This is a genomic window from Bradyrhizobium sp. CCBAU 11357 (genome assembly GCF_028128865.1).
Classification (GTDB): Bacteria; Pseudomonadota; Alphaproteobacteria; order Rhizobiales; family Xanthobacteraceae; genus Bradyrhizobium.
In genome coordinates, this window is the sequence record NZ_LBJW01000112.1 from 1 (window position 1) to 227,652 (window position 227,652).

The following is a 227,652-nucleotide window of genomic DNA, read 5'->3' on the forward strand; positions in this document are numbered from 1 at the left end:
CAGGCCGGCAGCCTGCCGCGGCCAGCAGCTCCTCCGCCCGGTGCCGCGGCGCCGACGGTGGTCCCCGGCTCGGCGGCCGCAGCGCCGCCACCCGACAGGGCGCAATACAGGCCGCCGACGGTCGCACCGGCCTTCCGGGCTGCGCCGACGGTCTCAGCGCCGTTGCCGCCGGCCCCGCGTCCGCCACAGCGTGACCTGACCCCGCTCGCGGTCGGTGCGGGCGTGGTGGCCGGCGCCGTGATCGGCGCGACCATCGCTGACATGCACAGTCAGCGACGCGAGACCATCGAGGGCGGCCGCACCGTCTACACCGAGCCGGATCGCATCATCATCCGCGATCCGGGCGGGCAGGCCTATGTCCGCGGCAACGACCTCTATCGTTTCCGTTACGGCGCGCGCGACATCCGCACGGACACGGTCGGCGGTGAAACCCGCACGGTCGTCGTTCGTCCTGACGGCAGCGAAATCATCACCGTCGTCGGCGCCGACGGTCGGCTGATGCGGCGCATCCGCAGGGATCCCCGTGGGCACGAACTCATCATCATCGACAACACCTACCGCGATCCACGGGCGGTCGGCGGCTTCTATGTCGACGTGCCGCCGCCAGTCGTGAACATCCCTTACGACCGCTACATCGTCGACGCCCAGGAAGCGTCACCTGATGTCATCTACCAGACCATGGTGGCACCGCCTGTGCAGCGGATCGATCGGCGTTACTCGCTCGACGAGATCCGCTACAGCCCCAATGTTCGCATGCAGATGCCGAGCATCGACGTCAACACGATCGTCTTCGAAACGGGATCGTGGACCATCCCGCCGGACCAGGCGGCCCGGCTGCAGACGATCGCGGACGGTCTCAACCAGGCGATCCAGCGCAATCCGCGCGAGGTCTTCCTGATCGAGGGACATACCGACGCGGTCGGCAACGAGGTTGACAATCTCTCATTGTCGGACCGCCGTGCGCAGGCCGCGGCCGAATTGCTGACGCAGCAGTTCGGTGTGCCGGCCGAGAACCTGACGTCGCAAGGCTATGGCGAGCAATATCTGAAGGAGCAGACGCAAGGGCCGAGCGTGATCAACCGGCGGGTCACCATCCGCAACATCACGCCGTTGCTCAACGGCGGCCAGGCTTCGCTGCCGCCGCCCCCGCCCGGCACCGCACCGCCGCGCTGAGGCGACGTACAAATGGCGAAATGGCCGGGAGCGATCCCGGCCATTTTGTTTTGAGCGGGATGAGATGAGGCTTGATCGCCGCCACGACGGCGGTGCGCTCCCTCTCCCGCTTGCGGGAGAGGGTTGGGGAGAGGGTGTTTCCACAAGAGTAGAGAACCCTCACCCGGCGCTTCGCGCCGACCTCTCCCGCAAGCGGGAGAGGTGAACGAGCCGCCGTCGTCTCAATTGACGACGTGTAGCCGCTACTGTCCGGCGGCAAGCCCGAGCGCGTCGACCATCACACGGAACACTTCGGTGTTGTCCATCGAGCCGTGCACACGCTCGCTGCCCGGTCCGGTCGCGGTCAGAATGACATCCTCGCCCGAATGCACGCTGGCGCCGACCAGCGCCGACAGATTGCCGGGGCGCAGCACCGCGCCCGGGACCTCCTTGTATTTGTCGTTGGCCTTGTAGGTGCCGTCATCGCCGGCCTTGACGGTCGGCTCGTTGGGATTGTCGAGCTTCGGACGGAACGTCTCGTAATGATCGGGCAGGCTCGCCGAGAAGATGGCGAGCCGCCGGCTCACGTCGACGCGTGACGGATAACCTTCCGCATCCGGCGCCGGATAGTTGGGAAATCCGGCCTGCTCATAGACGCCGACGCGCTCGCGCAAGGGCACGTTGGGCGTCGTGCCCATGTCGTCATTGATCGTGCCGACCAGACTATTGGGATGATTGTGATCCGCCAGCACCAGGATCAGGGTGTCGCCGCCGCGTGCGCGTGCCCATTCGCGCGTATGATGCACCGCGTTGTCGAGCATGATCGTGTCGTAGACTGCGCGCTCCATGTCGAGGACATGCGCATATTTGTCGATCAGTCCGGACTCGACCATCAGGAAGAAGCCGCCCTCGTTCTTGGCGAGGATGTTCAGCGCCGCCTGCACCTGCTCGGTCAGGTCAGGCTGCTCGGGAAATTTCTTCACGCCGCCGCCCTTGAGGAATTTGCGGTCGAGCACACCGTCCATGTTGCCGGTGGCGAACAGGCCGAGCAGCTTGCTCGTGTCCTGTTTTGCGGCGGAGGTGCTGAGCTCGCTGGCGGTGGTCGCCACCTGATAGCCGGCGTCGCGAAACTTCGCGATGTAGTCGGTCTCGTCCTTGCGTTTCGAGCCTATCGCCGACTTCGGCAGGAAATTCGCGCTGCCGCCGCCCAACAGCACATCCGGCTTCGCCGCGAAGAACTGCTCGACGATCTCGTCATAGGCGGCGCGCCGGCGGGTGTGCGCAACCATCGCCGCCGGCGTCGCGTCTTCGATCTCGGTATTGGTGACGATACCGATCGCCATGCCGAGCTGCCTCTTGGCGAGGCTCGTGATGGTTTCGACCTTGGGATCGTCGAGCGGGCTTGCGCTGCGGTCGGCATAGACGCCGAGGGCATTGACGGCGCTCTTGTGCCCGGTCGCATAGGCGCTGGCCGAGTTCGCGGAATCCGTGATGATCGAGTCCGAGCCGGCGGTTGCCACCAGCGCCATATGCGGCATGTCGTCGATGGCGAGCTTGCCGCGGCTCTTGCCTTCCGAAATACCCTTGGACAGGATTCGCGCGGCAACCCGATGCGCCGGCGACATGCCATCGCCGATGAACAGGATGACGTTCTTCGCCTTGCGCGGGCCGGTGTCGTAAACATTCCATGTGACGCTGCGCTGGCGGGTGCCGTCGCTCACGTCCACCACGATGCTGCCGGGCTTGGTCAGCGTGACGTCGCGCAGGATCAGCGCCGACTGCTGCTTGCCGTCCTCGCGCTCGATGAAGCTCCCGGAACGGCCGAACGCGGCCGCATAATCGGCACCGTTCACCGTCACCTTCAACTTGGCGGGATCGACCAGACCGGGAAGCTCGACCTTGAAGTCGAATTTGGCTCCAGCGAGGATCTCGGCACGATCGATCGGATAGACCGTCTGCGCCTGTAGCGACGATGTCCAACAAAGGACGATGAGAGAGGCGAGTGCCGACCTCTTGACCATGTTTGATGCTCCGCAATTCCGTTCCGATGGACACAGGAACCTAGCGATCGAGCATGACACCGTCATTAAGCCCGTAGCCCGGATCGATCGGAAGCGAAATCCGGGCTACGAGAGCGTCAGCCCTTGTCGCTCTCGAGCCGGAATATCTGCGAGCCTTCCGTGCCCGACAACAGGCCGGTCTTCGAATAGAGACCGAGCTTGGTGCGGGTGTCGGCGATGTCGAGGTTGCGCATGGTGAGCTGGCCGATGCGGTCGGCCGGCGTGAAGGCGGCGTCCTCGACCTTCTCCATGCTGAGCCGCTCCGGCGCATAGGTGAGGTTGGGGCTCTCGGTGTTGAGGATCGAATAATCGTTGCCGCGGCGCAGCTCCAGCGTCACCTCGCCGGTGACGGCGCGGGCGACCCAGCGCTGCGCGGTTTCGCGCAGCATCAGGGCCTGCGAATCGAACCAGCGGCCCTGATAGAGCAGGCGCCCCAGGCGCATGCCGCTGATGCGGTACTGCTCGATCGTGTCCTCGTTGTGGATGCCGGTGACGAGGCGCTCATAGGCGATGTGCAGCAGCGCCATGCCGGGCGCCTCATAGATGCCGCGGCTCTTGGCCTCGATGATGCGGTTCTCGATCTGGTCGCTCATGCCGAGGCCGTGACGGCCGCCGATCGCGTTGGCTTCGAGGAACAGCGCGACCGGATCGGAGAAGGTCTGGCCATTCAGCGCGGTCGGCTGACCTTCCTCGAAGCGCACCACGACCTTCTCGGCCTTGACGGCGCAATCGTCGCGCCAGAACGGCACGCCCATGATCGGGTTGACGATCTTGATGCCACTGTCGAGGCTTTCGAGATCCTTGGCCTCGTGCGTGGCGCCGAGCAGATTGCTGTCGGTCGAATACGCCTTCTCTGCGCTCATCTTGTAGGCGAAGCCCTGCGCGGTCATGAATGCCGACATCTCCGCGCGGCCGCCGAGCTCGTCGATGAACTGCTGGTCGAGCCAGGGCTTGTAGATCTTCAGGCCGGGATTGGTGAGCAGGCCGTAGCGATAGAAGCGCTCGATGTCGTTGCCCTTGAAGGTCGATCCGTCGCCCCAGATGTTGACGCCGTCCTCCTTCATGGCCGCGACCAGCATCGTGCCGGTCACGGCGCGGCCGAGCGGCGTGGTGTTGAAATAGGTGATGCCGCCGGTCGAGATATGGAAGGCGCCGGACTGGATCGCGGCGATGCCCTCGTGGACGAGCTGCGTGCGGCAATCAACCAGGCGCGCGTTCTCGGCGCCGAACTCCATCGCCTTGCGCGGGATCTCGTTGTAGTCGGCTTCATCCGGCTGGCCGAGATTGGCGGTGTAGGCGTAGCAGCGCGCGCCCTTCTGCTTCATCCAGAGCAGCGCCGCAGAGGTGTCGAGGCCGCCCGAAAAAGCGATGCCGACTTTCTCACCCTTGGGCAGGCTTTTCAGGATCGTGGTCATGGGGCTTCCAATCGGGTCTCAAGCTGACGTGACGGATGGGTTTGACCGCGCGAATATCAAATTTCGCGGGGCTCGGCACCCCTTTAATGGCTCAAACCGAGGGTTCGGGGCCGGTCTTGCGGCCGAACAGGCGCTGGCGGAGCCGGTAGGCGGGCATGTTCAGCCGGGTCAGGGCGGCATCCACCGCCTCGTCCGAGAACCGCGTCCGCGGCCAGCGGTAGATCAGCGCGTAGGCGAACCAGATCACGACGAAGGTGACGAGGCCGGCGATCGAGACATCGGTAAAGAAGTGTCCGCCGAAGGCCATGCGCAGGGTGCTGGTGACGGCACCGAACACCACGGCGGCGGCATAGGCGAGCGGCCGCCACGCCGGCGGCGCCAGCGCGGCCGGCGCCAGCGTCCAGAATGCCGTTGCCCCTTCGCCGGAGAAGAACGAGCAATTGCGCCCGCAGCCGCCGCGCGGATCCCACCACGGCACGAATTGCTGGTCGCCCGCGAACTCGGTCACCACCACCGGGCGCGGGCGGCCCCAATAAGTCTTGAACGTCAGGTTGGTCAAAATGCCGGCCGACATGATCAGCGTCACCAGCAGGAAGATGATCGTGCGCCCCGGCACCATCAGCGGACGGTCGGGCCGGATCATCTTGACCACGAGCGCGACGATCGAGGGAAGGGCGAACGCCCAGGCGATCCACATCGCCGCATCGCGCGCAAAGCCGGCCCACTCGTTCAGCTTGAGCGGAAACGTCCTGGTCTCGGGGTCGAAGAACAGCGAAGCGAGCTTGAGGTCGAGCTCGGGATAGAGGCCGAAGGCGACGCCGATCACGAGCCACAGCGCCAGGGCAATGAAGAGTCCAGTCCGGTTCATGGCGCGCGGTTTAGCGGAGTGGGGCGGGGATGGAAACCCCGGAATCCGTCATTGCGAGCGACTTGTCCGCCGTAGCTCGAAGAGCGAAGGCGGAAGCGAAGCAATCCAGAATCTTTCCGCAGAGGGATCCTGGATTGCTTCGTCGCTTCGCTCCTCGCAATGACGGCGTCTCAATCCGGCCTTGAATTCGACGGCAATGGCGGCGGCGGTTTGCGCGGGGGCGGCGGGATGCGCCAGGCTCCGGCATTGCGGCCGGCGATCAGCCAGTAGACCACGCCGGCAACGATGCCGGCGCCGGTCATGATTTCCAGGTGACGCCGCACGATGCCCTCGAACTGCAGCGTGTCGGCGTGGAAGGGAACAAGACCGAGATAGCAGGCCAGCCCGACGAGGCCCCCGCCGACGGCATAGGCGATCGCACTGCGGATGTAGAGCGCTTCGGTGATCGCGACGATCACCGCCGCCGGCACCAGCGCGAAGCCCGAGACGAAGATGAAGCCGAAGCCGAGCAGGATGTCGATCGTGCCCTGATCGACCGGACCGGCGCCGAGATCGGCGAATTCCGGAAACAGCAGCGCGACGACGACGATCATGCCGCCGACGAAACAGGCGGCGAGAAAGCCAATGAAGATGACGACGAGGCGGCCGATCAGGGACATGACGAAGATGCCAACTCAGTCGTCATTGCGAGGAGCGCAGCGACGAAGCAATCCAGACTGCCGCCGCGGAGATATTCTGGATTGCTTCGCTGCGCTCGCAATGACAGGAATGCGAGAACGACGGCATGAACAACTTAATCCGTCATCGCCATGGCGCGCAGCGCCTGGCGTTCGCGCGCCGAGAGCTTTTCGGTCTCCGACTTGAGCTGGCCGCAGGCGGCGAGGATGTCGCGGCCGCGCGGGGTGCGCACCGGCGAGGAATAGCCGGCGTTGAAGATGTATTCGGAGAACCTTTCGATCTGGTCCCAGTCCGAGCATTCATAGGCGGTGCCGGGCCAGGGATTGAACGGGATCAGGTTGATCTTGGCCGGAATGCCCTTGAGCATCTTCACCAGCAGCTTGGCATCGTCGAGCGAATCGTTGACGCCCTTGAGCATGACATATTCGAAGGTGATGCGGCGCGCGTTGGAGGCGCCGGGATAGTCGCGGCAGGCCTGCAGCAGCTCCTTGATCGGATATTTGCGGTTGAGCAGCACCAGCTCGTTGCGCAGCTCGTCGCGCACCGCGTGCAGCGAGATCGCGAGCATGACGCCGATCTCCTCGCCGGCGCGCACGATGTTCGGCACCACGCCCGAGGTCGACAGCGTGATGCGGCGGCGGGAGATGCCGATGCCTTCGTTGTCGCCGACGATCAGGAGCGCATCGCGCACCGCGTCGAAATTGTAGAGCGGCTCGCCCATGCCCATCATCACAATGTTGGTGACGCGGCGGGTGCCGTCCTCGCGATCGGCCCAGTCGTTGAGGCGATCGCGCGCGACAATCACCTGGCCTACGATCTCGCCGGCGGTGAGGTTGCGCACCAGGCGCTGCGTGCCGGTGTGGCAGAAGGCGCAGTTCAGCGTGCACCCCACCTGCGAGGAGACGCACAGCGTGCCGCGGTCGGTCTCGGGGATGTAGACGCATTCGACTTCATGCGCCTTCTGAACATTGTCGCCGCTCGGCAGGCGCAACAGCCATTTGCGGGTGCCGTCGTTGGAGATCTGCTCGGCCACCACCTCGGGCCGGTCCACGGTGAAATGCTGGGCGAGATCGGCGCGGATGCCCTTCGAGATCGAGGTCATGTCATCGAAGCTCTGGGCGCCGCGGAAATAGATCCAGTGCCACAGCTGCTGCACCCGCATCTTGCGCTGGGCCGGTGCGACGCCGATCTCGCCGAGGCGATCGGCAAGCTCGGTGCGCGACAGGCCGATCAGCGACGGCTTGGCCGGCGGCACATAGGTTTCGAGCGGAGTCTTCTCCACCAGGATGGCGTTGTGCGGCTCGGTCATCGATTGCCTGAGATTGCTGCTGTCTCGTCATGCCCGGGCTTGTCCCGGGCATCCACGTTCTCCCCGCCGGAACCAGCGCGTGGATGGCCGGGACAAGCCCGGCCATGACGGCAGCACCTTTGGGATACCCCTATATAGCAACCGGAACCGCCGATTGCGACCTTATCGCCAGCAGACTTAACGCCGGCAGTCCTGCGCGATCTTGTCGAGCGCCTGGGCGAGGCCCTTCAGCGAAAACGTGTCGGTCGTCTCGGTGCCCTTGGCCGAGACGCCCTTGACGACGAGATCGGCGGATTTGCGCATGGCTTCGACCATCCGCTCCTCCTCGGCCGCGTTCTTGATCCAGAGCCCGTCGCCCTGCGTGTACATGGCGAAGGAGGCGCCGCCGACCTCGACGGTCGATTCCGAGCCGGGCTTCAGCGCATAGCCGATCATGACCGAGACTTCGTTGTTGACCTTCTCGGCCGGCCGGGTCGAGACGAAGGCATAGGCCGGATCGCGCGGCCGGTTCGGCGGGTTGGTTTTCGACGACGACGGCTTGGCCAGCGCGAAGCAGACCTTCTTGCCGTTCGGCGTCGCCGAATAGGCGCCCCAGGTGCCGAACTGCCCGATCAGGGTCGGCTCCGCGCCCCCCGCAACTGCCGCAGCCGGGGCCGCCGGCTTGCTCTCGGGCTTCGGGGTCGCCTTTGCGTTGGTGTTGGCCGGCGGCGCAGCCGGCTTGGGGGTCGCCTCTTTTGGAGCAGAACCGGACTTGGGCGCCGGTTGCGCCGTCTGCGCCCGCGCAGAAACGGCGATTCCCCCGGCCGCCACGCCAGTCGTCAAAGCTAAAATCAGCACCCGCCACATGCCGCAGTGGTTCCCTCAATATTGTGACTGGAAGATGGCCCGAGCGCGCGTTGTCCCCGGCCAGGGATAGCCGGGAAAGTCCAATTTGGGAAGGCAGTTAGCGGTATCGGCGGCGGTTACGCCTTGGATCTGGCGGCGCGTTGAGCGGCCCATTGCGCCTCGGTCCAGCCGAGCAGATCCTCGGCACCGGAACTGCGCAAATGCGCGCCGCCGTCGATCACTACCATCTCGCCATTGATGTAGGCGGCGCGGTCCGAGACCAGGAAGCTGGCGAGATCGGCCAGCTCGCTGTGCTCGCCGGTGCGCCCAAGCGGGTTGCGCGAGGACCAGCCCTCGTCGCGGCCTTCGGGACGGAGCTGCCCGGTGGCCCCTGCGGTCGGAAACGGGCCCGGCGCGATCGCGACGGTGCGGATGTCCTTCGGGCCCCATTCCACCGCAAGGCTCCTGGTCATCGCCAGCAGCGCCGACTTCGCCATTGCCGAGGGAACCGTGAAGGCGCGGCCGGTGATGGTGGAGGTCGAGAGGATCGACAGCACGACGCCGGCATGCTTGGCCTCGATCCAGCGCCGGCCGGCGGCGAGCGTGCAATACATCGCGCCGTGCAGCGTCGGCGCCAGGATCGCATCCGCGGCGCGGAAGGAGAGATGCTCGCTTTGTGCGATGAAGGTGGCAGCGGCATTGTTGACGAGAATGTCGAGCGGCGCCGCGCGCCAGATCGCATCCATCATGTTGTCGACGGCCGCACCGTCGCGGATATCGCAGGCGATCGCGGTGACCCTGCCGCCGGTCTCTTCGCGCATCTCGCGCGCCGTTGCCTCGAGGCGATCGAGCTTGCGGCCGCAGATCACGAGCTCGGCGCCCAGCGCGAGGAAGCGGCGGCCCATCGCGGCGCCCAGGCCCGAGCCGCCGCCGGTGACGAGGATGCGCTTGGTCTCGAGCAGGCTTGTTTCAAACATCGTTTGAATCCTTTCTCCGCGGATTTCGTCATTGCGAGCGTAGGAAGCAATCCGGACTATTTCCGCGGTACGGACTCTGGGTTGCTTCGCTGCGCTCGCAATGACGGGAGGTTAGGCCGTCGCGTGGTCCGAGACAAAGAATCCGGATTGTCCGGCCGCAGTAAATCCGGCAGAAACGACCCAACTATAATTCCACTCGAAACGCTCTCAAGGTGCCGCCATGAAAGCCATCCTCTGCTCGCAATATTGCCAGCCCGACGAACTCGTTCTGACTGAGGTGCCCGATCCGGTGGCAGGGCCCGGCGAAGCCGTGATCGCGATCAAGGCGGCGGCGCTGAATTTTTTCGACATCCTGATGATCCAGGGCAAGTACCAGATCAAGCCGCCATTCCCGTTCTCGCCGGCGGCGGAAGTTGCCGGCGTGATCGAGAGCATCGGCGCCGGCGTCACTGACCTCAAGGTCGGCGACCGCGTCGTCGCCTCCTGCGGCCACAATGGCGCGCGCGAGAAGATCGCGCTGCCGGCGGCATCGATCGTGAAGATCCCCGACAGTCTCGACTACGACCGCGCGGCCGGCATCATCATCATCTACGGCACCGCGCTGCATGCGCTGGAGGATCGCGCCAGCCCCAAGCCGGGCGAGACGCTCGCCGTGCTGGGTGCAGCTGGCGGCACCGGCCTTGCGGCCTGCGAGCTCGGCAAGCTGATGGGCTTGAAGGTGATCGCCTGCGCCTCGTCGGACGAGAAGCTCGAATTCGCCAAAGCGCATGGCGCCGAGCTGACGCTGAACTACGCCAAGGAAGATCTGAAGGAAGGCCTGCGCAAGCTCACCAATGGCAAGGGTGTCGACATCATCTTCGATCCGGTGGGTGGTGCGTATGCCGAGCAGGCGCTGCGCTCGATCGCGTGGGAGGGCCGCTTCCTCGTCATCGGCTTTGCCGCCGGTGACATCCCGAAGATGCCGCTGAACCTCGGGCTGCTGAAGGGCTGCGACATCCGCGGCGTGTTCTGGGGCGCCTGGACGCGGCTCAACCCGGCGAAGAACCGCGCCAATCTCGAGAAACTGGTGAAGTGGACCGCGGAAGGCAAGATCTCATCGCATGTCGACCGCACCTTTCCGCTGGCCCAGACCGCGGATGCGCTGAAGGTGCTCGCGGGCCGGCAGGCGATGGGCAAGGTGATCCTGCATCCGTGAGGATGTAGTGGCGAATGGCGTCACGAGGCCATCGCCACATACCCAACTTTCATCGCCCGGCCTTGACCGGCGATCGCGGCCCGTACTGCGAGATAGTTGTGGTTGAAGCGATGGGCCACAGCGTACTGGATTCCCCGCCTTCGCGGGAATGACAGCGGAGCGGAGCTGGCAGTGCGCCTTCGGCCATCGTAAAGTCTCCTCAACCACTGCTGGCAAAACTGCGGTGCATTCCACAACCTCGCCCGAATCAAACCCAAAATTTTCCAGATTCGCTCCAAACGCCGTCGCTTTTTGGACTGATTCAGATTGCGATTTACCGGCTCCAGTTTGCTGGGCGCTCCTGGACAACAACAAAAAAACTGAAACCGGTATGCCCCGCGTTGTGTCAGTTCAGGGGGAGCATCACCATGGAGACGACGGCATACCGCCCGTCCAAGGAATCGAGAGCCTTCGATTCCGATCCAGCCGCATCACATCCATCCACCGCATCCTACATCCGTGCGCGCGCGGCACGGATCGATCTGTCCCCGGACGATCCGATTCCACTATTCCTGTCCGATCCGCTCGGTGCGCCAAACCCGGACGAATATGCCCCGCTGGAGTTGCGTTCCCGACGCAGAATTGTCTCGCATGTTCTCGCGGCTGTTCTGGTAGCATCCAGCCTGGCAATTCTTGCCGCGCTGTTTCAGTCCGACCTTCGCGGCATCTTCGCCGCCGTTGGCTCCACCGGCATCGCGCTGGAACAGGCGGCGGCCTCGGCCATCGCGCCGGCCGCACCTCAGTCTCCGCGCAAGGATCCGGGGCGCGTGACCGACGCAAGGCTGGCGAGCGCTGACGCGCAGGATCTCCCTGCACCGTCAACGCCGAGCCGCGAAGCGATTGCGACCGCCTATCAGACCGCGCTGCAAGCCCAGATGCCTGTGCCTCAGCCCGCACCGGTGACCCCACCGCCTGCACCGCCTGCGCCCGCGAAGACGCTCGACGCCGACACGCTGGCCGGGCTGATGACGCGCGCGAAGAGCCTGTTGACGATCGGCGATATCGTCGCAGCTCGCCTGTTGCTCGAACGCGCGGCCAACGCCCAGGATGCGACAGCGGCGTTTCTGCTGGCGCAGACCTATGATCCGGCCGTGCTAGGCACCAGCGACGCGCGGCGCATCGCCGCCGATGCGACAGCTGCGCGCGACTGGTACGCGAAGGCCGCGGTACTCGGATCGACGGAGGCGCGGCAGCGCCTCGCCCAGCTTCAAAACTAGTACTTTTTAGAGGACATCATGCATAACGCTTTGAAAATGGCGCTTGTCGCCATCGTGACGATCTGTGCCTTCGCGGCACGTGCTGAGCCGCAGGCCGAATACGATCCGGCCAAGGTCTCGGACAGCCTGAAGGCCATCTTCCAGTTCGGCTCGACCTCCACCAAGCAGGCGCTGAATGCCAACACCGTCACGCTGATCACGGGTACGATCGGCGGCACCTATGTGCAGTTCGGCGCCGACCTCGCCTCGGTGCTCGACGACGGCAACAAGATCCGCGTGCTGCCGATCGTCGGCCGCGGCTCGGTGCAGAGCGTCGCCGACATCCTGTTCCTGCAGGGCGTCGATCTCGGCATCGTGCGCGCAGACACGCTCGACTATCTCGAGCGCAAGGGCTTCGCCAAGGACATCAAGAAACAGTTCACTTACGTGACCAAGCTCTACAATGAAGAGATGCAGGTCATCGCGCCGAAATCGATCGCGACACTGAAGGACCTCGAGGGGAAGAGAGTCAGCGTCGATCTGCCCAATGGCGGGACCTTCGTCACCGCACTGACGGTGTTCGAGCGGCTCGGGATCAAGGCGAACTTCGTCTATGTCGAGCAACGCATCGCGATGGAGAAGCTGAAGGCCGGACAGATCGATGCCGTCATCGTGGTCGGCGGCAAGCCGTACAAGTCGGTCTCGACCTTCGGCAATGACGGCCGCTTCCATCTCGCGAAGGTGGACTATGCAAAGCCGCTGCAGAGCGACTATCTGCCGGCAACATTGACCGCCAAGGACTACCCGAATCTCATCAAGGAGGGTGAGAGCGTCGACACGATCGCGGTGCCCGCGGTGCTCGCGGCCTACAATTGGGCGCCCAACACCGAGCGTTATCGCAAGCTCGCGCTGTTCGTGGACGCGTTCTTCACGAAATTCACTGCACTGCAGAACCCGCCCTTCCATCCCAAGTGGAAGGAGGTCTCGCTGGCGGCGCCGCTATCCGGCTGGAACAGATTGCCGGTGGCGCAGCAATGGCTCGACAAGCACGGCATCGAGCCGGTGACACGCCAGCGCTTCGAGGCGTTCTTGAAGCAGAGCCCTGCGGCCGCAACGGTCTCCGATGCGGACAAGGAGACGCTGTTCAGGCAATTCCAGGCGTGGGACGCGGAGAAGGCGCGGGCGGAGAAGAAGTAGCGGTTGTCGCTGCGAGGAGCGGAGCGACGAAGCAATCCAGAATCCCTCCGCGAAAAGAGTCTGGATTGCTTCGCTTCGCTCGCAATGACGATGCTCGCGGCAGCAGCAGCCATACGCTCAGTGTCATCGCCCGGCTTGACCGGGCGATCCAGTATTCCAGAGACAGTCGTTATCGATCGAGAGGCCGCGGCGTACTGGATGCCCCGGTCAAGCCGGGGCATGACAGCGGAACGTGTGGTTGAATCCGCCTTGACTACGCCGCTTCCACGTCCGCCTCGCTCACCCCGCGCTTCAGCGCGGCGCGGGCGGCTTCGCGGTGCTCGTTCGTGATGTGGCCGGCAACCATGCGGATGGCGGTGGCGAGCACGGCGGCGTCATCGGCGAAGCCGAGCATCGGCATGACGTCGGCGACGAAGTCGAACGGCAGGATGAAATAGGCGATCGCGCCTAACAGCGAGGCCTGGACGTGGCGCGGCGTCTGCCGGTCGAACGCGCAGTAATAGGCGGCAAGCAGATCCTCCGCGAACGGAAGCCGCGCGGCGACGCGCTTCAGCTTGCGCCAGAAGCGGCGGCGCACGCTCTCGCGATCTTCCGCAAGCCGATCGGCCGGCTCGAAGCCAACACTGTGCTCGGCAGCCATGCTTCAACTCCCCGTTCAGCAAGGGGCGGCGGATCGCCGCATGCCCTGCTGATCACAAGATGGGGATGCGGCCGGACGCTGCAAGATGTCAGCTAGGTGTCAGCTAAGCCGTCGACTTGGCGATGGTGTTCATCGCCCTGGCGAGCTCGATATCGCGCGCCGTGACGCCGCCGGCATCATGGGTCGACAGCACCACCTCCACGGTCTTGTAGACGTTACGCCATTCGGGGTGATGATCCATCTTCTCGGCGACCAGCGCGGCGCGGCTCATGAAGCCGAACGCCTCGTTGAAATCCTTGAAGACAAAGGTTTTCCCGATGGCGTCGCGGCCTTGGACGTCGGACCAGCCGGGTAGTCCGCCCAGCGCCTGCCTGCGTGCCTCTGCCGAGAGCCGTTCTGACATGACCATCTCCGTGCTTCAGGGGAACTTTACCCTAACACCCCGCTGACGCCCGGGTTCACACGGGGATTTCCTCGATCCGCTAACCATGACGGAGATGTAACCCCGCCGGACAAGAAATTTGCTACAATTGCGGGCGTAAATCGCCGGCCAAGATGAAACTGAGCCTGAAGCGCCTGTTTGGGAGATCTATGACCGGGGGATTGGACCTGGCCGAAGCGCCCCCTCCGCCTTCGCCGCGATCCGCGGCGCGGAAGACGGCCCTCGTGTCTCTGGCCCTGGTGCTCGCGATCATCGGCGCGCTCGCCGGCGGCTACTATTTCGCGATGCGACCGGTGACGCTGAGGATCGCGGTCGGCCCTGCCAACAGCGACGACGTCAAGGTCGTGCAGACGCTGACGCAAGGCTTCGCGCAACACAAGAGCCAGGTGCGGCTGCGCCCGATCCAGACCGACAGTGCCATCGCCAGCGCCAGTGCGCTCGCGGAGGGCAAGGTCGACCTCGCCATCGTGCGCGGCGACCTCGAGGTGCCGAAGAACGCACAGGCGGTCGCGACCCTGCGCAAGAACGTCGTGGTGCTGTGGTCCGTGCCCGCCAAGGGCAAGAAGAAGGGCGCGAAGATCACCAAGATCGCGCAGCTCGCCGGCCATCGCATCGGCGTCGTCGGCCGCACCCAAGCCAACGTCAACCTCCTCAAGGTGATCCTGCAGCAATACGGCGTCGATTCCGCCAAGGTCGAGATCGTGCAATTCCCGGCGAACGAGGTTGCCGACGCGATCAAGGCGCAGAAGGCCGACGTCTATCTCGCGGCCGGCCCGGTCAACAGCAAGATCACGGCCGACGCGATCGCGGCATCGATCAAGGAAGGGGGCACGCCGACCTTCCTCGAGATCGATTCGGCGGACGCAATCGCACAGAACCACCCGGTCTACGAAGCCTCGGAGATCCCTGCCGGCACCTATGGCGGCTCGCCCGCTCGACCCGAGGACGAGGTCAAGACCATCAGCTTTTCGCATCACATCGTGGCGCGCAAAGGCGTGTCCGAGACCACCATCGCGGCGTTCACGCGCCAGCTGTTCGCCGTGCGGCAGCAATTGGTGACGGAATTCCCGCTGGCGGCAAAGATCGAAACGCCCGATACCGACAAGGACGCCGTGATCCCGGTGCATCCGGGTGCGGCCGCCTTCGTCGACGGCGAGGAGAAGACCTTCCTCGACAAATACAGCGATTACATCTGGTGGGGCTTGATGGCGCTGTCCGCCATGGGCTCGATCGGCGCGTGGTTTGCGGGTTATCTGAAGAAGGACGAGCGCGACAACAACAGCCATCTGCGTGATCGGCTGTTGGACATGATCGCGGCGGCGCGCAAGTGCGAGACCACCGAAGAGCTCGACCAGATGCAGACCGAAGCCGACGACATCCTGCGCGATACGCTGCGCTGTTACGATCACGGCGCGATCGAGGAAGGCGCGCTCACCGCCTTCAACATTGCACTCGACCAGTTTCATTCGGCGGTCGCCGACCGCAAGGCCCTGCTGATGAGCCTGCCGCAGAACCTGCAGCGCGCCGGCGCGCAATTCCGGGCCGCCGGCAACGCCTGAGCCTGCGCTTGCGCGCGTTATTGCTGCGTCACATTGTCTCAATATAGCTTGCCCCGTCATCCCGGGCGCGCAACGCGCGAACCCCGGAATGACGGGCCTTCCTGCAAGCTCGGGTCCGGAGCCATCTTCATGAGCATTAGGTTCTCCCGCCGCCGCTTCCTCGCCACCGGCGCGGGTGCACTCGGCACGATGGCGATGCCATATCTTTCCCGCGCGGCCGACCGGCCGGCGGTCACCCACGGCGTGCAATCGGGCGACGTCACCGTGCATGGCGGCGTGGTGTGGGCGCGCGCCGACCGTCCATCGCAGATGCTGGTCGAGGTGGCGACGACCGAGTCGTTCAAGGATGCCCGCGCGCTGCCGCCGATCGCGGCGCTGCCCGAGAGCGACTTCACCGCGAAGCTGCTGGTCGAAAATTGTCCGGCCGGCCAGGACATCTTTTACCGCGTCCGCTTTCGCGATCTCTCCCACAGCGCGATCGAGGGCGAGCCGGTGACCGGCCGCTTCCGCACCGCGCCCGCCGACCGCCGCGACGTCAGCTTCGTCTGGGGCGGCGACGTCGCAGGGCAGGGCTGGGGCATCAATCCCGACGACGGCGGCATGTTCACCTTTTCAACCATGCGCAAGCACCGGCCGGACTTCTTCCTGCATTCGGGTGACACGATCTATGCCGATGGCCCGATCCAACCCGAGGTGAAGCTCGCCGACGGCAAGATCTGGAAGAACCTCACCATCCCGGAGAAGGCCAAGGTCGCCGAGACGCTGGACGAGTTCCGCGCGGCCCACAAATACAATTTCACCGACGACAATCTCCGCGCCTTCAATGCCGAGGTGCCGATCTTCGTGCAGTGGGACGACCACGAGGTCACCAACAACTGGTCGCTCTCGAAAGAGCTGCCGGCCGCCTACAAGGTGCGCGACATCTCGCTGCTCGCGGCCCGCGCAGGCCGCGCCTTCCACGAGATGTACCCGCTGCGGGAGAGCATCACCGAGCCCGGCCGCGTCTATCGCCAGATCTCCTACGGCCCGCATCTCGACGTGTTCGTGCTCGACGAGCGCAGCTATCGCGGACCGAACGGCGCCAATTTCGAAACCGCCTATGGCCCTGCCAGCTATTTCCTCGGCCCGGACCAGATTGCCTGGCTCAAGCGCGGCCTGCTGAACTCGCGCGCGACTTGGAAGGTGATCGCGTCCGACATGCCGATCAGCCTGATCGTCTCCGACACACCAAAGGGCGGCTCGGAAGCCGTTGCGCAGGGCGACGGCCCCGTGCGCGGCCGCGAGCTCGAGATCGCCGACATCCTGCGCTTCATCAAGTTGGCGCCGATCAGCAACACGGTGTGGCTGACGGCAGACGTGCATTACGCCGCCGCGCACTATTACGATCCGAACAAGGCGCAATACCAGGAGTTCGAGCCGTTCTGGGAATTCGTCTCGGGCCCGCTGCATGCCGGCACGTTCGGTCCGAACGCGCTCGACAACACCTTTGGCCCCGAGGTGCGCTTCGTCAAGGCGCCGGGCAAGGACAGCCAGAACCTGGCGCCGTCAGCGGGCATGCAGTTCTTCGGCCACGTCAAGATCGACGGCGCCTCCGGCCAGATGACGGTGACCCTGCGCGACCGCGCCGACGTCGCGCTGTGGTCGACTACGCTCGATCCGAAGCAGAGCTGACCGCTAATCGGCGGCGCGCGCCTGAAGCGCCGCTTCCAGCGCCTCGCTTGAGCACGGCTTCTGCAGCCGCGGCCGGCCCGCCAATTCGGACGGAATACGCGCTTCGGCGCCGTAGCCGGTGACGAAGACGAACGGAATCTTCAGCGCGATCAGCCGCTCGGCGATCGCAAAGCTCGTCTCCCGGATCAGCTCGACATCGAGCAGCGCGAAATCGGGTGTCCGTTTCGCGATGGCGTCCAGCGCCTGCGTCACCGAACCCACGGTCCGCACCGCGGATACTCCAAATCCGAGCAGGCGATCCTCGAAATCGATCGCGATGATCGGATCGTCCTCGACGATCAGAACATCGGCCGGCCAGCCTGTGCCATTGGAGGGTGCGGGTGCCATGATCGCATCTTGGTTTGGGGGTTTTGGATCAGGACTGCCGCGACACGATGCCTGCGCCCAGCGCATCGGAGGGTTCCCGGAACGAAACTCACCACATCGTCGTTCTCTGGTCTGTCCACTTGTGCACACAGGAAACGGATGGAACTCGCTAAGGTGAAAGGAAGGGTAGGAGTTCAGGATGGATGCGCGTATCGGCAAGGTCACCGAGGTCGAGAGCCGGCCGGCCAACAATCTGCTGCGGCGCTTGAGCCAGGTCGATTACGGCCTCCTGGCATCGCACGTGATCGTCGAGGAGTCTGCAGCAGGCCACTTGCTCTACAATCCCGGCGATGACGTGCAGGTCGTCCACTTCCCCTGCGGCCCGTCGCTCGCGACTTTCCTCGTCCCCAACGAGGACGGCCGCGACGTCGAAACCATTCTGGTCGGCCGCGAAGGCGCGGTCGGCGGCATCGTCAGCGAGGGGTTTCTGCCGGCCTATACCCGGATCTGCGTGAAATTCGGCGGGCCCTTTGCGCGCATTCACGTCGCCAAGCTGGAAGCGGCCAAGCTGCGCTCGGCGTCACTGCGCAACGTCTTCGCCCGCTATGCCGACTGCATGCTGGCCCAGATCTTCCAGTCGACCGCCTGCAACGCGATCCATTCGATCGAGCAGCGCACCGCCAAATGGATTTTGGCTGCGATGGAGCGAACCGGCGACGAGACCAGCGTGCCGCTGACCCATGAACAGCTCGCGACGCTGCTCGGGGTGGGCCGCTCCTATGCCAGCCGCGTGCTTCAGTCGTTCAAGGCCGAAGGCGTGCTCGACACGAGGCGCGGCTCGATCCTGGTCCGCAGCCGCGACGGCCTGAGGCTGCGCGCCTGCCTCTGCAACGATGCCGTGAAGATGCATTTCGAGGAGGTGCTGCGCGGGGTTTATCCGACCGAGGAGCGGGAGGCGGGGTAGCTTCTTGCTTCTCCCTAGTGGCGCGATAATGCGCGGCGCGCCGTTCTAACCGCGGTCGTGCTATACTGCCCCCGCATGAGCGGGGCTTTCCTTCACACTCTCTTCGACATCCTGGCCTGGCTGGCGGCGGCGGCCGCCGTCTATTGGCTGTCGCGACGGGGCTTGCAGTTTCCGGCGCAATCCTTCGCGCTGCCCTATGTCGCCACGCTGGTGTTTGGCGCAGGCCTTGGCGCCTATCTGTTCGGCTCCGCCAATCTGTGGCTGTCAGGGCAAAGCGGCATTGCGCGCTCGGTCGAGGGCGCGCTGGCCGGCGGCATCGTGGCGATCGAGCTGTACAAATGGTCCGCAGGCGTCACGGTGCGAACCGGCGCGCGGTTCGCGTTGCCGCTGGCGCTCGGCATCGCAATCGGCCGGGTCGGCTGTTACCTCGCGGGTCTCGACGATTTCACCTACGGCACGCCGACGGCCCTGCCCTTCGGCCATGATTTCGGCGATGGGGTTCGCCGCCATCCCGTGCAGCTCTATGAGAGCGCGGCCATGGCTCTGTTCGCGCTCGTCTATGTGCTGGCGGTTTTGAACCGGAACGCGTTTGCGATCACCAATGGTTTCTACCTGGTGCTCGCCTATTACGGAGCGCAACGCTTCCTATGGGAATTCCTCAAGCCCTATGGCACGCTGGTCGGGCCCCTGACCCTGTTTCACCTGTTGTCGCTGTCGATCCTGCTCTACGCCGCTTTCATGCTGGCGACGGCGCCCAAAGCGAGACCCCTGCATGAACGCGCCGTTGCGTAAGTCGCGTCCCTACATCTTCTGGGGCCAGACCCAATCCCTGTGCGAGACCTGCCTGAAGCTGGTGCCGACCAAGATCCAGATCCAGGACAACGAGGTCTGGTACGAAAAGCGCTGCCGGGAGCACGGCGTGCAATCGACGCTGGTGTCGACGGATGCCGCCTATTGGCGGCTGTGCAAGGATTTTATCAAGCCGGGCGACCGGCCGCTGCAATTCCAGGAGCGCACCCAATTCGGCTGCCCCTATGATTGCGGCCTCTGTCCCGACCACGAGCAGCATTCCTGCCTGGCGCTGATCGAGATCACCGAGCACTGCAATCTCACCTGCCCGGTCTGCTTCGCCGAATCCTCGCCGGCACGAACGAAATTCACCCCGCTCGCGACGGTCGAGAAGATGCTCGACGCGCTGGTTGCGAGCGAAGGCGAGCCCGATCTCGTGCAGATTTCCGGCGGCGAGCCGACGCTGCATCCTGACTTCTTCGAGATCCTGGACGCGGTACGCGCCCGCCCGATTCGCCATGTCATGATCAACACCAACGGCCTGCGCATCGCCCGCGAGAAGGATTTCGTGGCGCGGCTTGCCGAGAACAGGCGCGGGCTGGAGGTCTATCTCCAGTTCGATTCGCTGCAGCGCGATGCGCTGATCAACCTCCGCGGCGCCGACTTGCGAAAAATCCGCCAGCAGGCGCTGGAGAATCTCGAGCATTACGGCATCTCGACCACGCTGGTCGCGACCATCAAGCGCGGCGTCAACGATGCCGAGATCGGCGACATCGTGCGCCACGCACTGACCTGGACATGCGTGCGCGGCGTGACCCTGCAGCCGGTCCAGGATGCCGGCCGCAACGAGAATTTCGATAAGAACACCGACCGCATCATGCTGTCGGAGATCCGCAAGCGCGTCGTCGAGACCGGCGTGTTCGGCGACAAGGACATGATCCCGCTGCCCTGCAACCCCGAGAGCATCTCGATAGGCTATGGCCTGCGCAACGGCGAGAAGGTGCTGCCGCTGACGTCGCTGATCCCGCAGGAGCAGCTGGTGGCGGTGATGCCCAACACCATCAGCCCGGAAAAATATCCGATGCTGCGGGAAAAGTTCCAGGAAAAGTTCTTGGACCTGTTCTCGCTGTCCTCAGGGCCTCTCAACACGTCCGAGCGCGTCTGCGAATTGTTGTGCTGCCTGCCGAGCTTTCAGGTGCCGGACGGTCTCACCTACGAGAACGTCTTTCGCGTCACCATCGTGCAGTTTCTCGACCGCTTCAATTTCTGCGTCGGCAACGTCAAGCGCAGCTGCATCCATTTTGTGACGGAGCAAGGCGCGATCATTCCGTTCGATACCTACAATCTGTTCTACCGCAACGGGAAGATCGACGGCATCCGTGCCGCGCTGGCCGGCGACACCTTTCGAGAAGCCAGGCAGAGCGAGGAGATGCCTCGTTGAGCGAGACGCCGTCACCTCCACCGCCCCGAAGCGGATGCGCCACCGCGCTCATGGTGATTTTCGGGGTGATCCTGCTGTTGCCGGGCATCTGCGCCTTGATTTTCGTCGCCGACTCGTCGTTCCACCTCGATAGCCGATTCGTCCCGCCCCTCGTCCTTGCACTACTGGCGGCATTCGCCGGCGTGTTGCTGATTGCGGCCGCGAGAAAGAAATCATGAGCGATTCCAGCCCCAACCCGCCGGCAGTGCCTCCGCAGGCGCCGCAACAGCGCGGCGGCTGCCTCACCGCCCTGATGGCGATCGCCGGGATCTTCATGCTGCTGCCGGGCCTCTGCGCACTGCTGTTCGGCGGAATGTCGGTGGTCGAGGACGGCAAGATCCCCTCCGACATCGCGTCGCTGGTCTTTTTGGGACTAGTCATCGGCATCGGCGGGGTCGCCATGATCTGGGCGGCGATCAAGGGGCGCAAGGCCCCCGCCCATCCCCCGAACCAGCCCTAAGCCCCGGGGATTCCCGGACAAAATTCAGTCAACCAACGGCCAAAGAACACATTGTTTTTTGGCCGTTTTTGCATATATTGCGCCGCAACGCGCAGGGCGCCCGGTCTGATATGGCCGGGCTTCCTTTTGGGCGCAAAGCGCCCCGTTTCCAGTCTTCCAGCGTTGTTTCGAGAAGAGGTCCCGGTCCGACCGGCGAGATCGCGCTTAACCCATTGTTCGACCGCAAAGAAGCTCACTCATGAATCTTCGTAACGTCGCCATCATCGCCCACGTCGACCACGGCAAGACGACCCTGGTCGACAAACTCCTGCAGCAGTCCGGCACGTTCCGCGAGAACCAGAAGGTGACCGATCGCGCCATGGACTCCAACGATCTGGAGCGCGAGCGCGGCATCACCATCCTGGCCAAGGCGGCCTCGGTGCAGTGGAAGGACACCCGCATCAACATCGTCGACACCCCTGGCCACGCCGATTTCGGCGGTGAGGTCGAGCGCATCCTGAACATGGTGGACGGCGCCTTGGTGCTGGTCGACGCCGCCGAAGGCCCGCTGCCGCAGACCAAATTCGTGGTCTCCAAGGCGCTCAAGGTCGGCCTCAAGCCGATCGTCGTCATCAACAAGGTCGACCGCCCCGACGCGCGTCCGACCGAAGTCATCAACGAGGTGTTCGACCTGTTCGCGGCGCTCGATGCCAGCGAGGAGCAGCTCGATTTCCCGATCCTCTACGGGTCGGCCAAGCAGGGCTGGATGGCGGACAGCCCCGAAGGTCCGCAGGACAAGGGCATGGAGCCGCTGTTCGACCTGATCCTGCGCCACGTCGCCCCGCCGAAGGTCGAGGAAGGTCCGTTCCGCATGATCGGCACCATCCTCGAAGCCAATCCCTATCTTGGCCGCATCATCACCGGCCGCATCTCGTCGGGCGTGCTCAAGCCGAACCAGCAGGTCAAGGTGCTGCACGCCGACGGCAAGCTGGTCGAGTCCGGGCGCATCACCAAGATCCTGGCGTTCCGCGGCCTCGAGCGCACCCCGCTCGACGAAGCCGAAGCCGGCGACATCGTCGCCATTGCGGGCCTGACCAAGGGCACCGTCGCCGACACCTTCTGCGACCCGACCGTCGAGGTGCCGCTGCCGGCGCAACCGATCGACCCGCCGACCGTGTCGATGTCGTTCATCGTCAACAACTCCCCGCTCGCCGGCACCGAAGGCGACAAGGTGACGAGTCGCATGATCCGCGACCGTCTGCTCCGCGAGGCCGAGGGCAATGTCGCGCTGCGCGTCGTCGAATCCGCCGACAAGGACGCGATGGAAGTATCGGGCCGCGGCGAACTCCAGCTCGCGATCCTGATCGAGACCATGCGCCGCGAGGGTTTTGAACTCTCGGTGTCGCGTCCGCGCGTCGTCTACCAGAAGGACGAAGCGACCGGCGCCACCATGGAGCCGATCGAGGAGGTCGTGATCGACGTCGACGAGGAGCATTCCGGCGTCGTCGTGCAGAAGATGAGCGAGCGCAAATCCGAGCTGATCGAGATGAAGCCCTCGGGCGGCAACCGCCAGCGCCTGGTGTTCTACGCGCCCACCCGCGGCCTGATCGGCTACCAGGGCGAACTGCTCACCGACACCCGCGGCACCGCGATCATGAACCGCCTGTTCCACGGCTATGCCCCGTACAAGGGCGAGATCCAGGGCCGTCGCAACGGCGTCTTGATCTCCAACGACCAGGGCGAGGCGGTGGCCTACGCCATGTTCAAGCTGGAGGACCGCGGCCCGATGATGATCGAGCCGGGCTGGAAGGTCTATCGCGGCATGATCGTCGGCGAGCACACCCGCGACAACGATCTCGAGATCAACGTGCTCAAGGGCAAGCAGCTCACCAACATCCGCACGACCTCGAAGGACGAAGCGGTGCGCCTGACCCCGCCAATCCGCATGACCCTGGAAAAGGCGCTCGCCTATATCGAGGACGACGAGCTGGTCGAGGTCACCCCCAAGTCGATCCGTCTGCGCAAGAAGCACCTCGACCCGAACGAGCGCAAGCGCGCGGAAAAGGCCAAGGAAGCGGTGGCGTAAGGCCGCGGCGCCTCAGTGCCGTAGGGTGGGCAAAGCGCAAGCGTGCCCACCACTTGAGAATGGTGGGCACGGCGCAAGAGCGCCTTTGCCCACCCTACGAGACCTCCGCGCTGCAGCGTGTCCGGGACACGAGAGCTGCATACCTGACTGACTTCAGCACACCCGGCGAACGTGCTAGAGCCCGTCCATGACCTCTCTCCCCTCCTCCGTCGATGTCGCGATCATCGGCGCTGGTGCCGCCGGCCTCGGCGCAGCCCATGCGCTGCAGGGCTCCGGCCTCTCCGTGATCGTGCTGGAGGCCCGTGACCGGCTCGGCGGCCGGGCCTGGACGGTGCAAGCCTCGCCCGAGGTGACGTTCGACGTCGGCTGCGGCTGGCTGCATTCGGCGGACAAGAACTCCTTCGTGCCGATCGCGCGAAAGCTCGGTTTCGAGCTGAACAAGGACCTGCCGCCCTGGCGCGAGCGCGCCTATGGCAACGCCTTTCCGGAAGGCGAGCGCGACGATTTCATGCGTGCGATGGACGCGTTTTACCAGCGCGTGTGGAAGGCCGCGCAAACGGGCAAGGACGAGCCCACGAGCTCGCATTTGGAGCCTGGCAATCGCTGGAATCCGATGATCGACGCGATCTCGACCTATATCAACGGCTGCGAGCTGAAGGATATGTCGACGCTGGACTGGGACGCTTATGAGGACACCAACTTCAATTGGCGCGTCCGCCGCGGCTATGGCGCGCTGATTGCGGCTTATGGTGCGCCCTGCCCGGTGGCGCTGAACTGCAACGTCACGCTGATCGATCACTCGGACAAGTGCATCCGCATCGAGACGTCGCGGGGCACGCTGACCGCGGACAAGGTGATCGTCACCGTGCCGACCAATCTGATCGCCGATGAAGCGATCCGCTTCTCACCGCCGCTCCCCGCAAAGGTGAACGCAGCGGCCGGCCTGCCGCTCGGCGTCGACGACAAGGTGACGCTGGGGCTCGACGACGCCGAGGCCTTCCCGAAGGAGGGCAACCTGCGCGGCGCCACCATGCGCACCGAGATGGGCACCTACCACATCCGCCCGTTCGGCCAGCCCTGTATCGAGGGCTTTTTCGGCGGCAGCTTTGCCCGCGAGCTGGAACACGCCGGCGCCGGCGCCATCGCCGCGCAAGCTATCAACGAGATCGCGGGTTTCCTTGGCAACGATATCAGGCGCAAACTGAAGCCGCTCTGCGAGTCCCGCTGGGCTCGCGATCCCTTTGCGCGGGGGTCGTATTCGCATGCATTGCCGGGGCATGCCGGAGATCGCGCTGTGCTGGCCGCGCCGGTGGATGGGCGATTATTTTTTGCTGGGGAAGCGACGTCCCCAACGTTCTTCACGACGGCGCATGGCGCGCGGGACAGTGGGGAGCGGGCGGCGGGGGAAGTGCTCGCGACTCTGGGCAAGTCGTAGCGCCACACTTCCGTCATTGCGAGCGTAGCGAAGCAATCCAGACTGCCACCGCGGAGAGATTCTGGATTGCTTCGCTGCGCTCGCAATGACGAATTATTCGATCACCCGCGCCCGCAAGTCCGCGTCGGGCACGAAGCAGGCGTCGTACTTGCCGAAGATGCGATAGCGGTTGCGCGCGACGAGGCTGTACACGAGGTCCCGCAGCGGCTTCGGCACGGCGAACAGCCCACGCACCCAGCCCCAGCCGGGGAGCTGCGACAGCACCGTCAGCGCAGCATCCGACTTCATGAACACTTCGCCGCCGTGCACCACGGCGTTGGTGTCGGGATCACCGGGATCGATGCCGAACGTGCGTGCCAGCCGCGCCCCATAGTCCGACTGGATCGGCGTGAAGCGAAAGCGCCTCGCCTCATCGCGCGCCGCAACGAACCGCACCCAGCGCGAGCAGAAGATGCAGACGCCGTCGAACAGGATAACGTCATCGTCGGGCCATTTTGGCATCAGACTCTCTTTTTGACGCGTTTTCTTCATGCGAACCGGAATCCACTTCGCTCGAAAACGCTATCGATTATCCAGGATGAGCAACGCAACGAGCATCAGCACGATTGCCGGCCCGGTTTTCACCAGCGCGCCGAGCGGTTCGATCCACAGGTCGGGCGTCAGGATCGCCGCGCCCACCATATACCCGAGCGAGGCGACGATTCCCGTGACGAGCCCGACCGCCGCGGTGCGGCGGAAGGCGATCAATACGCCGATGCTCATGTCCATCAGGCTGGTGCCGATGGTGATGGGATCGACCAGCGCGGGCGGAAAATTGTGCGCGCTCAAGATGCCGGCGGCGGCAGGATAGGACACGAACAAGGCGATGAAACCGGAGATGATCCAGAACGCGACCAGGCTCGCGAAGATCAGTGCCTTGACCAGAAACAGGCGCGCGAACCATTTGTCCTGGATGCTGGCAGGATGGCGTCCGATCGTCTCAGGCAGCGTCTTCGGCGCGATGCCCGTCGCGGCGATCCACGCTGACGGATCGCCTGTCACGCCGCGACGGAGCTCGGCAATGGCGGTTGAGCGCATCGGCGGCATCCAGCCGAGATGGCTGGCGATATCACCGAGTTTCGCGCCGAGATCGAGCATGAGGCGCGGCATCGCGATGCGCGGCCAGCCGGCCGTGCCGAATGCAAGGCGAAACGGCTTGATGACGCCGGCCATGGTGACCGGTTCGGCCGCCATCAGGTCCCAGCTCACCGCCCTTAACGAGGCATCGTCGATGTCGCATGCCGCGAGCCAGGCGATGGTCGCCGAAATATCCTCGATCGCCACGGGCTGGAATGGCGGTGCCATTTCCTTGGCCGGCAAATCGATCGGAAAGGCAGCAAGCGTGCGGAGCATGGCGCTGCCGCCATAGGCCGAGGGTGCGACCACAAAGCCGGGCCGCAGGATGGCATGGGGAATGCCGCTAGCCCCGATCAGGCGCTCGGCCTCGCGCTTGGTCGTGGCGAAGTCAGTGCGATCCGCCTCCGCAGCGCCGGGGATCGAGATGTGCACCAGTCGGATTGCGCGGCCGCAGCCGCCGATCGCCTGAAGCAGCCGGGCGACGAAATCGCAATGCACCGCGCTCGTGTTGCTGCCGGGGCCATCCTGGAGCACGCCGAGGCAGTTCACGACGACATCTACCGCATGCTCGCTGAGGAAACGCATCAGCGCGGCCGCGTCGAGGATGAGGATCGGCAACTCGATGTCCAGCGCGCTCATCCTCTGCGCCGGCGACAGGCTCCGCGCCACGCCGACGACGCGAAAGCCCCGCGTGCGCAGATCGTCGGTGACGAAGCGGCCGATCAGGCCGGAGGCGCCGAGCACGAGAATGGTGCGCTGGTTCATCACGTGTCTCAAAACGGTTTCGCGATCATCAGCCACAGGATGGCCATCGTCGCCCCGAAGCCGGGGAAGCCGAACGCAAACCAGCGGCGGAACAGCACGAAATAGCGCGGCGGCAGCGCACTGCGCTGCGCAGCAGCCTTGCGCGCGAGGTCGCGCATCTCGATCTGCATGAACACGACCGGCACCCAGAACAAGCCGGCAATCGCATAGAGCGCAAGTGAAGCCAGCAGCCAACGCTCCGTGATCGACGTCGCCGACAGCATCATCAGCGCGCCGCCACTGACCGGCTGGAGGATCACGGCCGACAGCGTGAAGATCGCGTCCGCGATGACGACGACCGAAGCGGTCCGGGCGATGAACTCCGGATCCTGCGTGCGATGCGCCATCAGCATGAAGAAGGCGATGCCGGTCCCGGTGCCGAGAATGACGATGGCGCCGAGCACGTGAAAAAATTTGACCAGGAAATACAGCGTCATGGCTTCTTGGTCACCACAGGCTTGGGCGGGTTCAGCGCGCGCGCGAGCTCGCCGCCGGCGGCTTTGACGCCGGCTTCGGTTTCGATCATCCAATGGCCTTCGCTGCCGACGGCCGGCAGCGGGCGAAACTCGGCCTTGCCGCCAGTGCCGCGAAACGCATCGACGAGTTTCTGCGAGAATGCAGGCGCGAAATAGCTGTCATTGCGCGCAACAAGCCAGGTGACGGGAATGCGCGCGGTCTTGCCGAACTCCGCTGCCGCGGCGAGCAGCGTATGCGGCGCGCAGATTCTGTTCGGCTCATCATTGGCGTGGCCGCCGCGTCCCGGAGCAAACAACGTGATGGCGGAAATCACCTTCGGATCGGCATTGGCGAGCGCCAGCGCACCCCATCCGCCGGCGGAATGGCCGATCACGATCGCGCCGTCCTTGCGGATGAAGTCCTGCTTTTGCAGATGAACCAGCGCCAGCGAGATTGCTTCGGCCGTTGCGCGGCCCGAGCGTGCGTAATCGGCTTCGTCGCAGCCGCCCTGATCCTCGAGGTAGCGGCCGCCGGTTGCACCATGGCCGGGCCGCTCCGGCACCAGCACGGCAAAGCCGCGCGCGACGAGATAGGCGGCAAGCGGACGGTATTCCGGCTGCGGCATTTGCGCCCGACGCAACGTGTTCTGCGTCGAGGCGTGGGCAATCACCGCGAGCCGGAACGGACCTGGGCCGGAGGGGCGAAACAGCACGGCATGCGCGGCAAGGTCGGTATCCGGCGCGGGCACGCGCCAGTCCTGCCGACGCAACGGCTCGCCCTCTTCTCCCGATGGACCAAACCTGACCTGCGCACACAGAGGCGGCGCAGTCAGCAAGGCCAGCAGAGGCAGGAGCGCGATGATGTTGAGGAGCCGCATGAATTGCCGAGAGCGAGCGCGAACAGCGACAGCCAGATTAGTAGGAACGAATCATTATCGGCCGCCTTTCTGCGGTGCCATTGCCGTCCCCTCGTTGCCGCGACGTAGTTTTGCACCGACGCCGGCCCTGCGGTTGGCGTTTGACATGGCGGCTTGTCCTCTTTCGGCACAACATGGCCGAAATACTGATGCAGAAAGTCCACAGGTTAACCGATAATTAACGATAGGTCTTGCCGCCGGCGCGGCGACTTGGTTTGATCGCGTCCATGAGCACAACCCTGATCGAGGTCCGGCCGGCCAAAGCCGCAGATGCAACTGCGGTGGCGTCGACCCATGACGAAGCCTGGCGTTCGGCCTATCAGGGCATCATTCCCGGCGCCGAGCTGGAGAAGCTGATCAACCGCCGCGGTCCGCAGTGGTGGGACAGCGCGATCCGCAAAGGTAGCCGCGTCAGCGTGCTGGTGTTCGGCGACAAGATCGCAGGCTACGCCAATTACGGTCGCAACCGGGCCCGCAGCCTGCATTTCGACGGCGAGATCTACGAGCTGTATCTGCGGCCCGAATTTCAGGGCCTCGGCTTCGGCCGCCGCCTGTTCGCCGCCGCCCGCCGCGACCTCATGCAGAGCGGCCTGAAGAGCATGGTGGTGTGGGCGCTCTCGGACAACGACCCCGCCACCGAGTTCTACCGGGCCCTGGGTGGCCGCATGGTGGCACGCTCGTCGGAGCGGTTCGGGCCGAAGGCGCTCGACAAGGTTGCCTTCGCTTGGACCAATTGAGCTGCTGAAACCCTAACTGGGCAGCGTTCCCATCCGTCGATACCGCCGGCCGCTCGAGCCGGTGATCGCCGGATTCATTATTTCACAAGAACGCGATGGATCAGCGGGCCAAGCCCGCGTATGACAGCGCCAAAATCGCTGCCGGGCGCGATTTATCCTCGGCAACAACGGAGCCTTGAATGCGTATCGATGCGGTCTCGATCGGAAAAAACGTCCCCCACGATGTCAACGTCATCATCGAGGTCCCCGTGGGCGGCGAACCGATCAAGTACGAGATGGACAAGGAGGCCGGCACGCTGGTGGTCGACCGCTTCCTCTACACGCCGATGCGATACCCCGGTAATTACGGCTTCATCCCGCACACGCTATCGGATGACGGCGACCCTTGCGACGTGCTGATCATCAACACCCGCGCCATCATCCCCGGCGCCGTCATGAGCGTGCGCCCGGTCGGGGTGCTGTTCATGGAAGACGAAGCCGGCGGCGACGAGAAGATCCTGGCGGTGCCGTCGTCCAAGCTGACGCAGCGCTACGACAAGGTGAAATCGTACTCCGACCTGCCCGACATCACGCTGCAGCAGATCCAGCACTTCTTCGAGCACTACAAGGATCTCGAGAAGGGCAAGTGGGTGAAGATCCTGCGCTGGGGCGGCCCGGAGGACGCGCACAAGCTGATCCTCGAGGGCATCGAGCGCGAGAAGAAGAAGAAGGGTTGAGGCGCCTCCGTCATTCCGGGGCGCGCGAAGCGCGAACCCGGAATCCAGAAGTTTGGCGGCTCGAGATTCCGGGTTCGGCTCTGCGAGCCGCCCCGGAATGACGCTCAGACCTACACCGCCGGCTTCGGCAGGCCGGCGATCGCGCAGGCCGCGCGGAGCGTGTTCACCAACAGGCACGCCACCGTCATCTGGCCGACACCGCCCGGCACCGGCGTGATCGCGCCGGCAACGGCAAGCGCTTCCTGATAGGCGACGTCGCCGACGAGGCGCGTCTTGCCGTCCTCCTTCGGAATGCGGTTGATGCCGACATCGATCACGGTCGCGCCCGGCTTCAGCCAGTCGCCGCGCACCATCTCTGGTCTGCCAACCGCGGCATAGACGAGGTCCGCTTTCTTCACGAGGCCGGGCAGATCGCGCGAGCGCGAATGCGCGATCGTCACCGTGGCGTTCTCGTTCAGCAGCAATTGCACGAGCGGGCGGCCGACCAGGTTCGAGCGGCCGATGACGATCGCGTTCATGCCCTCAAGCGAGGCATGCACGCTCTTGGTGAGGATGATGCAGCCGAGCGGCGTGCAGGGCGACAGCGCATCGAAGCCGCCGGCGAGCCGGCCAGCATTGTTCGGATGCAGCCCGTCGACGTCCTTGCCGGGATCGATGGCGTTGATGACGGCCTCGGTGTTCAATCCCTTCGGCAACGGCAATTGCACGAGAATGCCGTGCACGGCGGGATCGCGGTTGAGCTTTGCGACCAGCGCCAGCAGATCTGCCTGCGAGACATCGGCCGGCAGCTTGTGCTCGAACGAGGCCATGCCCGCGGCCTGAGTCTGGGTGTGTTTTGAGCGGACATAGACCTCGCTGGCGGGGTCATTGCCGACCAGGACCACTGCAAGGCCCGGCACCAGGTTGTGCTCACGCTTGACGCGGGCGACCTCCTCAGTGACGCGGCCACGGAGTTCTGCCGCAATGACTTTTCCATCGATGATCTCAGCGGTCATGTCAGTTCCCTCCGTCCTTCGATTCTGCCGATACAAGCCGGCGCAGGGCTTCGCCGAGCCGCGCCGGATCGCCGTCGACCGCGATCTGCTTCAGCCGCGACGTGGCTCCGGATAGCAATTTCACGCTGGCCTTGGGCACGCCGAGTGATTTCGCCAGCAGCAGCAGAACGGCCTTGTTGGCCTCGCCGCCATCGGCGATGGCGCGCACCCGCACCTTGAGCACGCTGCGGCCATCGGAAAGTTGCTCGATCCCGTCGATGTCGTCGCGGCCGCCGCGCGGCGTCACCCGCAGCGCAATGCTGATCCCTGCGGCCGAGTAGCGCCAAGGCTCCTTGTTGGCAACCAAGGCGCTCCCGCCCGCTTAGATCACGTTCGGGTAGATGTAGTACAGAATCACCCGCTCGATGAACATGATGATCAGGATCAGGATGATCGGCGAGATGTCGAGACCGCCGAGACTGGGCAGGAAATTGCGAATCGGCGCAAGCAGGGGCTCGGTGATCCGGTACAGGAACTCCGCCACCGCCGAGACGAACTGGTTGCGGGTGTTGACCACGTTGAAGGCGATCAGCCAGGACAGGATCGCGGAGGCGATCAGCAGCCAGACGTAGAGATCGAGCACGATGATGACGATGTCGAGAACGGCACGCATGGCTTTTGAGGCCTCTGGCTTTTGAAAACTCTGGCTCGGTCGGGATTGACGCCCCGTTTGCTAGATATCGGTTCCCCCCGGCCCAAACAAGGGAAGTCGGCGCCCGGATGGCTAAAACCCGGTTACACGCGTCCTTGACTTGACCTTGGCGGGGACTTAAATGGCGCCCGGTTGTCGGCCGCGTTCACCAGAGCGGCCAGCAAAGGGGCCATAGCTCAGCTGGGAGAGCGCGTCGTTCGCAATGACGAGGTCGGCGGTTCGATCCCGCCTGGCTCCACCAGCCTTCGCTCGCTTCGCGAGCTTCGGCTCGGCAAGCCTGGGGAAGTCCATCGTAGCGAAGTGAGCGAAGACTGTCCCGCCATAGCCCGAAGGGCGACGGCGGACCCTCTCCCTAGAACTCCCCCCTACCTCCCCGTAAACCTCGGCGGCCGCTTCTCCATGAAGCTCGCTACACCCTCGCGGAAATCGCTCCCGTTCAACGCCACCATCATCTCGCGGTTGGCCTCGATCGTCGCCTCGGCCAGCGTCTGGAACGGCACCTCGTAGAGCTGACGCTTGATCACGGCCATCGCGCTCGGCGAGACGAAATCGGCGAGATCGCGCGCGTAAGCGTAAGTGTCCTCGCGCAGCTTCTCCGGTGGAGAGAGCCGGTTGACCAGCCCGATCCGCAACGCCTCATCGCTGGAGACGCGCCGCGCCGAGAGCAACAGATCCAGCGCATTGGCGTGGCCGACGATGCGCGGCAGCATCCAGCTGATGCCATGCTCGGCGATCAGACCGCGCCGCGCGAAAGCCGTCGTGAACACAGTATTGTCGGCAGCAAAGCGCAGGTCGCAATAGAGCGCATGCACGAGCCCGATGCCGGCCGTGGCGCCATTCAGCATCGCGATGACCGGCTTCTTGATCGAAGGATAGTAGCCGTACCGCGTCTGCCAGTCCGGCCGGCGATTCATGTCGAACGGCGGCAGGTTCGAGGCACGCCTGACGTCGTTGGGATCGAGGCCCTTCAGCGCATCCATGTCGGCGCCGGCGCAGAAGGCGCGGCCCGCGCCGGTGAGGACGATGACGCGGACATTGTCGTCGGCGTTCGACGCCTCCATCGCGTGGCGCACGTCGCGCTCCATGATCGGCGTCCATGCATTCATGCGATCGGGACGATTGAGCGTGATGGTCGCGATCTTGTCGCTCACCTCATAGAGAATGTGTTCGTAGGCCACGGCGCTCTCCCTTGCTTGCCGGCACGCATTGGTGCGCGATCGTTTGCAGAGAGCCTAGCATATCCAGGGAAGAGGCAAGGACTTGCGCCAAGAACCTGCGCGAAGGCGCGATCACTCGGCGGCTTGCGCCAGCACCGGCCGGCGCTCCAGCCAGCCATCAATGAAGTGATCGAGCCAGGCGCGTTCGGCGACATCGTAGACGGCACGATCCGCGAAGTGATGATGCCGCTGCCGCGCCCCAGGCGCGCTGAAGCCGTCGTAGCCGCGCGTGGTCCAGCGGCACATCATCGCGTAGGTCACATCGGGATGGAACTGCACGCCGAAAGCATTGCCGGCGCGGAACGCCTGCACCGGGAAATCATCGCCTTCGGCGAGCAAGTCGGCGCCGAGCGGCAGCTCAAAGCCCTCGCGATGCCAATGATAGACCTGCGCCGGCCAATGCGGGCAGAGCGCGCGGCCTGCGGCGGTCGGCCTGATCGGGTAGTACCCGATCTGCGTCAGCGCCTGCGCATGCGGCGCGACACGGGCCCCGAGCTGCATCGCCAACATCTGCGCACCGAGGCAAATCCCGAGCAACGGCCGCTGTTCGCGGAGCGGAATTTCGATCCAGTCGATCTCGCGGCGGATGTAATCGTCGGGATCGTTGGCGCTCATCGGGCCGCCGAAGATCACGGCGCCGGCGTGCTGATCGAGCGTCTCGGGCAGGGGATCGCCGAAGCGGGGACGGCGGATGTCGAGTCGATGGCCGAGCGCGCGCAGCGCATTGCCGACGCGGCCGGGTGTCGAGCATTCCTGATGCAGGACAATCAGAACCGGCAGCCGGGTTTCAGCGGCCGCGGCGCGCGGCGCCCTCTGTGGGAAGGCGACCACCTCTGCGCCACCAAACCTGTACGTCCGGAACGACATGGCCTCTGCGAGTGCTATCGGTTCAGACCGCCAGCATAGCTAAGCGATAGTTAACATCGTGTGAGTTTGCGCACACACTCCGCGTGCTTGAAGCAAGCTCCGGGCCACTACGGATGCCGCCGGCGTTGTTCAGCGCCGCTGCCTCTGGAACCGGCTGGTGGCGGCCAGGATGAAGCCGCGCGGAAAGAAGCGCAGCGCGAACGGCACAATCTTGATGCCAAGACCTGGCAGCACTGCCCGTTTGTTGGCCATCAGGCCGCGATACGCCTCCCGCGCAACTTCGGCTGCAGAGACGTTGAGCATGGCCGTGTCATGTTGCGATCCAACGCCGGCGCGGGCCTGGAATTCCGTGGGCACCGGGCCCGGGCAAAGTACGGTGACGCGGACGCCGCGGGGCGCGAGCTCCGCCCGCAATGCTTCGGTGAAGGAGATCACATAGGCCTTGGACGCGTAGTACACCGCCATGCCGGGGCCAGGCAGGAAGCCTGCAACCGAGCCGACGTTGAGAAGACCGCCCTTGTTCCGGACGAGTTGATCGGCGAAGCGCAGCGACAGATCCGTCAGGGCCCGGACGTTGACGTCGACGATGCCGAGCTGCGTGTCGTGATCGCGCTCGATGGCATCACCGAACACGCCGAAGCCGGCATTGTTGACGAGATGATCGAGCTCGACGCCCTCGACGGCAAGTGCTGCGGCGATCCTCTCGCCGGCATCCGCGTTCTCGAGGTCGCAGGCGATCACGATCGGCTTCTTGCCGCCCCTGGCGGCGAGCTCGCTCGCGAGCGCTTCGAGCCGATCCACGCGTCTCGCGGTCAATGCGAGGCGATGTCCATTGGCGGCAAACACACGCGCCAGCTCCATCCCGATGCCCGCCGAGGCACCGGTGATCAACGTTACCCGCTCAGTCACGATCGAATTCTCTTGAATTGAAGTCGGTGGCCCCGGCAATGGCTGAACGAGAGCATAGGCCGTGCGCGCCATGCAAGCGGCGCAGGCAGCATGGCTGCTTGAGAAGGCGACAGGGGATCAGCAAAGACCGGTATTTGCAGCCGAATCCAGAAATGCGGGGCCGCCCGGCTTACATTAAAGTTTCGTCATGTGGCGCGCAGGCCAGGCAATCCGCCGGGGACAGGTCCGACGGCGCGATCCTTGACCTTGCCACCGGCACGCTCCGCAACGGCGTGCTTCAGCTCGATGCGGTCGCGCTGGGAAATGCCGAGCAGATCGGACGCGCGCCAGACCACATTGTCCTCGAACTCGCTGACCTCTCCGTCGGCATAGACCAGCTCCCACATCATCTGCACGATCCGCTTGCGGCCCGCTTCGTCGAGCGAGCGCATGATGACGCTGGTGAAGTGATAGAGGTCGACGGCCTCACCCTCGACCTGGATGGCATCCGCGATCAGACGGTCAGCGGTGCCACGGTCGAGCCCGAAATGGCTTTCGATCAGGCTGTGCAGCTTGCGCTGCTCGGCCGCGCTGGGCTGGCCGTCCAGCGAGACCACGTGGACCAGCAGCGCGGTCGCGGCCAGCCGATAATCGCTGTCGCCGAAGGCGCGGTCCCGGGCTTGGGGGCCGACAATGTCGGCGATGAATTGGCGCAAGCCGTCGAGCATAGGTCCTACCGAGATCGATGACGCCGCAAGGAGCGCGGCCGTTACCAGCATTATATGAGCGGGAAACTCAACCGCCGCAACGTGCGTCAGTTCCGCGCGCGCATTACGTTTCGGCAATCTGGGAGGGGCCTTCGGCCCTCATGGCAGGGCCTGACCCGGCCATGACGATGGAGGATGTATCACCCATCTACCTCAGCATCGTCATTGCGAGCGCAGCGAAGCAATCCAGAATCTTTCCGCTGAGGCAGCCTGGATTGCTTCGTCGCATCAGCGCAAAATTGCTTCGCAATTTTGTCGCGAGCTCCTCGCAATGACGGAGAATGTGGCGATCTCCTGCCGCCTCACGGTATCTCGTACACCACCATCTTGTCGGCGATGCCGCGGAGCGCGGCCTGTTTCTGAATCGGCTTGATCTCGCGCTGTTGAAGGATTTCGGCAACCGCCGGCACGTCGAGCACCGGGCCGGTGATGTGGATCTCCTGCGCGGTCGACAGGCTCTGCACGCGGGCGGCGATGTTGACGGTCTGGCCGAAATAATCCTGCCGCTCGTTGAGCATCACCGCAAGGCAGGGGCCTTCATGGATGCCGATCTTGAGAATGAGATCGTTGGCGCCGCGCTGCTTGTTCAATTCGTCCATGGCTGCACGCATGTGCAGTCCCGCGGTGATGGCGTGCTCGGGCCTGACGAAGGTCGCCATGACGGCATCGCCGATCGTCTTCACCACCGCGCCCTTCTCGGCCGCGATGATCTCCAGCAGCGCACGGAAATGCGCTCGCACGAGATCGAAGGCACTGAGATCGCCGACGCGCTCGTACAAGGCCGTCGAGCCCTTCAGGTCGGTGAACAGGAACGTCAGGGACGTGATCTTCAGCCGCTGGTCGACGTTGAGATTGTCGGCCTTGAAGACGTCACGGAAGGTCTGATTGGACAGCATCCGCTTGGCGGTCAGGATCGGCTTGCGCTTGCCGATCATCTCATGCAACGCGTCGGCGGCAATCCAGACCGACGGCAACACGCGATTGCCTGATTGGTTCTCGAGCGTGAGACGCAGCGGTCCGGGACGCATCACGGTGGTCCCTGTGGGCGCCTCCAGCTTGTTGAACATGATCGAAAGCTGCTGGCGTTCGCTGGTCGGCTCACCCTGGACATCCAGGAAGTGGGCGGAATGGGTGACCGGCTCGAAAACGATGATGAACTGGCTGGGCAGGTTCAGCGAGAGGATCGCCTTTTCTCCCGCAGGCAGTTCGAGTGCTTCAAGCGTCACTTCGTTGATCAGGCTTGAAAACGATTCCTCGTTGATGTCGACGCCCGAGCTCCAGAACATCTGCCGCACATATTCCCAGATCGGCAGCGTGTCGGGATCGTGAGCCCCGATGCGGCGTACCCGCGGACTGACGGTGAAGGCGACTTCGACCATCTCGTCGACGGACGCCTCGTATCCGGCCGCACAGAGAGCGCAGTTGTAGTCCTCGTGCTTCAGCGACTTCAACGTTGCATGTGCCCCCAAGACCCCACCGCAGCCCGGACAGAGCACGTTCCAGCTCATGTCGAAGAGGCCCAGCCGCGAGGCATGCAGGAATCCGGAAATGACCTTCTCCTGATCGAGCCCGGTACGATCGGCAAAATCGAGCACATTGATGCGGTTGAGATCGCGATCATGACCATTGGCGATCAGCTGCGCGATCGCATCGACCACCTCTGGATCGGCGGTCTGCTTCAGAACGGAGAACTGGGCCTGGATGTCGCTCATGGCGAAACTCTATCTAGGGTGGGTCACGCCAACGGCCAGACGCGCGCCTGTCACCGACGCGTGATGCGGAACAGGGGTGAATGGTCCGGCTGGGTCGTGACGACGCCGAGCGGAATTACAGGGGTCGCCGCGTCCGCGAGCTCGACACGGAATGCGCCGATCAGCCGCGCCAGCGCCAGCACGGATTCGGCCTGGGCAAACGGCGCGCCGATGCAGACGCGCGGACCTGCGCCGAACGGCAGGTACGCGAAACGATCCGGTGCCTCCTTTGACATGAAGCGTTTCGGAATGAAGGCGTTCGGCTGATCCCACAGCTTCTCGTGCCGGTGCAACAGCCAGGGCGCGATCATGATGATGTCGCCCTTGCCGATCTCGACGCCCGCCGCGTCGTCCTTGTCGCGCGCGGCACGCGCGACCAGGAAGGCCGGCGGATAGAGCCGCATCGTCTCGTCGATCACCGCGCGGGTGAATTTCTGGCGATCGATGTCAGCCATGCTGTCGAGATGCTCGCCGCGGGTCTCGGACGCCACCTCCTCCTGCGTATCAGGATCGAGCGCGAGCAGGTAGAGCGCCCAGAACAGCGCCGTTGCCGTGGTCTCGTGACCGGCGAGGATCATGGTCGCGACCTCGTCGACGAGCTGGTCGTCCGAGAAGCCCTTGCCCGTTTCGGGATCGCGTGCCTCGTCCATGAGATCGAACAGGTCGCGCGGCGGCGCGCCGTCCTTCTTGCCGGCCTTACGCCGCTCGGCGATCAGCATGGCCACGAACTCGGTCCAGCGCTTGCGGAAACGGGCGCGGGCAAAATCCATCGGGCTCGGCCAGGACACCGGCAGCACCATGTCGAGGAAATAGGGACGTCCCAACCGCGCGGCATATTCCATGATGAAGTCGCGCAGCGTCGCGCCGTGCTGGTCCATGCCGAACGAGAACATCGTGCGCCCGGCGATCTCCAGCGTCATGCGCTGCATGATTTGGCGCAGATCGACCGGCTCGCCGGTTTTCGCGTCCAGCTTGGCGATGGTCTCGTCGAGCACCGCCGTCATATGCGGAACGAGATTTGCCGTCGCGCGCGGCGTGAAGGCCGGCGCCAGCGTGCGGCGCTGAAACGTCCAGGAATGACCTTCCGCGATCAGAAGGCCGTCGCCGAGCACGGGGCGCAGCATGCGGATGCCGGCCGGCGTGCGCGTGTAGTTCTCGTAATTGCTGAGCAGGACGTGCCGGATCGCGTCCGGCTGGTTCAGGATAAAACTGTTGCGGAAGAAGAAGCGGCCCGGGATGACCTCTTCCTCATAGGCGCGTTGCCCCCAGGTCGCGATCATGTTCTGCCTGATGACCGCGAGCCGGCCGAAGAACGACATATCGTCGGGCGCCCGCGGGGGAGCCGGAGGGATGATGGGCCGACGCACGCTGGCGATGTTCATGGCTCTCTCCCGCAAGGTGGGACGCAGGTAAATAGCTAGTAAGTCAGCTCCGCAATGGCAATCCGGTTCTCGGACGCAGGCCAGGCGCGCGCCACAATCCGTTCTTCGCCGAATTGGGCTACGATGTTACGCCCAACCTCGCTGACGGGAAGCCGCAGGGTTGCTGCCGCATCCGTAGGCACGCCCGGCTTGACGTCGGCCGGCTCCTTGCCGTCGAACAGCACCACATCGCGCGGCAGACCGAAATAGCCGCGCGGACGCGACATGATCACGACGGCGCCGGCGTCCTTGTCGGCCGGCCCGAGCGGGCGCGCAGGCCGCAGATGCACGACCTCGGACGAGCGCGGGAAGGGCGAGCGATAAATGTGCGTCGTCGGCGCATCCGGCGAGGTCAGCACGAATTCGAGCGACCAGGCGGGATCGACCTGCGCCGGCCCCCAGCGGCCATCGGAGTCCGTCTTCGAGCTGTGCAGCGCACCGGCTTTGCGCTCACCGGTATCAGGATCGACACGGAAGACATCGACGGTTGCACCGGCGACCGGGCGATTGGTCGGCGCGCCGCCCGGCGTGCCGGTGACCAGGCCGCTCAATGTCACACTGGTCTCCGGCGCGATCGCGATGCGCGCAGGCTCACGGCCGGCGATGAACTTGTAGATCTCCCGGAACGCGCGCGGGTGAAAAGCCACCTCGCGATGGTCGAGCGCGCCGAGCACGAGATTGGTGGCGCCCTTCAGCTCCGGTCCTTCGGCGGTGACATTGATCGGCGTGCCGGGCTTGCCGATGAAGCGGCCGTCGCTCTGCGCATATTTGTCCATGCCATCGCTGCGCAGCGTGAGGAAGGCAACGCCCGGAGTCACTTCGCTCTCGCCCTCGTTCAGGCTACGCAGGAACGTGCCGCGGCCGTTGAACTCGTTGTTGGGCTGGTCGTCGGTCGCGAACACGCCGTGATTGGGCGTGCCGCACAGCACGGCATGGCTGACATCGCCGGCGCCGCCGTTCCTGATGACGTTGCGGATGGCGTAGCCGCCGCGCGAGCTGCCGACCAAGGCCACGCGAGGCGCGCCGGTGCGGCGCTTCAGTTCAGCGATGGCGGCAGCAAGCTCACGGCGCTGGTCCTCGGTCGAGGAGCGGCCCGCCTGCTCGACCTTGTCGTCGTTGCGCGCCAGGGGGTCGGTGAAATTGATCGCCATCATGCGATCGCGTGCGACGCCATTCGACTCCATCCGCCACAAGGTGGTCATCCAGAGCGCGCCGTAATCGCCATTGCCGTGGACGAACAGAATCGGCGGCAGCTCGGCGCCCACCGCGGCGGCGGGCGCGGTCTGGGCAAGCGCGCCCGTCCGCAAGCTCGCAAGTGCGAAAGGCACGCTCGCAGCCCCTTGCAAAATCGTCCGTCGCGACAGCTTCATCTGTTCCTCCCGGCAGCCCGCCTCTTTGCACTGCTTATAGCGGCCTAAGCACTGGACAGCGAAGGACTTTCGCGGGCATCACTGAATTGGCCGGAATCACCACGACCACTTCTGCCATCCGACATGGAAGGGGATATGACCGAGCAGCCGAACCGCCCGAAAATGGCCGCCGACGGCATCACTGCGCCCCTGCGGTACACCGTGTTCCGGCGGATCTGGCTCGCCAGCCTGCTCTCCAATCTCGGCCTCCTGATCCAGGGCGTGGGCGCGGCCTGGGCGATGACGCAGATGGCAGCCTCGGCAGACAAGGTGGCCCTGGTGCAGACCGCCTTGATGCTGCCGATCATGCTGATCTCGATGCCCGCCGGCGCCATCGCCGACATGTATGACCGTCGCATCGTCAGCGTGATTTCGCTGTCGGTCGCGCTGATCGGCGCGAGCGCGCTCACCGTGCTGGCCGGCTTCAACCTGATCACCCCCGAATTGCTGCTCGCCTTCTGCTTCGTCGTCGGCAGCGGCAATGCGCTGTTCGGCCCGGCCTGGCAGTCCTCGGTCAGCGAACAGGTACCCCCGGAGGCATTGGCGTCCGCGGTGGCGCTCAACGGCATCAGCTACAACATCGCGCGCAGCTTCGGTCCGGCAGTCGGCGGCGTCATCGTCGCGGCACTCGGCGCGGTAGCCGCGTTCGCCTGCAATGCGATCCTCTATCTGCCGCTGCTGGTGGTGCTGCTGCTCTGGCGCCGCAGCAACGAGCCGTCGCGCCTGCCGCGGGAAAAGCTCAACCGCGCCATGGTCTCGGGCGTGCGTTACATCACGAATTCGCCGCCGATCAAGATCGTGCTGTTGCGCACGCTGGTGATGGGCCTGATCGGCGGCGCGGTGATGGCGCTGATGCCGCTGGTCGCGCGCGACCTCCTGCATGGCGGCGCACAGACCTACGGCATCATGCTGGGCGCCTTCGGCATGGGCGCAGTGATCGGCGCGCTCAATATCCACGAATTGCGCAAGCGCATGAGCGGCGAGGCCGCGATCCGCGCCTGCACCATCTCGATGGCCTTCGCCATGGCCGCCCTCGCTTTGAGCACGGAGCCGGTGCTGACGGCAACCGCGCTGGTCCTGGCCGGCGCGGTCTGGATGGCTGCGATCGCGCTGTTCAACATCGGCGTGCAGCTCTCGGCGCCGCGCTGGGTCGCGGGCCGCTCGCTCGCCGCGTTCCAGGCCTCGATCTCCGGCGGCATCGCGATCGGCGCCTGGGGCTGGGGCCATCTCACCGATTATGCCGGCGTCGAGATCGCGCTGCTGACCGCGGCAGGCCTGATGCTGGTCTCGCCGCTGCTCGGCATCTGGCTTGCGATGCCGCGCGTCGGCGCGCGCAACGAGGATGCGGACGTGCTAGCCGATCCCGAGGTGAAGCTGTCGCTGACCGGACGCAGCGGACCGCTGGTGGTCGAGATCGAATACCGGGTCGCGCAAGAGAATGCGCGCGCGTTCCACAACGTCATGCAGGACGTGCAGCTCTCCCGCCAGCGCAACGGCGCCTATGGCTGGTCGATCGCGCGCGACATCGCCGACCCCGAGCTGTGGACCGAGCGCTATCACTGCCCGACCTGGCTCGACTATTTGCGTCAGCGCAACCGTTCGACCCAATCCGAACGCGCGCTGCATCAGCAGGCGATCGATTTCCACATCGGCCCCGAGCCGGTGCGGATCCGCCGCATGCTGGAGCGTCCATTCGGCTCGGTGCGCTGGAAGGACGAGACGCCGGACCGTGCCAACAGCGAGGTGCTGCCGGTGGTCGCGGCCGGGAGCAGTACGTAACTCTCGTCATTCCGGGGCGCGCGAAGCGCGAACCCGGAATCCATCGAGCAGCATAAGCGTGGAGAAATGGATTCCGGGCTCGCGCCTTACGGCGCGCCCCGGAATGACGAGGATGTGTTTACTGCCCGTGATCCGTCAGCACTTTGTCGCAGCCCTTGCTGAGCCGGGTGCGGTTCTGCTTCAGGCAGGCGAGCACGGCGCCGTCGCCATTGTTCATCACGGCGCGGCAGAAGCGACTGACATCGCGCGCGCAGGCGTCATGGCCGGGCTGCTGTTGCGCTGATGCTGCCGATGCGCACAAGAGCAAAGGAAGAATGAAAAGAAATCTGGTCATCGCGTAATGCCTCTACCCGGAAGAAAGTGCGGGCGAAGCTAGTGCGACGATCCGGAGGCTGCAACGGCTTTATTGCCGGGCTGGAGGCAAGCCACCGCGTGGCCCGGCATGACACCGGGGCACATCGCAAGGGGGGAGCTGACCAGCGCGACGATCGTTGTTGCGTGCGCTCTTACTGGCTGTCCCGGGCGTCAGCGACCTTGCGCGAGGCGCCTTTGGCGAGGTCCTTGTCCATCACCGCGCGGCAGCCGGCGCTGAGGTCCGAGCGATGCTTGATCATGCACGCCGTGATCTTCGGGATGTTGGGGATCTCCGCCGAGCAGAGACGGAAGGCATCGCCCGTGCACATCTGCTGCGCCTCAGCCGTGAAGGCGAAGCTCGCGCTCGTCGAAGCGATCGAGACAATGGCGGCAAAGCCCAAGGCCAGGCTGGTGTCGCGGATCTTGCTGGTAAACGACTTGGTCATTTGAAGCTCCCATTGGCACCGCCTCAGCGGGCCCGTTATCGATGGGAGCTACGATGCTCCGGCAAAACCGTTTCCACTGTGATGACAGTCACGGGAGACCCACCCTCTGTGATCTCGGTCACTTTGGCGCACCCTACTGAAATTCCACCGCAACCGATGTCGTGTTGGTGTCACGTTAACTCTTGGTTCGCATTAATGGCTCGTCGCGCGGGAAATTCCGCCGGTTTGGTTGCGTAATTGGAAAGATTAGCGATGCGTAATGCGTTGGGCCTGATGCTGGCCAGTGTAGTTGCGGCGGTCGTGATCGCCGCCGGCGGTTGGTTTTATTATTCCACGCGCGCCGACCAGGGCGCTCCGAAGACAGTTGCCGCCCGTGCCGCCGACCCATTGCCGGCACAGGCGAAGCTCGCCGCCAAGGACGACGTCGAGACCACCGCGACCGTCGCGGCCAAGCCAGCCGCTCCGGCACCTGCGCCGGTCATGCCGATGCAGCCGAAACAGGTCTGCGCCAATCCAAACGCACTGGGTGTGTCCCGCGTCGTCGAGATCGACACGACGGGTGGTCCCGGCTTCGGCTTCGAGCATTTCAAGCAGTTCGACTTCCTGACCGAGAAGGAGGTCGTGCTGACCTTCGACGACGGTCCGTGGCCGGTCAACACGCCTACGGTGCTGAAGGCGCTCGCGGACGAATGCACCAAGGGCCTGTTCTTCTCCGTCGGCAAGCACGCGACCTACCATCCGGAGATCCTGAAGCAGGTGCTGGCCCAGGGCCACACGGTGGGCACGCACACCTGGTCGCATGTCAATCTGAACAGCAAGAAGTTGACCGAGCAGCAGGTCAAGGACGAGGTCGAGAAGGGCTTCAGCGCGGTGAAATTCGCGCTCGGCACCAATCCGGCGCCGTTCTTCCGCTTTCCGCAGCTGCAGCACAATCCCGCGATGGTGAGCTATTTCGGCACCCGCAACGTCGCGATGTTCTCGACCGAAATCGATTCCTTCGACTTCAGGAAGGGCGCGACGCCGGAGAAGATCGTCGAGACCGTGATGACGAGGCTGGACAAGCTCGGCAAGGGCATCATCCTGATGCACGACTTCCAGAAGAACACGGGCCTCGCCCTGCCGACGCTGCTCGCGCGGCTGAAGGCCGGCGGCTACAAGGTCGTGCAGATGAAGGCCAAGACGACCTTCCAGACGCTGCCGGAATATGACGAGGCGCTGATGAAGGACATGAAGGTGCCGACCGCGGGCACGAACACCCGCCCGATCGCGAGCGTGGTGCAGACGGTCTCGCAGTAAGCGCGATCAATCCAAACTCTTGCGTCATGGCCGGGCTTGTCCCGGCCATTTGCGTGTCTGGATCAAGCGAAGACGTGGATGCCCAAGCCCAGGCATGACAGCAAGATTGCGGGATCCGAATCGGGCGCTGGTGCCGCAAGAGGGATTCGAACCCCCGACCCCGTCATTACGAATGACGTGCTCTACCGACTGAGCTATTGCGGCGAACCTGCCGAGACCGAAGCAATGCCGGCCCCGATACGCGCGCTCCTGATATCGGGCATGGCCCGAATTGGCAAGGACAAGCCGGGGGCGAAATGCGGCTCACGCGCCCCAGCGGGACCAGAATCCGCGCCAGCCGCCCGCCTGCGCCTTTGCGTGGGCTTTGGGCGTGCCGATTTGTTCCGTAAATTCGTCGCTTGGGCCCTCGTCGTCGATGCCGGGATCGTCGGGTGCACGGACGATCGGAATGACGGTCTGGATCGGCGCCGAGGTGGGCTTACTGAGGTCGGCCCGGGTCCGGAAGACGGGCGTTGCCGCCGGAGGCGATGATTCGGCGGGCGGCGGAGCCGGATTCGCCGGCTCAGCGGGTGTGACGGCCGGCTCGTCGACCTCCCCAGTTTCCTTCGCAACTTGCTCCGCGGTTTCCTTGGGAGCTTCCTTGGGAGCTTCCTTGGGAGCTTCCTTGGCAGTTTCCTTGGCAACCTCCTTCGCGGCCTCCTTGGCCGGAGGGGGTGAATTGTCCTGCGCGGCCGGTGCCGGCACCGGGGCCACCTCCGGCGGTTCCACCGAGGCCTCGCTGGGAACCGCAGTCACCCGCTTCGGCGGCGGAGCGGCCAGCATGGCTTCCTCGAAGGCGGAGGATTCGAGCGTGGGGCCCCTGTCCGAGGGCAGGCTCGCGACCGGCGTCTGCCACTGGAACGCATCGAGGCGGCCGGTGACCGGGGAGACCGGACGCCAGCGGTCGCTGACATAGCCGTCCGCGGTCCAGGCGGGATCGAGGCGGGCGCGCACCGCGCGCAAGGTCCAGGCGCGGGCTCGGCCGCCGTCACCATGCTCGGTGCGCTCGAGCTCGGCCATCAGCAGCGCGACGCGCTGGGTCGGATCCTTGAGATAAGGCGCGAGCACCTCGCGCGCGCGGGCGAACTCCGAGGCCTCGATCGCAGCGCGCGCGATGGCGAGCTGCCCTTCGACATAACCGAGCTTGTCGGCGGGGGTCTTCGCGGCGAGAGTCTCCACCCGCTGCAAGCGGTGCCATGCGGTATCGCCGAGCTTCACATGCGCATAGGCTTCCGCAAGATCGGGATGCGGATTGGCGAGCCAGGCGGCTTCCACCATCTTCATGGCGCGGCGCACCTGATGCGCCTCGCTCTCGAATTTTGCCGCGAGCACGGCCGCCGGCACCAGGGTCGGGGCGAGCTTGACCGCTTCCATCGCGCTCTCCCGCGCGACGTCGCGGTCCATCGTTTCCAGCTCCAGCGCACGCGCGGTGAGCAGCACGCCGCGCTGCCGGCGATAGGTCTGCTTGTCGATCAGGCCCGCGGAGAGATTCGAATCGAGGATCGCGAGCGCGCCGCTCCAGTCGCCGCGCGCGCAGCGGAAGCCGAGCACCGCGTGCGAGGCCCAGGTCGCGGACGGCGACAGCTTGATGGCTTCCTCCGCGATCATCACGGCGCCGACCGCATCATCGGCGCGCTGCGCCTCGATGAACAGGCCGCGCAGGCCGAGCAGCCGCGTATCCTCGCGCTCGGCCATGACGCGGAAGACGCGCTGCGCCTCGTCGCGATTGCCTTCGAGCTGCGCCGACTGCGCGTGCAGCAGCAGCGCGAGCGGATCGTTCGGTGCATGCCGCCGTGCCGCCTCGGCATGCCGGCGCGCGAGCGCGGGATCGCCGTGGCCGATCGCGAGCAGGCCATGGGTGATGGCGTGACGGCCGCGGGCATGGCGCTTGTCATGACGCCGGCGGCGCAGGCGCCCCGGCATGCGCCAGATCATCGTCAGGATGCTCCAGACCAGCACGACGGAAGCGGCAAAGAGGCCGAGCAGGAACACGAACCTCGGCAGCGTCGTCGAGATGCGGAAACTGCCCGCGGTCAGGACGAGATCGCCGGGCTGGTCGGCAACCCAGGCCGCGCCGGCCGCCGCCAGTGCGATCAAGACGAGAAAGAGGACGATGCGAAGCATGGTCGATCCCTATACGCGCCGATTGTTGCGCGAATCTTATTGAGTAGATTTGGCGAGATCCGCCATGGCATCGTCGGCGAATTTGCGGGACGCGGCGAGCGCGGCGTCGCGGGCGTCGGCCTTGTCGAGCCAGGCCTGCGCCGCGGCGCGATCTGCCACGGGCAGCGTCTTCAGCTCGCGCCGCGCCTCGGCGAAATCGCTGCGGAGCGCCGCCGCCGTCACGCGCGACACGATGGCGCCGCGATCGTTGCCGACGCCGTCGGTGCGCTCGATCCGCACGAGCTTTGAGGCGCCGGCCTGGAGACGTTCGACAATGCCGGCCTCGCTCGACGGAGCTTCGGCCGGCGGCGACAGCTTCGGCACGATGTTGAGAAGCTCGCGGCTCAGCGCAGCCGATGTCGGGATGCCGGACGATGCAAACGCCTCGAGCGGCTTGAGCATGTCGGGCTTGGCCGTCAGCAACCGCGCCGCGGCCAATTGCGATTGATAGGGATCGCCGTGGCGAACGGCGACGTCGAGCAGCGACGCCGCCACCACATAACGGAGCGGCTTGTCGTCCATCGTCTTGGCCTCGGCGATCTTCTCGCCCTGCTGCGCGAGCTCGGCCCGCTCGGTTTTGCTGGCGCGCTCGAGCTGAGCGATGCGGTCGGTGAGCGCGGCAAGATCGGGCGCGGCACTCGGCGGCGCGGATTTCGTATCGTTCAGCGCGCTCGCCGTCTTGTCGAACTGCGCGCGCAAATTGGCGATGTCGCCGCGCAGGGCGCTCGCCGCTTTCTCCAACGCATCGATTCGCGCCACTTGGGCCGGATCGGCCGCGGGCTTGGCGGCCTTGGCTTCGACCGCGGCAACGCGTCCGCTCAGCGCGTCGACGGTCGCACTGGTGACCTGCGGCGCGGCCGGCGGGGCCTGTACCGCCGGCCAGCCCAGCATCCAGCCGACCGCGATCACGACCGCAGCTGCGACCGCGCCGGAGAACGGCGCAACGACCCAGGGGGAGATCGGCGCCGATACGGGCGCCGCCGAGGACGCCTGCTGCTCTGCCGATTCGGGCTGAGGCTCGGCCTTGAGCTCTTCCGAGCCGGGCTCTTCCACCCTGGCCTGCTCCTGCGCGACATGCTCGGACGGCTCGGGCTCGCCGGCGACCTGCTGCGGCTGCGTCGAGACTTCCGTCGCCTCGAGGTCAATGGTGGGCGGGGTGCGCTTGGCACGACCCGGATCGGGCGCCAATCCAGCGTCTTCAGGCTTGTCGTCGGCCATCGTGACGGTTCCTCACACTTCCATACCAGGGTGGATCAGATTGCGTCGGATTCGGCCCGACCTTTACGCCAAACGGGTGCGCAACGCACGCTCCAAGGAGTCGAATAAGGCAGTTTCGTCCGGCGTTGCGGCCACCAGAACCTGCGACGCGCCGGCCTCGCGCAGCACACCCGCAACGGTCTCGGACAGGCAGCAATGCGGAATCGCCAGCGCGGAAATTTCAACACCTTCGTCCCGCGCCGCATCGAGGAACGCACGCGCGCTTCGCCGGGAGTAGTGCAGCACCGCCTCGATCCCGTGGGCGGCAAAGCCTTCGCAGACCTCGCGCGGCAGATGCTTCACGGGCGCCATGCGATAGGTCGTCTGCGTCACCACGCGAAAACCTTCCGCACCGAGCTCGCCGCCGAGGTCGCGCGACAGATCCGCGCCGGCGAGATACAGCAGCGCGCTCTTTTTCTTCAGCACCTTGTCGCGCGCGCTCTGCATCACCTTGTCGCGCAAGGACGCGGCATCGCCGCCGGCGACGATCACCTCGGCAAAACCGGCCTCGCGCGCCGCAGCAGCCGTATGCTCGCCGACCGCGAACAAAGGCAGCTGCAACAGACCGAGGTCGGACAATTGCGACGCCACGGTGCGGATCGCGTTGGCCGAGGTGACGAGAACGGCATCATAGGAAACGTCACTCTCGCCTTGGAAGGCGACCGGCTCAAGCTTGAGCGCCGGCGCAAGCAGCACCGCATGCCCCCGCGCGCGCAGATTGTCCGCCGTCGCCTCGTTGTCGGGATGCGGCCGTGTGACGAGAATGGACATCGCTGGTGTTCCCGGACCATTTGGCGGTGACGCATTGACCAGAACGCCTGCGCGTGACGATTGCGCAAGCGGACCCCGGGATGCTACCGGACGTACCAGAACTCTGCTTTACGGATGAGCGCAAGGGCGCAAATTGGATAACAATTCGCCAATGCTGGTGCTGGGCATCGAAACCACCTGCGACGAGACCGCTGCGGCCGTGATCGAACGCGCGGCCGACGGCAGCGGCAAGATCCTGTCCAACATCGTGCGGTCGCAGATCGAGGAGCATGCCCGCTTCGGCGGCGTGGTGCCGGAGATCGCCGCGCGCGCGCATGTCGACGTGCTCGACGGGATCATCGACCGTGCCATGGACGAGGCCGGCATCGATTATGCCCAGCTCGACGGCGTCGCGGCGGCCGCGGGGCCCGGGCTGATCGGCGGCGTCATCGTCGGGCTCACCACCGCGAAGGCGATCGCGATGGTGCACGACACGCCGCTGGTCGCCGTGAACCATCTCGAAGCGCATGCGCTGACGCCGCGCCTCACCGACGGTATCGAATTTCCCTATTGCCTCTTCCTCGCCTCCGGCGGCCATACCCAGATCGTCGCGGTCACCGGCGTCGGCCAATATGTGCGGCTCGGCACCACGGTCGACGACGCCATCGGCGAGGCCTTCGACAAGGTCGCGAAGATGCTGGGCCTGCCCTATCCCGGCGGCCCGCAGGTCGAGCGCGCGGCCGCAGGCGGCGATGCCACGCGCTTTGCGTTTCCGCGCCCGATGCAGGGACGCCCGGATGCCAATTTTTCGCTGTCGGGACTGAAGACGGCGGTGCGCACCGAAGCGAGCCGGCTGGGCGAGCTCACGCAGCAGGACATCAGCGATCTCTGCGCGAGCTTCCAGGCCGCCGTGCTCGATTCGACGGCCGACCGGCTGAGCGTCGGCCTCAGGCTCTTCCGCGAGCAGTTCGGCGCACCGCGCGCGCTGGTCGCCGCCGGCGGCGTCGCCGCCAATCAGGCGATCCGCGGCGCCCTTGATGATGTCGCAAGGCAGGCCGGGACGCAGCTGATCATGCCGCCGCCCGCGCTTTGCACCGACAACGGCGCCATGATCGCCTGGGCCGGCGCCGAGCGCCTCGCGCTCGGCCTGACCGATACGATGGACGCGCAGCCGCGCGCACGCTGGCTGCTCGATGCCAACGCAACGGCGCCGGCCGGCTACGGCAAGACGCGGGCGGGATATTAGCGATGACCGCGCCGCAATCCGTCGCAGTAATCGGCGCGGGCGCCTGGGGCACGGCGCTGGCGACGGTGGCGGCGCGAGCCGGGCGAAACGTGACGCTGTGGGCACGCAATGCCGAGCATGCCGCGCGGATCGCATCGACGCGTGACAATCCAAGGCTGCCTGGCGTCCAGCTCGTGCCTGAGATCGTCGTCACGAGCGATCTGTCGCTTGCCACGCGTGCGGACATGCTGCTGATCGCAACACCGGCGCAACATTTGCGCGGCGCGGTCAACATGCTGGCCTCGCACATCACGAAGCCAATGCCGATCGTCGCCTGCGCCAAGGGCATCGAGCACGGCACCCACAAGTTCATGACCGACGTGATCGCCGAGGCCGCGCCGCACGCGCAGCCCGCGATCCTGTCGGGGCCGAGCTTTGCCGACGACGTCGCACGTGGCCTGCCGACGGCAGTGACCCTGGCGGCAAGCGATGAGGCGCTGGCCAGCAGCATGGTGCAGGCGCTGGGGTCGCCGACATTCCGCCCCTATCACTCCACCGACATCCGCGGCGTCGAGATCGGCGGCGCCGCCAAGAACGTGCTGGCGATCGCGGTCGGCATCGCGGTCGGACGCAAGCTCGGCGCCTCCGCGCAGGCGGCACTCACGACCCGCGGCTTTGCCGAGCTGACGCGCCTCGGCCGCGCGCTCGGCGCACGCCGCGAGACGCTCACCGGCCTCTCTGGCCTCGGTGATCTCATTCTGACCTGCTCGAGCCCGCAATCGCGCAACTTCGCGCTCGGCCTCGCGCTCGGGCGCGGCGAGCAGCCTCCCGCCGGCAAGCTCGCCGAGGGCGAGTTCACCGCCCCTGTGCTGATCGAGCTCGCCGCTTCGCAAAACATCGAGTTGCCGGTATCGGAGGCGGTCGCATCGATCCTGAGCGGCCGAAGCACGATCGATGCCGCGATCTCGGGGCTGATGACGCGCCCCTTCAAGGCAGAGGAATAAGCATGGCGTACTGGCTCGTGAAATCCGAACCGTCGGTGTGGTCCTGGGACCAGCAGGTTGCGAAGGGCGCCAAGGGCGAAGCCTGGACCGGCGTGCGCAATTTCACCGCACGCCAGAACCTCGTGAACATGAAGAAGGGCGACAGGGCGTTCTTCTATCATTCCAACGAGGGCAAGGAGATCGTCGGCATCGCCGAGATCATCAAGGAGGCCTACCCCGATCCGACCGACAAGACCGGCAAATTCGTCTGCGTCGACATCAAGGCCGACAAGCCCCTGAAGACGCCGGTGACGATGGCCGCAATCAAGGCCGAGAAGAAGCTCGCGGACATGGCGCTGGTGAAATATTCGCGCCTCTCGGTGCAGCCGGTGACGGCGGAGGAATGGAAGCTCGTCTGCAAGATGGGCGGGATTTAGTCGCATCTTGCCCTGGATCTGTAGGGTGGGCAAAGCGCAGCGTGCCCACCATTTGGGATGAAAGCTCGCGGTGGAATGGTGGGCACGGCGCGGGTAGAGTGCGCCTTTGCCCATCCTACAGATCTGGCAACGCAAACACCTCGCACGGCGCGGCAATGCCGCGCAGCGCATGCGTCCCGAGCGCAACGAGCGGCATCTCCGTTTCGGCGGCGAGCGCGCCTGATACCAGCACGGTCCGGCCCAGCGGCTTGCACAATCCCTCCAGGCGGCTGGCGAGATTGACCGCGGGGCCGATCGCGGTGAAGTCGAGCCGGTTGGCGGCGCCGATATTGCCCCAGAGCATCTCGCCGAGATGGAGCGCGGCGCCAAACGACAGCGGCGGCAATCCTTGCGCGCGGCGCTCCTTGTTGAGGTACGCCATGCCGGCCTCGGCTGCGCCTGCGGCACGCAGAGCCGCGTCACAGGCGCGACGTGGGGACGCCTCGAGCACCGGAAAGATCGCCAGCACGCCGTCGCCGATGAACTTCAGCACCTCGCCGCCGAAGGCGTGAACCGCGCCGGCGATGCGATCGAACCAGGCGTCGAGCGCCGCGATGACGTCGGCCGGCGGTGTGGTCTCCGACAGGCGCGTGAAATTGCGCAAATCCGCATAGAGCAGCGCGGCCTGGATGGTCTCGCCGAGATCGCGGCGCAGAGGCGCCGCGAGCACCCGCTCCGCGCTGCGCTTGCCGAGGTAAGCATCGAGCGTCGCCCGCAAGGTGGCGCGCGCGGCGAGCACGGCAAGCGGCGTCGCGGCGAAACGCGCGGCCTGACGCAATTGCTCGATCTCATCCGCCGTGAACGGACGCGGCCCGATCCAGCCGAGCAGCGGCCCATCGGACCGTCCGGCGACATCTTCATGCACCTGCCCGCGCGCGCTGTCGCGCAGCCAGCGACGGCCGGCGTCATTGGGTGGATCGGGCGCGAGGCCGCCCGGCGCGAAGCCGAGCGCTTCGATCACCTGGCCGCTATCGGCACGCCACAGCCAGGTCCGCTTCGCGATCAGCGGATGCGGCACCGCCAGCGTCAGGGCGCCCGCCGCGAGCGGCACGCCGTCGGCGACCAGATGCGCGCCGAGTTCCGCGAGCAGGCGGTCGGCCCCGGGACAATCCGAGGCGGCATCGAGGAGCCAGGCGAGGGTCGAAGACAGGTGCATGGCCCGATGATGACGAAGCCGGGCCGTCTTTGTCACGGGTAATCCTTGACGGAGCGCAGCGCCGCCGCCATGTCCCATCGTCAGACCAGGGATGATCGCCGATGCCCGAGCCGTTCATAGTGCGACGCGAGACCCAGATCGCGGCCCCGCGCGCCACCGTCTTCGCCTATCTCACCGACCCGGAAAAGATCCTGAGCTGGATGGGCTCGGATGCGACCACCGAGCCGTATCCCGGCGGGCTCTATTTGCTCAAGGGCGTCAGCCCACGCGGCGGCGTCGCCCGCGGTGTCTTCCGCGAGGTCGTGCCGGTGCATCGTCTGGCCTACACGTTCGGCTGGGAGGGCGGCCAGGAAGTTCCGCCCGGCTCGAGCCTGATCGAGATCGACCTGATCGAGCAGGACGGCGGCACGCTGCTGCGCATGACCCATAGCGGCCTGCCGAACGAAGCGCAGGCCGCCGCGCATGCGACGGGATGGGCGCACTATCTGGAGCGGCTCACGATCGCAGCCGCGGGCGGCGATCCCGGTCCGGACAAGGGTGTCTCGGCCAAGACGTAGCTCTTGTAGGGTGGGCAAAGGCGCACTTGCGCCGTGCCCACCACCATTTCACCATGAGCAAATGGTGGGCACGCTTCGCTTTGCCCACCCTACGAGAGTGCGGCGCGCCGTTACACCGCTGCGGTCGCCACCACCTGCGCCAGCAGCTGCTCGCGCCTGGCCTGCGAGCGTTGGCCCTTCATGGTCGCGGCGAAGCGCTCGAGGATGCCCTCCTCGAAGGCGGTGACGATGGTGTCGTGGACGTAGCTCTTGCGGCAGATCGCCGGCGTGTTTGAGAGCTGGTCGGCGGCGGCGCGGATTGCGTCCAGCACCTGCTTCTTGCGGCCGCGCTGGCTGCTCGCCGGCGTGATCCGCGACAGCGATTCCACCACGACGGCGGACGCCATCAGCGTACGGAAATCCTTCAGGGAAATCTTGATGCCGGCGATCTCGCGCAGAAACGCGTTCACCTGGGTGGTGTTCACCGCGCGCACGATGCCGTAGGCATCGCGATACTGGAACATGCGCTTGCCGGGAACGCTCTGCAAAATGCCGATGGCGCGCACCAGCTTGGCGGCGTCGCACTCCTTGCGCACCGCTTTGCCGCCCTTGGCCTTGAAGGTCAGCACGAAGCAATCGTCTTCGAGCGTGACGTTGGACTTCAGCAGCGTGGTGGCGCCGCGGGTGCCGTTGAGGCGGGCGTAGGATTCATTGCCGGGACGGATCGCGGTACGCGCGATCAGCTCGATCACGGCCGAGAGCGCGAACTCGCGCGTCGGCTCGTCACCGGACAGGAACGCCGAGACCTTGCGCCGGATTTTCGGCAGCGCGCCGACGAGCTTTGCCAGGCGATGCGCCTTGCGCTGCTCGCGGACCTTCTCCCAATCGGCGTGATAGCGATATTGCAGCCGGCCCGCGGCATCGCGGCCCACCGCCTGAAGGTGCGAGTTGGGATCGGCGGAGTAGCGCACCTCGCGATAGGCCGGCGGCACCGCCATGGCGTGCAGCCGGCGGATGGTGCGGGCGTCGCGGATATGCGCGCCGTTGGGACGGACGAAGGAATAGCCCTTGCCGCGCTTGATACGGCGGATGGTCAGCTCGTTCTGGTCGCCGAGCCGCAAGCCCAGCTCCTTGGCGAGGGCCTCGACCGTCGTGGCAGGCGCCGTGTCGTAGGTCTTCTTCGGGCTCGGGCGCCTGAAACCGCTCGGTTTCGGCCATTGTCCGAGGGCCTTGGCCAGGGCAATGGCCGCAGGATCGGCTGAAGCGGGCCGCATCGTCCCGAGATTCTGCTGATCCATCATAGTCTTATGCCTTTAGCCCTGTCTGTTATCGATCAATGCCGCTGTTCTGATTTTTGTTCCGAAGGGTCTCTTTGGACCCGGGTTGGCCATTTAGGGGGTTCCGAACGCTATTGCGAGTCCCGAATCAGTGTGATGAGGTTTCTAAATACCTCCGACCGGTGCATAGGGCTCTGCGGCGTCCCTTCTGGCGGTTTGGGTCAAGAGCCGAAAGGCGCCTGTCGGCCTGTTTCAGAATTGCGACAGCGAGCCTTCCGGACCTTGATCCTCCGCATGGCCGGCTGCCCGCCGAAGGTCCAGCTTGTGCTCCTTGTCGGGTCCGGTTAGCCCGACGCATAATCCGTCAAACGATGCTGTCGGCATTGCCTGAGCTTGCCGCATGTGGAGGGAAGCATGTCCGAGAAGATCTACGACGTCCCCGCGGAGTGGGCGAAGCGCGCCTGGGTGGACCAGGCCAAGTACAAGGAGATGTACGCCCGCTCGATCTCGGACCCGAACGGTTTCTGGGCGGAGCAGGCCAAGCGCATCGACTGGATGAAGACTCCGACGAAAATCGAGAACGTCTCCTTCGCGCCCGGCAACATCTCGATCAAATGGTTCGAGGACGGAATCCTCAACGTCGTCCATAACTGCATCGACCGGCATCTGCCGGCGCGCGCCCACCAGACCGCGATCATCTGGGAAGGCGACGATCCCTCGCAGTCCAAGCACATCACCTATAAGGAGCTGCACGACGAGGTGTGCCGGATGGCCAACATCCTGCGCACCCGCAACGTCAAGAAGGGCGACCGCGTCACCATCTACCTGCCGATGATCCCCGAGGCCGCCTATGCGATGTTGGCCTGCGCGCGGATCGGCGCGATCCACTCCGTGGTGTTCGCGGGCTTCTCGCCCGACAGCCTTGCCCAGCGCATCAACGATTGCCAGTCCAAGGTCATCATCACCGCGGACGAAGGCCTGCGCGGCGGCAAGAAGGTGCCGCTGAAGGCCAATGTCGATGCCGCGCTCAGTAAAGCCGACGGCGTCGACTGGGTCGTCGTGGTCAAGCGCACCGGCGCCAAGGTCGACATGAACCCGACGCGCGACCTCTGGTACCACGAGGCCGCGGCGATGGTGACCACGGAATGCCCGCTCGAGCACATGCACGCCGAGGACCCGCTGTTCATCCTCTACACGTCGGGCTCGACCGGCCAGCCCAAGGGCGTGCTGCACACCTCCGGCGGCTATCTCGTGTTCGCCTCGATGACGCATCAATACGTCTTCGACTATCACGACGGCGACATCTACTGGTGCACCGCCGACGTCGGCTGGGTCACCGGCCACAGCTACATCCTCTACGGACCGCTGGCGAACGGGGCGACCACGCTGATGTTCGAGGGCGTGCCGAATTATCCGGATAATTCGCGGTTCTGGAACGTCATCGACAAGCACAAGGTCAACATCTTCTACACCGCGCCGACCGCGATCCGCGCGCTGATGCAGAGCGGCGACGAGCCTGTGAAGAAGACCTCGCGCGCCTCGCTCCGCCTGCTCGGCTCGGTTGGCGAGCCCATCAATCCCGAAGCCTGGGAGTGGTATCACCGCGTCGTCGGCGACGACCGCTGCCCGATCGTCGACACGTGGTGGCAGACCGAGACCGGCGGCATCCTGATCACGCCGCTGCCGGGCGCCACCAAGCTGAAGCCGGGCTCGGCAACGCAGCCATTCTTCGGCGTGATGCCCGAAATCGTCGATGCCGACGGCAAGGTGCTGGAAGGCGAGACCACCGGCAACCTCTGCCTGACGCGGTCCTGGCCGGGCCAGATGCGCACGGTCTATGGCGATCACGCTCGCTTCGAGCAGACCTATTTCTCGACCTACAAGGGCAAGTATTTTACGGGCGACGGCTGCCGGCGCGACGCCGACGGCTATTACTGGATCACCGGCCGCGTCGACGACGTCATCAACGTCTCCGGCCACCGCATGGGCACCGCCGAAGTCGAAAGCGCGCTGGTGGCGCATGCGAAGGTGTCGGAAGCGGCCGTCGTCGGCTTCCCGCACGACATCAAGGGTCAGGGCATCTACGCCTATGTCACCCTGATGGCCGGCGTGCAGCCGACCGACGAGCTGCGCAAGGAGCTCGTGACGTGGGTGCGCAAGGAAATCGGTCCGATCGCTTCGCCCGACCAGATCCAGTTCGCGCCGGGCCTGCCAAAAACCCGCTCCGGCAAGATCATGCGCCGCATCCTGCGCAAGATCGCCGAGGACGAGCCGGGCAGCTTAGGGGACACCTCGACACTCGCCGATCCCGCCGTCGTCGATGATCTCGTCAAGAACCGGCAGAACAAGAAGTCAGCGTAAGGCAAGCTCGTGCCCCGGACGCAGCGCAGCGCTTCTTCAGCGGTGCGCTGCTGAGCCGGGGCCCATCTACCGACAAAGCGTGTGGCTTCCTGGGTCCCGGCTCTGCGCAGCAGCGTTCCACGCTGCAGCGCGTCCGGGACACGAGATAGTTTTCGCGTCAGCGCTCCCCAAAGACAACAGCCATTCACACCCTCACGCTCTTGTCAGCGGGCGCGGTGGCGCGCCGGCATCTTTCCCGCCGAGTGTTGTTTTCAGGTCATTTACTTTATTTCGAACATTTCCTTTGTTCCCCCTGCTGGCCGGCCCTCGGCAGCCGCGTGTGGAAACCATTGGGTTAACGGGCGCGGTTAAGAATGAGCATCGACGAGGGCTTGGTGCGGCGGCGATTGCCGGGCTCTGCGTCATTTTAGACGATCCGTTTGGGGTTAAGGGGAAGCATCGATGTCGATGAGGATTGCGGTGGCACTGGCCGCCACCATCGCGGCAGGGGCCTTGACGTCGACGGCGGCGCAGGCGCGGCCGGAAATGGTGGGGTCACACCTGGCCGATTATTCGCCGGGCACCATCGTGGTCAAAACCAGCGAGCGGCGGCTTTATCTCATCCTCGGCAACGGCCAGGCCGTGCGCTATCCGGTCGGCGTCGGCAAGGCCGGCAAGCAGTGGGCCGGCACGACGCGGATCGACGGCAAATATCTCAATCCGGCCTGGGCGCCGCCCGCCGAGGTGAAGCGCGACAAGCCGAACATGCCCGACGTCATTCCGGGCGGCTCGCCGCGCAACCCGATGGGCGTTGCGGCGATGACGCTCGCCGGCGGCGAATATGCGATCCACGGCACCAACGTGCCGGGCTCGATCGGTGGCTTCGTCTCCTATGGCTGCATCCGCATGCTCAATGACGACATCACCGATCTCTATGGCCGCGTCTCCGTCGGCACGACGGTGGTCGTGACGCGCTGATCGAGGTGATCGCCAGAAGACAGTCAAAGCCGCATCGCTCGACGCGGCTTTCTTGTTACCAGAAGCGCCAGCCCCGCGCGCACCAGCCGTCGCGATGGCCGCCATTGTAGCTGCGCACGTAGCCGCCCGCGAGCAGCGCGGCCGCGACGTCAGCGGTCCGTCTGGTCGCAACATCGGCGAGGACGCGTCCGTACTTGTCGGCGCCGAGATTGCTGATCGTGACGCCGCCCTGGCCGAGCAGCGCACGCAGCGCGCCGGTCGCGGCTTCAGCCTTGTTCAATTCCTCCTGGCAGGACGCCTTCATCTCGGGTGCATCGATGCCGCGCAGGCGAACGCGTGCGACGAGATCGCGGCCGCCCTGCTGATGCATGCGGGCCAGAAAAGTATCGCCATCGACGGCGCGGATGACCTCGACCGGCTGTCGCATCTCGGCACTGCCGGACCGCTGCAAGATGATCTCGGCATCTCGCGTTTCTCCGTCACCCACATGCGGAATAGGCCAATTGGTTCCGTGCCGGAACGTAAGCACGATAGCAACGGCGAGGCCGACCACGAACATCCAGGGAAACAAACCAGAGAAACGGCGGCTGAAAGGCGAGCCGCCGTAGGACGACCGATATGGGCGGCTGGGATCGAAGCGCGGCATCCGCGCACGCTAGGGCTGAGTCGGCCGAACCGGCAAGAGAGTGCAGACCCGGCGCCTCAAAAGTCCGAAGCGATGCCGTTACGCTCCCAATCGCCGTAGCGCGTTGGCTCGGGGCCCTTCGGTCCCTGCAATTCCTTGGGTGTCGCTTCATGAGCCGCGGCCGCAGCCTGCCGGCGCGCCTCGGCCTCTGCCAGCGCGCGCTGGGCGGCCGGCGGCAGCGGCTTGCGATCGGGAACGGGGTCACTCATCGCCGCGCGTTCTAGCGCAGGACCGGGCGTAACGCGACGCCCAATAACGCATTCCTGAAATCGGCGCGGAGCGCTGAAAAACCCGCAAGCGATTCTTACATTTGGCATATTCGCGTGTCAGAGATCGAGTTCTCAAGGCATGCGCCCATTGCGGCGGAACTGCCGCTCGTTCAGAACCTTGCTTCCGCATGCCATCTCAACGTTTCGTCCCTCCGTCCGAAGTGCCCGGCCTTGCGGCGCGACGGATTGCCGCCGACATCGTCGACGGCGTGCTGCACAAGCACCGCACGCTCGACGACCAGCTCGACGGCGGCGGTGCCCATCCCGGACTGAAGACGCTGGCCGACCGCGACCGCGCGCTGATGCGGCGCCTGGTCGCCACCGTGCTGCGCCGGCTCGGCACGCTCGGCCATGTGCTGTCCCGCCTGCTCGACAAGGGTATTCCCTCCGAAGCGCCGCGGGCGCAGAGCGCACTTCTGATCGGAGCCGCGCAAATCCTTTGGATGGACGTTCCGGATCACGCCGCGGTCGATCTCTCCGTCCGCCTCGTGCAATCCGACCGCCGCGCCGCGCGCTATGCCGGCCTCGTCAATGCCGTGCTGCGCCGCTGCGCGCGCGAGGGCAAGGCGCTGGTCGAGGAGGTCGCGACACAATCGCTGGACCTGCCGCCATGGCTGCTCGCGCGCTGGAGCGCGCATTATGGCGAGGCGACCGCACGCGACATGGCAGCGGCGCTCGGCCACGAGCCTTCGCTCGATCTCACGGTGAAATCGGATCCCGCCCAATGGGCGAGCCGCCTGCATGGCGAGACGCTGCCGACGGGAACGGTGCGGATGCTGCTGCACGGTTCGGTGACCATGCTGCCCGGCTTCGCCGAAGGACAATGGTGGGTGCAGGACGCCGCCGCCGCGTTGCCCGCCCGGCTGTTCGGCGACGTCAAGGGCAAGTCCATTGCCGATCTCTGCGCCGCCCCCGGCGGCAAGACCGCGCAGCTGGCGCGATCAGGCGCGCATGTGACGGCGATCGACCGCTCGCCCGCGCGGGTGGCGCGTTTGCGCGAAAACCTGACGCGGCTGTCGCTGCAGGCCGAGACCGTCGTCGCTGACGCCGTCGAATGGGCCGGCCCGGCCGAGGCGTTCGACGGTATTCTGATCGATGCGCCCTGCACCTCCACCGGCACGATCCGCCGGCATCCCGACGTCGCATGGCTGCGGCAGGAATCCGACATCGCCCCCCTGGCCGCGCTCCAGCAGCGGCTGCTGAAGAAATCCGTCTCGCTGCTCAAGCCGGGCGGGACACTGGTCTATTGCACCTGTTCGCTGGAACCCGAGGAAGGCGAGCAAGCGGTGGCGGCACTGCTCGCCGCCGAGCCGGCCCTTCGCCGCGCTCCGATCGCGGCATCGGAGGTTGCGGGCCTCGACGAAATCCTCAATGGGGACGGCGACCTGCGCACCCTGCCCTGCCATCTGCCGAACGCCGATGCAAGGCTCGGCGGCCTCGACGGATTTTTCGCGGCCCGGCTCGTTAAATCCTGATTTTGCACTGGATTTTGCGACCGCGGCGCTGATTCGCGCCGTTCAAGGTGGTGTCAGGCGTCCGATTTTGGGATTAATAAGGATTCGTCACTGATCCTCTCCCCCATCAAGGCAAGGCGTGTCGGTCGCTCAACGCAGACGTATCTCGACGCTGGTCATGAACCGCTTCGCGCGGAACATGCTCGCGCGAGCCAGCGGCGGTTCCGTCGTGCTGTCGCGGGTCTGGCCGGGCCGCACCGACCGGCTGATCATCGCGCCGCACGATCTGCGTACCGCGGATGCGACCCGCGCCGCCGAGATCTATGCCGGTCGCTTCGTCTTCGCCGGCAAGATCGTCAATTGCCACGGCCGCTCGATCTTCGATCTCGAGCCGCCGTCGGAGGATTGGGAGGTTGCGCTGCTCGGCTTCGGCTGGCTGCGTCATTTGCGCGCCGCCGACACGGCGCTGACGCGGGCGAATGCGCGCGCACTCATCGAGGACTGGATCGGCAACCCCGCCAACAAGCGCCGTCCCGTCGCACGCCGCGCGGACGTGCTGGCGCGGCGCGTGATCTCGCTGCTGTCGCAGGCACCGCTGGTGCTGAACGAGACCGACAACAAGTTCTACCGCCGCTACTTGCGCGCCCTCGCGCGCGAGATCCGCTTCCTGCGCTACACCATGGTCGACATTCCGGACGGGGTGCCGAAGCTGCAGGTGCTGATCGCGCTGTGCTATGCGTCCCTGTGCCTCGCCAACCAGACACGTCATATCCGCACCGCCTCGAAGAAGTTGTCCGACGAATTGCAGCGGCAGATCCTTCCCGATGGCGGCCACATCTCGCGCAATCCGGGCGCGCTGATCGAACTCCTGATCGACCTCTTGCCGCTGCGGCAGACTTTCGCCGCGCGCAACATCGCGCCGCCGCCGGCGCTGCTCAATGCGATCGACCGCATGATGCCGATGCTGCGCTTCTTCCGGCACGGCGACGGGAATTTCGCCCTGTTCAACGGCATGAGCGCGACCTCGTCCGACCTGCTCGCGACGCTGCTCGCCTATGACGACACCCACGGCGCGCCGATGGCGAACATGCCGCATACCGGCTTTCAGCGCCTCGATGCCGGCCAGACCACCGTCATCATCGACACCGGTCCGCCGCCGCCGGCCGGTGTCAGCCATGATGCCCATGCCGGCTGCCTGTCGTTCGAACTGTCCTCCGGGATCAGCCGCATCGTCACCAATTGCGGCATGCCGACCACCGGCCGCGACAATTGGCGGCCCTTCGCGCGCAGCACGGCGGCGCATTCGACGCTGACCTATCACGAGACGTCGTCATGCCAGTTCGTCGAGATGTCGGCGATGAAGCGGCTCCTGCACGGCGCGCCCGTCACCAGCGGCCCGGTCGAGGTCGAGAGCTATCGCGAGGTCGTGCAGAACGGCACGCTGCTCACGACTTCGCATGACGGCTATCTCGGCAAGTTCGGCGCGATCCACCGCCGCGTGCTGATGATCGGCAATGACGGGGCGCGCATCGACGGCGAAGACACGCTGTCGCCGCCGCAGGGCGGACGCTTCAAAGGTGCCGATGCCGATTTCGCGCTGCGCTTTCATCTGCATCCGGCGGTGAAGGCGAGCCGGCTGTCGGATGCGCGCGGCGTCATGCTGGTGCTGCCGAACCGCGACGTCTGGACCTTCGAGGCGTTGGACGACAAGGTCGATCTCGAGGACAGCGTGTTCCTGGCCGGCAATGACGGCCCGCGCCGCACCGCCCAGATCGTGATCCGTCAGAACGCCCGCCAGGCGCCCTCGATCCGCTGGAGCTTTGTCCGCTCCACCGCCTCGCCCGCGGTAACCAATGCCCGCCGCAACGCCCGGCGCGAGCCGGAACTTCCGTTGTAAACAGCGCGATCCGGCCCCATCTACCCGTTGAGAGCGACGCCAAAAGCTGCTATCGAGCGCTCGCTCGCGCGACTGGCGACCTTGGATGGAGCACCATCGGGAAGCGCGGGACATATAAGCCGCGCGCCTGGGCATAGACACTCCCTGAACAGAGGATCTTGCTCATGACTGATCATCCCCGCCGCGTCACCCGCGCTCTCCTTTCCGTTTCCGACAAGACCGGCCTGATCGAGTTCGCCAAGGCGCTTGCCGCGCACGATGTCGAGCTGGTCTCGACCGGCGGCACCGCGAAAGCGATCGCCGCGGCCGGCCTCAAGGTGAAGGACGTCTCCGAGCTGACCGGCTTCCCCGAGATGATGGACGGTCGCGTCAAGACGCTGCATCCGAAGGTGCATGGCGGCCTGCTCGCGATCCGCGACAACAAGGAGCATGCGGAGGCGATGAAGGCGCACGGCATCGCGCCGATCGACCTGCTCGTCGTCAATCTCTATCCGTTCGAAGCGACCGTCGACAAAGGCGCGGGCTTCGAAGATTGCATCGAGAACATCGACATCGGCGGCCCCGCGATGATCCGCGCCGCTGCGAAGAACCATGACGACGTCGCCGTCGTGGTCGAGGCGCAGGACTATCAGGCCGTGCTCGACGAGCTCGCCGCCAACAAGGGTGCGACCACGCTGAAGCTGCGCCGGCGGCTGGCCGCAAAGGCCTATGCGCGCACCGCGGCCTATGACGCCGCGATCTCCAACTGGTTCAACCGTCAGCTCGAGATCGAAGCGCCCGACTTCCGCGCTTTCGGCGGCCACCTGATCCAGTCGCTGCGCTACGGCGAGAATCCGCACCAGAGTGCCGCATTCTATGCGACCCCGGACAGGCGCCCCGGCGTCTCCACCGCGCGGCAGCTCCAGGGCAAGGAGCTCTCCTACAACAACATCAACGACACCGATGCGGCCTATGAATGCATCGGCGAGTTCGACGCCAAGCGCACCGCGGCCTGCGTCATCGTCAAGCACGCCAATCCCTGTGGCGTCGCCGAAGGACCGAACCTCGTCGAGGCCTATCGCCGGGCGCTGGCCTGCGATTCGACGTCCGCGTTCGGCGGCATCATCGCGATGAACCGTCCGCTCGATGCCGACACCGCGCGCGAGATCACCAAGATCTTCACCGAGGTCATCATCGCGCCCGATGCCAGCGAAGAGGCGATCGCCATCATCGGCGGCAAGAAGAACCTGCGCCTGCTGCTCGCCGGCAGCCTGCCCGATCCGCGTGCGCCGGGCCTGACCGCCAAGACGGTGGCCGGCGGTCTGCTGGTGCAGAGCCGTGACAACGCGGTCGTCGACGACATGACGTTCAAGGCCGTGACCAAGCGCGCGCCGACCGACGCAGAGATGCGCGACCTGAAGTTCGCGTTCCGGGTCGCAAAGCACGTCAAGTCCAACACCATCATCTATGCCAAGGATCTCGCCACCGTCGGTATCGGCGCGGGCCAGATGAGCCGGGTGGATTCAGCCCGGATCGCGGCGCGCAAGGCGCAGGATGCTGCTAGCGAGCTGAAGCTCGCCGAGCCGCTCACCAAGGGTTCGGTGGTGGCCTCGGATGCGTTCTTCCCGTTCGCCGACGGCATGCTCGCCTGCATCGAAGCCGGCGCCACCGCCGTGGTGCAGCCTGGCGGCTCGATGCGCGACGACGAGGTGATCAAGGCCGCCGACGAGCACGGCATCGCCATGGTGTTCACGGGCACGCGGCACTTCAGGCATTGACACGATCTGCGGAGCGGGCTGCAAGAGCTACGACGATCCTATCGACCTCGTCATTGCGAGCGCAGCGAAGCAATCTTTCCGCAGAGGAAGTCTGGATTGCTTCGTCGCTTCGCTCCTCGCAATGACGAGGTGGGATCGCGTGGTGTGGCTAATCCCGCACCCGCATCAACAGCGCGAACCCTGCGACGAAGAACACGACCAGCACGGCCATGCCGGCCTTTTGGCTTGCGGTCAGCGCGGTGACCGTGCCGATCAGGAGCGGGCCGATGAAGGACGTCACCTTCCCGGTCAGCGCGAACAGGCCGAAATACTGCGCGATGCGGTCCTTGGGTGCGAGGTGGATCAGCAGCGTGCGGGAAGCAGCCTGGAGCGGGCCGCCGGCAGCACCGATCAGGCAGCCCAGCACGAGATAGGCACGCTCGGCCGCACTCGAGAACAGGGGAGCGCCTGCTTGCGGCGGCGCGGTCTTGACGAACAGGACACTGTCCTTGTCGACCAGAAGAATCGCGGCCACCGCCAGCAGCAGGACCAGCAGGCTGCCGGCGATGACGCGCTTTGGCCCGAGACGATCATCCAGCTTGCCGCCGAGCCATGCGCCCAACGCGCCGGCAATCGCGAGCATGATGCCGAACGTTCCGATCTGGATCGTGTGCCAGCCAAAGGTGCCGGCGGCATAGATGCCGCCGAAGGCGAACAACGACACCAGACCATCGGTGTAGATCATGTTGGCGAGCAGGAATGCCGCGAGCGATTTCTGCCTCGGCAGACTCTCGATCGACTGCTTCAGCTCCGACAGACCCTCGCGTAGCGCCTCGCGCAACGGCCGCTTCGCCGGGTAATCCGGCGTGAACAGGAACATCGGCGTCACGAAGATGATGAACCACACCGCGGTCAGCGGGCCGGCGGCACGGTCGCCCTGATGCGTGACGGGATCGAGCCCGAACAACGGCATGAAGCCGAGCAGCGTCCGGCCGGTCTCGGGATTGGCAGCGAGGAAGCCAAGCACGATGATCAGGCTGACGATGCCGCCGATGTAGCCCGTGGCCCAGCCGGTGCCGGAAAGCCGGCCGATCCGTTCCGGTGGCACCAGGGTCGGCATCATCGCATTGTTGAAGACGGTGGCGAACTCCGCGCCGATGCTAGCGAGCGCCACCGCAGTGAGCAGCGGGGGAATGACGGCGGCATCGCCGGGCTTGCCGATCCACAGCGTGCAGGACGCCAGCACCAGAACCACACCGAACCCCGCGATCCACGGTTTCCTGCGGCCGGCGGCGTCGGCGATCGCTCCCAGCACCGGCGACAGCAGCGCGATCGCAAGGCCCGCCGCAGCCATCGCAAAGCCCCACAGCGACTGCCCGGTGGCGGGATTTGGTGCCACGCTGGTCGCGAAATAGGGCGCGAACACGAAGGTCGTGATCAGCGTGAAATAGGGCTGTGCGGCCCAGTCGAAGAAGATCCAGCTGACGACGGCAGCGCGCGGCGGATAGGACCGCGGCGCGCCAGCCATGCGCACATCCGGGGCGATCGTCGTCATCACGCAGTCCTCATCACGAACAGTTTTGTCTCTCTCGGCGCAAACCGTATAGCATTACCGAGACAGCTGTGAACCGGGTCGAGCGTGCGACGGTAATTTCGATGATGTCGTCATATACAACACGGCGAACCTTTTTCGCGATCGTCGCCAGTCTGGCGTTCGCTCTCACGCCGGCGGCCGCTCAGGACGCGCGGTCGGGCTATGTCCCGCCGGCACGCGATGCGGTGCGGGCCGTCGCCGCCGAGCACGGCATGGTGGTGGCGCAGGAGAAGATCTCCGCGCAGATCGGCGCCGACATCCTGCGGCGCGGCGGCAATGCCATCGATGCCGCAGTCGCGACCGGCTTTGCGATGGCGGTGACCTATCCGCGTGCCGGCAATATCGGCGGCGGCGGCTTCATGGTGATCCATTCCGCCGACCGCAATGAAGACATCACGATCGACTATCGCGAGACCGCGCCGGCCGCGACCACGCCGCAGATCTTCCTCGGCGCCGACGGCAAGCCTGACACGACGAAGTCACGGGATTCCGCGCTCGGCATCGGCGTGCCCGGCACCGTCGCCGGCCTCGCGCTCGCGCTCGAGAAATACGGCTCGGGTCAGTTCACGCTGGCGCAACTGCTGGCGCCCGCGATCGCGCTCGCACGCGACGGCTTCATCGTCAGCGACGACATGGCCGATACGCTGCCGAGCTGGCACCGGCGGCTGGCACGCTGGCCGTCCTCGGCCAAGATCTTCTCGCGTCCGGATGGCACGCCGCTGGGCGAAGGCGGTCGGCTGGTGCAGGGCGATCTCGCCGAAACGCTGGCGGCCGTCGCCGCGCAGGGGCCGCGGGGATTCTATGAGGGGCCGGTCGCCGAGAAACTCGCCAAGGCCGTGACCGATGCCGGCGGCATCATGACGCCGGCCGACCTCAAGGCCTATCAGCCGGTCGTCCGCGCGCCGGTGCGCGGCAGCTACCGCGGCTATGACATCGTCTCGATGCCGTTGCCATCGTCCGGCGGCATCGTGCTGATCGAGACGCTCAACATCCTCGAAGGCTTTCCTCTTGCCGATTTGAAGCAGGGATCGGCGGCGTCGCTGCATCTCTTGATCGAAGCCATGAAGCGCGCCTATGCCGACCGCGCCCGCTATCTCGGCGATCCCGCCTTCGTCAACGCGCCGATCGAGACCCTCATCGCGAAGGACTATGCCGCCAAGCTGCGCGCGGGCATTTCTGCCGAACGCGCCACGCCCTCGAAGGAGCTCGTGTCTGCTTCTGCCGCGCCGCGCGAGGGCAGCAACACCACGCATTTTTCCGTCGTCGATGCGCGCGGCAACGCCGTCAGCAACACTTACACGCTGAACTTCAGCTATGGCGTCGGCCTGGTCGCCGACGGCACCGGCGTGCTGCTCAACAACGAACTCGACGATTTCACCGCGGCGGTCGGCGCCTCCAATGCCTACGGCCTCGTCGGCTTCGAGGCGAATCTGCCTGGACCGGGCAAGCGGCCGCTGTCGTCGATGTCGCCGACTATCGTGCTGAGAGACGGCAAGCCGGTGCTGGTGACGGGCTCGCCCGGCGGCAGCCGCATCATCTCGACCGTGCTTCAGGTGATCGTGAACGTGCTCGACTACAAGATGGATGTTGCGGCCGCGGTCGCAACGCCGCGGCTGCACCATCAATGGCTGCCGGATGAAGTGCGCCTCGAGCGCGGCTTTCCCGAGGGCGTGCTGCTCGAGCTGAAGGCAATGGGGCACCTCGTCGTCGAGCCGATGGGGCAGACATCGGCCAACTCGATTCTGGTGACGCCGAACGGGCCGCTCGGCGCGCCCGATCCGCGCACGCGCGGCGCGGAGGCGGCGGGGCAGTAACCTGCGCCGGAACGACTGAGTAGGCTTACCGCCCGACCTGGTACGGCCCGCCCTTCTCAAGCGCGCGGTTGTACGCAGGCCGGGCGTGGATGCGCTCCAGGAACGCCATCGCCTTGGGATGGCCCTGCTCGAGCCCGCCGCGGGCTTGGGCGGCTTCGAGCGGAAAGCTCATCTGGATGTCGGCCGCAGTGAACTCGCTGCCGGCGAACCACTCGCTCTTCGCAAGCTCGCCTTCCCAATAGTCCATGTGCTGCTTGATCTGCGGATTGACCAGCGCGGTCAGCGCCTGGTTGGAGACCTTGCGCACCAGCGGGCGCAGCAGCGCCGGCGCGCGCTTCGGCATCAGCGTGAACAGCAGCTTCAAGAGCAGCGGCTGCATCGCGGATCCTTCCGCATAGTGCAGCCAATAGGTGTAGCGCAGACGCTCGGGCGTGTTCGCCGGGGGGATCAGCCGTCCGTTGCCATAGGTCGCGATGAGATATTCGATGATCGCGCCCGACTCGGCGATGGTGTTGCCGTTGTCGGTGATGACGGGCGATTTGCCGAGCGGGTGGATGGCGCGCAGCTCCTTCGGCGCACGCATGTCCGGCTGGCGCTGGTAGCGCACGATCTCGTAAGGAACGCCCAGCTCCTCGAGCAGCCACAGCACGCGCTGCGAGCGGGAATTGTTGAGGTGGTGAACGGTCAGCATCGTGAGGTCCCCGGGCTAGGCGTGGTCGGTCGGCCGGCTCGTTCGTGCCAGCCCGGCAACGCAATGTCGAGCCGTCGCTGCGGGTATTTTCACCCGGGTATATTGACGCGGAGAATTTACCCGGGTATTAAACCGGCAGCTCGGTCAATATGGCAATGATTCCAATGCAAGGGACCTACACAGCTTTCGCCGGCCAGCGCCGGCTGGCCTCCGGCACGGCGGGCGATGTCGCGCTTGCCGTCAAGCGTGCCACGCAGCCGCTGGAGCAGCCGATCATCATCTTCGACGACGGCACGGGCCGGTCGATCGATTTCGACCTGCGCGGTGACGACCGCGAGGTGCTGGCCCGGCTTGCGAAGCTTGCCCCGCCGTCGGCTGAGGCGACGGAAGCACCCGCGGAGCCGCGCGGCCGCGGCCGGCCGAAGCTCGGCGTGGTCGCGCGCGAGGTGACCTTGCTGCCGCGGCACTGGGAGTGGCTCAACGCGCAGGCCGGCGGTGCTTCGGTCGCGCTGCGCAAGCTGGTCGACGAGGCGAGGCGCGCCAGCGGCGACAAGGACCGTGAGCGTCAAGCGCGCGATGCGGCCTACCACTTCATGTCGACCATGGCCGGCGACCTGCCGCAGTTCGAGGAAGCTTCGCGCGCGCTGTTCGCAGGCGACCGGCGGCGCTTCACCGGGCTGATCGCCGACTGGCCGGCCGACATCCGCGACCACATCGTCAAGCTCGCCTACAGCGACCGCGCTTAAACCGCGCATCGCTCTTCACAACCCCATCGACGGCCGAGCCGCGCAGTGCGCGGCAACGGCTTCGCACGCCCTGATGAAAGGCCAATGCCATGTCTGCCGCAAAACCGCTCTGGACCACATTCCTCCGCTTCCTCGTCCCCCTGATGCTGGGCAACGCCCTGCAATCGCTGTTCGGCACCGTCAGCAACGTCTATCTCGGCCAGATGATCGGCGTCGACGCGCTCGCCGCGGTCTCAGCGTTCTTTCCGGTGATGTTCTTCCTGTTCGCCTTCGTCATGGGCCTGAGCACCGGCGCCACCGTGCTGATCGGCCAGGCCTTCGGCGCCGGCGAGCACGGCCGCATCAAGATCATCGTCGGCACCACGCTCGCCGCCGGCCTGCTGCTCTCGATTGCGATTGCACTCGTCGGCGGGCTCTTCAGCCGGCACTTGATGGTGATGCTCGCCACGCCCGCGGACATTCTCGATGAGGCCAGCGCCTATGCGCGCATCATGCTGTTGACTATGCCGCTCGGCTTCGTCTTCCTGCTGATGACGGCGATGATCCGCGGCGTCGGCGATGGACTGACGCCGCTGCTGGCGCTGGCCTTGTCGACGGCGATCGGCCTGATCCTGACGCCGATGCTGATCCACGGCACGTTCGGATTGCCGGCCGTCGGCATCACCAGTCCGGCCTGGGCGGCTGCGACCGCCAACGCGCTGACGCTGATCGTACTCGCCGCCTATCTGCTGCGGAAAAAGCACGCGCTCGCGCCGGACGCGACGCTGCTGCGTCACCTGCGGCTGAACGGCGCCGTGTTCGGCAAAATTCTCGGCATCGGCCTGCCGAGCGCGATCGGCATGGTGGTGATGGCGATCGCCGAGCTTGTGCTGCTCGGCCTCGTCAACGGCTTCGGCTCGAATGCCACCGCGGCCTATGGCGCCGTCAACCAGGTGATGGGCTATGCGCAGTTCACGGCGATGTCGATCTCGATCGCGGTCTCGATCCTCGGCGCCCAGGCCGTCGGCGGCGGCGGCGACCGAGCCCGGGTCGACGGCATCGTGCGGATGGGCCTTGCGTTCAACATCGTCCTGACCGGCGGGCTGGTGGCACTGATCTACCTCGCGCCGCGCGCGGTGCTCGGAATCTTCATCACCGACGGCGCCGTGCTTGACCTGGCGAAGGGATTGCTCAACATCGCCTTGTGGAGCTCGGTGCCGTTCGGGCTCGCCACCGTGTTCTCGGGCGCGATGCGCGGCGCCGGCGTCGCGTTGACGCCGATGCTGCTGTCGATCTTCGCAATTGCCGCAATCGAGCTGCCGGCCGCAATCATCCTCAGCCATGCCGTCGGCCTGACCGGCGTGTGGGCCGCCTATCCCATCGTGTTCTGCGCCATGTTGATTCTGCAGATGGGCTATTACCACCTGGTGTGGCGCAAGCGGGCGATCCCGCGCCTGATCTGACCGTCAAAGTATTATGACCGTCATTAAACGATGGACCTGTGGCGCGCCCTGCGCCACAATGAGGAAAAGCCAACTCAAAAAGCCAGGCCAGGGAGAATGATCTTGACCCGCACTGCCCCGCAATTCCTGTTCGATTTCGGTAGCCCCAACGCCTATCTCAGCCATCTGGCGATTCCGGCGATCGAACAGCGGATCGGCGTCAAGTTCGAGTATGTGCCGATCCTGCTCGGCGGCATCTTCAAGTCGACCAACAACAAGTCGCCGGCCGAGACGCTCGCCGGCATCAAAAACAAGCGCGAGTTCCAGCAGATCGAGACCGAGCGCTTCATCAAGCGCTTCAATGTCCAGCCCTATGTCTGGAATCCGCATTTTCCCGTCAACACGCTGAATTTGATGCGCGCGGCGATCGCGGCGCAGCTCGAGGGAGTCTTCGAAAAATATGTCGAGGCCGCCTTCCACCACATGTGGCGCGAGCCGAAGAAGATGGACGATCCCGAGATCGCGGCGAAGGCGCTGGCCTCATCCGGCCTCGATGCGCAAAAGTTGTTTGCCCGCAGCCAGGAACCCGAGGTCAAGGGCAGACTGATCAAGAATACCGAAGCGGCGGTCGCCCGCGGCGCCTTCGGCTCGCCGACCTTCTTCGTCGGCAATGAAATGTTCTTCGGCAAGGAGCAGCTGCGCGAGGTCGAGGAGATGGTGCTCGAGAAGGGCGAGTAGTCAATGGCGAATGGCGAGTAGTGGAAACGTTACTCGCGTTTCGTCATCTGCTATCCTATTCGCTAGTCCCTATTCGCCATTCGCCATTGTCCGAAGAACAACAATAACGGAGCTTGTCTCATGCGTATCCTCGTGGTCGGCGCCGGCGCCATCGGCGGCTATTTTGGTGGCAGGCTGTTGCAGGCCGGCCGCGACGTCACCTTCCTGGTCCGGCCGCGCCGCGCCGGCGAGCTCGCGAGCGCCGGCCTCGTCATCAAGAGCCCGAACGGCGATGTGACCTTGAAGAACCCGCCGACGGTTCAGGCCGACACGATCAAGGACAAGTTCGACGTCGTGCTGCTCAGCTGCAAGGCGTTCGACCTCGACGATGCCATCAAGTCGTTCGCCCCGGCGGTCGGGCCCAACACCGCGATCATCCCGATGCTCAACGGCATGAAGCATCTCGACACGCTGGATGCCAGGTTCGGCAAGGAGCGCGTGCTCGGCGGCCTCTGTGCCATCGCGGCGACGCTGAACGAGAAGCGCGAGGTGGTGCAGCTCCAGCCGATGCAGTCGATCACTTACGGCGAGCGCGACGGCGCGATGTCGGACCGGGTGAAGGCGCTCGACGAGGCCTTCAGGAGCGGCATCAATGGCGCCAGCGCCAGCCAGAACATCATGCAGGACATGTGGGAGAAGTGGGTGTTCCTGTCTTCGCTCGCGGCAAGCACCAGCCTGATGCGGACGTCCGTCGGCAATATCCTCGCCGCGCCCGGCGGCCGGGATTTCCTCCTCGGCATGCTGGATGAGACCAGCTCGGTCGCTGCTGCATCGGGCTACCCGCCGGGCGGGCCGTTCTTCGAGCGCGTCAAAGGCAATCTCACCACCGAGGGCTCGCCGTTGACGGCGTCGATGTTCCGCGACATCAAGGCGGGTCTGCCTGTCGAAGCCGATCACGTTATTGGCGACCTCATCGCGCGCGCCGACGCCGCCAAGGTGCCGGTGCCGAAGCTGCGCATCGCGTATACGCATCTGAAGGCGTATGAGAGGCAGCGGGCGGGGTAGGTAGCAGCCACACATTCGGTGTCGTCCCGGGGCGCGACGAGCTTTGTTTTCCGAAACAGCTCCGCGCTATTTCAAATGCGCGAGATAGTGCGAGACGGCGATGATCTCCTCGTCGCTCATGTGATAGGCGACGTCGGCCATCGCGGCGACGCCGCCGCCGACACGCTGGCCGGCTTTGTAGTCGTGCAGCGCCTTGACGAGATATTCCTCGCGCTGGCCGGCGAGCCGCGCCACCGCCTTGGTGCCGGCATAGCTGTCCGTATGGCATGAGGCGCAGCGGCGGCCGGCGGCAACCTGCGCGCCCTTTTTCGACAGGTCCGGATCCCCGTCCTCGGGTGCCTTCGGCGGTGTCAGCGAAGCGAAGTAGGCACCGAAATTGCGGATGTCCTCGTTGGTGATCTCCTCGACGATCGGCTGCATCTGATCGTTCTTGCGCGAGCCGGCGCGGAAGAACACGAGCTGCCATTGCAGGAATTGATCGGGCTGGCCGGCGAGCGAGGGGATGTTCTCGGTCTGCGAGATGCCGTTCTCGCCGTGACAGCCGGAGCATGCGGCGGCCTTTTCCTTGATCGCGGCATTGTCGGCGGCCTCGGCTGGGACAAATGCGATCGCTGCGAACGCAACCGCGCTGATTGCGTGCGAGGTGAACTGCCGGCGCATGATGAGGATTCCGATCTATCGAGGTCGTCATTCCGGGGGGCGTGCAGAGCACGAGCTATGATGCGCAATTGCGCATCTGAGAATCCATAACCACGACTCGGGGCTATGGGTTCCGCACTTGCGCTGCCGCGCAATCCGGAACGACAGCATGAGATTTTGAAATGGAGGCTGCGGCACCTCTCGGCCACCGCAGCCTCTGCTTCACTTAGCTACTTCTTGCTGTAGCTGATGCGATAGATCGCGCCGGCCCAATCGTCCGCAACGAGGATCGATCCGTCCTTGGCGAGGATGATGTCGTTGGGACGGCCGAGATAGCCCTGGTCGCCCTCGAGCCAGCCGGAGGCGAAGATCTCCTGCTTCGGGTTTTTGCCGTCGGGCCCCACGATCACGCGCACGATGCGCGCGCCCTGGTACTTGTGGCGATTCCAGGAGCCGTGCTCGGCGATCAGGATGTTGTTCTTGTAGTCGGCGGGGAATTGGTCGCCGGTGTAGAACTTCATGCCGAGCGGCGCGACATGGGCACCGAGATTCAGCACGGGCGGCGTGAACTCGGAGCATTTGTGGCCCATCGCGAACTTGTCGTCGGGAAGATTGCCCTGATGGCAATAGGGATAGCCGAAATGCTCGCCGATCCTGTTGATCATGTTCAGCTTGTCCGAGGGCAGATCATCGCTGATCCAGTCGCGGGCATTCTCGGTGAACCAGAGCTTGCCGGTGCGCGGATCGACGTCACCGCCGACCGAGTTGCGGACGCCGAGCGCCCAGATTTCGGCGTTGCCGGTCTTGGGATCGACGCGCCGGATCTGCGAGACGCTGGTCGGCGGAATGCCGATGTTGAAGGGCGGTCCGAACGGCAGGAAGAACCAGCCTTCCTTGTCGACCGCGATGTATTTCCAGCCATGCGCGGCGTAGGAGGGCATGTCGTCATAGACGACCTTGCCCTGGCCGAGATTGTCGAGATTGGCTTCGGCGTTGTCGTAGCGGATCAGCTTGTCGACGGCGATGACGTAGAGCGCGCCGTCCTTGAAGGCGAGACCGGTGGGCATGTTCAGGCCCTTGAGGACGGTCTTGACCTCCTTCTTTCCGTTGTTGTCCTTGATGGCATAGACGTTGCCGAGGCCGAACGAGCCGACGAACAACGTGCCCTTGTCACCCCAGGCCATCTGCCGCGCGGCCAGCACGCCCGAGGCGTAGACCTCGATTTTGAAACCCGACGGCAGCTTGATCTTCTTGACGATGTTGGCAAGCTCGGCGTCGGAGGCGCCGGTCGGCGGGCCCGAGGGCGGCGCGAGGCCCTTCTGCGCCTCGGTCTCGTCGCCGAGGAACCAATCGTCCGGCGGATGGGTCCAGAACTCCTTGGTGCCGGATTCGTATTTCTTCAGCGGCTTGTTCTTGTCCTGCTGCTGCGCGTTGCCGGCACCGGTCCCCGCGAGAAGGGCCACGGCCGCAAGCGCCAACACGGATCGATGGAACATCGATATCATCGCATCACTCCCCTAAGGCAGCCGTCAGGGCTGCGCGTTATTTTGTTTTGCTAGTCGAGAGGCGAAGTTTTGAGCCCGTCGGGACGACAGACGCAAAAAGGTTAGCACATCTGCCCATCGTGAGAAGCGCGCCGGATGCAGCGCGGCTGCGCTCATCAAAAATTGAGACGGAATGTGAATGAACGGATGAACACCGCGACGCCGCGTTGTCGCTGCAACGCGGAATCGAGGAGCGCGCGCGCAGGCGGTTCGAGGGGTGCGCATACAAAAGTGCGAAAACAACCCCATGCACAGTAGAACGACGCAAGTTGATCCGCCCCCGGTGACGCCGGACAGACATTTGAAGCGTCGAGCAAAATAGCAATTGCGGCGCTTACGAGGCGACAGGATAGGGTCCGTCGTCAAACAGCGTGTCGTGATAGCCTTTCGATCCGACCTCGCGCGCCAGCGTGCTGCGGAAGTCGCGGTCATCGCGCAGGCTGCGCAGCACATGCGCGAAGTCGAATTCGGGCCGCCAGCCGAGCTCCCGCCGCGCGCGCTCGTTGACATAGACCCGGTCGATCGCGGGGAAGAGTCGCCAGCCGCGCGCTGCATAGAGCTGCGCGCACTCCGGATAGAGCTCGCGCACGACAGCGGCGGCATCGCGCGCCAACGCGGCGAGATGGCGTTGCTCGAACGGGCTCGTCGCCGAGACGATGTAGCGCGCGAAGCCGATGCTGGGCGCGCGCTCGATTGCGAGCAGATGCGCACTCACCGCGTCCGCGATATCCAGCCGGCGATAGAGCAGCTCGTTGGCCTGCGCGTTCTCCAGCGAATAGGCCGACCGCATCGCCGGATCGTCGTCGTCCTCCGGAAAGAAGCGCGAGGTCCGCAAGGTAACGACCGGCAGCGCGCGCTCGCGAAAGAACAGCTCGCAGAGGTTTTCGGCCATCAGCTTGGTCGTGCCGTAGATGTTCTTCGGCACCGAGGGCAGCGCCTCGGTGACCCACACCGCCGCCTGTCCCGCCTCGGGCCGCAGCTGCGAACCGAACGCGCTGGTGGTGCTGGTGAAGACAAAACTCTTCACGCCGGCCGCCGCGGCCGCCTCGAGCAGGTTCAGCGTGCCTGACACGTTGGTGTCGACAAAGTCCTGCTTGGAATGCGTCGCCACATGCGGCTTGTGCAGCGTCGCGGTGTGGACCACGGCGGTGACACCCTCCATCTGCCGCCGTACGAAGCCGGGATCGACGATGGAGCCGACGGCATCGGTGAAGGGGGAGGGCTTGAGATCGATCCCGCGCACGGATGAGCCGCGCGCCTGGAGCGTCCGCAGAATCGCCTCCCCTAGGTGACCCGCGCTGCCGGTGACCAGAATTGTCATTGCAAATACAGCGGCAGGCAGCACGGAGAACCACGCTCCGTTCCAATGGACGCCTCTACACATGCCGAAGCTACGGTTGGGTTACCTGCTGTTCTGCGCATCACCTTGCTCGCCCTTGCGCTTGGCTTCTTGCGCTTCGTATTGCGCGTTGAGCGTTGATTGCTCGTCTCGCCTGTGACGGTGTCGGCGTTCCCGCCATCCAACCCCGGCGCGCCCTTGATCGCGTCCGCAATGTCTCCCTGCTCCGAGCGCTTTCGGATGAATGGCTTGAGGTAAGCGTCAAGTTTGCCCTTGCCGGGTTCTTCGAGTTCTTGCGTCAGGGCGGCGAGATATTGGTCTTTGTCCGTGGCGGCCCAATGCCGACGTTTGCCCGGCGGGCAAGTTCCGCATGAATCAGCATGATAGTGCGGCCATTGCCGTCGAGGAAGGGATGGCCATAGGCGAGATAACCCATCACTTCGCCGAGCCGTTCCGCCATGAACGCCTTGTCTTGTCCCTTTTCAAGCGCGTAGCCGATCGCTTTGCGGATGTCATTGGGGTGGGCGAAGATGACGGCGCCCTTCTTCACAAAGATATGGGACGCGTTCGTTTGGCGATCCTCTCCAGCCCACGGGAACACCCCTTCGAAGAGCGTTTTGTGTGTTCGCAGGACATCGACATAGCTCAAGGACGACCGCGCCTTGAGATGATCCAAGGCTGCATCGATGCCGGTCAGGAAAGAATTGTGCAGGAGGCGCTGAACGATTTCGGGATCTTTGGCCTTCGCGACGTTGCGCAGATAGCCGCGCGTCGCAAAATCCCCGAACGGATCAAACGTCACGGACGGCTTTCGCGAAGATAGCGCGCCTGCAGGCGTACCGCCTGAACACGATCCAAGATCCCGGCGCGCTGGAGCGCGACAATGGAATTCTCGATCGGATCGAAGTTCACGTCGTCGCCGGAGAGCCGCGTCACGTGATGGGCAAAGACGTCGTTTGAGGTGACGACCACAGCTACGTTATTCGCGGCCGCTAACCGCTGGATTACGCCAGCAGTGTACCGGACCTTGGTGGCGGAACGTTGGGCGGACATGGATGCTCCTGCCCCTAGAATATAGTATTGAAGGCCCGAAAATCCATTGAGTTACAGCCTTCGAGGCCCCTGGCGAGCCGGTAGGCCCCCGAAGACCCTCGAAATTGCTACCTGGTCCCAGGCGGCCGGGAAAGCAAAACGCCCTAGGCGATGGCTCTAGAATGACAGCGGGCTTGCGCTTCCTCATCCGGAGTATCTGAGAATTTTCATGCAGCCTCCCGGAATTGGAGAGCACTTCACAGTGCCAGCCTAGGGAGGACTGGAGCGGGCGAAGGGGCTCGAACCCTCGACCCCGACCTTGGCAAGGTCGTGCTCTACCACTGAGCTACACCCGCATCCTGTGTCGGTCGCGTGACGCGCCGGCAACGGCTGTCGTATGCCAAAAGCGGGAGGGGAATGCAACAGCTACCGGCGGCATCAATTCGCATTTGAGGCCCCATATGGAGCCGGAAGCTGGGCAAATCGACCGGAAATGTCCCGGAACCGGCGAATCGCGGGGCCTGGATTGAAATTCGGCCCATTCGGCCCAATTTAGGAGCCGACCACAAGCATATGACGCGGCGGCGTGCTAAAGAGCCGCCATTCCAGACATGACGAGGGAAATCCCGTGACGATCATCGACCAGGGTAACGGAGCGGCGGGCCCGGCTGCGGCCGACCTGATCAAGGACACCACCACCCAGACCTTCGTGAAGGACGTCATCGAGGAATCGAAGCGCCAGCCGGTGCTGATCGATTTCTGGGCGGAATGGTGCGGCCCCTGCAAGCAGCTCACCCCCGTGCTGGAGAAGGCGGTGAAGGCGGCCAAGGGCAAGGTCAAGCTGGTCAAGATGAACATCGACCACCATCCGGCGATCCCGGGCCAGATGGGCATCCAGTCGATCCCGGCCGTGATCGCCTTCGTCAACGGCCAGCCGGCCGACGGCTTCATGGGCGCGGTGCCGGAGAGCCAGGTCAACGCCTTCATCGAGCGGCTGACCAAGGGCGTCACCGCGCCGGGCGAGGTCAACGTCGCCGAGATCGTGCAGGAGGCCGACGCGGTGCTCGCCGAGGGCGACGCGGCGGCGGCCGCGCAGATCTATGCCGAGGCGCTGCAGCATGATTCGACCAACATCGCGGCGCTTGCGGGCCTCGCGAAGTGCTACGCCGTCTCCGGCGCGATGGAGCAGGCCAAGCAGACGCTGGCCATGGTGCCGGAATCCAAGCGCAACGACCCGGCCGTGAAGGCCGTGCAGACCGCGATCGATCTCGCCGAGCAGGCGAAATCGCTCGGACCGGTCGCCGAGCTGGAACAGAAAGTCGCCGCAAATCCGCTCGATCATCAGGCCCGTTTCGACCTTGCCACCGCGCTCAACGCCCAAGGCAACCGCGCGGCGGCGACCGAGCAGCTGCTCGAGATCGTCAAGCGCGACCGCAAATGGAACGACGACGGTGCCCGCAAGCAGCTGGTGCAGTTCTTCGAGGCCTGGGGCGGCACGGATGATGCAACCGTCGAAGGCCGCAAACGTTTGTCGACGATCCTGTTTTCGTAACGGCCTTTTTTGAGCATGATCTGTTCGGAAAACCGCTCCACACTTTTCCGGATCATGCGCTAGCAACGCCAGTGGGACCGGGCAGATGCCGATCAACATCGAATATCGCGGGCCCGCCGACCTCCCGGAGATCATCCCGGTCTTTCCGCTGCCGGGCGCGCTGCTGCTGCCCCGCGGCCAGATGCCGCTCAACATCTTCGAGCCGCGCTACCTCGCGATGGTCGACGATTCCTTCCGCGACGGGCATCGCCTGATCGGCATGATCCAGCCCGACGTTGCGCATTCACGGAAGGATTCCGACAAGCCGGCGCTGTTCCGCGTCGGCTGCGTCGGCCGCATCACCCAGCTCGCCGAATCCGGCGACGGCCGCTATATCCTCGAGCTCACCGGCGTTTCGCGCTTCAAGGTGGTCGAGGAGCTCGAGGTGCTCACCCTCTATCGGCAGTGCAAGGTGGACTTCTTCGCCTTCGTCGACGACTTCACCGCGCGCATGGGCGAGGAGGAGGTCGACCGCGAGGCGCTGCTGGCGGTGCTGGCGGATTTCCTGAAGGCCAACAATCTCAAGGTCGACTGGGAAGGCGTCGAGAGCGCGCCCAACGAGGCGCTCGTCAATGCGCTGGCGATGATGTCGCCCTATGGCCCCGCGGAGAAGCAGGCGATGCTGGAGGCACCCGACCTGAAGACCCGCGCCGAGATCCTGATCGCCGTCACCGAGATGGACCTCGCCAAGAAGCGCACCAGCGGCGATCCGCCGCTGCAGTGAAGGTCCCGCCCGCCTAAGCGGCATACTCGCCGGCCTCAACCTTTCGGTCCGCCAGCCGTGCGATCGTCGAGGCCCGCATCGGCGGGCTGAGGTAGAAGCCCTGCGCCTCGACGCAGCCCTCCTGGCGCAGGATGTCCAGCTGCTCGGCGGTTTCGACGCCCTCGGCGGTGGACGTCTTGCCGAGGCTCGTTGCGAACTGGACCACGGCCCGCGCGATCCGATGAGGCTCCTCCATCGGACTGGACAGCTCGCTGACGAAGCTGCGATCGATCTTGATCTTGTCGAACGGAAACTTTTGCAGAAAGCTGAGCGATGAATAGCCGGTGCCGAAATCGTCGAGGGCAATCCGCACCCCGAGTTCGCGCAGCTGGCTGAGTGCTGCGAATACGGTCCCGCTGTCGTGCATGATGACGGTTTCGGTGACCTCGAGCTCGAGCCGGTTTGACGCAATTCCCGAAGCCGCCAAGGCGCCCACGATCGTCGACACGAGCTCCCTGCTCCTGAATTGCGCTGGAGACAGGTTGACCGCGATCTTCAGGTCGGAACGCCATTTTGCCGCTTCGGCGCAGGCGGTTCTCAAGACCCATTCCCCCAGCGGCAGGATCAAGCCGGTTTCCTCTGCGACCGGAATGAATTCGCCTGGCGAGACAAGACCGCGCTCGGGGTGATGCCAACGCAGCAATGCCTCGAAGCCGCAGGTCTCGCCGCTCTTCAAATCGACGAACGGCTGGTAGTGGAGCTCGAATTCGCTTCTCGCAAGCGCCTTCCGCAGATCCCGCTCCAGGTTGCGGCGCGCACGCAGGAGCTGGTCCAGCTCCGGCTCGAAGAAGCGGAATGCGCCACGTCCGGCGCTCTTCGCCGAGTAGAGGGCCAGATCCGCGCTCCTGAGGATCGTGTCGGAATCGGCGCCGTCCTGGGGCGCAATGGCGATCCCGATGCTGGTGCCCACGATGACCTGATGATCGCCGAGATCGAACGGCGCGCTGAGCGCGCCATGGATCGCCTCGGCGAGAGAGGCCGCGTCTGCAACCGGATTGGCCACGTAATCGACCACGGCGAATTCGTCGCCGCCCAATCGGGCGACGAACGTCGTCTCCCTGACGCAATCCAGCAGGCGCACGGCGACCGAACGCAGCAGCAGGTCGCCTGCCGGATGTCCGAGCGTGTCGTTGACCTCCTTGAAGCGGTCGAGATCGAGCAGGAGAACCGCCAAATGGAGCTTTCCGCCACGCGTATCGGCAAGAGCTGGCTCCAGGCGCGCCTTGAGCAGCACGCGGTTCGGCAGCTCCGTCAGCGCATCATGTTGCGCCATGTAGGTGATCTTCGCTTCGGACCGGCGTTGCTCGGTGACATCCAGGTGCGTGGCCACCCAGCCGCCGCCGGCCATCGGCTGCCGCGTCACGCAGATCAGCCGGCCATCGGCGAACGCGTCGATGCGGCTCGAAACGGCATGGATCGGCAGTGCCTCGAGCTTGGCGATCTGCCGTTCGGCGGCGAAATCGCTGGCCTCGCCTTCGAGTATGCCGCTGGTGACGCGATGTCTGATGATATCGCGGTGCGGAGTTCCGGCGCGCAGCAATTCCGCGGGCAGCCGGTACAACCGGGCGTAACGCTCGTTGCAGATGACGAGCCGCTTCTCGGCGTCGAACATGCAAAGGCCCTCGACCATGTGGTTGATGGCCGTGTCCAGCCTCAGCTTCTGTTCCTTGAGGTCGTTCTGCGACCCTTCGAGCTGCTGCCGGGCGATGGAAAGCTGGCTGATGATCTCCTCGAACCTGGCGGTTCTGGTCGCCAGACGACGATCGGCCAGCACGCCGATCAGGCTCATCCCCAGCACGGACAATGCGACGCCGGCGATGGCGAGCGCGAGGAACGCCGGAGAAAGCGAAAGCGTATCGGTTGCGCGCGCCGGATCCGGTGTGATCTGCACGGCGCCCATGGCCGTGAAGTGATGCGAGACGATGGCGAGCGTCAGCAGGACGGCTGCGGCGAGCGTTCCCCGGTAACCCTGGCGGGTGAGCGCGACCGCCAGCGCAGCGTAGCCGAGGCACATGCCCAGAACGATGGAGAGGAGGACGAGGTCGACGGACCAGGAGACTCGGCCCGGCACTTCAAGCGCCCACATCCCGATATAGTGCATGCTGGCAATGCCGCCGCCGATGATGATGCCGCCAGCCGCCGCACGCCAGCGGCCGGACGTGACGACCGCGACGCCGAAGCCGACCGAGGTCAGCAGCATAGCCGCTGCGAGGGAGGACGCGGTCAACACGATGCCGTAGCCCGTCGTGACGCCGGGCTCGTAGGCGAGCATCGCGACGAAATGCGTGGCCCAGATGCCGTATCCGATGGCCGCGCCGGCAATGGCGATCCAGATCCACCGGGTTCTCGCGCGCGTCGCGATCGCGCGGTGAAAGATGCTGACCGCGACGATGCTGGCAACGAAGCAGACCAGGGCAGCGAGCACGACGAGCCGCCAATCGTGCTCGGTCGTAAGGCAGGAGAAAACGCGGAACATCCAGTCTCGCCTCATCGTCGATATTGTCGATGCTGGATCGGCTAATCGCCATTCGCGTTAATTTTGTGCCGCGCATGATTGCACGCTTAGCGGCATGCTAACGTCGTCCGTAAAATTTGATCTGTCGGGCTAACGCGCTCCGCGCTTGTCGCGCGGGGAAACCGCTATGCGCGTTTTCGGATCATGCTCTAAAGGTGGCCGCGGATGCGCTTGCGTCCGGTGATCATTGCGCGGATCAGGTTCTCGCGCTGCAGAATTCCCATCAGCACCACGCCCACGACGTGGAGCACGACCAGAACGATGACGGCATCCGATGAATAGTGGTGAGCGTCTTCGACCCACCACACGCCGAAGAACGTGACGGTGACCGACATCGCTCCCGTGATGGTCGAAACGGCGAGCGAGGCCAGCAGCGCGACCAGCATCAGCGTGCCGGCGGGATTGAGCCCGATATAGCGGCCGGTGATGCCGCGGCGCAGATTCCAGAGATAGCGGGGCGAGGCGCGCAGCCGGACGCCGACCATGCGGAAGCGCGAATAGCGGCTTCCCCAGACGCCCCAGACCAGGCGAAACGCGAGAAGCCCCAGCACCGCATAGCCGACCATGCGGTGAAGGCCGTCATAGACGGTCGGCGTGAACCAGGCGGCCAGAACGCCGGCCGCGAGAGCCCAGTGCCAGAGGCGCAGCGGCAGGTCCCAGACAGCGATCGTCCGCGGCGCGGTTCGCTCGGCGGGGGTCCGGTCGGACACCCCGCGAGCTTCTGGCATCGCTTCTTCAATCAAGCAAAGACCATCCTCGAGCCCTGCTTTGCGCAGAACGCGTCGCGCAGCCGGCCTATTAGCAACCTACTTGGCGATCGTGTGCTTCAGGCTGAGATCTTCGGGGCTGTAGAACAGTTCGTAAAGCTTGCCTTCCTTGACGCCGTAGACCTCGTAGCAGGAGCCTTCGACCTTGGAGCGCCGCACCTCATAGCCCAGTGCCTTGGCCTTGGCTTCGGCTTCGCTGGCGGGCTTCCACGACGCCTTGTCGAGCTTGGTGCAATTCTTGAAACCGTCGGCCATGGCCGTCGATCCCGCGCCAATCCCGATCGTCAGTGCAATGGCAACAACTCGAATGACCTTCACGAACTTCTCCTCTCTGTCGTGGGCGCTGCGCGGAGCCGCGGAGCACACCGAAGGAAGCAAAGAGGGGGGTGAAGTCAACAATGAGGGGCTTGGTCCGCTTTAGATAAGTTCTATTGTAGAGTTTAGACTGGTTCTAACATGAGCCATAATGTGAGGGCTTCCTGCGGAGATTGCGGATTTTGCGCCACCGCTGCGGCCTTACGCCTCATCGGGTGGAAGCGCAGCTAGTACCCGGCAACCGACATCACGACGACCGCACTGAGCGCCATCCACCCGAAATGCCGGCCGCGCGTCGCCCATGCGTTGGCGAGGGCGGAAAGGCCGAGCACGCAGGCCATGGTGGCGACGATCCAGTGACGAGCCGGCTCCGATTGCATCCACGGCACCGCAATCAGCAGCACGCCACCACCTATCCAGGCCACGGTCGAGACCTGCCACACCAGCCGGATCAGGGTGCGGAGCCGCTCCGGCTCGATGCGCGCGCGGGGAAAGACCTTGGCCTCGCCGAGGTAGCCGTGGATGAGGGCCGCGGCGATGGTCACGACGCCGGCGCACTGGAGCAGCAGATCACGCATCAACGCCTCCATACACTTATGTATGGATCGATAACGTCTGGCCAGTCGCCTGTCAATACACTAGTGTATGGCGCGATTCCGGGAAGTGACATGAACCAACAGCTCTCCGCCGACGACTGGACCAGCCAGGGCCTCAAGGCACTGGCCAGAAGCGGCTTCACGGCGCTGAAGGCCGATCCGCTCGCCAAGGCCATGGGGGTGTCGCGCGGCAGCTTCTATTGGCATTTCGCCGATCTGGCCGCGTTTCACGCCGCGGTGCTGAAGCGCTGGCGCGAGATCGCGGCCGAGCAGATCATCGCCGACGTCGAAGCGGCCAGCGACGAGCCGCTCAGGATGCTATTGCGGAGATCCTTCGGCGCGCGACTCGACCTCGAGCGCGCCGTGCGCAATTGGGCGGCGTTCGATGCGAGCGCGCAAGGGGCGGTGCGCGCAATCGACCGCCGCAGGCTCGACTATATCGAAGAGCTGCTGCAAAAGCGTGGGCAGGTCCCGGCAATGGCGCAGGCCCGCGCGCAGATCCTGTACTGGACATTTCTCGGTTTCGCGCTGTCGGGCCCGTCAATCACGGCCGCGCGGCTGCAGGCCATGCTCGACGAGCTCCTGGCGATGGTCTCCGCCTAAAGCATGATCCGGAAAAGTGCGAAGCGGTTTTCCGGAAAGATCATGCGTAAACAACAACCTGAGGCCGTGATGGCGGGTGCGAATTTCTATGGTAAAGGCAGGCGAGTGCCGGAGACTCCCATGAATGCGCCCACCGAACGTCCCGAACCCAGCGTCGATCCAAAACTGCTGGAGATCCTGGTCTGCCCGCTGACCAAGGGCCCGCTGGAATTCGATTCCGCGAAACAGGAGCTGATCTCGCGCAGCGCCAAGCTCGCCTATCCCATCCGGGACGGCATCCCGATCATGCTGCCGGAAGAGGCGCGCAAGATCGATTGAGGGGATGGCCGTATCGCACGACGGCCATGCAACACTCTCGCGGTCGTCCCGGGGCGCGCGTAGCGCGAGCCCGGGACCCATGACCATAGGGAGTGGTTTTGACGCGAGCTGGTAACTCCGGGTCTTCGCCAAACTACATCCTGTGGCTATGGATCCCGGGCTCGCGCTACGCGCGCCCCGGGATGACAGGAGAGGTTGCGGTTACAACGCCTCGCCCTTCAACAGCCGCGGCACCTCGCCGGTGAGGCCTGCGGCCTGGCGGATGAAGAGGTTCTTCAGCGGCGGGGCGCGGTCGACGAGGCCGAGGCCGAGGTCGCGCACCGTGCGCAACAGCGTCGACTGGTTGGAGAACAGGAAGTTCAGCGAGTTGGTGGCGAGGCCCATCGCCATCGTGTCGAAGCGGCGCCAGCGCTGATAGCGTTCGAGCACGTCCGCCCCACCGATATCCATGCCGAGCCGCGCGGCATCGACCACCACTTCCGCCAGCGCGGCGACGTCCTTCAGGCCCATGTTGAGGCCCTGACCCGCGATCGGATGGATGACATGGGCGGCATCGCCGACCAGCGCAAGGCGCTCGGCGATGAAGGACCGCGCGACGAAATAAGACAGCGGAAATGCCCGCGGCTTGTCGAGCGCCTTGACCTCGCCGAGATGCAGGCCGAAGCGCTGCTCGAGCTCCGCATGGAATTCCTCGTCGCTGAGGGCGATGATGCGCGCGGCCTCCGTGCGGCGCTCGGTCCACACCAGGGAGGAGCGTTTGCCGGTGAGCGGCAGGATCGCGAACGGACCGGCCGGCAGAAAGTGTTCTTCGGCGCGGCCCTCATGATCGCGCTCATGGCCGACGGTGACGACGATGCCGGATTGGTCGTACTCCCAGCCATGGGTGGCGATGCCGGCGCGCTCGCGCAATTTCGATCGCGCGCCATCGGCGGCGACCAAGAGGCTCGCCGCGATCACGCTGCCGTCGCCGAGCGTCACGTCGATGCCGTCGGAGCGCGCATCGTAAGACGCGACCGGGGTGGCGCGGAGATCGATGCCTTCGGCCTCCGCACGCACCACCAGCGCATCGATCAGCCGACGGTTCTCGACCATATGCGCGAAGGGCTCGCCCGGCGCGACGTCGCCGGCAAAGTTCAGGAACACCGGACGGGTGGCGTCCTCCAGTTTGGAATCGGTGACGACCATGTCGAGGATCGGCTGGGCCTCGCCCCGGACGTCGTCCCAGGCGCCGATGGTCTCGAACAGACGGCGGCAGGCGGCGACGATCGCAGTGGCGCGGGGGTCGCGGCTCGGCCGCGTGCCGAGCGCGGGATCGGCGACGACGACGGGGATCTCGGGCCCCAGCCCCTGGCGCAGCGCCAAGGCCAGCGCGAGGCCGGCAAACGCGCCGCCACCAATGACAATGCTACCCTGTACCGACATACCAAGCTTCCCGGTCAATTCTCGGTCTTGCTAGCAGACTTGAGCTGGGCGAAACAGTGCGGTGAAACGAGGGCGGCTAGCCCCATTGTGTCATTCCGGGGCGGGACGAAGTCGCGAGCCCGGAATGATGACTTCAGAAAGCTGTGTTCATGTCCAAAGGCCTGATCGACCTGATCGCGATCCTCGACCTCGAGCAGCTCGAGGTAAACCTGTTCCGCGGCAACAGCCCGAAGACGAGCTGGCAGCGGGTGTTCGGCGGCCAGGTGATCGGGCAGGCGATGGTCGCGGCCTGCCGCACCGTCGAGGGCCGGCTGCCGCATTCGCTGCATTGTTATTTCATCCTGCCGGGCGATCCGCAGATCCCGATCATCTACCAGGTCGAGCGTCTGCGCGACGGCAAGAGCTACTCGACCCGCCGCGTCACCGCGATCCAGCACGGCAACGCGATCTTCTCGATCATGGTGTCGTTCCATGCCGAGGAAGAGACTGCGTTCGACCACCAGGACAAGATGCCTGATGTGCCGCCGCCGGAAAAGCTGACGGCGGAGGAGGTGGCGAAGCAGCCGATGTTCAAGGAGATGCCGGACTTCATCCGCCGCTACTACGAATCCGATCGGCCGATCGAGCTGCGTCCGGTCGAGCTCGGCCGCTATTTCGGCCAGAAGATCGACGACGGCCGCATCCACGTCTGGATCAGGACTGCCGCGAAGCTGCCCGACGACCCGGCGCTGCACATGTGCGCGCTCGCCTATGCCTCGGACTTCTCGCTGCTCGACGCGATCATGGCGCGCTATGGCCGCACGCTGTTCGACAAGCGCATGATGCCGGCGAGCCTCGACCATGCGATGTGGTTTCACCGCCCGTTCCGCGCCGACGAATGGCTGCTCTATGCGCAGGATTCGCCGAGCGCGCAATCCGGCCGCGGCCTGACCCGCGGCTCGATCTTCAAGCCGGACGGCACGCTGGTCGCCTCCGTCGCGCAGGAAGGCTCGGTGCGCGAGCGCAAGGCCTGATCGCTTCAAGCGCGACGAATAGCGCTTGAAGCCTTTCAGATCATGCCCCGAGCGAGCCGCGCGGCGCGAGTTCGGTCTGCGAGGCGAACCAGTTCATGATCCAGCGATACACCCACGGGATCGGGATGATGAGGCTGCACAGGATCGCAGCCACGATGCCGCGCCAGAGGATGTCGAGACCCGAACCCTTGAAAACGATCTCGCGCCGCGTGCCCTCGATGCTGCGGCAGAACCAGCGCATCTGGGCCGCGGCCACCCAGGCCCAGCCGATGATGGTGATGATGGAAATCGCGAACAGCAGATTCCAGCCGATATAGGCCCAGACCGAACCGGTGAAGCTCAAGCCGAGCGGCTGCCCGTTGGAGGCGAGGTTCGCGATCATCCATTTGATCAGCAGCCAGTAGAGCACGATCTGGACGATGAACAGCAGATTGCTCAGCAATTGGCTGCCGACGAAGCCGAGCGCGATCGCCAGGACGATGAAGCCGAAAAACCAGGGCACCAGCGTCATCGCGCTGCCGGTGAAGCTGAGATTGGGGCGCCCGGGGACCTTGATGCAGGGCACGATCCATTTCGTGTACCAGACGAACAGCCACGGCACCGGGATGATGAAGCACGAGCCGATCGCGAGCACGAGCGTGCGCCAGGTGAAGTCCCAGATGCCGAAATCGACGGCGAGTGATCCGCCGCGCACTGCGCCGCCATAACCACCGCCACCCATCACCGGGGGCCCGCCGCCTGGGACCATCGGCGGCGTGCCGCCGCCAATCAGGCCGGGAATTTCGGCGGCCTTCTGCCAGCCGGCCATGCCCTCGGTCCACACCAGCGTGTCCGGGCGAACGACGCCCTGGGCGACGAGATCGCGGAATTGCCCTTCCGGAAAGGGCCCCTGCTGCTTGCCCTCGGATGCGTAGAACCAACGCCATGGAACGTCCCCCTCGAACTTACGTATGTACCGGCCGGGACGCCTGGGTTCACCGCATCCATGCCAAAAATGCATTGTGAAGGATGAACAGCTGCCCTGTACAGAGGCGGCCGTTCACATGACCACCCTCGGCCAAACGTTTTTCCGCTTCAATCTGCAACTTTTTTGTGCCATTTGCCCGGAAAGATGCCAGATTGACGCAGCGCCGGGGACATGCGGCGCGGCGCATCCCGGGGAATAGGCCAGACCATGAAACTCGTCGTCGCGATCATCAAACCCTTCAAGCTCGATGAGGTCCGCCAGGCCCTGACGGCAATCGGCGTGCACGGCATGACCGTGACCGAAGTGAAGGGCTATGGCCGGCAGAAGGGCCACACCGAGATCTATCGCGGCGCCGAATATGTCGTGAACTTCCTGCCGAAGCTGCGCATCGAGATCGCGGTCGCCTCCGACGTCGCCGACAAGGCGGTCGCCGTGATCACGGCGACGGCGCGCACCGGGCAGATCGGCGACGGCAAGATCTTCGTCACGCCGATCGACCACGCGCTGCGCATCCGCACCGGCGAGACCGACAGCGACGCGCTCTGACTTTTTGCTTTGACGCGTTTTCTTCACGCGAACCGGCATCCACTTCGCTCGAAAACGCTCTGACACGACTGCTTCGATCGCACCGGGCAACGACGCCACAGCGTGCGACGCCAATTGCCGGGGGGAATGACATGGCGGGATTGTTGCGCCGCGCAGCTGCTATGGCTGCGCCAATCGGATTTGTGTCCGTCGTAGCTTCGCCGGCGTACGCGGCGGCCAATGAGATCAACACCGCCGACACGGCCTGGATGATCGTCGCGACCGCGCTGGTGCTGATGATGACGATCCCCGGGCTCGCGCTGTTCTATTCCGGCATGGTGCGCAAGAAGAACGTGCTCGCCACCATGGCGCAGAGCCTCGCCGCGGTGACGCTGATCTCCATTCTCTGGGTGGCGTTCGGCTATTCGCTGTGCTTCGTCGGCGACGGCCCCTGGATCGGCACGCTCGATCGCTGGTTTCTCGCCGGCATGACCTTGGACAGCGTCAACCCTGCGGCCAAGACGATCCCGGAAGCGCTGTTCATGCTGTACCAGATGACGTTTGCCATCATCACGGTGGCGCTGGTCGCAGGCTCGGTCGCCGACCGCATGCGGTTCTCGGCTTATCTCCTGTTTTCCGTCGCCTGGTTCATCTTCGTCTACATTCCGCTGGCGCATTGGGTGTGGGGCGGCGGCTTCCTCAACAGCATGGGCGTGCTCGATTTCGCCGGCGGTCTCGTCGTGCATCTGTCGGCCGGCACCGGCGGCCTCGTTGCGGCCAAGGTGATGGGACGCCGTCACGGCTACGGCACCGAGAATCTCTCGCCGTTCGATCTGTCGCTCGCGGTGATGGGCACCGGCCTGTTGTGGGTCGGCTGGTTCGGCTTCAACGGCGGCTCGGCGGGCGCGGCCAATTCGCGCGCAGTGATGGCGATCATCGCGACCCATCTTGCCGCCTGCGCGGGCGCGCTGACCTGGGGCGCGATCGAGTGGTCGACGCGGCGCAAGCCCTCGGTGCTGGGCATGATCTCCGGCGCGGTCGCAGGCCTCGGCACCATCACGCCGGCCTCGGGCTTCGTCGCGCCATGGCACGGCATCGTCATCGGCATCATTGCCGGTGCGGTCTGCTACTGGGCCTGTACCTGGCTGAAGCACCGCTTCGACTACGACGATTCGCTCGACGTCTTCGGCGTCCATGGCATCGGCGGCCTGACCGGGACCCTGCTCGGCGGCGTGTTCGCCACCAGCGCCATCGGCGGCACCGCCGGCCTGCTGGAGGGCCATCCGCAGCAGCTCCTGATCCAGTTTTACGGAGTCGCCGTGACCTTCGTCTGGTCGGCGGGCGTCAGCTTCATCCTGCTCAAGCTGGTCGGCCTGTTCGTGCCGTTGCGCGTATCCCGTGAGCACGAGCTCGAGGGACTGGATATTTCGCAGCACGGCGAAGCCCTGCAATAGGCGCCGCTGCTACGTAATTACCTTCCTGCTGCCCGACACGTGAGCAACATTGTGTCGGGAGGCTGTCCTGCCCTCGTTTTGAGCAGGTGTGATCACCTTTTAAGCGCGACGTAATGGCGCACTGCATTGCAATACCCCTCAAACGCGAAAACGCCCGTCTTCATAATCCGTTAGGCAACACGCCTGATCTGGCACGGCATTTGATTCTAGGGGTCCCGGCTGTGCCCGCGTAGTGAAACTTCTCCCTCGTGGCGAACCAGTCGAGAACGCCCGGCCACGTCCGGACCGGGCCCAAGCGGGGATAGGACCCATGAAAATTGTTATGGCGATCATCAAGCCATTCAAGCTTGAAGAAGTCCGTGACGCCCTGACCGCCATCGGCGTTCACGGTCTCACGGTGACGGAAGTCAAGGGGTATGGCCGCCAGAAGGGCCATACGGAAATCTATCGCGGCGCTGAATATGCCGTGAGCTTCCTGCCCAAGATCAAGATCGAGGTCGCTGTCGCCTCCGACCAGGTCGACAAGACCATCGACGCCATCACGTCCGCCGCGAAAACCGGACAGATCGGCGACGGCAAGATCTTCGTCATCAACCTCGACCACGCGGTGCGCATCCGCACCGGCGAGGCCGATGCCGCGGCCCTCTGATTTCGCGCTCAACCTTATCCAAGCAGGAGTAAACAATATGACGTTCAAGCGTCCCCATGGCGCGGGATTGGCGGCTCTCGCAGTCGGCCTGTTCGCTGCGACCGCAGCCTACGCCGAGCCAACGGTCAACAAGGGAGACAACGCCTGGATGCTGACATCGACAGTGCTCGTGCTGTTGATGACGATCCCCGGCCTCGCGCTGTTCTACGGCGGCCTCGTCCGTTCCAAGAACATGCTCTCGGTCCTGATGCAGGTGTTCTACACCGTCTGCGTCGTCACCGTGATCTGGGCCGTGTACGGCTACAGCCTCGCCTTCACCGGCGGCTCCGACTTCATCGGCGGCTTCTCCAAGGCCTTCATGATGGGCGTCACCACCGATTCGAAGGCCGCGACCTTCTCGGTCGACGCCAACATCTCGGAGCTCATCTACATGTGCTTCCAGATGACCTTCGCGGCGATCACGCCCGCCCTCATCGTCGGCGCCTTCGCCGAGCGCATGAAGTTCTCGGCGATCGCGCTCTTCATTCCGCTCTGGGTCACGCTGATCTACTTCCCGATCGCGCACATGGTCTGGTACTGGCCCGGCCCGGACATGATCCAGGACGCTGCCAAGGCGCTCGCTGCGGCGGGTGATGCGGCGGCGAAGACCGCGGCACAGGCCAAGCTCGACGAGATCAACGCCGACGCCGGCTGGATCTTCAAGATGGGCGCCATCGACTTTGCGGGCGGCACCGTGGTGCACATCAACGCCGGCATCGCAGGCCTCGTCGGCGCTCTCCTGATCGGCAAGCGCGTCGGCTACGGCAAGGAGCTGATGGCTCCGCACTCGCTGACCATGTCGATGATCGGCGCCTCGCTGCTCTGGGTCGGCTGGTTCGGCTTCAACGCCGGCTCCAACCTCGAAGCCAGCGGCGGCGCTGCGCTCGCCATGACCAACTCCTTCGTCGCCACCGCGGCCGCTGCGCTGTCGTGGATGTTCGCGGAGTGGATCATCAAGGGCCATCCCTCCGTGCTGGGCGTCATCTCCGGCGCGGTCGCGGGCCTCGTGGCCGTCACGCCTGCCGCTGGCTTTGCCGGCGTCATGGGCGCGATCGTCCTCGGCCTCGTGGTCGGCGTGGTCTGCCTGTTCTTCTGCACCGTCGTGAAGAACGCGCTCGGCTACGATGACTCGCTCGACGTGTTCGGCGTGCACTGCATCGGCGGCATCGTCGGCGCCATCGGCACCGGCATTCTCGTCAACCCCGCCCTCGGCGGCGCCGGCATCATCGACTACACCGCGATCCCGCCGAAGGTCGCCGACTACGACTTCGCGGTTCAGGTGCTCGCTCAGCTCAAGGCTGTCGCCACCACGCTGGTGTGGTCGGGCGTCGGTTCGGCGATCCTCTACAAGGTGGTCGATGTGATCGTTGGCCTCCGCGCCAATGTCGAGAGCGAGCGTGAAGGCCTCGACATCACCGAGCACACCGAGCGCGCCTACAACATGTAACCCTCTCCTCCCGGACGCGGTCTCCTCGGAGACCGCGTCCACAACTACGGTTCGGGCACATACCCGGCAATGCCCCGACCGTTGAGGGGCTCCAGCGCAAGCTGGAGCCCCTTTCTTTTGACAGGGGCGTTGAAGAAAGGGATTGCCATTCCGCGTGGCCGGCGCAGAAATATCGACCACAAAGATAACAAAACGGGAGGTCGTCATGCGTTTGGAAGGCGGATGCTATTGCGGCGAGGTGCGCTACGTGGCCGAGGGCGATGCGATGATGCAGGCGCAGTGTCATTGCCGCGAGTGCCAGTACATCTCGGGCGGCGCGCCCAACACCTTCATCGCGATGCCGGCGGCCGGCTTCACCTACATCACCGGTCAACCCAAGCAGTTCACGCGCAAGGACCTCGAACGCCCCGTCACGCGCGAATTCTGCGCCGAATGCGGCACGCATCTCGTGACCAAGGTTCCGGGCCTGCCCGCCGCAATCCTGAAGGTCGGCACGCTCGACGAGCCGGCGCAGTTCCAGCCGCAGATGGCGATCTACACCTGCGACATGCAGGAATTCCACGCCATCCCCGAGGGCATGAAGACGTTCGAGAAGCTGCCGGGGCGCTGAAGCCGCGATGACGCGTGCGCTCCCTCCCCCGCAGCGCAAGCGGGAGAGGTGACCAACCCGCCTCCATCCCGTTGTTATCCGGCCCGATTATTCCCGCTCTGGACGCGGGCGGCGACCGATGGTTAATCGCGTCTTAACCTCGCCCTATCTATGGTGAACTGAACCGCTTCCCGCCGGCGCCTTGGTGCGACCGGCCGTTCCAAGAGTACTGGCGCCCAGAATGGTCATGACCGCTTCATCCCGTGCGCCGCAGGCCAGTGGAAGCTCCGATTCCGAACGCTCGCCCTTCGTCCGGCTGAATGAGCTCTTGGCCCCGCATCAGCCGGGCAAGCCTTTGATTTCGCTTGCGGTCGGCGAGCCCCAGCATCCCGTGCCCGACTTCGTCGGGCCGGTGCTGGTCAAGCACATCGCCGATTTCGGCCGTTACCCGATGAACCAGGGCACCGAGCCGTTCCGCAACGCCGCCGGCGCCTGGCTGTCATCGCGCTTCAAGCTGCCGCGGTCGCTCGACCCCAAAACCGAGATTCTCGTCCTCAATGGCAGCCGCGAGGGGCTGTTCCTCGCCGCGATCGCGGCCGCCCGCTATGTCGGCCCGCGTCCGGGCAAGCCCGCGATCCTGATGCCGAACCCGTTCTATCCGGTCTACGGCGCAGGCGCTCTTGCGGCCGCTTGCGAGCCGATCCATCTGCCGACGACCGTCGAGAACGGCTTCCTGCCCGATCTCGACGCCATCGACGAAGCGACGCTGGCGCGCACGGTGGCGTTCTACCTGGCCTCGCCCGCCAATCCGCAGGGCTCGGTCGCGAAGCCCGATTATTTCAAGCGCTTGAAGCAGCTCGCCGACCGCTATGGCTTCGTGATCCTCAGCGACGAGTGTTATTCCGAGATCTACACCCGTGAGGCTCCCGGCAGCGCGCTGGAATGCGCCGGTCCCGACTTCAAGCGCGTGGTTGCATTCCAGTCGCTGTCCAAGCGCTCCAACCTGCCGGGCCTGCGCGTCGGCTTCGCCGCCGGCGACAAGAAATTCATCGGCATGTTCCTCGAGCTGCGCAACATCGCAGCACCCCAGGTGCCGGTGCCGCTCCAGCATGTCGCGACTGTCGCCTATGGCGACGAGGCGCATGTCGAGGAGAATCGGCGGCTGTACCGGATCAAGTTCGATCTCGCCGACCAGATCATCGGCAACCGTTACGGCTATCGCCGGCCCGATGCCGGCTTCTGCGTCTGGCTCAATACCTCCGAGATCGGCGACGACGTGTCGGTGACGCTCAAGCTGTTCAGGGAAGCCGGTGTGCGCGTGGTGCCCGGCAGCTTCCTGGCGCGACGGCAGCCTGACGGATTCAATCCCGGCGCAGGCTATATCCGCCTTGCGCTGGTGCAGGACGGCGAGACCACGGCGCAGGCGCTGCACCGGCTGGTCGAGACTCTGGGTTAGGCGGGGCCCGTGAGCATGTCGGCAATCGAACGTGTCATTCCTCTGGTCGGCCATCTGCCGCCCTCGATCCGCGAGGGGCTGGCGCGGCGCATGCGCGAGCTCATCGGCCTCGGCCTGATCGCGCTGGCGGGCGTCGCCGCCGCGGCGCTGATGACGTGGTCGGTGCAGGATCCCAGCCTCAGCCACGCGACCTCGCGGCCGATCCGCAACATCCTCGGCTATGCCGGCGCGATCGGCGCCGATCTCGCGATGCAGATCCTGGGGCTCGGCGCGATCATGCTGGTGCTGACCGTTGCGGTCTGGGGCTGGCGCATGATGACGCATCGCCCGTTCGATCGCGAGGCGTTGCGGCTCGGCTCCTGGGTTCTCTGCACGGTGATCGCGGCAGGCTTCGTCAGTTGCTTTCAGCACGGCGGCGCCTGGCCGCTGCCGACCGGCCTCGGCGGCGTGGTCGGCGATGCGCTGGTGCGCGCGCCCGCGGTGATCTTCGGGCCGGCCGGCACGATCTATCGCATCGTGCTGGGCACGATCCTGTTCGCCGCGATGACCGCGACGTTCCTGATCGCCTGCGGCCTCGGCGCACGCGAGCATGACGATGAGCTCGCGGAGATCGAGGAAGACGACAAGCCGCTCGACCAAGACGAGGAGAGCGATCGCGGCTCGGTCTCGCTGGGCTGGCTATTCCATGCGCTGATGAGCACCAAGGCGCGGCTGATCTGGCTGCTAGGCGCTGCCTACCGCTCGCTGGTCTCGAGCGGTCCGAAGACCAAGGCTGTCGCCTTCAGCCGCCAGGAGCCCAATCTCGGCGGCGGCCGCTCAGCGCCGTCGATCTCGCCGCAGTCTCACGACGAGGACGACGAGGACGAGCACGAAGAGGACGTGGAAGACGAGGAGGAGGAAGAGGAGGAGCCCGCCGCGCGCGCCCCGAAGAAGAAAGCTGCGCCGAAGGCCGCTTCCAAGAAATCCTCCGACAAGTTCGATCTTCCCTCCGTCTCCATGCTGGCCGCGCCGAAGGCCGGCGATCGCCAGCCGCTCAGCAAAGCCGAGCTGGAGAACAATTCCCGTTCGCTCGAAGGCGTACTGCAGGATTTCGGCGTGCGCGGCGAGATCGTGAAGGCCAATCCCGGCCCCGTTGTCACGCTGTACGAGCTGGAGCCGGCGCCCGGCATCAAGTCCTCGCGCGTGATCGGCCTTGCCGACGACATCGCCCGCTCGATGAGCGCGCTGTCGGCGCGCGTCGCGGTCGTGCCCGGCCGCAACGCCATCGGCATCGAATTGCCGAACGCACATCGCGAAAAGGTCTACCTGCGCGAACTGCTGGTGGCGAAGGAGGCGACCGATACGGTCGCAAAGCTGCCGCTCTGCCTCGGCAAGACCATCGGCGGCGATCCTGTCATCATCGACCTCGCGCGCACGCCGCACATGCTGATCGCCGGCACCACCGGATCGGGCAAGTCGGTCGCGATCAACACCATGATCCTCAGCCTCGTCTACCGGCTGCGCCCCGATCAGTGCCGCCTGATCATGGTCGATCCGAAGATGCTCGAGCTCTCCGTCTATGACGGCATTCCCCATCTGCTCACGCCTGTCGTGACCGACCCGAAGAAGGCGGTGGTCGCGCTGAAATGGGCCGTGCGCGAGATGGAGGAGCGCTACAAGAACATGGCCAAGCTCGGTGTGCGCAACATCGACGGCTACAACACGCGCCTGCTCGAATTGAAGGCCAAGGGCGAGGAGCCGACGCGGACCGTGCACACCGGCTTCGACAAGGAAACCGGCAAGGCGATCTACGAGGAAGAGAAGCTCTCGCTCGACCCGCTGCCCTACATCGTCATCATCGTCGACGAAATGGCCGACCTGATGATGGTCGCCGGCAAGGACATCGAAGGCGCGGTGCAGCGTCTCGCGCAGATGGCTCGCGCCGCAGGCCTGCACGTGATCCTGGCGACGCAGCGTCCGTCGGTCGACGTCATCACCGGCACCATCAAGGCGAACTTCCCGACCCGCATCGCCTTCCAGGTCACGTCCAAGATCGACAGCCGCACCATTCTGGGCGAGATGGGCGCCGAGCAGCTGCTCGGCCAGGGCGACATGCTCTACATGGCAGGCGGCGGCCGCATCAGCCGCGTGCACGGACCTTTCGCCTCCGACGAGGAGGTCGAGAAGGTGGTGCGTCACCTCAAGACGCAGGGACAGCCGGAATATCTCGAAGCCGTCACCGCCGAGGAGCCGACCGAGGACGAGGACGGTGCCGTGTTCGACGCCACCGGCGTGGGCGGGGATGGCGGCGGCGATCTCTTCCAGCAGGCGGTTGCGATCGTCAAGCGCGACCGCAAGGCCTCGACCAGCTACATCCAGCGTCGTCTGCAGATCGGCTATAACCGCGCCGCATCGTTGATGGAGCGCATGGAACTGGAGGGCATCGTCGGTCCCGCCAACCATGCCGGCAAGCGCGAGATTCTGGTCGAGGAAGAAGACAGCCATATGTGAGGCGAGGAGCCTCTGAACATCATTTCACGCAAATTCGATATCTGCTTTTGCCCGAAATCACGGTAAAAGGGCGCCCAGCCATACAGGACGACGCGTTGATCAGACATCCGGACATTCGATTCACTGCCACCATCGCCGCGCGCAGCGCGCGCATGGCCGGCGTGCTTCTCGTCACCGCCGCGATGGTGACCGCTGCGTCGTTCGCGCAGACCGTGCCGGTGCCGAAACCCGCGCCGAAGGGGCGTGACGGTGGCGCGTCCGCCGGCGGGCCGGCCGTCACCGGCGCGACGCAGGCGCCGCCCAATCCGGTGATCCCGGATCCGCGGCGCAACGTGCCGAGCAGCATCTTCCAGACGTTCGACGCCAACCAGAAGGCGCAGGCGGCCAAGGTCAGCGCCTATCTGTCGTCGCTGCAGACATTGGTCGGGAATTTCGTCCAGGTCGGCCCCGACGGCAGCAAGACGCAGGGCGATTTCTACATCCAGAAACCCGGGAAGGTGCGCTTCGAATATGACGCGCCGAGCCCGATCGACATCGTCGCCGACGGATCCTCGCTCGTGGTGCGCGACCGCAAGCTGGCGACCCAGGACGTCTATCCGCTGTCGCAGACGCCGCTGCGCTTCCTGCTCTCCGATCGCATCGACCTGATGAAGGACACCAACGTCGTCAACGTCTCGGCGGACGACGTCTTCGTCAGCGTCACCATCGAGGAGAAGCAGGCCCTGGTCGGCACCAGCCGCCTCCTGCTGATGTTCGGCGCCAAGGACGGCCAGCTCAAGCAGTGGACCGTCACCGATCCGCAGGGCTACGACACCACGATCGCGGTCTACAATCTGGATTCGAGCAAGAGGCTCGACCCCAACATGTTCAAGATCGATTTCACCAATTACAGCACGCCGTCGCCGGGTTGAGCGCTCCGCTGCCGTAGGGTGGGCAAGGCGCGAAGCGTGCCCACGATTCTCGGACTTGAAAAGACGGTGGGCACGGCGCTTTGCGCCTTTGCCCACCCTACGAGAGCTTGCTAAGACGCAACTCCCATGCGTCTTTCCCTGACAACCTGGAACATCAATTCGGTGCGGCTGCGCATCGACCTGGTCGCGAAGTTTCTCAAGAGCGCGCGGCCGGAGGTGCTCTGCCTGCAGGAGACCAAGTGCATCGACGACGCCTTTCCGCTGAAGCGCTTCAAGCGGCTCGGCTACGAGCACATCGCGCTGAACGGGCAGAAGGGCTATCACGGCGTCGCCATCGTCTCGAAGATCCCGTTCGAATCGAAGGACATCCGCACCTTCTGCGACAAGGTGGATTCGCGCCACATCTCGGTATCGTTCGGCGACAAGGCGGGCATTGCAAAACCGCTGGTGCTGCATAATTTCTACGTGCCCGCGGGCGGCGACATTCCCGATCCCGTTGCGAACGAGAAGTTCGATCACAAGCTCCGCTTTCTCGACGAGTTGAAGGCGTGCGAGCCGCTGCATCCGCGCGGTGAGGATCGTCACATCCTAGTCGGCGATCTCAACGTCGCTCCGCATGAGAACGACGTGTGGTCGCACAAGCAGCTGCTGAAAGTCGTGTCGCACACGCCGGTCGAAACCGAGAAGCTGAAGGCGGCGCTCGAAGCCGGCGAATGGATCGACGTCGCGCGCGATCGCATTCCGATGTCGGAGAAGGTCTATACGTGGTGGAGCTATCGCTCCGCCGACTGGACCGTCGGCGATCGCGGCCGCAGGCTCGACCATATCTGGGTCTCGCGCGCGCTGAAAGACGCGGTGCAGGATTTCAGGATTCTGCGCGATGCCCGCAGCTGGGAGCGTCCGTCGGACCATGTCCCCGTGACGGTGACGCTGGAGGTGTAGCCCCGCCTGTCATTCCGGGGCGCGCCACTTGGCGCGAGCCCGGAATCCATCGTGCGTCAGCGACGGTGGAGGAATGGATTCCGGGCTCGCGACTTCGTCGCGCCCCGGAATGACGAACGGAGAGAGCTCAGCTCGTCAGCTTCGCGCCCGCCATCAGGATATCGCTGGCGATCTGGCTGGAGCGCACCGCGAATTCGTCGCGCAGGCGCACCGCCGCGGCGGGATCGCTTTCGAGCACGCGTTGGAACAGACTGCGTGCGACGCGGATGACGGAGGAATGCTCCAGCGCGATCGCGCTCGACGGCCGCTTCATCGGCACCACCAGCGCGAGCTCGCCGATCAGCGCACCGGGGCCGGCGATCATTTCGGCGCCGGCGCCGTCCTCGACCCGGAAGGCGCCGCGCTGGACCACGAAACCTGCATCGGCGTCGTCGCCGAGATTGAACAGCACGTCGCCGCGGACGAAGTCGCGCTGCTCGGAGCCGATCGCCAGCATGCGCAACGAGGCGTCTCCCAACAGGCGCAGTGTCGGGACACGCTCGAGAAGCGCTACATCATCGTCGATTGACATTCAGGTCCGAGGCTCGAAGGCATGCGATCTAAAACGATTCGCACGCCGTCGAAGCGTATCACGGCACCAGCTTGTAGCCACCGGCTTCCGTGACCAGGATTTCCGGGTTGGCGGCGTCCTTCTCGATCTTCTGGCGCAGGCGGTAGATGTGGGTTTCCAGCGTGTGGGTGGTAACGCCGGAATTGTAGCCCCAGACCTCCTGGAGCAGGGTCTCGCGCGACACCGGCATCTGGCCGGCCCGGTAGAGGAAGCGGAGGATGGCGGTTTCCTTCTCGGTGAGCCGCACCTTGCGGGCATTGGCCGCGGTCAGCATCTTCGAGCCGGGACGGAAGGAGTAGGGGCCAACCGAGAACACCGCGTCCTCGCTGGCTTCGTGCTGGCGGAGCTGGGCGCGGATGCGGGCCAGCAGCACGGCGAAGCGGAAGGGCTTTGCCACATAGTCGTTGGCGCCGGATTCCAGGCCCAAGATTGTGTCCGAATCGGTGTCGTGCCCGGTCAGCATGATGATCGGGGCCTTGAAGCCGCCCTTGCGCAGGGAGCGGACGACCTCGCGGCCATCGGTGTCGGGCAGGCCGACATCCATCAGGACCAGATCGGGGGAGTTGGCCTTCGCGGCGCTGGCGCCCTTGGCGCCGGTATCGACGGCGGAGGCCTCGAATTCTTCGTGTAGCGATAATTGCTCCACCAACGTATCGCGCAGATCGGTATCGTCATCCACGATCAGGATCTTGCGGGCATTGGCCATGGGGGGTCATCCTTTTAGGGTCCGGCTCGGCGCGCATCCATGCCGCACCAAGCCGCGAGGGAAGTTTAAGGTCGCCGTTATTATTGTTGTTCGTGTTGAAGTAGTGGGCTGTTACCGATTCACAAGCCAGAAGCACTCTAACTCAGAATAGCAGGCCGTTTTGATGAATGTCCTGTAATGAATTCGACATTGCGCGTTCACATGAAAAATAAAGCAGCTTCAGTCGGTTACACCAGGAATCGAAGTGCCGGGCCGCTCTCGGCGATCCGCGTTAAGCCTGCCGCCGGTAATCCGCGGCGGGGCTGGCTGACGATGGGAGCGCTGACCATTCCGGTTGCGCTGGGGCGAGGCGGCATCCTCGCCAACAAGCGCGAGGGCGATGGCGGCACCCCCAGAGGCAGCTTCCGGCCCAGGCAATTGTGGTGGCGGGGCGACCGGCACAGCCGTCCCCGAACATTCCTGCCGGCCCGGATCATCACCGGTTGGGACGCCTGGTGCGAGGATCCGCGGGACCGCCATTACAACCAGAGCATCCGGCTCGGCGAGGGGCAGGGCGGCGACCGCCTCGAGCGCGCCGATCATCTCTACGACTTCATCATCGAGATCGACCACAACACGCGCCCCCGCATCGCCGGCCGCGGCAGCGCGGTGTTCCTGCACCTCGCCCGCGACAATTTCGGCCCGACCGCCGGCTGCGTCTCCATGACGAAATCCGCGATGCTGCAATTGCTGCGGCGCCTGGGCCCGCGAACAAAGATCATCATCGGGTGACGCACTGCGCCGTCATTGCGAGGAGCGCTTGCGACGAAGCAATCCAGAATCCCACCGCGGAACGATTCTGGATTGCTTCGCTTCGCTCGCAATGACGAATTCGAGGACGCGTTCTCCCGGACCCGGCTTACGGCTCTTACCGATGTCCGAAAATCGCGCTCCCGACGCGCACATGGGTGGCGCCCAACATGATCGCGGTCGCGAAATCGGCGCTCATGCCCATCGAGAGGTTCGTCAAGCCATTGCGCGCGGCGATCTTGGCGGTGAGCGCAAAGTGCGCGGCAGGGGGCTCGTCGACCGGCGGGATGCACATCAACCCGGAGATCGCCAGCCCGTAGGTGTCGCGGCAGCTCGCAATGAAGGCATCGGCCTCGCCAGGCGGAACGCCGGCCTTCTGCGGCTCCTCGCCGGTGTTGATCTGGACGAACAGCTGCGGGTGCTTGTTCTGGGATTCGATTTCCTTGGCTAACGCTTGGCAAATGCTCGGACGGTCGACCGAATGGATGGCGTCGAACAGCGCGACCGCCTCTTTCGCCTTGTTGGATTGCAGCGGCCCGATCAGATGCAGCGCGATACCGGGGTAAGCAGACGTTAATGCCGGCCACTTGGCTTTGGCTTCCTGCACCCGATTCTCGCCAAATACGCGCTGTCCGGCGGCGATAACCGGAGTAATTGCGTCCGCCGCGAAAGTCTTGGACACGGCGATCAGCGTGACCGAGGCGCGGTCACGCTGCGCGTCCCTGCAGGCGCGTGCAATTTCGGCTTCGACCGTGGCGAGGGCATTTGGTGAATCGCCGGTTACCGGCGCGGCGTTGGCTTCTGTCATGACGTCTCTTGGCTGTGACCGAGCCCGCGTTAGGTCCAATTTTACCGAGTTCAAGAAACAGTTTTTGAACCCTTCGCTTTACCTTAGCCCGCGGGGTGGGTAGCGAAAATGGCAAGCGTCAGTCTCAACCGCAAGCGCGCGAAACTCAAGCAGGTTCTCGGAATCCGGGCGCGGCTTGCGTTGCTCGCGGTGATTCTCGTGACGCCCCTGATGATCGAGCGCATCCGGTCCCTCGAAGACACGCGCGCGCGGCAGATCGCGCAGGCTGCGGCTGAATTCACCATTGTGGCAAGGCACAGCGCCGATGCACAGCGCGAGGTGATCTCGTCGGTCGAGACCATCCTGAAATCGGAGGCCTTCATCCGCGCGTCCGCCGGCGGCATCACCAAGAGCTGCGACGTGCTGCGCGCGAGCCTGCCGTCGAGCCTGCCCTGGATCCGCACGCTTCTGATCGCCGGTCAGGACGGCCGCATCCAATGCGCCACCAACAACATGTATGTCGGCCTCGATCTCAGCGACCGGCCGTACTTCCAGCAGGCCCAGGAAACCGGCCGCTTCGTGCTGAGCGACTTCATCATGTCGCGGCCGGTGCCCTCGCCGACGGTGATGGCGGTTTATCCGGTCTCCGCCTTCAGCGGTGTGGCCGATGCCGTCGTGCTCGCCACCGTCAATCTCGACTGGATGTCGAAGGTCATGAACAATCTGGGCGGTCGCGCCGGCATCACCGCGGTGCTGGTCGACAGCGCGGGCACCGTGCTGGCGGCACCGGCCGATCAGCACAGCGCGGTCGGCCGTCCGCTCGACCACATGCCGCTGATGTCCGCGATCGCCGACAAGGCGCTGCGCTCCGATCAGGATGAGGGTTCGCTGTCCTTCCTCGCCGCCGACGGCTCCCGCCGCGCCGTCAGCTATATCCGCATCGCCGGCACCAATGCCCGTCTGATCGCCAGCATCGACGAGGACAAGGTGTCCGCAGCGGTCAGCCGCGACATCCGCACCGCCTATCTGCAGCTCGCCTTCGTGCTCATGTTCGTCCTGCTCGGCGCGCTGATCGCCGCCGAAAAGCTCGTGATCAAGCCGATCGAGATGCTCGCCGACATGGCCAAGCGTCTCGGCGAGGGCGATCTCTCGGCCCGCGCCGCGCGCAATCGCCTGCCCGCCGAGTTCGTGCCGCTGGCCCGCGCGTTCAACGCGATGGCCGCGCAGCTGAGCCAGCGCGAGCGCGAGCTGATCGCAAGCAACGACCGCCTGACGGTGATGGCTTCGATCGACATGCTGTCCGGCCTCGCCAATCGCCGCGGTTTCCAGAGCCGGCTGGATTTCGAATGGATGCGCGCGCAGCAGTATGGCAGCGAGCTGGCGCTTCTGATGATCGACGTCGACCATTTCAAGCTGTTCAACGACACCTATGGCCATCTCGAAGGCGATTCCTGCCTGACGCGGCTCGGCGAATCGCTGTCCGGCATCGCCGCCGACACGATGGGCTTCGCGGCCCGTTACGGCGGCGAGGAGTTCTGCCTGCTGCTGCCGAACACCGACGTGGCGCGCGCCGTCGAGATCGGCGAGCAGGTGCGCGCGGCCGTGCTGAGGCTCTGTCTGCCGCACATCACCTCGCACCACATGATCGTCACCGTCTCGATCGGCGTCGCTGCGACCAAGCCGAACGAGACCCTGCGCCCAGGTGACTTGATCGAAGCCGCCGACGCCGCGCTCTACGCCGCCAAGCACCGCGGCCGCAACAACGTCGTCGAGCACGGCGTGCAGGCCATCGAGACCAGCGCGGCCGGCATGATGATGGTGGCGAGCGCCTAAAAAGGGCGACGAGATTCATCGCGCCTTGGGTTGTCGTCTGGGCATGATCCTTCCGGAAAACCGCTTCGCACTTTTCCGGATCATGCTTTAGCTCGCAGCTCCGGCCCGCTCGAGCTCGATCTCCGTCACCACACGATTGCGGCCGCCGCCCTTGGCGAGATAGAGCGCGCGGTCGCAGCGCTCGATCAGATCCGCGATCGTCTCGCCGACCCGGTATTGCGCCACGCCGATCGACACGCTGATACCGGGCAGGGTCTCGCCGGTCGAACGACGCGTGATGGTGGCTTCGGCGATTGCGCGCCTGATGCGTTCGGCGATCTCGGCGCAGGCGGCCAGATCGGCGTCCGGCAGCACCCCAATCAGCTCCTCGCCGCCATAGCGGGCCGGCAGATCCTGCGCGCGAACCTTCTCGCGCAGCACCTTGGCCATCAGGCGCAGCACCTGGTCGCCGACACCGTGGCCGAAATTGTCGTTGAAGGACTTGAAGTGGTCGATGTCGAGCAGCAGCACGCTGAGCGGCTCGCCCCATTCCGCCGTCGTCTGCGCCTTGCGCAGGAATTCATCGAGCGCCCGCCGGTTCGCGAGCCCCGTCAGCGTGTCGGTCCGGGCGCGCTGCTCGGATCGCGAAAGCGAATCGCGGATCGCGTCGAGCTCGCGGGTCTTTTCCGCAAAGCCTGCCTCCAGCCGCGTCGCCCGCGTGGCGGCCCGCGCCAGCTCGTTCATGAGCTGGGCGACCAGCAGCTTTGGATCGACCCCGGCCTTGCCCTGGTCGGCCACCTGGCTGATGACCTGCATCTGCGAATGATTGTCGGCGATCGCCGTCGCCAGAAACTCCTTCGCCGTCCCCATGAGCGCCTGCAGCCGCTCGGACGTGTCGACCACGACGGCACTCACCTGGGGCGCGGCGTAGGTCTCGAACAGATCCTGATTGGTTTGGGCGTCGAACGGACGATTGTGATCGATCAGGAGATCGATTGCGTTGCGCAGATCGTCGTGGCCGCCCGCGAAATATTGGTACCAGACCGCAAAATTGGCCGGGGTCGGCGCAACCCGCTGTTCGGCCATGCTGCGCATCGCCCGCCCAGCAATGGACGCGGCATAGTCGTAATCGGGATCGTCGAAGCTGGAATCCATTTGCGGTAACGTGGCCTTGTCGAACCGCAAATTGGCATTGACCCCTTAATCACACCCCAACGCGGCCCTCGTAGTTATGCGGAGGCGTGGTCAAAGTTCCAAAACGCGGCAACCCATTGACCCCCCGAGGTCTTCTATGGCCTAGTCCGCCGTCTTGACGGCCGAACCCACGAAAACCCAACGATTCCATGACCTCCGAACGCTATAACGCCCGCGACGCCGAACCGCGCTGGCAACGCCTCTGGGACGAGCAGGCGATCTTCGTCTCCAAGAACGACGATCCGCGGCCGAAATATTACGTCCTCGAGATGTTCCCCTACCCGTCCGGGCGCATCCATATCGGCCATGTCCGGAATTATACGCTCGGCGACGTGCTGGCCCGCTTCATGCGCGCCAAGGGGTTCAACGTGCTGCACCCGATGGGGTGGGACGCTTTCGGCCTGCCGGCCGAGAACGCCGCGATCGAGCGCAAGGTGGCGCCGAAGGCCTGGACCTACGACAACATCGCCGCGATGAAGAAGCAGCTCCGCTCGATCGGGCTGTCGCTGGACTGGTCCAGGGAGATCGCGACCTGCGATCCCTCTTATTACAAGCACCAGCAGAAGATGTTCCTGGACTTCCTGCGCGCAGGCCTTGCCGAGCGCGAGAAGCGCAAGGTGAACTGGGATCCCGTCGACATGACCGTGCTCGCCAACGAGCAGGTGATCGACGGCCGCGGGTGGCGTTCGGGCGCCGTGGTCGAGCAGCGCGAGATGAACCAGTGGGTCTTCAAGATCACGAAGTACTCGCAGGAGCTGCTGTCGGCGCTCGACGGGCTGGACCGCTGGCCCGACAAGGTGCGGCTGATGCAGCGCAACTGGATCGGCCGCTCCGAGGGTCTGTTGATCCGCTTCGCGCTGGATGCGGCGACGACGCCGGCGGGCGAGAGCGAGCTGAAGATCTTCACGACCCGCCCCGACACGTTGTTCGGCGCCAAGTTCATGGCGATCTCGGCGGATCATCCGCTGGCGCAGGCAGCAGCGGCCAAGAACCCGAAGCTTGCCGAGTTCATCGCCGAAATCAAGAAGATCGGCACCGCACAGGAGATCATCGATACCGCGGAGAAGCAGGGTTTTGATACCGGCATCCGCGCGGTGCACCCGTTCGATCCCTCCTGGAAGCTGCCGGTCTATGTCGCCAACTTCGTGCTGATGGAATACGGCACCGGCGCCATCTTCGGCTGCCCCGCACACGACCAGCGCGACCTCGATTTCGTCAACAAGTACAATCTCGGCAACACGCCCGTCGTATGCCCGGAAGGCCAGGACCCGAAGAGCTTCGTCATCACCGACACCGCCTATGACGGTGACGGGCGCATGATCAATTCCCGCTTCCTCGACGGCATGACCATCGACGAGGCCAAGGAAGAGGTGGCGAAACGGCTCGAGACCGAGCTGCGCGGCAACGCGCCGGTCGGCGAGCGTCAGGTCAATTTCCGCCTGCGCGACTGGGGCATTTCGCGCCAGCGCTATTGGGGCTGCCCGATTCCCATCATTCACTGTCCGAAGTGCGACGTGGTGCCGGTGCCGGATGCCGACCTGCCCGTGAAGCTGCCTGACGATGCGACCTTCGACAGACCGGGCAACGCGCTCGATCATCATCCGACCTGGAAGCACGTCACCTGCCCGCAATGCGGAGGCAAGGCCCAACGCGAAACCGACACCATGGACACCTTCGTGGATTCGTCCTGGTACTTCGCGCGCTTCACCGATCCCTGGAACGAGGCTTCGCCGACGACGCCTGATGTCGCCAACCGGATGCTGCCGGTCGACCAATATATCGGCGGCGTCGAGCACGCGATCCTGCATCTGCTCTACAGCCGCTTCTTCACCCGCGCGATGAAGGCGACGGGGCACATCGCGCTGGACGAGCCGTTCGCCGGCATGTTCACGCAAGGCATGGTGGTGCACGAGACCTACCAGAGGGCCGACGGCACCTATGTGCAGCCGGCCGAGGTGAAGGTCGAGGTCGGCGGCAACGGACGGCGTGCCACGCTGCTGACGACGGGCGAAGACATCGCGATCGGCCCGATCGAGAAGATGTCCAAGTCGAAGAAGAACACGGTCGATCCCGACGACATCATCGAGACCTATGGCGCCGACGTCGCCCGCTGGTTCATGCTGTCGGACTCCCCGCCCGACCGCGACGTGATCTGGAGCGACGAGCGCGTCCAGGGCGCCTCGCGCTTCGTGCAGCGGCTGTGGCGGCTGGTGGACGATGCCGTCGAGCTCGGCAAGGCTGCGCCGGCGGCCCGGCCGGCCAGCTTCGGCCCGGACGCTACCGCTTTGCGCAAGGCCGCCCACGGCGCGCTGGACAAGGTCACCACCGGCATCGAGCGGCTGCACTTCAACGTTTGCCTGGCTCATATCCGCGAATTCACCAATGCATTCTCGGAGGTGCTCCAGCGCCCCGGCCAGCCCGCCCCGGATCTCGCCTGGGCGATTCAGGAGGCCAGCCAGATCCTGGTCCAGCTGTTCTCGCCAATGATGCCGCATCTGGCTGAGGAGTGCTGGCAGGTTCTGGGCCGAACGGGGCTGGTTTCGGAGGCCGATTGGCCCAAAATCGAACGCGATTTGCTGGTTGAAGACAGCGTGACCCTGGTGGTCCAGGTCAACGGCAAGAAGCGGGGTGAGGTCACAGTTGCAACAGCGGCGCAAAATCCGGAAATCGAGGCTGCCGTTTTGGCCCTCGATGCGGTAAAGCTGGCCCTGGACGGCAAGCCCGTCCGCAAGGTGATCATCGTCCCCAAGAGGATCGTGAATGTTGTCGGCTAGGATCCGTATCGCAGCCCGCTTGCTGGCAGTCGCCGCGCTGGCGGCGCTGACGGCCGGCTGCTTCCAGCCGATGTATGCCGAGCGCAGCGACGGCACCCCGGGCCTGCGCGAGAAGCTGATGGGGGTCGAGCTGCCCCCGATCAACAAGTCCAATGCCTCCCGCGAGGCCCGCGTCGGCGTCGAGATCCGCAACGCGCTGGCCTTCAAGCTTTACGGCACCGCGACGGGCATGCCGCCGACCCACCGGCTCGACATCCGCTTCACCACCAGCCGCTCCTCGCTGATCGTCAGCTCCATGACCGGACTGCCGACCAGCGAAAATCTCGGCATCGACGCCCAGTACAATCTGATCGACGTCGCGACCGGCCGGTCGGTGATGAACGGCTCGACGTTCTCGCGCGTGTCCTATGACATGCCGGGGTCCTATCAGCGCTTCTCGCGCACCCGCGCCGTGCGCGATGCCGAAGATCGCGCCGCCAACGAGATCGCCGAGAACATCACGACCCGGCTCGCCTCGTTCTTCACCGCGGGCACGTAGTTCATTCCCGTCATTCCGGGGCGCCCAAAGGGCGAACCCGGAATCTCGATTCCAACCCTCTGGATTCTCTGGTGCGCAATTGCGCACCGTCGTTCGCGCCAGGCGCGCCTCGGAATGACAGTTAGCTCCAATGGTCGCACTGCGTGGAAAAGAGATCGATGCCTTTCTCGCCCGCCCTGATGCGGGCCGTCCGATCATCCTGCTCTACGGTCCCGATGCCGGCCTGGTGCGCGAGCGCGCCGATGCGCTGATCGCGTCGAGCGTCGACGATCCCAACGACCCGTTCTCGCTGGTCAAGCTCGACGGCGACGAGCTCTCCGCCGAGCCGTCGCGCCTCGTCGACGAGGCGATGACCGTGCCGCTGTTCGGCGGCCGCCGCGCCATCCGCGTTCGCGCCGGCTCGCGCAGCTTTGCCAGCGGCATCGAGACGCTGGCCGAGATGAACGTGAAGGATTGCCGCATCGTGATCGAGGCCGGCGAGCTCCGCCCGGAATCGCCGCTGCGCAAGACCTGCGAGAAGGCCAAGACGGCGGTCGCGATCGGCTGCTATCCCGACACCGAGCGCGACCTTGCCAGGCTGATGGACGACGAGCTGCGCATCGCGAATTTGCGGATCGCGCAGGACGCCCGCGCGGCGCTGATGTCGTTCCTCGGCGGCGACCGCCAGGCCTCGCGCAACGAGCTGCGCAAGCTGACGCTCTACGCCCACGGCAAGGGCGAGGTCACGCTGGATGACGTCATGGCCGTGGTCGCAGATGCCTCGGAGCTGAAGCTCGATCCGATCGTCGACGGCGCCTTCGCCGGGCGGCCCGACATCGTCGAGAGCGAGTTTGCCAAGGCGATGATCGCAGGGACCTATCCCGGCGTGATCATCTCGGCCGCCCAGCGCCAGGCCGCGTGGCTGCACAAATCCGCGCTGGCGATTGCCGACGGCACGCCTGCCTCCGCCGTGCTCGAGGGCGGCTATCCGCGCCTGCATTTTTCACGAAAGCCTGCGGTCGAAAACGCGCTGCGCAATTTCAGCCCGGCGCGGCTCGCCGCTGTGATCGAGCAGCTCGCGACCGCCGCGCTCGACACCCGCAAGCAGTCCACCCTCGCCGCCGCCATCGCCCAACGCGCGCTGATGGCGATCGCCGCGAACGCGAAACGGCGGGGCTGAGTCGAATTCTCCCCCCGTCATTGCGAGCGGAGCGAAGCAATCCAGAATCGTTCCGCAGCGGGACTCTGGATTGCTTCGCTCCGCTCACAATGACGATGTGGAAATAGTTGCGCGCCCACGCGCGCCCTGACGTGCTCGAACGTGGGAACGACGCCCGAGGATTCGGTCTACAGCGCGCCCTTGGCCAGCCGCTTCATCACCTCGTCGAGCTGATCGAGGTTGCGGTAGTTGATCTGGACCGAGCCGCCGGGATCGCGGTGATTGACGGTGACCTTGAGCCCGAGCGCGTCGCTGACGCGCTTCTCCAGATCGATCGTGTCGGGGTCCTTTTCCTTGCCCCCGCTGGCGCGCGCCTTTTGCGGCTTGCGCTCCGGCACGCCCTCTTCATGCGCGAGCGCCTCGGCCTGGCGGACGTTGAGACCTTCCTCGACGATGCGCTTGGCGGCAGCGATTGGATCGGGGACGCCGATCAGCGCGCGGGCGTGGCCGGCCGTCAGTTCGCCGGTCGCGATGAAAGCCTGCACCTCGGCCGGCAGCTTGGTCAGCCGCATCATGTTGGCGACGTGACTGCGGCTCTTGCCGACGACCTTTGCAATGTCGTCCTGACTGCGTTTGAACTCGTTGGCGAGCGCATGATAGCCCTGCGCCTCTTCCATCGGGTTGAGATCTTCGCGCTGCACGTTCTCGACGATCGCGAACTCCAGCGCGTCGCTGTCGCTGATGTCGACCGGGACGATCGGTACCTCGTGCAGGCCGGCCATCTGCGAGGCGCGCCAGCGCCGTTCGCCGGCGATGATCTCAAAGCGATCCTGCGCGCCCTTCACCGGACGCACCACGATCGGCTGGATCACGCCGTGCTGCCTGATGGAGTCGGAGAGCTCCTTCAGCTCGGTGTCCGAAAACGTGCGGCGCGGGTTGCGCGGATTGGCCTTGATGAACTCGATCGGCACCTTGCGCTGCGCGCGCGGACGATCGACATGCTGGGCCTCGCCGCCGACGTCGCCGATCAGACTTGCAAGACCCCGGCCCAGTCGCGAACGCGCTTCGTCGGCCATCGCCAGCTCCCTTGGATTCACCGTGCAGCACTCCAAAACTGAATTATCGTAGGGTGGGCAAAGCGAAGCGTGCCCACCGATTGTGTGCGGAAGACGGTGGGCACGGCGAAGACGCCTTTGCCCACCCTACGGCGGCGTCAATGCGTCGTGCGCAACTCGCGCTCGCGCTGGATCACTTCGGTGGCGAGCCGCAAATACGCTTCGCTGCCGACACATTTGAGATCGTAGACCAGCACCGGCTTGCCGTAGGACGGCGCTTCCGAGATGCGCACATTGCGCGGGATCATGGTCTTGTAGACCTTCTCGCCCATGAACTGGCGGACGTCGGCGACGACCTGGTTCGACAAATTGTTGCGCGAGTCGAACATGGTGAGCACGATGCCGTGGATCGACAGGTTCGGATTGAGCGTCGAGCGCACCTGCTCCACGGTCTGCAAGAGTTGCGACAGACCTTCGAGCGCGAAGAACTCGCATTGCAGCGGCACCAGGATCGCGTCCGATGCGGCCATCGCGTTGACCGTGAGCAGGTTGAGCGAGGGCGGACAGTCGATCAGCACATAGGTGTAGTCGGCGTCCGGCGAGACGTTGTTGTTGAGCGCGCCGATCGCGTCGCGCAGCTTGAAGGCGCGGCCGGGCGTGGTGCCGAGCTCGAGCTCGAGGCCGGAGAGGTCCATGGTCGACGGCGCAATGTGCAGCCGCGGCACCGCGGTCGAGACCACGGCTTCGCGCAGAGGCGCTTCACCGATCAGCACGTCATAGGTCGAGCAGGAGCGGTTGCGGCGATCGATGCCGAGGCCGGTCGAGGCGTTGCCCTGAGGATCGAGATCGACGATCAGGACGCGCTCGCCGATCGCAGCGAGCGCCGTGCCCAGGTTGATCGCTGTGGTTGTTTTTCCCACGCCGCCCTTCTGGTTCGCCAGCGCGAGGATGCGCGGGTGACCGTGCGGGACTTCAGCTGGCTGTTCCTGGGCGGTCTGGTCTTGCGGCTCGTCAGTCACGCTCATCGAAATTTCCCCACTCCACCCCTGAACGTCTCACCCTCGCCGTTCGGCGGCATTCAGCTCCACGATCCAACCATCACCGGTGCGGCTTTGGTGGAGCTGGGCCTGAATATTCCAATATTTAGCGGCTTCGGTCAATTCAGCCTCTACATCTTGACCCTTAGGAAATAGCGCCTTTGCGCCCTGGCGCATCAGCGGCTCCGCAAAGCCGATGAGTTGATGTAGCGGAGCCAGTGCACGCGCGGTGACGCAATCGACGGGGCCGGTGATTCTATCCACATTATCCCCGATCTCAGCGAGATGTACGACTCCCGGCGATGTGGTGACGCGGATCGCTTCGCGCAAAAAGGCGGCCTTCTTGGCAATTCGCTCGACGAGATGGACGCTCGCGCCAGGTGTGTCGGTCATGGCGCAGGCGAGCACGATTCCGGGAAATCCGCCGCCACTACCCAGATCGGCCCAGCGTTTTGCGGCCGGCGCAAGATCGACCAGCTGAAGCGAGTCGGCGATGTGCCGGGTCCAGAGCTGCGGCAAGGTCGAGGGCGCGACCAGATTGGTCTTGGCCTGCCACTCCCGTAGTAGCGCGATGTAGCGATCAAGCCGCTCTTCGGTTTCACGTGAAACGGGCGCGAGCTTGAGGGCGGCGATCTTGTCGGCGGCGATGATGGAATCCAGCGCCTTGTCGTTGGCCACGGCCTTGCCGATCTTCGGGCTGGCTGATCCCGCTTCAATTCGGCGCCCAGCGCCCTCGCCCGCTCCGGGTCGTCGCGTTGGCGGTCGATCCCCGCCCGGTCCGCGCTGTTTCACGTGAAACGCCTATGCGATTGGCTTTATGCGATTGCCTTGGAAGTCCTGCGCGCCTCGCGGCGCAGATAGGCTGCGAGAATGCCGAGCGCCGCCGGCGTCATACCGTCGATGCGGCCGGCCTGGCCGACGGTGAACGGTCGTGCCTTCTCCAGCTTGGCACGCACTTCATTGGAGAGACCGGGAACGAGATGGTAATCGACGTCCGCCAGCACCATGCCCTCGTCGCGGCGGAAGGCTTCGACGTCGGCGCTCTGGCGCTCCAGATAGACGTCATACTTGGCGTCGATCTCGAGATGGGTCGCGATGACAGGATCGACGGCCGACAGCTCCGGCCAGATCGCGCGGACCTGGCTCCAGCCGATCTCCGGATAGGCCATCAGCTCGAAAGCCGAACGGCGCTGGCCATCCCGGTTCAGCGACAGCCCGTGCTTGATCGCCTCGTTCGGGGTGATGGTCAGGGACTTCGAGAGCGTCCTGGCGGCGTTCAACGCGTCCATCTTGGCGCGATGATGCCGGCTTCTGGCGCTGCCGACGCACCCCAGGGCGATGCCCTTCTCGGTCAGACGCTGATCGGCATTGTCGGCCCGCAGGGTCAGCCGGTACTCGGCCCTGGAGGTGAACATGCGATAGGGCTCACTGATCCCGCGGGTGACGAGGTCGTCGATCATCACGCCGAGATAGCCGTCGGCACGATCGAACACGGTGAGCGCGGCACCGCTGGCGGAAAGCGCCGCATTCAGGCCGGCAACAATGCCCTGCCCGGCGGCTTCCTCATATCCGGTGGTGCCGTTGATCTGCCCGGCCAGGAACAGCCCGCGCAGACGCTTGGTCTGCAGGGTCGGATCGAGCTCGCGGGGATCGATGTGGTCGTATTCGATGGCATAGCCGGGGCGGACCATTTTCACCCGCTTCAGGCCGGGAATGCTGGCAAGGATCGCGAGCTGGACCTCCTCCGGCAGCGAGGTTGAGATGCCGTTGGGATAGACGGTCGTATCGTCGAGCCCTTCCGGCTCCAGGAAGATCTGGTGGCCGTCCCGGTCGCCGAAGCGGACGATCTTGTCCTCGATCGAGGGGCAATAACGCGGCCCGGAGCTCTTGATCTGGCCGGAGTACATCGGGGAGCGATGGACATTGGCCCGGATCACCTCATGGGTCGCCGGCGTGGTCCGGGTGATCCCGCACTGGATCTGCGGCGTCGTGATCCGCTCGGTCATCACCGAGAACGGCTCCGGCGGCTCGTCGCCCGGCTGCATCTCGACCGAAGACCAGTCGATCGTGGTGCCGTCCAGGCGCGGCGGTGTGCCGGTCTTGAGACGTCCGAGGGTAAAGCCGGCGCGCTCGAAAGAGCTGGAAAGGCCCATTGCAGGCGCCTCGCCGACCCGGCCGGCGGGCCAGTTCTTCTCACCGAGATGAATCAGCCCACGGAGAAAAGTGCCGGTGGTCACGACAACGGCCCCTGCCCGAAGCTCCCGGCCGTCCGCTAGGCGCAGTCCGGTCACCCGGTTATCGACTACGATCAGCTCGTCGGCCTCACCCTCGATGACGGAGAGGCCTTCGGTCTCCCGGATCGCCGCCTGCATCGCCGCCGCGTAGAGCTTTCGGTCTGCCTGAGCCCGGGGGCCACGCACAGCGGGGCCCTTACGGCGATTGAGAACGCGAAACTGGATGCCGCCGGCATCGCCGACACGGCCCATCAGACCGTCGAGCGCATCCACCTCGCGGACCAGATGGCCCTTGCCGAGCCCGCCGATGGCGGGATTGCAGGACATCGCGCCGACCGTGGAGAAACGGTGCGTCAGCAGAGCGGTCGCCGCACCCATCCGGGCAGCGGCAGCCGCGGCTTCACAGCCGGCGTGGCCGCCGCCAATGACGATGACATCGAAACTTGCTCGCTCTGTTCGCATGGACGGACTTCTAGCTCAGAGCTGGGAAAGCCGGAAGTGGAAACTCGGGAGCGGCGTTTCACGTGAAACAGGCGCAAGCCCAAGCCGGAACCATTTTCGCGAAAACAACCCCATGCACCGTAGGAGGTGCATTGATCCATCTGGTGTTTCACGTGAAACAAATATGGGGCTCCTGGGCCGAGCGATGCTCGACCAGACATCCCGTCACGTGCCCTCGCCGCGCTGCCGTAGCTGCCAGTCGGGGGGCGCCACGTACCGCGTCATACTCCGTCATTGCGAGCGCAGCGAAGCAATCCAGGATCTCGGAGGAGGCAGTCTGGATTGCTTCGTCGCAAGGGCTCCTCGTGAGAGAGAGCGGCGTTTCACGTGAAAAGCGGGGGACCCCGCCCGTGTTTCACGTGAAACAGAAGAAATGGAACAAGAGCTAGTTCTACAATCAAGTACTAGCGCTACTTTCCGATGCAGAATTTCTGGAAGATGGCGCCAAGGACGTCCTCGACGTCCACGCGGCCCAAGAGCCGGCCCAAGGCATAGGCGGCCGCTCGCAGCTCTTCGGCCGCGAGCTCCTCGCCGTCTTCTACAAGGTCCAGACTTCGGCGCAAGCTGTCTGAGGCCCGGGTCAACAAGTCTCGCTGGCGGGCCCGGGTCACCATGGCGCCCTCGGTGGTCCCGAAGAACTCTGAAGCGAACTTCACCAGCGCGTCGACCAGCTCGGGGATGCCGTCGCCCCGGCTTGCCGAGATCCCGAACTCGCCGCTTGGTCCCGCTCCACCGCCCCCGCCGAGATCGATCTTGTTGCGCACGATCCAGACCGAGCCGCTGGACGAAGCACCACCGTCCGCGGATGTCCAGCGCGAGCGCATTGTGTCGAGATCGAGGGCTTGCCCGCCCTCCACCAACCACAGCACCAGATCGGCGTCCTCGGCTCGCGCGCGGGCCCGGCGCACGCCTTCCTGCTCGACGGGATCGTCGGTCTCGCGGATGCCGGCGGTGTCGATCACCGTGACTGGATAACCGTCTAGATCGAGCTGCACCTCGATCACGTCGCGCGTGGTGCCGGCATGCGGCGAGACGATCGCGACCTCGCGCCGCGCCAGCTGGTTGATCAGCGTCGACTTGCCGACATTCGGCTCGCCCGCGATCGCAACCACCAGGCCATCTCGAAGGCGTTCAGAATGCCCCTGTGCCGCAAGCACTTCTGTGATTTCCTCGTGAAGCGACTTGATCGCTTTCACCGCCGGCGCTCTCAGCTCCGCGGGCACGTCGCCTTCATCGGAAAAATCGATGCCGGCCTCGATCAGCGCGGAGGCCTCGATGATGCGCTCGCGCCAGTCGCGCGCGCGGTCGCCGAGCAGGCCCCGTAATTGGCGTAGCGCCTGGCGGCGCTGGCGGTCGGTGTCGGCGTGAATGAGGTCGTCGAGGCCCTCGGCCTCGGTCAGGTCGAGCTTGCCATTCTCGAAGGCGCGGCGGGTGAACTCGCCGGGCTCCGCCGTGCGCGTATTCGGAATATCAGAAATCGTTGCGAAGAGCGCCGCCAGCACCGCGCGGCCGCCATGGACGTGAAATTCGGCGATGTCCTCACCCGTCGCGCTGCCCGGCCCCGGAAACCAGAGCACGACCGCATCGTCGATCGGCTGGCCCGCGCCGTCCCGGAGCAGCCGGCGGCTCGCCTGTCGCGGCCCCGGCAGCCGGCCCGCAAGCGTCGTCAGCGCCAGGCCGGCTTGCGCGCCGGAGACGCGGACCACGGCGATCGCGCTGGGCGCCCGCCCGGATGACAGCGCAAAAATGGTCTGGTCTCGCGGATGCATGGCCTATTTGTCCGGCTGCCGCCGAAAACGCAAACGTCCGTTTTCCGGACAAGCCAACCGTGTTTTGCTGCACTTTGCCTTGATAAGCAGCATGGGGAGGATCGACCCGGTTCAAGGATTTATTTTGAATATCAATAGATTACTAGACATCCAAGATCCGAGCAGCGGGATGTCTTCCATGCTGCATCGTCGCTGCAGCAAGGCCGCACAAAAAAGGGCGCCCGAAGGCGCCCTCTGATTCTTTGCTGCAGCGTCCTCAGGTGTTCATGGAGTCGAAGAACTCCGAATTGCTCTTGGTCGAGCGCAGCTTGTCGAGCAGGAAGTCGATCGCGTCCATCGTACCCATCGGATTGAGGATGCGGCGGAGCACGTACATCTTCTTGAGCACCTGCGGATCGGTGATGAGCTCCTCCTTGCGGGTGCCCGAGCGCGAGATATCGATCGCCGGGAAGGTGCGCTTGTCCGACACCTTGCGGTCCAGGATCAGCTCGGAGTTACCGGTGCCCTTGAACTCTTCGAAGATGACTTCGTCCATGCGGCTGCCGGTATCGACCAGCGCCGTCGCGATGATGGTCAGCGAGCCGCCCTCCTCGATGTTGCGGGCCGCGCCGAAGAAGCGCTTCGGACGCTGCAGCGCGTTGGCGTCGACACCGCCGGTCAGCACCTTGCCGGATGACGGCACCACGGTGTTGTAGGCGCGGCCGAGGCGCGTGATCGAATCGAGCAGGATCACGACGTCGCGGCCGTGCTCGACCAGGCGTTTTGCCTTCTCGATCACCATCTCGGCGACCTGAACGTGGCGCACCGCCGGCTCGTCGAAGGTCGAGGACACCACTTCGCCCTTCACCGAGCGTTGCATGTCCGTGACTTCTTCCGGACGCTCGTCGATCAAGAGCACGATCAGATAGCATTCGGGATGGTTGTGGGTGATCGAGTGCGCGATGTTCTGCATCAGCACGGTCTTACCGGTCCGCGGCGGCGCCACGATCAAGGCGCGCTGACCCTTGCCGATGGGTGCAACGATGTCGATCACGCGTGCAGAAAGGTCTTTCCGCGTCGGATCGTCGATCTCCATGCGGAAACGCTGATTCGGAAACAGCGGCGTGAGGTTGTCGAAATTGACCTTGTGCTTGGCCTTTTCCGGGTCCTCGAAATTGAGCGTGTTGACCTTCAGCAGCGCGAAGTAGCGCTCGCCCTCTTTCGGGCTGCGGATATGACCTTCGATGGTGTCGCCGGTGCGCAGGCCGAAACGGCGGATCTGCGAGGGCGAAACGTAGATGTCGTCCGGGCCCGGCAGATAATTCGCATCGGGCGAGCGGAGGAAGCCGAAGCCGTCGGAGAGCACCTCGACGACGCCCTCGCCGACGATATCGGTCTCGGCCAGCGAGAGCTGCTTGAGGATGGCGAACAGCAGCTCCTGCTTGCGCATGGTGCTGGCGTTTTCGACCCCGTTCTCTTCCGCGAACGAGACCAGCTCGGCCGGGGTTTTCGACTTGAGGTCCTGGAGTTTGATTTCCCGCATTGGGGTGGTCCTGTGGGGTAACCTGAAAAAGAGGGGGGTGCGAGGTGGCTCTGAAATGCGGACGCGAGCAGGTGCAGGTAAGGTCCGCAGGTCTGGCAAGGTTAAGCGCCGGTGAGGCTTCAAACCTGATGCGGTGTCCGGCCTCTGGAAGGCTCGGACACAACCACATCCGCCTGCGTTGGGTGGGATATCGCTAATATAGAAAATCGCTCAACGCTCCGCAAGCCGAAGCGCTGAGCTAATCGCCGCGCGGTTTGCCTAGAACGGCTTCACGATCACCATGACGACGATGAAAATCATCAGGACGGTCGGCACCTCATTGATAATCCGATAGAATTTCTGGCTTCGTGGACGCTTATCAGCGGCAAAATCCTTGACCCAGCGGGAAAAAAAGCCGTGGACCGCCGATAGCACCAGGACCAGTGCCAGTTTTACGTGCAGCCAGCCGAACGAGAACCAATGTCCGGACCAGGCGAGATAGAGCCCGGCGAGCCAGGTGACCATCATCGCGGGGTTGATGATCGCCTTGAGCAGCCGGCGTTCCATGACCTTGAACGTCTCGGACTGCTTCGAGCCGATTTCGGCCTCGCAGTGATAGACGAACAGCCGCGGCAGATAGAGCATGCCGGCCATCCAGGAGATGACGGCGATCACGTGCAGCGCCTTGATCCAGAGATAGACGTCTTCGAACATTTCGACGGTCCGGGTTGCTGTCCAGCTCGGGAGCGCTGGGGATAGTAAGAACTCGTTAAGGTCTTACCCCGCACACATATCCGTCCGTAGCGCCTTCCTCAAATCTAGAATCTTAGATTCTTAAGGTTTGAGTCTATGTGACCGTGGATTGGACTCACGCAATTCCATCCGCGCGTTCGCGCGCGCTTGTTCACATCCATCCACATATTCCGGACAGCCTTCGTCGACTTCCGATAAGTCAGCCGGCTTCAAAGGCTTGCGCGTTTGTATCGGCAGCTTATCAAGGGACTTGTCCGCGCAATCCCGTTTCCCTCTCGGCGGGGCGCCGGACTTGTCCTGACCGGCAGCAGTGTGAAGAAAATCGCTGCTTGTCCCGCCCCTGGTGTCGCGCATCCCTTTCCGAGAGGTTAAGCTCCACAGAAATCCACAAACCACCCCAACGAAATTCAAAGGGTTTTTGTGCCGACCTCGAACAATTATTTCCATCTCCACCTGGTCTCGGACTCCACGGGTGAAACGCTCATCACCGTGGCGCGCGCGGTCGCGGCCCAATACGCCAACGTGACGCCGGTCGAGCACGTCTATCCGCTGGTGCGCAGCCAGAAGCAGCTCGACCGCGTGCTCGACGAGATCGAGGAAGCGCCGGGGATCGTGCTGTTCACGCTGCTCGAGAAGGATCTGGTCGCCAGACTCGAGGACAAGTGCAAGCAGATCAATGTTCCGAGCCTCTCGATCATCGGGCCGGTGATGCAGCTGTTCGAAGCCTATCTGGGCGCTGCGACCACCGGCCGTGTCGGCGCCCAGCACGTGCTCAATGCGGAATATTTCAAGCGCATCGACGCACTTAACTACACGATGATCCATGACGACGGTCAGCATGTCGAAGGTCTCGACGAGGCCGACGTGGTTCTGGTCGGCGTGTCCCGGACCTCGAAGACACCGACTTCGATCTATCTCGCCAATCGCGGCATCCGCACCGCCAACGTGCCGCTGGTGCCGGGCATCCCCGTGCCCTCGCAATTGGAGACGCTGACGCGGCCGCTGGTCGTCAGCCTGCACGCGACGCCGGAACGCCTGATTCAGATCCGTCAGAATCGCCTGCTTTCCATGGGCGCCGAGTCCGGCAGCGATACCTACACCGACAAGCAGTCGGTCACCGAGGAGGTCGCGTTCGCGCGCAAGCTGAGCGCCAAGCACGATTGGCCGCTGCTGGACGTCACGCGCCGCTCCATCGAGGAGACCGCGGCGGCGATCATGAAGCTGTATAGCGACCGCCAGCGCAACCGGCCGTCCGAGTAAGTGTCGCCGATGAGTCTGTGGCGCGGCAAAAGTCCGTTGATCCTGGCCTCGCAAAGCAGCGCGCGCAAAATGCTGCTGGCCAATGCCGGGCTCGACTTCGTAGCTGTCACCGCTGATATCGACGAGCGCGGCATTCAGGCCGCGTCAAAACTTTCGGATCCGCGCGAGATCGGCCTGTTGCTGGCGCGCGAGAAGGCCAAGGCGGTCTCTGCCGGTCATCCCGGGCACTTTGTGATCGGCGCCGACCAGACGCTGGCCCTCGGGAACCGCCTCTTCAACAAACCGGCTGGCCGCGCCCAGGCGCTGGCGCAATTGCGCGATCTCGCCGGTCAGACGCACGAGCTGAATTCAGCCGTCGCCGTGGCGCAGGATGGCAGGATCGTGTTCGAGGACGTTTCCGTGGCGCGCATGACCATGCGGCCCATGAGCGAAGCCGAGCTTTCGGCCTATCTCGACGCCGCCGGCGAGGCCGTGACCAGAAGCGTCGGCGCCTATCAGCTCGAGGGCCTCGGCATCCATCTGTTCGAGCGCATCGAGGGCGACCATTTCACCATTCTCGGCCTGCCGCTGCTGCCTCTGCTTGCGTATCTGCGGAGCGAGCAGCTAATTGCGGTGTAGATGCGAGAGAAGGCTGGGTGCTGATGCGGATTCTCGGACTGACCGGCTCGATCGGGATGGGCAAATCCACCACCGCGAAATTGTTCGCGGAGGCCGGCGTCCCCGTCTACGACGCCGATGCTGCCGTGCATCAGCTCTATGAGGGGGAAGCTGCCCCCGCAATCGAGGCCGCCTTCCCCGGTACCACCGCGAACGGCAAGGTCGATCGGCAAAAGCTGTCGGCGCGCGTCGTGCACGATCCCGCCGCGATCAAGCAGCTCGAGCAGATCGTTCATCCCATGCTCGGCGCTTCCCGGCAGAAATTCTTTGTCGACGCCGAGGCTGCCAAGGCGCCGGTCGTGGTGCTGGACATTCCGCTGCTGTTCGAGACAGGCGGCGAGAAGCGGGTCGATGCCGTGGTCGTGGTCTCGACCTCGCCGGAGCTTCAGCGCCAGCGGGTGCTGGCGCGCGGCACGATGGACGAGGCCAAGCTCGATGCCATCATCGCCAAGCAGATGCCGGATGCCGAGAAGCGCAAGCGCGCCGATTTCGTGGTGGATACCTCACACGGCCTTGACCCGGTGCGCGCCCAAATCGCGCACATCCTAGCCGAGGTCGCTAAGATGCCGCAGCGGCGGATCTGATTCGCCACCTCACACGGCTTCTTAAAGACATGCGCGAAATCGTCCTCGACACTGAAACCACCGGCCTCGATCCGCTGCGCGGCGATCGACTGGTCGAGATCGGCTGCGTCGAGATCTTCAACCGCATGCCGACCGGACAGACGTACCACGTCTATATCAACCCTGAGCGGGACATGCCGGCGGAAGCGTTTGCGGTGCACGGATTGTCGTCTGAATTCCTGGCGACCAAGCCGTTGTTCCACGAGGTCGCCGACGACTTTCTCGCGTTCATCGGCGACGCCCCGCTGGTGATCCACAACGCTTCGTTCGATATCGGCTTCATCAACGCCGAGCTCGACCGCATCAAGCGCGCTGCGATCCCGCGCGAGCGCCTGGTCGATACGCTGCTGCTGGCGCGTCGCAAGCATCCCGGCGTGTCCAACCGGCTCGACGATCTCTGCTCGCGCTATTCGATCGACAATTCACACCGCACCAAGCACGGCGCGCTGCTGGACGCCGAGCTGCTGGCCGAGGTCTATGTCGATCTGGTTGGAGCGCGGCAGTCGCAGCTGCTGCTGGCCTCGGACACCGAGGAGATCAGGGTCAACAGCGCCGGCGATGCGCCGCGGCGGCAACGTCTGGTGCCGCTCGCGCCGCGGATTTCTGAAGCCGAGCGCGAGGCCCATCGGGCCTTCATCGCGACCATGGGTGACAAGGCGATCTGGAACGAGTACCTGCCCGCTCCAGCCGTGGCGGTCGCCGCTCAGGCCTGACCGGCTTGGCCCGGAGCGGCCATTTGTCGCTCCATGTTCTGGCGATACAGACCGACGAAGTCGACCGGATCCAGCATCAGCGGTGGGAACCCGCCGTCGCGCACTGCGGTCGCGATGATCTCGCGTGCGAACGGGAACAAGAGGCGCGGGCACTCGATCATGACCAGCGGATGCAGGTTCTCCTTGGGCACGTTGACGATCCGGAACACGCCGGCATAGGCGAGCTCGAACGAGAACATCACTTTACCTGCGGTCTCGGCCTTGCCCTCGACCGACAACGTCACCTCGAATTCGTGTTCGCTGAGATTGTTGGCGCTGACGTTGATCTGGATGTTGATCTGCGGCGGCTGGCTCTGCTGCTGGAGCGAGCCGGGCGCGTTGGGATTTTCGAACGAGAGGTCCTTGGTATATTGCGCCAGCACGTTGAGCTGGGGAGCCTGGGCCGCCTCGGGAGGGGTGCCGTTGCCGTTGGTCATGAAAGTGTCTCCTTACCCGATTGGGGCTGAATTTCGCGGCGGTTGGCTAACATAGGGCCGGCTCGTTCCACAAGGACGAACGGTCCCGGACCGGGAATTCGGGCCGCGCTCACGCCTTGGACGCTCATCCTGCCTTTTCCGCGAAATTTCGCCTTAAACGATTGAAGATGCGCGATTTCCGGCCAGGATCGGGTTTCCCCTTAAGCATAAAACGCGCTACACTTGGCGCTGTGCCAAAAGGCGCCATTGGCCGGGCAAGATTTCGTGCCTACATCCCACGGACCTGACGCGGACCTAAAATGGTGATGTAGACTTGCCGTTTCCGAAAGGAACGGTCTACTGGCCGGATTGATTTTCCCGGCAACGAGCCCTGAAAAGACCAGAAAGCGGATACGACGTGGACATCTACACCATCATATTCCTGGCGCTGGCCGTCTTCATCTTCTTGCGGCTGCGTAGCGTGCTGGGGCAGCGCACGGGCAACGAGCGGCCGCCGTTCGATCGCTCCGCCGCCCGCAATGCGCTGGGAGGTGCCCAGGACAACAACGTCGTGACCATGCCGGGCAAGGTGATCGACCAGGCGCCGCTGGCACCGACGGCCGAGCCGACCGCACCGGCCGATCGCTGGAAGGGGCTGGCCGAGCCGGGCACTGCGCTGGCGCAGGGTCTCGATTCCATCGTCGAGAAAGACTCCAGCTTCGACCCGCGCCATTTCCTCTCGGGCGCGCGCGGCGCCTACGAGATGATCGTGCTGGCTTTTGCTAATGGCGACCGCCGCGCGCTGCGCGATCTGTTGTCGGCGGACGTCTATGACAGCTTCGACGCCGCGATCAAGGAACGCGAGAAGAACGAGCAGAAGACCGAGACGCGCTTCGTCTCAATCGACAAGGCCGAGCTCGTCGGCGCCGAGCTGCGCGACCGCAACGCGCAGCTGACCGTGCGCTTCGTCTCGCAGATGATCTCGGTCACCCGCGACAAGACCGGCAACATCGTCGATGGCAGCGCCGAGACGGTCGCCGACATCACCGATATCTGGACCTTCGCCCGCGACACCTCCTCTCGCGATCCGAACTGGAAGCTGGTTGGCACCGGAAGCGCGAATTAAGACTTTCCTGAAGAACAGCGCGACGGCGCTTTGCGCAGGCGCCGTCGTGCTGTCGTCGTTTTCGCTCGGTGCCGAGGCGGCGCGGCGTCACCACCGCAGTCACCACCATCATCTGCCGCGAACGCCTGCCGCTCCGCCGCGGGCCTTGCCCTATCCACAGCTCTCCCTGCCGTTCGAAATTCCCGGCGCGCAATATCTGCCGCTGGCCTGGGCAGACGTGAAGGGCTGGGGCGACGACAATCATCTCGCGGCGTACAAGACCTTCCGCGCCAGCTGCAGGTCGATCAATGCGCAGAATGGTGTGGCCGAACCCAAGGCCGAATCCAAGGCTTTGGGTGCCTCGCTGGCTGAGCCCTGCCGGGTCGCCAAGACGCTCGATCTCACCGACGACGGCAAAGCGAAGACCTTCTTCGAAGAGAATTTTGCGCCGCTGCGGATCTCGCGGCTCGGCGAGCCCGACGGTTTCGTCACCGGCTATTACGAGCCGGTGCTGGAGGGATCGCGGACACAGACCGATGTCTACAACGTGCCGGTCTATCGCCGTCCCTCGAACCTGTTCGTGCGCGGCTACAAGCAGGACTCGGTCAGCCTGCCCAACAAAGGCCCGGTCTATCGCAAGATCGGTCGCCGCAAGCTGGTGCCCTATTACGACCGCGGCGAGATCGAGGACGGCAAGATCGCGGGCCGCGGGCTCGAGATCGCCTGGCTGAAGGATCCGACCGATCTGTTGTTCGCGCAGATCCAGGGCTCGGCGCGGATCAAGTTCGAGGACGGCAGCTCGGTTCGGCTCAATTACGACGCCTATAACGGCTATCCCTACACGGCGGTCGGTCGCATCCTGATCGAGCGCGGCATCATTCCGAGGGAAGAGATGTCGATGCAGAAGATCAGGGAATGGATGACGCAGAACCCTGAAGGCGCCAAGGAGCTGCGCCGCGCGAACCGCGCCTACATCTTCTTCCGCGAGGTCAACCTCTCCGACAAGGAGGAGGCAGTCGGTGCGCAGGGCATTCCGCTGACCGCGGGGCGCTCGATCGCGGTCGACAAATCGCTTCATGTCTACGGCACGCCGTTCTTCATCGAGGGCGAGCTGCCGATCGAGTCCGAGCGCGCCAAGACGCCGTTCCACCGGCTGATGATCGCGCAGGACACCGGCTCGGCCATCATCGGTCCCGCACGCGCCGATCTGTTTTTCGGCGCCGGCGCGGATGCCGGCCGCGTCTCCGGCCGGCTGCGTCACCCCATGCATTTCGTGATGCTGGTGCCGAAGAGTCTCGATCCCGCCCCGCGCGCCGCGAAGCTGCCGATCCCGGACCCCAGGCCTTCGGAGAAGATCGCAAAGCTGTTTCCGCAGACCGATCCGGCAAAGACCGGCACGCCCGTCGCCGCGGCGGCGCAAGGCAAGAGCGAAACGGTTGCCGTCGCCGGCCCCGTTCCGCTGCCGGTGCCGCGTCCCGCGATCGAGCCTGCCCCTGAGCCGCGCCGTCCGGCGAAGAATCGTTCTCCTCGCCCGCAATGAAACGACCGTCCGGTCCGCCCGTGCTGGAGCCTCGCCCTTCGCCGCGCCGTCGCGCGCTGAGCGAGGAAGAGCGCGAGCTGTGGGATCTCGTTGCAAAGCATGTCAAGCCGCTGCGGAAGCATCGCGCGGCCAAGGCGCATGCTACGCCGCGCGCCGAATCTTCGCCGGCGTCCCAGGCGACGAGGACTTCGCTACCGGCAAGGCCGGTTGCCGCTGCACCGGCGCCGCGCGCCGCAAAGCCGTCGATTCCGCCGCTTGCGCCGCTCGGCAAGCGCGAGCGGACAAAGCTGTCGCGCGGCCGCAGCGAGATCGACGCGCGGCTCGATCTGCACGGCATGACCCAGATGCGCGCCCATCGCGCGCTGGCTGGCTTCCTGCACCGCGCCCATCAGGACGGCCTCACTTTCGTGCTCGTCATCACCGGCAAGGGACGCAGCGGCGGCGAAAGCGGCGTGCTCCGCCGCCAGGTGCCGGAATGGCTCAGCCTGCCCGAATTCCGCGCCTTCGTCGTCGGCTTCGAGGAAGCCGCGATCGGCCATGGCGGCGAGGGGGCGCTGTATGTGCGGATCAGGCGGGCAAGGGGTTAGTAGCCCCAACGCGTGCGGCTTCTCTTGCCTCTCCCGCTTGCGGGAGAGGCCGTCGCGCGCAAGCGCGGCGGGTGAGGGCTCTTTCCTCTTGGGGAATCCCTCTGCGGAGACACCCTCTCCCCAACCCTCCCCCGCAAGCGGGGGGAGGGAGTGCACCGCCCGTGCGGCCACATTGTAAAGCCCTAAAACGGCCGGACGATTCCGACGCGCGGGATCAGCGTGAGTATCAAACCGAAGATGTTGGTCTTCCGATCCTCGGCCGGAATCAGCGCAGCTTCCTGCTTGGTCGGCAGCATCTTCACCGCATGCAGGATCAGGAACATGCAGACCGCCCAGTTTGAGATCCAGCGCGAATAGTCGAACACCATCGCGAACATCACGAGATAGGCGACGCTGATGCCGACCAGTGCTGCGATGACGAGCCGCTTGTGCCGTTCGCTCGCGAGCGTGCCGATCAGGCTCGCAAGATAGCGCCACAGCGGCGTGTGCAGCCAGATCAGCAGCGCGAACACGGGCAGGCCGAGGATGTTGTGCGGCAGGCGGCCCCAGGTGTCGGCAACTTCTTTTGCCAGCGGCTGGTACCAGATGTAGGCGAATTGCAAGAGGTCGGTGCGCGCCGGATCGGCCATCCGGCTCTTCAGATAGGCGCCGAAGTCCGCTTCGGGGATCGGCATCGTTCCCATAAACTGCGCGGCGAAGAACAGCGCCGAGACGGCGGCAAGGGCGATCACACCGAAGACGACATTGCTGCGATCACAGCCGCAAGCGAGGTAGTGCCGGATCACGACGATGGTGACGATCGTCGGCACATACATCAAGAGATGAATGTGATGGATCAGCACGAGAATGATCGAGAACAGCGCAGCCGTCGCCACGAAGACCAGCGAGCCCGCCGGCATCAGCAGCAGCACGATCGCCAGCGCGCAGCCATAGATGTCGAAATGGCCGAGCGTGTGCATGAAGTTCTTCAGGAAGAACGGCGAGCCCGCGGTGAAGACGAACAGCGGCAGCGTTCTTCCGGAGAAGCCGAACGTGTTCTGGAAGAGCCTGGCATAAAGGCCCAGCGTTGCAAGCCACGTCGCCCCGCCGAGCGCGAACACCAGCCACACCGGCACCTTCGCCGTGAACAGCGCGACGATCGCCCCGATCAGCGCGCGCTTGATGAAGCCGAAATGATAATCGACCAGGAGATGGATGTAGGGGACATAAGGCGGCAGCTGGATCTTGTGGACGAAGACGCCAACGATGACCGCCGCGTTGATCGCGAGCAGGAGCCGCCAGGGATTTTGCAGGATGCGTACGGTCACGCCGCATCAATAGCGTGACCGCTCCAAATTACAAAATGAACCGGCTCAGATCCGCGTTCTTGGCGAGATCGCCGATGTGCTTTTGCACGTAATCCGCGTCGAGCCGGACGGTCTCGCCGTTGCGGTCGGGGGCGGTGAAGGAGATCTCGTCCAGCACCCGCTCCATCACGGTCTGCAGCCGCCGGGCGCCGATGTTCTCGACCGTTGAATTGACCGCAACCGCGATGTCGGCCAGCGCATCGATGGCGCTGTCGGTGACGTCGAGCGTCACGCCCTCGGTCTGCATCAGGGCGACATATTGCTTGATCAGCGAGGCCTCGGGCTCGGTCAGGATGCGGCGCATGTCGTCGCGGGTCAGCGCCTGCAATTCGACGCGGATCGGCAGGCGGCCCTGCAATTCCGGCAGCAGGTCGGACGGCTTGGCGACGTGGAAGGCGCCAGAGGCGATGAACAGGATGTGGTCGGTCTTGACCGCGCCGTGCTTGGTCGAGACCGTGGTGCCTTCGATCAGCGGCAGCAGATCGCGCTGCACGCCCTCGCGGGAGACGTCGCCGCCGACGCGGCCATCGCGGGCGCAGATCTTGTCGATCTCGTCGAGGAACACGATGCCGTTGTTCTCGACCGCGCTGATCGCCTCCAGCGTCAGCTGCTCGGTGTCCAGGAGCTTGTCGGATTCCTCGTTGACGAGAATTTCGTGCGAGCCTTCCACCGTCAGCCGCCGCGTCTTGCTGCGGCCGCCCAGCTTGCCGAAGATGTCGCCGATCGAGATTGCGCCCATCTGGGCGCCCGGCATGCCCGGAATCTCGAACATCGGCATGCCGCCGCCGGACGACTGCGTCTCGATCTCGATTTCCTTGTCGTTCAATTCGCCGGCGCGCAGCTTCTTGCGGAAGGATTCCCGCGTCGCCGAGCTCGCATTGGCGCCGACCAGCGCATCGAGCACGCGCTCCTCGGCGGCAAGCTGGGCGCGTGCCTGCACGTCCTTGCGCTTCCTCTCGCGCACTTGCGCGATCGCGACCTCGACGAGATCGCGGATGATCTGCTCGACGTCGCGGCCGACATAGCCGACCTCGGTGAACTTGGTCGCCTCCACCTTCAGGAACGGCGCATTCGCGAGCTTGGCGAGCCGCCGCGCGATTTCCGTCTTGCCGACGCCGGTGGGGCCGATCATCAAGATATTCTTCGGCAGCACCTCCTCACGCAGGGAGCCGGTGAGCTGTTGGCGGCGCCAGCGGTTGCGCAGCGCGATCGAGACGGCGCGCTTGGCGTCGCCCTGGCCGACGATGAAACGGTCGAGTTCGGAAACGATTTCGCGGGGGGAGAAGTCTGTCATGTCTGATTAGCTAGGGCGGCAGGCAGCCAAGGACAAGCCGCATTTTGGGTCAGATGATCGGCGGGCCGGATTGCCATTGCTTCACGGCCTCGATCGGATGGATCAGCATCAGGATATTGAGCGTCAGATTGTCGCGAATGTGGAGCGCCAGCACGATCTCGAAGGCCAGCCCCAGCAGCACGGTCGCGGGGACAGGCAGCGCGCGCGCGGCCAGGAACCCGAGGATCATGGCCAGATTGTCCGAGACCGAATTGAGGATGCTGTCGCCGTAATAATCCAGCGAGATGGTGCCGGCGCGGTAGCGCTCGATGATGAAGGGCGAGTTCTCGACGATCTCCCAGGCGCCTTCGATCAGCATCGCGATGATCAGCCGTGCCGGCCAGGAGAGACGCAGTAACGGCAATCGTGCGAACAGCAGCCAGGTCAGGCCGTAGAACAGGAAGCCGTGCAGGACGTGTGAGAACGTGTACCAGTCCGCGATCTGCTGGGAATTCTCCGAGCTGTTCACCACGCCGTGCCACAGCTTGATGGTGCCGCAGGTACAGATCGGCACGCGCCCCATCGCAAGCAGGATCGCGGGCTGCAGCGCCAACAGCAACAGCGCGATGCCGACCCAGGCGAGCGGCGGGACAGCGACCTTGCTCTCGCGGGCCTGCACCAACGTCACGGTTCGCGCACCATCAGCAATGCCGGACCGTCCGGCGTCTCGACCATGCGATCGCGGACGAATCCCGCTTTCTCGTAAGCGCGTATCGCGCGCGCGTTGAGCGGGTCCGGATCGGTGACCATGCGCGGCAGCCCCTGCCGAAACCGTTCGTCGACGAATTGGCGCGTCAACGCCGAACCATGGCCGCGAGCGATCATGTCGCTTTCGCCGATGAACTGGTCGATGCCACGCGTGCCCTCCGGTTGCGGCCCGAAGCCCGTATTCCAGGAGGTCAGGCGATAGCATTGAAGATAGCCGAAGCGCCTGTCGCCGGCCAACACGATGAACTGGTCCAATGCCGGCTCATCGAGATCGCCGCTGACGAGCGAAAACTGCTCGTCCGGATCGCCCCACCAGTCCCTCACATGCGCCTCGCCCAGCCACCGCCGGATCAGCGGCAGGTCGGTCGTGCTCATAGGGCGGAAGGTGTAGCTGAGGGTCATCGAGCGCCTGCGGTGGCGGTGCGCTCCCTCTCCCGCTTGCGGGAGAAGGTTAGAGCCAGTCCGGAGCTTCGCTGTTCAATCACATCCCTACCCCGCCGCCAGGCTCTCGATCGTCACATTCCGGTTGGTGTAGACACAGATGTCCGCGGCGATGTCGAGCGAGCGGCGGACGATGGTCTCGGCGTCCTTGTCGGTGTCGAGCAGGGCTCGGGCGGCCGCCAGCGCATAATTGCCGCCGGAGCCGATCGCCATCACGCCGGCCTCGGGTTCGAGCACGTCGCCGGTGCCTGTCAGCACCAGGGAGACGTCCTTGTCGGCCACGATCATCATGGCCTCCAGCCGCCGCAAATAGCGGTCGGTGCGCCAGTCCTTGGCGAGCTCCACGGCCGCCCGGGTCAGCTGCCCCGGATATTGCTCGAGCTTGGATTCGAGCCGCTCGAACAGGGTGAAGGCGTCGGCCGTGGCGCCGGCAAAGCCGCCGATCACGTCGCCCTTGCCGAGCTTGCGGACCTTCTTGGCGTTGGACTTGATCACGGTCTGGCCGATCGAGACCTGGCCGTCGCCGCCGACCACCACCGTGCCGCCCTTGCGGACCGTTAGAATCGTGGTGCCGTGCCAGCCCGGCGAGCTGTTCTGGGAGTCCTGCATGAAATACCTCGTTGTCCGGCCTGATTTAGGCGGTCAGGGGCTGGGGCACAACGGGCCGTTCCGGCCCTAGATTCTGCTCACCATAGGCGGAAGTGGTGCCATGCTTGAGCGTTCCCGCAGTAGCGAAGGCGTCATTTGGCTGTTAATAGACTGGCGTTTTCGGCTCCAAGCTAGGATGAAAGCCAGCTTTCAATGCGCACCGCGACGATCAAGCGCAAGACCAAGGAAACCGACATCGAGGTCTCCGTGAACCTCGATGGCACCGGCGTGGCCAATATCGCGACCGGCATCGGCTTTTTCGACCATATGCTCGATCTCCTCGCCCGCCATTCCCGCATCGACCTCACGGTCAAGGCGGTGGGCGATCTGCACATTGATTATCACCATACCACCGAAGACACCGGCATCGCGCTTGGCCAGGCGGTCAAGCAGGCGCTCGGCAACATGGCGGGCATCACCCGCTATGCCGGCGTGCACATGCCCATGGACGAGACGCTGACGCGCGTGGTCATCGACATCTCGGGCCGCCCGTTCCTGGTGTTCAAGGCCGACTTCCCCCGCGCCAAGATCGGCGAGTTCGACACCGAGTTGGTGCGCGAGTGGTTCCAGGCTTTTGCCATCAACGCCGGCGTGACTCTCCACGTCGAGACCCTATATGGCGATAACAGCCATCATATCGCCGAGTCCTGCTTCAAGGGTCTGGCGCGGGCGCTGCGCACCGCCGTGGCGATCGATCCGAAGGCGGCGGGCGAAATCCCGTCCACCAAGGGCTCGCTCGGCGGCTGACATCTCCGTCTTGCGGCGAACGCTGCTGGCGGCATCACTGAATTTCGAGAACGGGGCATCACCATGCCTGTCTACACAGTTCACGCTCCCTCACCCGCCGGAGCCGATCTGCGCGCGGCCGACAAGTTCGTGTTCGTGCGCGACGGCTTCCATTTCTGGGCGATGATCTTCGGTCCGTTCTGGCTGCTGTGGAATCGGCTGTGGCTGGCGTTGATCGGCTATCTGATCTTCGTGGCCGCGTTCAACGCGGGGCTGTCGAGCCTCGGGCGCTCTTCGATCTTCTTCGCCGATCTCATCGTCGCGGTACTGATGGGCTTCGAGGCCTCGAGCCTGCGCCGCTGGACCTTGTCGCGCGGCAAGTGGCGGCAGCTCGACATCGTCGTCGGCGACGACGGCGATACCGCGGAGCGCCGCTTCTTCGAGCGCTGGAGCGAGAAGAACGGCATCGCTGGCGATCAATGGACCATCGATCGCGGCGGGCCGCCGCCGACCCGGAGCGTGCCGGGCCAGCCATTCTCGAACCCGCCGCCGATTCCGGCCGGCGGCATCATTGGGTTGTTTCCAGAACCGGGAGGGTCAAGATGAGCGTCGCCATCATCGATTACGGTTCCGGCAATCTGCATTCCGCCGCGAAAGCCTTCGAGCGCGCCGCGCGCAGCCTGGAGAGCCCGCAAAAGGTCTTCGTCACCAGCGATCCCGACCAGGCTTACGAAGCTGACCGCCTGGTGCTGCCCGGCGTCGGCGCCTTCGCCGATTGCCGGCGTGGGCTCGACGCCGTCAACGGCATGGTCGAGGCGATCACCGAAGCGGTGCGCGTCAAGGCACGGCCGTTCTTCGGCATCTGCGTCGGCATGCAGCTGATGGCGAGTCGCGGCAAGGAACACGTCATCACCGAAGGCCTGAACTGGATCGGCGGCGACGTCGAGAAGATCACGCCGCGCGATGAAAACCTGAAGATCCCGCACATGGGCTGGAATACGCTCGAGGTGCTCAGGGAGCATCCGGTGCTGGACAAGCTGCCGCTCGGCCCGAAGGGCCAGCACGCTTATTTCGTGCACTCCTACCACCTCAATCCCGCCAGCGAGGCGGACGTGCTCGCGCGCGCCGATTACGGCGGGCCCGTCACCGCGATCGTCGCGAAGGACACCGCCATCGGCACGCAGTTTCACCCCGAGAAGAGCCAGCGCTTCGGTTTGGCTCTGATCTCGAACTTTTTGCGGTGGAAACCGTGATGGATTCCACGGCTTTCACCTCGTCATTGCGAGCGCAGCGAAGCAATCCAGCGTCTTTCCGCGGCGGCAGTCTGGATTGCTTCGCTGCGCTCGCAATGACGGAGTGCTTAGCTGGCAAATCCGTTCCCATGATGGGGACGAGAGCAGGTACGATATGATTCTCTTTCCCGCGATCGATCTCAAGAACGGCCAGTGCGTGCGCCTCGAGCAAGGCGACATGGAGCGCGCGACCGTGTTCAACCTCAATCCCGCCGCGCAGGCGCAGAGCTTTGCCGCGCAGGGCTTTGAATATCTCCACGTGGTCGACCTCGACGGTGCCTTCGCCGGCAAGCCGGTGAATGCTGGGGCGGTCGAGGCGATGCTGAAGACGATCAAGATTCCGGTGCAGCTCGGCGGCGGCATTCGCGATCTCAAGACCGTCGAAGCCTGGCTCGACAAGGGCATCACCCGCGTCATCATCGGCACCGCCGCGGTGCGCGATCCGGAGCTGGTGAAGTCTGCGGCGAAGACATTTCCCGGCCGCGTCGCGGTCGGGCTCGATGCGCGCGACGGCAAGGTCGCGGTCGAAGGCTGGGCCGAGACGTCGCAGGTCACGGTGCTCGAGATCGCAAAGCGCTTTGAGGATGCCGGCGTTGCCGCCATCATCTTCACCGACATCGCGCGCGACGGCCTGCTCAAGGGCTTGAACCTAGAGGCGACGATTGCGCTGGCCGATGCCATCTCGATTCCCGTGATCGCCTCCGGCGGCCTCGCCTCGATCGAGGATGTGAAAGCCATGCTGACGCCGCGCGCGAAAAAGCTGGCCGGCGCGATCGCGGGCCGTGCGCTCTACGACGGCCGGCTCGATCCGGCTGCGGCCCTCACCTTGATCCGCGACGCGCGCAGGAGCTGACCCATGTTCAAGGTGCGCGTGATCCCCTGCCTCGACGTCAAGGACGGCCGCGTCGTCAAGGGCGTCAACTTCATCGATCTGCGCGATGCCGGCGATCCCGTCGAAGCCGCGATCGCCTATGACGCCGCCGGTGCCGACGAGCTCACCTTTCTCGACATCACCGCGACCCACGAGAACCGCGGTATCATGCTGGACGTGGTCCGGCGCACGGCGGAGGCCTGCTTCATGCCTGTTACCGTCGGCGGGGGCGTGCGCGAGGTCAACGACATCAAGACGCTGCTGCGCGCCGGCGCCGACAAGGTCTCGATCAATAGCGCCGCGGTGTCGCGGCGCGAATTCGTCAAGGAAGCTGCCGAGAAATTCGGCGAGCAGTGCGTGGTTGTCGCGATCGACGCCAAGCGCGTCAAGCGTCCGGGCGGCGACCGCTGGGAGATCTTCACCCATGGCGGACGCAACTCGACCGGCATCGACGCCATCGAATATGCCGAGGAAGTGGTTTCGCTCGGCGCCGGTGAAATCCTTCTCACCTCGATGGACCGCGACGGTACAAGGCAGGGATTCGACATTCCGCTGACCCGCGCGATCGCCGACAGCGTTCCCGTTCCCGTGATCGCCTCGGGCGGCGTCGGCAATCTCGACCATCTCGTCGACGGTATCCGCGACGGGCACGCCACGGCCGTGCTGGCCGCCTCGATCTTCCATTTCGGGGAATTCACCATTCGCGAAGCCAAGGAGCACATGGCGCGGCGTGGGCTGCCGATGCGCCTGGATGCCTGACGACTCCGGTTCGTAACGATGCTACATTGGCGGATGGGGATGGCCGCCGTGGCCAAACCTGTTGCCAAGCGTGTTTCCGAGTGAGTCCGATGCCGCGTTTCACGATCCATGATCTGGCCGAAACCATCGACGCCCGCGCGGCGTCCGGCGGCGAAGCGTCCTATACCCGCAAGCTGCTCGACAAAGGCCCCGAGCATTGCGCCAAGAAGTTCGGCGAGGAAGCAGTCGAAACCGTAATCGCTGCAGTCGAAAACGATCGCGCGCATCTGATCGCTGAAAGTGCCGACCTGCTCTATCATTTCCTTGTGCTGCTGAAGGCACGCGGCATAAAGCTGGAAGAGGTCGAGGCGGCGCTGGACAAGCGGACCTCGATGTCGGGGTTGGAAGAGAAGGCGTCGCGCAAGGGCGGCTAGGCAAGGCGAAGAGATCGCAACGGAAAGGCGGCGTCATGGATATCCGCGCACCCGAGCAGCAGTACAATCCCTACCGCGTCTATACGCGCGAGCAATGGGCGCGACTGCGCGACGATACGCCGATGACGCTGGAGCCGGGCGAGTTCGACCGGCTGCGCTCGTTGCACGACCGCCTCGACCTGCAGGAGGTCGAGGACATTTATCTGCCGCTGTCGCGGCTGTTGTCGATCTACGTCGACGCGATGCAGCGGCTGTATTACGCCGAGCGTCAGTTCCTCAACATCCGGGATCGCAAGGTGCCCTACATCATCGGGGTCGCCGGCTCGGTGGCGGTCGGGAAATCCACCACGGCACGCGTGCTCCAGGCGCTCTTGGCACGCTGGTCGCCGCGGCCGAAGGTCGAGCTGATCACCACGGACGGATTTCTCTACCCCAACGCGGTGCTCGAGCGTCAGGGCATCATGCAGAAGAAGGGTTTCCCGGAGAGCTACGACCTGCCGCTGCTGCTCAGCTTCCTCTCCGACATCAAGTCCGGCCGCGGGCACGTCCGCGCGCCGGTCTATTCGCATCTGACCTACGACATCGTGCCGAACCAATGGGCCGAGGTCGACCAGCCCGACATCCTGATCGTCGAAGGCGTCAACGTGCTGCAGACCGGCAAGCTGCCGCGCGACGGCAAGGCCGTGCCAGTCGTCTCCGACTTCTTCGATTTCTCGGTCTATATCGACGCCGACGAAGCGGCCCTGCGGCAATGGTACATCAAGCGCTTCCTGGCGCTGCGCGATACCGCATTCACCAATCCCAAGTCCTATTTCAACCGCTACGCGCTGTTGTCGGACGAGGAAGCCACTGCCACCGCGATCGCGATCTGGGAGCGCACCAACCTCGCCAATCTCGAGGACAACATCCTGCCGACCCGGCCGCGTGCGACGCTGATCCTCAAGAAGGGCGCCGACCACACGGTGGAGAGCGTGGCGCTCAGGCGTCTGTAATCGCCCCGGTGCGCTGCCATGCCCGTTCGAGCATGGTGTCTTTTGTTGCAGACCAATAATGGGTATTCCGCTATTCCTTGGAAAACGGCGGGGGCACACCATGGTTGATCGTCTCAGGAGCGCTGCGGAGCAGCTGGAAGCTCCGATCTGCCCAGATTGCCATCTGGAGATGAAGTGGTTCCGCTCGGAACTGCTCGCCGACGAGCCGACCCCGGTTATCGCGCATCTCTTCGTATGCCCGCACTGCAAGCGCGCGGCGCAGGCAAATACCGTCTTCCACGGAGGCCAGACGACGCCCGACAAGCTCTCTGCGCCGCGCTTCACTGCCTCGGCTGCTTGACATTCCGCGTTGGCCGGATCGCCCGCGCCAGGCCCGATATGACGGTCATTTCCGGGCTCCCTGTTGCACCTTCGCGACGACGAAGATGTGCCACGTCGTCAGAAACATCGCGGCGACGAGCGGGCCGATGACGAAGCCGTTCGCACCGAAGGTCGCAAGGCCGCCCAGGGTGGCAAGCAGCACGACATAGCTTGGCATCTGGATCGACTGGCCGACCAGGATCGGGCGGAGAAAATTGTCCGCAAGCCCGATCACGAAGGTGCCGAAAGCGAGCAGGATGAGCCCCTTCGTGACTGCGCCTGCCACGAGCAGATAGAGCGCGACCGGAACCCAGACCAGGGCGGAGCCGAGCACGGGCAGCAGCGAGACCAGCGCCATGAGCGCGCCGGCGAGCAGCGGCGCCGTCAGGCCGAGCAGCCAGAAGATGAGCCCGCCAAGTGCTCCCTGGATCAGAGCGACGAGAACGATTCCTTTGATGGTTCCACGAACCGCCAGCGTGAAGGCATCGAGGATTTCGGCGGTATGGCTCGGGCGCAGCGGCAGCGCGTCGCGAATGCGGGCATTGAGCTCGTCACCGTCGCGCAGCAGGAAGAACAGCAGGTACAGCATCACGAGCAGGCTTGCGACGAACTCCAGCGTCACCTGACCGATGTTGATCGCATGTCCGGCCAGTTGTTGCCCGGCAGGGACGACCAGACCCGACAGGCGTTCCCTCAGGGATGAAAAATCGATGCCGGCCAGGCGATCCAACAGGGACGCAGCCCAGTCGGGAAGCGCGGATTTCAGCTGCTGCAGGGGATGAGCGAGGCTGATCTCCCCGCTCTGAATGCGCTGATATAGCTCTCCGCCCTGGTCGATGAGCGAAGCGATGACGATCGCTACGGGGATGAGGACCATGACGACCACCACGACGACGGTGATGAGTGCGGCAAGGTTGTGCTTCCCGGGCATGGACTTCAGGACCCGTCGATAGAACGGGGCGAAGATGATGGCCAGCAGCGTGGCCCACAACACGGCACCGGAGAACGGCCAGAGCACCCAGGCGAACGCAACGGAGATCGCGCCGAGCAGGATGAGGAATGAACGGTCTTCCGATGTTCTCACGTGTTCGCCAGCTCTTCACTCGTTCGCCACACGACGTCCGTAGCACGACATCGTGGTGGAGCGGCAGTCCTGGCCGCTTCCCGGTCCCTCACCTGCCCGCTTTCGCGATCCAATCCGCAAGCTTGATGCGACCGGCTAAGGTGGCGGGGCCCGAGCTGCCGGCCTTGTAGACGAAGGCCTCGCCTTCCTGGATGTCGCCGGCCTCCTTGCCGAAGGCATCGGCGATGTTGGTCTTGTGGGTGATTAGGACCGTGTTGGTGCCCGCCTTCGGCGGCGCATCGACGAGCTGGCGCACGGCCTGCCCGGCCTTGGCATTGGCGCCGGTCGGGTTTGCCATTCCCGATGCGCTGGCGTTGCTGCTGTCGGTCAGGGCATCGACCGGCATGACCTCGTGGCCGGAGATCAGCTTGCCGGTCTCGACCGCGCGGTTCAGCCGGCTGGTGTAGACATCGCCGATCGGGATCGCGAGGTCCCTGATCGCCATCCCGATCTGGCGCGCCGCCTCCCTGCCCTTCTCGCTGAGCTGACGCTGGGCGCTCATGTCGTCGAACTTGAAGGGATAGACGTCCTTCTGGCTGTCGTCAGTCGCGGTATGCCGGAAGATCAGGACGTAGCCGCCCTGCTTGAGCGACATGAGATCAGGTGTATCGGCGGCTGCGTGCCGGACGCTTCCGGCGAGGAAAACAATGAGGGCGAGGCGGCAAAGCACGTTCATGCGCAAAATCCCCAGTAGCAAATGCCCCCTTGAGGATCGTGACGCGCAACGCGCGCGATTTCAATTACGATCGCCGGACGAGATCAGGTTCCCGTGAGATCCGGAACTGTCAGGTGCCGGGACGCGGCGAGGCCCGCGAGCGCCTCCTCGAGCTTCTCGCGGTCGAGCGGCTTGATCAGAAATCCGTTCATGCCCGCTTCGAAGCAGGCATAACGATCCTCCACCAGCGTGTTGGCGGTGAGCGCCAGGATCGGCGTGTGCTGAGCGCCAAGGGCGGCCTCATGCGCGCGGATGCGCTTTGTCGCCTCGATGCCGTCGAGCTGCGGCATCTGGATGTCCATCAGCACGAGATCGTAGGGCGTGCCGGCGGATGAGGCCGCGAGCCAGGATTCCAGCGCGGCCTCGCCATGGACGGCGATGACGACGCGGTGGCCGAGCTTGGCCAGCAGCGAGCGCATCAGCAAGGCGTTGATCTCGTTGTCCTCGGCGACGAGGATCGACAGGCCCTTCGCCGGCGCGGGGCCAGCGGACGCCGCCGGCGGCTCCGGCGCGAGATCGGGCGAGGCGACCTCCGGGGTCAGAGCTAGACGCGCGGCGAGCGAGGCTGCGCGCAGCGGCTTCACCAGAAAGCCGGTGAAGGCCGGCGACAGCTTCTCGTGCCGCGAGCTCGACGTCAGCAGCACGAGGCGCTGCAAGGCATGCGCGCGGGCGGCTTCACCGAGGTGGTCGGCCACGGCAGGGCCGATCGCACGATCGATCAGTACCGCGTGCCAGAAACGTTCCGGCAGCAGCGCTTCGGCGACCGCCGCATCCGCAACCAGGCAGGTCTGGCCGCCCCAGCGCTCGAGGCGGCGTGCGATGAGCGAAGCTTCGATGCCGTCGGCGACGAGCAGCATCGACTTGCCGGTGAGGTCGGGGCTCGGAAATGCGGTCTGTCCCGCGCCGCCTTGCGAGGGCGGAAGCGGCACCGCGACCTCGAAGGTCGAGCCCTTGCCCGGCTCGCTCGTGAGCGTGATCCGGCCGCCCATGCGCTTGACGATGCGCTCGCTGATGGCAAGGCCGAGCCCGGTGCCGCCATAGGTGCGGGCGACGCGCTCGTCGGCCTGCTCGAACTCGCGGAAGATGCGCTGCTGGGCTTCGGCTGCGATGCCGATGCCGGTGTCGCGGACCAGGAAGCTGATCTCGTTCGGCCAGATGCCGGGCTCGACGATCATCGCCACGCCGCCGTGGCTCGTGAACTTGATGGCGTTGCCGGCGAGGTTCAGCAGCACCTGGCGCAGCCGCGCGGCGTCGCCGACCACTTCCAGCGGCAGGCGCTCGTCGACATAGGCGGCGATCTCGAGCGACTTCGCCTGCGCGCGCGGCGCGAGCAGCTCGGTGATCTCCTCGACCAGGGTCGAGAGCGCGAAGGGACGTTGATCGAGGTCGAGCTTGCCGGCCTCGATCTTGGAATAGTCGAGCAGCTCCTCGATCAGCGCCATCAAGGCTTCGCCCGAGGTCTTCACTGCTCTGGCATAGGTCACCTGCTCCGGCGTCAGATTTGTGTCGAGCAACAGGCCGCCCATGCCGATGATGCCGTTCAGAGGCGTGCGGATCTCGTGCGAGGCCATCGCCAGGAAGCGCGACTTGGCGCGGTTGGCAGCGTCGGCCTGGTCGCGCGCATCGGACAATGCTCGCTCGGTCTCGGTGCGGTCGGTGACGTCGCGTCCGACGCTCTGCAATTCGGCGGGCTGGCCGGCATCGAGGCGGACATAGCCCTCGCGCCAGGCGATCCAGCGCGCGCCGAGCGGCGTTGCGATCTTCTGGTCGTGGATGCGCGTGCCGCTGCTCTCGCGGGCGCTGTCGCCCTGCTCCAGCACGTCGAAATCGAAGCGCGTGCCGACCAGCGCGCTGCGCGCCTGTCCTGCGAGCGCGCAATAGGCCTCGTTGGCGAAGGTGATGCGGCCATCGGTAGCGCGCAGCACGATGAGGTCGCCCTGCTGCTCGAACAGGCTGCGGGCGCGCTCTTCCGCCTCCTTCAGCTCCCAATTGCGGTCGATCAACGCTTCGTTGTGGGCGGCGAGCGTCCGCAGCCGCTTATTGACGAAGCGCAGGCGCATGCTCAGCGTCGCAAGGCCGAGACAGGCGAGCGCGAACAGGAAGCTGGCGCCGATCGCAAAGGTGTGGGGATCGTAGCCGGAATTCTCGGACCGGCTGCCGGAGACGAAACCATAGGCGCCGCCGAACGTCGCCGAGAAGATCATGAAGGAGCGGATCGCGAAGGCGAGCCTCGGATGCTGCCGCCTGAAGCGACGCATGCGCACCTTGATCCGGAACGTCCGACCCATCACAACCGACCCTTGGCAACCGACCCTTGCCTGAAACCCCGCCGCCGCATGCGACGATGGCCCGCCGACCTTGCGAACAGCTTGCGGCTGTGGCGCCGCCTCCGAACAGGGTTGACGAGGTGTTAACGGTTTAAAGCGAAGCCGCCTGGAAGCGGCCATGGCTGCCGCGCGCACCGACGACCAGGGCTGCCGCCTCGCGCGGCGAGAACGTCTTCGAGCGCACAAAGATGCGGTAATCCGCCGGGCCTTCGCTGGAGAGATAGACCACCTGGCCGCCGTCGACCGGCTGCGCGGCGATCGAGACGAGACGCGTCGAGGGACTAGCCTGGCAGGAGTCCGGCTCGGAGCCGAGGCCGTCGTCGACCACGGCAAAATCCGCCGCGTCGGCATCGTCGGTGATCTGCACCCGGACCGTGGCCCGCGCGGGATCGTCGGTGAACGCGACATGCACGCCGGCGGTCCAGAACAGCGAGGTGAGCTCGACCGATGTGTCGCCCAGCGCGATGCAGGGATGCGACACCGAACCGATCTCGGCGCGGGCGAACACCGCAGCCGCGAGCAGGGGAACAGCCGAGGCCAGGAACTTGAAACGCAACATGACGCTCTACTCGCCGGGCCCCGGGAACTCACAATCGAAACGCGTCGGGCCTTATGGTTTGCAGAGCGTAAAGGAAAGTCGTTACCGCCGGGTTGACGCGCGCGGCGCTTACGCCAATTGGCGCACATCCTCCGCGAGTGCGCGGTAGGACAGCGCCTCGGCAAGGTGGAGGCGGCCGATCTTGTCGGCATGGTCGAGGTCGGCCAGCGTGCGCGCCACGCGCAGCACGCGGTGATAGCCGCGCGCCGACAGGCGCATCGTCTCGGCGGCGTCGCGCAGCAGTTTCTGACCCTGCGCGTCCGGCTTTGCGATCTCCTCCAGCACGGAGGCGGGGGCCTCGGCATTGGTGCGGACATGGGGCAGGCCTGCATCCGCATAGCGCGCCAGCTGGATGTCGCGCGCAGCCGCCACGCGGGCGGCAACCTCGACCGATCCCTCCGCCGGTGGCGGCAGGATCAGGTCGGCGGCGGTCACCGCCGGCACTTCGATGCGCAGATCGATGCGGTCCATCAGAGGACCGGAGATGCGCGCCTGGTAATCGCCGGTGCAGCGGTCGATGCGGCCGCGCTTGCAGGCATAGCCGGGCTCGAACGCATTGCCGCAGCGGCAGGGATTCATCGCCGCGACCAGCATGAAGCGGGCAGGGTAGGTGACGCGATGATTGGCCCGCGACACCGCGACCTCGCCGTTCTCCAGCGGCTGGCGCAGCGAATCCAGCACGCGCGGATCGAACTCCGGCAATTCGTCGAGGAACAGCACGCCCTGATGCGCCAGCGAGATCTCGCCGGGCTTGGCGCGCGCGCCGCCGCCGGTGAGGGCTGCCATGCTGGCGGAATGATGCGGCGAGCGGAACGGGCGCCGCGCCGTCAGCGCGCCGCCTTCGATCTCGCCGGCGACGGAGGCGATCATCGAGACCTCCAGCAACTCGCCTGGCGAGAGCGGCGGCAGGATCGAGGGCAGGCGCGCGGCCAGCATCGATTTGCCCGCGCCCGGCGCGCCGATCATGAGCAGATGATGGCCGCCGGCGGCCGCGATCTCCAGCGCGCGCTTGGCGCTCTCCTGGCCCTTGATGTCGCGCAGGTCGAGCGGCGAGGCGGCGGCCTCGTGCACCTTCGGCGTCGGTCGCGACAGCACCTGCGTGCCCTTGAAATGGTTGGCGATCTGGATCAGCGAGTGTGCGGCTATGATCTGAATGTCCGGGCTCGCCCACGCCGCTTCGGAGCCGCAGGATGCCGGGCAGATCAGCCCTTCCTCGCGCATATTGGCGCCAATCGCGGCGGGGAGGACGCCGGCCACGGGCGCGATCGAGCCGTCGAGGCCGAGCTCGCCGAGCACGGTAAAGCCGGTCAGCGCATCCGGCGGGATCGCGCCGATTGCCGCCATCAGCCCGAGCGCGATCGGCAGGTCGTAATGGCTGCCCTCCTTGGGCAGGTCGGCGGGGGCCAGATTGACGATGATCCGCCGCGCCGGCAGTGCCAGCCCCGAGGCGATCAGCGCCGAGCGCACCCGCTCGCGCGCCTCCGACACTGCCTTGTCCGGCAGGCCGACGATGGCGAAGGCCGGCAGGCCGGGCGCGACCTGCACCTGCACGTCGACCGCGCGGGCCTCGATCCCCTCAAAGGCGACGGTGGAAACCCGCTGAACCATGCCGAACCAGCCTGCTTTGTCCTGCAATTAGGGGTAGCAGAGCGCGACCTGTTCCGCAAGAACAATACGGGAACGATCTCCCGGCGCCGGGCCAAATCCTAACCAGACGTAAACGCGCCGCGGAAACTACGTCTCGAATGCGGTCGGCTGTCCTCAGCACATCCCAACGAATGTCCGCTACTGCTAGGCCTGCGGGATGGGCCGTGGTCTAACGGGTGAAAAGTAAATGCTTGCAAATCGCCGGAGAAGCGAACGTCGGGTGTGCAGCCGTCTCGCCAAGATCCATTTTGGCGCGGGCTCGCTGCCGCGGGATTGCACGATCACGGACATTTCGGATGGCGGCGTGAAAGTGGTGGCGGAATTTTTGGAAGTGCCGCCGCAATTCACCATCATCTTCGCGCCCGATTATTCCCGCCAATGCCGCCTGCGCTGGCGCATCGGCTGCGAATTCGGTGCCGAATTCGTCGACTGAACCTCGACGGGCCCGCCTCCTTAACGGGACTTTAGCGTTAATCGGTAAGCATCTCTGATCAGTTGCCGAGTGATCAGAGTATGTCCAAGCGTTCGTCCCTCGCTTTTTCCCCGGCGAGATATCTGTGTTCTGCCGTCCTGATCCTTGCCCTCGGCGGCTGTCAGACCACCGGCATCGAGGACGTCACCGGCGCGCTCGGCGGCAAGAAGGAGTCCGCCGCCAAGGACGGCGCCAAGTCTGACACCAGGGCCGACGCCAGGCCGGAGATGGACGCACTTCGCGAGCGCTATCGCGCCAAGCCCGGCGATCCCGCAATGGCGATCGAATACGGCAAGGCGCTGCGCGACAGCGGCCAGCGCGCGCAGGCGGTCGCGGTGCTCGAGCAGGCCGTGCTCGCCCATCCCGGCAACAAGGCGCTGCTCGCCGGCTATGGCCGCGCACTCGCCGACAACGGCAATTTCCAGCAGGCCTTCGACGTCCTCGGCCGGGCGCATTCGCCCGAGGATCCCGATTGGCGCATCCTGTCGGCGCAGGGCGCAGTGCTCGATCAGCTCGGCCGCAACGAGGAAGCGCAGCAATATTACGCCGCGGCGTTGAAGATCGTGCCGAACGAGCCGACCGTGCTGTCCAATCTCGGCCTGTCCTATATGTTGCAAAACAATCTGTCGAAGGCCGAACAGGTGCTCGGCCGCGCCTATCAGCGCAATCAGAACGATGCGCGGGTCCGCGCCAATCTGGCGCTCGTGCTGGGATTGCAGGGTCGCGAGGCCGAGGCTGAAATCCTCGTGAAGGCAGATTTGCCGCCGGACCAGGCCGCGGCCAAGGTCGCGGCGCTGAAGCAGCTGCTGGCGAAGAAGCAGCAGCGGGCGGACAGGTAATCCGCCCTAAAGCATGATCCGGACCCGAAGGGCCGCGCTAGCGCAAAGTGTGTAGCGGTTTTCCCTCGCGACAAACGCGGAACGCGTTTGCGCGGAGATCATGCTCGAATAAGCTGCGCCTACGACGCCTTGCGATGCGGGGCCGAGCCGCGTCCTGACTTGCCCTTCAGCTTCTTCAAAAGCGGCTCGAGCAGCGAGCGCTTCGGCTTCTTCACCTCGCCGCGGCCGGCGAGGCGGTTCGCCATGTTCTGAAACAGAACGGTGGTGCGGTGGCTCCTGGAGACTTCCGCGATCATCTGGCCGTTATTGGCCGCGGTCGAGAACAGTTTCGAATCGAACGGGATCACCGCGATCGGCTGGCTCTCCATGGTCTTGGCGAAGGCCTTGACCTCGATCTCCGCGCGCTTGGGCATGCCGACCTGGTTGATGCAATACAGCGGCGGCCGGTCGTTCGGTCGCGCCGCCTTCAGCACGCTTAGCATGTTCTTGGTGTTGCGCAGATTGGCGAGATCGGGCTCGGCCACGATCACGATGTCGTCGGCGTTCACCAGCGCGCGGCGGGTCCAGCCGGACCATTGATGCGGAACGTCGAGCACGATGCAGGGCGTCGTCATGCGCAGCGTGTCGAACACCGCGTCAAAGGCTTCGGCGCCGAAATCGTAGACGCGGTCGAGCGTGGCGGGCGCCGCCAACAGGCTGAGGCGATCGGTGCATTTGGCGAGCAGGCGCTCCATCAGCGCCGTGTCCGGCCGGTCCTGCGACAGCACCGCATTGGCGATGCCCTGCACCGGATCCTGGTTGTAGTCGAGGCCCGCGGTGCCGAAGGCGAGGTCGAGATCGATCACGACGGAATCGAGCGAAAGGTCGCGGGCGATGGTCCAGGCCAGATTATGCGCGACCGTGGACGCGCCGACGCCGCCCTTGGCGCCGACCACCGCGATGACGCGGCCGGTGATGATGGCCTCGGAGGCCGAGAACAGGCTGCAGATCGAGCGGACCACGTCGAGCGTCTCGACCGGTCCGACCACGTAGTCGTTGACGCCGCGGCGCACCAGCTCGCGATAGGGCGCGGTGTCGCTGGGGCTGCCGATCACGACGACGCGGGTGCCGGGATCGCAGACGCCGGCGAGATCGTCCAGTCCCTCGAGGATGTCGCGCGTGCCGTCGGACTCGATGACGATCACGTTCGGCGTCGGCATGGATTCATAGGCTTCGATCGCCGCGGCAAGGCCGCCGTCCTTGGCGCTGAGGTGGGCCTTGGCGAGCCGGCGATCCTGGCCAGCCGCCGTCACCGCCTTGAGCGTCTGCTCGGTCTCGCAAAAGGCTTGCACCGAAATGCGAGGAACCGGCGCGATATGTTCCTCGGGGTGCTGCGGATCGTCCGTGTCTTCGTCATGGATGGCTGTCATCTGCCGGTGTCGCTGAGTTTGGCCTTGTCGGATTCGGGATAGGTGGTCGTCGTCGTCGTGCCCTTGCGATAGCGCTCGAACGCGATGTCGCGCCGTGCGGTATAGGCGGGCGTCTCGGCGCGCGGTTGCTCGAGGTCGGCCGGGTTGTCGATCATCGCCGCGAGATTGCGCTGGCTGGCGCAGCCCAGATTGAAATAGGGCCGGTTCTCGTTGTAGCCGGGATCGAGGATGTTGGGGCCGATGTCTTCCGGCCACAGCCCGCAAGGGCCGGCGACCGCGGTGATCTTCGAATAGCTGAGGCGGATGGTGGGCAGCAGCCCGGGATCTTCAGGGCGATAAGGACGCTGGACGATGGCGCGCGACGGCACGCCGCCGGACGTGAGCACCGAGCGGATCTCGTGATAGGTCGCGGACGCCGCGCGCGAATTGGCGGTGTCGACGGGCACGTCGACGACGACGGAGCCGCTGCCTTCGCGCACCCAGTCCCGCGCGATGCCAGCAACATCCGCATGCTGCGCAGCCGAGAGACCGCCTCTGCTCTTGCCGACGAAGATCACGATCGACTTCTTGCCTTCCTGCACCGCGATCGGATGGCGCTGGCGATAATCGGTCGGCACCGTCTGGGTGACGATCTCGGTGGTGTTGCAGGCGCCCAGCATGACGGACAACCCCGTCAGTGCCAGCGCGATGCTGACGTTGCGACGTCGATCGGCTCTCGTCTTCGTCATCGCCTGATCCCCTCTTGCCCCGTGTCTTGCCCGGTCCCCAAACCGTTCGTCTCAGTCGATGATGAAGCCGAAATCACCCGGCATGCCGGCGACCGGATCGATACGGGTCGCGACGCCGTAGAGGCGGTTGACCCGGCCGAGCAGCGCCCTCTGCGCGTCCGAGGCCGGCGCGAAGCCGTCGTCGGGCCGCGACAATTCCTTCTGGGCGACCGCGCGCACCACATAGGGCGTCACGATCACCATCAGCTCGGTCTCGTTGTTGACGAAATCCTGGCTGCGGAACAGCGCACCGATGATCGGCACCTGGTCGACACCAGGCAGTCCGTTGATCGCTTGCTTGGTCTGCTGCTGGATCAGGCCGGCCATCGCCATCGAGCCGCCCGAGGGAATTTCCAGCGTCGTTTCGGCGCGGCGGGTCTGGATCGATGGAATGGTGATCGAGTTGGTCGAGCTCGCGGACACCGACTGCGTCAACGTGATCGAGTTGGTGTTCGACAGCTCCGAGACTTCGGTCATCACGCGCAGGCTGATGCGGCCCTCGCTGAGCACGACCGGGGTGAAGTTCAGGGAGATGCCGAACTTCTTGTAGGTGACCTGGGTGGTGCAGACGTGTGTGACCGGATCGCAGGCATAACCCCCGGGGATCGGAAATTCGCCGCCGGCGACGAAAGTGGCGGATTCGCCCGAGATTGCGGTCAGGCTCGGCTCGGCCAGCGTGCGCATGACACCGGCGCTCTCCATCGCCCGCATCGTCGCGTTGACGGTGGCGACGCCCTTGGCGAGCCCGGTGACGCCGAGCCCATTGCTGCCGACGATCGGCCCGCCGGAGACCGAGAACGGGTTGGAATTGTTGAAATTCACCACGGCGGTGCCGGCGTTCAGGCTGGCGCTGAGATCGACACCGAGCTGCTTGACGATGTCGCGGCGGACCTCGCCGACCACGACCTTGAGCATGACCTGATCGCGGCCGCGCACGACGATGTTGTTGACGACCTTGTCCGAACCGCCGACGAGCTTTGCGGCGACATCGCCGGCCTGCTGGGCCTCGACCGGGCTCGACACCGAGCCGGTCAGCATCACGCTGTCGCCGACGCCTTCGATCTGGACTCCTGGCAGGGACTGGCGCAGCGCTGCACGCATGCCGTTGAGGTCACGTTTCACCGCGATGTCGTAGGAGGCGACCTGCTGGCCGTCCGCGGCGAAGAACACGACGTTGGTCTGGCCGACCTGGCCACCGATGATATAGGCGCGCTGGGCCGAGCGGATCACCGCATTGGCGATCTTGGGATCGGCCACCAGCACGTCCTTGACCTCGCGCGGCAGGTCGATGACGACGGACTTGCCGATGCCGAGCGACAGAAAGCGCGACCGCGCCGGTGCGATCGTCCCGACCGACGATACGCTGAGATCCGACGCCTGCATCGGCGCCTGGTCGCCGACCGGCGCCTCCGCGGCACTGACGACGCCGTGAGCCGCGAGCAGCCCCAGCATCAAGATCGTCCCCGTCAGGACCGAGCGCGCGCGCTTCCCCCGAATGCGCAGGCCCGTCCGATCACCCCCGTAGTTCATGCTGTCCCCATCACTTCTGCGACGTCAGTTGCCGTGCCTGGACGCCGTAACGGATCACGTTCACGCCGCCCGGGCGCTTGATCGCCTGGTCCTCGGGCGTGCCGTCGACTGCGTTGGCATCGACGATGCTGCGCAGTGCGAGTGTCAGAGTGCCGCCCTGCCGTGCGGCTGAAAGCGTGGCGATCTGGTCGGGCCGGAGCTCGAGCGTGACGGTCTTGCCGACGACCGCGTTCTGGCCCTCCTTTTCCCTCGGAGCCTGGTCGATCGCGAGCACGCGGATGTTGGTGAGAATGACCTCCGACAAGATGAGGTCGTTGCCGCCGGTCGGGCCGTTGCTGTTGCCGCCGTCCGGATTCTTCAGCCGGCGGGTCAGGACGATGTCGACGCGGTCGTTCGGCAGGATGAAGCCGCCGGCGCCGGTTTCGGCTGAAATCTCGGTGGAGACGGCGCGCATTCCGGACGGCAGGATCGCGGCCATGAAGCCGGAGCCTTCGGCCTTGACCAGCTTCTGCTCGCGGATCGGCTCGCCCTGCATCAGCGGCACGCGCGCGATCGAGCCTGCGATCTGAGTCGGGGCCTCGGGCCTGCTGTCGCGGCGGATGAAGGCGCTGCTGGCGGTCGCCGCGGGCCAGGCCTGCCATTGCAGGTCCTCGGGCTTCACGGCCTGGCCGAGCTGGATGTCGTTCTTGGCGATGAGGACCTCGACCGTCGGCAGCTTCTCGGCGACGGGCAAGGTGGCCGCGGGCGGATTCTGGTAGCCGCTCGCCAGATATGCAGCGACGCCGCCGGCGCCGAGAGCGATGACGAGAACGACAATGCGTGCGGTATTCATACGCTTCTACTCTTACGCGGGGCACTCGAACCGCACCTGGCGTGTTCCCCCGCGTCGATGAGTAGGCAGCAAAAGTATAAGGGGTGTTGCGAGGCCGAACGTGATCGCTGGCCGCGATGCTGGTTTTCGGCAGATGGTGAACGCGGCGTTATCGGGTCGGCCAACGGCTCCGTAGATTCACGCAAGGCGAAGCGCGCGTTCGAACGACGCGCGGGGGCATCATGGTGAATATGGAGTTAGCGCGCGCGAGGTAGCTACGCGCAGAGCTCTACTTCTTCCGCTTCGCTTCGATCACGTCCCAGATCTTCGCCGCGACGTCGGGGCCGCCGAGCCGTGCGATGGCGCGGATGCCGGTGGGCGAGGTCACGTTGATCTCGGTGAGATTGCCGTTGATGACGTCGATGCCGACGAACAACAGGCCGCGCTCGCGCAGCGCCGGGCCGACGGTGGCGCAGATCTCGCGCTCGCGCGGCGTGAGCTCGGTCTCCTGCGCCGCGCCGCCGCGCACCATGTTGGAGCGGAGGTCGTCCGCCGCCGGCACGCGGTTCACCGCGCCGGCGAACTCGCCGTCGACCAGGATGATGCGCTTATCGCCGTGCTTCACCTCGGGGATGAACTGCTGGATCACCCAGGGCTCCCTGAACGTCACCGAGAACATGTCGAACAGCGAGCCGAAATTCATGTCCTGCGGCATCACGCGGAACACCGCCGCGCCACCATGGCCGTGCAGCGGCTTCATGACGACGGCGCCGTGCTTGTCGCGGAACGCGTTGATCTCGTCGAGGTCGCGCGAGATCAGCGTCGGCGGCATCAGCTGCGGAAAATTCATCACGAACAGCTTTTCCGGCGCGTTGCGCACCGAGGCGGGATCGTTGACCACCAGCGTCTTCGGATGGATGCGCTCGAGGAAATGCGTCGAGGTGATGTAGGCGAGGTCGAACGGCGGATCCTGGCGGAGCAGCACCACGTCGAACCCGTTCAGCGCCTCGCGCTTGGGCTCGCCGAGGGTGAAATGGTCGCCGGGCTCGTCGCGCACGGTCAGGAGCTGAACCGGTGCGACCAGCTCGTCGCCGACCATCGAGAGCTTGTCGGGCGTGTAATAGGACAGGCCATGGCCGCGCTTCTGCGCCTCCAAGAGCAGCGCGAAGGTGGAATCGCCCTTGATGTTGATGCGGGCGATGGGGTCCATCTGGACGGCGACGTTCAGTTTCATGGGCTGCCTTTCAGGTCGAGGCGTCGAATGCCGCCAACACATGGCGCGGAAGCGAGCGCGGCGCAATCAGCATGGCGTCGAATCGCAATTCGAATTCGGCATGCTCGGGATGCGCTGCGAGCCAGCCTTGGGCGGCGTCGATGATGCGCTGCTGCTGGCGCGGCGTCACGGCGAAAGCGGCGTCGTCCAGCGTGGCACGTGCCTTGACCTCGACGAAGGCGATCAGGTTGCGGCGCCGCGCCACGATGTCGATCTCGCCATGCGGCGTGCGGTAACGTTTGGCGAGAATGCGGTAGCCCTTGGCCATCAGGTAGGCGGCGGCGCGGCTCTCCGCGGAGATCCCCGTCTGGAACGCCGCCACGCGCTCCGGCGAGGCGACCTTTGGCTCCGCAGGAGTCTCAGTCTTCGCCATCGCCGCCCCGCGAATCCTTTGCGAGCTCGAGCGCGCGGGCATAGACCTCGCGGCGCGGCCGGCCCGAGAGCGCGACCGCATGCGCCACGGCATCCTTGACGCTGTGCGCGGCAAGCTGCTCGCGCAACAGACCATCGAGCGCGTCCGATGTCAGAACCTCGGCGTCGGCCGCGGGCGGCGCGATCACCAGCACGAATTCGCCGCGCGTCTCCAGCGTATCGGCCTCGCGCGCCAGCTCGCTCAATGGTGCGCGCGAAATCTCCTCATGCAGCTTGGTCAGCTCGCGGCAGATCGCAGCCTCGCGCGCCCCCATGATCTCGGCGAGATCGGCGAGCGTATCCTGCACGCGGTTGCCGGATTCGAACATCACCAGCGTCGCGTCGATCCGCGCGAGCTCGGCGAGGCGCGACTTTCGCGCCGCGGATTTCGCCGGCAAAAAGCCTTCGAAGAAGAACCGGTCGGTCGGCAGGGCTGCGACGGACAACGCCGCTAGTACAGAGGACGGGCCGGGCAGTGCGTAAACCGCATGGCCGGCGGCGCAGACCTCGCGCACCAGCTTGAAGCCGGGGTCGGAGATCAGCGGCGTGCCGGCGTCCGACACCAGCGCGACCGAGCCGCCTTGCGCCAGCGCTTCCAGAATCTTCGGGCGTGCCGCCTCCGCATTGTGCTCGTGATAGGGCTTGAGCTGTGCCGCGATCGCATAGCGCTCGGTCAGGCGGCGCGTGATGCGGGTGTCCTCGCAGGCGACGATGTCGACGCCGGCGAGCGTCTGCAGCGCCCGCACGGTGATGTCGCCGAGATTGCCGATCGGGGTCGCGACCAGATGGAGGCCTGGAGCCGCCTTCGGCGCCGCGAGCCGATGGGCATCGATGGAGAAACCGCGCGAGGCGGCGTCTTGAGCTTCAGGCGTATTTATCGGGGCCGGCTTTGCGCGCATAATGAAGTCAACTTAGGCACGATCTGTGGGGCTGGGAACCGGCTCGCCGAAAAAGATCGTGCCGAGGTGAGGGGCGAGGAACGGACGGGAATGTGATCGGTCGAAGATACGGACGGGAATGTGATCGGTCGAAGATCACGTCGGGAGGGAGGAAGGCCCTCGCGCCATATTCGCGACGGAAACGCCGCCTTGATGAGTGAATGAGTGACGGTAAAGAGCTGCCGGGACGGGACGGGGGCCGCGTTAAGCGGTTGTTATCCTTTTGTTTTGGTTAACTATTTGCCGACACACTGCCTGAATCCGCGGCCTGTGTCGTGGAAAGCAATGTCGTGATCGGCTGGCGCACGGCCGGTCAGAAGAGAAGCTGCCATGGTCGGCCCGCGTCATCCAAAGTCTCCCGTTCCAGGGTCCCGATCGCCAGGGGCGACCCGGCGGACTGCGCTCGGCCTGTTGCTCGGCGCGCCCGTGCTGTCGGCCTGCGCCGGCGTGCAGCAAAGTCTCAGCCAATTCTCCAACCCGTTCTCGAGCTCCGCACCGCCGACCCAGCCGGCAGGTCCCCAGCAGCAGGCGACGACTGCCGGCACCGGCGGCGTGAAGGTCGGTCTGATCCTGCCGCTCTCCGCTGCCGGTAACGCCGGGCTCGCCGCGCAATCGATGCGCAATGCCTCCGAGATGGCGCTGGCCGAGTTCCAGAACCCGAACATCCAGCTCCTGATCAAGGACGACAATGGCAGCCCGCAAGGCGCGCAAGCCGGCGCGCAGCAGGCGGTCGACGAGGGCGCCGAGATCATCCTCGGGCCGCTGTTTGCGCAATCGGTGCCCGCGGTGGCGCAGGTCGCGCGCACGCGCGGCATCCCGGTGATCGCGTTCTCGACCGATTCCAGCATCGCCGGCCGCGGCGTCTATCTGCTCTCGTTCCTGCCGGAGTCCGACGTCAACCGCATCGTCGAATATTCCGGCGGCATCGGAAAGCGCTCCTTCGCCGTGCTGGTACCCGACAACGCCTATGGCAATGTCGTCGAGGCCGCGGTGAAGGCGGCGGTGCCGCGGCGGGGCGGGCGCATCGTCACGTTCGAGAAATATGGCGCCGATCGTGCCACCCCCGCGCGCACGGTGGCGCAGCAGCTCGGCAGCGCGGACGCGCTGTTCATTGCCGATGACGGTGATGCGGTCGTGTCAGTGGCGGATGCCATGACGGCCGCGGGCGCGAACCTGCGCAACATCCAGCTGCTCGGTACCGGCCTGTGGGACAATCCGCGCGTCTATGCCAGCGCCGCGCTGCAGGGCGGCCTTTACGCCGCGCCCGACCCGGCCGGCTTCCGCGCCTTCTCCGGCCGCTACCGCACCAAATACGGCGCGGAGCCGATCCGCACCGCAACGCTCGCCTATGATGCGGTCGCGCTCGTCGCCGCGCTGGCGCGCACGCAAGGCGGCCAGCGCTTCTCCTCCGACGTGCTCACCAACCCCTCCGGCTTTGCCGGCATCGACGGCCTGTTCCGCTTCCGCGCGGATGGCACCAATGAACGTGGCCTTGCCGTGATGAAGGTGACGCAAGGCGGCGGTGCTGCGGTGGCGGGATCGCCGAAGAGCTTTGGGGCGTAGCTTCAGGACGACGGTGTCGTAGGGTGGGCAAAGCGAAGCGTGCCCACCAATTCACGCGATCTTGTTGAGAGATGGTGGGCACGGCGCAAGGTGCGCCTTTGCCCACCCTACGAGAGCTCCTTACGCCGCCAGATCCGCGACCACCGCATCCAGCACCGGAAATCCGCTGCTGGTCACGCGCAGGCGTCCCGTGCCATCCACGGTGATCGCGCCTTCCTCGCGCAAGAGCGCGATGCGGCGGGGGTCGAGCGGGCGGCCGGCGAGGGCCCTGTAGCGCTCGGGATCGATGCCTTCGGCAAGACGCAGTCCCATCAGCAGGAATTCGTCGGCGCGCTCCTCGCTGTTGAGGAGCTCGTCGCTGACGACGCCGTCGCCGTTGCTCTCGACCCGCATCAGCCACGCCTCGGGACGCTTCTCGGTGGCGGTGGCGTGCCTGATCCCGTCGATGTCGAGGCGGCCATGTGCGCCGGGGCCGATGCCGGCATATTCCTCGCCGCGCCAATACACCAGATTGTGCCGGCACTCGGCGCCGCGCCGCGCGTGATTGGAGATCTCGTAGGCGGGCAGGCCGAGCTTGTCGCAGGTCTCCTGCGTGACGTCGTAGAGCGCGCGTGCGACCGCTTCGTCCGGCGTCTTCAGCTTGCCGGCCTGGTGCAGGCCGAAGAACGGCGTGCCTTCCTCGATCGTCAATTGATAGAGCGACAGATGCTCGGCCGCTTCATCGATGGCGTGCCCGAGCTCGTCGGCCCACATCGCCGGCGTCTGGTCGGGCCGGGCGTAGATCAGGTCGAACGAATAGCGGTCGAACGCGCGGCGTGCGATGGCGACGGCATCGAGCGCCTCGCGCGCGCTGTGCATGCGGCCGAGCGCCTTCAGCGAGGCGTCGTCGAGCGCCTGCACGCCGAGCGAGACGCGGTTGACGCCGGCGATGCGATAGCCGGCAAAGCGCGTGGCTTCGACGCTGGTCGGGTTCGCTTCCAGCGTCACCTCGACGTCGCCGGCGACGGTCCAGTGCTTGCCGATCGCATCTAACACCGCGCCAACGGTGGCGGGCTGCATCAGCGAGGGCGTGCCGCCGCCGAGGAAGATCGAGGTGACCTCGCGGCCGGGCACGCGCTCGGCAGTCGTTGCGATCTCGCGCGCGAAGGCGGCTGCAAACCGCGCCTCGTCGATCGCGGCGTGGCGGACGTGGCTGTTGAAGTCGCAATAGGGGCACTTCGACAGGCAGAACGGCCAGTGCACGTAGACGCCGAAGGCTTCCTTAGCGCGGCTCAAGGCAGATCTCCGCCAGTTTCACGAAGGCGCGGGCGCGATGCGACAGGCCTAGGCCAAGCGGCGGCAGGCCGTGTTTTTCGATGCTTTCCATCTCGCCGAAAGTGCGATCGTAGCCGTCCGGCAGGAACATCGGATCGTAACCGAAGCCGGCGGTGCCGCGCGGCGGCCAGACCAGCGTACCGTCGACGCGCGCCTCGACCTCTTCGAGATGATCGTCGGGCCAGGCGACGCAAAGCGCGGAGACGAAGTGTGCCTTGCGCTTGTCCGGCGTGGTGGCGCCGCGCTCCTGCAGCAGGCGCTCGATCTGAGTCATCGCCGCGTTGAAATCCTTGGTCGGGCCGGCCCAGCGCGCGCTGTAGATTCCGGGCGCGCCGTCGAGCGCGTCGACCACGATGCCGGAATCGTCGGCGAAGGAGGGAAGCTTGGTCGCCTGCGCTGCGGCGATCGCCTTGATCGCGGCGTTGCTGCGGAAATCGTTGCCGGTTTCCTCGGGCTCGTCCAGGCCGAGCTCGCCGGCCGACACCGCCTCGATCCCGTACGGCGCGAGCAGCTCCCTCATCTCGGCGAGCTTGCCGGGATTGTGGGTGGCGATGACGAGCTTGTCCGTGATTCGGCGGTGCATGGGCCTATTGACTACGCCACGGCCAGTTTCTGCAAGTCCACCAGGCGCGCGATGCCCTTCTGCGCCAGGGCGATCAGCTTCAGGAACTCGTCCTGCGTGAACGGCTCGCGTTCCGCGGTGCCCTGCACCTCGATGATGCGGCCGTCCCCGGTCATGACGAAATTGGCATCGGTCTCGGCTTCCGAATCCTCGGCATAGTCGAGATCGAGCACCGGCGTGCCGTTGTAGATGCCGCAGGAGATCGCGGCGACGTTGTCGCGCAGCACGTTGGTCTTCACCATGTTGCGCGCCTTCATCCAGTTGAGGCAATCGGCAAGCGCGACCCAGGCGCCGGTGATCGAGGCCGTGCGGGTGCCGCCGTCGGCCTGGAGCACGTCGCAATCGACCGTGATCTGGCGCTCGCCGAGCGCTTCGAGATCGACGATGGTGCGAAGCGAGCGGCCGATCAGCCGCTGGATCTCGACCGTTCGGCCGCTCTGCTTGCCGGCGGAGGCCTCGCGGCGGGTACGTTCGGAGGTCGCGCGCGGCAGCATGCCGTATTCGGCGGTGACCCAGCCGCGGCCCTGGCCCTTCAGCCACGGCGGCAGGCGCTCCTCCAGCGTGGCGGTGACCAGCACATGGGTGTCGCCGAATTTCACCAGGCACGAGCCTTCCGCATATTTGACCACGCCGCGCTCCAGCGTCACGGGGCGCAATTCGTCGGGCGCACGGCGGCTTGGCCGCATGGGAAATCTCCAAAAACTCACGGGAAAAGGCTGTTCGCGGTGCTTGTAGGTGGGGCGGGGGTGGGCGGCAAGGGCTTATTCACCCCCTGGCCGTCGGCCTGCAAACGCCACGCTTGTCAGAAGCGGCCCGGATGGACAAATTATAAGTATCTGAGAGGAGTTGCCGTCTGTGGCCCATCACGATCCGATCCATCTGATCGCGCCGCGCGCAGGCCTTGCCCAGCTCAACGAGCGTTCCCGCGACATCTTTCGTCAAATTGTCGAAAGCTATCTCGCGACCGGTGAGCCGGTCGGCTCGCGCAACATTTCCCGCCTGATCGCCATGCCGCTGTCGCCGGCCTCGGTCCGCAACGTCATGGCCGACCTGGAACAGCTTGGCCTGATCTATGCCCCGCACACCTCCGCCGGCCGACTGCCGACGGAACTGGGCCTGCGCTTCTTCGTCGACGCACTGATGCAGGTCGGCGACCTCAACGAGGCCGAGCGGCAGTCGATCCAGAGCCAGCTCTCCTCCGTCGGCGAGGCGCAATCGGTCGAGGCGGCGCTGGACCAGGCCTTGATGCGGCTCTCCGGCCTGACCCGGGCCGCCGCCGTTGTGCTGACGCCGAAATCCAATGCGCGGCTGAAGCACATCGAATTCGTCCGCCTGGAACCGGAAAAAGCGCTGGTCATCCTGGTCGGCGAGGACGGCCAGGTCGAAAACCGCGTGCTGACGCTGCCGCCCGGAGTTCCATCCTCGGCGCTGACCGAGGCCGGCAATTTCCTCAATGCGCGGATCCGCGGCCGCACCCTGGCCGAGGCGCGGCTCGAGCTCGAGACCGCACTCGGCGAGGCCCGAGCCGAGCTCGATCAGCTGACACAGAAAGTGATCTCGGCCGGCATCGCGAGCTGGTCCGGCGGCGAGAATGAGGACCGCCAGCTCATCGTCCGCGGCCATGCCAATCTGCTCGAAGACCTGCATGCGCTGGAGGATCTGGAGCGGGTGCGGCTGTTGTTCGACGATCTCGAGACCAAGCGCGGCGTGATCGACCTGCTCGGCCGGGCCGAGACCGCCGAAGGCGTGCGGATCTTCATCGGCAGTGAGAACAAGCTGTTCTCGCTGTCGGGGTCGTCCACCATCATCTCGCCCTATCGGGATGCCGCCGGCCATATCGTCGGCGTTCTCGGCGTGATCGGCCCAACGCGGCTGAATTATGCCCGCGTGATCCCGACCGTGGACTACGCCGCCCGCATCGTCAGCCGCCTCTTGGGGGGCTGACCGGCCTTTCCGCCAATCACGGGCGCTTGATTTTCGTGGGCTTAAGCACGATATCCGGGCCAACATCCCTGAAACCAGTTCGAGACCAGAGCCGATGACCGAGCAAGACCGGCAACCCGAAGACACGACTGCAGCGACCGGCGAGCCCGTGGTGTCGAAACCCTACATCATGCCCGACGATCCCGAGCCCGGCGCGGTCGAGACGTTGCAGAAGGAAGCCGCCGAGGCGCGCGACCGCATGCTGCGGACGCTGGCCGAGATGGAGAACTTGCGCAAGCGCACCAGCAAGGAGGTCGCTGACGCCCGCCTCTACGGCATCACCGGCTTCGCCCGCGACGTGCTCGATATCGCCGACAATCTTCAGCGTGCGCTCGATGCCGTTCCGGCCGAAGCGCGTGCCGCGGCCGATCCCGGCCTGATCGCACTGATCGAGGGCGTCGAGCTCACCGAGCGCTCGCTGCTCAACGCGCTGGAAAAGCACGGCGTGAAGAAGCTCGATCCGCAGGGCCAGAAGTTCGACCCGAACTTCCACCAGGCGATGTACGAAGTGCCCGATGCCTCGGTGCCGTCGGGCACCGTGGTGCAGATCATGCAGGACGGCTACACCATCGGCGAGCGCGTGCTGCGCCCGGCGCTGGTCGGCGTCGCCAAGGGCGGTGCGAAGCCCGCGCCCGCGGCGAACAACAACGAATCGAGCAGCGCGGCGAACTAAGTGTTGTGTCATTCCGGGGCGCGACGAAGTCGCGAGCCCGGAATCCATTTAGCAGCAGAGACAACCGTGGAATGGATTCCGGGCTCGCGCTGACGCGCGCCCCGGAATGACGGCGCTGCTTTACGCGCTCACCGCGATATCCGCAGACTGAATCCGCTTCACGCCGGCCTTGGCCATGTCGGCCCAGGCCTTTGCCAGCGAGCCCTGCGTGTCGATGCCGCGGCAGGCGTCTTCCACCACATAGACCTCGAAGCCCGCCTTGCGTGCGTCGAGCGCGGTCCAGGCGACGCAGAAGTCTGTCGCGAGGCCAGCGACGAAGACGCGCTTGATTTTGCGGCCCTTCAGGTAGCCGGCGAGCCCCGTCGAGGTCTTGCCGTCGGCTTCGAGGAAGGCCGAATAGCTGTCGACGTCCTTGTGAAAACCCTTGCGGATGATGAGCTCGGCGTGCGGGATCGAGAGGTCCTTCGACAGCGCCGCGCCGTCGGTGCCCTGCACGCAATGGTCCGGCCACAGCACCTGCTTGCCGTAGGGAAGATCGACCGTTTCGAACGGCTTCTTGCCGGCATGAACCGACGCAAACGAAACGTGGCCCGGCGTGTGCCAGTCCTGCGTCAGCACCACGTTCGCAAATGCCTTCGAGATCTTGTTGATGACGGGCACCACCTGCTCGCCTTCCTTCACCGCGAGGCTGCCGCCGGGCAGGAAGCAGTTCTGCACGTCGATCACGAGCAGCGCGGATGCATCGTCCGGCTTGATCGATGCGGCCGCGAGCAGCGCGGTTGGCGCCAGCGTCGCCAGCGCCGTCGTTCCAAGCATTGCCAAGACTTGTCGCCGAACCAGCATGTATGCCTCCCTCCAGGATGATCCAACGGGAGGAAGCCTAGTTCCGTTCGTGTACGAACAGAAGCCCGAAAATGCAGCCCGCTTTGATGAGCGGTTGGGCTGATCGCCCCAACATCATCGTCATCCCGGGGCGCGCAAAGCGCGAGCCCGGGATCCATAACCACAGGGAGACGTGTGGCGAAAACTCTTCGTTGGTACTGTATCCGACTGCAACCGTGAGGTCACGCGGTATGGATCCCCGCCCCCGTGCGCAATTGCGCACTAGGCGGAGATGGCACTGAGTGTGTTGAAGCCTCGGGCCTCACCCCTTCGGCTGAATCCCGTCGCGCACGGCGCGGAAGCGGGTGAAGGCGGCTTGCCACTGGTCGCGCGGGGCGCTGGCGATGATGCGCAGCGAGGTGCCGCCGGTGGAGAAACGGATCCACTGCACCACCGTGACCGGGGTCTTGTCCTTGCCGCTGACGCCGTCGATCCGGGTCTCGAAACCCTGCTGGCCGTTGATGCGGATCGGCTCGGACATGGTGATGCGCGACTCGCGCACGCCGGGAATCTGGCGCGCTGCCTCCTGGGCGAAGCGGGCGCGGTCGTCTGCGGCTTGCGGGGTGGCGCCGATCAGGCCGAGGATGATGAACGGCTTTGACTCGTAGCCGGCGCTCTCGTCACCGTCGGCGAGGATGATGCTGGAGCCCGGTGCCAGCGTCCGGACGTCCTTGAAGTCGGCGAGATCAGTGATCTTGAACGGCAGCAGTGCGAGCTGCTCTTCGGCCGACACCTGCCTGCGCGTGGTGGCGCTCGCGAACATCTGTCGCACCGCCTCGTCCGTGTAGATCTTGGTCGCATTCTCCGGGATCTGCACCGCGACATAGCCGGAGAAGCCGGCGCCGGGCACGATCATCGAATAGCGCTTCACCGGCGTATCGCCGGCCTTGCCGCTTTCGGTGGTGAAATAGGCAAGACCCGCGGGGGTCTCGACCTTGTCCTGCTTGACGCCGCCCGTCCCGCCGGGATTGGAATTGAAGGCGCTCACGACCTCGCCATAGGCCGCCGGCGGCAGCTCGGTGACCAGCACCTTGACGCTGCCGTCCTCGCTCTCGAAGCCCGGAAAGGTCTTGGCCGTGCTGAGGCCGATCAGCGGCACCATGCCGAGACGCAAGCCGGGCGGAAACACGGCGTCGGCGGCGCAGGCCGGAAGCGCGGAAGCGGCGAGGAGGGCGAGCGCGGCGAGGGGGCGGATCAGCTTCATGGGCACTCTGATTGGTTCACATTGAGGCCGTTCGATGGTTGGCCACCGGGCCGCTTTGTCGCGCGAAGCAGCGCTCGCGGCTGCCCGGCCGGTCCGCCTTTTACCGGGTTTGGGCTTGCGGTAACAGGGCGACCCGGGCCCGCAGGTGCAGGGGCTTGCCGAGGCCCGAACCTGTTAATATTTCCTCACCCGCAAGGGCGGTTGAGCCCGGATATCACCTTCCAAAACCCAATGTTTTAGCGGCAGAAACGTAGCTTCGGTCCTTGCGGGCCCCTCCCCCCCTCCTATATGAGCCTCAATCATCGCAATATCGCGGATGTTTGATCTTAGGGGGTTTCGGTTCGGGTGCCTCTTGGGCCCAGCCAACCTGCCGCAAAAAGAAGGATATCAGGACCATGGGAAAGGTCATTGGGATCGACCTCGGCACCACGAATTCGTGCGTCGCCGTGATGGATGGCAAGAACGCCAAAGTCATCGAGAATTCCGAAGGCATGCGCACGACGCCTTCGATCGTCGCCGTCACGGATGACGGTGAGCGCCTCGTCGGCCAGCCGGCCAAGCGCCAGGCCGTCACCAATCCCGAGCGCACCTTCTTCGCAGTGAAGCGCCTCATCGGCCGCCGCTACGACGACCCGATGGTCGAGAAGGACAAGAAGCTCGTTCCCTACAAGATCGTGAAGGCTTCCAACGGCGACGCCTGGGTCGAGGCCGACGGCCAGACCTACTCGCCCTCGCAGGTCTCGGCGTTCATCTTGCAGAAGATGAAGGAGACCGCGGAAGCCCATCTCGGCCAGAAGGTCGAGCAGGCCGTCATCACCGTTCCCGCCTACTTCAACGACGCCCAGCGCCAGGCGACCAAGGACGCCGGCAAGATCGCGGGCCTTGAAGTGCTGCGCATCATCAACGAGCCGACCGCGGCCGCGCTCGCCTATGGCCTCGACAAGACCAAGGCCGGCACCATCGCGGTGTACGACCTCGGCGGCGGCACGTTCGACATCTCCATTCTCGAAATCGGCGACGGCGTGTTCGAGGTGAAGTCGACCAACGGCGACACCTTCCTCGGCGGCGAAGATTTCGACATGCGCCTGGTCGGCTATCTCGCCGACGAATTCCAGAAGGAGCAGGGCATCAACCTGCGCAACGACAAGCTCGCCCTGCAGCGTCTGAAGGAAGCCGCTGAAAAGGCCAAGATCGAGCTGTCCTCGACGACGCAGACCGAGATCAACCTGCCCTTCATCACCGCGGACCAGACCGGCCCGAAGCATCTGACGATGAAGCTCACCCGCGCCAAGTTCGAGGCGCTGGTCGACGACCTCATCCAGAAGACCGTCGAGCCCTGCCGCAAGGCGCTGAAGGACGCCGGCGTCACCGCCGGTGAGATCGGCGAGGTCGTGCTGGTCGGCGGCATGTCGCGCATGCCGAAGGTCCAGGAAGTCGTGAAGCAGCTGTTCGGCAAGGAGCCGCACAAGGGCGTCAATCCGGACGAAGTCGTGGCGATCGGTGCCGCGATCCAGGCCGGCGTGCTCCAGGGCGACGTCAAGGACGTGCTGCTGCTCGACGTGACCCCGCTGTCGCTGGGCATCGAGACGCTGGGCGGCGTGTTCACCCGCATCATCGACCGCAACACCACGATCCCGACCAAGAAGAGCCAGGTGTTCTCGACGGCTGAAGACAATCAGAATGCCGTCACCATCCGCGTCTTCCAGGGCGAGCGTGAAATGGCGGCCGACAACAAGATGCTCGGCCAGTTCGACCTGATGGGCATTCCGCCGGCCCCGCGCGGCATGCCGCAGATCGAGGTGACCTTCGACATCGACGCCAACGGCATCGTCAACGTCTCGGCCAAGGACAAGGCCACCGGCAAGGAGCAGCAGATCCGCATCCAGGCCTCGGGTGGTCTGTCGGAAGCCGACATCGAGAAGATGGTCAAGGACGCCGAGGCCAACGCCGAGGCCGACAAGAAGCGCCGCGAGGCCGTCACCGCCAAGAACGAGGCGGATGGCCTGGTGCATTCGACCGAGAAGGCCTTGGCCGAGCACGGCTCGAAGGTTGCCGAGAGCGAGCGCCGCGCCATCGAGGATGCCGTCAGCGACCTCAAGGAAGCGCTGAAGGGCGACGATGCCGAGGCGATCAAGGCCAAGACCCAGACGCTGGCGCAGGCTTCGATGAAGCTCGGCGAGGCCATGTACAAGCAGCAGGCCGAGGCCGACGCCAAGAAGGACGCGGCCAAGGACGACGTCGTCGACGCGGAATTCACCGAGGTCGACGACGACAAGAACAACAAGAAGTCCGCTTAAGCCCCGAGAGGGTGACGATGCGGACGGCTTGGACCCCACACACGCTACCGGCCTCCTCCCTCGCGGGGGAGGCCGTCGTGTCGGGACGGACGGGCGGGATGCCCGTTACGATCAATCAATTCCCAGCCGTTATTCTCAACGCCGTTGTGCCGCCCTCTGCCGCAAAGCAGAAGGCTGCCTATATGGTCGCGTGGCGACGTTGTTTCGCTCCGACCTGACTCGCGATTGGATAGACCGAGCCCGCCATGTCCACCAAGCGCTGCTATTACGAAACCCTCGAAGTCGAACGCAACGCTGACGATTCCGTCCTGAAATCGTCCTTCCGCAAGCTGGCGATGAAATTCCACCCCGACCGCAATCCCGGGGACGACACCAGCGAGGTCAAGTTCAAGGAAATCAACGAGGCCTACGAAGTCCTGAAGGACAAGGACAAGCGCGCGGCCTATGACCGCTTCGGCCATGCGGCCTTCGAGCAGGGCGGCGGCGGCGCCGGTTTCGGCGCGGGCTTCGCCTCCTCTTTCTCCGACATCTTCGAGGATCTGTTCGGCATGGCCGGACAGCGCGGCCGCGGCGGCCGCGAGCGCGGCGCCGACCTGCGCTACAACATGGAAATCACCCTCGAGGAAGCCTTTGGTGGCAAGACCGCGCAGATCGAAATTCCGGTCTCGGTCACCTGCGAGGCCTGCTCGGGCATCGGCGCCAAGGCCGGCACCAAGCCGAAGACCTGCTCGACCTGCGGCGGCGCCGGCCGCGTGCGGCAGTCGCAGGGCTTCTTCACGCTGGAGCGGACCTGCCCGGGCTGTCAGGGCCGCGGCCAGATGATCGAGGACGCCTGCCCGTCCTGCTCGGGACAAGGGCGGGTGACCCGCGAGCGGACGCTCTCGGTCAACATTCCGCAAGGCGTCGAGGACGGCACACGGATCAGGCTCGCCGGCGAGGGCGAGGCTGGCGTCCGCGGCGGGCCGCCCGGCGATCTCTACATCTTCCTGTCGCTGGCCCAGCACCAGTTCTTCCAGCGCGACGGCGCCGACCTGCATTGTCGCGTGCCGATCTCGATGGTGACCGCCGCGCTCGGCGGCGAATTCGAGGTGCCGACCATCGACAAGGGCAAGACCAAGGTGAAGGTGCCCGCCGGCACCCAGTCGGGCCGACGATTCCGCATTGCATCAAAGGGCATGCCGGTGCTGCGGTCGCGCCAGATGGGCGACATGTACGTTCAGGTCATGGTCGAGACCCCGCAGAACCTGACCAAGAAGCAGCAGGAATTGCTGGCCGAGTTTGAAAAGCTCTCCTCCGGCAACACCCAGCCGGAAGCCGAGGGTTTCTTCGCCAAGGTCAAGGATTTCTTCGGCAATCGGGCGAATTGACTCGTCTTGACCGTATCGCCTCCGGCCTATACGTCTTTATGACCATTTTCTGACACGCCGCGGTCCCGCGGTTCCGTCCGGTCCCGACATGCCATTGCCATCGTCCGCGCGTGCGTTGAAGAAGCCTCGTCTTGACGACGAGGTGCGCTTTCTCAGGTCGTGGATCGAAAAGCCGCTGCACATGGGCGCGGTGATGCCGTCCGGCAAGCTGCTGGCACGGACCATGGCTCATTACGTCGATCCCGATTCCGACGCACCGGTGGTCGAGCTCGGACCCGGTACGGGCGCCATCACCTCCGCGCTGATTGAGCGCGGGGTCGACCAGAAGCGTCTCGTTCTCGTCGAATACAATCCCGGCTTCTGTGCGCTGCTGCGCGACCGCTACCCGCAAGCCAAGGTGGTGCAGGGCGATGCCTATCGCCTGCGCGACACGCTCTGGAATGTCTTGAGCGCGCCGGCCAGCGCGGTCGTGTCCGGCCTGCCGCTCGTCACAAAACCGATGCTGACGCGGCTGCGGCTCGTCCGCGATGCCTTCACCGCGCTCGCGCCTGGTGCGCCCTTCATCCAGTTCACCTATGCGGTGGTGCCGCCGATCCCGAAATCGCTGCCCGGCGTGTCCACAGAGGCCTCGGAACGGATCTGGATGAACCTTCCGCCGGCGCGCGTCTGGGTGTATCGCAAGCATTAATTCCGCCGGCTCCTCCTTTTCGCGGCGGGCTCGTTTCGCCGAACGCGTGGGATTGGATGCCAGCTCCCAAGATCCTGATCATTCCCGGCTCGCTGCGCACCGGCTCGCACAATGCGAAGCTGGCGGCGGTGGCGGCCTACGAATTCGCGCAGGCCGGCGTCGACGTCACCCGCATCTCGCTCGCCGATTTTCCGCTGCCGATCTATGACGGCGATCTCCAGGCCAAATCCGGCGTGCCCAAGCACGCGATCAATCTGAAGCGCATGATCGGCGCACATCACGGCGTCCTCATCGTCTCGCCCGAATACAACGCCTCGGTGCCGCCGCTGCTGAAGAACGCGATCGACTGGGTCAGCCGGGTGCACGAGCTGCACGAGGCGCGCGGCGAGGTGTTCCGCAACCGCGTCTTCGCGCTTGCCGGCGCGTCCCAGAGCCGCTTAGGTGCCGCCCGCGCGCTGCAGGCCCTGCGGCTGATCCTCTCCTCCTGCCACGCCAATGTGATTGCGAGCCAGCTCACGCTCGCCTTTGCCGACCAGGCCTATGACGATATGGACAGGCTGAAGAACGAGGGCGATATCGCAGCCTTGAAGGAGCTGGTCGCGCAGTTGATCGACGTTTCCCAACGCATGATGTGAGGTGACATGACGCCAGCCGAAATCGCCCCGAAGGACCGCCTGATCGTAGGCCTCGATCTGCCCAGCGTGGATGCCGCGGAGGCGATGGTCGCAAGGCTCAGCGACAGCGTCACCTTCTACAAGATCGGTTATCGCCTCGCTTACGCCGGCGGGCTGCCCCTCGTCGCCAGGCTTGCCGACAGCGGCAAGAAGGTCTTTCTCGACCTCAAGCTGCACGACATCGGCAACACAGTGATGCAGGGTGTTCAGAGCATCACCAGGCTCGGCGCTACCTTTCTGACCGTCCATGCCTATCCGCAGACGATGAAGGCGGCGGTCGAAGGTTGCGCGGGCTCCGGGTTGAAAATTCTCGCCGTCACTGTGCTGACCTCCTACAACGACGACGACCTGCATGCGGCGGGCTATCGACTCCACGTTTCCGAGCTGGTCGAAGCGCGGGCGGCGCAAGCGCAGGCGCTTGGCGTCGCCGGCATCGTCTGCGCGCCGGAGGAGGTCGGCAATCTGCGCAAGATCGTGGGACACCAGACGAGCCTCGTCACCCCAGGCATCCGGCCGGCCGGCACGGCCGCTGGCGATCAAAAACGCATCATGACCCCCGGACGCGCGATCGCTGCGGGTGCCGACTACCTCGTCGTTGCGCGACCCGTGATCGAGGCCGTCGATCCCAAGGCAACAGCCGAAGCCATCCACGCCGAGATTGCGCAGGCGCTCGGTTAACCAACGAAACAACAGGGAGAAAAACAATGGCAAAGGGCTACTGGATCGGGCGTGTCGACGTCAGCAATGACGAGGGCTACAAGCCCTACGCGATCGCGAACGGTCCCATCTTCAAGAAATGGGGCGGCCGCTTCGTCGTCCGCGCCGGCAAGTTCACCGCCGTCGAAGGCGCCAGCCGCAACCGCAACGTCGTGATCGAATTCCCGGACTACGAGACCGCGCTCGCCTGCTACAACTCGCCGGAATACCAGGCCAACATCAAGGTGCGCCAGCCGCACTCGATCGCCGACCTCATCGTCATCGAGGGCTATGACGGCCCGCAGCCGCAGGACAGCTGAGGCTCTTTCTTACCCTCCCCTGGAGGGGCCCTGGAGGGGGAGGGTCGATCGCGCGCAGCGCGAGCGGGGTGGGGTGACGGTCTCTCCACGTCGAACAGTGCCCGTGGGGAGAGATCACCCCACCCCGTCTCACATTTCGCTGCGCTCAATGTGAGCCGACCCTCCCCCTCCAGGGCCCTCCAGGGGAGGGTAAGAGCGCGTCACCGCACCAGATCCCCCTCGGTTGCCGGAACTGCCTCCCCCCGCTACAACGGCTCCGAAGAGGATCACACCATGTCGGACATGCGGTTGATTGTTGCGGGAGCCGGCGGCCGGATGGGCCGGGCGCTGGTGCGGGCAATTGCCGAGAGCAAGGGTGCGGTGCTGGCGGGCGGGCTGGAGGCGCCGGGCTCCGATCTGCTCGGCAAGGATGCCGGCGTGCTCGCAGGCCTGCCGGCCAACGGCATCAAGCTTTCCGCCGATCTCTGGGCGATGTCCAAGGACGCCGACGGCATCCTCGATTTCACCGTGCCGGCAGCGACCATCGCCAATGTCGCGATCGCCGCCGAACGCGGCCTCGTGCACGTCATCGGCACGACCGGGCTGTCCGGCTCCGACAATGCGGTGATCAAGAGCGTCACCAACCGCGCCGTCGTGGTGCAGTCGGGCAATATGAGCCTCGGCGTCAATCTGCTCGCCGCCGTGGTCAAGCGCGTCGCCAAGGCGCTCGACCAGAGCTTTGACATCGAGATCGTCGAGACCCATCACCGCATGAAGGTCGATGCGCCCTCGGGCACGGCACTGATGCTGGGCCAGGCCGCAGCCAGCGGGCGTGGCGTCACCCTCGATGACCATTCCGAGCGTGGGCGTGACGGCATCACCGGCGCGCGCAAGCCCGGCCATATCGGTTTCGCCTCCTTGCGCGGCGGCACCGTCGCCGGCGATCACAGCGTGACCTTCCTCGGCGCGTTCGAGCGCCTGACGCTGTCGCATCAGGCCGAGGACCGCATGCTGTTCGCGCACGGCGCGCTCAAGGCGGCACTATGGGCGCACGGCAAGGCGCCGGGGCACTACTCCATGGCCGACGTGCTCGGCCTCGCCGATTTCTGATCGAACCCAACGGAAAGCAGTCAATGAGCGAACGTCTCCTCGTGCTCGTGCGCCACGGCCAGAGCGAATGGAATCTGAAGAACCTGTTCACGGGCTGGAAGGACCCTGACCTCACCGAACTCGGCGTGAAGGAAGCCAAGGAAGCCGGCCGCAAGCTGAAGGCGCAGGGCCTCGTGTTCGACGTCGCCTACACCTCGGTCTTGACGCGCGCGCAGCACACGCTCGATCTCATCCTCGGCGAGCTCGGCCAGGAGGGCCTGCCGACCTCAAAGGACCTCGCGCTGAACGAGCGCGACTATGGCGATCTCTCCGGTCTCAACAAGGACGACGCCCGCAAGAAATGGGGCGAGGAGCAGGTCCATGTCTGGCGCCGCTCCTACGACGTGCCGCCGCCCGGCGGCGAAAGCCTGAAGGACACGCTCGCGCGCGCGCTGCCGTACTACGTGCAGGAGATCCTGCCCGGCGTGCTCAACGGCAAGCGCACGCTGGTTGCCGCCCACGGCAACTCGCTGCGCGCGCTGATCATGGTGCTGGAAAAGCTCTCACCCGAAGGCATTTTGAAGCGCGAGCTCGCGACCGGCGTGCCGATCATCTACCGCCTCAACGCGGATTCGACGGTGGCCTCGAAGCTGGATCTGGCGGGTTAAGCGTGTGCCGCACGCGCGGTGCCGTAGGGTGGGCAAAGCGACTTGTCCGCCGTAGCTCGACGAGCGAAGGCGGAAGCGTGCCCACGCTCCGTCAGCGAATGAGAAAGGTGGTGGGCACGGCGCTATGCGCCTTTGCCCACCCTACGGCAGCTACTGCAGCCCCAGCTGCCCGGCCTCCCAGCCCAGCATGGCCTGCTTGCGCGTGATGCCCCAATGATAGCCGGTCAGCGTGCCGCTCTTGCCGAGCGCGCGGTGGCAGGGCACGACGAAGGAGACCGGGTTCTTGCCGACGGCCGCGCCGACGGCGCGCGAGGCCTTCGGATTGTTGATGTTGCAGGCGATGTCGGAATAGGACACCGCGCGCCCCATCGGAATTCTCAAGAGCGTCTCCCACACCCGGACTTCGAAATCGGTGCCGATCAGCACCACGCGCAGCGGCTGATCCGGCCGCCACAGTTTTGGATCGAAGATGCGCGCTGCGAGCGGCGCGGTGCCGTCGTGATCTTCCACATAGGTGGCGTTCGGCCAGCGCCGCGTCATGTCGGCGAGCGCGATCTTCTCCTCGCCGTGATCGGCGAAAGCGAGGCCCGACAAGCCGCGGTCGGTGGCGATCACGATCGCGGTGCCGAACGGCGAGGGATGGAAGCCGTAGCGCAGGGTGAGGCCGGCGCCGCCGTTCTTCCATTCGCCCGGCGACATCGCCTCATGCGTCACGAAGAGATCGTGAAGCCGGCCCGGCCCCGACAGGCCGGAGTCGAGCGCCGCGTCGAGGATGCTGGCGGAATCCCTCAGCAGGTTCTTGGCGTGGTCGAGGGTGAGCGCCTGCATGAAAGCCTTCGGCGTGATCGAGGCCCAGCGGCGGAACAGATGGTGCAGCTCATCCGGCGTCACGCCGGCCGCATCCGCCATCGCCTCGATGGTCGGCTGCGCGCGCCAGTTCGCCGAGATGAAGGCGATCGCCCGCCGCACCGAATCATAGTCGCGCAACGCGGCGTTCTGGGTGCCCGGTTTTGTCAGGCGCTGGTCATGTATCGCAAGGGTCATCATGACCGGAAATGTAGGGGAGGGGGCGGCGCGAAACCACCCGATTTCCGACTGTGCTCAGGTCACCGGATTATAGGTCGGGCCACGCCGCGCGGCGTTCAGGGCGACAACCAAGGCATTGTAAAAGCTTGCTTTTTCTTCCGGCCCGAGAAAGCTTCCGATGAGCAGCCGGCGGCCGCGGGAGATCAGATAGAGGTGCTCGATGCCGTATTCCTCGTCGACCTCCTGGTCGAGCCTGACCCAGAGCGGATTGAAGGTCCATTCGGCAACCTGGCCGCGATGGCTGACGCGTCGCACCCGCAATTCCGTCGGCGTCACCACGATCTCCTCGCTGGCCCGTGCCGCGCGAAAATTGACCTTGAAGGCCCACCAGATCACGAGCACGTCGAGACCGAAGAAGCCGAACACCGGCCAGGCGCCCATCATCAGGAAAGCGGCGCCCGTGACGAAGCTGACGGCGCTCAGGAACAGCATCACGGCGAGAAAGCCGGTGCGGTTCAGCGAGCGGTGCGGCGTCAGCAGCGCGGAGAAGATCTGAGGCTCGTCCTCGCTTTCAGATCGCGGCCGCGCAATTTCGTTGCCTGTGCTCATCGTCCATCAGTATATCCCGATCATGGCGAAAATCACCCGCAAGCCGGTCCCGCGCAAAGCGGCCGTGCCGAAGAAAAAGGCAAAGCCGGTCGCGACCAAGCCGAAAGCGCCCGCGAAGAAATCGCTCAAAGCCACCAGACCCTGGACTCCCGCCGAGGTCCACGAGGTCTTCAGCCGTTTCCGCAAGGCCAATCCGGAGCCGAAGGGCGAGCTCGAGCACGTCAATCCGTTCACGCTGCTGGTCGCCGTGGTGCTGTCGGCGCAGGCGACCGATGCCGGCGTCAACAAGGCGACGCGCGCGTTGTTCGAGGTCGCCGATACGCCGCAGAAGATGCTCGATCTCGGCGAGGAGCGCTTGCGCGACTACATCAAGACCATCGGCCTCTACCGCACCAAGGCGAAAAACGTGATCGCGCTGTCGGCCAAGCTGCTCAGCGATTTCGGCGGCGAGGTGCCGCGCACGCGGGCCGACATCGAGTCATTGCCCGGTGCAGGACGCAAGACCGCCAACGTCGTGCTCAACATGGCCTTCGGCGAGCACACAATGGCGGTCGACACGCACGTCTTCCGCGTCGGCAACCGCACCGGACTTGCGCCGGGCAAGACACCGCTCGAGGTCGAGCTCGGCCTCGAAAAGGTAATCCCGGCCGAGTTCAAGCTGCATGCCCATCATTGGTTGATCCTGCACGGCCGCTATACATGCCTTGCCCGCAAGCCGCGCTGCGAGGTCTGCCTGATCAACGATCTCTGTCGGTGGCCGGAGAAGACGGTCTGAGACAGCGCCGCGCCGGGCGCCGTCACCGCACCTGCCGCGCCGGCTCGATCAGCTCGGGCCGCGGGCCTGACAGGCGCTTGTGCATGTGGACCATGAAGGCCATGCCGAAGATCGGCGTCGCCAGATTGACGATCGGAATCGAGACGAAGGCGGCGATGAACAGACCGGCGGTGAAGATGGTCGCGGCATTGTCGCGCCGCATCGCCTTGGCTTCCTCCGGCGGGCGGAAGCGCATCGCGGCGAGCTCGAAATATTCGCGGCCGAGCAGCCACGCGGCGGCGACAAAGAAGATCAGGAAACCGGCGCCGGCGAACAGCACCAGCGGCAGAGCGATCAGATAGACCAGGATCGTCAGCAGCGCAGTCTTGATGCCCTCGAGCATCGCCTGGCTGAACGGCAGCGCGGCGCCCGGCCGCTCGGCGGGATAATGCTCGCGCTCGACGATCTCGGCGACGTCGTCGACGAACAGGCTCGCCACCAGCGAGGTGATCGCAGGCATCAGGAAGATGCCGCCGAACACCACACCGAGGCCCGCCGCGATCGAGACGATCCAGGAGAGAACCTCGAGCGAGGAATGCCAGCCCGGCCCGAGCAGGCCTTCCAGCCACACCTCGCCGGAGGTTGCAAACCAGCTGAGCAGCCGCTGCAAGCCGATCGCCAGCACGGTGATCAGCACCAGCGCGAGCCCGATCGACCGCCACAGGATCGAGCGCATCGGCGGCGAGATCATTTGCGACAGCGCCTTGATGGCGGCATCCAGCATGGGGGACCCTCGGAGGTAAACGACCTGCGAGAGGTAGAGATGCAGGGCGACTTCGGCAAGGGCGGGGGCTGCGCTGCCGTCGGCCGCGAGCGCGGCGCGAGCCCTTGCTTACCCTCCAGGGGAGGGTAAGAGTCGCCACTCTCTCCCAGAGTAGCCTACTCGTGCCGATGGCCATGCCCGTGCCTGCGCGCCTTCGCCGGCTTGCCGTCGCCCGTCGGGATCATCACCACGCGGCCGTAGCGCACGCCGCGCTCGGCGATGATGTGGTCGGCGAAATGCCTGACCTCGGCGGCCGCGCCGCGCAGCGCCGTCATCTCCATGCAATTGTTGTCGTCGAGATGGACGTGCAGCGTCGCCAGCGCGAGGTCGTGGTGGCCGTGGAATTCCTGCACCAGCCGTTTCGACAGATCGCGCGCCGCGTGGTCATAGACGTAGACGAGGCCGGCGACGCATTGGCCGGTCTGCGCGGTATCCTCGGCGCTCTGCTGCAGGCCGGCGCGCGCGAGGTCGCGGATGATCTCGGAGCGGTTCTGGTAGCCGCGCGCTTCGGCCGCGGCATCGATCTCCGCCAGGAGATCGTCCTCGATCGTGATCGTTATCCGCTGCATCAGGTCCTCCGCGGGCGCCGCTCTCTCTCACCTCGCCCCACTTGCGGGGAGAGGTCGGAATTCAAGCGTAGCTTGAATTCCGGGTGAGGGGGACTCTCCGCGAGTCCAACTGTCACCGGGATTGCGGAGACAGCCCCTCACCCCAACCCTCTCCCCGTAAGAACGGGGCGAGGGAGCGCACCTTTGTCGCCGCTGGCACCTCACAGCCGCGTCGCACGCAGCCGCAGCGCGTTGCCGACGACGCTCACCGAGGACAGCGCCATCGCCGCCGCAGCGATGATCGGGGAGAGCAACAGACCGAACGCCGGATAGAGAACGCCGGCCGCGATCGGAATCCCGGCGGCGTTGTAGATGAAGGCGAAGAACAGGTTCTGCCGGATGTTGCTCATCGTCGCCTGAGACAGTTTTCGCGCGCGGACGATGCCGACGAGGTCGCCTTTGAGCAGCGTCACGCCGGCGCTCTCCATCGCAACGTCGGTGCCGGTGCCCATGGCGATGCCGACCTCGGCCGCCGCCAGCGCAGGCGCGTCGTTGACGCCGTCGCCGGCCATGGCGACGCTGCGGCCGGCCTTCTGCAGCTTGGTCACCACCGCGCTCTTCTGGTCCGGCAGCACTTCGGCCTCGACCTCGGCGATGCCGAGCCGGCGCGCCACGGCCTCGGCCGTGGTGCGGTTGTCGCCGGTCAGCATGATCACCTTGATGCCTTCCGCCGCGAGCGCCTTCAGCGCCTCCGGCGTCGAGGCCTTGACCGGATCTGCGATCGCGAACAGGCCGGCCAGCCGGCCGTCGACCGCCATGTTGATCACGGTGGCGCCGTCGCCGCGCAGCCGTTCGGCTGCGGCGTCGAGCGATTGGGTATCGATGCCGATCGACGACAGATATCTGGCATTGCCGAGCACGACGGTCTTGCCGTCGACCTTGCCGGTCGCCCCCTTGCCGGTCGGCGAATCGAACTGCTCGACCTGGCCGAGGGGAAGCTGCTTCTCCTTGGCCGCGCGCACGATCGCATCGGCCAGCGGATGCTCGCTGGCGCGCTCGACGGTGGCCGCAATGCGCAGGATGTCATCCTCCGCGAAGCCGGACGCCGGCACGATCGTCACCACCTTGGGCTTGCCCTCGGTCAGCGTGCCTGTTTTGTCGACCACCAGCGTGTCGATCTTCTCCATCCGCTCCAGCGCCTCGGCGTTCTTGATCAGCACGCCGGCTTGCGCGCCGCGGCCGACGCCGACCATGATCGACATCGGGGTCGCCAGGCCCAGCGCACAGGGGCAGGCGATGATCAGCACGCTGACCGCCGCGACAAGGCCGAAGGCGAGCCGCGGCTCCGGTCCGAACCAGGCCCAGGCGGCAAAGGCGGCGATGGCGACGGCGATCACGGCGGGCACGAACCAGCCGGCGACCTGGTCGGCCAGGCGCTGGATCGGCGCGCGCGAACGCTGCGCATCCGCGACCATCTGCACGATCTGCGACAGCAGCGTCTCGCGCCCGACCTTGTCGGCGCGCATGATGAAGCTGCCGGACTGGTTCAGCGTGCCGGCGATGACTTTTGCGCCCGTTTCCTTGGTGACCGGCATGGATTCGCCCGTCACCAGCGATTCATCGAGCGACGAGCGGCCTTCGAGGATGATGCCGTCGACCGGCACCTTCTCGCCGGGACGGACGCGCAGGCGATCGCCGGCGTGGAGCGTGTCGATCTCGACCTCGTGCTCGCTAGCATCAGGCTCGACGCGGCGTGCGGTCTTCGGGGCGAGCTGGAGCAGCGCCTTGATCGCGCCCGAGGTCGCGTCGCGGGCGCGCAGCTCCAGCACCTGGCCGAGCAGCACCAGCACGGTGATGACCGCGGCGGCTTCGAAATAGACCGCGACCGCGCCTTCATGGCCGCGGAAGGTGGCGGGGAAGATCTGCGGTGTGACCGTGCCGAGCACGCTGTAGACATAGGCAACGCCCGTGCCCATCGCGATCAGCGTGAACATGTTGAGGTTGCGCGTCAGCAGCGATTGCCAGCCGCGCACGAAGAACGGCCAGCCGGCCCACAGCACCACGGGCGTTGCGAAGACGAGCTGGATCCAGTTCGACAGGGTCGGATCGATCCAGCTGTGGGGGCTTGCGAGATGGCCGCCCATCTCCAGCACCACCGGCGGCAGCGACAGCACGCCGCCGATCCAGAACCGCCGCGTCATGTCCGCGAGCTCCGGATTGGGGCCGGTCTCCAGGCTTGCGACCTCCGGCTCCAGCGCCATGCCGCAGATCGGGCACGTGCCCGGCCCGACCTGGCGGATCTGCGGGTGCATCGGGCAGGTGTAGATCGTTCCCGCGGGAAGCTCCGGTTCGGGTGCCTTCTCCTTGGCAAGGTACTTGGCGGGATCGGCGGCGAACTTGGTGCGGCAGCCGGCCGAGCAGAAATGGAAGGTCTCGCCATGATGTTCGAAGCGATGCTTCGAGGTCGCGGGATCGACGCTCATGCCGCAAACGGGATCTTTGACCTTGGTTGCGGCGTCGCCATGATCATGGCCGTGGTGATGGTCGTGGCCGGCATGATCGCCTTGGCCGCCGCAGCACGAGGAAGCCTCGGGCTTGGCCGCCGGCGCTGCCGCTTTCGTGGAACAGCCGCACCCGGAATGCGTGTCCGCGCTGTGACGATGCTCGTGCTCGTTGTTGTTCATTGCCATGGTCCGGCCTTTGACGCCTGGTCTTGAAACCTATACCCGGTAGGGGTATATAGACGCCATGCGCAAGGACATCAAGGCATCCGTCGGAAAACGCCTCAACCGGATCGAGGGCCAGGTTCGTGGCCTCTCGAAAATGGTCGAGGAAGACCGCTACTGCATCGACATCGTGACGCAGATCGCGGCGGTGCGCGCCGCGCTGCGCCGGGTCGAGGAAGAGGTTTTGAAGGATCACGTCGCGCATTGCGTCGAGCACGCCATCGCCAGCGGCGACAAGGCCGATCAGCGCGCCAAGATCGCGGAGCTGATGGCGGTGATCGGGCGGGCGGAACGGTAACCCGCGCTCTCTCCACCGTCATTGCGAGGAGCTCTTGCGACGAAGCAATCCAGACTGCCACCGCAGCGACAGTCTGGATTGCTTCGCTGCGCTCGCAATGACGCCAGGAGAAGTCTCGTAGGGTGGGCAAAGCGGAGCGTGCCCACCATCCCCGAGGGATCGCGTGAGAACGTGGGCACGGCGCTTCGCGCCTTTGCCCACCCTACGAGACGGCGAACCTAAGCTGCCATCTCCCGCGTCTGCGCGCGGTACATCGCGAGCTCGCTCAGCTGCACGAAATGTTCGGAGAAGGCCACGCTGGCTTGCGCGCTCACTTCTTCAGCCGGAATCTCAGTCGGCGTTTCTTCGTCAATCGCCTCAGGAACGAGCGGCGGCGCACGGAGCGTTTCTGGAAACACACTGAAAGTGCCCGCCACCTCCTCGAGCGGCTTTTGCTTGTCGGCCCAGTGCAGGGCGGTGTAGTCGAATCCATTGACGATGGTGGGCTTGACCACCTCGAAATAGGGCGAGATGTCGAAGTCGCGGGGCATGTAGAGTGAGGAATCGCGGATGTGCAGGATCTCGCGCCGTGCGGCGCGGCTGCCGGCCTTGGTGATCTTCGGCAGGATCGGATAGCGCACCGCATCGAACGCCTGCGCGATCAGGGCCGAGCAGATGATCTTGGTCGGGTCGCCCGAGCCGATCGCGATCATGCGCCGGCGCCAGCGCTGCGGTATCGGCAGCGGGAACAGGTAGCGCATGAGGTCGACGATGTTCTTGGTGTCGTAGCCGAAGCCGATGCGGTTGATCGCATAGCGGCAGACCGTGGTGCGGTCCTCATAGGACAGCCCGACCGGGCGGCAGAGGCGGGTGTGATAGGGGAAATATTTCGACAGCGGTGCCGAGGTGACGCCTTCGCCGATATTGGCCTCGATCAGAACATGCGGCTCGCCGTTGGGTTCCTCTGCCCCCTCGATCGGACCGACATAGAGGGCGGCATGCGACCAGGTCGACTGCGTCAAATATTTGATGATGCCGGAGATGCGGTTGTTGCCCTCGACCAGCAGCACGTCGCCGGGCGCGATGACGCCGCGCAGATGCTCCGGGTCGCTCGGCGTGAACGGCTCATAGCCCGGCACCTCCTTTGAGAGGTACGCGGCAATCAGCTTGCCGACAGAATCCAGGACCGTCCCCATCTCGAACTCCCCCCACGGCCTTTTCCGGCCGTCTTTTTCCCTTCTCTATCATGGTCGAAACGTGTTGCAATTCGGTTCATCGCTCTGTGAGATCAAGCATGATTGATTCACCATGATGGTTGCTGCGCAACATCAGATACGGCAAGGTTCGCGGGCTGTTCCCGTTCGCCGCAAGTCCCCGGAAACCATGACATGACAATCACGCGCCGCGGCTTCCTTTCGGCGTCCGCGGTCGTTGCGGCGATGCCGGTGCTGCGCGCATCCGCCGCGCCCCTGCCGCGCGAGGCCGACATCGTGGTGATCGGTGCGGGGGCTGCGGGAATTGCCGCGGCGCGGCGTATCATCGCGACGGGCCGCAACGTCATCGTGGTGGAAGCGTCATCGCAAGTCGGTGGCCGCTGCATCACCGACAGCACGACCTTCGACACCCCGTTCGACCGCGGCGCGCGCTGGATGCACAATCCCGACACCAACCCCATGATCCGGCTGGCGCGCAGTGCCGGGCTCGACGTGCTGCCGGCGCCCTCGGGCCAGAAGATGCGCATCGGCCGCCGCAACGCCCGCGCAGGCGAGACCGAGCAGTTCCTGGCCGCCCTGGTGCGCGCCAACCGTGCCATCGACGAGGCCGCGCGGGGCAAGCTCGATACCTCCTGTGCCTCCGTGCTGCCGAAGGATCTCGGCGACTGGGCCGGCGCGGCCGAGTTCATGCTGGGCGCGAGCTTCGCGGGCAAGGACCTGAAGGAGCTGTCCGCGATCGACAAGGGACGCGCGCAGGATCGCAACGCAGCGATCGCCTGCCGTCAGGGCCTGGGCACGCTGATCGCCAGGCTCGCCGAGCAGGCGCCGGTGGCGCTGGCGACACCGGCGAGCCGCATCGCCTGGAGCAACCGCGACGTCAGCGTCGAGACGCAGGCCGGCAAGATCACCGCGCGCGCCGCCATCGTCACGGTCTCGACCAACGTGCTGACATCGGGCGCCATCAAGTTCGCCCCCAACATTCCCAAGCGGACGCTGGATGCGGCATCGAAGCTCAGCCTCGGCAGCTACGATCGCATCGTGCTGCAGATGCCGGGCAATCCGCTCGGCCTGTCGCGCGACGACATCCTCATCGAGCAGAGCAATTCGACGCGCACGGCGCTGATGTTCGCCAACATCGGCGGCTCCTCGCTGTGCTCGATCGACGTCGGCGGCTCGTTCGGCCGCGAGCTCTCGGAGCAGGGCGAGAAGGCCATGGTCGCCTTCGCCAAGGAGTGGATCGCCAAGCTGTTCGGCAGCGAGGCTGCTTCCGCCGTGCAGAAGACCAGCGCCACGCGCTGGAATGCCTCGCCCTACGTGATGGGCGCGATGTCGGCGTCTGCGCCCGGCGGCCAGCTCTCGCGAAAGATCCTGACCGAGCCGATCGGCAATGTCTTCCTCGCCGGCGAAGCCACGCACGAGACGCTCTGGGGCACCGTCGATGGCGCCTGGGAAAGCGGCGAACGCGCCGCGGATGCAGCCCTGCGCAAGATCGGCGCGCTGAAGGACGAGCCAGCGGATGTGCCGACGCAGTCGACGAAGAAGCGGCGCGTGCCGAGGCAGTAGTTACCGCAACACGCCGTCCAACGCCGGCAGCCCAAAGATAACCGCCATCGCAATCAGCGCGTAGCAGATGCCGCGAAACACTTTCTCGCTCGCACGCCCGAACAGCGAGGCGCCGAAGGCGACGCCGAGGGCGTAGACGGGGCCGACGATCAGCGACAGCACCAGCGATTCGCGGCTGATCAGGCCGGTGGTTGCGTAGCTGACCATCGAGAAGAAATCCGACGCGCCGAAGAACAGCACGATGTTGGCGCGCGCCACGATCGGCGCGATCGGGCGGCCGAGCCAGTAGCCGACGATCGGCGGGCCGCCGGTCTGTGCGAGGCCACTGCAGAAGCCGGAGAGGCCGCCGATGCCGACCGACAGCCAGGCGTGGTCCTTGCCGCGATAGCGCCACCCCGACAGCAATAGCAGCAACAGCGCCGCGACGAAGCAGGAGATGATCCAGCGCGTGGTGACGGGTTCGAGCACGCTGAGGAAATAAGTGCCGATGGGTACGCCGATCAGCGCGCCCAGCACGATGACCGCGGTGGCCTTGCGATCGGCCTTCCGCCAGGCCTCGGGCAGCAGCGGCGCGGCCGCGACGAAGTCGATGACGAGCAGCAGGGCTGCAACGAGCCGCGGCGCCGCGATGCTGCTTGCCAGCGGCATGAAGATCAGCGCCGCGCCGAAGCCGGAGAAGCCGCGTGCGGTGCCCGAAACGAAAGCGACGGCGCAGAGCGCCGCCGCGATCGTCAGATTGACGTCCTTCGGAAGGAAGTCCACGAAGGTCATGCTCTATGACTCTCGAGCATGACTTTGTCCGAAAACCGCTTCACACTTTTCGGCGTCATGCTCGCAAAACGCCGCCGGTCTTCTTGGTGACCTCGGCCACGATCTTGGCGCCGACGGCCTCGATCTCCTGATCGGTCAGGGTTTTCTCGCGGGGCTGAAGCGTGACCGCGATCGCGATCGACTTCTTGCCGTCATCGATGCCCTTGCCCTCGTAGACGTCGAAGACGTTGACGCCGGTGATCAGCTTCTTGTCGATGCCTTGCGCGGCGCGAACGATGTCGCCGGCCTTGACGCCGCGGTCGACGATGAACGCGAAGTCGCGCGACACCGGCTGGAACGCCGAGAGCTCGATCACGGGCTTGGCACGCGTCGGCTTCTTCTTGGCCTCGGGGATGCGGTCGAGGATTACCTCGAACACGACAAGCGGCCCGTCGGCGCCGAGCGCCTCGAGCGCTCTGGGGTGCACTTCGCCGAAATAGCCGAGCACGTTCTGCGGCCCGATCTGGATCGTTCCGGAGCGGCCCGGATGCAGCCAGCTGGGACCACCCGCCACGATCTGCAGCGCCTGCATCGGCGCGCCGGCGGCCGCCAGCACCGCCAACGCATCGGCCTTGGCGTCGAACACGTCGGCCTGCGCCGAGCCGGACCAGTGCCGTCCGAGACCTTCAGATGAAGCAAGGCCGCGGCGCACGCCACTCGCCGCCATGAACTGGTCCTGCGGGCGATCGCCTTTGAACACCTGGCCGACCTCGAACAACGCGACATCGCCGAAGCCGCGATCGGCATTGGCCTGCGCCGCCGCGATCAGTCCGGCGAGCAGGGTCGGGCGCATGTCGGAGAGATCCGAGGCGATCGGGTTCGCTACTTCGAGCTCGCGCTGTCCGCCGCCGAACAATTCGGCCGCAGGTTTTGCGATGAACGACCAGGTCACGGCTTCGACCATGCCGCGGCTTGCGAGCGCGCGCCGCGCGCGGCGGGTGCGCAGCTGCAGCGGGGTCAGCACGGGCTTGCGCGCGTCCTCGCCGCGCTCGAACGGCGTCATCGGCACCTTGTCGACGCCGAAGATGCGGACGATCTCCTCGACGATGTCGGCCTTGCCGTGCACGTCGGAGCGCCACGAGGGCACCGCGACCTTCACCACCGGGCCGGGACCCGCCATCATGAAGCCGAGATGGGTCAGGATGCGCTTCATCTCGACCTGCGGCACCTCGATGCCGGAGAGGCGCTTCACTTCCGTGACCGGGAAGTCGATCACGCGGTCGTCGGCGAAGGCTTTTCCGACCACGACAGTTTCGGACGGCGTACCGCCGCACATCTCCATCACCAGCCTGGTCGCGAGCTCGACGCCGGGCACCATGAAGGCCGGATCGACGCCGCGCTCGAAGCGGTAGCGCGCGTCCGAATTGATGCCGAGCTTGCGGCCGGTCTGGGCGATGTTGATCTCGTTCCACAGCGCCGATTCGATCAGCACGTCAGTCGTGTTCTCGTCGCAGCCCGAGGCTTCGCCGCCCATGATGCCGGCGAGCGATTCGACGCCATGCTCGTCGGCGATCACGCAAACGGCGGGATCGAGATTGTAGGTGCGGCCGTCGAGCGCCAGCAGGCTCTCGCCCTCGCGCGCGCGGCGCACGACGAGATTGCCCTTCACCTTCCTGGCGTCGAACACGTGCAGCGGGCGCGCACGGTCGTAGGTCATGAAGTTGGTGATGTCGACCAGCGCGTTGATCGGACGCAGCCCGATCGCGGTCAGCCGCTTCTGCAGCCATTCCGGCGACGGTCCGTTCTTGACGCCGCGCACGAGACGGAGCGCAAAGCCCGGGCAGAGCGTGGTATCCTCGACCGTGACCTTCACGGGGCAGGGGAATTCGCCCTTGATCGGCTTGATCGTAGGGTCCTTGAACTTGCCCATGTCGGCGGCGGCGAGATCGCGCGCGATGCCATGCACGCCGGTGCAGTCCTGCCGGTTCGGCGTCAGATTGATCTCGATCACGGGATCGCCGAGCCCGGCCCATTCGGCGTAAGCAGCGCCGATCGGCGCGTCCGCCGGCAATTCCATGATGCCGTCATGGTCGTTGGAGATCTGCAGCTCGGCCGCCGAGCACAGCATGCCGCGGCTCTCGACGCCGCGAATGGTGCCGATTCCAAGCGTGATGTCCTTGCCGGGAATGTAGGTGCCGGGCGGTGAGAACACGCTGACGAGGCCCGTACGCGCATTCGGCGCGCCGCACACGACCTGCACCGGCGCACCACCGTCGCCGGTGTCGACCATGCAGACCCGCAGGCGATCCGCATTCGGATGCTGCTCGGCCGAGATCACCTTCGCAATGGTGAACGGCTTCAGCGCCTTCGCCTTGTCCTCGATGTTCTCGACCTCGAGCCCGATCATGGTGAGCTTGTCGGCGAGCTTGTCCAAAGGCTCGTCGGTCTCGAGATGATCCTTCAGCCAGGAGAGAGTGAATTTCATGGCTGCTTTTTCTCCACGGCGACGGTCTGCTCCCTTCCCCGCTTGCGGGGGAGGGTTGGGGAGAGGGCTCTCTCCGCAATGGCAGTGACTATGGTTTCAAGAACACCGGAACGGTTGGTCATGACATCGAGATTGCTGAAGCGGAGCACCTTGAAGCCCTTCGCTTCGATCGCGGCAGAGCGGCGCGCATCGGCGCGCTCGCCTCCGTCCGAAAAGTGTTGGCCGCCGTCGAGCTCGATGACGAGCTTGGCCGCGTGGCAGATGAAATCGGCGACGTAATTCTCGATCGGGACCTGGCGGCGAAAACTCGCGCCGTTCAACCGCCCGGCGCGGAGTTCCGCCCAGAGGATGGGCTCTGCATCGGTCGAGTCGCGTCTAAGCGCGCGCGCATTGGCCCGCAGCTTGTCGGATATTTTCCAATCCGGATGCTTGGGATCGACCATTGGCAGCCCCATCGCGGAGAAACCCTTTCCCCACCCCTCCCCCGCAAGCGGGGGAGGGAGTCCGACCTGTCGGGCGGACAGAGAATACGTACCCATGAGACGAACGCCACGCGGCCGCTCCATCCATTCCCTCCCCCGCTTGCGGGGGAGGGTCAGGGAGAGGGTTGTCTCCGCGGAGGAAACGGAGAGAGTCTTCGTATGGTGGAGACCGAGCATCACGTGCTCAACCCTCCGGCAAGCGTTGGTACTTCGAGCGGCTTGAAGCCGTAATGGGACAGCCAGCGGACGTCGCTGTCGAACAGCTGGCGCAGGTCGGCGATGCCGTATTTCAGCATGGCGATGCGGTCGATGCCCATGCCCCAGGCGAAGCCCTGGTACTCGTCGGGATCGATGCCGCAGGCGCGCAGCACGTTCGGATGCACCATGCCGCAGCCCAGGATCTCGAGCCAATCCTCGCCCTCGCCGAAGCGGATCTCGCCCTTGTCGCGGCGGCACTGGATGTCGACTTCGAGCGACGGCTCGGTGAACGGGAAGAACGAGGGCCGGAAGCGCATGTTGATGTGGTCGACCTCGAAGAACGCCTTGCAGAACTCGTGCAGGATCCATTTGAGGTGGCCGAGATGCGAGTGCTTGTCGATAACGAGGCCCTCGACCTGGTGGAATTGCGGCGTGTGGGTCGCGTCCGAATCGATGCGATAGGTGCGGCCCGGGCAGATCACGCGGATCGGCGGCTTCTGGCTCAGCATGGTGCGCACCTGCACCGGCGAGGTGTGGGTCCGCAGCAGCATGCGCGAGCCGTCCTCCCTCGGATGGAAGAAGAACGTGTCGTGCATCTCGCGCGCCGGATGGCCTTCCGGAAAATTCAGCTTGGTGAAGTTGTAGTCGTCGGTCTCGATGTCGGGGCCTTCGGCCACCGAGAATCCCATGTCGGCGAAGATGGTGGTGAGCTCGTCCCAGACCTGGCTCAGCGGATGGATGCGGCCAGCCTCCGCCGCCGTATCGCGCAGCGGCAGGGTGACGTCGACGGTCTCGGACGCCAGCCGCGCATCGAGCGCGGCCGACTTCAGCACGTCGCGTCGCGCCGCGAGCGCCTGGCTGACTTCGTCCTTGGCCTGGTTGATCGCCGCGCCTTGCGTCTTGCGCTCGTCCGGCGACATCTTGCCGAGCGTGGCGAGCAGCGCCGAGATCGAGCCCTTCTTGCCGAGGGCTGCAACGCGCACGGCCTCTAACGCAGCCTCGTCGGCAGCCGCGGCGATGTCGGCGATGATCTGGGCTTGGAGCTGGGCAAGATCGGTCATGGCAATCCCTTTTGGCCAGGATGCTGAGCCGATGATCCTAGCCCGTCACGCCCGGCCCAAAAGCGCGAAGCGCGTCTTCGCGTTAGATTCGCCGGGCATCCACGTCGGAGAAGTGTGCTTGCGCGAGAGATGACGGCCGAGGCGATGAAGCGCGAGACGCGCCTCTGCCCGGGCCATCACAAGCTCAATGCTGCGCAAGTTGCGCAGTTGGGCGGCTTACGCCGCCAGCGCGGCTTTGGCCTTCTCGGCGATCGCCTGGAACGCGGCAGGCTCGCGGATCGCGAGATCCGACAGCACCTTGCGGTCCACGGTGATGCCCGACTTGGCCAAGCCGTCGATAAATCGGCTGTAAGTCAGGCCGAACGGACGGACGGCAGCGTTGAGGCGCTGGATCCAGAGCGCGCGGAAGGTGCGCTTGCGACGCTTGCGGTCGCGGAAGGCGTATTGCTGGGCCTTCTCCACGGCCGGCTTGGCGGCCCGGATGGTGTTCTTGCGGCGGCCGTAGAAACCCTTGGCGGCCTTGTAGACTTTCTTGTGCTTGGCGTGGGCGGTCACACCGCGTTTGACGCGAGACATGACGAAATCCTTCAGAGATGACTTTGGTTATCGGATCGCCGCGCGGACGCGGCAGGGATGGCAATGATCGTGGACGCGATCAGGCGTTCGGCAAGAAGTACTTCTTGACGTTGTCGCCGTCGGTCTTGAACAGCACGCGGGTGCCGCGGAGCTGACGGATCTGCTTCTTCGTCCGCTTGATCATGCCGTGACGCTTGCCGCGCTGGGCGTGCATCACTTTGCCGGTGGCAGTCACCTTGAAGCGCTTTTTAGCGCCCGATTTGGTCTTCAGCTTGGGCATTTGGCTCTCCTAATGGCCACAGAGATCCGCCCGCGAAGGCGGCTGGACCGTCAAAAATGCTCGTTAGAGCGTTGATTGTGCTCAGGTTTTGCGAACAAGCGCGAAACCCGCACGAGACACCGCCACGGCAGCCCGTAAATCAGCCGGGCGGTGAAGGCTGGGCTTATGACAGAGGACAGGCCAATTGGCAACGATGAACCGCCGAAACCACCCCGCCGACTATTGAACGCTGCCACCCCTCACGTCCAAGCCTTCACGCTGAAGCAGGTCCAAAATGGCTCATTTTTCGCAACTTCTGATTTCACTGGCCGATTTCGCTCGTCCGCGCCATCTGGCGCTGTTCGCCGTGCTCGCCGCGGCTGCGCTGCCACAGGCCGCCGACGCCCGCGCCGGCGGCTATGACGGCATCTGGAACGTCACCTTCGCCACCACCCGTGGCAATTGCAGCTCCGGCTACAGCGTTCCCTTCACCGTGACAGGCACCCGCGTCTCCTCTGCCGGCGGCGGCCGGGTGTCGGGCCGGGTCAACCGCTCCGGCGCTGTCGCCGTGCAGGTCTCGGTCGGCGCGTCCCACGCCAGCGGCGGCGGCCGGCTCGCCCGCGTGAACGGCGCCGGGTCGTGGAAGGGCATCATTTTGGGCGACCAGTGCAGCGGCACCTGGCAGGCGACGCGGACCTGATACACAAACGGCCCGCCGGGGATCCGGACGGGCCGTTGCATTCTCAAGTCCCAAAGCGTTGCGCGTCAGCGCGGCGCCAGCACCATGACGACCTGGCGACCTTCGAACCGCGCGTCCTGCTCGACCTTGGCGAGCTCGGCGACGTCGGTCTTGATCTTGTCGAGCAGCTTGGTGCCGATCTCCTGGTGCGCCATTTCGCGGCCGCGATAGCGCAGCGTGATCTTGACCTTGTCGCCCTCTTCGAAGAACCGCTGCATTGCGCGCATCTTCACGTCGTAATCGTGATCGTCGATCATCGGGCGGAGCTTGATCTCCTTGATCTCGACGGTCTTCTGCCGCTTGCGGGCTTCCGCGGCTTTCTTCTGGGCGGAATACTTGTACTTCCCGTAGTCCATGATCTTGCAGACGGGAGGGCTGGTATTCGGCGAAATCTCGACCAGATCCATCCCGACTTCCTGCGCCATGCGGATGGCGACGACGGTCTCGACCGTACCTTTGTTGTCACCGGTCTGGTCGATCAGTTGGATCTGCGCATTGCGGATATCATCATTGATGCGCGGCCCGTCTTTGCTGGCAGCGGGCGGAGCTTTATTAGGACGGCGAATGGGTGGTTCTCCAAAGTTGTGAAAGAAGCGGCTATTTTGAAGGAAGATGCGTTTGCCGGCAAGCAAGTCGCTGGTACGAGGCGCGAAAAACCCTCAAATGCGAGGCATTTTGGTCACGGCCCCGGGGCACGCTGACCGACATAGACACCTTGCCTCTGTTCCGCAAGCGTCCCAAAGGACCAATAGCGATGCCGGTCGTGCTTTCGGAACAGGTCCGGACAGCTCAAACCGCACAGCAAGAGTAAACGTTCCATGACCGACGCAATTCCCGATGCCGCGCTTGGGTTCATCGATGTGGGCGAAGGGCCGTCCGCACGCAGGATCGCGGTGCGCCGCCGTCCCGGAAAAGGCCCCGGCCTGGTCTGGCTGGGCGGATTCAAGTCGGACATGCAGGGCGGCAAGGCCGTGGCGCTGGATGCCTGGGCCTATGAGCGCGGCCGTGCTGTGGTCCGGTTCGACTATTCCGGACACGGCGAATCCAGCGGTGATTTCGCCGACGGAACCATCGGCAGCTGGCTGGAGGACAGTGTTGCGGTGTTCGAGCGCTTCTGCGACGGCCCGCAAATCCTGATCGGCTCCTCCATGGGCGGCTGGATGGCGCTGCTGCTCGCGCGCGAGATCAAGAAACGTGGCGGCAAGGCGTCGCTCGCAGGGCTCGTGCTGATCGCACCGGCGCCCGATTTCACCGAAGAGCTGATGTGGAAGAATTTCTCGCCCGCGGTGAAGAAGGAGATCGAGACCAAGGGCTTCTGGCTGCGCCCGTCGGAATATGGCGACGGCACGCCCTATCCGATCACGCGGAACCTGATTGCGGAGGGGCGCAACCACCTCGTGCTCGGCAGCGCCATCGATCTCGGCTGCCCCGTCCGCATCCTGCAGGGCGCGAAGGATCCCGACGTGCCGTGGCAACACGCGTTTGCGCTGACCCATCGCCTGCCGGCCGACGACGTCGTGCTGACCATGATCCAGGACGGCGACCACCGCCTGTCCCGCCCGCAGGACATCGCGCGCATTCTTGCCGCGGTGGCGGAGATCGGGTGAAGTTGCAGTGCTCGCTGTCATTGCCCGCGAAGGCGGGCAATCCAGTATTCCAGAGGCCATCGTGCTCAAGCCGAGAAGCCGCGGCGTACTGGATGCCCCGCCTTCGCGGGGCATGACAGAAACGGGAAGGGAGATCGTCAATGACAACCGTTACCGCCATGCTGCGCGCCTTCTGCGACGCGGTCGAGCAGCGCAACGGCAAAGCCTTCGCCGAGCTGTTCACCGAGGACGGCGTCTATCACGACGTCTTCTACGGCGCCTTCGCCGGCCGCGCGAAGATCGCCGCGATGATCGACGACTGGTTCTATCGCACGGCGACGGATTTCCGCTGGGACATGCATGACCCCGTCACCGACGGCACCACGCTCTATGCGCGCTACACCTTCAGCTACAAATCGACGTTGCCGGAAGCGAACGCCGCGCGCGCGATGTTCGAGGGCGTCGCGATCATGACGCTGAAGGACGGCAGGATCGCGGGCTATCATGAAGTCGCAAACACCGCGCCGGCGTTCGTCGATTTGAAGTTTGCCCCGGAGCGGATCGCAAAGATCGTCGCCAAGCAGGGCGCCGAGCTCAAGGCGCGGTCGGAGATGCAGCGGCATCTAGGTTGACTGTCCCCACTTGTCATTCCGGGGCGCGACGAAGTCGCGAGCCCGGAATCCATCGCTCGGCAAGCCAGGAGACGAAATGGATTCCGGGCTCGCGCCAAGTGGCGCGCCCCGGAATGACAGCCGAAAAGCTACCGCTTCGACGGATTCGCCATCGGCTTGCGCTGCGCCAGCGCGGCCACCGTCGCGGTGCCGATCGGGCCCGCTTCGTCGTAGAGCCAGCATTCGCCGATCGCGACGCCGTCGGTGGCGTGGTGGTTCACCACCTCGAAGCCGATCCACGCGGTCACCGGCAGGCGGTGCAGATAGATCGTGACGTCGCTGTTGATGTAGCCGAGCCCCTGGTCGCCGGCATTGGCAAACGGGCTGGCAAAATCGGCGCCGGTGGCGACATGGACGAACGGCGTCATCGGGGCGCCGGCGACGAGCTCGCGCACCTCGCTCATCCACAGCCGGCGCGGGCCCAGCGAGCCCATATGGCCAACGATGGGGCGCGTCGCCCATTTGCCGTTCATGCCGAGCCTGGGATCGATCGGCTTGGGAATGTCGGATGGTTTCGGCGCATCCCAGTTCGGCGGCGACCACACATTGCCATCGGGATTCTGCGTCTTGCGCAGCAGCTGGCACGAGGCGCGCGCCATGCTGACGCCGCCGGAAAGAAACTCCGCCTCGACCACGCGGATGCGCAGTCCATCGCGCACCAGGCGCGTCGTCACCTCGATCGGCTTGTCGATGGTCGGCAGCCGGAACATGTCGACCGTGAGCCGCGCCGGCACGAATTCGGGCCCGGAATGGCGCTCCTCGATGACGAAGCCGAGCAGGCCGATGATGACGCGCCCGTGCAGCGATTTCGGATCCCATGGACCGTTGGCGACTTCCGTCGGATGGAATGTGTCACCGTCCCGGGTGAAGAAAGGCATGTTTGTCATGCGCGCGAGATTGCGGGAACGCGCCGGGAAATCAAGGGTGGTGGTGCCATCGTGAGAGGCGGGAGCGCAAGTTCTTGCCACCACAACGGGTGTCATCGCCCGGCTTGACCGGGCGATCCAGTACGCCGCGGCGGTTGTGGTTGAATCGACAGGCCGCGGTGTACTGGATTCCCCGCTTTCGCGGGGAATGACAGCAGTTAGGACGCAGCCCGCCACTCCTCCCGCACGCTATCGTCGTGCTCCTTGCGCGCAGCAGCAGATCTCATCGCCTCAAACTCTTCTCCTGACACCAACTGCCCCAGCGCCCACACCGCCGCCCCGCGCACCAGTGGGCTTGAGTCATCGAGTAACCGCCGCGCCTCGTCCGCCAGCGCCGCCTCGCCTGAGTTGCCGATCGCAATCAGCACATTCCGCAAGAACCGGTCGCGCCCGATGCGCTTCACTGGCGATTTCGTGAACAGTGCGCGAAACGCGGCATCGTCGAGCCGCGCCAGCTCGGCGAGATCAGGCGCGCGCAATTCGTCGCGCGCGGCGAGCTTGGCCTCGCGCCCCTCCTGCGCGAACTTGTTCCAGGGGCATGCCGCGAGGCAATCGTCGCAGCCATAGATGCGATTACTGATAGCCTTGCGAAACTTGTGCGGGATCGGGCCCTTGTTCTCGATCGTGAGATACGAGATGCAGCGCCGCGCATCGAGCTTGTAGGGCGCGGGAAAGGCCGCGGTCGGGCAGATGTCGAGACAGGCCCGGCACGAGCCGCAATGATCGATCTCGGCGGCATCGCGCGGCAGATCGAGCGTGGTGTAGATCGCACCGAGAAACAGCCACGAGCCGAACTCGCGCGAGACGAGGTTGGTGTGCTTGCCCTGCCAGCCAAGGCCCGCGGTCTGCGCCAGCGGCTTTTCCATCACCGCCGCCGTGTCGACGAACACCTTCACGTCCGACGGCGCGGTCGCCACCAGCCAGCGCGCCAGCGCCTTCAGCCGCTTCTTGATGATGTCATGATAGTCGTCACCTTGCGCATAGACCGAGATCGCCGCGCGCGTGCGCTGCTTCAGGACCGCGAGCGGATCGGAGTCGGGACCGTAGTTGACGCCGAGCATGATCACGCTGCGCACGTCGGCCCACAGCCCGCGCGGATCGACGCGGCGCTCCGGTTGGTTCGCGAGCCAGTCCATGTCGCCATGGCCGCCCGAGGCGATGAATTCGAGGAAGTATTTTCCGGCCGCATCGATCGTGCCCGGCGCGGTGACGCCGATGCAGTCGAAGCCGAGCGCGTGCGCTTCGCGCGCCAGCGCCGCCTTCAGCTCAGTCGGGTCGGAGCTCAGAAATCCAGGTCCACATAGGTCCGCGACGCCGGCACGCCGGCCAGCCATTCGCTCAGCAACGGACGGAACGACGGGCGGGATTTCACCCGCGCGTACCACGCCTTTGCTGCGTCGTCCTCGCTCCATGGCACGTCGCCCAGATAGTCGATCGCCGAGAGATGCGCCGCGGCGGCGAGATCCGCGTAGGTGAGCCGGTCGCCGGCGAGGAAATTGCGCGTCTGCGCCAGCCAGCCGATATAGGCCAGATGATAGCGCACATTGGCTTTCGCTGCGCGCATCACGTCGGCCGAGGGCGGACCGCCGCCGTTCTCCTCGCTCATGAAGCGCTTGTAGATGCGCTCGGTGACGAGGGGGTGCGAGACCTCCTCGAAGAACTTTTCGTTGAACCAGGCCATCAGCCGGCGCACCTCGACGCGCTCGAAGGTGGTCTCCGGCATCAGGCGCTTGACGCCCATCCCCGCGCCATAGGCCTCGTCGACATATTCGGCGATGATGGCCGCGCCCGGGATCGGCGGCTGTTCCTCGTCTACCAGCACAGGCGTGGTGCCGGCCGCATTGAGCAGCAGAAACGCCTCGCGCCGCTCCCAGCTGCGCTCTTCGATCAGCTTCAGGTCGAGCCCGTATTCACCCACGATCAGGCGGATGAAGCGCGAATGCGGGCAGAACGGATGATGAAACAGCGTAAACATGAAGCCTTTGACTATTTGATGGTGCTTAAGAATCCATCAATGTTTGTGCGGCGCCACACTAGCCCTTCAAAACCGCGAAGCAAGGGCGTGATGTCGCATTTTGCGATTGCGGCATGGGGGCGAATAGGCGAGAAGAGCCCCGCTTTTCCAGCCGAAATGGATCGTAAATATGTCAGATGCAATACGGGCAGTGATCCTCGGCATCATCGAGGGTGTGACCGAGTTCCTTCCCGTATCCTCGACCGGCCACCTCCTGCTCGCGGAGCGCTTCTTCCATCTCGGCGAAGGTGCGTTCTGGGATTCGTTTACGGTCCTGATCCAGCTGGGCGCGATCCTCGCGATCGTGGGGCTCTACTTCAGGAAGCTCTGGGATGTCGTGATCGGCCTGTTCACGGGCGATGCCTATGCGCGCCGCTTCGTGATCGGCGTGCTGGTGGCGTTCCTGCCGGCCGTGATCGTCGGTCTCGTCGCCGGCAAATACATCAAGACCCTGCTGTTCAATCCGTGGGTCGTCTGCTTCACGCTGATCGTCGGCGGCGCCATCCTGCTCTGGGTCGACAAGCTCGATCTCAAGCCGCGCGAGCATGACGCCACCAAGTTTCCGCTCTTGATGTATCTCTATATCGGCATCGCGCAGTGCGTGGCGATGATCCCAGGCGTGTCGCGCTCCGGCGCCAGCATCGTCGCGGCGATGCTGCTCGGCGCCGACAAGCGCGCGGCGGCGGAGTTCTCGTTCTTCCTCGCCATCCCCACCATGATCGGCGCGTTCGCCTACGATTTCTACAAGAACCGCGCCGAGATGACGATGGATCACATGAACATCGTCGCGATCGGCTTCGTGGTCTCGTTCATCACCGCGATCATCGTCGTGAAGACGTTCCTGACCTACGTCACCCGCCACGGCTTCGTGCTGTTCGCCTGGTGGCGCGTCATCGTCGGCACCCTCGGCCTGATCGCGCTGGCCCTGGGCCGGTAGGCGTTAAGGTCTTGCTACGCCTTCAACGCAATATAAGCTTTTGATCGGTACTCAGTTTCGGAATGCAGGGCGGTGCGCCCGGCACAGGAGCTGAACCATGACCCTCGTCAGCGGCTGGGGCCGTTTCCCGGTCGTCGATAGCCACGTGCTGCGGCCGCGGTCCTTGGAGGCCGTAGCTGAAGCCATGGTGTCCGGCACCGTGGCGCGCGGCAATGGCCGCGCCTATGGCGATGCCGCGATCGGGGTCGCCAGGACCGTCGCGATGACGGGCTTCGACCGCATCAGGTGGTTCGATCCGGCGACCGGCTGCATCCGCCTCGAGGCCGGCGTGCAGCTCTCGGACCTGATCGACGCTTTTGGCCCGCGCGGTTTTCTGCCCTTCGTGCTGCCCGGCACGCGGTTCGTGACGATCGGCGGCGCCATCGCCGCCGACGTGCACGGCAAGAACCATCATTGCGAAGGCGGCTTCGGCCGTTACGTCGACAGCATCCTGCTGCGCACGGGCGAGGGCGAGGTGATCGAAGCCTCGCGCGAGCAGAACTCCGACGCGTTCTTTGCGACCATCGGCGGCATGGGCCTGACCGGAATGATGCTCGAGGCGACGATGCGGCTGCGCAAGGCCGAAACCGGATGGATCCGCGAGCGCGTGATCTCGGCATCCGATCTCGATGCGGCGATGCGCGCGCTCGATGCAGGCGATGCCGCGACCTATTCGGTGGCCTGGATCGATTGTGCCGCGCGCGGCAAGGACCTCGGCCGCTCGCTGATCTATCTCGGCGAGCACGCCGGCAAGGACGAGCTTCCCGCCGGTGCCGCCGCGTTTCCCGCCGGCAAGGATCCCGGTCTCGGCGTCCCCATCGATTTGCCCTCGATGACGCTGAACCGCTTCAGCATTCGCGCCTTCAACGAGCTGTATTACCGCATGGGCGCGCGCCGCGCCGGTCGCAGCCATGTGGTCTCGCTCTATCCTTATTTCTTTCCGCTCGACAGCATTGCGGACTGGAATCGCATCTATGGCAAGCGCGGCTTCCTGCAGCATCAATGCGTGATCCCTGAAAACGCCGCGCGCGACGTGCTCGGCGAGATCCTCGATCGGGTCGCGCGGCGCGGCGATGCCTCCTTCCTCGCGGTGCTGAAGAAGCTCGGAGAGGGCGACGGCATCCTGTCGTTTCCGCTGCCCGGCTACACGCTGGCGCTGGATTTCCCTGTGCGGGGCGACATCCTGAATTTTCTCGACGAGATCGATCGTCTCGTCGTCGCGGCCGGCGGGCGGCTCTATCTCGCCAAGGATGCGCGCCAGTCGCGCGCGACGCTCAATGCCGGCTATCCCGCGCTGTCGCGCTTCAACGCGATCCGCAAATCGCTCGATCCCGCCGGCAACATCCGCTCCAAGCTTTCACAACGTCTGTTTGATGAGGTCTAGGCCGTGACGTCGCGCAAGTCTGTACTGGTCCTGGGTGGCTCATCCGACATCGGCCGCGCCGCGGCGCGCGCCTTTGCCAAAGCGGGATACGATGTGGGGCTCGCCGGCCGCGGCGTCGCCGCGCTGGAGCCTGACGCCGCCGATCTGCGCGCGCGCTACAATGTCGAGATCGGTCTCCACAGGTTCGACGTGCTCGACACCGCCTCGTTCGAAGGCTTCGTCGCCGGCCTTCCCGCGCTGCCCGATGTCGTCATCTCGATCGTCGGCCTGCTCGGGGTACAGCAACAGGCAGAGAGCGATCTCGCCCACGCCACCGCGATCATGCGCTCCAACTACGAGGGCCCGGCGCTGATCCTCGGCCTGTTCGCGGAAAAGTTCTTAAGCCGCGGCAGCGGCACGCTGGTCGGCGTGTCCTCGGTTGCCGGCGATCGCGGCCGCGCCTCGAACTATGTCTATGGCTCGGCGAAGGCCGGCTTCTCCGCCTTCCTGTCCGGGCTGCGCGCCCGCGCCAGCCGGGGCGGCGTTCACGTCGTCACGGTCAAGCCCGGCTTCGTCCGCACCAGGATGACCGAAGGCATGAAGCTGATCGGCCCGCTCACCGTCGAGGCCCCCGTCGTCGGCGATGCGATCCTTCGCGCCGTCGAGAGCAAGACCGACATCGTCTATGTCAGCGCCAAATGGCGCCTCGTGATGCTGTTCATCAAGACGCTGCCGGAGGCGGTGTTCAAGAAGCTGAAGTTTTGAAAGTCGCGGAGCGCACTGTTTTACCTCGCCCCGCTTGCGGGGAGAGGTCGGATTGCGAAGCAATCCGGGTGAGGGGGTACAGGTCCCTCGGCCATCTCATGCGTGGAGAGAGGCCCCTCACCCCAACCCTCTCCCCGTAAGAACGGGGCGAGGGCGCGCACTGCCGCTGCGGCGAAGGCTAGCAAAACCCTCACACGCTCATGCGCTGGAACTGACCGGCGGCGCGGAAGCGCCAGAGATATTGCGGGGCGATCGCTTCCAGCGAATCGGGCGTGATGCCGAGGCCTTCCAGCGTCAGCCCGGCGGCCTTCGCCGCCTCCGACACGATATTGTCGCGCTCGAGCAGCGTGACCTGGTCCGGCGTCAGCTTGAAGGCGCCCGGCGCGAATTGCAGGAAGTTGGCCTGAAAGCGGGCGAGGCCGAACGACAGCGGCACCAGCATGCGCTTGCGGTCGGTGATTTCGAGGATCGCCTCGATGATCTCGCGCATGGTCAGCACCTCCGGCCCGCCGAGCTCGTACGTGGCGCCCGCCTTGGCCTTGCCGTCGGCAGCATCCGCGATCGCACTGGCGACGTCGCCGACATAGACCGGCTGCATCTTGGTCTCCCCGCCGATCAGGGGCAGCACCGGCGACATCCGGGCCAGTGCGGCAAAGCGGTTGGTGAACTGGTCCTCGGGGCCGAACATCACGGAGGGGCGGAAGATCGTGGCGGCGGGAACCGCAGCCAGGACCGCCGCTTCGCCGGCCGCCTTGGCCCTGGCATAGCGCGAGGGCGATTGCGCATCGGCCCCGATCGCCGAGACATGCACCAGCTGGGCCCCGGCGGCGGCGGCCGCCTTGGCAACGGTCTCGGCGCCCTTGGCCTGGACGGCGTCAAACGTCTGCGCGCCGCTCTCGGTGAGGACGCCGACGAGGTTGATCACGACATGCGAATCACGCAGCGCCGCCTCGACCGAGGCCGGATAGCGCAGATTCGCCTGCACATTGTGGACCTGCCCGACCCGGCCGAGCGGCTGGAGGTATCCGGCAAGTTCCGGCCGCCGCACCGCGACCCGGACCCGGTAATCCCGCTTGCACAGGGCGCGGACGACGCTGCGGCCCAAAAACCCCGATCCGCCGAAAACCGTGACGAGCGTGTCCAGATTCGATGCCATGGGAGCCGTTCCTGCGGAAAAGAGTGTGTCGTGTCAGGCTTGTATCGGGCCGGTTTGCGATGCGCAATCGGCATCCCGACCCCGGCCTCACGCATGAATTGACAACGGCGTCACCGAACCGTAGTAACCGCCTCCGTGCCCCAAACGGCATGCCCAGGTGGTGGAATTGGTAGACGCGCTGGCTTCAGGTGCCAGTGGCTTAACGGCCGTGAAGGTTCGAGTCCTTTCCTGGGCACCATGCTTTTCTGGATCGCAAACAAATCCAGATAGATAAGCCCTTTCAGAGTGTTGCGTTGGCCCCAACTGTGTAACAATGGGGTGTAACATTGCTGTTCAGGGTTGTTCGGCCGATGCGCCGGGACGGGTCTCGCTTTCCTCTTTTCGTGCAGCGCATTCCGGCTGATGTCCGACGCAAAGCAGTCGGTTTCGAACTGGCGATTCCGCTCGGTGACAGTTTCGTTTTCGTGACGCTTCGCGAGGGCGCTCAGGCCGTCCGGTTCTCCCTTCGCACCACGGACCCCAGCGAAATCAAGACCCGTCAGGCGCTCGCGGCGGCCTATCTGGAATCCGTCTGGGCGGCGCTCCGCAATGATGCCCCTGTGCATCTCACACACCGGCAGGCAACGGCCTTGGCGGGCGACCTCTATCGCGTTTGGGCGGACAGCGAGAGCCGCGCCCGGAGTGTCGCCATGGTGCACACGCCCGGAGTTGGCTGGGCGCCAGACACCGACGACCAGGACGAGCAGGAAGCTCAATGGGCGGCCGTCGTGGCGATGTGGGAGAAGGTCGGCAAGGATGGCGACCTCAAGCACTTGGAGAAGCCACTTGGCCCTATCGTGGACCGTCTCTTGCTGACCAAGGGCATTCGCCACGTGGACAGCGAAACGCGCGCCATGTTGCTGGTCGCTTTTTGGATGGCGTTGCGGGATGCCTTCTTGAGCCGCCAGCGCAATGCGGGAGGGGACTATGCGCCGGACCCAAAGGCGGTCCGCTTCCCCGAATGGCAGGTGCCTGAAGAGGCACTGAAGGAGAAGCAAAAGCGAGGGGCCTTCCAGAACTCCCTCACCGGATTGGTCGAGGACTGGTGGAAGGAAGCCAAGCGGGCGGGCCGCAAGCAGAGCACCTATGAGAGCTATCGCAACTCGATGGCGCGTCTTGTGACATTCCTGAAGCATGACACCGCGAGCCGAGTGACACCGGAGGACATCGTTTGCTTCAAGGATTATCGCGTGCAGAGCGGCGTTAGCCCGAAGACCGTGAAGGACAGCGATCTCGCGGGCCTGAAGACACTGTTCGGGTGGGCGGTGGTCAATCGTAGGCTGCCCAGCAATCCGGCCGAAGGGATCACCATCAAGGTCGGCAAGCCGCGCAAGCTCCGGCCCAAGGGGTTCTACGATTCGGAGGCTATCGCCATCCTGAGGCACGCTCGCGAGTTCGTGCCGGGCCGGGAGGCCCCGAAGCTGGCGGCGGCAAAGCGGTGGGTGCCGTGGCTATGTGCTTTCACGGGTGCCCGCGTGGGCGAGATGATCCAAATTCGCAAGGAGGACCTGCGGCGCGAAGGCAAGCTCTGGGTGCTGCATGTCACGCCTGAGGCGGGGCCGGTGAAGACTGATGAGGCGCGTGATGTCGTGCTCCATCGGCAGATCACCGAGGAAGGCTTCTTGGAGTTCTATGAGAAGTCGAAGGGCGGCTATCTGTTCATCGATCCCAAGGCCGGTGAGCTAGGGGTGCGCAACGCGGTGAAGACGGTGCGAAATAAGGTCAATGAGTTTGTTCGCGAGGTGGTGAAGGACAAGAACGTTGATCCTAGCCACGGCTGGCGCCATCGCTTCAAGACGGTGGGCATTGATCAAGGCGTCGAGATGCGCGTGCTGGACGCCATACAGGGGCATGCGCCGCGCAGTGTCTCGGAGGGCTACGGAGACGTGACCATCAAGGCTAAGGCGAATGCTATTGCGAGGTTCCCGGCACTCGACGTCGCCTAAGCCACCGTTAGCCGACAAAACCCTTCGGTCCTGCAAGGTCTTTAAGGCCAGAAGCGGTATCTGACACGCGGATGGAAAGAGGCACCAATTGATGTGGCCTTACTCTCGGCGGCGATCACCTTCGGCATTCTGTGCGAGCTTGATCCACTCGCCGGCCAGCGCAACCACGCCTCTTTGTCCAGCGGGTTAACCGCCTGCTCGCCAGCTGACGGCACTCGTCGGCTTGAGCGCGGAACCGAGCAACATCCTGCTTTGACATCCCATCGGCACAGTCCAGACTGCCTCCTGCTACGACGCTCACTTTGGCGATTGTAGCCCGGGCGAGTTTAGCCATTCGCTGATGTGTGCGCCGGTCTCGGCTTGCCGGGCTTTGCGGATCGCCCGCTCCCGCTCGATACCAAGTGGAAGCGATTTGGCTTCATCGCGCAAGCGCAGCGCTTGTTCGGTAAGGCGTTCTTCAAGGGATGTGGTTTGCTTGATGCGGCGTCTTAGCTGCATGGCGCGAACTCCTTTCCGGAGAAGGAGGCGGGAGCGCTTATGGCGTTCTCATCACCGATAGATACCAATGGCCACGCGATGATCAATGCAATCTGTCATGTGCGGCACCAGATATATGGTCAATCTTGATCACCCTCGAAAAGTTAATGAAGAACGAGATTAGGATAGATCCGTCGCATTCGGGCGATAAGCGGCGGTCGAGGCAATGTGGCTCGACGTCGGATTTGCCGGCGAGAGAGATTATCTCGGGCTCAAGTATTCTTCGGCCTAGGACCAGAGGCGGACAGCCTGAGGTCATCGTTAGCGGGAATCGCCTCGCCGACTCCGAGTCTTATCAGCCATCGTCCGGGCCCGGCGTTCGCTTCCGCAAGCACCTGGTCACGTAACACCGAGGGGCAACGTTCGCCGCGTTGGGCTAGCTCGATGACCCTCGCAGCGATGGTCTCACGAGCCCGTGCGTCGCCATTGACATGAAGATAATCGCAAACTTCCTCACAAGCTAGGGACATCGCCTCAATATCGTTGGGCTCGAATGCGCCGGCTGATACGAACGGAAGGATGACACCCATAATTCAGCTCCTCTGTTACTGGGACGCCTTGGTTCGGCATCTCCATAACGAACGAGACTGCGCACATTTGGAGTCGAAGTCTGAGCTTTAGTGCTCACTTGGCCGCCGGCGAAACGTGCCACTACACTGCCACTGACATCCGGCCGGGTTTTCCTGATGTTCGGTTTGCCCTAGAATGTAAGCCAGTTGATAATTAAAGGCGGGAAGCGTGGCCAAGGCAACGAAGAAGCAGCCCTTCGACGTCCAGGAGTTCCTCCACACCGTGGCCTCGGGGAGGACCGTTTCAAACTATCGGAAGAATCGGAAGGTCTTCTCTCAGGGAGACCCCGGTGATGCGGTCTTCTACATTCAGGAGGGCAAGGTCAAGGTCTGCGTCGTCTCCGAGCAGGGCAAGGAGGCGGTCGTCGCGCTCCACGGAAATGGGGACTTCTTCGGTGAGAGCTGCCTAAATGGGCATCCGCTGCGGGTGGCGACGGTCGTGACGGTGACGGAGTGCGTCATCATGCGGCTCGAAAAGGCAGCTATCGTGCGTGTGCTTCATGACGAGCCGAAGTTCTCTGAGATGTTCATGGCTCACCTCTTGTCGAGAAACGCCCGAGTCGAGGAGGACTTGGTCGACCAACTTTTTAATTCCAGTGAAAAGCGTTTGGCGAGGGTGCTCCTCCTGATGGCCAACTTCGGGAAGGAGAGTAAGCCCGAGCCGGTCATAGCGAAGATAAGCCAAGAGACACTCGCGGAGATGGTCGGGACCACAAGGTCGCGCGTCAGCATGTTCATGAACAAGTTCCGCAAGCTTGGGTTCATCAAATACAACGGATCACTGGAGGTCCATAATTCCCTGCTGAACGTGGTATTGCACGACAGTCCTCACTTGAGGAATCGTGCCGAAAAGGACAGGTAACCTAAACCCTGCCGACATTGCCTCTCTGGCCTATGTGCAGAGAGGGGCACCCGCAACTGCACCATCATCGTCCTGCCCGGTTGGCCCGTGCCCTGAAGACGACCCCTGATCGCTTACTGGTGCCCCAGAAGAGGACCCTGGGTTAGTCCCGAATCTCGTCCGGTGTGTCAGGCAGGTCACTTTTAGCACCGGACCTCAATTTGGCTTTGAAGAGGACCGTTGATTTAGCGCAATGACTACTGTCGTCCTCTTACCAAGTCTTAGGCATGGATGAGCCCGAGCCCGAGAAACGTCCGACGCCCAAGCCGACGCGCTTGGAGGAGGCTCGACGCATCATCGAGGAGTATGCTGATGACCTCCGCGAGATCATTAGGAAGCTGCGTCAGAGGATGAATTGAGAACGCCTTGGTCCGCACATTTAATTTAGCCCTATGGAGGAGACCGAAGACTTAGTTTTAGGGGCTGTCCTTTGAGGGGTCATGTAGGAGGGGTGGTGGTCACTCACCCGAGCTTGGAGGTGACCCTTCAGGGTTGGTGAAGTGCGACACTTAGAGGCCGCACTAGGGGAGGACTGTGGAGGAGGGGTGATGTCACCTCCTAACTTGAAGGCACCCGTTTGAGAGCCCCCCGATATGACCTCTAAGTTCTATCCCCCTCTGAGGTTCCTCCCCCCTCTATGTTCCTCCTCCATTAGCGGAGGCGTAAGGCCGATTTCGGGTCTAAGCGACTGTTATCGTGGACAAAATTCTATGGAGACAATCGCGCAGGAAGATCCCGTCGCCATACTGAAAGCGGCCTGCATTGCGTCGGCAGCAACGTTGGCCTTTGATTCAGCGACAAGCACGGCGTCGTGGAGCGGCAGGGCGGTGACCCCGAGGCTCGCGAGATGTGTGATGATCCCGATCAGCATGTCGCTTTCGATCCGAAGCAACTGAAAGCCTAACCGGGTCCCGAACAAATGAGCGATGGGTGCGTGGCGCGCGGTTAGCATCTCTATTGCCTTACGGAGCTTAAGGCCCGAGGGGAAATGTTGAAGCGTGCTCTCCGGCCAATTACGCAACGGGCCATCCGCGAATAAAACCGCGTTCAACAGGGTTTTCCAGCCCTCTCGCCCGGAGCCATCCCCCACCACGTCATAGATGTCACCATCCGGCTGCGGTTTGTCCGCCCTCACGTATGCGAGGCGTGGGAAAAGTTGCCTGTAGTCGACATCAGCGATCCTCTGTCCGCCATCAATGCGGATGCGCTCAAACCGCTCGGTTCGCTCCATGCCCATCCAGAAGCCGCCAGCGAGGCGACCCCCGTGCTGCCAGTTGGCGTTGTTGAAGATGCGTCGAAGAGAGCGACGATAGGGCGCGATGACTTGGCCATCCCTCCCTAAAGAGAGGCCGGTGTCTTGACCGATCACCTCGATGTCGGCGCTGCCCAGAACCTCATTGATGCGCCGCATCTGTCCCGCAAGCTGACGCGTCTTGGCTGTCTCCGGGAAGGCAATCGTGGCCGCACGCCCGTGGTCATCCTTGCCTTCCTTCAAGATGATCAGAGCGCTGTCGTTGACTTGCTTGATGCTTCGCCAATCAGGTGGCGTTAGTGGAAGATGCTGAGCGAGCGCCCCGCTTGGCCGAATGAGCGACGGCAGCCGCATTCTTGCGGACAGCCTATATCCCCTTCGCTCCTCTTCGATCAGGCCAAGCGATGCAAGCCCGTCTAGCGCGGACAGGAAGTGCTGGCCGTATACGGGGTTGGTGCCGCCATCGCCCCGCCAAAGAAAGCCGTGCGACCGGGGCACCGCGAGCTTGGGACGGGACTCAATTGCGCTGAGCAGGATCAAGTTGCAGGCCAACGCTTCAACGGCTAGCCCGAACTTCTCCTTGTCCGCTTCCTTCCGGGCTCGCTTCCTCGCACCGCTCGCGGACTCGTGGTGCAGCAGTGCATCGCGCAAACGTTGGACCGCATAGCGAAGCTCGGCTGTCTTGGTCCGGAGCAGCGGATCGAACCACATTATGTGGGGTGATTGAGTCATGGGAGCTTGAGGCACGTGTTCAAAATGACCCGCTCGAACCCTCGATATGCACGCACTGCTTCACTCCGACCAGATCGCTCACGCGAATGTTGCGGCTCGCGAACTGTTGCGGAGGTGAATCAGCCGGCCGAACGGGGCCGCCCATAACGCTCCCGGTGGGCTAGGACGCCGGCGACATGCTTCTCGATGACGACCCATTCGCAGGGCTCCTCCAGCATCCGCCCCATCTCACGCAGAACCCGCCCGGTGGACTTGGGGAAGGCGTGCATTTCGATTTGCCGCTTCCTGCCCTGATGGTCTTCCAGGGTCCACACACGATGCGTGCCAGAGGCCAGACGGTGGACCGCCTTGCAGATTTGCACCGTCCGAAACTCCTTTGCGCGGGGCGCTGTGGCATCGGCCTTGATGAGGGCGGCGACGGCGAGGACGATGGAGACAATCCGCTGCGGAGGCACGCCTTTAACACGGAGCCTCGCCAGTCCGATTTTGGCGCGCTTTGTGGCGGACATGCCTTTTAGGCGCGTCACGATTTCAACCGGGCCAGCGTCCTCTAGAGCCCGTCCCATGTCCGCAATCGCGGCAGCGATGAACCTATCGTTAGCTGCCCGAAGGCCGACATATGCCGTCGCTGCCGTGATCAAAGGCCGCAACTCGGAAGCCTTGAAGCTCGGCCGCCAGTAGGACCCATGACGCTGCCGGTGCTCAACGTGGCGTCGGCAGTGGAATGGAGCGAGGCCTTCGCGGGCCGCCTTCATGGTCGGGCGCCCGCAGCCGGGAATGGCGCACTTGGCTGATGCTGCGAGCGGCCCCAGTCGGATGCTTTCCTTCAGTGCGCTTTTACGCCGAGCCCGTTTGACGCCATAGCTCAATCGCTTATCTGTCACGGTCCTCACTGGCCCGATCCTGACTGCACATCCGGAAGCTCAATGGTTGGTTCAAGGGGGCTTAATGAGTAGCGAAACTCCCGATCTGTGTAGAAGCGGTCTTCGACCTTTCGGTGGATGGCATTCAGTTCCGCTTGATCCTCCTTCGAGAGAGCCATGTTGATTTTAACGCCCGCTTCTTGCGCCCTGATCGCGACGTCCTGCCAGCGCTCCTTATCTTCGACCATCGGCCGCGATGTAATGCCGTGTTGCTCGGCTATTTTCCGGGTCGTTGCCATCGATAGGCGTTGAAGGATGTACTCACTCCGAAAGATGGCGTGGACCTGAACATCGACGCCCGACAGTTCGATGGCTGACAGAGCGCAGTCCAGCGCAATCATTTGGGCATTGACCCTTTGATCGCCGAACCAACCTGAAGCGAAGACGTCGTGCCCGAACCACTTGATGCAGATGCCGTAACACGCCTTCGAATTCCGTTTGAATACTGAGATGTAAACTCGCACTAGAGGCAGTGCTGTATGGCCGCCAGACATTTCCTTTTTCCAAAATTGATACCCCCTGAAAATACTTAGTAACGCAGATTCATTTTACGAGAGGCGCGGGCCAACTGATCTACTGTTGTTGCAGTTTTGCCAGTCGCGCCTCTATGAGCATGACCTGAGGTGCTGACCAGTGCGGTGCTCCTCTCGCAGTTGGTATGCCTCGTGCTGTGAGAGCACGGGCAATCTCCGTAGGTGTTGTAATCCCTTCGCTCCTGAGGGAGGCTAGAAGAGGGGCTAGGTCGTATGCTCGCCTGTCCGCGTTCGTGGATAGCGTCTCCTTGCTCAGTCTCCTCGCCCTCTTGGAGAAGCATCCTCCTCGATACCCGCCTAGACGTTGCCCTCTAGCCTTTGCTGCCGCCAGGGCTGCCTTCGTGCGGGCAGAGATCAGGCCGGCCTCTAGCTCTGCAACTGCCGCCATCTGCTGAAGCATGAAGCGTCCGGTGGGACCCTCTATGGCGGGGAGGTCAGCGAAGCGCACGTCCACCCCCGCTTCTAGTAGCCGCAATAGGAAGCCCACTGACCTCGTGAGGCGATCAACCTTGGCCACCACGAGAGCTGCCTTGTGAACCCTCGCAGCGGTGAGGGCTTGGTCCAGTGCTGGCCTATCGTCGCGTCGACCGCTTTCGATTTCGGTGAACTCCCCGACCACGGCCACACGGTCGTCGCCAAGGTAGTTCGCGACGGCCGCCTTCTGTGCATCCAGCCCTAGACCCGAGCGCCCCTGCCGCGTCGTTGACACCCTGTAGTACAAGACAAACCTGCGTTTCATGCTTCCGCTCCCGCTTGACCGGCCCAAAAAGAATTGGACGACCGGCGTAGTCCTTCTATTTTTTTCGGGAATCGCGGCGCAAGAGGGAGCGCGTGAGTCAAAACGACTCAGATAGCGAGCGGAAATGAAGCGTTCTTGTGGGTGCGATGATGCACGGTGCTCTCGCGATGTCTTGAACGTGGTGCTGAACGGCTGCTCAGAAATCGGAGAGAGGCCACGGGGGTAAGTCGGCAGCCGCCGCCACGAGGTGGCGTCTCACGTGTGCTACCCTTGACGAATAGTCGCCAGTGTCTGCTTCCTATTTTAGTTATCAGTTCGGCTTTCTCAACACGCTCTTCTTCCTCATGGGGCTGGAGGTGGAGCGTGCGACAAAGCGGTTGAACGGGTGAGATCAGGCGTCAAAGAAATTGATAATGAATGTTGCGGTGCTTGCTAGTTTTGCGAGCACGGCAGTAACCGGCTTCTTTGCCACAAAGCCTGGTTCGTCGATTGCCACATAGAACCTTGTGTGGATTGAGGGAGTAGGCACGCCTTTGCGCAACAGTCCTAGTACCGTCTCTTCGCCGACTTGAATCGACCCTTCGCCACCGAGCGGAGTAAAGTCGCCTTCGGCCAGCGTGCCGGTCATCCACATATGGATAGGATTGAGCCGGACATTCAACAATCGGCGATGCTTCCGCATGTTGTCGAGACGATGCAACATCCACAGCATCTCGTTGCCGCCTTGATAGGGCTTCAGGTCTTGGAATAGTCGTCGCCCCAGTGCGGGAAGACCTTGAATGAATACCTGGGCGTCTTTCCCCTTCTCGAATTTCTCTTTGCTTTCCATGATCGGAAAGTAGACCCGGTTTTCGGCTATGGGGATGCTGTGCCTCCGCACCAGCGTCGATGCGAGAATATCGAGGCTGCTGCGGATCGAATTTATATATGAGCCGACCTCAGCCTGAAACGAGAGCGGCAACAGTTCGTTCTCAATCGCGACGATCAGGTTCGTGTCTGGGAGTTCTTTGATTTCAATAGTGACTCCCCGTGCAAGCCATTCATCCATGCGTTTGGAGAGGTCAGGCAGTTGGCCCATTACCCAGTCGATGCAGGCCTGCGCTTCCAGGAGGTCAGGACGCATCTATACTCACGGCTCTTTGAGGGGCGAGCGCACCAAGCGATAGGCGAGCGCGATGACGAAAATCGTCACCGGCACGACTGCGAGCCACATGCCGACGAATCCGTTGGCCGAGAGCGACAGTCCGAACGCGCTGAAAACGAATTGGCCCAGCTCGGTCACGGAACCCTAGCCTCCGATCCTATCGGCCTCGCGCAGGCGCTGCCGACGTTCTTCGAGTCGCTGGTGTGCGAGGGGCTTGAGCCGTTCGATCAATGGCGAGAGGTCATGACCTTTGCGCCGCCGCGCGCCCTTGGGATGACGGTACTTGACCAAGAACCCTTTCTTGCGAAGCGAGGTCAGATACCGCTCGACCGTGCGCTCACCGACGCCCATGCGCCGCGCGATAGTCTTCGCGCTCGGAAACGGCAGGCGGTCCGGGGCGTACCAGTGCGCCAGAATATGCAGCGCCACGTTCAGCTCTTCACTGGTTAGGCCCAGTTCGCTCTGATGAAACAGCAGGACATCGGGCAGAGGTTGGTATCCGGCCGCCGCCACAACGCCGAAGCGGGCGGAAACGCGCCCGCGCTCGTAGTCGAGATCATCTGGCAGATCGGGAATGGCTTGTTCGTTCATGGACCACAACAAACCAGAAAATCGAGGGAAGGGGTACTCTGCTTCGCTTCAACGCAGGTTTCTGGCGGTAAATAGCAGTGATCCCCGGGTCCCAGGCGGGGAGGTGCCGAGCGAGTTCGATGTTGGGATGAGACGAATCTCTATTGCGTAGGCGAGATTTTTCTGGACTCTGTAGATCGTGTAATTTAGAGCAAATTACATCAAGCAATTGAAGCGCTATAGTGCGCCGCAGGAGAAGATAGATGTTGGACCAGACAAACAAGGAAGCTTCTACGGCAAAGGCTGCAAAGCGTCAAAAGTTCGTTGAGCTGGCCGAAAGTAGGACGGTTAACGCAATCAAGGCAATCCGTATAATCGGTAAGCTTGGCAACAAGAACGCTTACCAGTTCGACGATTCGGACGTTCAAAAGATCGTCCGGGCGCTCAATAGAGAGGTCGATGCGCTCAAGTCGCGCATGTCCTCGACCGGCGGCAAAGAGTCGGTGGACTTTAAGTTGGATTGATATCTCAAAGGGTTGGGGGAGGGCATGGGAATGACGAATGGCCAGATCAGGGACTTGGGTATCGCGCTTCTTCACGCCGAGACCGAAGATGAGGTTATCGAGCTGCTGAAGGAGCAGGGGTACTGGGACAAGCCCGAGCTCTGGCGCCACTACGGCGACCTGGAAAACAACTGGGGACAGGGTGGCAACCAGCAGAGCCTTGCCGAGGCCGCTCTGGTCGAGAAGATCGTTAATTCCGTGGATGCCCGCCTCATCAACGAGTGCCTGGAGCACGGTATCGACCCGAAGGGTTCGGATGCCCCCAAGACCATCCGGGAGGCCGTCTCGCGCTTCTTTGAGGGCGGTACCGGCAAGAAGCTGGCTACCGGAGGCATGATCGAGGAGTGGTCGGACGAGAAAATCCGCGAGGTCGCGCAGGGCATCACCCTGTGCGGCACCGGCACGCGCCCGGTCATGAATCTGACGATCGCGGACTGCGGCGAGGGCCAAACGCCCCGCAAGATTCCACTCACCATCATGTCGCTCAGCAAGAGCAACAAGATGTACATTCCCTTCGTGCAGGGCCAGTTCAATCAGGGCGGCACCGGGGCGCTGCGGTTCTGCGGCAAGCAAAACATGCAGTTTGTCATCAGCCGCCGTAACCCGAAACTCCTGGGCTCCGACCCGGACGAGGGCGATAAGAACTGGGGCTTCACCGTGGTTCGGCGCGAGCGTCCGGAGGGCGGGCGCAAGAACTCGATCCTGTCCTATCTGGCGCCGGTCGGCGTCGGCACCGAGCACCCGGAGCGGAAGGGCGAGATCCTGTCGTTCTCCGCCCCGACCATGAAGATTTTCCCCGACAAGGAGAGCCCCTACGGCCGCGAGGCCACCTACGGCACCGCGATCAAGCTGTATGACTACAAGTATCTGGGCGAGCGCTCCAATATCATCAGGGGCCGCAGCATCCTGAGCCGCCTGGATCTGTTGCTGCCGGAAATCGCGCTCCCGATCCGGCTCTATGAGTTCCGCAAGAACGCGCAGGGCAAGTATCTCGACCCGGGCAGCCGTGAGACTTCTTTGAGCGGCCTGCGCCGCCGCCTCAACAACACGACCAACGTGGAGGACGGCTTCCCGATCCGCATCCCTTTCTCGCCGGCCGGGGAACCGCTGTTCGCCACGGTCTACGCCTTCAAGCAGGCGGGCTCGACCCGCGATGATGACGACGAGGACGAGGGCGAGACGAAAAAGAAGAAGCTCGGCGGGTTGACGCGCTACCGCAAGCGCGAGGGCGTGCTGTTCGTCCGCAACGGTCAGACGCAGGGCACGCTGCCGAAGGATTTTTTCCGTCGCGACTCCATGAAGCTGAAGACCATCGCCGACGACCTCATGGTGTTTGTCGAGTGCGACGAGATGGGCGACGAGAATCGCGAGGACCTGTTCATGCCATCGCGTGATCGCCTCACCGAGAACGACTTCAAGGTGGAGCTGATCGACGTGCTCGAACAGACCCTGAAGAACGACGAGACGCTCCGGCAACTGCGTAACAAGCGCCAGAAGGAGCTGATGTCGGACAAGCTGAAGGACGATAAGCCGCTCGCCGACAAGCTCCAGAATTTGATCAAGAGCTCGCCGAATCTGACGGCCCTTCTTCAGCTCGGGCAGCGGATCACGGCACCGTTCAACGCCAACCCGACCGGGACGCAGGAGGAGAAGCCGTTCAAGGGCGAGGTGTACCCGACCTTCTTCAAGGTCAAGGGCACCTCATATGGCGAGCCGCACAAGCGCGAATGCCCGATCAACTATCGTATGCGCTTGACGTTCGAGACCGATGCTCGCGACGACTACTTCAGCCGCCGCATCGAGGGCGGTAAGTTCTCGATCCTGTGGATCGACAAGACCGGCAAGGAGCACAAGGTTTCCATCGTTGGCCCGAATCTCCGCAGCGGATCGGCCAGCGTCATGGTGACGTTGCCCGAGGGCGTCGATGTTGGCGACGTGCTTTCGATGGTCGCCGTCACCGAGGACTCGCGCGCGACCTTCAAGAACAAGATCGAGGTCACCGTGCGCCCCTGGGCAGAGCACAACAAGGGTGGCGGCACGAAGAAGAAGGACAAGAAGCCGGACACCAGGCAAGGCGACGAGCGGGAGCGTCCGCGTCAGCTCAGCACGCCGAAGATGGACCCGGTGTACCGCGACCGCTGGGAAAAGTTCGGCTTTGACGAGTACACGGCGATGCGGATGGATACCGAGTATGACGATGCCGAGAACGAAATCCCGGTGTTCCGCATCAATATGGACAACACGCCGCTCCTGAATGAGATCAAGCAGCGCCGCCTCGACGACGAGAACGCCCGGAATCAGTTCATGTACGGCAACGTGTTGGTGGGGCTGGCGCTGTTGCTTCAGGACAAGGATAAGGGCGAGCAGTCGCCGGATGCGCAGCAGGAGAAGGTTGAGGACCGTATCGACTCGACGTGCCGCGCGTTCGCGCCTTTCATGCTTTCGCTGACGACGCTCGGACAGGAAGACTTATCCGATGGGGAGCAGATTGATGGGCTCGAAGCTGCGACGGGATAAGCTTCTGGTGGAGCAACACGACTTCTTTGCTCCCCGGCGTCGCGCCGCGCTGTTCACTATACCAACGACGGCTTGGCACTTCGCGCCATAGACGCCCATCGCCTTGGCCCCTGAGGTCCGAAAGAAACACTTCTTTCAGTCCCGCTTGCTCCATTGCTTCGAGATATTTCGGGAGCTGCCAATGCGCTTCCGAGAAAGCCAGCATTTGCACGAATACCGTCTTCCTGTTGGCGATGGCCGCGACCGACGACATCGTTGCTTTGATATTGGCGAAATAGGTAGCGAGTTCAGGATATTTTCGGTCTCCCATCGTGTAGTAGCTGCCGCCGGCGCCATCGAGTTTGTTGGCAATCATGAACGGCAGCGGGGCTTCCTTGCCGCCATCCACTTGCCAGCGGTGGTAGAGGACGTGCACGCCCGGATACGGTGGTGACGTTACGACGAGGCGCGGCGCCCGGATACTGGAGAGCGATGGGTCGTGTTGGAGACCCGCGGCGTTTCGGCGAAGCATCGTGATCGACTGGCGGCCATTCTTTTTCACGGCAGCACGGAGTTCACGAGCGCCGCGCAACATCTCTTCCGCGTATTCCATGAGCGAGATGCGGAAGTCGTCGACTGGGGGTGGTTGTTTGCGACCGTCGAGCGCCCACTGAGCTGTGCGGAGCACCACACAGCGACCGAAGGCGACCATACGGGGCTTCTGCAGCTTCACCGCAGACGCGAGAGCTTGATCAATCGCTTTACGCAGCCGCCACCGGGACGGATCATCGAGGTGCTTGTAGTAGCCGAGGGCTTCGTAGTCCTCGAACGTCACCGATGGCCGGTGTATGTCAACGCGCTGAGCAAGCTTGTTGGCCCAGCGATGCAGCGTGTCCAGTTCGGCTTCGGACAGTATCGTACATTTCACCGATGCGACAAATTCAGCCAGCGTGCTGATGTCCACGCCAACGCCCTCGCGGCCGGCGGCGAGCGCTTCAACCATCGTCGTGCCACCGCCAACGTGAGGGTCCATGACCACGTCGCCTGGCTTGGTAAAAGTCTGGATCGCCGCTCTGGCGAAGATGGGGGAGAATCGGGCGGGATACTTGTAATAGCCATGCGTCAGGCCACGCACAGGCGAAGCGTCACGTGCTGCATTGATCAGCGCGGCTTGTGCCTCGCTCGACAGGTCGAGATAGGAGCGTTTGCCCGATTCATGCATCGGTAACCATAAACAGCTTTTTTGGTTAACACAGGCTTACCAAGACGTCCTATGGTGTGGGGTCGGCGGAGTGCATGTCCGGCCGAAGCCCAATTGGGCACGTCGCATTACTGTGTAACAACTTGTCTGGTCAGAAAATTTTCATTAATAAATTCAAATAGATCTACATTTGCCTACGCAATCCTTTCCTGGGCACCATCTTTTCCCTTTGAATGCTCCCTCAAAGACGGAGAGCCGAGGTCCGCGGGCGATCGGCCCATCGGCGGCTTCTGCGCAACAATATTGCGAAAATCGATCCAGAAACCTCGATCCAAGAATCGTTGAGGACCGTCCCTTATTTTCTGGCATGCTGTACTTGTTCCGATCTCCTTAGAAGGAGCTGTTCGTGACGGGGGGCCGAATAGAACGAACTGCACGATCTTTCGGCTTTGGGCCGTTTCTCCTTCTTCCCGAACGCCAATTGCTGCTCAACGGCGAAGTACCAGTCCGGATCGGGGGCCGCGCGCTAGACATCTTGACGGCACTGGTCGAGCGGCCCGGCGAAATCGTGAGCAAGCAGGAGCTGTTCGCGCGTGTCTGGCCGAACACAATTGTCGAAGAAGCAAATCTCAAGGTCAACATGAATGCCCTGCGACGGGCACTCGGCGATGGGCCCGAGTCGGCCAAGTACATCGCGACTGTAACCGGGCGTGGCTATCGATTCATCGCGCAGGTCCATGCAGCCGAAGAAGGGATCTCGGCTGGAGCGGCAACGGGCGGTCAAGGTCTCCCGACGGCAACAGCGCGCATCTTCGGCAGGACGGCTGTCATTGATGCAATTCTGCACGATATGAATGCATCGAAGATCGTATCGATTGTGGGGACCGGCGGTGTCGGCAAAACGACGGTCGCTGTAGCGGCAGCTCACGAGGCGGCTCGTCGGCGCGCCCACGGCGCTACGTTCGTGGACCTTGCGAAAATCAGCGACCCGCAGTTCGTGCCTGCGGCGATCGCCTACGCGCTCGGGCTTGGCGTAACGGGCGGGGACCCGCTGTCGAGCGTCCTGCATGCTTTGAAGCTGCAGCAAAAGGTCCTCCTGTTCGACAATTGCGAGCACCTACTTCCTTCCGTAGCTACTGCAGTTGATCGGCTTGCGCGCCACCTCGATGGTGTGCGCATTCTCACAACGAGTCGCGAGCCCCTCGGGCTGAGCGGCGCGGAGCGGATACATCGAATCCGCGGACTAGAATGCGATCCCAGCGAAAGTCCCGCGGCGGACGAGGCTTGCAAGTTTCCCGCGGTCGAGTTGTTTGCCACGCGCGCAACCGAGCGGTCGGGATATCGGCTAACTGATGCCGACGCCCCGGCGGTGGCGGAAATCTGCCGTCGACTTGATGGCAACGCGCTTGCCATCGAGCTCGCCGCAACACAAACGGCCGCCTTCTCGCCGGCACGCATCCTGCAGATGCTGGACGAAAGTTTCCGCCTCCTCAATCTCGGCCCACCTGGCGCGCCTCAGAGACAGCAGTCGCTCCTGGCGACACTCGACTGGAGCTACAGCCTCCTTTCCGAGCATGAGGCCGCATTGCTGTGTGAAATCTCCGTGTTCGCGGGGGTCTTTAGTGTCGATGGGGCAGCCGCCGTGTCGAACGGAAGGCGCGCTGGGGCAATGGATACACTCGCCAAGCTTGCCGCGAAGTCGCTGCTGGCGATGGATACGAATGCCGACCTGGTCACCTACCGCCTCTTGGAAACAACACGCGCATATTGCGCGGAGCGCCTGCGGGTCAGCGGTGAGGATCAGGCGGTCCGCAGCCGTCATGCGGAATATGTATGTGCGGTGCTGGAGCAGGCAGCAAGCGAGTGGTCGCAGCGTCCAGCCCACGAATGGGGCGCCGCCTACCGCCACGTTGTCGACGATCTGCGTGTTGCGCTGGCCTGGGTCGGTCGGGACGAGGCAAATCGGTCGCTGCGAATTCGACTGACCGTCGCAGGCCTTCTGCTCTGGAATCATTTTTCGCTGATCCAGGAATGCCACGTCCATGTTTCACGGGCGGTCGAGGAACTCGATGCCGCGGGACTCGCCGGGACGGCATTCGAGATGAAGTTCAAGCTGTGGCTCGGCGCCTCGACGATGATCACGCGTGGCCTGAAGCCCGCGGCCATGGCTGCCTTGCGACGAGCATCGGAGATCGCCAATCGGATTGGCGACACCGACTATCGTCATCGTTGCCTGATGTTGATTGCGGCATTTGAACTCTTTACGGGTGAGTACGACTCTGGAATACGCACAATCAAGACATTCGCCTCGGTAGCCGCAGCCGATGATCCTTCGATCCTTCCCGAGGGCGAAGTTCACTTGGGCATAGCCGACCTTTTTCTCGGTCGTCTTCAAGACGCCCAGCAGCGGCTCGAAGCCCTCCAGCAGCGCGATATACGGTATTTCAACCGTTCGTATAGCGTTCGGTACTTGGCCGACATCGTCATTCTGTTGGAATGCGCGCTGTCTCAGGTACTGTGGTTGAGGGGCTTGCCGGACTCTGCCAGCCGTACGGCGGCCGCCGCCTTTGAGCGTGCCCGTCCGGGCCACCATCACCTCTCGCTCAATAACGCGCTCACATACTCATGTCCGGTTTTCTATTGGTGCGGGCGTTACGAGGAATGTGATCAATACGTCGAATTGCTCGCCGAACATGTCGAGAGGCAGGGACTAACCACGAGACGGCCGATTGCCAGTTTCTATCGCGCTGCTCTAGCGTACGAGAAAGGCGGCGCTTCGTCGGACACGATTGATTCCCTTAAGGGAGCGATCGAGGAGTTCCGCAATGTCAATTACCTCGTGCGGATTCCGTACTACCTCAGTGTTCTGGCAGATGCGCTTGCCCGTGGTGGACGGCTCGGCGAAGCCGAATCAATAATCCTGACCGCAGTCAATACCGCCCGAGCGCGGAACGAAGGTTGGTGCCTTCCGGAAGTCATTCGCGTCCATGCGTCCATTCTCGAGGCCCAGGGTCGGACAAGTGAAGCTGAGGCAAGCCTCATGGAATCGATCGAGCTTGCCCGGGATATCGGTGCGTTGTCATGGCGTTTGCGCGCAGCGAATGATCTCGCGAAGCTCTGGTGCGCCCGGTCGCGAAGGGATGATGCCCGCAAGCTATTGCTGCCGATCTACGACGAATTTACCGAAGGTTTCCAGACGAGGGATCTACGCGTCGCAAGCGACCTGCTGGCTAGGCTTGCAAGCTCCGGAGATGGCAGAGCGGCTTGAAGACTGCATCGATCCGGCGTTCAGTTGCTCCTCACACCACGCTCCTCCCCGTCCGCTCCGCCACCGCCTTCTGCACATAATACATCATCACCAGCGTGACGATCGTCGTGGTCACGACGACGTAGCCGATCCGGTCGAAATGGAGCAGGGCGCCGTCCGCGCCTTGCGCGATGATCGCGCCGGCGAGCACCGAGCCGAGGCCGCCTGAGAGTTGCTGGAGCGAGGCGCTAACCGCGCTGAACGAGCCGCGCTGGCTGGGCTCGGGGATCGCCGACATCAGCGCCTGCGACGGGATCATGCGCGAGAAGATGCCGACGAACATCAGCACGTTGACCAGAATCGCGGTCGCGAGCGAGACGTGGCCGAGATGGGTGTAGATCAGCACCATGAGGACGGTCATGGCGCAGCCGAACACGAAGATCGGATATTTGCCGAAGGCGTCGCTGGCGCGGCCGACCAGCGGCCCGGTGACGATGCTGAACAGGCCGGAGACGAGATAGATCGTCGGCAGATGCGTGATGTCGATGCCGAGATTATGCACGGTGTAGGCGCTGGAGAACGGCATCAGCATGTAGCCGCCGGTCGCCAGCAGCGTCGTGACGGCGAAGGCCAGCGTGTAGCGCGGCTCACCGATCGTCGCGACCAGATGGTGGAACGGGTTTCTGTCCTGCGTCAGCTTCAGATGTGCGTCGACCGGCTCCATGACGAAGGCGATGATGGCGATCGTCACGATCGACAGCACGACGATCGCGATGAAGCAGACATGCCAGCTCCAGTGATTGGCGAGAAACAGGCCGGCGGGAATGCCGAGCACCTGACTTGCGGCGAACGCCGTCTGGATGATTCCCATCACGCGGCCGCGCATCTGCAGCGGAAACAGGTCGGTGATGATGGCGAGCACCACCGAGCCGATCACGCCGCCGAACAACCCGGTCACGATCCGGCCGATCAGCAGCACATGGTAGTTCGGCGCCACCGCGCACAGCAGCGTGCCCAGCGTGAAGCCGACATAGAAGAACAGCAAGAGGCGCTTGCGATCGAAACGATCGGCAAAGCCGGCGGCGAGGATGCCGGATAGTCCCGCGCTGAAGGCATAGGCCGACACCGCAACGCCGAACTGCCCCGCCGTGATGTTGAGCGACGGCATCAGGATGGCGCCGAGCGGCGACATGATGATGAAATCGAGGATGATCGTGAACTGCGTCAGCGCCAGCAGAGCAATGAGAAGGGCCTGGTAGCGCGAGAATCCGCGCGGGCGCTGGTCGTCGATGGGCGCAGCGAGCGTTTGTTCGGTCATGGCACCTGATTCGGGGTGGGGCCCCCGGGGAGAGGGAAACTGGCAGATAGGGTGGGCCGGGATGATGTCCACGGCGCACAAGGCAAAAGTTCTGCCGGAATAGGAAGCTCGCGCCGGATTGTGGGATCCGGGCAACAGCGCCTGGGGCGGAAGCCGTCCCCACCTCTCCAACCGAATTAAGCCGCCTTTAGCGAATGTTCCCATAGGGTTGGCCGTCCATTTCCTGCTCCCCGGCCGAATTGCCGGTCATGTCGCGGCAAGTCAGAGCGTTTTCCGATGGAGCAGCGTGCCTCCCAGTATGATCCTGGCGTGAACGAGCCGTCGGCGGCCCGGACCCTCGTCATCGACCTCGAAGGCGCCCTGTTGCGGTCCGAGCTGCTGTTGGAGGCGCTGTTCTCCAGCCCCGGCCGCATGCTGGCGCGCTTCGGCGCGGGCGGACGGGCCGGGATGGCGGCGCTCACGAAGATCCTGGCGCGGGCGGAGATCGATTACGCCCATCTGCCCTATGATTCCGATGTGATGAACCGGGCGCTGGCGGCACGGGCGCGCGGCGAGAAGATCTATCTCGTCGCGGATCGGCTCGCCGCTCACGCTGCGGCGATCGCAGCGCATCTCGGCTTCGATGGCATCGTCACGTCGGCCGATCTCGCCGCGGGCAGCGTGCCGTTCGATCGTACCTCCATTGCGCGCATCGAAAATCGCGGGGTTCGCAGAGCTGACCTCGCCACCTGGGTGAAGGCGCTGCGGATCCATCAATACGCCAAGAACACGCTGGTGTTCGTGCCCGCGCTCACGGCGCATCAGATGAGCCTTTCGGCGCTGGGCTACGCGCTGCTCGCGTTCCTGGCGTTCTCGGCCTGCGCCTCGGGCGCCTATCTGATGAACGATCTGCTCGATCTCGCCGCCGACCGGCAGCATCCGACCAAGCGCCACCGCGCGCTCGCGGCCGGCGACTTGCCGATCTCGTCGGCGCTGTCGGCCGTTCCCGCATTGTGGCTGTTCGCGCTCGCCGCCAGCCTCTGCATCTCGCCGCTGTTCCTCGGCGTGCTCGGCCTCTACCTCGTCACCACGATCGCCTATTCGCTCGCACTCAAGCGCAAGATGCTGGTCGACATCGTCACGCTCGCCGGCCTCTACACGCTTCGCATCGTCGCCGGCGCCGTCGGTGTCGGCGTGGTGCTGTCGGAATGGCTGTTGATCTTCTCGCTGTTCGTGTTCACCTCGCTCGCCCTGATCAAGCGCTTCAGCGAGCTCAGCATGCGCGAGAGCGCGGGCCTCGCCGATCCCGCCAACCGCGACTATCGCGTTACCGACCTTAACGTCATCGCCGCGATGGCGGCGGCGAGCGCCATGAACGCGGTGACCGTGTTCTCGCTCTACGTCTCGTCCTCGGCGGTGACGCCGCTCTACAGCCGCCCCTGGATGCTGTGGCTGCTCACGCCGCTGCTGCTGTACTGGTTCGGCCGTGCCCTCATGATGGCGCATCGCCGCGAGATGCCGGACGATCCGATCTTGTACGCTTTCCGGGACGGTCCCAGCCGCATCGCCGTCGCGGCGATGATCTGCATCATGCTCGCCGCGATCTGACCGGCCCGCAAGGTCACGGCCGCCGCTTGCGTGACCTGCTGCGACTGGCTACATCGCGATCCATTCGACTAGCCTATGATATCGACGCACCGATTCGACCCGAGGTTTTCATGACCGTACGCCTGCACCGCGGCGACCTGCCCGACCTGTCCCGCTACACCGGAGCGGTGGCGATCGACACCGAGACCATGGGGCTGAACCCGCACCGCGACCGGCTCTGCGTGGTGCAGCTCTCGCCCGGCGACGGCAGCGCCGACGTGGTGCAGATCCCCAAGGGCCACACCGACGCGCCGAACCTGAAGGCGCTGCTCGCCAATCCCGCGGTCACGAAGATCTTCCATTTCGCGCGGTTCGACGTCGCGGTGCTGTACCAGACCTTCGGCGTCATGACCGGGCCGATTTATTGCACCAAGATTGCCTCCCGCCTGACCCGCACCTACACCGACCGCCACGGCCTCAAGGACCTCGTCCGCGAGGTGCTCAACATCGACCTCTCCAAGCAGCAGCAGTCCAGCGACTGGGGTTCCGACAGCCTGACCGAGCCGCAGCTCGCCTATGCCGCCTCCGACGTGCTGCATCTGCATGCCTTGCGCGAGCGGCTGGATGCCATGCTGGTGCGGGAAGGCCGCAGCCAGCTGGCGCAGGCCTGTTTCGACTTCCTGCCGACCCGCGCCCTGCTCGACCTCCAGGGCTGGGCGGAAGAGGACATTTTCGCGCATTCCTGAACGCCCGGCGCGGCGATTGGCCGGGCCTTGCCGCCCCGTTTCGGACACTTTCGTAACGGCCTGTCGCCGGCTGCATATTTGGGCGGCGCCGGATAGAATGGGGTGCCCCCTCGACCGACAAGGCGAGCTCCTCGTCAGGAGCCAGGCAAGCAGGAACCCAGGTGAATTCGGCCCAGAATCCCACCTACGACGCCGCGCTTGCGGCGAAGTTCGCCAGCGCGGCGCGCCACAGCCGCCTGGTGCGGATTCTGCGCATCGCGGTGCCGGGTGCGGTGCTGCTGTCCATGGCCGCCATCGTCGGCGTCTCGATCTTCAATCCGTTCCGCATGCTGATACCGAAGCTGCCGGTCGATAGCGGAAATCTGGTGGTGTCGGGCACCAAGATCACGATGGAATCACCGCACCTCGCCGGTTACACGCCCGATCAGCGGCCCTACGAGCTCTGGGCCAAGACCGCGACGCAGGACATCACCGATCCCGACCATGTCGATCTCAAGGACTTGCGCGCGAAGGTGTTGATGGAGGATCAATCGACCCTGTTCCTCGACGCCCGCACCGGCCGCTTCGACAACAAGCAGCAGCAGCTCGATCTGCGCAAGGACATCTTGCTGCGCACCTCGACCGGCTACGAGGCGCGGCTGAACTCGGCCTTCGTCGACATGGGCAAGGGCACGGTCTCCTCGGACGAGCGCGTCGACGTCAAGCTGACCAACGGCACGCTGAGCGCGGATCGCCTGCGAATTACCGAAGGCGGCGACGTCATCCGCTTCGAGGGCAATGTGGTGATGCATCTGGACAAGCTGGATGAGCCCGCCGCTGTTCAGCCTGCACCGCCCGAGCCTGCGCCGACGAAGACACGCACGCCTCCGAACAAATCTGCCAATTCGAAGTGATTTTCATGATGACCTGTTTTCCGCGTGACGCTGTTGTCAGCAAGGCCGCGCTCGCAATCGGCCTCGCCCTGCTCGTCACGGGTGCGGCGCTTGCGCAGAGCACGATGCAGGGCGTGCCCAATGCGATGCAGGGCTTTTCGCAGAACCGCGATCAGCCGATCCAGATCGAAGCCGCCTCGCTCGAGATGCGCGACAAGAAGAAGGAGGCGACCTTCGCCGGCAATGTGAAGGTCGTGCAGGGCGACACCACCATGACCTCGAAGACGCTGGTGGTGTTTTACGAATCGGGCGGCGGCGACAAGCCGGCCGCGCCGCAGCCCGCAGCGAAGGGCGCGAAATCGGCGCCGATGCAGTCGGCGCAGCCGGGTCCGGGCGGCAGCTCCTCGATCAAGCGGCTCGAGGCGCGCGGCAATGTCGTGGTCACCCAGAAAGACCAGGTCGTGACGGGCGAGACCGCCGTGTTCGACACCAGGACCAATCTCATCACCATGCTCGGTGGCGCGGGCGGCCAGGTGGTCCTGACCCAGTGCAAGAACGTGCTGCGCGGTGATCGTCTGATGGTCGACATGACCACCGGCGTGTCCCGCGTGGAATCCGACAACGGACGGGTGCAGGCATTGCTGCCGCAGGGCGGCAGCAATGATTGCGGCCAGGGCGCCAAACCCGGCGCGCCGCCGCCTCTGCAATTGCCGGGCGCAACTAAACAAAAGTGAATTCAACAACTTGGATCGGGTGCTCCCGATCCGAGGTTGAAGCTTGGCGGGCGAGCCTGTATCTAGCGCGCAGGGCTTTTGAAGCGGGGTCTGCCGCTTTTCGGGCGTGTTTCACTGGGCATGAGACATCCCTTCATTCATGGTGCGCCGGCGAATCGAGGCCGGCACGGCAGATCGCGTAATGATCGCGAAAGGCTAGAAGGCGGGGATGGTCGATCTCTTCAGCATGTTCCGTCGGCGCCCCGCCAAGCGCGGCCGGCCAGGATTTGCGCGTCAGGACATCACCGCGCTCGGTGACAGCGTCAACGGCCTTGTGCCCAGTCCGATCAGGGACGCCCCGCCGATTGCCCGCGACCAGCCGCGCGCGGCCGACCAGTTCCAGGGTGACTACGAGGCCGACTATCCGGCCGAGCCGCGCCCGCAGGCGGTTCATCCGGTCCGGACTGCCGCCAGGCCCAACGGTGCCGGCGGGCCGCAGCTGTTGAAGCGGCCCGGCTTCCTGGCTGTGCATAGCGTGGAAAAAGCCTTCGGTAGCCGGCAGGTGGTGCGCGGCGTCAGCATTTATGTGCGCCGCGGCGAAGCCGTCGGCCTGCTCGGCCCGAACGGCGCCGGCAAGACCACCGTGTTCTACATGATCACCGGCCTGATCAAGGCCGACCGCGGCGCCATCGAGCTCGACGGCCACGACGTCACCAAGCTGCCGATGTATCAGCGCGCGCGGCTCGGCATCGGCTATCTGCCGCAGGAGGCCTCGATCTTCCGCGGCCTCACCGTCGAGCAGAACATCCGCGCCGTGCTCGAAGTGGTCGAGCCCTCGCGCAAGAAGCGCGAGCAGCAGCTCGACTCGCTGCTCGACGAATTCAACATTACGCGCCTGCGGAAATCACCGTCGATCGCGCTGTCGGGCGGTGAGCGCCGCCGCGTCGAGATCGCGCGCGCACTGGCGACACGGCCGAACTACATGCTGCTCGACGAGCCCTTCGCCGGCATCGACCCGATCGCAGTGGGCGACATCCAGGATCTCGTCCGCCATCTCACCAATCGCGGCATCGGCGTGCTCATCACCGACCACAATGTCCGCGAGACGCTCGGCCTCACCGACCGTGCCTATATCGTCTATGCCGGGGAAATCTTGACCGAGGGAACTCCGGATGAGATCGTGGCTGATCCGGATGTGCGCCGCCTTTACCTTGGCGAGGAATTCCGCCTCTAGCCCGTTTTTGCGTTTCGTCAAGACGTGTACATCGGGCCCGGACTAGGATAAGCAAAAATCGGACCATTTTTGGGAACGGTTCTTGCTTCATGGCGCTTACGCAGAGATTAGAGTTCCGGCAATCGCAGTCGCTGGTCATGACGCCGCAGCTGATGCAGGCGATCAAGCTGCTGCAATTGTCCAATCTCGATCTCACGACCTTCGTGGAAGAGGAGCTCGAGCGAAACCCTCTGCTGGAGCGGGCCAGTGACGAGGCCCCCGCGGAAGCCCCGGCCGAGGCCGGCAGTTACGGCGATTCCGAGGGTGGACAAGGCGATGGCCAGGGCGAGGATGGCTTCAGCGGCAGTGCCGAGGGTTTCGAGCCGGGCCAGGAAGAATGGATGAGCAAGGATCTCGGCACCCGCGCCGAGATCGAGCAGACCCTGGACACCGGCCTCGACAACGTCTTCTCCGAGGAGCCGGCCGAGGCTGCGGCGCGCAACGCCCAGGATGCCGCGCCGACCACCTATACCGAATGGGGCGGCGGCGCCTCCGGTGACGAAGACTACAATCTCGAAGCTTTTGTCGCGGCCGAGACAACGTTGTCGGACCATCTCGCCGAGCAGCTCTCGGTGGCCTTCACCGCGCCGGCGCAGCGCATGATCGGCCAGTACCTGATCGACCTCGTCGACGAGGCCGGCTATCTGCCGCCCGATCTCGGCCAGGCCGCCGAGCGTCTGGGCGCGTCTCAGGCCGAGGTCGAAAACGTCCTCGCCGTGCTGCAAAAGTTCGATCCGCCCGGCGTCTGCGCGCGCTCTCTCAGCGAATGCCTGGCGATCCAGCTCCGCGAGCTCGACCGCTACGATCCCGCGATGCAGGCGCTGGTGGAGCACCTCGATCTCCTCGCCAAGCGCGACATCGCCTCTCTGCGCAAGATCTGCGGCGTCGACGACGAGGACATCGCCGACATGATCGGCGAGATCCGCCGCCTCAATCCCAAGCCCGGCATGAAGTTCGGCTCGGCGCGCCTGCAGACCATGGTGCCCGATGTCTATGTCCGTCCGGGTCCCGACGGCGGCTGGCATGTCGAGCTCAACAGCGACACCCTGCCGCGCGTGCTGGTCAACCAGACCTACTATTCCGAGCTGTCGAAGAAGATCGGCAAGGACGGCGACAAGTCCTATTTCACCGATGCGCTGCAGAACGCGACCTGGCTCGTGCGCGCGCTCGACCAGCGCGCCCGCACCATCCTGAAAGTGGCGACCGAGATCGTGCGCCAGCAGGACGGGTTCTTCACCCACGGCGTCGCGCATTTGCGGCCGCTCAATCTGAAGGCCGTCGCCGACGCCATCCAGATGCATGAATCCACGGTGTCGCGCGTCACCGCCAACAAATACATGGCGACCAACCGCGGCACGTTCGAGTTGAAGTATTTCTTCACGGCCTCGATCGCCTCGGCCGATGGCGGCGAAGCGCATTCGGCGGAAGCGGTGCGTCACCACATCAAGCAGCTGATCGATTCGGAGGAGCCCTCCGCGATCCTGTCGGACGACACCATCGTGGAACGCTTGCGCGCCTCGGGCATTGATATTGCCCGCCGCACGGTCGCGAAGTACCGCGAAGCCATGCGCATACCTTCCTCGGTGCAACGCCGCCGCGACAAGCAGAGCGCTCTTGGTAACGTCCTCTCTACCGCCTTGTCCGATCGCTCCCGCAATCCCGAACCGGCCTGATTGCGCTGGCGCCAAATCGCGCTACTCTCGATGCCCCATCGAGACCGATCCAAGCTGGGCACCAACCAAGCGAGGCATCACATGACTCTCAGAATCTCGGGAAAGAGCATCAGCGTCGGCGAGGCCCTGCGCGGCCGCGTTGCCGACCGCACCGACGAGGTGCTGCGCAAATATTTCGATGGCAATTATTCCGGCCATATCACGCTGAGCAAGGACGGCTTCGGCTTTCGCACCGATTGCGCCCTGCATCTCGATTCGGGAATCACGCTGGAAGCCGATTCGAACGCTCCCGATGCCTATGCCAGTGCCGACCAGGCGCTGCTGATGATCGAGAAGCGGCTGCGGCGCTACAAGAACCGGCTCAAGGACCGCTCCGCGCGCAAGGCCCATGCCGCCTCCGAGGCGATGGCTGCGCTCGACGCCACCAGCTACGTGCTGGAAGCGCCCGGAGAGGGCGAGGAGGAAGTTGCCGGCTACAGCCCCGTCATCATCGCGGAGCAAACCACGTCGCTGAAGCGGCTCTCGGTCAGCGAAGCGGTCATGGAACTCGACCTCAGCGGGGCACCCTGCCTGGTATTCCAGCATGGCTCGTCCGGCCGGGTGAACATCATTTACCGCAGGGCGGACGGCAATGTGGGCTGGATCGACCCGCCGGGAGCCAAGGTGGACGGCCAGGCCGGCGGCTAGGCCCGTGGGCCGGCACCCGTACCATCCCGGCCCTTAACAATGACAGGGGCAAAGCCGCACGCGGGAGTTGGCACCGGGATTGCGTTGGAGTAGAAGCCCCCCACATCTGGACTTGGTAGGGCTTGGGCTAAGTCCCCCTCCTGCTTCATGTTATTGACGCCGGCCGGGCTTGGTCTATCAAGCCAGCCAAATCGGAACCTGACGGTTTAATTCACCTCGGAAAGCTTCCATGCCGATTACCGATCTGGTCGCACCCGAGGCGATTCTCCCGGCATTGAAAGTCAACAGCAAGAAGCAGGCCCTGCAGGAGCTCGCGGCCAAGGCCGCCGAGCTGACCGGGCAGAACGAGCGCGCGGTGTTCGAGGTGCTGCTACAGCGGGAGAAGCTCGGCACCACCGCGGTCGGCTATGGCGTCGCCATTCCGCACGGCAAGCTGCCCAAGCTGGAGAAGATCTTCGGCCTGTTCGCGCGGCTCGATCGTCCGATCGATTTCGAGGCGATGGACGGCCAGCCGGTCGATCTCGTCTTCCTGCTGCTGGCCCCCGAAGGCGCCGGCGCGGATCACCTCAAGGCGCTGGCCCGCATCGCCCGCCTGCTCCGCGACCAGGACATCGCCAAGAAGCTCCGCGCCTCGCGCGATGCGCAGGCGATCTATTCCGTGCTGGCGCTGCCGCCGGCAACGGCGGCGTAACGTCGCCTTCTTCCAGCCTGTCGAGGGTCCGATCCGCTCGGGCTCCTGGATCGCGCGTTGGGCCGTGTCGCCACGCCCCGGTGATCTCCAAGGTAGACGGTATGAAAATCTTCCCGCCTGAGACGCACGGCACATTGGCCGGCGTCAAGGTCCGCTAAGAGTCGCTCGAGACCATTTGGACTGAGTGGACGTGATGCGGAATGGAAGGGCGCCGTTGCGCATCGGCGCGGCGGCGGAAGAACGGCTCCATGGGCGCCGGCGTTTGCGCCTGGCGCTCCTCGGCACGGTGGCTAGCGGTGCATTGTGGCTGACGCAGCCGGGGCCGGCGCTGGCCGGGCCAAGCGGCTGCACGACGGTCGGTGGCACCGCCACCTGCAGCGGCGATCAATCGGCTGGAATCGGGGCCGCCGATTTCGACCAGGCCGCGGTCGGCACGCTCAACCTCAATGCGCTGACGACCGACATCGCGCCGGCTTCAGGCGTCGCCGCCATTTCCTACCACCGCGGCGGTGGCAGCATTACGATCAACAGTGATCTCTCGCTGCGGACGATCAGGGCGACAGGCATCACCGATGCAGTCTCCGCCTCGACCGACGGCGATGTGACGATCAATCACGCGGGCAACATCAGCTCGGCCGGCGGCGCCGGTATCTACGTCACCACGACCGGCGGTTTCTTCGGTACCACCGACATCAGGATCACCAGTAGCGGTACGATCGACGCGTATAGCGACGGCATTCACGCGCGATACCAAGTGCCTGGAGGAAGCAGCGGCAACATCGTTGTCGCGCACACGGGTGACATCACGTCCAGGACGACCTACGGGGTGTTCGCCGAAACTCGCGCTGCCACGGTAAGTGTCACGACACTCGGAAACATCAACGCCACTGCTAGCGGAATTCTGGCCGCCGCCGACTTTGGGGTCACCGTCAGCAGCACGGGAAACATCACAGGTGGCAGTGGGATCGCTGCATATTCCGTCTTCGGCGCAATCGCTGTCTCGCAACGCGGCGACATGGCGGTGACACTCGACGGAATCTACGTCGACAACTCGAGCGCCTCCGCGACGGTCGTGAATAACGGCAACATCTCGGCTGGACGCAACGCACTGTTCATAGCGGCGGGGGACAGCATCAGCATCACCAGCCGCGGCGACCTCACTGCCCGCGATACGGGCATCGCCGCGACCGGAATGGGTGTCGGGGTAAACAGCGTCGGCAACATCGCCGTGAGCCACGGCTCCGGCATGTACATCGTCGGGCAAGCCGCAGTCGGGGTCACCAGCCGGGGAAACATCAGCGCGACGGACTACGGCATCTTTGCGGGCATGTTGAACGTGTTCGGATACTTTACGACTGTGGACAGTGCCGGCGACATCGTCTCCTCCGCAGGCGAAGGAATTCACGCCGAAGCGGTTGCCGGAGTGACCTCCGTCACCAGCCGCGGGACCATCAGCGCATTTGCCGACGGCATCCGCGCTTACGCGCCCGGCAATGTCACCGTGAGCAGCACCGGCACGGTTTCGTCCGCGTCGGGCAACGCCATCTATGCGAGCGGGGGAGGCAATCTCGAGGTCACGGCCAGCGGCGGCGTCGTGTCGGGCGCGCTCGCGGGCATCCGGCTGGACGGCGGCGCAACCAATACCGTGAGCATCGATGCGACGGCCAGAATCATGGGCGGTCTCGATGCAGTTCTGGCAAGCACCGGCAACGACACCGTGAACAATTCCGGTATCGTCAGCGGCAATGTCGCGCTCGGCGGCGGCAGCAACGCCTTCAACAACCTGTCCGGCAGCGTGTTCAACAGCGGCGCGGCCGTGGATCTCGGCGCCGGCAATCTGCTGAGCAACGGCGGCATGCTGGCTCCGCTTGGGGTCGGCGCGGTCGGCACCACGACGCTGACCGGCGATTTCGTTCAGGGCGCGAGCGGCAGGTTCATGGTGGACGTCGCCGGTCACAGCGCCGACCGGCTCAACGTCACCGGCACGGCCGGCCTCGGCGGCAAGGTGGTGGTGGATCCGCTGGCGCGCCTGGCGACGACGACGACCTACACGATCGCGAGCGCAGGCAACGTGAGCGGTACCTTCACGGGCGTGGATTTCCTGACCGCAAACAGGTTCGCGCGCAACGCCCGGCTGAGCTATGTCGGCAACGACGTGCTGCTGACGCTCGATCCCGGCCTGCTGTCGTATTCGCTCCCCAGCAATGCCAGCGTCAATGTGCGGAACGTGGCGGCGGGAATCGACGCGCCATTGATAACAGGCGCGGCGCTGCCGGCGGGCTTCAATGCCCTGTTCGCAATGGCCGGTGCGCCCCTGATGAACGCCCTGACGCAGGCCTCGGGCGAGACTGCGACCGGCTCGCAGCAGACGACCTTCAGCGCCATGAGCCAGTTCATGGGCACGCTGACCGACCCGTTCCTGGCCGGGCGCGGCGATCCTCGCTCGTCAGCTGGTGTGACGGGATACGCTGACGATGCGCCGGCGTATGCCGGTGGCCGCAAGCGCGGCGGTGCCGAGCGTGACGCCTACGCCGCGATCTCCCGCAAGGCGCTGCCCGCGCAGACCTTCGAATCCCGCTGGAGCGCATGGGCCGCAGGCTTTGGCGGCTCGCAGACCACCGACGGCAATGCGCAAATCGGCTCGAACAATGCAACCAGCCGCATCGCCGGCGCAGTCGCCGGCGCCGACTATTGGCTCTCGCCGCATACCGTTGCGGGCTTCGCGCTCGCCGGCGGGGGCACCAGCTTCTCGGTGGCCAATGGCGGCACCGGCCGCTCCGACCTGTTCCAGGCCGGCGCGTTCGTGCGGCACAATGCGGGCGCGGCCTATGTCACGGGCGCGCTCGCCTATGGCTGGCAGGACATTACTACCGAACGCACGGTCATCATCGCCGGTGCCGACCATCTCCAGGCGCGCTTCAAGGCCAACGCCTATTCCGGCCGGCTCGAAGGTGGATATCGCTTCGTCGCGCCCTGGATCGGCGGCGTCGGCATCACGCCTTATGCCGCGGCCCAGTTCACGGCGTTCGATCTGCCGGCCTATACGGAGCGGGCGATCACCGGCAATGACACCTTTGCGCTCAGCTACGCTTCGAAGATTGTCACCGCCAGCCGCAGCGAACTCGGCCTGCGCACGGACAAGTCCTTCGGCGTGGCCGACGGCATTGCCACGCTGCGCGGCCGTCTTGCCTGGGCGCATGATTTCAACCCTGATCGCTCGATCGGAGCAACCTTCCAGGCGCTGCCCGGCTCGAGCTTCGTGGTCAATGGCGCCGCACAGGCCGCCGATGCCGCGCTCGTCAGCGCGTCGGCGGAGAAGGCATGGCTGAACGGTTGGTCCGCGGCTGCAACGTTTGAAGGTGAGTTCTCGAACGTCACGCGCAGCTACGCCGGCAAGGGCGTCATACGATATGCGTGGTGATGCCCGTGCGGGGCCGGTGAGAGCGGTCAGCTCGTGACCAGCCTGCACACCGACGATTCCGAGGAGGACGAAAGCGCGATCTGGCAAGCGCCCAGCGTCGGCGTGGAAAAGCTGGCCGGAAACGTGATGCGCTGCTCGATCACGGTCAATGTGATCGCGTCGATGGGTGTCCTCCACCCCGCGCTGCTTCCCGCAGAATGGAGCTTTGTGCAACAGGCCGTTGCCCTCCTGATGTGGGTCATCTTGATCTACGCCAGTGCCTTCGTGCGTCCCTGCCTGCGCGTGCAGCCCAATCCCGATTTCATCGCGCTGGTCGCATTCTATGCTCTCGCCGCTGTTTCCGTGCTCTGGAGCGGCCTCGCCACTGCGGCGATCATGAAGAGCGCGGCCCTCGTGGTGACGACCTTCGGTGCGTACTGCCTCATCACGCGGATCGACATCGACGAGATCGTCGGAGCGACGGCGCTGGGGCTCTTCATCTTGGTCGCCGCCTCGGCCTTGTGTGCGATCTTCGTGCCCGAGATCGGCGTCGATCAGAGCTGGATGCACAGCGGCCAGTGGCAGGGAATCTACGAATCGAAGCAGACGCTCGGCTTCATCAGCGCCTATCTGATGTTCTTTGCCTTCTATCAGAAGATGACGGGCCAGGGCTGGATCGTCTTCCTCCTGACGTTTCTCCTGGCATCGACATGCGTCATCGCCTCGGAATCCCGCGGTGCCGGCGCCGTCGCAATTGCCGCGGGCGCACTGCTCGTAACCTCGATGTGGTCGATTCGCTGCATGAGGATCTACGCGGTGCTGCCGGTCATCATGTGCATCCTGGCTGCACTCCTGATCCTGTATTTCTACGTCACCGGGTACGATTCCATCCATCTCGGCGAATCGACCATCAACTTGACCGAGCGGACGTTCATCTGGCAGTACGCCATCAGCCATTTCAACGATGCGCCACTGCTGGGCTTCGGCATCAACGGATTCTGGACGCGCCCTGCGATTTACGACTATTTCAACCAGAACCACGGCTGGGTGCTCGACAATTACCATAGCGGCTACATTGCGGTGGCGATGGAGACGGGTTTCCTGGGATACGTGCTGTTCGTCGCGAGCGTCTATCTGTTCTCGGAAAAGGTCCTGTACCTGATCGCCACCCGGTCGATCGATCGTCGCCACTGCGCTCTCGTGATCGGATTCGTCGTCCTCAGCTTTCAATCGAATTTCACCGAGACGATGTTCCTTCGCTCCACGATGTTCACCTCGGTGCTGCTCGTCGCATTCTTCTTCGCCGTGTGTCGGCCGGTGCCGCAACAAGGCTCTCAGCAATGATGGAGCAGGCAGGATGAACGCCATCTGCGCCCGCTGGGCAGCAGCTTTCGGTCTCGCCTTGGCGCTATCGGTGCTTGCGATCTGCTTCCCGGCAGAGGCCGCCGGGCAGGCCAAATCCGCTCCCCCAAAATTGGGACGCGGCATCAACATCCTTGGCTACGACGGCATCTGGGAGGGAGGCCGGAACGCGCCGTTTCGTCTGGACAATCTCACTGCGATCAGGCGCGCCGGGTTCTCGCACGTTCGGATCAATTTCTTCGGGTTCAAGTTCATGAACCCGGGGAATGCGCTGGACGAAGTCGTCTTGAGGCGGCTCGATGCCGTCATCGAGGAGGTGCTCGCCCGGAATCTCATCCCCATCCTGGACGAGCACGATACCCATGTCTGTCAGCGCGACGTCTCCGGCTGCGCTGAGAAGCTGAAAGCATTCTGGACGCAGATCGCCGCGCGCTATGCCGGGAAATATCCGAGGCTTGTCTTCGAGGTGCTCAATGAGCCGGGCGGGCAGATGACGTCCGCCGCCTGGAACGCCCTTCTGAACGAGTGTCTCGGCATCATCCGCGCCACCAATCCCCGGCGGACGGTGATCGCTGCGGTCCTCAACGTCGATGAGATGCCGGTCGAGGACCTCGTCCTGCCGTCAGACGACCGAAACCTCATCGTGACGTTTCACTATTACGCGCCGCTCCGTTTCACCCATCAGGGCGCACCGTGGTCGCCGAAATTCTCGCAAATCGGCCCGCTCGATTGGGGCACGCCGGAGGACGAACAGAAGGCGCGCGCCGATTTCGAGAAGGTCAGGTCCTGGTCCGAACGGGAAAAGCGCCCGGTCTATCTCGGCGAGTTCGGCGTGTACGAGGCCGCTCCCGCCGAAGCCCGAACGCGATATTTGTCGTTCGTGGCGCGGAGCGCGGAGCGGCTCGGCTGGGCCTGGGCCTATTGGCAGTTCGACCACGATTTCGCGGCCTTCGACAGCGCGCGCCAAGCCTGGAAGCCGGAGATCATCCGGGCGCTGATTCCGGCGGGGCGGTGAGGCGGGAAGCTTTCGCAAGCTGAGCTTCGCCGCGCGGCCCAGGCTGGGCTTGAGGCGCCGCCTCTGGGCTTGAGGCGACGTCCGGGCGAGATCCAAATCCCTTCCCTGACCAAACGCCGCTTTCGAAACTATCGAAGTGTTGCCGGCCGAATACAGCGCCCGAAAGCCGGCCGGTGTACTTTGCCCGGGATTTCAATTGCTGATTGTTCGGGGAATGCACGATGAAGCGACTGCTTCTGGCGACGTCGGCGCTGATTGCCGCAGGTTCCGCTCAGGCGGCCGATCTGGGCGCCCGTCCCTACACCAAGGCCCCGGTCGCGGCTGCTGTCCCCTTCAGCTGGACCGGCTGTTATCTCGGTGGCCATGTCGGCGGAGGTGCGAGCAGGACGGGCTTTACCGATCCGGGCGTTATCACGGGATTCGCATTGTTCGGGCCCATGACAACCGGTCTGGTGCCCGGTGACCGGATCGGCGTGAATAGCGACGTCGGCGTGGTCGGTGGTGCGCAGGCGGGCTGCGACTACCAGTTTTCCAGCAATTGGCTGATCGGTATCGCAGGCGATTTCACGGCGACGGATATTCGTGGCATTGCGAACGATCCGTTCTTCGGAGGGAAGGCCGGAAATCCGGCAACGCTCTCAAGTCGAACGGATTGGGTTGCGAGCGTCACCGGCCGTCTCGGCTACACCTGGGATCGGTTTCTTGTTTACGGCAAAGGCGGCGTCGGCTTTGCGCATGATCGCTACAGCCTGGACAATTTTGTCTTCATTGGCGGCGTCCCTTGTGGAACATTTCTAGCCCCTACCGCCTGTAGTGCAAGCACCAGCACCGACAGGATTGGATGGACTGTAGGGGTCGGCTTCGAGTGGGCCTTTGCTCCGAACTGGTCGGCCCTGGTTGAGTACGATCACTATGGCTTCGACAGCAAGCGCGTGGGTTTCTTCAATCCGAACGGGCCAACGACCGCTTTCATCGATATCCGTCAGGACATCGATATCGTGAAAGTCGGCATCAACTATCGCTTTGGTGGATCGCCGGTCGTCGCGAAATATTGAGCGATCTGGAGAGACACTGCGTCAGCCCTGAGCCGCCTCCAGACGCTTCATGATGCGCTGCCCGATCCGGGTGTTCTGATAGGCTTGGAAACCTGGCCGGTCCCACGTCATCCGCCGCAGGACCAGCAGGGATCCGTCGGTACGTGATCGCACCGGCTTTTCAGGTTCAGGATCGAGCGTCCAGCCGAGCTTCAATAGATACTCAATCGTCGTTCGATTCCGCTCCAGCACGAAGGCGCTGATGCGGCCCAGCCCGAGACCGTCGAACACGAACCGGAGCAACGGCACGAAAACATTCGCCGTTGCTCCGCCGTTACGGTGCTCCTTTTCGCCGATGACGGCGCTGACGAGCGCCTCGCTCGCCGCTGCGTTGATGTCGAGGCGAATGAAGCCGACATGGATGCGGCTGCCGCGCTCGAATATCCCGAGCAGCAGTCGTTCGCGCTGATCGAAGGATTTGATGTAGTCGGCGATATCAGCCTTGGTCATCGCGCGCGGTGACGTGTTGAGGACATGCACCGTCCAGGGGTCGGACAGCCAGTCCGCCCAGCGCTGCGAGGCGTCATCGCGCTTGATGGTGCGCAGGAAATAGCGCCCGGCCGGAAACCACAATTGCTGCTTGGCGAGACGCTCCACTTTCGGCGGCATGCCGCATCTAAGCAGTTTCGAGTCGGACGATCAATTTGGATGGCTCAACGTGCAGGTCCCGGGCGGCGACGCCTTCGTGGGCGCCGCTCGTGCGCTTCAGCAGACCGTCGGTAGCAGGCGCCGGACTTCGTCGAGCAGTTCGGGAACCGCCGTCTTGTCGCCTGCGAGGTGCTTGAGCAGCGCACTCTGGAATAGACCGTCGAACAGCGCATAGAGCGCGCCTCGCGACGACGCCGGCCGCTTGCCGCCGAACTCGGCATAGCGAGAGGCAATGCGCCATATCATCGCTTCCAGGCTCTTGTCGATCTCGAGCACATCCTTGCGAAACGCCGCCTCGAACATCGCCTGCGAGCGCAAATCGTACCAAAGCCGGTGCATGCGGGCTTCGTCCTGCAGCGTTGCTGCGAGCTTGGCGAGGAAGCCCTCCGTCAATTCGTCGCGGCTCGTTGCTGTCGCGACGACCTCGTCATAGCGCGTCACGCACTTCGCCTTGTAGTGGCGAACGCAGCAGCAGATCAGGTCGAGCTTGTCGCTGAAATAATAGTGAAACACGCCGTGCGTGAACGCCGAGTTCTGCGCGATCTCGCGCAAGCTGGTCCGGGCGAAGCCAAGCTCTCCAAGCGTCTCGAGCGCGGCCTCGGCAAGCTCGATGCGCCGCGCGTTGAACTTGTCGTCCCGCACGATCTCCGCCACGGCCTCTCGCTTCGCCGCCCCTGTCGCTTGCCGCGCCATCGTCGCGCTGTCTCCCGTCTCTTGGTCACCCCGATCACATCGTCGGTCATCGTCTACAGACCATCCTCTTTGACAACTGTCAAATTTTTACCTTGACAACTGTCAAGTCCCGGGAGGAGTGTGCGCGGCAAGAAATTTGGACAGTCGTCAAGACGCCAGCAAATGGAGGAAATGCACCCACCGGCGCCACGCCGCCGGAACGGACTCGCATGCCGTTGCGCAACCGCGCCGGCACCGTGCTGCCAGTCGCAGCACGCACCGATCATCAGCGAACAGATCAGTCCAACGGATCAGTCCAAGCAAAGGGAGGACGTGCGATGAGTGAGAAGAGTCTTGATGGCCGCAAAGCCCTGGTCACGGGCGGAGCCCGCGGGATAGGAGCCGCCATTGCAGAGGCGCTGGCGCGCTCCGGTGCGGCGGTCATGATCGGCGACATTCTCGATGACGTCGGCAAGGACAGCGCCGGCCAGATCGCCAGGCTCGGTGTGAAGACCGGCTTCGTGCATCTCGATGTCACCGACGATGCGCAGTGGGAGAAAGCGACGGCTGCGACCATTGCCACCCTCGGCGGCTACGACATCCTCATCAACAATGCCGGCATCGAGATCACGTCGCTGATCTCCGAGGTCAGGGCCGAGGATGCGCGGCGGATGTGCGACGTCAACATCGTCGGCACCGTGCTCGGCATGAAGCACGCCTTCCGCGCGATGCGGCCGGGCGGAGCGGCGGGCAAAGGCGGCGCGGTCGTCAACATCGCTTCCGTCGCTGCGACGATCGCCTTCCCGAGCATCGCGGTCTATTCCGGCACCAAATCTGCGGTCGATCGCATGACACGGGTCGCTGCGATGGAAGCCGGTAAGCTCGGTTATGGCGTGCGCGTCAACTGCATCTATCCCGGCTTGATCCCGACCGACATGGGCCTGCAGCTGGCCAACGACATCGTGAAGATCGGTCTCGCGCCCGACGTCAACGCCGCGGTCGGCTCGGTGGTGGAGCAGACGCCTCTCGGCAAGCTCGCGGAGGTCGGCGACATCGCCAATGCTGCGGTGTTCCTGTGCTCGAACGAGGCGCGCTTCATCACCGGCATCGGACTGCCGGTCGATGGCGGCATGGGCATGTGAGCTGCAAACCTGACAACGAACATTTCGGAGGAACGAGAATGAGCGCGAAGAAGCCCGTCATCGTCTATGGCGCGTCCGGCTATACCGGCCGCCTGGTCTGCGAATACTTACGCGAATACAACATCCCCTTCATCGCCGCCGGCCGCAGCGCGGAGAAGCTCAACGCAGCAATGAAGGCGAACGTGGCCGGCATCGAGACCGCCGACTACGAGGTGGTGGAAGTGCCGCACACCGTGAGCGCACTGACGGAGTTGTTCAACGGCGCCTCGGTGGTGCTCAACACCGTGGGTCCCTTTGCCAGGTTCGGAGGCGAGGTGGTGCAGGCCTGTTGGGCTTCCCGATGCCACTACACCGACACGACAGGCGAGCAAGACTGGCTGATCACGCTCGAGCAGGAGTGGGGCACCAAGTTCGCCAATGCCGGCCTGCTGCTCGCGCCGGGCATCGCGCAGATGTACACCACCGGCGAGATCGCCGCGCAGCTGTGCCTGGAGACGCCCGGCCTCGACACACTGGATATCGCCGTGTTCTGGGGCGGCAGCCCGACCATCGCCTCGACCCAGACCATCCTGGTCAACGCCGCGATGGCAAAGGCCTACTATCTGGAGCAGAACAAGTATGTCGAGCATCAGCCCGACGCCGGCCTCTACAACCTCGCCATCCCCGGCCAGCATGAGCTGGCGCTGGCGCTGCCCTGGGGCGGCACCTCGCACCCGGTGTGGTTCAAGCGCGATCCGCGCGTCGCCAACGTGAAGGTGCTGGGCGGCGTGTTCAACCGCGCGCTGATGCTGGGCGTGCCGCAGATCGTCGCCGCCGCGCTGGATGCGACCAAGGACATGAACCCCGACGACCGCTATGCCGCGTTGGCGCAGACTGCCGCCGGCGTGATGAACACCATGCCGCCGCGGGAGAACCCGCGCGTCAACAAGTCGCTGGATTCGGTGCATGCCTCCGGCCCATTGGGGCGCGCGCATTGCGTCATCAACGGCAACAGCAACTACAAGCAGACCGGCTTGCTGCAGGCCTATGCCGCGGCGCACCTGCTGCAGCAGCCGCCCAAGCGCGTGGGCTTCGCCTCGGGCTGCCAGGCGTTCGGTCACCACGAGCTCCTCGGCCAGCTGCGCAGCTTCGGGCTGGTCAGCAGACCGATCCTCACCGTGCACGACTGAGCAGGATGGCGGGTGGCGCGGTCGCGCGCCACCCGCCAGCCGTTTCGGGGATTGATCATGCGCTTTATCGATTACCTCGACAAAGGTGCCTCGCTCGGCGCTGCTGTGCCGTGCCTGACCATGGACGGGCGCGATCTCAGCTATCGCGAGGTGCAGTTGCTGAGCTACCGCGTCGCGCGCGGTCTCGCGCGATCGGGTATTGCTGCTGGCGAGAAGGTCGCAATCCTTTCCGGCAACGATCCGGTCGCGTTCGCATGCGTGTTTGGCATCTCCCGCGCGGGCTCGGTTTGGTGCCCCATCAATCCGCGCAACGAGGCGGCCGAAAACCGGCTCATCCTCGACCAATTCGACTGCAGCCTGCTGCTGTTTCATTCAAGCTTCGCGCCGATGGTCGAGGCGGTGCGTGCAGAGCTGCCGAAGCTGCGCGTCCTCGTCTGCCTCGATTCCGAGTTGCCCTTCGCGCCCTCGTTCGACGGCTGGCTCGCGGGTCTGCCCACCGACCCATATCAACGCGAGACCGTCGACGATCTCGCGATGATTCCCGGCACCGGCGGCACCACCGGAAAGCCGAAGGGAGTCATGCTGTCGGGCCGCAACATCGAGGCCATGACGGCACTGACGCTGATGGGCTATCCCTTCAGGGGTCGTCCGGTCTATCTCGCGCTCGCGCCGTTGACCCATGCGGCCGGCGTGCTGTGTTTCCCGATCATGGCGCTCGGCGGTCGCATCATGATCATGCATCACCCCGACATCGCCGAATTCCTCGATTTGATCGAGCGCTACCATGTCACGCACACCTTCCTGCCGCCGACCCTGATCTACATGCTGCTCGATCATCCCAGGCTCGACTCCGCGAAGCTCGGGTCCCTGCAATGCTTCTGGTACGGCGCGGCACCGATCTCGGCCGCACGGCTTGCGGAGGCGCTCCGGCGCATCGGGCCGATGGCGCAGTTGTTCGGTCAGACGGAAGCGCCGATGATGATTTCGATGATGGCACCTGGCGAGCATTACAATGCCGATGGCACGATCGCGATGGCGCGCCTCGCCTCGGCGGGGCGGATCAGCCCGTTGGTGCAGGCCGGCATCATGGATCGCGACGGCAATTTGCTGCCGACCGGTTCACGCGGCGAGATCGTGGTTCGCGGCTCGCTGGTGATGCAAGG

General features: G+C 64.8%; 217 protein-coding genes, 4 tRNA genes and 1 riboswitch (1 of these 222 only partly in view). Of the genes, 110 read left to right on the forward strand and 111 right to left on the reverse strand.

Going from position 1 to position 227,652, the window contains the following annotated elements:
- Positions 1–1,173, forward strand: a 1,173-nt coding sequence (locus tag XI05_RS33940) for an OmpA family protein (protein ID WP_271510083.1), incomplete at its 5' end; no start/stop codon positions are given.
- 242 nt (positions 1,174–1,415) lie between these two features.
- Here the strand turns inward: XI05_RS33940 and XI05_RS33945 are convergent.
- The 7 genes from XI05_RS33945 to XI05_RS33975 form a co-directional block, all read right to left on the reverse strand.
- Positions 1,416–3,173: an alkaline phosphatase gene (locus XI05_RS33945; protein WP_271510085.1), complete on the reverse strand. Its 1,758-nt coding sequence runs from the start codon at positions 3,171–3,173 to the stop codon at positions 1,416–1,418.
- 116 nt (positions 3,174–3,289) lie between these two features.
- Positions 3,290–4,627 (reverse strand): argininosuccinate synthase, encoded by a 1,338-nt coding sequence (argG, locus tag XI05_RS33950; RefSeq protein WP_172789500.1) that lies wholly within the window; start codon positions 4,625–4,627, stop codon positions 3,290–3,292.
- Positions 4,628–4,718: 91 nt separating this feature from the next.
- A complete protein-coding gene (locus XI05_RS33955; protein ID WP_271510087.1) occupies positions 4,719–5,495 on the reverse strand; it encodes a phosphatase PAP2 family protein in 777 nt (258 codons plus the stop codon).
- Between the two features lie 170 nt (positions 5,496–5,665).
- A complete protein-coding gene (locus XI05_RS33960) occupies positions 5,666–6,154 on the reverse strand; it encodes a hypothetical protein (RefSeq protein ID WP_271510088.1) in 489 nt (162 codons plus the stop codon).
- A 134-nt stretch (positions 6,155–6,288) separates the two neighbouring features.
- A complete protein-coding gene (gene rlmN / locus XI05_RS33965; protein ID WP_271510090.1) occupies positions 6,289–7,482 on the reverse strand; it encodes a 23S rRNA (adenine(2503)-C(2))-methyltransferase RlmN in 1,194 nt (397 codons plus the stop codon).
- A gap of 177 nt (positions 7,483–7,659) precedes the next feature.
- Positions 7,660–8,328 (reverse strand): invasion associated locus B family protein, encoded by a 669-nt coding sequence (locus XI05_RS33970; protein WP_172789504.1) that lies wholly within the window; start codon positions 8,326–8,328, stop codon positions 7,660–7,662.
- A gap of 116 nt (positions 8,329–8,444) precedes the next feature.
- On the reverse strand, positions 8,445–9,284 hold the full coding sequence (locus XI05_RS33975) for an SDR family oxidoreductase (protein ID WP_271510092.1): 840 nt from the start codon (positions 9,282–9,284) through the stop codon (positions 8,445–8,447).
- Between the two features lie 220 nt (positions 9,285–9,504).
- Between XI05_RS33975 and XI05_RS33980 the strand changes: the two genes are divergently transcribed.
- The 3 genes from XI05_RS33980 to XI05_RS33990 all read left to right on the forward strand — a co-directional run bounded on the left by XI05_RS33980 (position 9,505) and on the right by XI05_RS33990 (position 12,911).
- Positions 9,505–10,479: an NADPH:quinone oxidoreductase family protein gene (locus XI05_RS33980; RefSeq protein WP_271510093.1), complete on the forward strand. Its 975-nt coding sequence runs from the start codon at positions 9,505–9,507 to the stop codon at positions 10,477–10,479.
- 407 nt (positions 10,480–10,886) lie between these two features.
- Positions 10,887–11,735 (forward strand): hypothetical protein, encoded by an 849-nt coding sequence (locus XI05_RS33985; RefSeq protein WP_271510095.1) that lies wholly within the window; start codon positions 10,887–10,889, stop codon positions 11,733–11,735.
- Positions 11,736–11,753: 18 nt separating this feature from the next.
- Positions 11,754–12,911 carry a TAXI family TRAP transporter solute-binding subunit gene (locus tag XI05_RS33990; RefSeq protein WP_271510097.1) on the forward strand — a complete coding sequence of 386 codons (1,158 nt, stop codon included), beginning with the start codon at positions 11,754–11,756 and terminating at the stop codon, positions 12,909–12,911.
- A 253-nt stretch (positions 12,912–13,164) separates the two neighbouring features.
- Here the strand turns inward: XI05_RS33990 and XI05_RS33995 are convergent, their stop codons facing one another.
- Positions 13,165–13,551, reverse strand: coding sequence for a YkvA family protein (locus tag XI05_RS33995; RefSeq protein WP_271510099.1), 387 nt, complete (start codon positions 13,549–13,551; stop codon positions 13,165–13,167).
- A 103-nt stretch (positions 13,552–13,654) separates the two neighbouring features.
- On the reverse strand, positions 13,655–13,954 hold the full coding sequence (locus tag XI05_RS34000) for a 4a-hydroxytetrahydrobiopterin dehydratase (RefSeq protein ID WP_271510101.1): 300 nt from the start codon (positions 13,952–13,954) through the stop codon (positions 13,655–13,657).
- Positions 13,955–14,106: 152 nt separating this feature from the next.
- On the opposite strand from XI05_RS34000, the gene XI05_RS34005 reads away from it, so the two are divergent.
- Both XI05_RS34005 and XI05_RS34010 read left to right on the forward strand, forming a co-directional pair.
- Positions 14,107–15,552: a TAXI family TRAP transporter solute-binding subunit gene (locus XI05_RS34005; RefSeq protein ID WP_271510103.1), complete on the forward strand. Its 1,446-nt coding sequence runs from the start codon at positions 14,107–14,109 to the stop codon at positions 15,550–15,552.
- Between the two features lie 129 nt (positions 15,553–15,681).
- Positions 15,682–17,223: an alkaline phosphatase D family protein gene (locus XI05_RS34010; protein WP_271510105.1), complete on the forward strand. Its 1,542-nt coding sequence runs from the start codon at positions 15,682–15,684 to the stop codon at positions 17,221–17,223.
- Positions 17,224–17,226: 3 nt separating this feature from the next.
- Here XI05_RS34010 and XI05_RS34015 read toward each other — a convergent pair whose 3' ends face one another.
- Complete coding sequence (locus XI05_RS34015; RefSeq protein WP_260381415.1) at positions 17,227–17,610, reverse strand: response regulator; 384 nt, start codon at positions 17,608–17,610, stop codon at positions 17,227–17,229.
- 178 nt (positions 17,611–17,788) lie between these two features.
- Here XI05_RS34015 and XI05_RS34020 point away from each other — a divergent pair, with 178 nt between their 5' ends.
- The 7 genes from XI05_RS34020 to XI05_RS34050 all read left to right on the forward strand — a co-directional run bounded on the left by XI05_RS34020 (position 17,789) and on the right by XI05_RS34050 (position 24,782).
- Positions 17,789–18,553 (forward strand): Crp/Fnr family transcriptional regulator, encoded by a 765-nt coding sequence (locus XI05_RS34020; RefSeq protein WP_271510107.1) that lies wholly within the window; start codon positions 17,789–17,791, stop codon positions 18,551–18,553.
- Positions 18,554–18,628: 75 nt separating this feature from the next.
- Complete coding sequence (locus tag XI05_RS34025) at positions 18,629–19,345, forward strand: prolipoprotein diacylglyceryl transferase family protein (RefSeq protein WP_271510109.1); 717 nt, start codon at positions 18,629–18,631, stop codon at positions 19,343–19,345.
- Positions 19,326–20,783: a radical SAM protein gene (locus tag XI05_RS34030; RefSeq protein WP_271510112.1), complete on the forward strand. Its 1,458-nt coding sequence runs from the start codon at positions 19,326–19,328 to the stop codon at positions 20,781–20,783. The genes XI05_RS34025 and XI05_RS34030 overlap by 20 nt, the downstream gene beginning before the upstream one ends.
- Positions 20,780–21,001 carry a hypothetical protein gene (locus XI05_RS34035; protein ID WP_271510570.1) on the forward strand — a complete coding sequence of 74 codons (222 nt, stop codon included), beginning with the start codon at positions 20,780–20,782 and terminating at the stop codon, positions 20,999–21,001. The genes XI05_RS34030 and XI05_RS34035 overlap by 4 nt, the downstream gene beginning before the upstream one ends.
- Positions 20,998–21,282 (forward strand): hypothetical protein, encoded by a 285-nt coding sequence (locus XI05_RS34040; protein WP_271510114.1) that lies wholly within the window; start codon positions 20,998–21,000, stop codon positions 21,280–21,282. Before XI05_RS34035 ends, XI05_RS34040 begins: the two co-directional genes overlap by 4 nt.
- A gap of 238 nt (positions 21,283–21,520) precedes the next feature.
- A complete protein-coding gene (gene typA, locus XI05_RS34045) occupies positions 21,521–23,347 on the forward strand; it encodes a translational GTPase TypA (RefSeq protein WP_212260393.1) in 1,827 nt (608 codons plus the stop codon).
- 187 nt (positions 23,348–23,534) lie between these two features.
- Entirely contained in the window at positions 23,535–24,782 is a 1,248-nt protein-coding gene (locus XI05_RS34050) for a flavin monoamine oxidase family protein (RefSeq protein ID WP_271510116.1), read from the forward strand.
- Between the two features lie 93 nt (positions 24,783–24,875).
- Here the strand turns inward: XI05_RS34050 and XI05_RS34055 are convergent, their stop codons facing one another.
- Genes XI05_RS34055 through XI05_RS34070 form a run of 4 tightly spaced genes read right to left on the reverse strand, consistent with a single transcriptional unit; the run spans position 24,876 to position 28,035 of the window.
- A complete protein-coding gene (locus XI05_RS34055) occupies positions 24,876–25,283 on the reverse strand; it encodes a thiol-disulfide oxidoreductase DCC family protein (protein WP_271510118.1) in 408 nt (135 codons plus the stop codon).
- A 60-nt stretch (positions 25,284–25,343) separates the two neighbouring features.
- Positions 25,344–26,663, reverse strand: a complete 1,320-nt coding sequence (locus XI05_RS34060; protein ID WP_271510121.1) for an SDR family oxidoreductase — start codon at positions 26,661–26,663, stop codon at positions 25,344–25,346.
- An 8-nt stretch (positions 26,664–26,671) separates the two neighbouring features.
- Complete coding sequence (locus XI05_RS34065) at positions 26,672–27,139, reverse strand: DUF2269 family protein (protein ID WP_271510124.1); 468 nt, start codon at positions 27,137–27,139, stop codon at positions 26,672–26,674.
- Entirely contained in the window at positions 27,136–28,035 is a 900-nt protein-coding gene (locus XI05_RS34070; RefSeq protein ID WP_271510125.1) for an alpha/beta hydrolase family protein, read from the reverse strand. The genes XI05_RS34065 and XI05_RS34070 overlap by 4 nt, the downstream gene beginning before the upstream one ends.
- Before the next feature lie 266 nt (positions 28,036–28,301).
- Between XI05_RS34070 and XI05_RS34075 the strand changes: the two genes are divergently transcribed.
- Together XI05_RS34075 and ppa are read left to right on the forward strand one after the other, a co-directional pair.
- Positions 28,302–28,811, forward strand: a complete 510-nt coding sequence (locus XI05_RS34075; RefSeq protein ID WP_024338772.1) for a GNAT family N-acetyltransferase — start codon at positions 28,302–28,304, stop codon at positions 28,809–28,811.
- A 179-nt stretch (positions 28,812–28,990) separates the two neighbouring features.
- Positions 28,991–29,527 (forward strand): inorganic diphosphatase, encoded by a 537-nt coding sequence (gene ppa / locus XI05_RS34080; protein ID WP_247299836.1) that lies wholly within the window; start codon positions 28,991–28,993, stop codon positions 29,525–29,527.
- Positions 29,528–29,637: 110 nt separating this feature from the next.
- Here the strand turns inward: ppa and folD are convergent, their stop codons facing one another.
- Genes folD through XI05_RS34095 form a run of 3 tightly spaced genes read right to left on the reverse strand, consistent with a single transcriptional unit; the run spans position 29,638 to position 31,174 of the window.
- The gene (gene folD, locus XI05_RS34085; protein ID WP_260381424.1) at positions 29,638–30,522 is read right to left on the reverse strand and encodes a bifunctional methylenetetrahydrofolate dehydrogenase/methenyltetrahydrofolate cyclohydrolase FolD; all 885 of its coding nucleotides are present in this window, start codon (positions 30,520–30,522) and stop codon (positions 29,638–29,640) included.
- 1 nt (position 30,523) lies between these two features.
- Positions 30,524–30,868 carry a DUF167 domain-containing protein gene (locus XI05_RS34090; RefSeq protein WP_271510127.1) on the reverse strand — a complete coding sequence of 115 codons (345 nt, stop codon included), beginning with the start codon at positions 30,866–30,868 and terminating at the stop codon, positions 30,524–30,526.
- 15 nt (positions 30,869–30,883) lie between these two features.
- The gene (locus tag XI05_RS34095; RefSeq protein WP_018645113.1) at positions 30,884–31,174 is read right to left on the reverse strand and encodes a YggT family protein; all 291 of its coding nucleotides are present in this window, start codon (positions 31,172–31,174) and stop codon (positions 30,884–30,886) included.
- 204 nt (positions 31,175–31,378) lie between these two features.
- On the opposite strand from XI05_RS34095, the gene XI05_RS34100 reads away from it, so the two are divergent.
- A tRNA-Ala gene (locus XI05_RS34100) sits at positions 31,379–31,454 on the forward strand.
- Between the two features lie 124 nt (positions 31,455–31,578).
- Here XI05_RS34100 and XI05_RS34105 read toward each other — a convergent pair.
- The 7 genes from XI05_RS34105 to XI05_RS34135 all read right to left on the reverse strand — a co-directional run bounded on the left by XI05_RS34105 (position 31,579) and on the right by XI05_RS34135 (position 39,494).
- Positions 31,579–32,391 (reverse strand): enoyl-CoA hydratase, encoded by an 813-nt coding sequence (locus tag XI05_RS34105; RefSeq protein ID WP_271510128.1) that lies wholly within the window; start codon positions 32,389–32,391, stop codon positions 31,579–31,581.
- A 111-nt stretch (positions 32,392–32,502) separates the two neighbouring features.
- The gene (locus XI05_RS34110) at positions 32,503–33,297 is read right to left on the reverse strand and encodes a glutamine amidotransferase (protein WP_271510130.1); all 795 of its coding nucleotides are present in this window, start codon (positions 33,295–33,297) and stop codon (positions 32,503–32,505) included.
- 129 nt (positions 33,298–33,426) lie between these two features.
- On the reverse strand, positions 33,427–34,206 hold the full coding sequence (locus XI05_RS34115) for an SDR family NAD(P)-dependent oxidoreductase (RefSeq protein WP_271510132.1): 780 nt from the start codon (positions 34,204–34,206) through the stop codon (positions 33,427–33,429).
- A gap of 185 nt (positions 34,207–34,391) precedes the next feature.
- Positions 34,392–34,913, reverse strand: a complete 522-nt coding sequence (locus XI05_RS34120) for a tellurite resistance TerB family protein (protein ID WP_271510134.1) — start codon at positions 34,911–34,913, stop codon at positions 34,392–34,394.
- Between the two features lie 341 nt (positions 34,914–35,254).
- Entirely contained in the window at positions 35,255–36,664 is a 1,410-nt protein-coding gene (locus XI05_RS34125) for an adenylate/guanylate cyclase domain-containing protein (RefSeq protein ID WP_271510136.1), read from the reverse strand.
- Between the two features lie 50 nt (positions 36,665–36,714).
- Positions 36,715–38,085 (reverse strand): cytochrome P450, encoded by a 1,371-nt coding sequence (locus XI05_RS34130; RefSeq protein ID WP_271510137.1) that lies wholly within the window; start codon positions 38,083–38,085, stop codon positions 36,715–36,717.
- A 35-nt stretch (positions 38,086–38,120) separates the two neighbouring features.
- Positions 38,121–39,494 (reverse strand): hydrolase, encoded by a 1,374-nt coding sequence (locus XI05_RS34135; RefSeq protein ID WP_271510139.1) that lies wholly within the window; start codon positions 39,492–39,494, stop codon positions 38,121–38,123.
- 135 nt (positions 39,495–39,629) lie between these two features.
- On the opposite strand from XI05_RS34135, the gene XI05_RS34140 reads away from it, so the two are divergent.
- Positions 39,630–41,312, forward strand: a complete 1,683-nt coding sequence (locus XI05_RS34140) for an MFS transporter (protein ID WP_172787884.1) — start codon at positions 39,630–39,632, stop codon at positions 41,310–41,312.
- A gap of 118 nt (positions 41,313–41,430) precedes the next feature.
- On the opposite strand, the gene XI05_RS34145 is transcribed toward XI05_RS34140, so the two are convergent.
- Together XI05_RS34145 and XI05_RS34150 are read right to left on the reverse strand one after the other, a co-directional pair.
- Complete coding sequence (locus tag XI05_RS34145; protein WP_172787883.1) at positions 41,431–41,646, reverse strand: cysteine rich repeat-containing protein; 216 nt, start codon at positions 41,644–41,646, stop codon at positions 41,431–41,433.
- A 172-nt stretch (positions 41,647–41,818) separates the two neighbouring features.
- A complete protein-coding gene (locus XI05_RS34150) occupies positions 41,819–42,112 on the reverse strand; it encodes a hypothetical protein (RefSeq protein ID WP_172787882.1) in 294 nt (97 codons plus the stop codon).
- 252 nt (positions 42,113–42,364) lie between these two features.
- Between XI05_RS34150 and XI05_RS34155 the strand changes: the two genes are divergently transcribed.
- Positions 42,365–43,408: a polysaccharide deacetylase family protein gene (locus XI05_RS34155; protein WP_271510141.1), complete on the forward strand. Its 1,044-nt coding sequence runs from the start codon at positions 42,365–42,367 to the stop codon at positions 43,406–43,408.
- A 128-nt stretch (positions 43,409–43,536) separates the two neighbouring features.
- Here XI05_RS34155 and XI05_RS34160 read toward each other — a convergent pair.
- From XI05_RS34160 to XI05_RS34175, 4 genes are all read right to left on the reverse strand, one after another.
- Positions 43,537–43,612: transfer RNA gene (locus XI05_RS34160), tRNA-Thr, on the reverse strand.
- A gap of 99 nt (positions 43,613–43,711) precedes the next feature.
- Positions 43,712–45,571: a heme biosynthesis protein HemY gene (locus XI05_RS34165; protein WP_271510143.1), complete on the reverse strand. Its 1,860-nt coding sequence runs from the start codon at positions 45,569–45,571 to the stop codon at positions 43,712–43,714.
- Between the two features lie 36 nt (positions 45,572–45,607).
- Complete coding sequence (locus XI05_RS34170; protein ID WP_271510145.1) at positions 45,608–46,828, reverse strand: COG4223 family protein; 1,221 nt, start codon at positions 46,826–46,828, stop codon at positions 45,608–45,610.
- 63 nt (positions 46,829–46,891) lie between these two features.
- Positions 46,892–47,638, reverse strand: a complete 747-nt coding sequence (locus tag XI05_RS34175) for a uroporphyrinogen-III synthase (RefSeq protein WP_271510147.1) — start codon at positions 47,636–47,638, stop codon at positions 46,892–46,894.
- A 157-nt stretch (positions 47,639–47,795) separates the two neighbouring features.
- Here XI05_RS34175 and tsaD point away from each other — a divergent pair, with 157 nt between their 5' ends.
- From tsaD to XI05_RS34190, 3 genes are read left to right on the forward strand one after another with little or no spacing between them, the layout of a single operon-like run.
- The gene (gene tsaD, locus XI05_RS34180; RefSeq protein WP_271510547.1) at positions 47,796–48,863 is read left to right on the forward strand and encodes a tRNA (adenosine(37)-N6)-threonylcarbamoyltransferase complex transferase subunit TsaD; all 1,068 of its coding nucleotides are present in this window, start codon (positions 47,796–47,798) and stop codon (positions 48,861–48,863) included.
- A gap of 2 nt (positions 48,864–48,865) precedes the next feature.
- The gene (locus XI05_RS34185) at positions 48,866–49,846 is read left to right on the forward strand and encodes an NAD(P)H-dependent glycerol-3-phosphate dehydrogenase (RefSeq protein ID WP_271510149.1); all 981 of its coding nucleotides are present in this window, start codon (positions 48,866–48,868) and stop codon (positions 49,844–49,846) included.
- A 2-nt stretch (positions 49,847–49,848) separates the two neighbouring features.
- Positions 49,849–50,262, forward strand: a complete 414-nt coding sequence (locus tag XI05_RS34190; RefSeq protein ID WP_271510151.1) for an EVE domain-containing protein — start codon at positions 49,849–49,851, stop codon at positions 50,260–50,262.
- 115 nt (positions 50,263–50,377) lie between these two features.
- Here XI05_RS34190 and XI05_RS34195 read toward each other — a convergent pair whose 3' ends face one another.
- Positions 50,378–51,457, reverse strand: a complete 1,080-nt coding sequence (locus tag XI05_RS34195; protein ID WP_271510549.1) for an adenylate/guanylate cyclase domain-containing protein — start codon at positions 51,455–51,457, stop codon at positions 50,378–50,380.
- A 101-nt stretch (positions 51,458–51,558) separates the two neighbouring features.
- Here XI05_RS34195 and XI05_RS34200 point away from each other — a divergent pair, with 101 nt between their 5' ends.
- Positions 51,559–52,014, forward strand: a complete 456-nt coding sequence (locus tag XI05_RS34200) for an SRPBCC family protein (RefSeq protein ID WP_271510153.1) — start codon at positions 51,559–51,561, stop codon at positions 52,012–52,014.
- 110 nt (positions 52,015–52,124) lie between these two features.
- Here XI05_RS34200 and XI05_RS34205 read toward each other — a convergent pair whose 3' ends face one another.
- Positions 52,125–53,294, reverse strand: coding sequence for a DNA topoisomerase IB (locus tag XI05_RS34205; protein ID WP_271510155.1), 1,170 nt, complete (start codon positions 53,292–53,294; stop codon positions 52,125–52,127).
- Positions 53,295–53,684: 390 nt separating this feature from the next.
- Between XI05_RS34205 and acs the strand changes: the two genes are divergently transcribed.
- Positions 53,685–55,631, forward strand: a complete 1,947-nt coding sequence (acs, locus tag XI05_RS34210; protein ID WP_271510157.1) for an acetate--CoA ligase — start codon at positions 53,685–53,687, stop codon at positions 55,629–55,631.
- Positions 55,632–56,072: 441 nt separating this feature from the next.
- Positions 56,073–56,588, forward strand: a complete 516-nt coding sequence (locus tag XI05_RS34215) for a L,D-transpeptidase (RefSeq protein ID WP_172787872.1) — start codon at positions 56,073–56,075, stop codon at positions 56,586–56,588.
- Positions 56,589–56,643: 55 nt separating this feature from the next.
- Here the strand turns inward: XI05_RS34215 and XI05_RS34220 are convergent, their stop codons facing one another.
- A complete protein-coding gene (locus tag XI05_RS34220; protein ID WP_271510159.1) occupies positions 56,644–57,234 on the reverse strand; it encodes a thermonuclease family protein in 591 nt (196 codons plus the stop codon).
- Positions 57,235–57,290: 56 nt separating this feature from the next.
- Positions 57,291–57,482, reverse strand: a complete 192-nt coding sequence (locus tag XI05_RS34225) for a DUF1674 domain-containing protein (protein WP_271510160.1) — start codon at positions 57,480–57,482, stop codon at positions 57,291–57,293.
- A gap of 188 nt (positions 57,483–57,670) precedes the next feature.
- On the opposite strand from XI05_RS34225, the gene XI05_RS34230 reads away from it, so the two are divergent.
- The 3 genes from XI05_RS34230 to purH all read left to right on the forward strand — a co-directional run bounded on the left by XI05_RS34230 (position 57,671) and on the right by purH (position 62,650).
- Positions 57,671–59,017, forward strand: a complete 1,347-nt coding sequence (locus tag XI05_RS34230; protein WP_271510162.1) for an RsmB/NOP family class I SAM-dependent RNA methyltransferase — start codon at positions 57,671–57,673, stop codon at positions 59,015–59,017.
- A 157-nt stretch (positions 59,018–59,174) separates the two neighbouring features.
- Positions 59,175–60,893: a heparinase II/III family protein gene (locus XI05_RS34235; protein ID WP_271510164.1), complete on the forward strand. Its 1,719-nt coding sequence runs from the start codon at positions 59,175–59,177 to the stop codon at positions 60,891–60,893.
- A gap of 58 nt (positions 60,894–60,951) precedes the next feature.
- A riboswitch (ZMP/ZTP riboswitch) is annotated at positions 60,952–61,033 on the forward strand.
- 24 nt (positions 61,034–61,057) lie between these two features.
- Positions 61,058–62,650, forward strand: coding sequence for a bifunctional phosphoribosylaminoimidazolecarboxamide formyltransferase/IMP cyclohydrolase (purH, locus tag XI05_RS34240; RefSeq protein WP_271510166.1), 1,593 nt, complete (start codon positions 61,058–61,060; stop codon positions 62,648–62,650).
- Between the two features lie 148 nt (positions 62,651–62,798).
- Here the strand turns inward: purH and XI05_RS34245 are convergent, their stop codons facing one another.
- Positions 62,799–64,184, reverse strand: a complete 1,386-nt coding sequence (locus tag XI05_RS34245; RefSeq protein ID WP_271510169.1) for an MFS transporter — start codon at positions 64,182–64,184, stop codon at positions 62,799–62,801.
- Positions 64,185–64,285: 101 nt separating this feature from the next.
- On the opposite strand from XI05_RS34245, the gene ggt reads away from it, so the two are divergent.
- Positions 64,286–66,037 carry a gamma-glutamyltransferase gene (gene ggt, locus XI05_RS34250; protein ID WP_271510171.1) on the forward strand — a complete coding sequence of 584 codons (1,752 nt, stop codon included), beginning with the start codon at positions 64,286–64,288 and terminating at the stop codon, positions 66,035–66,037.
- Between the two features lie 25 nt (positions 66,038–66,062).
- On the opposite strand, the gene XI05_RS34255 is transcribed toward ggt, so the two are convergent.
- On the reverse strand, positions 66,063–66,728 hold the full coding sequence (locus tag XI05_RS34255) for a glutathione S-transferase family protein (protein ID WP_271510173.1): 666 nt from the start codon (positions 66,726–66,728) through the stop codon (positions 66,063–66,065).
- A gap of 164 nt (positions 66,729–66,892) precedes the next feature.
- Here XI05_RS34255 and XI05_RS34260 point away from each other — a divergent pair, with 164 nt between their 5' ends.
- The 4 genes from XI05_RS34260 to panE all read left to right on the forward strand — a co-directional run bounded on the left by XI05_RS34260 (position 66,893) and on the right by panE (position 70,677).
- Positions 66,893–67,474 carry a DUF2239 family protein gene (locus tag XI05_RS34260; RefSeq protein ID WP_271510175.1) on the forward strand — a complete coding sequence of 194 codons (582 nt, stop codon included), beginning with the start codon at positions 66,893–66,895 and terminating at the stop codon, positions 67,472–67,474.
- Between the two features lie 89 nt (positions 67,475–67,563).
- A complete protein-coding gene (locus tag XI05_RS34265) occupies positions 67,564–68,916 on the forward strand; it encodes an MATE family efflux transporter (protein WP_271510177.1) in 1,353 nt (450 codons plus the stop codon).
- A 102-nt stretch (positions 68,917–69,018) separates the two neighbouring features.
- The gene (locus XI05_RS34270; RefSeq protein ID WP_271510178.1) at positions 69,019–69,633 is read left to right on the forward strand and encodes a 2-hydroxychromene-2-carboxylate isomerase; all 615 of its coding nucleotides are present in this window, start codon (positions 69,019–69,021) and stop codon (positions 69,631–69,633) included.
- Between the two features lie 120 nt (positions 69,634–69,753).
- Entirely contained in the window at positions 69,754–70,677 is a 924-nt protein-coding gene (gene panE / locus XI05_RS34275) for a 2-dehydropantoate 2-reductase (RefSeq protein ID WP_271510180.1), read from the forward strand.
- 66 nt (positions 70,678–70,743) lie between these two features.
- Here the strand turns inward: panE and XI05_RS34280 are convergent, their stop codons facing one another.
- The 6 genes from XI05_RS34280 to XI05_RS34305 all read right to left on the reverse strand — a co-directional run bounded on the left by XI05_RS34280 (position 70,744) and on the right by XI05_RS34305 (position 75,587).
- The gene (locus XI05_RS34280) at positions 70,744–71,337 is read right to left on the reverse strand and encodes a c-type cytochrome (protein WP_271510182.1); all 594 of its coding nucleotides are present in this window, start codon (positions 71,335–71,337) and stop codon (positions 70,744–70,746) included.
- Positions 71,338–71,546: 209 nt separating this feature from the next.
- On the reverse strand, positions 71,547–72,821 hold the full coding sequence (locus tag XI05_RS34285) for a PQQ-dependent sugar dehydrogenase (protein ID WP_271510184.1): 1,275 nt from the start codon (positions 72,819–72,821) through the stop codon (positions 71,547–71,549).
- A gap of 373 nt (positions 72,822–73,194) precedes the next feature.
- Positions 73,195–74,181: an NAD-dependent epimerase/dehydratase family protein gene (locus tag XI05_RS34290; protein WP_271510186.1), complete on the reverse strand. Its 987-nt coding sequence runs from the start codon at positions 74,179–74,181 to the stop codon at positions 73,195–73,197.
- A gap of 316 nt (positions 74,182–74,497) precedes the next feature.
- Positions 74,498–75,001, reverse strand: coding sequence for a Fic family protein (locus tag XI05_RS34295; protein WP_271510188.1), 504 nt, complete (start codon positions 74,999–75,001; stop codon positions 74,498–74,500).
- Positions 74,998–75,252, reverse strand: a complete 255-nt coding sequence (locus XI05_RS34300) for a hypothetical protein (protein ID WP_212257870.1) — start codon at positions 75,250–75,252, stop codon at positions 74,998–75,000. Before XI05_RS34300 ends, XI05_RS34295 begins: the two co-directional genes overlap by 4 nt.
- 260 nt (positions 75,253–75,512) lie before the next feature.
- A tRNA-Gly gene (locus tag XI05_RS34305) sits at positions 75,513–75,587 on the reverse strand.
- A 272-nt stretch (positions 75,588–75,859) separates the two neighbouring features.
- Between XI05_RS34305 and trxA the strand changes: the two genes are divergently transcribed.
- Together trxA and XI05_RS34315 are read left to right on the forward strand one after the other, a co-directional pair.
- Positions 75,860–76,783: a thioredoxin gene (gene trxA, locus XI05_RS34310; RefSeq protein ID WP_172787852.1), complete on the forward strand. Its 924-nt coding sequence runs from the start codon at positions 75,860–75,862 to the stop codon at positions 76,781–76,783.
- 85 nt (positions 76,784–76,868) lie between these two features.
- Positions 76,869–77,546, forward strand: coding sequence for an LON peptidase substrate-binding domain-containing protein (locus XI05_RS34315; protein WP_271510190.1), 678 nt, complete (start codon positions 76,869–76,871; stop codon positions 77,544–77,546).
- A gap of 13 nt (positions 77,547–77,559) precedes the next feature.
- Here XI05_RS34315 and XI05_RS34320 read toward each other — a convergent pair whose 3' ends face one another.
- The 4 genes from XI05_RS34320 to XI05_RS34335 all read right to left on the reverse strand — a co-directional run bounded on the left by XI05_RS34320 (position 77,560) and on the right by XI05_RS34335 (position 81,760).
- Positions 77,560–80,061 (reverse strand): EAL domain-containing protein, encoded by a 2,502-nt coding sequence (locus XI05_RS34320; RefSeq protein ID WP_271510192.1) that lies wholly within the window; start codon positions 80,059–80,061, stop codon positions 77,560–77,562.
- A gap of 188 nt (positions 80,062–80,249) precedes the next feature.
- On the reverse strand, positions 80,250–80,843 hold the full coding sequence (locus XI05_RS34325; protein WP_271510194.1) for a cytochrome b/b6 domain-containing protein: 594 nt from the start codon (positions 80,841–80,843) through the stop codon (positions 80,250–80,252).
- Between the two features lie 63 nt (positions 80,844–80,906).
- On the reverse strand, positions 80,907–81,185 hold the full coding sequence (locus tag XI05_RS34330) for a PepSY domain-containing protein (protein WP_025033089.1): 279 nt from the start codon (positions 81,183–81,185) through the stop codon (positions 80,907–80,909).
- A gap of 224 nt (positions 81,186–81,409) precedes the next feature.
- On the reverse strand, positions 81,410–81,760 hold the full coding sequence (locus tag XI05_RS34335) for a hypothetical protein (protein WP_271510196.1): 351 nt from the start codon (positions 81,758–81,760) through the stop codon (positions 81,410–81,412).
- A 90-nt stretch (positions 81,761–81,850) separates the two neighbouring features.
- Between XI05_RS34335 and XI05_RS34340 the strand changes: the two genes are divergently transcribed.
- Entirely contained in the window at positions 81,851–82,381 is a 531-nt protein-coding gene (locus XI05_RS34340; RefSeq protein WP_271510198.1) for a TetR/AcrR family transcriptional regulator, read from the forward strand.
- Between the two features lie 120 nt (positions 82,382–82,501).
- Entirely contained in the window at positions 82,502–82,699 is a 198-nt protein-coding gene (locus tag XI05_RS34345; RefSeq protein WP_027535355.1) for a Trm112 family protein, read from the forward strand.
- Between the two features lie 201 nt (positions 82,700–82,900).
- On the opposite strand, the gene XI05_RS34350 is transcribed toward XI05_RS34345, so the two are convergent.
- Positions 82,901–84,121 (reverse strand): ubiquinone biosynthesis hydroxylase, encoded by a 1,221-nt coding sequence (locus tag XI05_RS34350; protein ID WP_271510200.1) that lies wholly within the window; start codon positions 84,119–84,121, stop codon positions 82,901–82,903.
- Positions 84,122–84,270: 149 nt separating this feature from the next.
- Between XI05_RS34350 and tesB the strand changes: the two genes are divergently transcribed.
- Complete coding sequence (tesB, locus tag XI05_RS34355; protein ID WP_271510202.1) at positions 84,271–85,134, forward strand: acyl-CoA thioesterase II; 864 nt, start codon at positions 84,271–84,273, stop codon at positions 85,132–85,134.
- A 40-nt stretch (positions 85,135–85,174) separates the two neighbouring features.
- On the opposite strand, the gene XI05_RS34360 is transcribed toward tesB, so the two are convergent.
- Entirely contained in the window at positions 85,175–86,086 is a 912-nt protein-coding gene (locus XI05_RS34360; RefSeq protein WP_271510551.1) for a GYF domain-containing protein, read from the reverse strand.
- A gap of 222 nt (positions 86,087–86,308) precedes the next feature.
- On the opposite strand from XI05_RS34360, the gene XI05_RS34365 reads away from it, so the two are divergent.
- The 9 genes from XI05_RS34365 to xth all read left to right on the forward strand — a co-directional run bounded on the left by XI05_RS34365 (position 86,309) and on the right by xth (position 96,603).
- The gene (locus tag XI05_RS34365) at positions 86,309–86,647 is read left to right on the forward strand and encodes a P-II family nitrogen regulator (protein ID WP_008142802.1); all 339 of its coding nucleotides are present in this window, start codon (positions 86,309–86,311) and stop codon (positions 86,645–86,647) included.
- A gap of 131 nt (positions 86,648–86,778) precedes the next feature.
- Positions 86,779–88,080: an ammonium transporter gene (locus tag XI05_RS34370; protein WP_260381457.1), complete on the forward strand. Its 1,302-nt coding sequence runs from the start codon at positions 86,779–86,781 to the stop codon at positions 88,078–88,080.
- 310 nt (positions 88,081–88,390) lie between these two features.
- Positions 88,391–88,729 carry a P-II family nitrogen regulator gene (locus XI05_RS34375; RefSeq protein ID WP_008142813.1) on the forward strand — a complete coding sequence of 113 codons (339 nt, stop codon included), beginning with the start codon at positions 88,391–88,393 and terminating at the stop codon, positions 88,727–88,729.
- Between the two features lie 37 nt (positions 88,730–88,766).
- Positions 88,767–90,215, forward strand: a complete 1,449-nt coding sequence (locus tag XI05_RS34380) for an ammonium transporter (protein ID WP_212257864.1) — start codon at positions 88,767–88,769, stop codon at positions 90,213–90,215.
- 205 nt (positions 90,216–90,420) lie between these two features.
- A complete protein-coding gene (locus XI05_RS34385; RefSeq protein WP_271510204.1) occupies positions 90,421–90,825 on the forward strand; it encodes a GFA family protein in 405 nt (134 codons plus the stop codon).
- Between the two features lie 220 nt (positions 90,826–91,045).
- Positions 91,046–92,260 carry an aminotransferase class I/II-fold pyridoxal phosphate-dependent enzyme gene (locus tag XI05_RS34390; RefSeq protein WP_271510207.1) on the forward strand — a complete coding sequence of 405 codons (1,215 nt, stop codon included), beginning with the start codon at positions 91,046–91,048 and terminating at the stop codon, positions 92,258–92,260.
- 9 nt (positions 92,261–92,269) lie between these two features.
- Positions 92,270–94,750 (forward strand): DNA translocase FtsK, encoded by a 2,481-nt coding sequence (locus XI05_RS34395; RefSeq protein WP_271510209.1) that lies wholly within the window; start codon positions 92,270–92,272, stop codon positions 94,748–94,750.
- Between the two features lie 152 nt (positions 94,751–94,902).
- The gene (locus tag XI05_RS34400) at positions 94,903–95,661 is read left to right on the forward strand and encodes an outer membrane lipoprotein carrier protein LolA (RefSeq protein WP_172787899.1); all 759 of its coding nucleotides are present in this window, start codon (positions 94,903–94,905) and stop codon (positions 95,659–95,661) included.
- Positions 95,662–95,787: 126 nt separating this feature from the next.
- Positions 95,788–96,603: an exodeoxyribonuclease III gene (xth, locus tag XI05_RS34405; RefSeq protein WP_271510211.1), complete on the forward strand. Its 816-nt coding sequence runs from the start codon at positions 95,788–95,790 to the stop codon at positions 96,601–96,603.
- A gap of 127 nt (positions 96,604–96,730) precedes the next feature.
- Here xth and XI05_RS34410 read toward each other — a convergent pair whose 3' ends face one another.
- Together XI05_RS34410 and XI05_RS34415 are read right to left on the reverse strand one after the other, a co-directional pair.
- The gene (locus tag XI05_RS34410; RefSeq protein ID WP_018646009.1) at positions 96,731–97,174 is read right to left on the reverse strand and encodes a cyclic nucleotide-binding domain-containing protein; all 444 of its coding nucleotides are present in this window, start codon (positions 97,172–97,174) and stop codon (positions 96,731–96,733) included.
- Between the two features lie 58 nt (positions 97,175–97,232).
- Entirely contained in the window at positions 97,233–97,919 is a 687-nt protein-coding gene (locus XI05_RS34415; RefSeq protein ID WP_008142830.1) for a response regulator transcription factor, read from the reverse strand.
- A 201-nt stretch (positions 97,920–98,120) separates the two neighbouring features.
- Between XI05_RS34415 and XI05_RS34420 the strand changes: the two genes are divergently transcribed.
- On the forward strand, positions 98,121–98,690 hold the full coding sequence (locus tag XI05_RS34420; RefSeq protein ID WP_271510214.1) for a L,D-transpeptidase family protein: 570 nt from the start codon (positions 98,121–98,123) through the stop codon (positions 98,688–98,690).
- 136 nt (positions 98,691–98,826) lie between these two features.
- Here the strand turns inward: XI05_RS34420 and XI05_RS34425 are convergent, their stop codons facing one another.
- On the reverse strand, positions 98,827–99,516 hold the full coding sequence (locus XI05_RS34425) for a YggS family pyridoxal phosphate-dependent enzyme (RefSeq protein WP_271510216.1): 690 nt from the start codon (positions 99,514–99,516) through the stop codon (positions 98,827–98,829).
- Positions 99,517–99,624: 108 nt separating this feature from the next.
- Here XI05_RS34425 and XI05_RS34430 point away from each other — a divergent pair, with 108 nt between their 5' ends.
- Positions 99,625–101,328: a sensor domain-containing diguanylate cyclase gene (locus tag XI05_RS34430; protein WP_271510218.1), complete on the forward strand. Its 1,704-nt coding sequence runs from the start codon at positions 99,625–99,627 to the stop codon at positions 101,326–101,328.
- An 87-nt stretch (positions 101,329–101,415) separates the two neighbouring features.
- Here XI05_RS34430 and XI05_RS34435 read toward each other — a convergent pair whose 3' ends face one another.
- A complete protein-coding gene (locus tag XI05_RS34435; protein ID WP_271510220.1) occupies positions 101,416–102,462 on the reverse strand; it encodes a diguanylate cyclase in 1,047 nt (348 codons plus the stop codon).
- A gap of 188 nt (positions 102,463–102,650) precedes the next feature.
- Here XI05_RS34435 and leuS point away from each other — a divergent pair, with 188 nt between their 5' ends.
- The 3 genes from leuS to holA all read left to right on the forward strand — a co-directional run bounded on the left by leuS (position 102,651) and on the right by holA (position 106,972).
- Positions 102,651–105,275 (forward strand): leucine--tRNA ligase, encoded by a 2,625-nt coding sequence (gene leuS, locus XI05_RS34440; protein WP_271510222.1) that lies wholly within the window; start codon positions 102,651–102,653, stop codon positions 105,273–105,275.
- A complete protein-coding gene (gene lptE / locus XI05_RS34445) occupies positions 105,262–105,813 on the forward strand; it encodes an LPS assembly lipoprotein LptE (protein WP_172787832.1) in 552 nt (183 codons plus the stop codon). Before leuS ends, lptE begins: the two co-directional genes overlap by 14 nt.
- Positions 105,814–105,943: 130 nt before the next feature.
- Positions 105,944–106,972, forward strand: a complete 1,029-nt coding sequence (gene holA, locus XI05_RS34450; RefSeq protein WP_271510224.1) for a DNA polymerase III subunit delta — start codon at positions 105,944–105,946, stop codon at positions 106,970–106,972.
- A gap of 167 nt (positions 106,973–107,139) precedes the next feature.
- On the opposite strand, the gene XI05_RS34455 is transcribed toward holA, so the two are convergent.
- The 5 genes from XI05_RS34455 to mnmE form a co-directional block, all read right to left on the reverse strand.
- Positions 107,140–108,027 carry a ParB/RepB/Spo0J family partition protein gene (locus XI05_RS34455; RefSeq protein WP_271510227.1) on the reverse strand — a complete coding sequence of 296 codons (888 nt, stop codon included), beginning with the start codon at positions 108,025–108,027 and terminating at the stop codon, positions 107,140–107,142.
- Between the two features lie 137 nt (positions 108,028–108,164).
- Positions 108,165–109,031: a ParA family protein gene (locus XI05_RS34460; RefSeq protein ID WP_271510229.1), complete on the reverse strand. Its 867-nt coding sequence runs from the start codon at positions 109,029–109,031 to the stop codon at positions 108,165–108,167.
- A gap of 30 nt (positions 109,032–109,061) precedes the next feature.
- On the reverse strand, positions 109,062–109,721 hold the full coding sequence (gene rsmG / locus XI05_RS34465) for a 16S rRNA (guanine(527)-N(7))-methyltransferase RsmG (RefSeq protein ID WP_271510231.1): 660 nt from the start codon (positions 109,719–109,721) through the stop codon (positions 109,062–109,064).
- Between the two features lie 137 nt (positions 109,722–109,858).
- Positions 109,859–111,739 carry a tRNA uridine-5-carboxymethylaminomethyl(34) synthesis enzyme MnmG gene (gene mnmG / locus XI05_RS34470; RefSeq protein ID WP_271510233.1) on the reverse strand — a complete coding sequence of 627 codons (1,881 nt, stop codon included), beginning with the start codon at positions 111,737–111,739 and terminating at the stop codon, positions 109,859–109,861.
- 449 nt (positions 111,740–112,188) lie between these two features.
- On the reverse strand, positions 112,189–113,547 hold the full coding sequence (gene mnmE / locus XI05_RS34475) for a tRNA uridine-5-carboxymethylaminomethyl(34) synthesis GTPase MnmE (RefSeq protein WP_271510235.1): 1,359 nt from the start codon (positions 113,545–113,547) through the stop codon (positions 112,189–112,191).
- Between mnmE and XI05_RS34480 the strand changes: the two genes are divergently transcribed.
- Complete coding sequence (locus XI05_RS34480) at positions 113,546–113,785, forward strand: hypothetical protein (protein WP_271510236.1); 240 nt, start codon at positions 113,546–113,548, stop codon at positions 113,783–113,785. The genes mnmE and XI05_RS34480 overlap by 2 nt on opposite strands.
- 18 nt (positions 113,786–113,803) lie before the next feature.
- Here the strand turns inward: XI05_RS34480 and rho are convergent, their stop codons facing one another.
- Together rho and hemJ are read right to left on the reverse strand one after the other, a co-directional pair.
- The gene (gene rho / locus XI05_RS34485; RefSeq protein ID WP_011083462.1) at positions 113,804–115,069 is read right to left on the reverse strand and encodes a transcription termination factor Rho; all 1,266 of its coding nucleotides are present in this window, start codon (positions 115,067–115,069) and stop codon (positions 113,804–113,806) included.
- 258 nt (positions 115,070–115,327) lie between these two features.
- Complete coding sequence (gene hemJ / locus XI05_RS34490) at positions 115,328–115,762, reverse strand: protoporphyrinogen oxidase HemJ (protein WP_172787825.1); 435 nt, start codon at positions 115,760–115,762, stop codon at positions 115,328–115,330.
- Positions 115,763–116,221: 459 nt separating this feature from the next.
- Here hemJ and XI05_RS34495 point away from each other — a divergent pair, with 459 nt between their 5' ends.
- Genes XI05_RS34495 through dnaQ form a run of 4 tightly spaced genes read left to right on the forward strand, consistent with a single transcriptional unit; the run spans position 116,222 to position 119,054 of the window.
- Positions 116,222–117,061 (forward strand): pyruvate, water dikinase regulatory protein, encoded by an 840-nt coding sequence (locus XI05_RS34495; RefSeq protein ID WP_100233242.1) that lies wholly within the window; start codon positions 116,222–116,224, stop codon positions 117,059–117,061.
- Positions 117,062–117,070: 9 nt separating this feature from the next.
- Entirely contained in the window at positions 117,071–117,679 is a 609-nt protein-coding gene (locus XI05_RS34500) for a Maf family protein (protein ID WP_271510238.1), read from the forward strand.
- A gap of 23 nt (positions 117,680–117,702) precedes the next feature.
- Complete coding sequence (gene coaE, locus XI05_RS34505; RefSeq protein WP_271510240.1) at positions 117,703–118,302, forward strand: dephospho-CoA kinase; 600 nt, start codon at positions 117,703–117,705, stop codon at positions 118,300–118,302.
- On the forward strand, positions 118,302–119,054 hold the full coding sequence (gene dnaQ, locus XI05_RS34510; protein WP_271510553.1) for a DNA polymerase III subunit epsilon: 753 nt from the start codon (positions 118,302–118,304) through the stop codon (positions 119,052–119,054). The genes coaE and dnaQ overlap by 1 nt, the downstream gene beginning before the upstream one ends.
- Here dnaQ and secB read toward each other — a convergent pair.
- Positions 119,045–119,530: a protein-export chaperone SecB gene (gene secB, locus XI05_RS34515; protein ID WP_271510243.1), complete on the reverse strand. Its 486-nt coding sequence runs from the start codon at positions 119,528–119,530 to the stop codon at positions 119,045–119,047. The genes dnaQ and secB overlap by 10 nt on opposite strands.
- 397 nt (positions 119,531–119,927) lie before the next feature.
- On the opposite strand from secB, the gene XI05_RS34520 reads away from it, so the two are divergent.
- Genes XI05_RS34520 through XI05_RS34530 form a run of 3 tightly spaced genes read left to right on the forward strand, consistent with a single transcriptional unit; the run spans position 119,928 to position 122,741 of the window.
- The gene (locus XI05_RS34520) at positions 119,928–120,635 is read left to right on the forward strand and encodes a Tim44/TimA family putative adaptor protein (protein WP_271510245.1); all 708 of its coding nucleotides are present in this window, start codon (positions 119,928–119,930) and stop codon (positions 120,633–120,635) included.
- Positions 120,613–122,154, forward strand: a complete 1,542-nt coding sequence (locus tag XI05_RS34525) for a murein transglycosylase A (RefSeq protein ID WP_271510247.1) — start codon at positions 120,613–120,615, stop codon at positions 122,152–122,154. The genes XI05_RS34520 and XI05_RS34525 overlap by 23 nt, the downstream gene beginning before the upstream one ends.
- Entirely contained in the window at positions 122,151–122,741 is a 591-nt protein-coding gene (locus tag XI05_RS34530) for a Smr/MutS family protein (RefSeq protein WP_271510249.1), read from the forward strand. Before XI05_RS34525 ends, XI05_RS34530 begins: the two co-directional genes overlap by 4 nt.
- A 182-nt stretch (positions 122,742–122,923) precedes the next feature.
- Here the strand turns inward: XI05_RS34530 and XI05_RS34535 are convergent, their stop codons facing one another.
- From XI05_RS34535 to hslV, 5 genes are all read right to left on the reverse strand, one after another.
- Entirely contained in the window at positions 122,924–124,048 is a 1,125-nt protein-coding gene (locus XI05_RS34535; protein ID WP_271510250.1) for a hypothetical protein, read from the reverse strand.
- Between the two features lie 28 nt (positions 124,049–124,076).
- Complete coding sequence (gene hslU / locus XI05_RS34540) at positions 124,077–125,381, reverse strand: ATP-dependent protease ATPase subunit HslU (RefSeq protein WP_271510252.1); 1,305 nt, start codon at positions 125,379–125,381, stop codon at positions 124,077–124,079.
- A 49-nt stretch (positions 125,382–125,430) separates the two neighbouring features.
- On the reverse strand, positions 125,431–126,042 hold the full coding sequence (locus XI05_RS34545) for a DUF2585 domain-containing protein (protein ID WP_271510555.1): 612 nt from the start codon (positions 126,040–126,042) through the stop codon (positions 125,431–125,433).
- Positions 126,043–126,044: 2 nt separating this feature from the next.
- Positions 126,045–126,530: a GNAT family N-acetyltransferase gene (locus XI05_RS34550; RefSeq protein WP_271510254.1), complete on the reverse strand. Its 486-nt coding sequence runs from the start codon at positions 126,528–126,530 to the stop codon at positions 126,045–126,047.
- An 87-nt stretch (positions 126,531–126,617) separates the two neighbouring features.
- Positions 126,618–127,178, reverse strand: a complete 561-nt coding sequence (hslV, locus tag XI05_RS34555; RefSeq protein ID WP_271510256.1) for an ATP-dependent protease subunit HslV — start codon at positions 127,176–127,178, stop codon at positions 126,618–126,620.
- 192 nt (positions 127,179–127,370) lie between these two features.
- On the opposite strand from hslV, the gene hisB reads away from it, so the two are divergent.
- The 8 genes from hisB to XI05_RS34595 all read left to right on the forward strand — a co-directional run bounded on the left by hisB (position 127,371) and on the right by XI05_RS34595 (position 132,610).
- Positions 127,371–127,964 carry an imidazoleglycerol-phosphate dehydratase HisB gene (gene hisB / locus XI05_RS34560; protein WP_212257841.1) on the forward strand — a complete coding sequence of 198 codons (594 nt, stop codon included), beginning with the start codon at positions 127,371–127,373 and terminating at the stop codon, positions 127,962–127,964.
- Between the two features lie 63 nt (positions 127,965–128,027).
- Positions 128,028–128,549 (forward strand): DUF2628 domain-containing protein, encoded by a 522-nt coding sequence (locus XI05_RS34565; protein WP_271510258.1) that lies wholly within the window; start codon positions 128,028–128,030, stop codon positions 128,547–128,549.
- The gene (gene hisH / locus XI05_RS34570; RefSeq protein ID WP_212257839.1) at positions 128,546–129,196 is read left to right on the forward strand and encodes an imidazole glycerol phosphate synthase subunit HisH; all 651 of its coding nucleotides are present in this window, start codon (positions 128,546–128,548) and stop codon (positions 129,194–129,196) included. Before XI05_RS34565 ends, hisH begins: the two co-directional genes overlap by 4 nt.
- Before the next feature lie 154 nt (positions 129,197–129,350).
- Positions 129,351–130,088 (forward strand): 1-(5-phosphoribosyl)-5-[(5-phosphoribosylamino)methylideneamino]imidazole-4-carboxamide isomerase, encoded by a 738-nt coding sequence (gene hisA, locus XI05_RS34575; protein ID WP_271510260.1) that lies wholly within the window; start codon positions 129,351–129,353, stop codon positions 130,086–130,088.
- 3 nt (positions 130,089–130,091) lie between these two features.
- Positions 130,092–130,865: an imidazole glycerol phosphate synthase subunit HisF gene (gene hisF / locus XI05_RS34580; protein WP_271510262.1), complete on the forward strand. Its 774-nt coding sequence runs from the start codon at positions 130,092–130,094 to the stop codon at positions 130,863–130,865.
- Positions 130,866–130,954: 89 nt separating this feature from the next.
- Positions 130,955–131,278, forward strand: coding sequence for a phosphoribosyl-ATP diphosphatase (locus XI05_RS34585; RefSeq protein ID WP_036044993.1), 324 nt, complete (start codon positions 130,955–130,957; stop codon positions 131,276–131,278).
- A gap of 35 nt (positions 131,279–131,313) precedes the next feature.
- Positions 131,314–132,270: a type I pantothenate kinase gene (gene coaA / locus XI05_RS34590; RefSeq protein WP_271510265.1), complete on the forward strand. Its 957-nt coding sequence runs from the start codon at positions 131,314–131,316 to the stop codon at positions 132,268–132,270.
- 100 nt (positions 132,271–132,370) lie between these two features.
- Positions 132,371–132,610 carry a hypothetical protein gene (locus XI05_RS34595; RefSeq protein WP_271510266.1) on the forward strand — a complete coding sequence of 80 codons (240 nt, stop codon included), beginning with the start codon at positions 132,371–132,373 and terminating at the stop codon, positions 132,608–132,610.
- 45 nt (positions 132,611–132,655) lie between these two features.
- Here XI05_RS34595 and XI05_RS34600 read toward each other — a convergent pair whose 3' ends face one another.
- The 5 genes from XI05_RS34600 to XI05_RS34620 form a co-directional block, all read right to left on the reverse strand.
- Entirely contained in the window at positions 132,656–133,714 is a 1,059-nt protein-coding gene (locus XI05_RS34600; RefSeq protein ID WP_271510269.1) for an AI-2E family transporter, read from the reverse strand.
- 88 nt (positions 133,715–133,802) lie between these two features.
- Positions 133,803–134,429 carry a histidine phosphatase family protein gene (locus XI05_RS34605; protein WP_271510271.1) on the reverse strand — a complete coding sequence of 209 codons (627 nt, stop codon included), beginning with the start codon at positions 134,427–134,429 and terminating at the stop codon, positions 133,803–133,805.
- An 83-nt stretch (positions 134,430–134,512) separates the two neighbouring features.
- Positions 134,513–136,756 carry an ATP-binding protein gene (locus tag XI05_RS34610; protein WP_271510273.1) on the reverse strand — a complete coding sequence of 748 codons (2,244 nt, stop codon included), beginning with the start codon at positions 136,754–136,756 and terminating at the stop codon, positions 134,513–134,515.
- A gap of 130 nt (positions 136,757–136,886) precedes the next feature.
- A complete protein-coding gene (locus XI05_RS34615; protein WP_271510275.1) occupies positions 136,887–137,354 on the reverse strand; it encodes a hypothetical protein in 468 nt (155 codons plus the stop codon).
- A gap of 108 nt (positions 137,355–137,462) precedes the next feature.
- Complete coding sequence (locus XI05_RS34620; protein WP_271510279.1) at positions 137,463–139,001, reverse strand: YifB family Mg chelatase-like AAA ATPase; 1,539 nt, start codon at positions 138,999–139,001, stop codon at positions 137,463–137,465.
- Positions 139,002–139,227: 226 nt separating this feature from the next.
- Here XI05_RS34620 and XI05_RS34625 point away from each other — a divergent pair, with 226 nt between their 5' ends.
- Entirely contained in the window at positions 139,228–139,473 is a 246-nt protein-coding gene (locus XI05_RS34625) for a PilZ domain-containing protein (protein WP_018644993.1), read from the forward strand.
- An 80-nt stretch (positions 139,474–139,553) separates the two neighbouring features.
- Complete coding sequence (locus XI05_RS34630; RefSeq protein WP_271510283.1) at positions 139,554–140,351, forward strand: tetratricopeptide repeat protein; 798 nt, start codon at positions 139,554–139,556, stop codon at positions 140,349–140,351.
- 119 nt (positions 140,352–140,470) lie between these two features.
- On the opposite strand, the gene XI05_RS34635 is transcribed toward XI05_RS34630, so the two are convergent.
- The 7 genes from XI05_RS34635 to rsmI form a co-directional block, all read right to left on the reverse strand.
- The gene (locus tag XI05_RS34635) at positions 140,471–141,760 is read right to left on the reverse strand and encodes an AAA family ATPase (RefSeq protein WP_271510286.1); all 1,290 of its coding nucleotides are present in this window, start codon (positions 141,758–141,760) and stop codon (positions 140,471–140,473) included.
- Positions 141,757–142,488, reverse strand: a complete 732-nt coding sequence (locus XI05_RS34640) for a CpaD family pilus assembly protein (RefSeq protein ID WP_271510287.1) — start codon at positions 142,486–142,488, stop codon at positions 141,757–141,759. The genes XI05_RS34635 and XI05_RS34640 overlap by 4 nt, the downstream gene beginning before the upstream one ends.
- Before the next feature lie 51 nt (positions 142,489–142,539).
- Complete coding sequence (locus XI05_RS34645) at positions 142,540–144,057, reverse strand: type II and III secretion system protein family protein (RefSeq protein WP_271510289.1); 1,518 nt, start codon at positions 144,055–144,057, stop codon at positions 142,540–142,542.
- A 10-nt stretch (positions 144,058–144,067) separates the two neighbouring features.
- Complete coding sequence (gene cpaB / locus XI05_RS34650; protein ID WP_271510291.1) at positions 144,068–144,889, reverse strand: Flp pilus assembly protein CpaB; 822 nt, start codon at positions 144,887–144,889, stop codon at positions 144,068–144,070.
- A 268-nt stretch (positions 144,890–145,157) separates the two neighbouring features.
- A complete protein-coding gene (gshB, locus tag XI05_RS34655; protein ID WP_271510293.1) occupies positions 145,158–146,102 on the reverse strand; it encodes a glutathione synthase in 945 nt (314 codons plus the stop codon).
- 10 nt (positions 146,103–146,112) lie between these two features.
- Positions 146,113–146,514, reverse strand: a complete 402-nt coding sequence (locus XI05_RS34660) for a YraN family protein (protein WP_172787796.1) — start codon at positions 146,512–146,514, stop codon at positions 146,113–146,115.
- Positions 146,501–147,451 carry a 16S rRNA (cytidine(1402)-2'-O)-methyltransferase gene (gene rsmI / locus XI05_RS34665; protein ID WP_271510295.1) on the reverse strand — a complete coding sequence of 317 codons (951 nt, stop codon included), beginning with the start codon at positions 147,449–147,451 and terminating at the stop codon, positions 146,501–146,503. The genes XI05_RS34660 and rsmI overlap by 14 nt, the downstream gene beginning before the upstream one ends.
- A gap of 369 nt (positions 147,452–147,820) precedes the next feature.
- Between rsmI and XI05_RS34670 the strand changes: the two genes are divergently transcribed.
- Positions 147,821–149,053, forward strand: a complete 1,233-nt coding sequence (locus tag XI05_RS34670) for a penicillin-binding protein activator (protein ID WP_271510297.1) — start codon at positions 147,821–147,823, stop codon at positions 149,051–149,053.
- A 120-nt stretch (positions 149,054–149,173) separates the two neighbouring features.
- On the opposite strand, the gene hemW is transcribed toward XI05_RS34670, so the two are convergent.
- Genes hemW through rph form a run of 3 tightly spaced genes read right to left on the reverse strand, consistent with a single transcriptional unit; the run spans position 149,174 to position 151,675 of the window.
- Entirely contained in the window at positions 149,174–150,328 is a 1,155-nt protein-coding gene (gene hemW, locus XI05_RS34675) for a radical SAM family heme chaperone HemW (RefSeq protein ID WP_271510299.1), read from the reverse strand.
- Complete coding sequence (rdgB, locus tag XI05_RS34680; RefSeq protein WP_271510302.1) at positions 150,315–150,950, reverse strand: RdgB/HAM1 family non-canonical purine NTP pyrophosphatase; 636 nt, start codon at positions 150,948–150,950, stop codon at positions 150,315–150,317. The genes hemW and rdgB overlap by 14 nt, the downstream gene beginning before the upstream one ends.
- An 11-nt stretch (positions 150,951–150,961) precedes the next feature.
- Positions 150,962–151,675 carry a ribonuclease PH gene (gene rph, locus XI05_RS34685; RefSeq protein ID WP_172787791.1) on the reverse strand — a complete coding sequence of 238 codons (714 nt, stop codon included), beginning with the start codon at positions 151,673–151,675 and terminating at the stop codon, positions 150,962–150,964.
- Between the two features lie 169 nt (positions 151,676–151,844).
- Between rph and hrcA the strand changes: the two genes are divergently transcribed.
- Together hrcA and grpE are read left to right on the forward strand one after the other, a co-directional pair.
- Entirely contained in the window at positions 151,845–152,933 is a 1,089-nt protein-coding gene (gene hrcA, locus XI05_RS34690; protein WP_091882505.1) for a heat-inducible transcriptional repressor HrcA, read from the forward strand.
- Between the two features lie 94 nt (positions 152,934–153,027).
- Positions 153,028–153,645, forward strand: a complete 618-nt coding sequence (gene grpE, locus XI05_RS34695) for a nucleotide exchange factor GrpE (RefSeq protein ID WP_271510304.1) — start codon at positions 153,028–153,030, stop codon at positions 153,643–153,645.
- 120 nt (positions 153,646–153,765) lie between these two features.
- Here grpE and pncA read toward each other — a convergent pair whose 3' ends face one another.
- Positions 153,766–154,488 carry a bifunctional nicotinamidase/pyrazinamidase gene (gene pncA / locus XI05_RS34700; protein ID WP_172787789.1) on the reverse strand — a complete coding sequence of 241 codons (723 nt, stop codon included), beginning with the start codon at positions 154,486–154,488 and terminating at the stop codon, positions 153,766–153,768.
- Between the two features lie 301 nt (positions 154,489–154,789).
- Positions 154,790–155,731, reverse strand: a complete 942-nt coding sequence (locus XI05_RS34705) for a hypothetical protein (RefSeq protein WP_212257822.1) — start codon at positions 155,729–155,731, stop codon at positions 154,790–154,792.
- A gap of 395 nt (positions 155,732–156,126) precedes the next feature.
- Here XI05_RS34705 and dnaK point away from each other — a divergent pair, with 395 nt between their 5' ends.
- The 8 genes from dnaK (at position 156,127) to XI05_RS34745 (ending at position 163,509) form a co-directional block, all read left to right on the forward strand.
- Complete coding sequence (gene dnaK / locus XI05_RS34710; RefSeq protein WP_036003245.1) at positions 156,127–158,028, forward strand: molecular chaperone DnaK; 1,902 nt, start codon at positions 156,127–156,129, stop codon at positions 158,026–158,028.
- 245 nt (positions 158,029–158,273) lie between these two features.
- Entirely contained in the window at positions 158,274–159,395 is a 1,122-nt protein-coding gene (dnaJ, locus tag XI05_RS34715) for a molecular chaperone DnaJ (protein WP_271510306.1), read from the forward strand.
- An 88-nt stretch (positions 159,396–159,483) separates the two neighbouring features.
- Positions 159,484–160,083 (forward strand): class I SAM-dependent methyltransferase, encoded by a 600-nt coding sequence (locus tag XI05_RS34720; RefSeq protein ID WP_172787786.1) that lies wholly within the window; start codon positions 159,484–159,486, stop codon positions 160,081–160,083.
- A gap of 56 nt (positions 160,084–160,139) precedes the next feature.
- Positions 160,140–160,718 (forward strand): NADPH-dependent FMN reductase, encoded by a 579-nt coding sequence (locus XI05_RS34725; RefSeq protein ID WP_172787785.1) that lies wholly within the window; start codon positions 160,140–160,142, stop codon positions 160,716–160,718.
- A 6-nt stretch (positions 160,719–160,724) separates the two neighbouring features.
- Entirely contained in the window at positions 160,725–161,435 is a 711-nt protein-coding gene (pyrF, locus tag XI05_RS34730; protein WP_271510309.1) for an orotidine-5'-phosphate decarboxylase, read from the forward strand.
- Positions 161,436–161,461: 26 nt separating this feature from the next.
- A complete protein-coding gene (locus tag XI05_RS34735; protein WP_271510311.1) occupies positions 161,462–161,773 on the forward strand; it encodes a DUF1330 domain-containing protein in 312 nt (103 codons plus the stop codon).
- 273 nt (positions 161,774–162,046) lie between these two features.
- Complete coding sequence (dapB, locus tag XI05_RS34740; RefSeq protein ID WP_271510313.1) at positions 162,047–162,862, forward strand: 4-hydroxy-tetrahydrodipicolinate reductase; 816 nt, start codon at positions 162,047–162,049, stop codon at positions 162,860–162,862.
- 23 nt (positions 162,863–162,885) lie between these two features.
- The gene (locus XI05_RS34745; protein ID WP_271510315.1) at positions 162,886–163,509 is read left to right on the forward strand and encodes a 2,3-bisphosphoglycerate-dependent phosphoglycerate mutase; all 624 of its coding nucleotides are present in this window, start codon (positions 162,886–162,888) and stop codon (positions 163,507–163,509) included.
- 150 nt (positions 163,510–163,659) lie between these two features.
- Here XI05_RS34745 and XI05_RS34750 read toward each other — a convergent pair whose 3' ends face one another.
- Positions 163,660–164,556, reverse strand: coding sequence for a bifunctional helix-turn-helix domain-containing protein/methylated-DNA--[protein]-cysteine S-methyltransferase (locus tag XI05_RS34750; protein ID WP_271510317.1), 897 nt, complete (start codon positions 164,554–164,556; stop codon positions 163,660–163,662).
- Between the two features lie 54 nt (positions 164,557–164,610).
- Positions 164,611–165,144 carry a DUF2244 domain-containing protein gene (locus XI05_RS34755; RefSeq protein ID WP_271510319.1) on the reverse strand — a complete coding sequence of 178 codons (534 nt, stop codon included), beginning with the start codon at positions 165,142–165,144 and terminating at the stop codon, positions 164,611–164,613.
- A gap of 22 nt (positions 165,145–165,166) precedes the next feature.
- On the opposite strand from XI05_RS34755, the gene nth reads away from it, so the two are divergent.
- The gene (gene nth, locus XI05_RS34760; protein ID WP_271510321.1) at positions 165,167–165,919 is read left to right on the forward strand and encodes an endonuclease III; all 753 of its coding nucleotides are present in this window, start codon (positions 165,167–165,169) and stop codon (positions 165,917–165,919) included.
- 22 nt (positions 165,920–165,941) lie between these two features.
- On the opposite strand, the gene XI05_RS34765 is transcribed toward nth, so the two are convergent.
- The 3 genes from XI05_RS34765 to XI05_RS34775 all read right to left on the reverse strand — a co-directional run bounded on the left by XI05_RS34765 (position 165,942) and on the right by XI05_RS34775 (position 169,953).
- Positions 165,942–166,682: a sulfate transporter family protein gene (locus tag XI05_RS34765; protein WP_271510322.1), complete on the reverse strand. Its 741-nt coding sequence runs from the start codon at positions 166,680–166,682 to the stop codon at positions 165,942–165,944.
- A gap of 155 nt (positions 166,683–166,837) precedes the next feature.
- Positions 166,838–167,290, reverse strand: coding sequence for a nickel-responsive transcriptional regulator NikR (nikR, locus tag XI05_RS34770; RefSeq protein ID WP_271510323.1), 453 nt, complete (start codon positions 167,288–167,290; stop codon positions 166,838–166,840).
- A gap of 200 nt (positions 167,291–167,490) precedes the next feature.
- Positions 167,491–169,953, reverse strand: a complete 2,463-nt coding sequence (locus tag XI05_RS34775) for a heavy metal translocating P-type ATPase (RefSeq protein ID WP_271510324.1) — start codon at positions 169,951–169,953, stop codon at positions 167,491–167,493.
- 64 nt (positions 169,954–170,017) lie between these two features.
- Here XI05_RS34775 and XI05_RS34780 point away from each other — a divergent pair, with 64 nt between their 5' ends.
- On the forward strand, positions 170,018–170,293 hold the full coding sequence (locus XI05_RS34780) for a metal-sensitive transcriptional regulator (protein WP_271510325.1): 276 nt from the start codon (positions 170,018–170,020) through the stop codon (positions 170,291–170,293).
- A 218-nt stretch (positions 170,294–170,511) separates the two neighbouring features.
- Here the strand turns inward: XI05_RS34780 and XI05_RS34785 are convergent, their stop codons facing one another.
- Positions 170,512–171,468, reverse strand: a complete 957-nt coding sequence (locus tag XI05_RS34785; RefSeq protein ID WP_271510326.1) for a YiiX/YebB-like N1pC/P60 family cysteine hydrolase — start codon at positions 171,466–171,468, stop codon at positions 170,512–170,514.
- 192 nt (positions 171,469–171,660) lie between these two features.
- On the opposite strand from XI05_RS34785, the gene XI05_RS34790 reads away from it, so the two are divergent.
- Positions 171,661–173,049 (forward strand): flavin monoamine oxidase family protein, encoded by a 1,389-nt coding sequence (locus tag XI05_RS34790; RefSeq protein WP_271510327.1) that lies wholly within the window; start codon positions 171,661–171,663, stop codon positions 173,047–173,049.
- On the opposite strand, the gene XI05_RS34795 is transcribed toward XI05_RS34790, so the two are convergent.
- The 6 genes from XI05_RS34795 to rpmI all read right to left on the reverse strand — a co-directional run bounded on the left by XI05_RS34795 (position 173,050) and on the right by rpmI (position 178,881).
- Positions 173,050–173,820 (reverse strand): sulfite exporter TauE/SafE family protein, encoded by a 771-nt coding sequence (locus XI05_RS34795; RefSeq protein ID WP_271510328.1) that lies wholly within the window; start codon positions 173,818–173,820, stop codon positions 173,050–173,052.
- Positions 173,821–173,875: 55 nt separating this feature from the next.
- Positions 173,876–176,284 carry a phenylalanine--tRNA ligase subunit beta gene (pheT, locus tag XI05_RS34800; protein ID WP_271510329.1) on the reverse strand — a complete coding sequence of 803 codons (2,409 nt, stop codon included), beginning with the start codon at positions 176,282–176,284 and terminating at the stop codon, positions 173,876–173,878.
- Positions 176,281–176,727 carry an endonuclease domain-containing protein gene (locus XI05_RS34805; RefSeq protein WP_271510330.1) on the reverse strand — a complete coding sequence of 149 codons (447 nt, stop codon included), beginning with the start codon at positions 176,725–176,727 and terminating at the stop codon, positions 176,281–176,283. Before XI05_RS34805 ends, pheT begins: the two co-directional genes overlap by 4 nt.
- 215 nt (positions 176,728–176,942) lie before the next feature.
- A complete protein-coding gene (pheS, locus tag XI05_RS34810) occupies positions 176,943–178,025 on the reverse strand; it encodes a phenylalanine--tRNA ligase subunit alpha (RefSeq protein WP_271510331.1) in 1,083 nt (360 codons plus the stop codon).
- Positions 178,026–178,241: 216 nt separating this feature from the next.
- Entirely contained in the window at positions 178,242–178,601 is a 360-nt protein-coding gene (gene rplT, locus XI05_RS34815) for a 50S ribosomal protein L20 (protein ID WP_027550107.1), read from the reverse strand.
- Between the two features lie 79 nt (positions 178,602–178,680).
- Positions 178,681–178,881, reverse strand: coding sequence for a 50S ribosomal protein L35 (gene rpmI / locus XI05_RS34820; RefSeq protein WP_008539890.1), 201 nt, complete (start codon positions 178,879–178,881; stop codon positions 178,681–178,683).
- Between the two features lie 274 nt (positions 178,882–179,155).
- Between rpmI and XI05_RS34825 the strand changes: the two genes are divergently transcribed.
- Positions 179,156–179,560 (forward strand): hypothetical protein, encoded by a 405-nt coding sequence (locus XI05_RS34825; protein WP_271510332.1) that lies wholly within the window; start codon positions 179,156–179,158, stop codon positions 179,558–179,560.
- 65 nt (positions 179,561–179,625) lie between these two features.
- Here the strand turns inward: XI05_RS34825 and infC are convergent, their stop codons facing one another.
- The gene (infC, locus tag XI05_RS34830) at positions 179,626–180,165 is read right to left on the reverse strand and encodes a translation initiation factor IF-3 (RefSeq protein ID WP_074447655.1); all 540 of its coding nucleotides are present in this window, start codon (positions 180,163–180,165) and stop codon (positions 179,626–179,628) included.
- Positions 180,166–180,417: 252 nt separating this feature from the next.
- Here infC and XI05_RS34835 point away from each other — a divergent pair, with 252 nt between their 5' ends.
- Both XI05_RS34835 and XI05_RS34840 read left to right on the forward strand, forming a co-directional pair.
- Positions 180,418–181,206: an alpha/beta hydrolase gene (locus XI05_RS34835; RefSeq protein WP_271510333.1), complete on the forward strand. Its 789-nt coding sequence runs from the start codon at positions 180,418–180,420 to the stop codon at positions 181,204–181,206.
- Positions 181,207–181,346: 140 nt separating this feature from the next.
- On the forward strand, positions 181,347–181,817 hold the full coding sequence (locus XI05_RS34840) for a nuclear transport factor 2 family protein (RefSeq protein ID WP_271510334.1): 471 nt from the start codon (positions 181,347–181,349) through the stop codon (positions 181,815–181,817).
- A gap of 128 nt (positions 181,818–181,945) precedes the next feature.
- Here XI05_RS34840 and XI05_RS34845 read toward each other — a convergent pair whose 3' ends face one another.
- The 3 genes from XI05_RS34845 to XI05_RS34855 all read right to left on the reverse strand — a co-directional run bounded on the left by XI05_RS34845 (position 181,946) and on the right by XI05_RS34855 (position 184,757).
- Positions 181,946–182,743 (reverse strand): acyl-CoA thioesterase domain-containing protein, encoded by a 798-nt coding sequence (locus tag XI05_RS34845; RefSeq protein ID WP_271510335.1) that lies wholly within the window; start codon positions 182,741–182,743, stop codon positions 181,946–181,948.
- Between the two features lie 197 nt (positions 182,744–182,940).
- The gene (queG, locus tag XI05_RS34850) at positions 182,941–184,116 is read right to left on the reverse strand and encodes a tRNA epoxyqueuosine(34) reductase QueG (RefSeq protein ID WP_271510336.1); all 1,176 of its coding nucleotides are present in this window, start codon (positions 184,114–184,116) and stop codon (positions 182,941–182,943) included.
- Positions 184,065–184,757, reverse strand: coding sequence for a glutathione S-transferase family protein (locus tag XI05_RS34855; protein ID WP_271510337.1), 693 nt, complete (start codon positions 184,755–184,757; stop codon positions 184,065–184,067). Before XI05_RS34855 ends, queG begins: the two co-directional genes overlap by 52 nt.
- A 169-nt stretch (positions 184,758–184,926) precedes the next feature.
- Between XI05_RS34855 and XI05_RS34860 the strand changes: the two genes are divergently transcribed.
- The 3 genes from XI05_RS34860 to XI05_RS34870 all read left to right on the forward strand — a co-directional run bounded on the left by XI05_RS34860 (position 184,927) and on the right by XI05_RS34870 (position 187,900).
- The gene (locus XI05_RS34860; RefSeq protein ID WP_172789490.1) at positions 184,927–185,733 is read left to right on the forward strand and encodes an undecaprenyl-diphosphate phosphatase; all 807 of its coding nucleotides are present in this window, start codon (positions 184,927–184,929) and stop codon (positions 185,731–185,733) included.
- Positions 185,734–185,830: 97 nt separating this feature from the next.
- The gene (locus XI05_RS34865) at positions 185,831–187,156 is read left to right on the forward strand and encodes an FAD-binding protein (RefSeq protein WP_271510338.1); all 1,326 of its coding nucleotides are present in this window, start codon (positions 185,831–185,833) and stop codon (positions 187,154–187,156) included.
- A gap of 3 nt (positions 187,157–187,159) precedes the next feature.
- Complete coding sequence (locus XI05_RS34870; protein ID WP_271510339.1) at positions 187,160–187,900, forward strand: SDR family oxidoreductase; 741 nt, start codon at positions 187,160–187,162, stop codon at positions 187,898–187,900.
- 190 nt (positions 187,901–188,090) lie between these two features.
- On the opposite strand, the gene XI05_RS34875 is transcribed toward XI05_RS34870, so the two are convergent.
- Entirely contained in the window at positions 188,091–189,056 is a 966-nt protein-coding gene (locus tag XI05_RS34875; RefSeq protein ID WP_271510340.1) for a complex I NDUFA9 subunit family protein, read from the reverse strand.
- 151 nt (positions 189,057–189,207) lie between these two features.
- Between XI05_RS34875 and XI05_RS34880 the strand changes: the two genes are divergently transcribed.
- Positions 189,208–189,294 (forward strand) — tRNA-Leu (locus XI05_RS34880).
- Positions 189,295–189,382: 88 nt separating this feature from the next.
- Positions 189,383–191,041: a tyrosine-type recombinase/integrase gene (locus XI05_RS34885; RefSeq protein WP_271510341.1), complete on the forward strand. Its 1,659-nt coding sequence runs from the start codon at positions 189,383–189,385 to the stop codon at positions 191,039–191,041.
- 297 nt (positions 191,042–191,338) lie between these two features.
- Here XI05_RS34885 and XI05_RS34890 read toward each other — a convergent pair whose 3' ends face one another.
- Positions 191,339–191,539, reverse strand: coding sequence for a hypothetical protein (locus XI05_RS34890; RefSeq protein ID WP_271510342.1), 201 nt, complete (start codon positions 191,537–191,539; stop codon positions 191,339–191,341).
- Positions 191,540–192,316: 777 nt separating this feature from the next.
- Between XI05_RS34890 and XI05_RS34895 the strand changes: the two genes are divergently transcribed.
- Positions 192,317–193,009 (forward strand): Crp/Fnr family transcriptional regulator, encoded by a 693-nt coding sequence (locus XI05_RS34895; RefSeq protein WP_038948614.1) that lies wholly within the window; start codon positions 192,317–192,319, stop codon positions 193,007–193,009.
- Positions 193,010–193,739: 730 nt separating this feature from the next.
- Here the strand turns inward: XI05_RS34895 and XI05_RS34900 are convergent.
- The 7 genes from XI05_RS34900 to XI05_RS34930 form a co-directional block, all read right to left on the reverse strand.
- Positions 193,740–195,011, reverse strand: a complete 1,272-nt coding sequence (locus XI05_RS34900) for a hypothetical protein (RefSeq protein WP_271510343.1) — start codon at positions 195,009–195,011, stop codon at positions 193,740–193,742.
- A gap of 140 nt (positions 195,012–195,151) precedes the next feature.
- A complete protein-coding gene (locus tag XI05_RS34905) occupies positions 195,152–195,901 on the reverse strand; it encodes a hypothetical protein (RefSeq protein WP_271510344.1) in 750 nt (249 codons plus the stop codon).
- Between the two features lie 20 nt (positions 195,902–195,921).
- Entirely contained in the window at positions 195,922–196,449 is a 528-nt protein-coding gene (locus XI05_RS34910; protein ID WP_271510345.1) for a hypothetical protein, read from the reverse strand.
- A 79-nt stretch (positions 196,450–196,528) separates the two neighbouring features.
- Positions 196,529–197,227, reverse strand: coding sequence for a recombinase family protein (locus XI05_RS34915; RefSeq protein ID WP_271510346.1), 699 nt, complete (start codon positions 197,225–197,227; stop codon positions 196,529–196,531).
- Positions 197,228–197,618: 391 nt separating this feature from the next.
- The gene (locus XI05_RS34920; RefSeq protein WP_271510347.1) at positions 197,619–198,350 is read right to left on the reverse strand and encodes a hypothetical protein; all 732 of its coding nucleotides are present in this window, start codon (positions 198,348–198,350) and stop codon (positions 197,619–197,621) included.
- Positions 198,351–198,356: 6 nt separating this feature from the next.
- The gene (locus tag XI05_RS34925; RefSeq protein ID WP_271510348.1) at positions 198,357–198,509 is read right to left on the reverse strand and encodes a hypothetical protein; all 153 of its coding nucleotides are present in this window, start codon (positions 198,507–198,509) and stop codon (positions 198,357–198,359) included.
- Between the two features lie 6 nt (positions 198,510–198,515).
- Complete coding sequence (locus XI05_RS34930) at positions 198,516–198,962, reverse strand: helix-turn-helix domain-containing protein (RefSeq protein WP_271510349.1); 447 nt, start codon at positions 198,960–198,962, stop codon at positions 198,516–198,518.
- Positions 198,963–199,204: 242 nt separating this feature from the next.
- Here XI05_RS34930 and XI05_RS34935 point away from each other — a divergent pair, with 242 nt between their 5' ends.
- Both XI05_RS34935 and XI05_RS34940 read left to right on the forward strand, forming a co-directional pair.
- Positions 199,205–199,465, forward strand: a complete 261-nt coding sequence (locus tag XI05_RS34935) for a hypothetical protein (protein WP_271510350.1) — start codon at positions 199,205–199,207, stop codon at positions 199,463–199,465.
- A 30-nt stretch (positions 199,466–199,495) separates the two neighbouring features.
- Entirely contained in the window at positions 199,496–202,021 is a 2,526-nt protein-coding gene (locus XI05_RS34940) for a hypothetical protein (RefSeq protein WP_271510351.1), read from the forward strand.
- Here the strand turns inward: XI05_RS34940 and XI05_RS34945 are convergent.
- Positions 201,939–203,222, reverse strand: coding sequence for a DNA methyltransferase (locus tag XI05_RS34945; RefSeq protein ID WP_271510352.1), 1,284 nt, complete (start codon positions 203,220–203,222; stop codon positions 201,939–201,941). The genes XI05_RS34940 and XI05_RS34945 overlap by 83 nt on opposite strands.
- Positions 203,223–203,607: 385 nt before the next feature.
- Between XI05_RS34945 and XI05_RS34950 the strand changes: the two genes are divergently transcribed.
- Positions 203,608–206,469: an ATP-binding protein gene (locus XI05_RS34950; protein WP_271510353.1), complete on the forward strand. Its 2,862-nt coding sequence runs from the start codon at positions 203,608–203,610 to the stop codon at positions 206,467–206,469.
- 31 nt (positions 206,470–206,500) lie between these two features.
- On the opposite strand, the gene XI05_RS34955 is transcribed toward XI05_RS34950, so the two are convergent.
- Positions 206,501–207,766 carry an MFS transporter gene (locus XI05_RS34955; protein WP_271510354.1) on the reverse strand — a complete coding sequence of 422 codons (1,266 nt, stop codon included), beginning with the start codon at positions 207,764–207,766 and terminating at the stop codon, positions 206,501–206,503.
- Between the two features lie 309 nt (positions 207,767–208,075).
- Between XI05_RS34955 and XI05_RS34960 the strand changes: the two genes are divergently transcribed.
- The 12 genes from XI05_RS34960 to XI05_RS35015 all read left to right on the forward strand — a co-directional run bounded on the left by XI05_RS34960 (position 208,076) and on the right by XI05_RS35015 (position 222,819).
- On the forward strand, positions 208,076–209,353 hold the full coding sequence (locus XI05_RS34960) for a UbiA family prenyltransferase (RefSeq protein ID WP_271510355.1): 1,278 nt from the start codon (positions 208,076–208,078) through the stop codon (positions 209,351–209,353).
- Between the two features lie 110 nt (positions 209,354–209,463).
- On the forward strand, positions 209,464–210,078 hold the full coding sequence (locus tag XI05_RS34965) for a ribonuclease D (protein WP_260373487.1): 615 nt from the start codon (positions 209,464–209,466) through the stop codon (positions 210,076–210,078).
- A 161-nt stretch (positions 210,079–210,239) separates the two neighbouring features.
- A complete protein-coding gene (gene lptC, locus XI05_RS34970; protein ID WP_271510356.1) occupies positions 210,240–210,971 on the forward strand; it encodes an LPS export ABC transporter periplasmic protein LptC in 732 nt (243 codons plus the stop codon).
- 5 nt (positions 210,972–210,976) lie between these two features.
- The gene (locus XI05_RS34975) at positions 210,977–211,684 is read left to right on the forward strand and encodes an LptA/OstA family protein (protein ID WP_271510357.1); all 708 of its coding nucleotides are present in this window, start codon (positions 210,977–210,979) and stop codon (positions 211,682–211,684) included.
- Positions 211,685–211,892: 208 nt separating this feature from the next.
- Positions 211,893–212,897: an LPS export ABC transporter ATP-binding protein gene (gene lptB / locus XI05_RS34980; protein ID WP_271510358.1), complete on the forward strand. Its 1,005-nt coding sequence runs from the start codon at positions 211,893–211,895 to the stop codon at positions 212,895–212,897.
- Positions 212,898–212,986: 89 nt separating this feature from the next.
- Positions 212,987–214,609, forward strand: coding sequence for an RNA polymerase factor sigma-54 (gene rpoN / locus XI05_RS34985; RefSeq protein WP_271510359.1), 1,623 nt, complete (start codon positions 212,987–212,989; stop codon positions 214,607–214,609).
- 81 nt (positions 214,610–214,690) lie between these two features.
- Complete coding sequence (hpf, locus tag XI05_RS34990; protein ID WP_260373482.1) at positions 214,691–215,296, forward strand: ribosome hibernation-promoting factor, HPF/YfiA family; 606 nt, start codon at positions 214,691–214,693, stop codon at positions 215,294–215,296.
- Positions 215,297–215,525: 229 nt separating this feature from the next.
- Entirely contained in the window at positions 215,526–215,987 is a 462-nt protein-coding gene (gene ptsN, locus XI05_RS34995; RefSeq protein WP_063681444.1) for a PTS IIA-like nitrogen regulatory protein PtsN, read from the forward strand.
- A gap of 193 nt (positions 215,988–216,180) precedes the next feature.
- Positions 216,181–219,408: an autotransporter outer membrane beta-barrel domain-containing protein gene (locus XI05_RS35000; RefSeq protein WP_271510360.1), complete on the forward strand. Its 3,228-nt coding sequence runs from the start codon at positions 216,181–216,183 to the stop codon at positions 219,406–219,408.
- 33 nt (positions 219,409–219,441) lie between these two features.
- Positions 219,442–220,731: an O-antigen ligase family protein gene (locus tag XI05_RS35005; RefSeq protein ID WP_271510361.1), complete on the forward strand. Its 1,290-nt coding sequence runs from the start codon at positions 219,442–219,444 to the stop codon at positions 220,729–220,731.
- A gap of 13 nt (positions 220,732–220,744) precedes the next feature.
- On the forward strand, positions 220,745–221,764 hold the full coding sequence (locus XI05_RS35010) for a glycoside hydrolase family 5 protein (RefSeq protein WP_271510362.1): 1,020 nt from the start codon (positions 220,745–220,747) through the stop codon (positions 221,762–221,764).
- Between the two features lie 221 nt (positions 221,765–221,985).
- Positions 221,986–222,819, forward strand: coding sequence for an outer membrane protein (locus tag XI05_RS35015; RefSeq protein ID WP_271510363.1), 834 nt, complete (start codon positions 221,986–221,988; stop codon positions 222,817–222,819).
- 21 nt (positions 222,820–222,840) lie between these two features.
- Here XI05_RS35015 and XI05_RS35020 read toward each other — a convergent pair whose 3' ends face one another.
- The gene (locus XI05_RS35020; protein WP_271510364.1) at positions 222,841–223,467 is read right to left on the reverse strand and encodes a GNAT family N-acetyltransferase; all 627 of its coding nucleotides are present in this window, start codon (positions 223,465–223,467) and stop codon (positions 222,841–222,843) included.
- Between the two features lie 96 nt (positions 223,468–223,563).
- Entirely contained in the window at positions 223,564–224,199 is a 636-nt protein-coding gene (locus XI05_RS35025; protein WP_271510365.1) for a TetR/AcrR family transcriptional regulator, read from the reverse strand.
- Positions 224,200–224,516: 317 nt separating this feature from the next.
- On the opposite strand from XI05_RS35025, the gene XI05_RS35030 reads away from it, so the two are divergent.
- The 3 genes in view from XI05_RS35030 to XI05_RS35040 are tightly spaced (at most 57 nt apart) and all read left to right on the forward strand, a layout consistent with a single transcriptional unit that may run on beyond the window.
- A complete protein-coding gene (locus tag XI05_RS35030) occupies positions 224,517–225,320 on the forward strand; it encodes an SDR family NAD(P)-dependent oxidoreductase (RefSeq protein WP_271510366.1) in 804 nt (267 codons plus the stop codon).
- Positions 225,321–225,358: 38 nt separating this feature from the next.
- Positions 225,359–226,489: a DUF5938 domain-containing protein gene (locus XI05_RS35035; RefSeq protein ID WP_172788615.1), complete on the forward strand. Its 1,131-nt coding sequence runs from the start codon at positions 225,359–225,361 to the stop codon at positions 226,487–226,489.
- A 57-nt stretch (positions 226,490–226,546) separates the two neighbouring features.
- On the forward strand, positions 226,547–227,652 hold the 5' portion of the coding sequence (locus XI05_RS35040) for an AMP-binding protein (RefSeq protein WP_271510367.1). The gene runs 433 nt beyond the window's last position; the window shows 1,106 of its 1,539 coding nt (coding positions 1–1,106); it begins with the start codon at positions 226,547–226,549; the stop codon falls past the right edge of the window.

Coding starts and splice junctions, on each gene's coding strand:
- XI05_RS33945 (WP_271510085.1), bottom strand. CDS start 3,173: ATGGTCAAGAGGTCGGCACTCGCCTCTCTCATCGTCCTTTGTTGGACA.
- argG (WP_172789500.1), bottom strand. CDS start 4,627: ATGACCACGATCCTGAAAAGCCTGCCCAAGGGTGAGAAAGTCGGCATC.
- XI05_RS33955 (WP_271510087.1), bottom strand. CDS start 5,495: ATGAACCGGACTGGACTCTTCATTGCCCTGGCGCTGTGGCTCGTGATC.
- XI05_RS33960 (WP_271510088.1), bottom strand. CDS start 6,154: ATGTCCCTGATCGGCCGCCTCGTCGTCATCTTCATTGGCTTTCTCGCC.
- rlmN (WP_271510090.1), bottom strand. CDS start 7,482: ATGACCGAGCCGCACAACGCCATCCTGGTGGAGAAGACTCCGCTCGAA.
- XI05_RS33970 (WP_172789504.1), bottom strand. CDS start 8,328: ATGTGGCGGGTGCTGATTTTAGCTTTGACGACTGGCGTGGCGGCCGGG.
- XI05_RS33975 (WP_271510092.1), bottom strand. CDS start 9,284: ATGTTTGAAACAAGCCTGCTCGAGACCAAGCGCATCCTCGTCACCGGC.
- XI05_RS33980 (WP_271510093.1), top strand. CDS start 9,505: ATGAAAGCCATCCTCTGCTCGCAATATTGCCAGCCCGACGAACTCGTT.
- XI05_RS33985 (WP_271510095.1), top strand. CDS start 10,887: ATGGAGACGACGGCATACCGCCCGTCCAAGGAATCGAGAGCCTTCGAT.
- XI05_RS33990 (WP_271510097.1), top strand. CDS start 11,754: ATGCATAACGCTTTGAAAATGGCGCTTGTCGCCATCGTGACGATCTGT.
- XI05_RS33995 (WP_271510099.1), bottom strand. CDS start 13,551: ATGGCTGCCGAGCACAGTGTTGGCTTCGAGCCGGCCGATCGGCTTGCG.
- XI05_RS34000 (WP_271510101.1), bottom strand. CDS start 13,954: ATGTCAGAACGGCTCTCGGCAGAGGCACGCAGGCAGGCGCTGGGCGGA.
- XI05_RS34005 (WP_271510103.1), top strand. CDS start 14,107: ATGAAACTGAGCCTGAAGCGCCTGTTTGGGAGATCTATGACCGGGGGA.
- XI05_RS34010 (WP_271510105.1), top strand. CDS start 15,682: ATGAGCATTAGGTTCTCCCGCCGCCGCTTCCTCGCCACCGGCGCGGGT.
- XI05_RS34015 (WP_260381415.1), bottom strand. CDS start 17,610: ATGGCACCCGCACCCTCCAATGGCACAGGCTGGCCGGCCGATGTTCTG.
- XI05_RS34020 (WP_271510107.1), top strand. CDS start 17,789: ATGGATGCGCGTATCGGCAAGGTCACCGAGGTCGAGAGCCGGCCGGCC.
- XI05_RS34025 (WP_271510109.1), top strand. CDS start 18,629: ATGAGCGGGGCTTTCCTTCACACTCTCTTCGACATCCTGGCCTGGCTG.
- XI05_RS34030 (WP_271510112.1), top strand. CDS start 19,326: ATGAACGCGCCGTTGCGTAAGTCGCGTCCCTACATCTTCTGGGGCCAG.
- XI05_RS34040 (WP_271510114.1), top strand. CDS start 20,998: ATGAGCGATTCCAGCCCCAACCCGCCGGCAGTGCCTCCGCAGGCGCCG.
- typA (WP_212260393.1), top strand. CDS start 21,521: ATGAATCTTCGTAACGTCGCCATCATCGCCCACGTCGACCACGGCAAG.
- XI05_RS34050 (WP_271510116.1), top strand. CDS start 23,535: ATGACCTCTCTCCCCTCCTCCGTCGATGTCGCGATCATCGGCGCTGGT.
- XI05_RS34055 (WP_271510118.1), bottom strand. CDS start 25,283: ATGCCAAAATGGCCCGACGATGACGTTATCCTGTTCGACGGCGTCTGC.
- XI05_RS34060 (WP_271510121.1), bottom strand. CDS start 26,663: ATGAACCAGCGCACCATTCTCGTGCTCGGCGCCTCCGGCCTGATCGGC.
- XI05_RS34065 (WP_271510124.1), bottom strand. CDS start 27,139: ATGACGCTGTATTTCCTGGTCAAATTTTTTCACGTGCTCGGCGCCATC.
- XI05_RS34070 (WP_271510125.1), bottom strand. CDS start 28,035: ATGCGGCTCCTCAACATCATCGCGCTCCTGCCTCTGCTGGCCTTGCTG.
- XI05_RS34075 (WP_024338772.1), top strand. CDS start 28,302: ATGAGCACAACCCTGATCGAGGTCCGGCCGGCCAAAGCCGCAGATGCA.
- ppa (WP_247299836.1), top strand. CDS start 28,991: ATGCGTATCGATGCGGTCTCGATCGGAAAAAACGTCCCCCACGATGTC.
- folD (WP_260381424.1), bottom strand. CDS start 30,522: ATGACCGCTGAGATCATCGATGGAAAAGTCATTGCGGCAGAACTCCGT.
- XI05_RS34095 (WP_018645113.1), bottom strand. CDS start 31,174: ATGCGTGCCGTTCTCGACATCGTCATCATCGTGCTCGATCTCTACGTC.
- XI05_RS34110 (WP_271510130.1), bottom strand. CDS start 33,297: ATGTCGTTCCGGACGTACAGGTTTGGTGGCGCAGAGGTGGTCGCCTTC.
- XI05_RS34120 (WP_271510134.1), bottom strand. CDS start 34,913: ATGCTCGACGGCTTGCGCCAATTCATCGCCGACATTGTCGGCCCCCAA.
- XI05_RS34125 (WP_271510136.1), bottom strand. CDS start 36,664: ATGAGCGACATCCAGGCCCAGTTCTCCGTTCTGAAGCAGACCGCCGAT.
- XI05_RS34130 (WP_271510137.1), bottom strand. CDS start 38,085: ATGAACATCGCCAGCGTGCGTCGGCCCATCATCCCTCCGGCTCCCCCG.
- XI05_RS34135 (WP_271510139.1), bottom strand. CDS start 39,494: ATGAAGCTGTCGCGACGGACGATTTTGCAAGGGGCTGCGAGCGTGCCT.
- XI05_RS34140 (WP_172787884.1), top strand. CDS start 39,630: ATGACCGAGCAGCCGAACCGCCCGAAAATGGCCGCCGACGGCATCACT.
- XI05_RS34145 (WP_172787883.1), bottom strand. CDS start 41,646: ATGACCAGATTTCTTTTCATTCTTCCTTTGCTCTTGTGCGCATCGGCA.
- XI05_RS34150 (WP_172787882.1), bottom strand. CDS start 42,112: ATGACCAAGTCGTTTACCAGCAAGATCCGCGACACCAGCCTGGCCTTG.
- XI05_RS34155 (WP_271510141.1), top strand. CDS start 42,365: ATGCGTAATGCGTTGGGCCTGATGCTGGCCAGTGTAGTTGCGGCGGTC.
- XI05_RS34165 (WP_271510143.1), bottom strand. CDS start 45,571: ATGCTTCGCATCGTCCTCTTTCTCGTCTTGATCGCACTGGCGGCGGCC.
- XI05_RS34170 (WP_271510145.1), bottom strand. CDS start 46,828: ATGGCCGACGACAAGCCTGAAGACGCTGGATTGGCGCCCGATCCGGGT.
- XI05_RS34175 (WP_271510147.1), bottom strand. CDS start 47,638: ATGTCCATTCTCGTCACACGGCCGCATCCCGACAACGAGGCGACGGCG.
- XI05_RS34185 (WP_271510149.1), top strand. CDS start 48,866: ATGACCGCGCCGCAATCCGTCGCAGTAATCGGCGCGGGCGCCTGGGGC.
- XI05_RS34190 (WP_271510151.1), top strand. CDS start 49,849: ATGGCGTACTGGCTCGTGAAATCCGAACCGTCGGTGTGGTCCTGGGAC.
- XI05_RS34195 (WP_271510549.1), bottom strand. CDS start 51,457: ATGCACCTGTCTTCGACCCTCGCCTGGCTCCTCGATGCCGCCTCGGAT.
- XI05_RS34200 (WP_271510153.1), top strand. CDS start 51,559: ATGCCCGAGCCGTTCATAGTGCGACGCGAGACCCAGATCGCGGCCCCG.
- XI05_RS34205 (WP_271510155.1), bottom strand. CDS start 53,294: ATGATGGATCAGCAGAATCTCGGGACGATGCGGCCCGCTTCAGCCGAT.
- acs (WP_271510157.1), top strand. CDS start 53,685: ATGTCCGAGAAGATCTACGACGTCCCCGCGGAGTGGGCGAAGCGCGCC.
- XI05_RS34215 (WP_172787872.1), top strand. CDS start 56,073: ATGTCGATGAGGATTGCGGTGGCACTGGCCGCCACCATCGCGGCAGGG.
- XI05_RS34220 (WP_271510159.1), bottom strand. CDS start 57,234: ATGCCGCGCTTCGATCCCAGCCGCCCATATCGGTCGTCCTACGGCGGC.
- XI05_RS34225 (WP_271510160.1), bottom strand. CDS start 57,482: ATGAGTGACCCCGTTCCCGATCGCAAGCCGCTGCCGCCGGCCGCCCAG.
- XI05_RS34230 (WP_271510162.1), top strand. CDS start 57,671: ATGCCATCTCAACGTTTCGTCCCTCCGTCCGAAGTGCCCGGCCTTGCG.
- XI05_RS34235 (WP_271510164.1), top strand. CDS start 59,175: ATGAACCGCTTCGCGCGGAACATGCTCGCGCGAGCCAGCGGCGGTTCC.
- purH (WP_271510166.1), top strand. CDS start 61,058: ATGACTGATCATCCCCGCCGCGTCACCCGCGCTCTCCTTTCCGTTTCC.
- XI05_RS34245 (WP_271510169.1), bottom strand. CDS start 64,184: ATGACGACGATCGCCCCGGATGTGCGCATGGCTGGCGCGCCGCGGTCC.
- ggt (WP_271510171.1), top strand. CDS start 64,286: ATGATGTCGTCATATACAACACGGCGAACCTTTTTCGCGATCGTCGCC.
- XI05_RS34255 (WP_271510173.1), bottom strand. CDS start 66,728: ATGCTGACCGTTCACCACCTCAACAATTCCCGCTCGCAGCGCGTGCTG.
- XI05_RS34260 (WP_271510175.1), top strand. CDS start 66,893: ATGCAAGGGACCTACACAGCTTTCGCCGGCCAGCGCCGGCTGGCCTCC.
- XI05_RS34265 (WP_271510177.1), top strand. CDS start 67,564: ATGTCTGCCGCAAAACCGCTCTGGACCACATTCCTCCGCTTCCTCGTC.
- panE (WP_271510180.1), top strand. CDS start 69,754: ATGCGTATCCTCGTGGTCGGCGCCGGCGCCATCGGCGGCTATTTTGGT.
- XI05_RS34280 (WP_271510182.1), bottom strand. CDS start 71,337: ATGCGCCGGCAGTTCACCTCGCACGCAATCAGCGCGGTTGCGTTCGCA.
- XI05_RS34285 (WP_271510184.1), bottom strand. CDS start 72,821: ATGATATCGATGTTCCATCGATCCGTGTTGGCGCTTGCGGCCGTGGCC.
- XI05_RS34290 (WP_271510186.1), bottom strand. CDS start 74,181: ATGACAATTCTGGTCACCGGCAGCGCGGGTCACCTAGGGGAGGCGATT.
- XI05_RS34300 (WP_212257870.1), bottom strand. CDS start 75,252: ATGTCCGCCCAACGTTCCGCCACCAAGGTCCGGTACACTGCTGGCGTA.
- XI05_RS34315 (WP_271510190.1), top strand. CDS start 76,869: ATGCCGATCAACATCGAATATCGCGGGCCCGCCGACCTCCCGGAGATC.
- XI05_RS34320 (WP_271510192.1), bottom strand. CDS start 80,061: ATGTTCCGCGTTTTCTCCTGCCTTACGACCGAGCACGATTGGCGGCTC.
- XI05_RS34335 (WP_271510196.1), bottom strand. CDS start 81,760: ATGCGTGATCTGCTGCTCCAGTGCGCCGGCGTCGTGACCATCGCCGCG.
- XI05_RS34340 (WP_271510198.1), top strand. CDS start 81,851: ATGAACCAACAGCTCTCCGCCGACGACTGGACCAGCCAGGGCCTCAAG.
- XI05_RS34345 (WP_027535355.1), top strand. CDS start 82,502: ATGAATGCGCCCACCGAACGTCCCGAACCCAGCGTCGATCCAAAACTG.
- XI05_RS34350 (WP_271510200.1), bottom strand. CDS start 84,121: ATGTCGGTACAGGGTAGCATTGTCATTGGTGGCGGCGCGTTTGCCGGC.
- tesB (WP_271510202.1), top strand. CDS start 84,271: ATGTCCAAAGGCCTGATCGACCTGATCGCGATCCTCGACCTCGAGCAG.
- XI05_RS34365 (WP_008142802.1), top strand. CDS start 86,309: ATGAAACTCGTCGTCGCGATCATCAAACCCTTCAAGCTCGATGAGGTC.
- XI05_RS34370 (WP_260381457.1), top strand. CDS start 86,779: ATGGCGGGATTGTTGCGCCGCGCAGCTGCTATGGCTGCGCCAATCGGA.
- XI05_RS34375 (WP_008142813.1), top strand. CDS start 88,391: ATGAAAATTGTTATGGCGATCATCAAGCCATTCAAGCTTGAAGAAGTC.
- XI05_RS34380 (WP_212257864.1), top strand. CDS start 88,767: ATGACGTTCAAGCGTCCCCATGGCGCGGGATTGGCGGCTCTCGCAGTC.
- XI05_RS34385 (WP_271510204.1), top strand. CDS start 90,421: ATGCGTTTGGAAGGCGGATGCTATTGCGGCGAGGTGCGCTACGTGGCC.
- XI05_RS34390 (WP_271510207.1), top strand. CDS start 91,046: ATGGTCATGACCGCTTCATCCCGTGCGCCGCAGGCCAGTGGAAGCTCC.
- XI05_RS34400 (WP_172787899.1), top strand. CDS start 94,903: ATGGCCGGCGTGCTTCTCGTCACCGCCGCGATGGTGACCGCTGCGTCG.
- xth (WP_271510211.1), top strand. CDS start 95,788: ATGCGTCTTTCCCTGACAACCTGGAACATCAATTCGGTGCGGCTGCGC.
- XI05_RS34410 (WP_018646009.1), bottom strand. CDS start 97,174: ATGTCAATCGACGATGATGTAGCGCTTCTCGAGCGTGTCCCGACACTG.
- XI05_RS34415 (WP_008142830.1), bottom strand. CDS start 97,919: ATGGCCAATGCCCGCAAGATCCTGATCGTGGATGACGATACCGATCTG.
- XI05_RS34420 (WP_271510214.1), top strand. CDS start 98,121: ATGAAAAATAAAGCAGCTTCAGTCGGTTACACCAGGAATCGAAGTGCC.
- XI05_RS34425 (WP_271510216.1), bottom strand. CDS start 99,516: ATGACAGAAGCCAACGCCGCGCCGGTAACCGGCGATTCACCAAATGCC.
- XI05_RS34430 (WP_271510218.1), top strand. CDS start 99,625: ATGGCAAGCGTCAGTCTCAACCGCAAGCGCGCGAAACTCAAGCAGGTT.
- XI05_RS34435 (WP_271510220.1), bottom strand. CDS start 102,462: ATGGATTCCAGCTTCGACGATCCCGATTACGACTATGCCGCGTCCATT.
- leuS (WP_271510222.1), top strand. CDS start 102,651: ATGACCTCCGAACGCTATAACGCCCGCGACGCCGAACCGCGCTGGCAA.
- lptE (WP_172787832.1), top strand. CDS start 105,262: ATGTTGTCGGCTAGGATCCGTATCGCAGCCCGCTTGCTGGCAGTCGCC.
- holA (WP_271510224.1), top strand. CDS start 105,944: ATGGTCGCACTGCGTGGAAAAGAGATCGATGCCTTTCTCGCCCGCCCT.
- XI05_RS34455 (WP_271510227.1), bottom strand. CDS start 108,027: ATGGCCGACGAAGCGCGTTCGCGACTGGGCCGGGGTCTTGCAAGTCTG.
- XI05_RS34460 (WP_271510229.1), bottom strand. CDS start 109,031: ATGAGCGTGACTGACGAGCCGCAAGACCAGACCGCCCAGGAACAGCCA.
- mnmG (WP_271510233.1), bottom strand. CDS start 111,739: ATGCGAACAGAGCGAGCAAGTTTCGATGTCATCGTCATTGGCGGCGGC.
- XI05_RS34480 (WP_271510236.1), top strand. CDS start 113,546: ATGGCCTATTTGTCCGGCTGCCGCCGAAAACGCAAACGTCCGTTTTCC.
- mnmE (WP_271510235.1), bottom strand. CDS start 113,547: ATGCATCCGCGAGACCAGACCATTTTTGCGCTGTCATCCGGGCGGGCG.
- rho (WP_011083462.1), bottom strand. CDS start 115,069: ATGCGGGAAATCAAACTCCAGGACCTCAAGTCGAAAACCCCGGCCGAG.
- hemJ (WP_172787825.1), bottom strand. CDS start 115,762: ATGTTCGAAGACGTCTATCTCTGGATCAAGGCGCTGCACGTGATCGCC.
- XI05_RS34500 (WP_271510238.1), top strand. CDS start 117,071: ATGAGTCTGTGGCGCGGCAAAAGTCCGTTGATCCTGGCCTCGCAAAGC.
- coaE (WP_271510240.1), top strand. CDS start 117,703: ATGCGGATTCTCGGACTGACCGGCTCGATCGGGATGGGCAAATCCACC.
- secB (WP_271510243.1), bottom strand. CDS start 119,530: ATGACCAACGGCAACGGCACCCCTCCCGAGGCGGCCCAGGCTCCCCAG.
- XI05_RS34530 (WP_271510249.1), top strand. CDS start 122,151: ATGAAACGACCGTCCGGTCCGCCCGTGCTGGAGCCTCGCCCTTCGCCG.
- hslU (WP_271510252.1), bottom strand. CDS start 125,381: ATGACAGACTTCTCCCCCCGCGAAATCGTTTCCGAACTCGACCGTTTC.
- XI05_RS34550 (WP_271510254.1), bottom strand. CDS start 126,530: ATGACCCTCAGCTACACCTTCCGCCCTATGAGCACGACCGACCTGCCG.
- hslV (WP_271510256.1), bottom strand. CDS start 127,178: ATGCAGGACTCCCAGAACAGCTCGCCGGGCTGGCACGGCACCACGATT.
- hisB (WP_212257841.1), top strand. CDS start 127,371: ATGCGCACCGCGACGATCAAGCGCAAGACCAAGGAAACCGACATCGAG.
- XI05_RS34565 (WP_271510258.1), top strand. CDS start 128,028: ATGCCTGTCTACACAGTTCACGCTCCCTCACCCGCCGGAGCCGATCTG.
- hisH (WP_212257839.1), top strand. CDS start 128,546: ATGAGCGTCGCCATCATCGATTACGGTTCCGGCAATCTGCATTCCGCC.
- hisA (WP_271510260.1), top strand. CDS start 129,351: ATGATTCTCTTTCCCGCGATCGATCTCAAGAACGGCCAGTGCGTGCGC.
- hisF (WP_271510262.1), top strand. CDS start 130,092: ATGTTCAAGGTGCGCGTGATCCCCTGCCTCGACGTCAAGGACGGCCGC.
- XI05_RS34585 (WP_036044993.1), top strand. CDS start 130,955: ATGCCGCGTTTCACGATCCATGATCTGGCCGAAACCATCGACGCCCGC.
- coaA (WP_271510265.1), top strand. CDS start 131,314: ATGGATATCCGCGCACCCGAGCAGCAGTACAATCCCTACCGCGTCTAT.
- XI05_RS34595 (WP_271510266.1), top strand. CDS start 132,371: ATGGTTGATCGTCTCAGGAGCGCTGCGGAGCAGCTGGAAGCTCCGATC.
- XI05_RS34605 (WP_271510271.1), bottom strand. CDS start 134,429: ATGAACGTGCTTTGCCGCCTCGCCCTCATTGTTTTCCTCGCCGGAAGC.
- XI05_RS34610 (WP_271510273.1), bottom strand. CDS start 136,756: ATGGGTCGGACGTTCCGGATCAAGGTGCGCATGCGTCGCTTCAGGCGG.
- XI05_RS34615 (WP_271510275.1), bottom strand. CDS start 137,354: ATGTTGCGTTTCAAGTTCCTGGCCTCGGCTGTTCCCCTGCTCGCGGCT.
- XI05_RS34620 (WP_271510279.1), bottom strand. CDS start 139,001: ATGGTTCAGCGGGTTTCCACCGTCGCCTTTGAGGGGATCGAGGCCCGC.
- XI05_RS34625 (WP_018644993.1), top strand. CDS start 139,228: ATGCTTGCAAATCGCCGGAGAAGCGAACGTCGGGTGTGCAGCCGTCTC.
- XI05_RS34630 (WP_271510283.1), top strand. CDS start 139,554: ATGTCCAAGCGTTCGTCCCTCGCTTTTTCCCCGGCGAGATATCTGTGT.
- XI05_RS34635 (WP_271510286.1), bottom strand. CDS start 141,760: ATGACAGCCATCCATGACGAAGACACGGACGATCCGCAGCACCCCGAG.
- XI05_RS34640 (WP_271510287.1), bottom strand. CDS start 142,488: ATGACGAAGACGAGAGCCGATCGACGTCGCAACGTCAGCATCGCGCTG.
- XI05_RS34645 (WP_271510289.1), bottom strand. CDS start 144,057: ATGAACTACGGGGGTGATCGGACGGGCCTGCGCATTCGGGGGAAGCGC.
- cpaB (WP_271510291.1), bottom strand. CDS start 144,889: ATGAATACCGCACGCATTGTCGTTCTCGTCATCGCTCTCGGCGCCGGC.
- gshB (WP_271510293.1), bottom strand. CDS start 146,102: ATGAAACTGAACGTCGCCGTCCAGATGGACCCCATCGCCCGCATCAAC.
- XI05_RS34660 (WP_172787796.1), bottom strand. CDS start 146,514: ATGGCGAAGACTGAGACTCCTGCGGAGCCAAAGGTCGCCTCGCCGGAG.
- rsmI (WP_271510295.1), bottom strand. CDS start 147,451: ATGCGCGCAAAGCCGGCCCCGATAAATACGCCTGAAGCTCAAGACGCC.
- XI05_RS34670 (WP_271510297.1), top strand. CDS start 147,821: ATGGTCGGCCCGCGTCATCCAAAGTCTCCCGTTCCAGGGTCCCGATCG.
- rdgB (WP_271510302.1), bottom strand. CDS start 150,950: ATGCACCGCCGAATCACGGACAAGCTCGTCATCGCCACCCACAATCCC.
- rph (WP_172787791.1), bottom strand. CDS start 151,675: ATGCGGCCAAGCCGCCGTGCGCCCGACGAATTGCGCCCCGTGACGCTG.
- grpE (WP_271510304.1), top strand. CDS start 153,028: ATGACCGAGCAAGACCGGCAACCCGAAGACACGACTGCAGCGACCGGC.
- pncA (WP_172787789.1), bottom strand. CDS start 154,488: ATGCTGGTTCGGCGACAAGTCTTGGCAATGCTTGGAACGACGGCGCTG.
- XI05_RS34705 (WP_212257822.1), bottom strand. CDS start 155,731: ATGAAGCTGATCCGCCCCCTCGCCGCGCTCGCCCTCCTCGCCGCTTCC.
- dnaK (WP_036003245.1), top strand. CDS start 156,127: ATGGGAAAGGTCATTGGGATCGACCTCGGCACCACGAATTCGTGCGTC.
- dnaJ (WP_271510306.1), top strand. CDS start 158,274: ATGTCCACCAAGCGCTGCTATTACGAAACCCTCGAAGTCGAACGCAAC.
- XI05_RS34720 (WP_172787786.1), top strand. CDS start 159,484: ATGCCATTGCCATCGTCCGCGCGTGCGTTGAAGAAGCCTCGTCTTGAC.
- XI05_RS34725 (WP_172787785.1), top strand. CDS start 160,140: ATGCCAGCTCCCAAGATCCTGATCATTCCCGGCTCGCTGCGCACCGGC.
- pyrF (WP_271510309.1), top strand. CDS start 160,725: ATGACGCCAGCCGAAATCGCCCCGAAGGACCGCCTGATCGTAGGCCTC.
- XI05_RS34735 (WP_271510311.1), top strand. CDS start 161,462: ATGGCAAAGGGCTACTGGATCGGGCGTGTCGACGTCAGCAATGACGAG.
- dapB (WP_271510313.1), top strand. CDS start 162,047: ATGTCGGACATGCGGTTGATTGTTGCGGGAGCCGGCGGCCGGATGGGC.
- XI05_RS34745 (WP_271510315.1), top strand. CDS start 162,886: ATGAGCGAACGTCTCCTCGTGCTCGTGCGCCACGGCCAGAGCGAATGG.
- XI05_RS34750 (WP_271510317.1), bottom strand. CDS start 164,556: ATGATGACCCTTGCGATACATGACCAGCGCCTGACAAAACCGGGCACC.
- XI05_RS34755 (WP_271510319.1), bottom strand. CDS start 165,144: ATGAGCACAGGCAACGAAATTGCGCGGCCGCGATCTGAAAGCGAGGAC.
- nth (WP_271510321.1), top strand. CDS start 165,167: ATGGCGAAAATCACCCGCAAGCCGGTCCCGCGCAAAGCGGCCGTGCCG.
- XI05_RS34765 (WP_271510322.1), bottom strand. CDS start 166,682: ATGCTGGATGCCGCCATCAAGGCGCTGTCGCAAATGATCTCGCCGCCG.
- nikR (WP_271510323.1), bottom strand. CDS start 167,290: ATGCAGCGGATAACGATCACGATCGAGGACGATCTCCTGGCGGAGATC.
- XI05_RS34775 (WP_271510324.1), bottom strand. CDS start 169,953: ATGAACAACAACGAGCACGAGCATCGTCACAGCGCGGACACGCATTCC.
- XI05_RS34780 (WP_271510325.1), top strand. CDS start 170,018: ATGCGCAAGGACATCAAGGCATCCGTCGGAAAACGCCTCAACCGGATC.
- XI05_RS34785 (WP_271510326.1), bottom strand. CDS start 171,468: ATGGGGACGGTCCTGGATTCTGTCGGCAAGCTGATTGCCGCGTACCTC.
- XI05_RS34790 (WP_271510327.1), top strand. CDS start 171,661: ATGACAATCACGCGCCGCGGCTTCCTTTCGGCGTCCGCGGTCGTTGCG.
- XI05_RS34795 (WP_271510328.1), bottom strand. CDS start 173,820: ATGACCTTCGTGGACTTCCTTCCGAAGGACGTCAATCTGACGATCGCG.
- pheT (WP_271510329.1), bottom strand. CDS start 176,284: ATGAAATTCACTCTCTCCTGGCTGAAGGATCATCTCGAGACCGACGAG.
- XI05_RS34805 (WP_271510330.1), bottom strand. CDS start 176,727: ATGGTCGATCCCAAGCATCCGGATTGGAAAATATCCGACAAGCTGCGG.
- pheS (WP_271510331.1), bottom strand. CDS start 178,025: ATGACCGATCTTGCCCAGCTCCAAGCCCAGATCATCGCCGACATCGCC.
- rplT (WP_027550107.1), bottom strand. CDS start 178,601: ATGTCTCGCGTCAAACGCGGTGTGACCGCCCACGCCAAGCACAAGAAA.
- rpmI (WP_008539890.1), bottom strand. CDS start 178,881: ATGCCCAAGCTGAAGACCAAATCGGGCGCTAAAAAGCGCTTCAAGGTG.
- XI05_RS34825 (WP_271510332.1), top strand. CDS start 179,156: ATGGCTCATTTTTCGCAACTTCTGATTTCACTGGCCGATTTCGCTCGT.
- XI05_RS34835 (WP_271510333.1), top strand. CDS start 180,418: ATGACCGACGCAATTCCCGATGCCGCGCTTGGGTTCATCGATGTGGGC.
- XI05_RS34840 (WP_271510334.1), top strand. CDS start 181,347: ATGACAACCGTTACCGCCATGCTGCGCGCCTTCTGCGACGCGGTCGAG.
- XI05_RS34845 (WP_271510335.1), bottom strand. CDS start 182,743: ATGACAAACATGCCTTTCTTCACCCGGGACGGTGACACATTCCATCCG.
- queG (WP_271510336.1), bottom strand. CDS start 184,116: ATGGCTGGCCGGCGTGCCGGCGTCGCGGACCTATGTGGACCTGGATTT.
- XI05_RS34855 (WP_271510337.1), bottom strand. CDS start 184,757: ATGTTTACGCTGTTTCATCATCCGTTCTGCCCGCATTCGCGCTTCATC.
- XI05_RS34860 (WP_172789490.1), top strand. CDS start 184,927: ATGTCAGATGCAATACGGGCAGTGATCCTCGGCATCATCGAGGGTGTG.
- XI05_RS34865 (WP_271510338.1), top strand. CDS start 185,831: ATGACCCTCGTCAGCGGCTGGGGCCGTTTCCCGGTCGTCGATAGCCAC.
- XI05_RS34875 (WP_271510340.1), bottom strand. CDS start 189,056: ATGGCATCGAATCTGGACACGCTCGTCACGGTTTTCGGCGGATCGGGG.
- XI05_RS34890 (WP_271510342.1), bottom strand. CDS start 191,539: ATGCAGCTAAGACGCCGCATCAAGCAAACCACATCCCTTGAAGAACGC.
- XI05_RS34900 (WP_271510343.1), bottom strand. CDS start 195,011: ATGTGGTTCGATCCGCTGCTCCGGACCAAGACAGCCGAGCTTCGCTAT.
- XI05_RS34910 (WP_271510345.1), bottom strand. CDS start 196,449: ATGTCTGGCGGCCATACAGCACTGCCTCTAGTGCGAGTTTACATCTCA.
- XI05_RS34915 (WP_271510346.1), bottom strand. CDS start 197,227: ATGAAACGCAGGTTTGTCTTGTACTACAGGGTGTCAACGACGCGGCAG.
- XI05_RS34920 (WP_271510347.1), bottom strand. CDS start 198,350: ATGCGTCCTGACCTCCTGGAAGCGCAGGCCTGCATCGACTGGGTAATG.
- XI05_RS34930 (WP_271510349.1), bottom strand. CDS start 198,962: ATGAACGAACAAGCCATTCCCGATCTGCCAGATGATCTCGACTACGAG.
- XI05_RS34935 (WP_271510350.1), top strand. CDS start 199,205: ATGTTGGACCAGACAAACAAGGAAGCTTCTACGGCAAAGGCTGCAAAG.
- XI05_RS34940 (WP_271510351.1), top strand. CDS start 199,496: ATGACGAATGGCCAGATCAGGGACTTGGGTATCGCGCTTCTTCACGCC.
- XI05_RS34945 (WP_271510352.1), bottom strand. CDS start 203,222: ATGCATGAATCGGGCAAACGCTCCTATCTCGACCTGTCGAGCGAGGCA.
- XI05_RS34955 (WP_271510354.1), bottom strand. CDS start 207,766: ATGACCGAACAAACGCTCGCTGCGCCCATCGACGACCAGCGCCCGCGC.
- XI05_RS34965 (WP_260373487.1), top strand. CDS start 209,464: ATGACCGTACGCCTGCACCGCGGCGACCTGCCCGACCTGTCCCGCTAC.
- XI05_RS34975 (WP_271510357.1), top strand. CDS start 210,977: ATGATGACCTGTTTTCCGCGTGACGCTGTTGTCAGCAAGGCCGCGCTC.
- lptB (WP_271510358.1), top strand. CDS start 211,893: ATGGTCGATCTCTTCAGCATGTTCCGTCGGCGCCCCGCCAAGCGCGGC.
- rpoN (WP_271510359.1), top strand. CDS start 212,987: ATGGCGCTTACGCAGAGATTAGAGTTCCGGCAATCGCAGTCGCTGGTC.
- hpf (WP_260373482.1), top strand. CDS start 214,691: ATGACTCTCAGAATCTCGGGAAAGAGCATCAGCGTCGGCGAGGCCCTG.
- ptsN (WP_063681444.1), top strand. CDS start 215,526: ATGCCGATTACCGATCTGGTCGCACCCGAGGCGATTCTCCCGGCATTG.
- XI05_RS35000 (WP_271510360.1), top strand. CDS start 216,181: ATGCGGAATGGAAGGGCGCCGTTGCGCATCGGCGCGGCGGCGGAAGAA.
- XI05_RS35010 (WP_271510362.1), top strand. CDS start 220,745: ATGAACGCCATCTGCGCCCGCTGGGCAGCAGCTTTCGGTCTCGCCTTG.
- XI05_RS35015 (WP_271510363.1), top strand. CDS start 221,986: ATGAAGCGACTGCTTCTGGCGACGTCGGCGCTGATTGCCGCAGGTTCC.
- XI05_RS35020 (WP_271510364.1), bottom strand. CDS start 223,467: ATGCCGCCGAAAGTGGAGCGTCTCGCCAAGCAGCAATTGTGGTTTCCG.
- XI05_RS35025 (WP_271510365.1), bottom strand. CDS start 224,199: ATGGCGCGGCAAGCGACAGGGGCGGCGAAGCGAGAGGCCGTGGCGGAG.
- XI05_RS35030 (WP_271510366.1), top strand. CDS start 224,517: ATGAGTGAGAAGAGTCTTGATGGCCGCAAAGCCCTGGTCACGGGCGGA.
- XI05_RS35035 (WP_172788615.1), top strand. CDS start 225,359: ATGAGCGCGAAGAAGCCCGTCATCGTCTATGGCGCGTCCGGCTATACC.